Source organism: Staphylococcus sp. Z5-21 (assembly GCF_056529615.1).
The window spans coordinates 576,716-807,401 of the sequence record NZ_CP096462.1; the positions used below are offsets into that span (position 1 = coordinate 576,716).

229 protein-coding genes, 6 tRNA genes, 3 rRNA genes, 2 pseudogenes and 1 riboswitch (2 of these 241 cut by a window edge) are annotated in these 230,686 nt (G+C 33.6%); of the genes and pseudogenes, 176 read left to right on the top strand and 64 right to left on the bottom strand.

All coding sequences use genetic code 11. The annotated features are described in order from the left end of the window. Positions 1-356 carry the 3' portion of a GNAT family N-acetyltransferase gene (locus M1D64_RS02675; protein WP_037537807.1) on the top strand. Its footprint begins 46 nt before the window's first position, so only the last 356 of its 402 coding nucleotides appear in the window; the start codon falls outside the window, past its left edge; it ends in the stop codon at positions 354-356. Positions 357-433: 77 nt separating this feature from the next. Here the strand turns inward: M1D64_RS02675 and glcP are convergent, their stop codons facing one another. Together glcP and M1D64_RS02685 are read right to left on the bottom strand one after the other, a co-directional pair. After that, the gene (gene glcP, locus M1D64_RS02680) at positions 434-1,798 is read right to left on the bottom strand and encodes a glucose transporter GlcP (RefSeq protein WP_002482483.1); all 1,365 of its coding nucleotides are present in this window, start codon (positions 1,796-1,798) and stop codon (positions 434-436) included. A gap of 210 nt (positions 1,799-2,008) precedes the next feature. Continuing rightward, the gene (locus M1D64_RS02685) at positions 2,009-2,998 is read right to left on the bottom strand and encodes an acrylyl-CoA reductase family protein (RefSeq protein ID WP_002482484.1); all 990 of its coding nucleotides are present in this window, start codon (positions 2,996-2,998) and stop codon (positions 2,009-2,011) included. A gap of 272 nt (positions 2,999-3,270) precedes the next feature. On the opposite strand from M1D64_RS02685, the gene M1D64_RS02690 reads away from it, so the two are divergent. Next, entirely contained in the window at positions 3,271-3,789 is a 519-nt protein-coding gene (locus M1D64_RS02690; RefSeq protein WP_115338408.1) for a GNAT family N-acetyltransferase, read from the top strand. A gap of 251 nt (positions 3,790-4,040) precedes the next feature. Then, positions 4,041-4,865, top strand: a complete 825-nt coding sequence (locus tag M1D64_RS02695; protein ID WP_069821551.1) for a hypothetical protein — start codon at positions 4,041-4,043, stop codon at positions 4,863-4,865. A 91-nt stretch (positions 4,866-4,956) separates the two neighbouring features. Here the strand turns inward: M1D64_RS02695 and M1D64_RS02700 are convergent, their stop codons facing one another. Then, positions 4,957-6,645, bottom strand: coding sequence for a CDP-glycerol glycerophosphotransferase family protein (locus M1D64_RS02700; protein ID WP_115338409.1), 1,689 nt, complete (start codon positions 6,643-6,645; stop codon positions 4,957-4,959). A gap of 297 nt (positions 6,646-6,942) precedes the next feature. Here M1D64_RS02700 and M1D64_RS02705 point away from each other — a divergent pair, with 297 nt between their 5' ends. Further along, positions 6,943-8,544 (top strand): L-lactate permease, encoded by a 1,602-nt coding sequence (locus M1D64_RS02705; RefSeq protein WP_011302489.1) that lies wholly within the window; start codon positions 6,943-6,945, stop codon positions 8,542-8,544. 148 nt (positions 8,545-8,692) lie between these two features. Here the strand turns inward: M1D64_RS02705 and M1D64_RS02710 are convergent, their stop codons facing one another. Then, positions 8,693-9,841 carry a glycosyltransferase family 4 protein gene (locus M1D64_RS02710; protein WP_037537812.1) on the bottom strand — a complete coding sequence of 383 codons (1,149 nt, stop codon included), beginning with the start codon at positions 9,839-9,841 and terminating at the stop codon, positions 8,693-8,695. Between the two features lie 392 nt (positions 9,842-10,233). On the opposite strand from M1D64_RS02710, the gene mqo reads away from it, so the two are divergent. Then, entirely contained in the window at positions 10,234-11,712 is a 1,479-nt protein-coding gene (mqo, locus tag M1D64_RS02715) for a malate dehydrogenase (quinone) (RefSeq protein ID WP_069838167.1), read from the top strand. Positions 11,713-11,876: 164 nt separating this feature from the next. Here the strand turns inward: mqo and M1D64_RS02720 are convergent, their stop codons facing one another. Then, positions 11,877-13,259, bottom strand: coding sequence for a HAMP domain-containing sensor histidine kinase (locus tag M1D64_RS02720; RefSeq protein ID WP_069838166.1), 1,383 nt, complete (start codon positions 13,257-13,259; stop codon positions 11,877-11,879). Further along, positions 13,252-13,926 (bottom strand): response regulator transcription factor, encoded by a 675-nt coding sequence (locus M1D64_RS02725; RefSeq protein ID WP_002482492.1) that lies wholly within the window; start codon positions 13,924-13,926, stop codon positions 13,252-13,254. The genes M1D64_RS02720 and M1D64_RS02725 overlap by 8 nt, the downstream gene beginning before the upstream one ends. Positions 13,927-14,080: 154 nt before the next feature. On the opposite strand from M1D64_RS02725, the gene M1D64_RS02730 reads away from it, so the two are divergent. Then, on the top strand, positions 14,081-15,133 hold the full coding sequence (locus tag M1D64_RS02730) for an ABC transporter permease (RefSeq protein ID WP_041079185.1): 1,053 nt from the start codon (positions 14,081-14,083) through the stop codon (positions 15,131-15,133). Next, a complete protein-coding gene (locus M1D64_RS02735; RefSeq protein ID WP_069838165.1) occupies positions 15,133-15,801 on the top strand; it encodes an ABC transporter ATP-binding protein in 669 nt (222 codons plus the stop codon). The genes M1D64_RS02730 and M1D64_RS02735 overlap by 1 nt, the downstream gene beginning before the upstream one ends. A gap of 186 nt (positions 15,802-15,987) precedes the next feature. Here the strand turns inward: M1D64_RS02735 and M1D64_RS02740 are convergent, their stop codons facing one another. Then, positions 15,988-16,965 carry a YdcF family protein gene (locus tag M1D64_RS02740; RefSeq protein WP_081324743.1) on the bottom strand — a complete coding sequence of 326 codons (978 nt, stop codon included), beginning with the start codon at positions 16,963-16,965 and terminating at the stop codon, positions 15,988-15,990. 219 nt (positions 16,966-17,184) lie between these two features. Here M1D64_RS02740 and M1D64_RS02745 point away from each other — a divergent pair, with 219 nt between their 5' ends. From M1D64_RS02745 to M1D64_RS02755, 3 genes are all read left to right on the top strand, one after another. Next, entirely contained in the window at positions 17,185-17,649 is a 465-nt protein-coding gene (locus M1D64_RS02745; RefSeq protein WP_041079181.1) for a MarR family transcriptional regulator TcaR, read from the top strand. A 277-nt stretch (positions 17,650-17,926) separates the two neighbouring features. Next, on the top strand, positions 17,927-19,312 hold the full coding sequence (locus M1D64_RS02750) for a TcaA NTF2-like domain-containing protein (RefSeq protein WP_480977545.1): 1,386 nt from the start codon (positions 17,927-17,929) through the stop codon (positions 19,310-19,312). Between the two features lie 210 nt (positions 19,313-19,522). Beyond that, entirely contained in the window at positions 19,523-20,746 is a 1,224-nt protein-coding gene (locus tag M1D64_RS02755) for a putative multidrug effflux MFS transporter TcaB (RefSeq protein WP_041079179.1), read from the top strand. 84 nt (positions 20,747-20,830) lie between these two features. On the opposite strand, the gene M1D64_RS02760 is transcribed toward M1D64_RS02755, so the two are convergent. After that, complete coding sequence (locus M1D64_RS02760) at positions 20,831-21,379, bottom strand: TetR/AcrR family transcriptional regulator (RefSeq protein ID WP_037537839.1); 549 nt, start codon at positions 21,377-21,379, stop codon at positions 20,831-20,833. 129 nt (positions 21,380-21,508) lie between these two features. Between M1D64_RS02760 and M1D64_RS02765 the strand changes: the two genes are divergently transcribed. After that, positions 21,509-22,156 carry an HlyD family secretion protein gene (locus tag M1D64_RS02765; protein ID WP_011302500.1) on the top strand — a complete coding sequence of 216 codons (648 nt, stop codon included), beginning with the start codon at positions 21,509-21,511 and terminating at the stop codon, positions 22,154-22,156. A 12-nt stretch (positions 22,157-22,168) separates the two neighbouring features. Beyond that, the gene (locus M1D64_RS02770) at positions 22,169-24,064 is read left to right on the top strand and encodes a DHA2 family efflux MFS transporter permease subunit (protein ID WP_069838162.1); all 1,896 of its coding nucleotides are present in this window, start codon (positions 22,169-22,171) and stop codon (positions 24,062-24,064) included. Positions 24,065-24,160: 96 nt separating this feature from the next. On the opposite strand, the gene M1D64_RS02775 is transcribed toward M1D64_RS02770, so the two are convergent. Then, positions 24,161-24,796: a hypothetical protein gene (locus M1D64_RS02775; RefSeq protein ID WP_002482503.1), complete on the bottom strand. Its 636-nt coding sequence runs from the start codon at positions 24,794-24,796 to the stop codon at positions 24,161-24,163. Between the two features lie 250 nt (positions 24,797-25,046). Between M1D64_RS02775 and M1D64_RS02780 the strand changes: the two genes are divergently transcribed. Next, the gene (locus M1D64_RS02780; RefSeq protein ID WP_041079174.1) at positions 25,047-25,949 is read left to right on the top strand and encodes an alpha/beta hydrolase fold domain-containing protein; all 903 of its coding nucleotides are present in this window, start codon (positions 25,047-25,049) and stop codon (positions 25,947-25,949) included. 194 nt (positions 25,950-26,143) lie between these two features. Here the strand turns inward: M1D64_RS02780 and M1D64_RS02785 are convergent, their stop codons facing one another. Continuing rightward, entirely contained in the window at positions 26,144-26,554 is a 411-nt protein-coding gene (locus tag M1D64_RS02785) for a hypothetical protein (RefSeq protein ID WP_002482505.1), read from the bottom strand. Positions 26,555-26,562: 8 nt separating this feature from the next. Beyond that, positions 26,563-27,039 carry a thioesterase family protein gene (locus M1D64_RS02790; RefSeq protein WP_069838161.1) on the bottom strand — a complete coding sequence of 159 codons (477 nt, stop codon included), beginning with the start codon at positions 27,037-27,039 and terminating at the stop codon, positions 26,563-26,565. Positions 27,040-27,176: 137 nt separating this feature from the next. On the opposite strand from M1D64_RS02790, the gene corA reads away from it, so the two are divergent. Both corA and fni read left to right on the top strand, forming a co-directional pair. Beyond that, positions 27,177-28,124, top strand: coding sequence for a magnesium/cobalt transporter CorA (corA, locus tag M1D64_RS02795; protein WP_069838160.1), 948 nt, complete (start codon positions 27,177-27,179; stop codon positions 28,122-28,124). 66 nt (positions 28,125-28,190) lie between these two features. Then, positions 28,191-29,234, top strand: coding sequence for a type 2 isopentenyl-diphosphate Delta-isomerase (fni, locus tag M1D64_RS02800; protein ID WP_048787062.1), 1,044 nt, complete (start codon positions 28,191-28,193; stop codon positions 29,232-29,234). A gap of 406 nt (positions 29,235-29,640) precedes the next feature. On the opposite strand, the gene gltS is transcribed toward fni, so the two are convergent. Next, entirely contained in the window at positions 29,641-30,849 is a 1,209-nt protein-coding gene (gltS, locus tag M1D64_RS02805; RefSeq protein WP_041079166.1) for a sodium/glutamate symporter, read from the bottom strand. 281 nt (positions 30,850-31,130) lie between these two features. On the opposite strand from gltS, the gene M1D64_RS02810 reads away from it, so the two are divergent. The 5 genes from M1D64_RS02810 to M1D64_RS02830 all read left to right on the top strand — a co-directional run bounded on the left by M1D64_RS02810 (position 31,131) and on the right by M1D64_RS02830 (position 34,233). Beyond that, positions 31,131-31,454: a PadR family transcriptional regulator gene (locus M1D64_RS02810; protein ID WP_002482510.1), complete on the top strand. Its 324-nt coding sequence runs from the start codon at positions 31,131-31,133 to the stop codon at positions 31,452-31,454. After that, entirely contained in the window at positions 31,447-31,581 is a 135-nt protein-coding gene (locus tag M1D64_RS02815) for an HAAS signaling domain-containing protein (RefSeq protein WP_002482511.1), read from the top strand. Before M1D64_RS02810 ends, M1D64_RS02815 begins: the two co-directional genes overlap by 8 nt. Positions 31,582-31,701: 120 nt before the next feature. Then, entirely contained in the window at positions 31,702-32,007 is a 306-nt protein-coding gene (locus tag M1D64_RS02820) for a DUF1700 domain-containing protein (RefSeq protein WP_371806945.1), read from the top strand. Further along, positions 32,004-32,804 carry a DUF4097 family beta strand repeat-containing protein gene (locus tag M1D64_RS02825; RefSeq protein ID WP_069838159.1) on the top strand — a complete coding sequence of 267 codons (801 nt, stop codon included), beginning with the start codon at positions 32,004-32,006 and terminating at the stop codon, positions 32,802-32,804. Before M1D64_RS02820 ends, M1D64_RS02825 begins: the two co-directional genes overlap by 4 nt. A gap of 103 nt (positions 32,805-32,907) precedes the next feature. Next, positions 32,908-34,233: a Na+/H+ antiporter NhaC family protein gene (locus M1D64_RS02830; protein WP_037537845.1), complete on the top strand. Its 1,326-nt coding sequence runs from the start codon at positions 32,908-32,910 to the stop codon at positions 34,231-34,233. Positions 34,234-34,348: 115 nt separating this feature from the next. Here M1D64_RS02830 and M1D64_RS02835 read toward each other — a convergent pair whose 3' ends face one another. Continuing rightward, positions 34,349-34,960, bottom strand: a complete 612-nt coding sequence (locus tag M1D64_RS02835) for a DNA-3-methyladenine glycosylase (RefSeq protein ID WP_002482515.1) — start codon at positions 34,958-34,960, stop codon at positions 34,349-34,351. 203 nt (positions 34,961-35,163) lie between these two features. Here M1D64_RS02835 and M1D64_RS02840 point away from each other — a divergent pair, with 203 nt between their 5' ends. After that, complete coding sequence (locus M1D64_RS02840; RefSeq protein ID WP_069838158.1) at positions 35,164-35,862, top strand: DUF805 domain-containing protein; 699 nt, start codon at positions 35,164-35,166, stop codon at positions 35,860-35,862. Positions 35,863-35,919: 57 nt separating this feature from the next. Here the strand turns inward: M1D64_RS02840 and M1D64_RS02845 are convergent, their stop codons facing one another. Further along, positions 35,920-37,536 carry a ribulokinase gene (locus M1D64_RS02845; protein WP_041079163.1) on the bottom strand — a complete coding sequence of 539 codons (1,617 nt, stop codon included), beginning with the start codon at positions 37,534-37,536 and terminating at the stop codon, positions 35,920-35,922. Between the two features lie 229 nt (positions 37,537-37,765). Here M1D64_RS02845 and M1D64_RS02850 point away from each other — a divergent pair, with 229 nt between their 5' ends. The 3 genes from M1D64_RS02850 to M1D64_RS02860 all read left to right on the top strand — a co-directional run bounded on the left by M1D64_RS02850 (position 37,766) and on the right by M1D64_RS02860 (position 41,513). After that, complete coding sequence (locus M1D64_RS02850; protein ID WP_037537848.1) at positions 37,766-38,665, top strand: ABC transporter ATP-binding protein; 900 nt, start codon at positions 37,766-37,768, stop codon at positions 38,663-38,665. Further along, positions 38,658-39,896 carry an ABC transporter permease gene (locus M1D64_RS02855; RefSeq protein ID WP_480977546.1) on the top strand — a complete coding sequence of 413 codons (1,239 nt, stop codon included), beginning with the start codon at positions 38,658-38,660 and terminating at the stop codon, positions 39,894-39,896. Before M1D64_RS02850 ends, M1D64_RS02855 begins: the two co-directional genes overlap by 8 nt. Positions 39,897-40,496: 600 nt before the next feature. After that, positions 40,497-41,513 carry an aldose epimerase family protein gene (locus M1D64_RS02860; RefSeq protein ID WP_041079160.1) on the top strand — a complete coding sequence of 339 codons (1,017 nt, stop codon included), beginning with the start codon at positions 40,497-40,499 and terminating at the stop codon, positions 41,511-41,513. 129 nt (positions 41,514-41,642) lie between these two features. On the opposite strand, the gene M1D64_RS02865 is transcribed toward M1D64_RS02860, so the two are convergent. Beyond that, on the bottom strand, positions 41,643-42,299 hold the full coding sequence (locus M1D64_RS02865) for an MOSC domain-containing protein (protein WP_002482521.1): 657 nt from the start codon (positions 42,297-42,299) through the stop codon (positions 41,643-41,645). 159 nt (positions 42,300-42,458) lie between these two features. Here M1D64_RS02865 and M1D64_RS02870 point away from each other — a divergent pair, with 159 nt between their 5' ends. Then, on the top strand, positions 42,459-43,160 hold the full coding sequence (locus tag M1D64_RS02870) for a ribose 5-phosphate isomerase A (RefSeq protein ID WP_002482522.1): 702 nt from the start codon (positions 42,459-42,461) through the stop codon (positions 43,158-43,160). Positions 43,161-43,535: 375 nt separating this feature from the next. On the opposite strand, the gene sdpC is transcribed toward M1D64_RS02870, so the two are convergent. Further along, complete coding sequence (gene sdpC / locus M1D64_RS02875) at positions 43,536-44,759, bottom strand: peptidoglycan release complex CPBP-like subunit SdpC (protein ID WP_002482523.1); 1,224 nt, start codon at positions 44,757-44,759, stop codon at positions 43,536-43,538. 255 nt (positions 44,760-45,014) lie between these two features. On the opposite strand from sdpC, the gene hutG reads away from it, so the two are divergent. Continuing rightward, entirely contained in the window at positions 45,015-45,944 is a 930-nt protein-coding gene (gene hutG, locus M1D64_RS02880) for a formimidoylglutamase (RefSeq protein ID WP_002482524.1), read from the top strand. Here hutG and M1D64_RS02885 read toward each other — a convergent pair. Then, positions 45,934-46,809: a LysR family transcriptional regulator gene (locus M1D64_RS02885; RefSeq protein WP_002482525.1), complete on the bottom strand. Its 876-nt coding sequence runs from the start codon at positions 46,807-46,809 to the stop codon at positions 45,934-45,936. The genes hutG and M1D64_RS02885 overlap by 11 nt on opposite strands. Positions 46,810-47,035: 226 nt before the next feature. Between M1D64_RS02885 and hutU the strand changes: the two genes are divergently transcribed. The 8 genes from hutU (at position 47,036) to M1D64_RS02925 (ending at position 56,642) form a co-directional block, all read left to right on the top strand. Next, positions 47,036-48,697, top strand: a complete 1,662-nt coding sequence (hutU, locus tag M1D64_RS02890; RefSeq protein WP_194379128.1) for a urocanate hydratase — start codon at positions 47,036-47,038, stop codon at positions 48,695-48,697. Then, a complete protein-coding gene (gene hutI / locus M1D64_RS02895; protein WP_069821536.1) occupies positions 48,697-49,935 on the top strand; it encodes an imidazolonepropionase in 1,239 nt (412 codons plus the stop codon). Before hutU ends, hutI begins: the two co-directional genes overlap by 1 nt. A gap of 118 nt (positions 49,936-50,053) precedes the next feature. Beyond that, on the top strand, positions 50,054-51,232 hold the full coding sequence (locus M1D64_RS02900) for a SulP family inorganic anion transporter (protein ID WP_069821535.1): 1,179 nt from the start codon (positions 50,054-50,056) through the stop codon (positions 51,230-51,232). Next, a complete protein-coding gene (locus tag M1D64_RS02905; RefSeq protein WP_002482529.1) occupies positions 51,232-52,356 on the top strand; it encodes an amidohydrolase in 1,125 nt (374 codons plus the stop codon). Before M1D64_RS02900 ends, M1D64_RS02905 begins: the two co-directional genes overlap by 1 nt. An 80-nt stretch (positions 52,357-52,436) precedes the next feature. Continuing rightward, positions 52,437-53,318, top strand: coding sequence for an SDR family oxidoreductase (locus tag M1D64_RS02910; RefSeq protein ID WP_002482530.1), 882 nt, complete (start codon positions 52,437-52,439; stop codon positions 53,316-53,318). Between the two features lie 203 nt (positions 53,319-53,521). Next, on the top strand, positions 53,522-54,133 hold the full coding sequence (locus M1D64_RS02915; RefSeq protein WP_041079152.1) for a flavin reductase family protein: 612 nt from the start codon (positions 53,522-53,524) through the stop codon (positions 54,131-54,133). Between the two features lie 130 nt (positions 54,134-54,263). Beyond that, positions 54,264-54,364: riboswitch (SAM riboswitch) on the top strand. Between the two features lie 115 nt (positions 54,365-54,479). Further along, entirely contained in the window at positions 54,480-55,772 is a 1,293-nt protein-coding gene (locus tag M1D64_RS02920) for a Na+/H+ antiporter NhaC family protein (RefSeq protein WP_194379130.1), read from the top strand. A 363-nt stretch (positions 55,773-56,135) separates the two neighbouring features. Next, entirely contained in the window at positions 56,136-56,642 is a 507-nt protein-coding gene (locus M1D64_RS02925; protein WP_075339857.1) for an SRPBCC family protein, read from the top strand. Positions 56,643-56,732: 90 nt separating this feature from the next. Here M1D64_RS02925 and M1D64_RS02930 read toward each other — a convergent pair whose 3' ends face one another. Then, positions 56,733-57,500, bottom strand: a complete 768-nt coding sequence (locus M1D64_RS02930) for a MurR/RpiR family transcriptional regulator (protein ID WP_002482534.1) — start codon at positions 57,498-57,500, stop codon at positions 56,733-56,735. A 215-nt stretch (positions 57,501-57,715) separates the two neighbouring features. Between M1D64_RS02930 and M1D64_RS02935 the strand changes: the two genes are divergently transcribed. Further along, on the top strand, positions 57,716-59,302 hold the full coding sequence (locus tag M1D64_RS02935) for an alpha-glucoside-specific PTS transporter subunit IIBC (protein WP_041079148.1): 1,587 nt from the start codon (positions 57,716-57,718) through the stop codon (positions 59,300-59,302). A gap of 261 nt (positions 59,303-59,563) precedes the next feature. On the opposite strand, the gene M1D64_RS02940 is transcribed toward M1D64_RS02935, so the two are convergent. Further along, positions 59,564-60,094 carry a hypothetical protein gene (locus M1D64_RS02940; RefSeq protein WP_002482536.1) on the bottom strand — a complete coding sequence of 177 codons (531 nt, stop codon included), beginning with the start codon at positions 60,092-60,094 and terminating at the stop codon, positions 59,564-59,566. A 257-nt stretch (positions 60,095-60,351) separates the two neighbouring features. Between M1D64_RS02940 and M1D64_RS02945 the strand changes: the two genes are divergently transcribed. From M1D64_RS02945 to M1D64_RS02955, 3 genes are all read left to right on the top strand, one after another. Further along, positions 60,352-61,266, top strand: a complete 915-nt coding sequence (locus M1D64_RS02945) for a bile acid:sodium symporter family protein (RefSeq protein WP_037537856.1) — start codon at positions 60,352-60,354, stop codon at positions 61,264-61,266. Between the two features lie 186 nt (positions 61,267-61,452). After that, a complete protein-coding gene (locus M1D64_RS02950; protein ID WP_002482538.1) occupies positions 61,453-62,097 on the top strand; it encodes an HAD-IA family hydrolase in 645 nt (214 codons plus the stop codon). Positions 62,098-62,101: 4 nt separating this feature from the next. Next, positions 62,102-62,293, top strand: coding sequence for a hypothetical protein (locus tag M1D64_RS02955; RefSeq protein WP_002482539.1), 192 nt, complete (start codon positions 62,102-62,104; stop codon positions 62,291-62,293). A 47-nt stretch (positions 62,294-62,340) separates the two neighbouring features. On the opposite strand, the gene M1D64_RS02960 is transcribed toward M1D64_RS02955, so the two are convergent. From M1D64_RS02960 to M1D64_RS02970, 3 genes are read right to left on the bottom strand one after another with little or no spacing between them, the layout of a single operon-like run. Beyond that, the gene (locus M1D64_RS02960) at positions 62,341-62,526 is read right to left on the bottom strand and encodes a hypothetical protein (RefSeq protein ID WP_002482540.1); all 186 of its coding nucleotides are present in this window, start codon (positions 62,524-62,526) and stop codon (positions 62,341-62,343) included. Beyond that, entirely contained in the window at positions 62,523-62,882 is a 360-nt protein-coding gene (locus M1D64_RS02965) for a hypothetical protein (RefSeq protein WP_002482541.1), read from the bottom strand. The genes M1D64_RS02960 and M1D64_RS02965 overlap by 4 nt, the downstream gene beginning before the upstream one ends. A 56-nt stretch (positions 62,883-62,938) precedes the next feature. Continuing rightward, complete coding sequence (locus tag M1D64_RS02970; protein WP_480977547.1) at positions 62,939-63,784, bottom strand: formate/nitrite transporter family protein; 846 nt, start codon at positions 63,782-63,784, stop codon at positions 62,939-62,941. Between the two features lie 431 nt (positions 63,785-64,215). Between M1D64_RS02970 and M1D64_RS02975 the strand changes: the two genes are divergently transcribed. After that, positions 64,216-65,604 (top strand): amino acid permease, encoded by a 1,389-nt coding sequence (locus M1D64_RS02975; RefSeq protein ID WP_037537857.1) that lies wholly within the window; start codon positions 64,216-64,218, stop codon positions 65,602-65,604. Positions 65,605-65,861: 257 nt separating this feature from the next. Then, positions 65,862-67,295 (top strand): alkaline phosphatase, encoded by a 1,434-nt coding sequence (locus M1D64_RS02980; protein ID WP_002482544.1) that lies wholly within the window; start codon positions 65,862-65,864, stop codon positions 67,293-67,295. Between the two features lie 95 nt (positions 67,296-67,390). Here M1D64_RS02980 and M1D64_RS02985 read toward each other — a convergent pair whose 3' ends face one another. The 6 genes from M1D64_RS02985 to M1D64_RS03010 all read right to left on the bottom strand — a co-directional run bounded on the left by M1D64_RS02985 (position 67,391) and on the right by M1D64_RS03010 (position 73,058). After that, positions 67,391-68,266, bottom strand: a complete 876-nt coding sequence (locus M1D64_RS02985; protein WP_041079145.1) for a MurR/RpiR family transcriptional regulator — start codon at positions 68,264-68,266, stop codon at positions 67,391-67,393. 1 nt (position 68,267) lies between these two features. Next, positions 68,268-69,707: a PTS transporter subunit EIIC gene (locus M1D64_RS02990; protein ID WP_002482546.1), complete on the bottom strand. Its 1,440-nt coding sequence runs from the start codon at positions 69,705-69,707 to the stop codon at positions 68,268-68,270. A 72-nt stretch (positions 69,708-69,779) separates the two neighbouring features. Then, positions 69,780-70,667, bottom strand: a complete 888-nt coding sequence (murQ, locus tag M1D64_RS02995; RefSeq protein ID WP_037537869.1) for an N-acetylmuramic acid 6-phosphate etherase — start codon at positions 70,665-70,667, stop codon at positions 69,780-69,782. 5 nt (positions 70,668-70,672) lie between these two features. Next, the gene (locus M1D64_RS03000; RefSeq protein ID WP_194379132.1) at positions 70,673-71,722 is read right to left on the bottom strand and encodes a MupG family TIM beta-alpha barrel fold protein; all 1,050 of its coding nucleotides are present in this window, start codon (positions 71,720-71,722) and stop codon (positions 70,673-70,675) included. A 97-nt stretch (positions 71,723-71,819) separates the two neighbouring features. Next, positions 71,820-72,149 (bottom strand): hypothetical protein, encoded by a 330-nt coding sequence (locus M1D64_RS03005; protein ID WP_011302542.1) that lies wholly within the window; start codon positions 72,147-72,149, stop codon positions 71,820-71,822. Between the two features lie 216 nt (positions 72,150-72,365). Then, on the bottom strand, positions 72,366-73,058 hold the full coding sequence (locus M1D64_RS03010; RefSeq protein WP_002482549.1) for a helix-turn-helix transcriptional regulator: 693 nt from the start codon (positions 73,056-73,058) through the stop codon (positions 72,366-72,368). Positions 73,059-73,509: 451 nt separating this feature from the next. On the opposite strand from M1D64_RS03010, the gene M1D64_RS03015 reads away from it, so the two are divergent. The 7 genes from M1D64_RS03015 to M1D64_RS03045 all read left to right on the top strand — a co-directional run bounded on the left by M1D64_RS03015 (position 73,510) and on the right by M1D64_RS03045 (position 81,614). Continuing rightward, positions 73,510-74,301 (top strand): inositol monophosphatase family protein, encoded by a 792-nt coding sequence (locus M1D64_RS03015; protein WP_002482550.1) that lies wholly within the window; start codon positions 73,510-73,512, stop codon positions 74,299-74,301. 140 nt (positions 74,302-74,441) lie between these two features. Beyond that, positions 74,442-75,395, top strand: coding sequence for an LCP family glycopolymer transferase (locus M1D64_RS03020; protein ID WP_037537872.1), 954 nt, complete (start codon positions 74,442-74,444; stop codon positions 75,393-75,395). Between the two features lie 320 nt (positions 75,396-75,715). After that, complete coding sequence (fdhF, locus tag M1D64_RS03025) at positions 75,716-78,670, top strand: formate dehydrogenase subunit alpha (RefSeq protein WP_002482552.1); 2,955 nt, start codon at positions 75,716-75,718, stop codon at positions 78,668-78,670. Next, positions 78,670-79,137, top strand: coding sequence for a helical membrane plugin domain-containing protein (locus M1D64_RS03030; protein ID WP_002482553.1), 468 nt, complete (start codon positions 78,670-78,672; stop codon positions 79,135-79,137). The genes fdhF and M1D64_RS03030 overlap by 1 nt, the downstream gene beginning before the upstream one ends. A gap of 238 nt (positions 79,138-79,375) precedes the next feature. Further along, entirely contained in the window at positions 79,376-79,609 is a 234-nt protein-coding gene (locus tag M1D64_RS03035) for a hypothetical protein (protein ID WP_011302547.1), read from the top strand. Positions 79,610-79,635: 26 nt separating this feature from the next. Then, positions 79,636-80,412: an N-acetylglucosaminidase gene (locus M1D64_RS03040; RefSeq protein ID WP_115347283.1), complete on the top strand. Its 777-nt coding sequence runs from the start codon at positions 79,636-79,638 to the stop codon at positions 80,410-80,412. A 77-nt stretch (positions 80,413-80,489) separates the two neighbouring features. Continuing rightward, positions 80,490-81,614 carry an FAD-dependent monooxygenase gene (locus tag M1D64_RS03045; protein WP_037537876.1) on the top strand — a complete coding sequence of 375 codons (1,125 nt, stop codon included), beginning with the start codon at positions 80,490-80,492 and terminating at the stop codon, positions 81,612-81,614. 60 nt (positions 81,615-81,674) lie between these two features. Here the strand turns inward: M1D64_RS03045 and M1D64_RS03050 are convergent, their stop codons facing one another. The 5 genes from M1D64_RS03050 to M1D64_RS03070 form a co-directional block, all read right to left on the bottom strand. Next, on the bottom strand, positions 81,675-82,631 hold the full coding sequence (locus M1D64_RS03050) for a 2-hydroxyacid dehydrogenase family protein (protein WP_002482556.1): 957 nt from the start codon (positions 82,629-82,631) through the stop codon (positions 81,675-81,677). 260 nt (positions 82,632-82,891) lie between these two features. Then, entirely contained in the window at positions 82,892-83,206 is a 315-nt protein-coding gene (locus tag M1D64_RS03055) for a DMT family transporter (RefSeq protein ID WP_002482557.1), read from the bottom strand. Then, positions 83,206-83,526, bottom strand: coding sequence for a DMT family transporter (locus M1D64_RS03060; protein ID WP_011302551.1), 321 nt, complete (start codon positions 83,524-83,526; stop codon positions 83,206-83,208). The genes M1D64_RS03055 and M1D64_RS03060 overlap by 1 nt, the downstream gene beginning before the upstream one ends. A 224-nt stretch (positions 83,527-83,750) precedes the next feature. Further along, complete coding sequence (locus M1D64_RS03065; RefSeq protein ID WP_002482559.1) at positions 83,751-84,218, bottom strand: CHAP domain-containing protein; 468 nt, start codon at positions 84,216-84,218, stop codon at positions 83,751-83,753. Between the two features lie 331 nt (positions 84,219-84,549). Then, entirely contained in the window at positions 84,550-84,921 is a 372-nt protein-coding gene (locus tag M1D64_RS03070; RefSeq protein ID WP_002482560.1) for a DUF4870 domain-containing protein, read from the bottom strand. Between the two features lie 284 nt (positions 84,922-85,205). Between M1D64_RS03070 and M1D64_RS03075 the strand changes: the two genes are divergently transcribed. After that, a complete protein-coding gene (locus M1D64_RS03075; protein ID WP_037537878.1) occupies positions 85,206-86,276 on the top strand; it encodes an NAD/NADP-dependent octopine/nopaline dehydrogenase family protein in 1,071 nt (356 codons plus the stop codon). A gap of 28 nt (positions 86,277-86,304) precedes the next feature. Then, positions 86,305-87,702 (top strand): Na+/H+ antiporter NhaC, encoded by a 1,398-nt coding sequence (nhaC, locus tag M1D64_RS03080; RefSeq protein WP_041079138.1) that lies wholly within the window; start codon positions 86,305-86,307, stop codon positions 87,700-87,702. Between the two features lie 816 nt (positions 87,703-88,518). Here nhaC and M1D64_RS03085 read toward each other — a convergent pair. Continuing rightward, positions 88,519-89,244 carry a CHAP domain-containing protein gene (locus tag M1D64_RS03085; RefSeq protein WP_002482563.1) on the bottom strand — a complete coding sequence of 242 codons (726 nt, stop codon included), beginning with the start codon at positions 89,242-89,244 and terminating at the stop codon, positions 88,519-88,521. A gap of 514 nt (positions 89,245-89,758) precedes the next feature. Between M1D64_RS03085 and M1D64_RS03090 the strand changes: the two genes are divergently transcribed. The 4 genes and pseudogenes from M1D64_RS03090 to M1D64_RS03105 all read left to right on the top strand — a co-directional run. Beyond that, complete coding sequence (locus M1D64_RS03090) at positions 89,759-90,811, top strand: LLM class flavin-dependent oxidoreductase (protein ID WP_002482564.1); 1,053 nt, start codon at positions 89,759-89,761, stop codon at positions 90,809-90,811. Between the two features lie 14 nt (positions 90,812-90,825). Next, complete coding sequence (locus M1D64_RS03095) at positions 90,826-91,185, top strand: hypothetical protein (protein WP_011302556.1); 360 nt, start codon at positions 90,826-90,828, stop codon at positions 91,183-91,185. A gap of 768 nt (positions 91,186-91,953) precedes the next feature. Beyond that, entirely contained in the window at positions 91,954-92,301 is a 348-nt protein-coding gene (locus tag M1D64_RS03100) for a transcriptional regulator, SarA/Rot family (protein ID WP_002482566.1), read from the top strand. 186 nt (positions 92,302-92,487) lie between these two features. Then, positions 92,488-93,498, top strand: a pseudogene (locus tag M1D64_RS03105) (PTS sugar transporter subunit IIC); the annotation flags it as partial. 351 nt (positions 93,499-93,849) lie between these two features. Here M1D64_RS03105 and M1D64_RS03110 read toward each other — a convergent pair. The 4 genes and pseudogenes from M1D64_RS03110 to M1D64_RS03125 form a co-directional block, all read right to left on the bottom strand. Further along, positions 93,850-94,548, bottom strand: coding sequence for an amino acid ABC transporter permease (locus M1D64_RS03110; RefSeq protein WP_002482569.1), 699 nt, complete (start codon positions 94,546-94,548; stop codon positions 93,850-93,852). Between the two features lie 13 nt (positions 94,549-94,561). Continuing rightward, on the bottom strand, positions 94,562-95,245 hold the full coding sequence (locus M1D64_RS03115; RefSeq protein ID WP_037537886.1) for an amino acid ABC transporter permease: 684 nt from the start codon (positions 95,243-95,245) through the stop codon (positions 94,562-94,564). Beyond that, positions 95,245-96,047 (bottom strand): annotated as a pseudogene (locus M1D64_RS03120) (transporter substrate-binding domain-containing protein). Before M1D64_RS03120 ends, M1D64_RS03115 begins: the two are co-directional and overlap by 1 nt. Further along, positions 96,047-96,793 (bottom strand): amino acid ABC transporter ATP-binding protein, encoded by a 747-nt coding sequence (locus M1D64_RS03125; protein WP_069821529.1) that lies wholly within the window; start codon positions 96,791-96,793, stop codon positions 96,047-96,049. The pseudogene M1D64_RS03120 and the gene M1D64_RS03125 overlap by 1 nt, the downstream one beginning before the upstream one ends. A gap of 151 nt (positions 96,794-96,944) precedes the next feature. Between M1D64_RS03125 and M1D64_RS03130 the strand changes: the two genes are divergently transcribed. From M1D64_RS03130 to M1D64_RS03145, 4 genes are all read left to right on the top strand, one after another. Continuing rightward, positions 96,945-98,096 (top strand): acyl-CoA dehydrogenase family protein, encoded by a 1,152-nt coding sequence (locus M1D64_RS03130; protein WP_037537889.1) that lies wholly within the window; start codon positions 96,945-96,947, stop codon positions 98,094-98,096. A 183-nt stretch (positions 98,097-98,279) separates the two neighbouring features. Further along, positions 98,280-99,194, top strand: coding sequence for an ABC transporter substrate-binding protein (locus M1D64_RS03135; protein ID WP_194379133.1), 915 nt, complete (start codon positions 98,280-98,282; stop codon positions 99,192-99,194). 397 nt (positions 99,195-99,591) lie between these two features. After that, on the top strand, positions 99,592-100,140 hold the full coding sequence (locus tag M1D64_RS03140) for a biotin transporter BioY (RefSeq protein ID WP_011302565.1): 549 nt from the start codon (positions 99,592-99,594) through the stop codon (positions 100,138-100,140). 36 nt (positions 100,141-100,176) lie between these two features. Beyond that, positions 100,177-100,914, top strand: coding sequence for a GNAT family N-acetyltransferase (locus tag M1D64_RS03145; RefSeq protein ID WP_002482576.1), 738 nt, complete (start codon positions 100,177-100,179; stop codon positions 100,912-100,914). Between the two features lie 68 nt (positions 100,915-100,982). Here the strand turns inward: M1D64_RS03145 and fdhD are convergent, their stop codons facing one another. Then, positions 100,983-101,780: a formate dehydrogenase accessory sulfurtransferase FdhD gene (fdhD, locus tag M1D64_RS03150; protein WP_002482577.1), complete on the bottom strand. Its 798-nt coding sequence runs from the start codon at positions 101,778-101,780 to the stop codon at positions 100,983-100,985. Positions 101,781-101,986: 206 nt separating this feature from the next. Here fdhD and M1D64_RS03155 point away from each other — a divergent pair, with 206 nt between their 5' ends. From M1D64_RS03155 to M1D64_RS03190, 8 genes are all read left to right on the top strand, one after another. Next, positions 101,987-102,991 carry a LacI family DNA-binding transcriptional regulator gene (locus M1D64_RS03155; protein ID WP_115338414.1) on the top strand — a complete coding sequence of 335 codons (1,005 nt, stop codon included), beginning with the start codon at positions 101,987-101,989 and terminating at the stop codon, positions 102,989-102,991. Between the two features lie 104 nt (positions 102,992-103,095). Further along, positions 103,096-104,256 carry a galactokinase gene (locus M1D64_RS03160; protein WP_011302569.1) on the top strand — a complete coding sequence of 387 codons (1,161 nt, stop codon included), beginning with the start codon at positions 103,096-103,098 and terminating at the stop codon, positions 104,254-104,256. Positions 104,257-104,291: 35 nt separating this feature from the next. Next, positions 104,292-105,293: a UDP-glucose 4-epimerase GalE gene (galE, locus tag M1D64_RS03165; protein WP_069821527.1), complete on the top strand. Its 1,002-nt coding sequence runs from the start codon at positions 104,292-104,294 to the stop codon at positions 105,291-105,293. Between the two features lie 3 nt (positions 105,294-105,296). Next, positions 105,297-106,787, top strand: coding sequence for a UDP-glucose--hexose-1-phosphate uridylyltransferase (gene galT, locus M1D64_RS03170; protein WP_069821526.1), 1,491 nt, complete (start codon positions 105,297-105,299; stop codon positions 106,785-106,787). A 198-nt stretch (positions 106,788-106,985) separates the two neighbouring features. Next, the gene (gene modA, locus M1D64_RS03175; RefSeq protein WP_037537991.1) at positions 106,986-107,768 is read left to right on the top strand and encodes a molybdate ABC transporter substrate-binding protein; all 783 of its coding nucleotides are present in this window, start codon (positions 106,986-106,988) and stop codon (positions 107,766-107,768) included. Positions 107,769-107,780: 12 nt separating this feature from the next. Beyond that, positions 107,781-108,452: a molybdate ABC transporter permease subunit gene (gene modB / locus M1D64_RS03180; RefSeq protein ID WP_002482583.1), complete on the top strand. Its 672-nt coding sequence runs from the start codon at positions 107,781-107,783 to the stop codon at positions 108,450-108,452. After that, complete coding sequence (locus M1D64_RS03185) at positions 108,453-109,058, top strand: ATP-binding cassette domain-containing protein (protein ID WP_002482584.1); 606 nt, start codon at positions 108,453-108,455, stop codon at positions 109,056-109,058. Between the two features lie 165 nt (positions 109,059-109,223). Further along, positions 109,224-110,057 carry an MBL fold metallo-hydrolase gene (locus tag M1D64_RS03190; RefSeq protein WP_069821525.1) on the top strand — a complete coding sequence of 278 codons (834 nt, stop codon included), beginning with the start codon at positions 109,224-109,226 and terminating at the stop codon, positions 110,055-110,057. A gap of 87 nt (positions 110,058-110,144) precedes the next feature. On the opposite strand, the gene cudC is transcribed toward M1D64_RS03190, so the two are convergent. After that, positions 110,145-110,711, bottom strand: a complete 567-nt coding sequence (cudC, locus tag M1D64_RS03195) for a choline uptake/conversion transcriptional regulator CudC (protein WP_002482586.1) — start codon at positions 110,709-110,711, stop codon at positions 110,145-110,147. A gap of 236 nt (positions 110,712-110,947) precedes the next feature. On the opposite strand from cudC, the gene M1D64_RS03200 reads away from it, so the two are divergent. Next, a complete protein-coding gene (locus tag M1D64_RS03200; protein WP_069826091.1) occupies positions 110,948-111,952 on the top strand; it encodes a ThiF family adenylyltransferase in 1,005 nt (334 codons plus the stop codon). A 14-nt stretch (positions 111,953-111,966) separates the two neighbouring features. After that, positions 111,967-112,467, top strand: coding sequence for a MogA/MoaB family molybdenum cofactor biosynthesis protein (locus M1D64_RS03205; protein ID WP_069821523.1), 501 nt, complete (start codon positions 111,967-111,969; stop codon positions 112,465-112,467). Positions 112,468-112,604: 137 nt separating this feature from the next. Here M1D64_RS03205 and moaC read toward each other — a convergent pair whose 3' ends face one another. After that, complete coding sequence (gene moaC / locus M1D64_RS03210) at positions 112,605-113,093, bottom strand: cyclic pyranopterin monophosphate synthase MoaC (RefSeq protein WP_037537903.1); 489 nt, start codon at positions 113,091-113,093, stop codon at positions 112,605-112,607. A gap of 64 nt (positions 113,094-113,157) precedes the next feature. Between moaC and M1D64_RS03215 the strand changes: the two genes are divergently transcribed. From M1D64_RS03215 to M1D64_RS03245, 7 genes are all read left to right on the top strand, one after another. After that, positions 113,158-114,417, top strand: a complete 1,260-nt coding sequence (locus M1D64_RS03215; RefSeq protein WP_002482590.1) for a molybdopterin molybdotransferase MoeA — start codon at positions 113,158-113,160, stop codon at positions 114,415-114,417. Beyond that, complete coding sequence (mobB, locus tag M1D64_RS03220; RefSeq protein WP_037537907.1) at positions 114,414-114,905, top strand: molybdopterin-guanine dinucleotide biosynthesis protein B; 492 nt, start codon at positions 114,414-114,416, stop codon at positions 114,903-114,905. Before M1D64_RS03215 ends, mobB begins: the two co-directional genes overlap by 4 nt. Then, entirely contained in the window at positions 114,906-115,352 is a 447-nt protein-coding gene (locus tag M1D64_RS03225) for a molybdenum cofactor biosynthesis protein MoaE (RefSeq protein ID WP_069821522.1), read from the top strand. Between the two features lie 5 nt (positions 115,353-115,357). Continuing rightward, complete coding sequence (gene moaD, locus M1D64_RS03230; RefSeq protein WP_002482593.1) at positions 115,358-115,591, top strand: molybdopterin converting factor subunit 1; 234 nt, start codon at positions 115,358-115,360, stop codon at positions 115,589-115,591. A gap of 6 nt (positions 115,592-115,597) precedes the next feature. Beyond that, entirely contained in the window at positions 115,598-116,206 is a 609-nt protein-coding gene (gene mobA, locus M1D64_RS03235; RefSeq protein ID WP_002482594.1) for a molybdenum cofactor guanylyltransferase MobA, read from the top strand. Positions 116,207-116,220: 14 nt separating this feature from the next. After that, positions 116,221-117,243, top strand: a complete 1,023-nt coding sequence (moaA, locus tag M1D64_RS03240; RefSeq protein WP_037537911.1) for a GTP 3',8-cyclase MoaA — start codon at positions 116,221-116,223, stop codon at positions 117,241-117,243. 402 nt (positions 117,244-117,645) lie between these two features. Next, the gene (locus tag M1D64_RS03245) at positions 117,646-117,996 is read left to right on the top strand and encodes a transcriptional regulator, SarA/Rot family (RefSeq protein WP_002482596.1); all 351 of its coding nucleotides are present in this window, start codon (positions 117,646-117,648) and stop codon (positions 117,994-117,996) included. A gap of 223 nt (positions 117,997-118,219) precedes the next feature. Here the strand turns inward: M1D64_RS03245 and M1D64_RS03250 are convergent, their stop codons facing one another. Both M1D64_RS03250 and M1D64_RS03255 read right to left on the bottom strand, forming a co-directional pair. Continuing rightward, complete coding sequence (locus M1D64_RS03250) at positions 118,220-119,431, bottom strand: MFS transporter (protein WP_041079121.1); 1,212 nt, start codon at positions 119,429-119,431, stop codon at positions 118,220-118,222. Between the two features lie 4 nt (positions 119,432-119,435). Continuing rightward, positions 119,436-119,867, bottom strand: coding sequence for a MarR family winged helix-turn-helix transcriptional regulator (locus tag M1D64_RS03255; RefSeq protein WP_037537915.1), 432 nt, complete (start codon positions 119,865-119,867; stop codon positions 119,436-119,438). Between the two features lie 395 nt (positions 119,868-120,262). Between M1D64_RS03255 and M1D64_RS03260 the strand changes: the two genes are divergently transcribed. Next, the gene (locus tag M1D64_RS03260) at positions 120,263-121,024 is read left to right on the top strand and encodes a VOC family protein (RefSeq protein WP_480977548.1); all 762 of its coding nucleotides are present in this window, start codon (positions 120,263-120,265) and stop codon (positions 121,022-121,024) included. Here M1D64_RS03260 and M1D64_RS03265 read toward each other — a convergent pair. Further along, positions 121,021-121,272 (bottom strand): hypothetical protein, encoded by a 252-nt coding sequence (locus tag M1D64_RS03265; protein ID WP_011302588.1) that lies wholly within the window; start codon positions 121,270-121,272, stop codon positions 121,021-121,023. The genes M1D64_RS03260 and M1D64_RS03265 overlap by 4 nt on opposite strands. A 120-nt stretch (positions 121,273-121,392) precedes the next feature. On the opposite strand from M1D64_RS03265, the gene M1D64_RS03270 reads away from it, so the two are divergent. Beyond that, positions 121,393-122,640, top strand: coding sequence for a lipid II:glycine glycyltransferase FemX (locus M1D64_RS03270; RefSeq protein ID WP_002482600.1), 1,248 nt, complete (start codon positions 121,393-121,395; stop codon positions 122,638-122,640). Positions 122,641-122,877: 237 nt separating this feature from the next. Further along, complete coding sequence (locus M1D64_RS03275) at positions 122,878-126,051, top strand: efflux RND transporter permease subunit (RefSeq protein ID WP_041079117.1); 3,174 nt, start codon at positions 122,878-122,880, stop codon at positions 126,049-126,051. Between the two features lie 344 nt (positions 126,052-126,395). Here M1D64_RS03275 and mspA read toward each other — a convergent pair whose 3' ends face one another. Next, positions 126,396-126,713, bottom strand: coding sequence for a membrane stabilizing protein MspA (gene mspA / locus M1D64_RS03280; protein WP_037537921.1), 318 nt, complete (start codon positions 126,711-126,713; stop codon positions 126,396-126,398). Positions 126,714-126,777: 64 nt separating this feature from the next. Beyond that, entirely contained in the window at positions 126,778-126,954 is a 177-nt protein-coding gene (locus M1D64_RS03285) for an SE1832 family protein (protein WP_194379135.1), read from the bottom strand. Positions 126,955-127,103: 149 nt separating this feature from the next. Here M1D64_RS03285 and M1D64_RS03290 point away from each other — a divergent pair, with 149 nt between their 5' ends. Then, positions 127,104-128,012, top strand: coding sequence for an AEC family transporter (locus M1D64_RS03290; protein ID WP_002482604.1), 909 nt, complete (start codon positions 127,104-127,106; stop codon positions 128,010-128,012). Positions 128,013-128,181: 169 nt separating this feature from the next. Here M1D64_RS03290 and M1D64_RS03295 read toward each other — a convergent pair whose 3' ends face one another. The 3 genes from M1D64_RS03295 to M1D64_RS03305 all read right to left on the bottom strand — a co-directional run bounded on the left by M1D64_RS03295 (position 128,182) and on the right by M1D64_RS03305 (position 131,039). After that, positions 128,182-128,973 (bottom strand): glucose 1-dehydrogenase, encoded by a 792-nt coding sequence (locus M1D64_RS03295; protein WP_069838148.1) that lies wholly within the window; start codon positions 128,971-128,973, stop codon positions 128,182-128,184. Positions 128,974-129,109: 136 nt separating this feature from the next. Beyond that, positions 129,110-129,967 carry a RhaT/GlcU family sugar-proton symporter gene (locus tag M1D64_RS03300; protein ID WP_011302593.1) on the bottom strand — a complete coding sequence of 286 codons (858 nt, stop codon included), beginning with the start codon at positions 129,965-129,967 and terminating at the stop codon, positions 129,110-129,112. A gap of 199 nt (positions 129,968-130,166) precedes the next feature. Further along, positions 130,167-131,039 (bottom strand): GNAT family N-acetyltransferase, encoded by an 873-nt coding sequence (locus M1D64_RS03305; RefSeq protein ID WP_002482607.1) that lies wholly within the window; start codon positions 131,037-131,039, stop codon positions 130,167-130,169. Positions 131,040-131,162: 123 nt separating this feature from the next. Between M1D64_RS03305 and M1D64_RS03310 the strand changes: the two genes are divergently transcribed. Both M1D64_RS03310 and M1D64_RS03315 read left to right on the top strand, forming a co-directional pair. Further along, a complete protein-coding gene (locus M1D64_RS03310) occupies positions 131,163-133,301 on the top strand; it encodes a DNA topoisomerase III (RefSeq protein WP_002482608.1) in 2,139 nt (712 codons plus the stop codon). A 110-nt stretch (positions 133,302-133,411) separates the two neighbouring features. Then, a complete protein-coding gene (locus M1D64_RS03315; RefSeq protein ID WP_011302596.1) occupies positions 133,412-134,746 on the top strand; it encodes an NCS2 family permease in 1,335 nt (444 codons plus the stop codon). A gap of 265 nt (positions 134,747-135,011) precedes the next feature. Here M1D64_RS03315 and M1D64_RS03320 read toward each other — a convergent pair whose 3' ends face one another. Next, a complete protein-coding gene (locus tag M1D64_RS03320; protein ID WP_041079114.1) occupies positions 135,012-135,398 on the bottom strand; it encodes a hypothetical protein in 387 nt (128 codons plus the stop codon). 358 nt (positions 135,399-135,756) lie between these two features. Between M1D64_RS03320 and rpsJ the strand changes: the two genes are divergently transcribed. The 36 genes from rpsJ to M1D64_RS03500 all read left to right on the top strand — a co-directional run bounded on the left by rpsJ (position 135,757) and on the right by M1D64_RS03500 (position 155,509). Beyond that, positions 135,757-136,065 (top strand): 30S ribosomal protein S10, encoded by a 309-nt coding sequence (rpsJ, locus tag M1D64_RS03325; RefSeq protein WP_002482611.1) that lies wholly within the window; start codon positions 135,757-135,759, stop codon positions 136,063-136,065. Between the two features lie 27 nt (positions 136,066-136,092). Then, entirely contained in the window at positions 136,093-136,752 is a 660-nt protein-coding gene (gene rplC, locus M1D64_RS03330) for a 50S ribosomal protein L3 (RefSeq protein WP_037537923.1), read from the top strand. 26 nt (positions 136,753-136,778) lie between these two features. Further along, positions 136,779-137,402, top strand: coding sequence for a 50S ribosomal protein L4 (gene rplD / locus M1D64_RS03335; RefSeq protein ID WP_002482613.1), 624 nt, complete (start codon positions 136,779-136,781; stop codon positions 137,400-137,402). Then, the gene (gene rplW / locus M1D64_RS03340; RefSeq protein ID WP_002482614.1) at positions 137,402-137,677 is read left to right on the top strand and encodes a 50S ribosomal protein L23; all 276 of its coding nucleotides are present in this window, start codon (positions 137,402-137,404) and stop codon (positions 137,675-137,677) included. Before rplD ends, rplW begins: the two co-directional genes overlap by 1 nt. Before the next feature lie 30 nt (positions 137,678-137,707). After that, a complete protein-coding gene (rplB, locus tag M1D64_RS03345; RefSeq protein ID WP_002482615.1) occupies positions 137,708-138,541 on the top strand; it encodes a 50S ribosomal protein L2 in 834 nt (277 codons plus the stop codon). A 64-nt stretch (positions 138,542-138,605) separates the two neighbouring features. Beyond that, the gene (gene rpsS, locus M1D64_RS03350; protein ID WP_002482616.1) at positions 138,606-138,884 is read left to right on the top strand and encodes a 30S ribosomal protein S19; all 279 of its coding nucleotides are present in this window, start codon (positions 138,606-138,608) and stop codon (positions 138,882-138,884) included. Positions 138,885-138,912: 28 nt separating this feature from the next. Further along, positions 138,913-139,266 (top strand): 50S ribosomal protein L22, encoded by a 354-nt coding sequence (gene rplV, locus M1D64_RS03355; RefSeq protein WP_002482617.1) that lies wholly within the window; start codon positions 138,913-138,915, stop codon positions 139,264-139,266. A gap of 24 nt (positions 139,267-139,290) precedes the next feature. After that, on the top strand, positions 139,291-139,944 hold the full coding sequence (rpsC, locus tag M1D64_RS03360) for a 30S ribosomal protein S3 (protein WP_002482618.1): 654 nt from the start codon (positions 139,291-139,293) through the stop codon (positions 139,942-139,944). A gap of 2 nt (positions 139,945-139,946) precedes the next feature. After that, a complete protein-coding gene (gene rplP / locus M1D64_RS03365; RefSeq protein WP_002482619.1) occupies positions 139,947-140,381 on the top strand; it encodes a 50S ribosomal protein L16 in 435 nt (144 codons plus the stop codon). After that, positions 140,371-140,580 (top strand): 50S ribosomal protein L29, encoded by a 210-nt coding sequence (gene rpmC / locus M1D64_RS03370; protein ID WP_002482620.1) that lies wholly within the window; start codon positions 140,371-140,373, stop codon positions 140,578-140,580. The genes rplP and rpmC overlap by 11 nt, the downstream gene beginning before the upstream one ends. 26 nt (positions 140,581-140,606) lie before the next feature. Further along, a complete protein-coding gene (rpsQ, locus tag M1D64_RS03375) occupies positions 140,607-140,870 on the top strand; it encodes a 30S ribosomal protein S17 (protein WP_129303593.1) in 264 nt (87 codons plus the stop codon). Between the two features lie 31 nt (positions 140,871-140,901). Beyond that, positions 140,902-141,270 (top strand): 50S ribosomal protein L14, encoded by a 369-nt coding sequence (rplN, locus tag M1D64_RS03380; RefSeq protein WP_002482622.1) that lies wholly within the window; start codon positions 140,902-140,904, stop codon positions 141,268-141,270. A 41-nt stretch (positions 141,271-141,311) separates the two neighbouring features. Then, positions 141,312-141,629, top strand: a complete 318-nt coding sequence (gene rplX, locus M1D64_RS03385) for a 50S ribosomal protein L24 (RefSeq protein WP_002482623.1) — start codon at positions 141,312-141,314, stop codon at positions 141,627-141,629. Between the two features lie 25 nt (positions 141,630-141,654). Next, entirely contained in the window at positions 141,655-142,194 is a 540-nt protein-coding gene (rplE, locus tag M1D64_RS03390) for a 50S ribosomal protein L5 (RefSeq protein WP_002482624.1), read from the top strand. A 21-nt stretch (positions 142,195-142,215) separates the two neighbouring features. Next, positions 142,216-142,401 carry a type Z 30S ribosomal protein S14 gene (locus M1D64_RS03395; protein ID WP_002482625.1) on the top strand — a complete coding sequence of 62 codons (186 nt, stop codon included), beginning with the start codon at positions 142,216-142,218 and terminating at the stop codon, positions 142,399-142,401. A 31-nt stretch (positions 142,402-142,432) separates the two neighbouring features. Further along, positions 142,433-142,831, top strand: a complete 399-nt coding sequence (gene rpsH / locus M1D64_RS03400) for a 30S ribosomal protein S8 (RefSeq protein WP_002482626.1) — start codon at positions 142,433-142,435, stop codon at positions 142,829-142,831. A 27-nt stretch (positions 142,832-142,858) separates the two neighbouring features. Further along, positions 142,859-143,395 carry a 50S ribosomal protein L6 gene (gene rplF / locus M1D64_RS03405; protein WP_002482627.1) on the top strand — a complete coding sequence of 179 codons (537 nt, stop codon included), beginning with the start codon at positions 142,859-142,861 and terminating at the stop codon, positions 143,393-143,395. Positions 143,396-143,426: 31 nt separating this feature from the next. Next, positions 143,427-143,789: a 50S ribosomal protein L18 gene (gene rplR / locus M1D64_RS03410; RefSeq protein ID WP_002482628.1), complete on the top strand. Its 363-nt coding sequence runs from the start codon at positions 143,427-143,429 to the stop codon at positions 143,787-143,789. A gap of 20 nt (positions 143,790-143,809) precedes the next feature. Beyond that, positions 143,810-144,307: a 30S ribosomal protein S5 gene (gene rpsE, locus M1D64_RS03415; RefSeq protein WP_011302602.1), complete on the top strand. Its 498-nt coding sequence runs from the start codon at positions 143,810-143,812 to the stop codon at positions 144,305-144,307. A 16-nt stretch (positions 144,308-144,323) separates the two neighbouring features. Next, on the top strand, positions 144,324-144,503 hold the full coding sequence (gene rpmD / locus M1D64_RS03420; RefSeq protein WP_002482630.1) for a 50S ribosomal protein L30: 180 nt from the start codon (positions 144,324-144,326) through the stop codon (positions 144,501-144,503). Between the two features lie 18 nt (positions 144,504-144,521). Beyond that, complete coding sequence (rplO, locus tag M1D64_RS03425; protein WP_002482631.1) at positions 144,522-144,962, top strand: 50S ribosomal protein L15; 441 nt, start codon at positions 144,522-144,524, stop codon at positions 144,960-144,962. After that, positions 144,962-146,254, top strand: a complete 1,293-nt coding sequence (gene secY / locus M1D64_RS03430; protein ID WP_037537939.1) for a preprotein translocase subunit SecY — start codon at positions 144,962-144,964, stop codon at positions 146,252-146,254. The genes rplO and secY overlap by 1 nt, the downstream gene beginning before the upstream one ends. 17 nt (positions 146,255-146,271) lie before the next feature. Continuing rightward, positions 146,272-146,922 (top strand): adenylate kinase, encoded by a 651-nt coding sequence (locus tag M1D64_RS03435; RefSeq protein ID WP_011302604.1) that lies wholly within the window; start codon positions 146,272-146,274, stop codon positions 146,920-146,922. A gap of 171 nt (positions 146,923-147,093) precedes the next feature. Next, the gene (infA, locus tag M1D64_RS03440; RefSeq protein WP_001118443.1) at positions 147,094-147,312 is read left to right on the top strand and encodes a translation initiation factor IF-1; all 219 of its coding nucleotides are present in this window, start codon (positions 147,094-147,096) and stop codon (positions 147,310-147,312) included. A gap of 31 nt (positions 147,313-147,343) precedes the next feature. Continuing rightward, complete coding sequence (rpmJ, locus tag M1D64_RS03445; RefSeq protein WP_002482634.1) at positions 147,344-147,457, top strand: 50S ribosomal protein L36; 114 nt, start codon at positions 147,344-147,346, stop codon at positions 147,455-147,457. Between the two features lie 21 nt (positions 147,458-147,478). Then, the gene (gene rpsM, locus M1D64_RS03450) at positions 147,479-147,844 is read left to right on the top strand and encodes a 30S ribosomal protein S13 (RefSeq protein ID WP_002482635.1); all 366 of its coding nucleotides are present in this window, start codon (positions 147,479-147,481) and stop codon (positions 147,842-147,844) included. 23 nt (positions 147,845-147,867) lie between these two features. Then, positions 147,868-148,257 (top strand): 30S ribosomal protein S11, encoded by a 390-nt coding sequence (gene rpsK, locus M1D64_RS03455; RefSeq protein WP_002482636.1) that lies wholly within the window; start codon positions 147,868-147,870, stop codon positions 148,255-148,257. Between the two features lie 75 nt (positions 148,258-148,332). After that, positions 148,333-149,277: a DNA-directed RNA polymerase subunit alpha gene (locus M1D64_RS03460; RefSeq protein ID WP_002482637.1), complete on the top strand. Its 945-nt coding sequence runs from the start codon at positions 148,333-148,335 to the stop codon at positions 149,275-149,277. Positions 149,278-149,295: 18 nt separating this feature from the next. Then, a complete protein-coding gene (gene rplQ, locus M1D64_RS03465) occupies positions 149,296-149,664 on the top strand; it encodes a 50S ribosomal protein L17 (RefSeq protein ID WP_002482638.1) in 369 nt (122 codons plus the stop codon). 434 nt (positions 149,665-150,098) lie between these two features. Beyond that, the gene (locus M1D64_RS03470; RefSeq protein WP_069821517.1) at positions 150,099-150,908 is read left to right on the top strand and encodes an energy-coupling factor transporter ATPase; all 810 of its coding nucleotides are present in this window, start codon (positions 150,099-150,101) and stop codon (positions 150,906-150,908) included. Next, a complete protein-coding gene (locus tag M1D64_RS03475; protein ID WP_002482640.1) occupies positions 150,905-151,768 on the top strand; it encodes an energy-coupling factor transporter ATPase in 864 nt (287 codons plus the stop codon). The genes M1D64_RS03470 and M1D64_RS03475 overlap by 4 nt, the downstream gene beginning before the upstream one ends. After that, positions 151,758-152,564, top strand: coding sequence for an energy-coupling factor transporter transmembrane component T family protein (locus tag M1D64_RS03480; protein WP_002482641.1), 807 nt, complete (start codon positions 151,758-151,760; stop codon positions 152,562-152,564). Before M1D64_RS03475 ends, M1D64_RS03480 begins: the two co-directional genes overlap by 11 nt. 6 nt (positions 152,565-152,570) lie before the next feature. Next, entirely contained in the window at positions 152,571-153,374 is an 804-nt protein-coding gene (gene truA / locus M1D64_RS03485) for a tRNA pseudouridine(38-40) synthase TruA (protein WP_194379137.1), read from the top strand. A gap of 204 nt (positions 153,375-153,578) precedes the next feature. Continuing rightward, a complete protein-coding gene (rplM, locus tag M1D64_RS03490) occupies positions 153,579-154,016 on the top strand; it encodes a 50S ribosomal protein L13 (RefSeq protein WP_002482643.1) in 438 nt (145 codons plus the stop codon). A 19-nt stretch (positions 154,017-154,035) separates the two neighbouring features. Next, complete coding sequence (rpsI, locus tag M1D64_RS03495; RefSeq protein ID WP_002482644.1) at positions 154,036-154,428, top strand: 30S ribosomal protein S9; 393 nt, start codon at positions 154,036-154,038, stop codon at positions 154,426-154,428. A gap of 217 nt (positions 154,429-154,645) precedes the next feature. Further along, entirely contained in the window at positions 154,646-155,509 is an 864-nt protein-coding gene (locus M1D64_RS03500; protein ID WP_069826082.1) for an alpha/beta hydrolase, read from the top strand. Positions 155,510-155,559: 50 nt separating this feature from the next. Here the strand turns inward: M1D64_RS03500 and M1D64_RS03505 are convergent, their stop codons facing one another. Further along, positions 155,560-156,552 carry an LLM class flavin-dependent oxidoreductase gene (locus M1D64_RS03505; protein WP_069826081.1) on the bottom strand — a complete coding sequence of 331 codons (993 nt, stop codon included), beginning with the start codon at positions 156,550-156,552 and terminating at the stop codon, positions 155,560-155,562. Positions 156,553-156,701: 149 nt separating this feature from the next. Here M1D64_RS03505 and M1D64_RS03510 point away from each other — a divergent pair, with 149 nt between their 5' ends. The 6 genes from M1D64_RS03510 to M1D64_RS03535 all read left to right on the top strand — a co-directional run bounded on the left by M1D64_RS03510 (position 156,702) and on the right by M1D64_RS03535 (position 162,142). Further along, positions 156,702-157,709, top strand: a complete 1,008-nt coding sequence (locus M1D64_RS03510) for an NADP-dependent oxidoreductase (RefSeq protein WP_002482647.1) — start codon at positions 156,702-156,704, stop codon at positions 157,707-157,709. 20 nt (positions 157,710-157,729) lie between these two features. Further along, positions 157,730-158,737, top strand: coding sequence for a zinc-binding alcohol dehydrogenase family protein (locus tag M1D64_RS03515; RefSeq protein ID WP_011302615.1), 1,008 nt, complete (start codon positions 157,730-157,732; stop codon positions 158,735-158,737). Between the two features lie 221 nt (positions 158,738-158,958). Continuing rightward, entirely contained in the window at positions 158,959-160,533 is a 1,575-nt protein-coding gene (locus M1D64_RS03520) for a BCCT family transporter (RefSeq protein ID WP_075339842.1), read from the top strand. Positions 160,534-160,677: 144 nt separating this feature from the next. Then, on the top strand, positions 160,678-161,214 hold the full coding sequence (gene amaP / locus M1D64_RS03525; RefSeq protein WP_011302617.1) for an alkaline shock response membrane anchor protein AmaP: 537 nt from the start codon (positions 160,678-160,680) through the stop codon (positions 161,212-161,214). Between the two features lie 12 nt (positions 161,215-161,226). Next, the gene (locus tag M1D64_RS03530; RefSeq protein WP_037537971.1) at positions 161,227-161,466 is read left to right on the top strand and encodes a DUF2273 domain-containing protein; all 240 of its coding nucleotides are present in this window, start codon (positions 161,227-161,229) and stop codon (positions 161,464-161,466) included. A gap of 175 nt (positions 161,467-161,641) precedes the next feature. Continuing rightward, the gene (locus tag M1D64_RS03535; protein WP_041080815.1) at positions 161,642-162,142 is read left to right on the top strand and encodes an Asp23/Gls24 family envelope stress response protein; all 501 of its coding nucleotides are present in this window, start codon (positions 161,642-161,644) and stop codon (positions 162,140-162,142) included. 103 nt (positions 162,143-162,245) lie between these two features. On the opposite strand, the gene M1D64_RS03540 is transcribed toward M1D64_RS03535, so the two are convergent. Beyond that, the gene (locus M1D64_RS03540) at positions 162,246-164,201 is read right to left on the bottom strand and encodes an IucA/IucC family protein (RefSeq protein WP_480977549.1); all 1,956 of its coding nucleotides are present in this window, start codon (positions 164,199-164,201) and stop codon (positions 162,246-162,248) included. Between the two features lie 104 nt (positions 164,202-164,305). On the opposite strand from M1D64_RS03540, the gene M1D64_RS03545 reads away from it, so the two are divergent. The 7 genes from M1D64_RS03545 to M1D64_RS03575 all read left to right on the top strand — a co-directional run bounded on the left by M1D64_RS03545 (position 164,306) and on the right by M1D64_RS03575 (position 173,001). Next, a complete protein-coding gene (locus M1D64_RS03545) occupies positions 164,306-165,481 on the top strand; it encodes an MFS transporter (protein WP_175267829.1) in 1,176 nt (391 codons plus the stop codon). Then, complete coding sequence (locus M1D64_RS03550) at positions 165,478-167,235, top strand: IucA/IucC family protein (protein WP_041080819.1); 1,758 nt, start codon at positions 165,478-165,480, stop codon at positions 167,233-167,235. The genes M1D64_RS03545 and M1D64_RS03550 overlap by 4 nt, the downstream gene beginning before the upstream one ends. A gap of 3 nt (positions 167,236-167,238) precedes the next feature. Further along, positions 167,239-168,306 carry an alanine/ornithine racemase family PLP-dependent enzyme gene (locus M1D64_RS03555; RefSeq protein WP_069826076.1) on the top strand — a complete coding sequence of 356 codons (1,068 nt, stop codon included), beginning with the start codon at positions 167,239-167,241 and terminating at the stop codon, positions 168,304-168,306. A gap of 87 nt (positions 168,307-168,393) precedes the next feature. After that, positions 168,394-169,404, top strand: coding sequence for an ABC transporter substrate-binding protein (locus M1D64_RS03560; RefSeq protein WP_037537978.1), 1,011 nt, complete (start codon positions 168,394-168,396; stop codon positions 169,402-169,404). Positions 169,405-169,416: 12 nt separating this feature from the next. Next, a complete protein-coding gene (locus tag M1D64_RS03565) occupies positions 169,417-170,451 on the top strand; it encodes a FecCD family ABC transporter permease (RefSeq protein WP_037537981.1) in 1,035 nt (344 codons plus the stop codon). Continuing rightward, positions 170,448-171,410 carry a FecCD family ABC transporter permease gene (locus M1D64_RS03570; protein ID WP_037537984.1) on the top strand — a complete coding sequence of 321 codons (963 nt, stop codon included), beginning with the start codon at positions 170,448-170,450 and terminating at the stop codon, positions 171,408-171,410. Before M1D64_RS03565 ends, M1D64_RS03570 begins: the two co-directional genes overlap by 4 nt. 217 nt (positions 171,411-171,627) lie before the next feature. Beyond that, positions 171,628-173,001 carry a YjiH family protein gene (locus M1D64_RS03575; RefSeq protein WP_041080826.1) on the top strand — a complete coding sequence of 458 codons (1,374 nt, stop codon included), beginning with the start codon at positions 171,628-171,630 and terminating at the stop codon, positions 172,999-173,001. A gap of 168 nt (positions 173,002-173,169) precedes the next feature. On the opposite strand, the gene M1D64_RS03580 is transcribed toward M1D64_RS03575, so the two are convergent. Both M1D64_RS03580 and M1D64_RS03585 read right to left on the bottom strand, forming a co-directional pair. Then, complete coding sequence (locus M1D64_RS03580) at positions 173,170-173,484, bottom strand: heme oxygenase (protein ID WP_041080828.1); 315 nt, start codon at positions 173,482-173,484, stop codon at positions 173,170-173,172. A 249-nt stretch (positions 173,485-173,733) separates the two neighbouring features. Then, entirely contained in the window at positions 173,734-173,994 is a 261-nt protein-coding gene (locus tag M1D64_RS03585; RefSeq protein ID WP_002482662.1) for a SunI/YnzG family protein, read from the bottom strand. Positions 173,995-174,169: 175 nt separating this feature from the next. Here M1D64_RS03585 and M1D64_RS03590 point away from each other — a divergent pair, with 175 nt between their 5' ends. The 19 genes from M1D64_RS03590 (at position 174,170) to glmM (ending at position 190,535) form a co-directional block, all read left to right on the top strand. Next, positions 174,170-174,673 carry a metal-dependent hydrolase gene (locus M1D64_RS03590; RefSeq protein ID WP_041080830.1) on the top strand — a complete coding sequence of 168 codons (504 nt, stop codon included), beginning with the start codon at positions 174,170-174,172 and terminating at the stop codon, positions 174,671-174,673. Between the two features lie 115 nt (positions 174,674-174,788). Next, positions 174,789-175,976 (top strand): UTP--glucose-1-phosphate uridylyltransferase, encoded by a 1,188-nt coding sequence (locus M1D64_RS03595; RefSeq protein ID WP_041080832.1) that lies wholly within the window; start codon positions 174,789-174,791, stop codon positions 175,974-175,976. Between the two features lie 16 nt (positions 175,977-175,992). Continuing rightward, a complete protein-coding gene (gene trhA, locus M1D64_RS03600; RefSeq protein ID WP_480977550.1) occupies positions 175,993-176,676 on the top strand; it encodes a PAQR family membrane homeostasis protein TrhA in 684 nt (227 codons plus the stop codon). A 174-nt stretch (positions 176,677-176,850) separates the two neighbouring features. After that, a complete protein-coding gene (gene sdrM / locus M1D64_RS03605; protein WP_369083807.1) occupies positions 176,851-178,188 on the top strand; it encodes a multidrug efflux MFS transporter SdrM in 1,338 nt (445 codons plus the stop codon). 186 nt (positions 178,189-178,374) lie between these two features. Then, positions 178,375-178,833, top strand: a complete 459-nt coding sequence (locus tag M1D64_RS03610) for a SepA family multidrug efflux transporter (protein WP_041080835.1) — start codon at positions 178,375-178,377, stop codon at positions 178,831-178,833. A gap of 242 nt (positions 178,834-179,075) precedes the next feature. Next, positions 179,076-180,140, top strand: coding sequence for a P-loop NTPase (locus tag M1D64_RS03615; protein WP_002482667.1), 1,065 nt, complete (start codon positions 179,076-179,078; stop codon positions 180,138-180,140). Between the two features lie 493 nt (positions 180,141-180,633). Continuing rightward, positions 180,634-182,186, top strand: a 16S ribosomal RNA gene (locus M1D64_RS03620). Positions 182,187-182,470: 284 nt separating this feature from the next. Continuing rightward, a 23S ribosomal RNA gene (locus M1D64_RS03625) occupies positions 182,471-185,393 on the top strand. Positions 185,394-185,471: 78 nt separating this feature from the next. Beyond that, positions 185,472-185,586: ribosomal RNA gene (rrf, locus tag M1D64_RS03630) — 5S ribosomal RNA — on the top strand. Together the 16S, 23S and 5S rRNA genes with 6 tRNA genes alongside form the textbook arrangement of a ribosomal RNA operon. A gap of 11 nt (positions 185,587-185,597) precedes the next feature. Further along, positions 185,598-185,672 (top strand) — tRNA-Asn (locus M1D64_RS03635). A 4-nt stretch (positions 185,673-185,676) separates the two neighbouring features. Next, positions 185,677-185,748 (top strand) — tRNA-Glu (locus M1D64_RS03640). 9 nt (positions 185,749-185,757) lie between these two features. Continuing rightward, positions 185,758-185,833: transfer RNA gene (locus tag M1D64_RS03645), tRNA-Val, on the top strand. Between the two features lie 18 nt (positions 185,834-185,851). After that, positions 185,852-185,935: transfer RNA gene (locus tag M1D64_RS03650), tRNA-Tyr, on the top strand. 4 nt (positions 185,936-185,939) lie between these two features. Next, positions 185,940-186,014: transfer RNA gene (locus M1D64_RS03655), tRNA-Gln, on the top strand. Positions 186,015-186,017: 3 nt separating this feature from the next. Continuing rightward, positions 186,018-186,090, top strand: a tRNA-Lys gene (locus tag M1D64_RS03660). Between the two features lie 277 nt (positions 186,091-186,367). Continuing rightward, entirely contained in the window at positions 186,368-187,273 is a 906-nt protein-coding gene (gene rocF / locus M1D64_RS03665) for an arginase (RefSeq protein ID WP_002482668.1), read from the top strand. A gap of 138 nt (positions 187,274-187,411) precedes the next feature. Next, positions 187,412-188,218 carry a diadenylate cyclase CdaA gene (gene cdaA / locus M1D64_RS03670; RefSeq protein WP_002482669.1) on the top strand — a complete coding sequence of 269 codons (807 nt, stop codon included), beginning with the start codon at positions 187,412-187,414 and terminating at the stop codon, positions 188,216-188,218. 1 nt (position 188,219) lies between these two features. Continuing rightward, positions 188,220-189,152, top strand: coding sequence for a CdaR family protein (locus M1D64_RS03675; protein ID WP_002482670.1), 933 nt, complete (start codon positions 188,220-188,222; stop codon positions 189,150-189,152). A gap of 27 nt (positions 189,153-189,179) precedes the next feature. Beyond that, positions 189,180-190,535: a phosphoglucosamine mutase gene (gene glmM / locus M1D64_RS03680; protein WP_002482671.1), complete on the top strand. Its 1,356-nt coding sequence runs from the start codon at positions 189,180-189,182 to the stop codon at positions 190,533-190,535. Between the two features lie 305 nt (positions 190,536-190,840). Here glmM and M1D64_RS03685 read toward each other — a convergent pair whose 3' ends face one another. From M1D64_RS03685 to M1D64_RS03700, 4 genes are read right to left on the bottom strand one after another with little or no spacing between them, the layout of a single operon-like run. Next, a complete protein-coding gene (locus M1D64_RS03685; RefSeq protein WP_069821673.1) occupies positions 190,841-191,944 on the bottom strand; it encodes a mannitol-1-phosphate 5-dehydrogenase in 1,104 nt (367 codons plus the stop codon). Beyond that, on the bottom strand, positions 191,944-192,378 hold the full coding sequence (locus M1D64_RS03690; protein ID WP_002482673.1) for a PTS mannitol transporter subunit IIA: 435 nt from the start codon (positions 192,376-192,378) through the stop codon (positions 191,944-191,946). Before M1D64_RS03690 ends, M1D64_RS03685 begins: the two co-directional genes overlap by 1 nt. 5 nt (positions 192,379-192,383) lie before the next feature. Next, positions 192,384-194,414 (bottom strand): BglG family transcription antiterminator, encoded by a 2,031-nt coding sequence (locus M1D64_RS03695; protein ID WP_037538002.1) that lies wholly within the window; start codon positions 194,412-194,414, stop codon positions 192,384-192,386. A gap of 37 nt (positions 194,415-194,451) precedes the next feature. Continuing rightward, entirely contained in the window at positions 194,452-195,981 is a 1,530-nt protein-coding gene (locus tag M1D64_RS03700; RefSeq protein WP_002482675.1) for a PTS mannitol transporter subunit IIBC, read from the bottom strand. Between the two features lie 667 nt (positions 195,982-196,648). Here M1D64_RS03700 and glmS point away from each other — a divergent pair. From glmS to M1D64_RS03720, 4 genes are all read left to right on the top strand, one after another. Beyond that, positions 196,649-198,454: a glutamine--fructose-6-phosphate transaminase (isomerizing) gene (gene glmS / locus M1D64_RS03705; protein WP_041080808.1), complete on the top strand. Its 1,806-nt coding sequence runs from the start codon at positions 196,649-196,651 to the stop codon at positions 198,452-198,454. 415 nt (positions 198,455-198,869) lie between these two features. Then, entirely contained in the window at positions 198,870-199,226 is a 357-nt protein-coding gene (locus M1D64_RS03710) for a DUF2200 domain-containing protein (protein WP_002482677.1), read from the top strand. Positions 199,227-199,286: 60 nt separating this feature from the next. Then, entirely contained in the window at positions 199,287-200,072 is a 786-nt protein-coding gene (locus M1D64_RS03715) for an ABC transporter ATP-binding protein (protein ID WP_002482678.1), read from the top strand. A 66-nt stretch (positions 200,073-200,138) separates the two neighbouring features. Continuing rightward, on the top strand, positions 200,139-200,996 hold the full coding sequence (locus tag M1D64_RS03720; protein WP_002482679.1) for an HAD family hydrolase: 858 nt from the start codon (positions 200,139-200,141) through the stop codon (positions 200,994-200,996). Between the two features lie 116 nt (positions 200,997-201,112). Here M1D64_RS03720 and M1D64_RS03725 read toward each other — a convergent pair whose 3' ends face one another. Beyond that, positions 201,113-202,219 (bottom strand): hypothetical protein, encoded by a 1,107-nt coding sequence (locus tag M1D64_RS03725; RefSeq protein ID WP_069821672.1) that lies wholly within the window; start codon positions 202,217-202,219, stop codon positions 201,113-201,115. Between the two features lie 131 nt (positions 202,220-202,350). Between M1D64_RS03725 and M1D64_RS03730 the strand changes: the two genes are divergently transcribed. After that, the gene (locus tag M1D64_RS03730; protein ID WP_037538006.1) at positions 202,351-203,082 is read left to right on the top strand and encodes a metallophosphoesterase family protein; all 732 of its coding nucleotides are present in this window, start codon (positions 202,351-202,353) and stop codon (positions 203,080-203,082) included. 181 nt (positions 203,083-203,263) lie between these two features. On the opposite strand, the gene czrB is transcribed toward M1D64_RS03730, so the two are convergent. After that, positions 203,264-204,229: a CDF family zinc efflux transporter CzrB gene (gene czrB, locus M1D64_RS03735; RefSeq protein WP_002482682.1), complete on the bottom strand. Its 966-nt coding sequence runs from the start codon at positions 204,227-204,229 to the stop codon at positions 203,264-203,266. A 22-nt stretch (positions 204,230-204,251) separates the two neighbouring features. Then, entirely contained in the window at positions 204,252-204,548 is a 297-nt protein-coding gene (locus M1D64_RS03740; RefSeq protein ID WP_041080804.1) for an ArsR/SmtB family transcription factor, read from the bottom strand. Between the two features lie 153 nt (positions 204,549-204,701). On the opposite strand from M1D64_RS03740, the gene M1D64_RS03745 reads away from it, so the two are divergent. The 9 genes from M1D64_RS03745 to M1D64_RS03785 all read left to right on the top strand — a co-directional run bounded on the left by M1D64_RS03745 (position 204,702) and on the right by M1D64_RS03785 (position 212,852). After that, positions 204,702-205,361: an SDR family oxidoreductase gene (locus tag M1D64_RS03745; RefSeq protein ID WP_002482684.1), complete on the top strand. Its 660-nt coding sequence runs from the start codon at positions 204,702-204,704 to the stop codon at positions 205,359-205,361. A gap of 129 nt (positions 205,362-205,490) precedes the next feature. Beyond that, a complete protein-coding gene (locus tag M1D64_RS03750) occupies positions 205,491-206,189 on the top strand; it encodes a FadR/GntR family transcriptional regulator (RefSeq protein ID WP_041080802.1) in 699 nt (232 codons plus the stop codon). A gap of 604 nt (positions 206,190-206,793) precedes the next feature. Next, positions 206,794-207,732, top strand: a complete 939-nt coding sequence (locus M1D64_RS03755; protein WP_480977551.1) for a type I phosphomannose isomerase catalytic subunit — start codon at positions 206,794-206,796, stop codon at positions 207,730-207,732. 24 nt (positions 207,733-207,756) lie between these two features. Beyond that, a complete protein-coding gene (locus M1D64_RS03760; RefSeq protein ID WP_037538009.1) occupies positions 207,757-207,984 on the top strand; it encodes a hypothetical protein in 228 nt (75 codons plus the stop codon). A gap of 206 nt (positions 207,985-208,190) precedes the next feature. Beyond that, positions 208,191-209,171, top strand: a complete 981-nt coding sequence (locus M1D64_RS03765; protein ID WP_480977552.1) for a YeiH family protein — start codon at positions 208,191-208,193, stop codon at positions 209,169-209,171. A 72-nt stretch (positions 209,172-209,243) separates the two neighbouring features. Beyond that, the gene (locus M1D64_RS03770; protein WP_129335026.1) at positions 209,244-210,611 is read left to right on the top strand and encodes an EVE domain-containing protein; all 1,368 of its coding nucleotides are present in this window, start codon (positions 209,244-209,246) and stop codon (positions 210,609-210,611) included. A gap of 330 nt (positions 210,612-210,941) precedes the next feature. Beyond that, entirely contained in the window at positions 210,942-211,325 is a 384-nt protein-coding gene (locus M1D64_RS03775; RefSeq protein WP_002482690.1) for a thiol-disulfide oxidoreductase DCC family protein, read from the top strand. A 33-nt stretch (positions 211,326-211,358) separates the two neighbouring features. Continuing rightward, positions 211,359-212,222 carry a ribokinase gene (gene rbsK, locus M1D64_RS03780; protein WP_069826641.1) on the top strand — a complete coding sequence of 288 codons (864 nt, stop codon included), beginning with the start codon at positions 211,359-211,361 and terminating at the stop codon, positions 212,220-212,222. 180 nt (positions 212,223-212,402) lie between these two features. After that, positions 212,403-212,852 carry a Dps family protein gene (locus tag M1D64_RS03785; RefSeq protein ID WP_270892623.1) on the top strand — a complete coding sequence of 150 codons (450 nt, stop codon included), beginning with the start codon at positions 212,403-212,405 and terminating at the stop codon, positions 212,850-212,852. Positions 212,853-213,036: 184 nt separating this feature from the next. On the opposite strand, the gene deoD is transcribed toward M1D64_RS03785, so the two are convergent. Next, positions 213,037-213,747, bottom strand: coding sequence for a purine-nucleoside phosphorylase (gene deoD, locus M1D64_RS03790; protein ID WP_011302652.1), 711 nt, complete (start codon positions 213,745-213,747; stop codon positions 213,037-213,039). 184 nt (positions 213,748-213,931) lie between these two features. Between deoD and deoC the strand changes: the two genes are divergently transcribed. The 4 genes from deoC to M1D64_RS03810 all read left to right on the top strand — a co-directional run bounded on the left by deoC (position 213,932) and on the right by M1D64_RS03810 (position 217,513). Next, positions 213,932-214,594: a deoxyribose-phosphate aldolase gene (gene deoC, locus M1D64_RS03795; protein ID WP_002482694.1), complete on the top strand. Its 663-nt coding sequence runs from the start codon at positions 213,932-213,934 to the stop codon at positions 214,592-214,594. Between the two features lie 67 nt (positions 214,595-214,661). After that, positions 214,662-215,963 carry a pyrimidine-nucleoside phosphorylase gene (locus M1D64_RS03800; RefSeq protein WP_011302654.1) on the top strand — a complete coding sequence of 434 codons (1,302 nt, stop codon included), beginning with the start codon at positions 214,662-214,664 and terminating at the stop codon, positions 215,961-215,963. Positions 215,964-215,975: 12 nt separating this feature from the next. Next, positions 215,976-217,163 carry a phosphopentomutase gene (deoB, locus tag M1D64_RS03805; protein WP_069821671.1) on the top strand — a complete coding sequence of 396 codons (1,188 nt, stop codon included), beginning with the start codon at positions 215,976-215,978 and terminating at the stop codon, positions 217,161-217,163. Next, the gene (locus M1D64_RS03810; RefSeq protein WP_002482697.1) at positions 217,163-217,513 is read left to right on the top strand and encodes a DoxX family protein; all 351 of its coding nucleotides are present in this window, start codon (positions 217,163-217,165) and stop codon (positions 217,511-217,513) included. Before deoB ends, M1D64_RS03810 begins: the two co-directional genes overlap by 1 nt. Before the next feature lie 93 nt (positions 217,514-217,606). Here the strand turns inward: M1D64_RS03810 and M1D64_RS03815 are convergent, their stop codons facing one another. Further along, entirely contained in the window at positions 217,607-218,077 is a 471-nt protein-coding gene (locus tag M1D64_RS03815; protein WP_002482698.1) for an S-ribosylhomocysteine lyase, read from the bottom strand. Between the two features lie 283 nt (positions 218,078-218,360). On the opposite strand from M1D64_RS03815, the gene M1D64_RS03820 reads away from it, so the two are divergent. The 3 genes from M1D64_RS03820 to M1D64_RS03830 all read left to right on the top strand — a co-directional run bounded on the left by M1D64_RS03820 (position 218,361) and on the right by M1D64_RS03830 (position 221,762). Then, positions 218,361-219,545 (top strand): M20 family metallopeptidase, encoded by a 1,185-nt coding sequence (locus M1D64_RS03820; protein ID WP_041080792.1) that lies wholly within the window; start codon positions 218,361-218,363, stop codon positions 219,543-219,545. Next, positions 219,542-220,738: an L-aspartate--L-methionine ligase LdmS gene (ldmS, locus tag M1D64_RS03825; RefSeq protein WP_480977553.1), complete on the top strand. Its 1,197-nt coding sequence runs from the start codon at positions 219,542-219,544 to the stop codon at positions 220,736-220,738. Before M1D64_RS03820 ends, ldmS begins: the two co-directional genes overlap by 4 nt. 358 nt (positions 220,739-221,096) lie before the next feature. Beyond that, positions 221,097-221,762: a DUF2750 domain-containing protein gene (locus M1D64_RS03830; protein WP_041080791.1), complete on the top strand. Its 666-nt coding sequence runs from the start codon at positions 221,097-221,099 to the stop codon at positions 221,760-221,762. Between the two features lie 481 nt (positions 221,763-222,243). Here the strand turns inward: M1D64_RS03830 and coaW are convergent, their stop codons facing one another. Next, on the bottom strand, positions 222,244-223,041 hold the full coding sequence (gene coaW / locus M1D64_RS03835; protein ID WP_002482702.1) for a type II pantothenate kinase: 798 nt from the start codon (positions 223,039-223,041) through the stop codon (positions 222,244-222,246). A 215-nt stretch (positions 223,042-223,256) separates the two neighbouring features. Here coaW and M1D64_RS03840 point away from each other — a divergent pair, with 215 nt between their 5' ends. From M1D64_RS03840 to M1D64_RS03870, 7 genes are all read left to right on the top strand, one after another. Further along, positions 223,257-224,117, top strand: coding sequence for a GNAT family N-acetyltransferase (locus M1D64_RS03840; RefSeq protein WP_002482703.1), 861 nt, complete (start codon positions 223,257-223,259; stop codon positions 224,115-224,117). Positions 224,118-224,226: 109 nt separating this feature from the next. Continuing rightward, positions 224,227-224,772: a DNA-directed RNA polymerase subunit delta gene (rpoE, locus tag M1D64_RS03845; protein ID WP_002482704.1), complete on the top strand. Its 546-nt coding sequence runs from the start codon at positions 224,227-224,229 to the stop codon at positions 224,770-224,772. 319 nt (positions 224,773-225,091) lie between these two features. Continuing rightward, positions 225,092-226,702: a CTP synthase gene (locus M1D64_RS03850; protein WP_002482705.1), complete on the top strand. Its 1,611-nt coding sequence runs from the start codon at positions 225,092-225,094 to the stop codon at positions 226,700-226,702. A 257-nt stretch (positions 226,703-226,959) separates the two neighbouring features. Next, positions 226,960-227,820, top strand: a complete 861-nt coding sequence (gene fdaB, locus M1D64_RS03855; protein ID WP_002482706.1) for a class IIb fructose-bisphosphate aldolase FdaB — start codon at positions 226,960-226,962, stop codon at positions 227,818-227,820. A gap of 380 nt (positions 227,821-228,200) precedes the next feature. After that, the gene (locus tag M1D64_RS03860) at positions 228,201-229,460 is read left to right on the top strand and encodes a UDP-N-acetylglucosamine 1-carboxyvinyltransferase (RefSeq protein ID WP_002482707.1); all 1,260 of its coding nucleotides are present in this window, start codon (positions 228,201-228,203) and stop codon (positions 229,458-229,460) included. An 86-nt stretch (positions 229,461-229,546) separates the two neighbouring features. Then, on the top strand, positions 229,547-229,870 hold the full coding sequence (locus M1D64_RS03865; protein WP_011302666.1) for a winged helix-turn-helix transcriptional regulator: 324 nt from the start codon (positions 229,547-229,549) through the stop codon (positions 229,868-229,870). A 412-nt stretch (positions 229,871-230,282) separates the two neighbouring features. After that, positions 230,283-230,686, top strand: the 5' end (the start) of a protein-coding gene (locus M1D64_RS03870) for an aldehyde dehydrogenase family protein (RefSeq protein ID WP_002482709.1). The gene runs 1,024 nt beyond the window's last position; only the first 404 of its 1,428 coding nucleotides appear in the window; its start codon is at positions 230,283-230,285; its stop codon lies beyond the right edge, outside the window.

Consider the following 230,686-nt stretch of genomic DNA (forward strand, 5'->3'; position numbering starts at 1 on the left):
ATTTGCGAAAAGTAGCAGGGTTAAGTGAGAAATCACAAAAAGCTGCGGAAAAGGGCATTAGCAATGCATGTTTTAATGTGACCATATATCATGGAACAGACTTGATAGGTATGGGACGTGTCATCGGTGATGGTGGTACAGCATTTCAAATTATTGATATTGCTGTAAACCCTGAGTTTCAAGGACAAGGTTATGGTAAAACGATTATGTCGCATATCATGTCATATGTAGAAAATGAAGCTGAAGAAGGTACTTATGTTAGTTTAATGGCTGATTATCCAGCAGATCAATTTTACGCACAATATGGATTTATCACTACAGAACCTCATTCTTGTGGTATGTATATCAAATTTTAAGCATAGTATGGCAATAAAAAATAAAAAAGGGTGAGTCGCATTATGGCGATTCACCCTTATGTGTGTCAGTTTATAAATTATTTTGATTCATGAATATTTGCATCTGTGGCATTTGTTCTAGAACGTAAATCAGCTTCAATTTCTTCTAAACTACGACCACGTGTTTCAGGTAAGTATTTGATGACAAATATTAGTGCACAAATCCCGATCACTGCAAAAATTAAAAATACTTGTTCTACAGGTAAGACTTCAGTCAATATTGGGAAGAATTGAGCAACTAATAAACTTCCGATTGACAATACTAATGCTGCGGCACCCGTTGCGGCACCACGTGCACGCATAGGGAATAACTCTGGTAACATTACCCATAATACAGGTCCCCAAGTAAAACCAAAGAATATAATGAATAACGTTAAACAAGCCACGATAATCCAAGCAGAAGATTGAATACCAATTGTCCAAATTAATACGGCCATAATAAGTAATGAAGCAACCATGCCAATATTACCAATGACTAATAAGCGTTTACGATCAATTTTATCAATAATCATAATTGCAACAATCGTAATGATAACGTTCACAGTACCAATACCAACAGTACCTAAAATAGAAGTAGCATCGCCTAATCCTGCTTTACTAAAGATAGAAGGTGCATAATATATAATGGCGTTAATACCGATAATCTGTTGTAGCAAAGCAAATATACAACCAATAATCAGTGTTGGACGTAACCATGGTGATTTTAAAACATTCCATGTACTTTCAGAGATACTATTAATTTCTTTCATATCTGCGATTTCTTTATCGATTTCGCTGTCCTTAAATGTTAATTTCATAACATCACGTGCTGCTTTTTCACTTCTATGTTCAAGTAACCATCTAGGACTTTCAGGCATAAATGCGACACCAATTAATAAAATAAGTGACGGTACAACTGCAAGACCTAACATCCATCTCCAACCTTCGATAGGTGTGAAAGCATAGTTGATTAAATATGAAGATAAGATACCAATCGTAATCATTAATTGGTTTAAAGAACTTAAAGAACCACGTTGTTCCGTAGGTGCCATTTCAGATAAATAAACTGGAACAATGGCAGTAGAGCCACCAACAGCCAATCCGATAACTAAACGACCTATAACTAATACGGGCATTGAAGGTGCTAATGCTAAGATAAGTGCACCAACAATATAAACAATAGCTATCACAAATACCACACGTCTACGGCCAAGTCTGTCAGATAATGGCCCACTTGCACCAGAACCAAAGATGGCACCGACAAGCATAGATGCAACAACCAATCCTTCTGTAACACTATTCAATGGTATATCATCTTTTATAAATAATAGAGCACCCGATATTACTCCCATGTCGTAACCATAGAGTAAACCTCCCAATGCACCAAGGAAAAAGATGAGTTTTTTATCTACTTTAATTTCCATAAAAACCCTCCTGATAAGTTTCGATATCAATAAGTATACGCTTTCATATTTTGGTTGTAAATATTAAAATATAAGATTTTTATTTATTCATATCTATTTATATTAGATATCATTTTATTCATATACGAATAAAAAAGGGACGCGTTTAAATCAATAAAAAAATAAACCTTAATTTCCTTTTTAAAAGAAAATTAAGGTTTATGTTAAGGATTAAGCATTAAAATCAATGACGATTCTACCTGAATTATTATCTTCAAGTACTTGTTTAATATTATCTTCAATATCATTAAAGTGGATTACTTTTTTAATATCATGTAAGTTATCTGGTTTTAAATCTTTAGCTAAACGGCGCCAGATATGTTTGCGTTGTCTCATTTCAGTATAAACTGAATCAATACCTATAATACTTACGCCTCTCAAGATAAATGGAAATACTGAGCTATCAAATTTTGCACCTGCTGTCATACCAATAACAGCAACCATACCATTGTAATCCAATTGTTTCACGATTTGTGATAAACTCTCTCCGCCAACTGGGTCAATGACACCTTGCCAAGTTCGTTTGCCAAGTGCTTTTTGATCGCTATTAGCAATGCGGGAAATAACTTCTTTAGCACCAAGCGCTTTTAGTTTGTCCTCTGCACCTTTTTTGCCAGTACTAGCAATAACATCAAATCCAATTGAATCTAACATCATAATCGCTAATGTACCAACACCTCCGGTAGCACCACGTACGAGTATATCTTTCTTTTCGATAGAAAGGCCGTTATGTTCTAACTTTTCAATAGCTAATCCAGCTGTATATCCAGCTGTACCATAAATCATTGCTTCTTCTAATGTTAAATCCTTTGGTAATGGTACAATCCATTCTTCTTTAACACGTGCATATTCACTAAAACCACCAAAATGGCTAGTCCCTAAGTCATAACCCGTAACGATGACTTCATCGCCTTTTTCGAAAGCATGTGTATCTGAATGTTCTACAACACCAGCTAAATCAATACCTGGAATCATTGGATAAGAAGAAACAATTTTTGAATTTTCTACTGTAGCAAGCGCATCTTTATAATTGATTCCAGAATATTTTACTTTAATAAGTACATCGCCTTCTGGTAGATCATCTACTGAAATATCTTTATATTGATTCACGACTTTGCCGTCTTGTTCATCGACTACAAAGGCTTTGAATGTGTTAGTCATTACTGAATGGCACTCCCTTATGTATAAAAATTACGAAGAATTAAAAAACAAGACCTACTTTATCATGTAATTGAATATTACACAATAAGCCAAACCTAGAGTATTTATAAGAAAGCGTTTTAATTTAAAAAAACTTTTAAATTACATAAAATTCGTAGATTTATTCTATACAAAGTGAATAAGTTAGAACTGAGTCAGGTGCTTTTTAAAATAGTAACCTGTCTTCGACTTTAGTATAATGACAATAAAATATAATGTGGGGTGAAAGCGGAATGGATCAATCTATAGAAATGGTTAAACTAGATGAAGTTAAAGTATTAAGAGAATTAAGTATCACTACGTTTAGGACGACGTTTAAGCATGGTGAATATACAGATGAAGATTTCGACGCATACTTTGATGAGGCTTATGCAGAAGATCAATTACTACAAGAGTTAAAAGATGACAATTCATTCACTTATTTCTATAAGGAAAATCGCGACATTGTTGGATATTTTAAATTAAACATTAATGAAGCACAAACTGAACCAAAGGGGGATGCGTATCTTGAGATTCAACGTATCTACTTTTTACCACATGCCCAAGGTGGTGGGCGGGGCAAACAAGTAATTGAGTTTGCCACTGCGAAAGCGCGTGAATTAAATAAAAAGAAAATATGGTTAGGCGTGTGGGAACATAATGCACAGGCTTTTAATTTTTATAAAAAGCAAGGATTGTCGGTGACAGGTGAACATCAATTTTATACAGGGAATGTTGTAGATACCGACTTGATAATGGAGAGAGACATCTGACCTAGGTATGTTAATTTGACATGTGTAACGATTTAAATTGTCGAAGATGTGTAATCTATCAATATAAACTTAAAAATTCTTTTGATTTTGTTAAATTTATATTTTCTTTTGAAAGAATTTTGATGAAAGATGTTCATTTTTGAATTTATAGTGAATAACATAATAATTCTCATCAACCCTAAATGGTAGCGTGATACATACTAAGTAACCTTTGGGTCATGAGTATTATAAATTCAAGGAGGTTTTCATATATGAAAAAATTATTAGCAGGGTTTTTGACATTATCATTAGCACTAGTTGCTTGTTCAAATGGTAGTGATGATGACAGCAGTAAAAAGGATGATAGTTCAAAAGACAATCAATCTTCTGAGGATAAGTCCAAAGATTCTAAGAACGATGACAAAAAGAACAATGATTCTGATAAAGACAAAGATAACAATTCAGATTCAGACAAAAATTCAGATAGTAAATCTGATGACAGTAGTTCAAGTGATCGCAATAATGGAGATGATGAAAACAGCTCGGATAATGCGTCAGTTTCAGATAGTTCATCAAGTAACAATGACAGTAACGCAAATAGTGATGGCTCAAGTTCAAATGCTGATGGAGATAATGCATCAGGAAACAATGACAATGCTAACAATGCCACATCTTCAGAAAGTAATGGCAACGAGAATGGTACTATGAATGATACTAATGGTAGTAATTCAAATGATAATGCAAGTGCAGATGCAAATAATGGTGCTTCTAGTGCCAACACATCGCAATACGTAGCGCCGTATCAAGGTCAAAATGCAGTGCCAGTAGCACAAAATATTACATCTGGTACACCTGATTCACAAGCTGCATTACAAAACTTACCGAATTTCCAAAATGCTTTAGATAATGCTACAACTGAAGTGAATGGTTTAAATGGACAATCTAATCCATATAATGATTATGCAATTGAAGGTAGCGAAGGAAATTATAGCTATATCTTCAGTTTCCAAAATCAAGCGCAACCTGGAACATATACAATAGCTACAGTTGATCAACAAGGTACTGTTAGAGTAGTGGACCCTGCTTATCAACAATAATATTGAATTTAGGTTTAGAAAAAGTGAGCCAGTCTTTTAATGAAGTCTGGCTCACTTTTTTGTTTGTTATTTAGTTATGACATAGTCTCAATTACTTAGATTTAATACATTTATGAATGATGTGAGAAATTGTTTCAAAGGCATGATTATCTTTATTAATAAATTCAGTATGATGAACATCTTTCATTTGATGACTGATTAAATCATTTAACAATGCTTTTGAATCACTATAACGTACAGTTGATAATGCGTGCATCACGTCATCATATACACCACGTTCTGTTACATATTTTTCATGATCTGGTGTATATTGACATACAACTTTATCTATCGATAGGGCATCAAATATAATCGATGAATAATCAGTCAATACAATATCAGATACTAACAATAAATCTTGAACTTCAATATGCGTAGGTGCAATGATTGCATTTTCAGGCATATAATCTGATTGATCTTCAATATGTCCTTTGAATATCACATTATATTTGTTAAGTAACCCGTCACTTATAGGCAATAAATCAACTTCATCAAAATGTGAGTGCCAAGTTGGAACATATAATAGTGTTTCTTTGTCAGGATTCAATTTAAGTTCTTGTTTGATGAAAGAAATATAATGTTTATCAGATTGTTTGTCCATTAAATATCTAACTCTTGGATAGCCACAATTTAAAATATGAGTTTGTTGTTGTGGAAAAGCAGATTTAAAGTGTTCAATAATTGGGGCACAGTCACTGATAAAATAATCTTGCTGTAACCATTTATTATATTTACGTGCTCGATAATTGTAAATGTTAAGATTTTGCGTCGGTTCCATACTGTCTAAAAACAATTTTTTTATAGGTGTGCCATGCCATAGTTGGATAATGGTACCATTTGGTTTTAAATTGTCTGGAATATAGCTTTCCAAAATAACAACCTGGGCACTTTCTATGAGAGACTTGGTTTTAGGGTCATCTGGTTTTATAAAATTGGGTCCATTTACATCATTCGTAATGAAATATATGGGTAACTTAGAAAAATGTTTTGCAAAGTGATTGAACAAATAGCGAGAATTACCTCTGAAACCATAATCAAAACCTAAGAATACAATATGGTCTTTAATGTTTGATTTATCTTTTTCATATATATAGCTCATATTTTGGTGTTTCTTTACAAAGTGATTTTGAATCATTTTAAATAACCAATGTGGTAATTTAAAATGCGTGCGATTTAAACATTTGTCAGTAAAACGCATTTGATCAGGAGCCAATATTTCGTTGTTTTTAAAGGGCAACGGGTGATTATGCGTATAAGCTAATTTGTTTAAATTGAATTTTGTAGTATTTAATGGCGTTAGATTTTTAATATCATGCCAAATGCGCTTACTTGTTATAAATTCAGAATTAAAGTTAAAAACGACATGACTATCTGTTATGACATCATCTTGCATTAAAGATATCAAAGCCAAATCGAATATATTATTAATATCGTAATTATTTAAGATAGATTGTGTTGTTTCTATATGATATATCACATTTGGAAAATGATTAATATTTTCTATCCAATCATTAAATGTAATGTCTGATTTACCGAAGTATGTGCAATCGTTGATATATTGATTTTTCACTGTATAGTCCGCTACAATCGTACACGGTTTTAATGATACAGCCTCAAGCATGGGTTGATATATGTCTATGCTGTCATTTATTAAGACAAAGTGTGTACAGTCTTCGTGTCTAGCTTTCTCCAGCTCAGATTCTAAATCATGAACTGCAGTAATTTCAATTTGTTTTATCATGAATATCCCTCTACTTAATAGTTAATAATCTTATTTTACCATGTTGCGTACGTGAGACAAAAGATATCCGTGAATAAAAAACCCCGAGCAAAACTCACTATATTTAAATTTATTCTTTACAGCAATGTAAATTAAATGTAATTATAGGGTATGAGTTGTAGCATTTAAAAATAATATTTTAAATTTTTATTGAATTTGGTAGAAAAAATGCTATAATTTAATTGTGAAAAAAATCACAATAAGGAATCGTTTTTATACACAATCATAAATATATGTAGAAAGTAGAAGTGAGTCAAAATGTTTGTAGATACGTTTAACCCCTTTGATAACGTCCTGTTATCATCAATTGTTGCAGCAGTGCCGATTGTTTTATTTCTTTTATGTTTAACTATTTTTAAAATGAAAGGCATTTATGCATCAATCACAACTGTTGTTGTTACAGTTATTATTGCTATCGTCTTCTTTAAACTACCTGTAAATATTGCATCAGGTGCTGTTGTAGAAGGATTTTTCCAAGGGATTATACCCATTGGTTATATCGTTGTAATGGCAGTTTTACTTTATAAGATTACGAATGAAACTGGTCAATTCGATACGATTCAAGATAGTATATCGAGCATTTCTCAGGACCAACGTATTCAATTGCTATTAATTGGATTCGCATTTAATGGATTTTTAGAAGGTGCTGCTGGATTTGGTGTACCTATCGCTATTTGTGCTTTATTACTTACACAATTAGGATTTGCGCCATTGCAAGCTGCCATGTTGTGTTTGATTGCAAACGCTTCAGCAGGTGCTTTTGGTGCCATTGGTTTACCAGTTACAGTTATAGACACATTAGGTTTACACGATAGTGTGACAGGTATGGCAGTTTCTTCTATGTCTGCTTTAACACTTGTGCTTATGAATATGCTTATTCCATTTTTATTAATATGGATTATAGACGGATTTAAAGGTATTAAAGAAACACTACCAGCGATACTTGTAGTTGCGATTACTTTCACTGTTTTACAAGCAATCATTACGGTGTTTATAGGCCCAGAATTAGCAGATATCATACCACCATTAGGTGCAATGATGGCACTTGCAATATTTTCTAAAAAATTCCAGCCAAAACATATCTTTAGAATTAATAAAGATGAAGAACCTCCAAAAATCAGCAAACATCAACCTAAAGAGATTATTTATGCATGGAGTCCATTCGTCATTTTAACAGTAGTTGTAATGATTTGGAGTGCATCTTTCTTTAAAGCGTTGTTTGTTCCAGGTGGTGCGCTAGAATCATTCGTGTTCAACATTGCACTACCAGGTACATATAGTGAAATCGCTAATAAGGCGATCACATTACCGTTAAACATCATAGGTCAAACAGGAACAGCTATTTTAATCGTTATTGTTATTACAATTTTGATGTCCAATAAAGTACATTTTAAAGATGGTGTGCGTTTATTCAAGAACGCATTTAAAGAGTTATGGTTACCAATCATTACGATTTGTTTTATTTTAGTTATTTCTAAATTAATGACTTATGCAGGTTTGAGTAATGCAGTAGGTGAGGGAATTGCGAAAACAGGTAGTATTTTCCCATTATTATCACCAATTTTAGGTTGGATTGGTGTATTCTTAACTGGTTCAGTTACGAATAACAATACTTTATTTGCGCCAATTCAAGCCGCGGTAGCAAGCAATATTGGTGCAAGTGGTGCGTTACTTGTTTCTGCAAATACCGTGGGTGGTGTTGCAGCAAAATTAATTTCACCTCAATCAATCGCTATTGCAACAGCCTCTGTACAACAAGTAGGTAAAGAATCAGAATTACTTAAAATGACACTTCGTTATAGTGTGGCTTTACTGGTTTTCGTATGTATTTGGACTTTCTTATTAAATATATTTATATAGAAAAAACAGATATTAATTTCAAATGGATTTATTTTTAATAGCTTATTATAAAACAAACGCCTACAAAGTAGTCATATGTATGTCTACTTTGTAGGCGTTTTTGCATTGTGTAAGGTGAAAATCCTATGATTGTCGGTTTATCTAATGTCTAAGTATCAAGCATATGTCTAAAAGAAAGATAGATTGCATTTGGCCCATAAGTCTCAACCGTTTGATAACCATTTTCGATAATAACTTGATCCTTAAATTCTTGGTTAATGAGACGGCGTAGTTTGTTTGCTAAAGCGTCTACATTGCCATGTTCAATTAAATAGCCATTTACATTATTTTGAATAATTGATTCAGGACCAGCATTTCCGTCAAAGCTTACTACGACACTGCCTTGATTCATTGCTTCTAATATAACCATGCCAAACCCTTCATTGCGGGATGGAATAACTGTCAGTTCGCTTTTAGCTAATTTTTCATTTAATTGATGTGTTGCGCCTTGAAGAAAAACAATATCCTCTAAGTTATTTTTACGAATCAACTTGGATAAGTTGTCTCGTTCTTTACCATCACCATATATGTGGACCTGATATCCAAATTGCCTCATATTTTCTTGAATTAGATTAATACTGTCAATCAATAAATCAAAGCCTTTTTCGTATTCTAAACGTCCGGCGGCACTAATATTTTTAACTTTTTGTTCTTGTAAGCGTGTTTCATTGATAATATTTGGGATTACAAAAGTAGGGATGTGTATGTAATCTTGATATTTTACTTTATCAGTTTCAGTTAATGTTGTTAATTTGTCTAGATTTTTATAGGCATTAATGATTTCTTGTTGATATGCTTCTGGATGCGCATCAAAATTCATGTGCTCCATACCAATTTTTTCACATTTCATAGGCGCATGTTGAGCAATAAGTATATTAAAACTTGCGCGTGTCCCAATTAGGACATCGGTATTAACGTGTTTAATTGCTTTAATCATTTTCTTTTCTATATAATGTGAAAATTGATTAAGACCAGGTTCGTGTTGGGAAATATACTTGGGTTTCGATAAGGATGTCCATTTAGTAATACGATTAAATAAGATATCTTTAAAATTAAAGGGATGTAATTGGTAGTTAACTAAGGGCTTAACTTTAATGGATGGATTGATATCAAAATAAGGTGATGTGTCTCCTTTAAAAACGGAAATAATTTCCACGTGATGTCCTTTTTCAGCTAGAACATTAGCGATTTGGGAAATCGATTTTACCGTTCCACCCATCGCATAAATATTATGCATAAAAAAAGTGATTGATTTCATAAAAACCTCCAAGCGTACTTTACTTAAATTGAAATCCATTATATCACGAAATGTGTGGTGGATTTCTTTATTTTCTTTGTTTATAAAACGTTGTGATAAATAAAGTATACCTCGTTTTAATAAGTATAATCATCAAAATATGATATATTCTAGTTAACACTTATTAACAAAATTTGTGTAAAATTACTGAAACCCCTTTTTTCATGCGATAATTACGTATATAATTAGAGAGGTATGAAGTAATTGTGTTATTGCGTTAAATACATAAATGGCAATAAGACGAATTTTTTATTTTTAAGTTATAGAAAACGCTTTACTAAATTAGTGAACGTATTATAAAAGTAAAGATAACGTTTCTATTAAACACATATAAAAGGGGGACTGTATTTGTTATGAGTACACAACATAGCAAAACAGATGTCATCTTAATTGGTGGCGGTATCATGAGCGCAACACTAGGGACGATTTTAAAAGAAATCGCTCCTGAGAAAGAAATTAAGATGTATGAAAGGTTATCAACACCTGCTGAAGAAAGTTCGAATGCGTGGAATAATGCGGGCACAGGGCACTCTGCATTATGTGAATTGAACTATACGAGCGAAAATAAAGACGGCACAATTGATATCAAAAAAGCGGTTAAAATCAATGAACAATTTCAAGTTTCCAAACAGTTTTGGAGCTATCTAGTGAAACAAGGGCAACTCGATTATCCAGAAGCATTTATTAAACCAGTGCCTCACATGAGCTTTGTTCAAGGGATTAAAAATGTAGACTTTTTGAAAAGGCGTGTAGAAAGACTAAATAAAAACATTTTATTTAGTAATATGGAAATCACGGACGATAAAGATAAGATAACTGAATGGACGCCTTTAATTATGGAAGGACGTACGTCTAATATCCCCATGGCGATTAGTTATGATAAAACAGGTACAGATGTTAACTTCAGTGCATTGACTAAAAAATTATTTGAAAATTTAGAAGATAAAGATGTAGCATTAAATTATAAACACGAAGTTGAAGACATTAAACAGCGTAAAGACGGTGTTTGGGAAGTGAAAGTTAAAAATCTTGATACAAACACTATAGAAATTGTAGAAAGCGACTTTGTATTTATCGGTGCAGGTGGCGCAAGTTTACCATTATTACAAAAAACAGGCATCAAAGAATCTAAACATATAGGAGGATTCCCAGTTAGTGGGCTCTTCTTAGTGTGTAGAGATGAAGCGATTACCAAAAAACATTTAGCTAAAGTATACGGTAAGGCACCAGTCGGCGCGCCGCCAATGTCTGTACCACATTTAGATACACGCTATATAGATGGTAAACGCACAATTTTATTTGGACCTTTTGCTGGTTTTTCACCGAAGTTTTTAAAAACAGGTTCAAATATGGATTTAATCAAGTCTGTTAAACCTAATAACATAATTACCATGCTTTCTGCGGGAATTAAAGAGATGAATTTAACGAAATATCTTATTTCACAACTTACCTTATCCAACGAAGAACGTATGGAAGATTTACGTCAATTTGTACCGAACGCAAAGAGTGAGGATTGGGAAGTTGTTGTTGCAGGACAAAGAGTACAAGTAATCAAAGATACTGATCAAGGTAAAGGTACCTTACAATTCGGTACAGAAGTCATCACTTCTGAAGATGGCTCATTATCTGCATTACTTGGTGCTTCACCTGGCGCTTCTACGGCGGTAGATATTATGTTAGATTTATTGAAACGTTGCTATAGAGATGAATTTGAAGGTTGGGAAGAAAAAATTAAAGAAATGGTTCCTTCTTTCGGTATGAAATTATCTGAGAATGAAGCACTTTATACGCAATTAAACAAAGAGATTACGAAATATCTTAAAATTAACTAGAGTTATTGGTGATTAAGGATGACAAATAAATAAGCCATGAACTAATGAAGTAGAAATTGTGCATTGTATATCTTTTATTCATATTAAATTAGGCCGAGACATCAAAATGTGTCTCGGCCTAATTCATTGTATGGGTTGTAAATGTAGGGCATCGTTTTATCGAATTAACTTATTGTCTTAGGCACCTTTTTGAATGTGATTTTAAAGGTCGTTCCAGCATTTTTTTCACTATCTACCGTTATTGTGCCATGGTGCAGTTCAAATATTGCTTTTGCTATCGCTAAACCGAGGCCATTACTATTATCATGATTACTTGACTTGTAGAATCGTTCAAATATACGAGCTTGTGTTTCGGCTGACATGCCTTGGCCGTCATCTGTAATTGTACATGTAATTGTCTCTAAGTTTTGTGAAAGTGTGACGTCAACCATGCCACCCGTTGTTGAGTATTTTATCGCATTGGTAATCAAATTTTGAAAGGCTTGATGTAATAAACGTTCGTTACCATTCATACTAATTGTTTCTAAGTCTGACATTAAAATTAAATCTTTTTCATTGGCAGAAAATTGCTCATGTCTAATTATTTTTTTAATCAACTGATTTAATTGAATATCATCATCAAAGTCTAAATGCGCGCCATTATCTATCTCTGATAACAGTAACAATGCTTTTGTTAATTCACTAAGTTGTGTTGTGACTTCATATATTTCTTCAATATATTGCTCACGTGCATTATCCGTTTTAGCAAACTTTAATAAATCAAGTAGATGATGAATATGAGTTAGCGGTGTTTTAATTTCATGCGATACATTTTGAACAAAATGTTGTCTCATATCGTCTAATTGTTTGAGAGATAGGCGCATTTTATCAAAACGATATTGTAATGTACCAAATTCATCTTTACGTGTTACATGAATGACCTCATCAAAGTTACCATGCATCAATCGTTCTGTAGCACGTTTCAACTGTTGTATCGGTTTGATAATCGCATAAGTAGATGAAATAACCAATATAATTGAGAAAAGTAGTAATAATGTGATTAGAATCGCAAGAAATATTCTAAATTCACTAAATGTTTTGCCAATGTCAGGACGCATAAAAACAGCATATGTATGTCCTTTAGATTGATAAGCTATACCAATGGTATTTTTCGTTGTATTCTCAAAAAAACCAGTGATAATAGGATTATAGGGTAAATTTTTAATACCATGATAATCCTTACCATGTAATACAGATTCAGCTGTTTTTTTGCTAATATTATCTTTTCTGAATTCAGTGCCATAATATGTACGATGGCCATCTTCAGAAATTGTCATCACTTGATAATTCATCTCTCCCAAGTGTTTGAAAAAGGGTGCAGATGCTTCAATCCTTGATTCTTTTTGATATTGAATTGAATCCTTTAATGTGCGCATGATTTTAGCGTCGTTATTTTCTTTTAAGTAGTTATGATAAATAATATTAGTACAGAGAAAACTAGCAACTGCAGAGAATATCATAACAGTGATAGTGTAAATGGCTATTCGTGTATAGAGTGATTTAAACATGATCATCCACCTTATAGCCCAATCCTCTTACAGTATGAATCGTTACAGAAGCATCTATTTTTTCAAGTCGTTTTCTCAAACGCTTAATATGAACATCCACTGTACGTTCATCACCTTCATAATCAAAGCCCCATATTTTTTCAATTAATGCATCACGATTAAAGACTTGCCTTGGATTAGAAGCAAGTAAAAAAAGTAACTGAAATTCTTTATTAGGTAAATTCATTGATTTTGATGAAGATTGAATTTCTAAATAGGATTGGTTTAATGTCAGATTACCGATTGAAACTTCGTTATTTATATTAACATTATAACGTTTAAGTACCGCTTTAATTCTGAACATCAATTCCTTAACTTCAAAAGGTTTTGTAACATAATCGTCTGTACCTGTTAAATAAGCTTGTTCTTTATCACTTAAAGCATCTCGTGCAGTTAACATAATGACCGGAATATCGAAATCTTCTTTAAGTATTTTACATAATTCAAATCCACTCATTTTTCCCATCATCACATCTACAATTGCAATATCAACTTGATGTGTTTCAAGATAAGATAAAGCATTTTCTGCACTAGATTGGACAATTGTTTCGAAATGCTCTCGTTCAATATATTTCGAAACATATTCTAATATTTTTGGGTCATCATCGACAATTAGACAGGTTGTCATACGCAAGGTCTCCTTATTAAGTATTATGATTATTATAAATGTAACACTTCGACGATACAATTTATAATAATGAAATAATTTAGATGCGTTCATATTGAGTTCACATTGATAGCATAAACTCCAAATATAAGTTTTAAAGAAGGAGTTGGAAATAATGAAATTAGCATGGCAAGAAATCAAATATTATAAGTTTCGCTATATTTTAATCATGCTCATCATATTATTGTTAGGTATTATGGTGTTATTTATAAGTGGATTAGCTCAAGGATTAGCAAGAGAAAATATCTCAATGTTAGACAACATGAAATCCGAAAAGTATGTTTTACAAGATAATAAGCAACCACAAATTGAGAAGTCGATTATTAAACCAGAACAACAAAATAAAATTGAAGATATTACAGGTCAAGAACCATTAAAAATGGCACCTCAAACATTAAAGATTGATAAAAATGAAGAAGACGTCTTAATGATCAATACGGTTAAAAACGAAAAGCCTGAATTAAAAGCAGGGCATTATCCTACTAAAGACAATGAAGTGGCAATTAATAATAAACTTACTGCTGATGGCATTAACGTAGGAGATAAAATTAAACTTAAAGATGGTAAAGTATTAAAAGTATCAGGTGTACTCAATGATACGATGTATTCACATAGTTCAGTTGTGATGATGAGTGATAATGGATTTAACACATTAAATAAACAAGCTAGCACTATTTATCCAGTTAAAGATTTATCAAAATCAGAGCAAGGGAAAGTGAATGATATTTCTGGCGTGAAAGTATTTACAGAAAATGACATAACAAGTGAAATTCCAAGTTATCAAGCAGAACAAGCGCCATTAAATATGATGATTGTAAGTTTGTTTGTTATTTCAGCGATTGTACTTAGTGCATTCTTCTATGTTATGACAATTCAAAAAATACCAGAAATTGGAATATTAAAAGCGATTGGTATGAAAACAAAACACTTATTAAGTGCATTAATTATTCAAATATTAATTACGACGATGATAGGCGTGATTATATCAGTTGCTATTATTACGGGATTGTCATTCTTAATGCCAGTATCTATGCCATTCCATGTCACAACATCAAATCTACTGTTAGTTGTAGGTGTATTTATTATTGTTGCTATAATTGGAGCAATATTATCATTTATCAAATTATTTAAAGTAGATCCTATCGAAGCAATTGGAGGTGGAGAATAATGAGTTTACAAGTTAAAGATATTAAAAAATCATTTGGTAATGGCCAATCAGAAACTCCTGTATTAAAAGGTATCAATTTCAATGTGAATGAAGGCGAATTTGTTATTCTTAATGGTGCATCTGGATCTGGTAAAACGACATTATTAACTATTTTAGGTGGTTTACTTTCACAAAGTAGTGGAGATATTTTGTATAATAATCAACCTTTATTTACTAGAGATAGAAAGGCTTCAGAATTAAGGTTAAATGAGATTGGCTTTATCTTTCAATCGTCTCACTTAGTACCATATTTAAAAGTAAAAGCACAATTGGCAACGATTGGTAAAGAGGCAGGAATGACTATGAAAGAAGCTAATCAAAGGGCAGAAACTTTACTAAAACAAATAGGACTAAACCATCGCTTGACTGCCTTTCCTCATATGCTGTCTGGTGGGGAGAAACAACGTGTGGCAATTGTGAGAGCACTAATGAATCATCCTAAAATTATCTTAGCTGATGAACCGACTGCAAGTTTAGATGCGGAACGTGCGACGGAAGTTATTGAAATGATCAAAAATCAAATTAAAAGTAAAAAAATGATTGGCATCATGATCACTCATGATAAACGTTTATTTGAATATGCTGATAAAGTCATTGAATTAAATGATGGCGTTATTCCCAATGCCTAAATGATAGATGTGTTATTTTAGATGCAATGCAATAGGGCGTTAAGATAAAACGGAATGTATACTTAAAGTATTTAATTTATTACATCCGCAAATAGTATAAATAAAAATCTGAGACACTTAGTGATGTCTCAGATTTTTTATTCACTCAATGACGCGTAGCGATACAGTGTTCATATTTAAAATATGTTATAAAGGGATACTTGGAATAAACCAATATGCGATTATGCATATGAAAAACAAAGCTGCAAAATAAACCGTTAATAATAATTTATATTGATACATTAATGCTAAGAAATCACGAATTAATGCAATTTCAAAAAAATGATAAGGTGTATGACTTCCAACTCCAGTTAATTTTAAATTGAATTTTTGTCCAAAGCGTAAAGCACGCATAATATGAAATTGACTTGTGACACAGACAATTTTAGGGACACATTCGAAGTGGCTCTCAATGAGTGATTTAGAGAATTGGATATTCTCTGACGTACTTGTGGATTGATCTTCTAACATAATACGATTTGATTCAACACCATGATGTATTAAATAGCGCTTCATGGCTAGCGCTTCGGAGATGGGTTCATCGGGACCTTGTCCGCCGCTCACAATAAACTTAGCATTTGGTTGTTGTATATATAAAGTTAAAGCACGATCCAAACGGCTAGCTAACATAGGCGTTACATTTTCTGTAAATATACCAGCACCTAGGACAAGTATGACATTGAAGTCAGGTTTAATATTCAGATTTAAAAAGTTCGACGAACACATCATGTAGCAAATAAAAGTGAAAAGCGCGCTAAAAGATATAGCTGAAATCCATAGAAAGATAACGTTAATACCAATAGGAATCAAACTAATGTAAAAGCATGCAAGCGTGAAAACAACGAGCTTAAAAGCCACATAATAGAGACGTTTTAAGAAAAGGGCACTCATGCGATTTTGCATTAAATGCTTATGTTTGATGTGTAATAATAGAGCGCCTAAGGACATGACAACAAGAATATCTATAGGTAGCGTATGCTCACCAATATGTATAATAATGACAACATAACCTAATATTACCTGGGAAATATATATTGAAAGATGTGCCGAATATTTGAAGTTAAAAAACATACACAAATATGTAAATAATATCATAATACATAAAGCCAAAGTTAACATACCCATGCCTCACTTCCGATTTTTATAGTATATTAAATGTAGTGTAATCTTTCGAAATAAGCAAATTTAATTATTAATACTAAGGTAACCAAGTAAAAATATGAATTAATATAAGTATAAGTTGCGAGTTTTAACTTTTATACATAATAAAATATTGATATCATTAACATAATATAAAAAAAACAAAAATTAAATGATTTTTAATGGAACATTGAGGTGGCAGGTATGGTAAAAAATTTAGGTAATCATATTGAGTTTATGGGAGAGTTCATTGATGATGTGAATACATTGATGGCGAAGTTACTGAAAGCATTGAGAGAAGAATATAAAATTTCAAAAGAACAAGCTAACGTGATTTTGATGTTAGAAAATGAAAAAGCAATGACTTTGACAGCAATTACAGAGAAACAAGGGGTTAATAAAGCAGCAGTAAGTCGAAGAATAAAAAAATTGATACAAGCTGAAGTTGTAGAATGGGATAAAGCCGAAGCACATACAGATCAGCGTTTAAAATATATTAAGTTAACGGAAAAAGGTAAGCAATTTAATCGAGAAAGTAAATCTATCATCAACGATATCGTAAGTGACATGTTGCATGATTTGTCAGATGAAGAAATCGAACAGGCGAGATATGTGCTCGAGATTATTGATCGTCGACTAAAGAATTTTAATTTAAAAAACCACGCATAAATTTAGTTGACGTAACATACGATGAGTAAAAAGCAATCTTAAATATTGATTATTGACGTTATTGTGTCAATGCTACTTTAATCGTGTTATTGGACTAACGATGTATATCATTTTTAGCATGCGTTACATATAATAAGGTAAGTAGAATAAAATAGGCAATTTATGTTTGCATATTGGATTAATTAAAGTAGCAACAGCAAGCTTACATATGGTTTCATTTTAATGTGTGTTAAAATAATGTGATGATGTATGAATTTAGAGATAAAGAGGTGATAAAATGCGAAAATGTCCTAAATGTGGGGGGAGTATGAGAGATAAACAAAGTAAGTGTGGCCATTGTGGTTATGAAGTCACTGACAATCACTCAGAACAACTCACGCGTTCATTAAAAGATAATAAAAAAAGCGCAAATATAAAAGCACGTAAAATTATCCCCTGGGGAATTGCATTCTTTATCATTATCTTACTTATTATTATTTTCTTCTTATTAAAAAACTTCAATTCGCCTGAAGCACAATCAGAGTTGCTTATAAATGCAGTCGATAATAATGATACACAAAAGCTTTCTACAATCCTAAGTACACAAAACAATAGTGTGGATGAGACAGAAGCAACCGCTTATATTAAATATATAAAAAATGAGGTTGGGATGGACAACTTTGTAAAAGATGTGAATCAAAAAATCAAGAAGTTAAATGAGAGCGAGACCAAAGAAGCGGATTTTGTCACTGCTAAAAATGGAGAAAATGTATTGAGAGTTAGTAAAAATGGAAGACGTTATTTAATTTTTGATAACATGAGTTTTACGGCTCCTACTAAAGAAGCTATCGTCAAACCTAAATATGATGCGACATATAAATTTAAATCTGATGATAAACAAAAAACAGTCACTGCTGAAAAAAATAAAACGACAGCAATAGGTAAATTTATTCCAGGTGATTACTTACTAGAAACTAAAAAAGAAACGGCTAATGGCCAATTTGATGGTCAATTAAAGTTTAATTTTAATAATAGTAATAATGAAACGATAGATGTCAGCGAAGATTTTAACGAGGCATATATTCAAGTTGAATTAAGTGGCGCATCAGAAATAGATAAAGACACTGTAAAAGTAAAAATCAACGATAAAACTTACGATTATGCTAAAGCAAAAGAGATTGGTCCATATCCAAAAACAAATGATATTACTGTTTCTGCTGAAGGCGAAGCTAAGAAGAAAACATTTAAGTCAGCTGAAACGACAGTGAAAACAGATAATCTAAAAGATAAAACAAAAGTAACATTAAATTTTGATGATGATGAAATACAATCCTATGTAGATAAAAAAGAAAAAGAAGAGAATAGCTTTAGAAATAAGGTGACTAATTTTTTCGGTAATTTCACTACAGCGATGAATAGTGCACATAGTCAAAGTGATTTTTCTTTAGTATCATCTTATTTGAAGAAAAACACAGATAACTATAAGTCGACTAAAAGTGATGTGAATTCAAACCGTTTATTCTTTATACAACAACCACAAATAACAGAAATCATTAAACAAGGTAATACATTTTATGTAACTGGACAAGCTTTGAAAGAGAATGGTCAATATGGAGAAGTTGACTATCAATTACAAGGTGATGGAGATGCAGATAATTTAAAAGTAGTTAAATATTCAGAGTAATTAATAAAGGTATTTAATTGGTCTATATTATTGTAAGACCATATAATATTAAATAATTGGAATGAGGAAGAACGAGGTGCTTTTAACCTCGTTCTTTTTGTATAGAGAAATGAATATACAAGCAAGTATTTAAAAGTGGGAAGGTTAAAGCTATAATGGTGTTAATATGTATAAAATGATAAGAATAGAATTATTTTTAGGAGAACTTAAATGACTAATAAACAAACGCAGCACAAACAATCATTACTGTTTGTCATTATTTTAGGGGCTTTAACAGCAATCGGCGCTTTATCTATTGATATGTTCTTGCCTGGCTTACCTCAAATACAATCAGATTTTAGTACAACAACTTCAAATTCACAATTAACATTATCTCTATTTATGATTGGTCTCGCTTTAGGTAATTTATTTGTTGGTCCAATCTCTGATGCGATAGGTAGAAAAACGCCACTTGTTGTAGCCATGTCATTATTTACATTGGCAAGTATAGGTATTATTTTCGTCGATAATATTTGGCTCATGATTGCTCTAAGATTTGTTCAAGGTTTCTGTGGCGGTGCAGGTGCAGTTATATCACGCGCGATATCTAGTGATTTATATAGTGGAAAGCAATTAACAAAATTCTTAGCTTTACTTATGCTAGTAAATGGTGTAGCGCCGGTCATAGCACCTGCTCTAGGTGGCGTTATATTATCGTTCGCTACTTGGCGTATGGTCTTTGTTATTTTAACGTTGTTCGGTGTTTCAATGGTCATTGGCTCACTATTTAAAGTACCAGAATCTTTGGAATTAGAAGAACGAGACAGTCCACATCTTGGTAGTATATTTAAAAATTTCAAGCAATTATTAATTACGCCCAGATTTGTATTACCAATGTTGATTCAAGGTGTAACATTTATTATGTTGTTTAGTTACATATCTGCTTCGCCATTTATTACGCAAAGTATTTATCAAATGTCGGCGCAACAATTTAGTATTATGTTTGCAGTCATAGGTATCAGTTTGATTATTTCTAGCCAATTGACTGGTAAAATGGTTGATTATATAGATCGACTAACTTTGTTAAGAATTTTAACCATAATACAAATTATTGGTGTAGCAGTCGTATCGATGACGCTAGTCATGCATTTATCAATGTGGTTGTTATTTATTGGTTTTGTTATTCTCGTAGCACCAGTTACTGGTGTGGCGACATTAGGCTTTTCAATTGCAATGGATGAACGCACTGGTGGTAACGGCAGTGCATCTAGTTTATTAGGATTAGTTCAATCCTTATTAGGTGGACTTGTTTCGCCTTTAGTCGGCATGATGGGTGAAGACAGTTATATACCATATATTACCATTATTATGATAGCTGGTATTTTGCTCATTATTTTGCAATGTATCAATTATTTTGTGTTTAAGTATATACCATCTAAAAATAGTATTGAATAATTAAAGCGGTCGAGACACGTATCATGTCTCGACCGCTTTAATTATTTTAAAATGTTATGCTTATGCGCAATAACTCATATGATATTAGCGTCTAAGTTTTATAGCGTTTGCTAGTAAAATTTGTGCCAGTTCATTAGGTGTTTCGATACACTCTTCACGTATCCAAAAGTATATAATACCAATTTGTCCGCCAATAGCATATGTGACAAATTGTTTTTTCTTCAATATTGTCGTGTAATCGACAAGCATATTCGTATACGTCTCTTTAGTGATTTTTACATAATCCGTAAACAAATCTCGATTAGGGTGTGAGACAAATATGGCATGGAAAAATCCATAGTGACGTTTAATATAAGTTAATATGACTTTGAAAAATTGATAGAGTTTAAAATGATTAATTTCATTTTTATCGAAACTGAAGTATAGTGCATTTAATAATTTTTTATATTTTTGAAGATGATATGTTTGAATCGTAGATAAAAGATCATACTTATCTACAAAGTAATCGTAGAAGGTCGTTCGATTAATGCCACTATAAGCACAGATCATTTTAATAGTAATGTCTTCAAAAGGATGTTCTTCTAGCAAAGTAATCATATTTCGAATAATTTTTTCTTTAGCTTTCTGTTTCATTTTATCTCCTTCAAAAATTGCATACAATAACTTACCCGACACATTTTATAGAAGTGTCGGTGTTTTTTTAAATGTTATGTATCTATAATATATAAAGTGAATTTTAAAAGCAAATAGGAGGAAAGAGTAATGAAAAAAATGGTATTAATCAACATCGTTACCATTGTAGTTCTTGTGATTATAGGAGTAGTCGGTTTCCATTTTTATAATCAAGCTACAGGATTTGTAAGTACTGATAATGCGAAAGTAGATGGAGAACAAATTAAAATATCTGCACCAGCATCAGGTGAAATCAAATCATTCGATGTAAAAAACAATGAAAAATTAAATAAAGGTGATAAAGTTGCAGAAATTGCAGCTAAAGGTGAAGATGGCCAATCACAAAACATGGACGTTAAAATGCCACAAGATGGTACAATCGTAAAAACAGATGGTATGGAAGGTTCAATGGCGCAAGCAGGGACTCCAATTGCTTATGCTTATAATTTAGATGATTCTTACATTACTGCAAATGTTGATGAAAAAGATATTGCAGATGTTGAAGAAGGCAAAGATGTAAATGTAAAACTTGACGGCGAAGACGCTGAACTTAAAGGTAAAGTAGAAGAAGTTGGTAAAGCTACAGCTTCAAGTTTCTCAATGATGCCTTCATCAAACACTGATGGTAATTATACAAAAGTATCTCAAGTTGTACCTGTGAAAATTTCACTCGATTCAAAACCATCTAAAAATGTTGTTCCAGGAATGAACGCTGAAGTTAAAATTCATAAAAATTAAGGGGGTCTTTAAATGACAATGACCTTCATTATAATTTACGTAGTCATAGCGCTCATTTTAGTTGGGTTACTTAATGTTTTTCTAACTAAAAGAAAACATAATAAAGTAAATCAACAAGTGGAACAAACAAAGCATGAAAGTCATGTTTCTAATGAAAATTATCAATCTAAATTTAAAGTGAACGATACGGAAGATTCTCAGGAATCATCCAAGGAGTCAAAAGCAACGAACGAAGATGATCGTGAAAATAATGATGAGAATGATGAATTAAACACATTTTCTACTGATATCAATGATACAGAAGTAGAACAACAAGATGATTCAGATCATGAAGCGATCAATCCTAATTCAGAAGAAGCTAAAGTAAATGAAAAATTAAAAGAAAAGCATAGTACATTTATGTTTGGTAAAGGTACGACCCAAGGTAAAGTATTAATTGCGATGATCTTTGGTATGTTTATAGCTATATTAAACCAAACTTTACTTAATGTAGCGTTACCGAAGATAAACACAGATTTCAATATTTCAGCTAATACGGGTCAATGGCTAATGACAGGATTTATGCTAGTAAATGGTATCTTAATTCCAGTCAGCGCCTACTTATTTAATAAATATTCGTATCGTAAGCTATTCTTAGTTGCGATGACATTATTTACGATTGGTTCTTTAGTCTGTGGACTGTCTGAATCATTTACAATCATGATGGTAGGTCGTGTATTACAAGCTATTGGTGCCGGTATATTAATGCCGTTAGGTACAAATGTATTTATGACAATTTTCCCACCTGAAAGACGTGGGGCAGCGATGGGTACGCTTGGTATCGCTATGATTTTAGCACCAGCGATTGGTCCAACATTATCTGGTTATATTGTTGAAAATTATCATTGGAATGTTATGTTCTATGGTATGTTCATCATTGGTTTGGTATCTTTAGCCATTGCTTATATTTGGTTTAGAGTATATCAAGTAACAACAAATCCAAAAGCCGATGTACCAGGAATTATCTTTAGTACGATTGGTTTCGGTGCGTTACTTTACGGATTCAGTGAAGCAGGTAACAATAGTTGGAGTTCACCTATCGTAGTCATTTCCTTAATATTAGGTGTTATCTTTATTATTGCATTTGTCATCAGAGAACTTACAATGCGTGTGCCTATGTTAAGTATGGAAGTATTAAAATACTCAGGATTTACGTTAACAACAGTCATCAATATGATCGTTACAATGAGTTTATTTGGTGGTATGATTCTTTTACCACTTTACTTGCAAAACTTAAGAGGCTTTACCCCAATTCAATCAGGTCTGTTATTACTACCTGGTGCCTTGATTATGGGTGTTATGGGTCCAATTGCTGGTAAATTATTAGACACAATTGGTATCAAACCATTGGCATTAGTAGGTACTGCAATCATGACTTATGCTACTTGGGAATTAACGAAATTAAATATGAATACGACTTATGGTCATTTAATGCTTATTTATATTATTCGTTCTTTTGGTATGAGTTTTATTATGATGCCAATTATGACAGCTGGTATGAATGCATTACCACAGAGATTAATTGCACATGGTAATGCCTTATCAAATACATTAAGACAACTTGCAGGTTCAATTGGTACGGCGTTATTAGTGACAGTGATGTCTACACAAACAACGCAATATGCTGCAGGTTACGCACAAGATTTAGATAAAACGAACCCATTTATTAAAGATCGTTTACAAGAAATGGCGCAAGCGTTAGGCGGCGAACAAATGGCAACTTCACAAGTGCTAGAATTTGTTCAAAAACTAGCTTCTATCAATGGTGTCAATAGTGCATTCTTAATTGCAACAGCGCTAAGTGCACTTGCATTTATTTTAAGTTTATTCTTAAAAGGTAAAGATCACTATATGTCTAAAGAAAATTAAATCATATTTTTTGATTAACATAAAAGCCGCCTCCAACTTAAATGTTGGAAGCGGCTTTTTCTTTTACAGTATGTTTTTAAATAGATGACGATAAGCTTATTTACGCACTATACGATTTCTGAAAAACATGCTAATTAATACGAGCGCGATACTACATCCTAACAATGTAAAAGCATTATGAATTGCATCAGCTTCAGTTAAGATTTGGGTAGGTTTAACTGAAATATAATATTGATTCATTGAGTCTGAAATTCTAGAAGCAATATTTTTAATTAGATAAGAAAAACCAAATGTAATGACTAACATAATCGCGATGACAAACATATTTACTACTTTTAATACGGTTCTGTTAAATAGTAAAGTAAAGAAAGTTAAGACTAAACTTAAAATACAGGCGATAAAGAACACGTAAAATACTAGGATTAATCGATCGATACTCGTTTGTAAATTATCGATTGAGGCGACATTAATATTTAAGTTAGAAATATCATTTATAGTAGTTTGGAAATTAGTGAGTTTATGAAAATTGATTGTCTCTTGCGCGAAGACTAAATTAAAAATAGGTTCCTTAAACATGCTATAACCCGTTATGGCCATTAAAATAAGGACAATAATCTGGATAAGCATACTTACCCAAGACTTTTTCTTTTTTTCAAAACGCATCCCACGTTGCATGGGTTCACTTGTTAGGGTATGTTCAAAATCTTTAAATTGATGGTTCTGTTCTGCCATAGGATACTCCTTTCATTACTGTAGAATGCTACATCTAAATATTTTATGACTTTTGTTTCTATTTTGTTATAATATGCAATAACTGTGATAACTAGTTATTGATAGATTCGATTATTAGGGAACTCAAATTATATTATAACTGTATTTTTATGTCATTGTATTAATTTTACCATACTATGAATTTTGATTAGTAAGTAAAATGAAATATTCTAAATACTTGGAGAATAAACTTAGATTGGATGGATTATAAATGAAATCAAGACTGACAACTAAATTTGTGAATAAGTACCTCTTACCTCATAGATCTATTATTTTTAGTTCAGATGAAGCTTTTGAGCAATTTTTAAATAATCGCGAGAAAATTAATGAAAAAAAACATAAACAACCTGAAACATTGAATGTTAAATCTGATTTAGATAAACAAATGCTAGGGGATATGCAAGTCTTTAGATTTCGTTTTAGACATAGCCACGAAAGAAAAATACTCTATATACACGGTGGTTATAATACATTGCAGCCATCTGCTTTTCATTGGAGATTTATGGATAAGCTTTCATTAAGTACATTAAGTGAAGTTGTCATGCCAATCTATCCAAAGACACCTGAGTTTCATATAGAAGATACTTATAATGCTATATTTGAGATGTACAATAAATTGCTAACTGAAGTGGATAGTGATGCTATTGTCATTATGGGAGATGGCACTGGTGCTGCTTTAGCACTAAGTTTTGTGCAACAACTGAAGAAAAAAAAACACCCTTTACCAAGTAAATTATATTTGTTTTCACCGTTACTAGATGCCCAATTGGATAATGAAGGTATCACGGAATCACTAGATAAAAAAGATGTCATCGTTAATAAAGATGGCGTACAACGCATTTTAAACATATGGTCTCATAATCTGCCATTAGACGATGCACGTGTGTCACCAATTTATGGAGAACTGACAGATTTGCCACCGATATATATGTTTGGCGGTGCATACGAAATTTACCTCCCAGACATGCAAAGATTTGCACATATTTTAGCAGATAAATCACAAGAAATACATTTTTATGAATATAAAAGAATGATTCATGCTTTCCCCTTATTACCTATAAGAGAGTCTCATAAAGTGGTTAAGCAAATCGTAGAAACGTTAAAAGATGAATGAACAGATAACTAAATATTTTAAAACAAGCTGAAACATGGATGTCAAAGCTTGTTTTTTTATAATCATTAATAAAATGCTATATGGCTAGAAATAGCGAATCAAAATGCATATATGGTTGTCATACAACGACCTGTGATTAGGTTGTGATTATAGTTTTATAGCTTTACGCTACATTAGGTTTGTTGCACATGTCATTAAAATGTTTGGTTTAATATCGTTGTGTGAACTGTGTCGATAATTAATTTTTGACCCATTAATGAATAATGATGTGCAAGTACTACATCATAGTCTTCGGTGGGTAGCGCAAGGCTTTTAAACTTAGCTGCAGATGATTCGAATGATTTGATGACTTGAGTGCTAAATTCCGTAAAATTAAGCTTGAAAGCTGCATCGTCAGAATCATTTTTTAATATTGAATCTATGGCATCAATCGCTTTCTTCTGACCTTGTAAATAACTGATATCTAAACCACGTTTAATTAATTTATTGTCTGGTCCGTTTAATACAAGTTGCTTACTTTGATTTAATTCGCTTAATTCATATTTAGTATCATCGAATAAATCATACAATTGTGATGCTACTGCTGAATGTATATGATTTGTCATAGTAATATCTAAACTCCTTTTCTTGAAATCCGAATACGATGGCCTAATTGTTTTGGCCATTCAATTAATTGTTGATTATCATAATAATTGATAATTGCTTGTGCAAATTGTTCTGGGAAAGGTGCAGTTTTAATAGTTGCACGATCAATACCTAACATGAGTGCTTCATTCGTAGCAACTTTTGAACCATGTTCATTTGTCATTATGGAAAAGAAATGGACGCTTTTTTCATTATAATCATATAAATAGATGGTAATGTGATAGCGTTCGTTTTTCTTTAATTCAGAAAGGTAGGCCGTGTGTTCTTCAACTGTAAATAGTGTATAGTTTAAGGCTTCACGCTCTTCCAGGGATAATCCGTGTTGATAATTGAATTGGTTAATGGCATCGCTAAAGACCATATTATAATGAGCATCATGCATGTGACCATTGTGATCAATCATATCTTCGTTCACTTGCTGAATCACTGTGAAAGGATTTTTCATGAATACAACTCCTCAAAGTTTGAAAATATATAATTAAAGTTTAACATGTTTTAAAGTATGCTTAACGAAATAAATCTAAAACATACACACATACTATTTCATGGTAAAATAAAGGAAACGATTTCGGGAGGGGAATAATGAGTATAACGATTAAATATCAAACTTCTGAACAACCTTTCGTTCAGGTAGCTCACTATAATGAAATACCAAAAGAAGCTACGCTGATTTGGTATGATTTTAATGACCCAACGGAAACTGAAAACGAAGTATTACAATCACAATTTAAATTTAATAAACTTGAAATTGAAGATACGATAAAAGGGACACCGAGAGCAAAATATAAGGCCTATGAAACATATCAATATCTCGTCTTTCATAGTATGGATACCCCTTTTAATAGGGATAAAGCGTTAAATTTGTTTATCAAAGATAATATTTTGATTACATACCATCACAAACCATTTTCAATATTAGAAGATGTAGAACAAATGATTAAACATCAATTTAATAAAGATTTAGATACGTCTGATGTGGCACTGTATATTTTAGATAAATTGGTAGATGATTATTTTAAACACATTTATGACATCGAAGATAGAGTGTTTGAATTCGAAGACCAAAATTTAAACAGTCAATCCATTAAAGGTATCATGGAAGATGTATTTAAAATTCGTGGTGACATTATTAAATTGAAACGCATTATATACCCTATGAACGAATTAATAGATAATATTAAAGAAAGTAAGCTATTACTTGTAGATAGTAAAAATCATATGTATATTCAACATATAGAGGATCATATTATTAAACAACAAAGTATTTTAAAAACTGCACAAGAAGTGACAACTGAAATAAGAGATAATTATTCGTCCTATACCTCATTTAAAATGAATAGTGTGATGCAAATACTGACCCTAGTATCTGTGATATTCTTACCATTAACGTTAATTGCAGGTATATATGGCATGAACTTTATCAATATGCCTGAGTTAAAGTGGCATTATGGTTACTATATTGTATTAGGTATTATGTTGGCGATTAGTGCAGGATGTATTTATTATTTTAAAAAAGAAAAATGGTTTTAGTATGTAATTTAAGACATTATTTAATATATCAAAGCATTATAAAATGATTGAAAGTAGGAGCAAAAGATGAGCGATAATAAAAGAGAACAAAGAAAAAATGAACATGTAGAAATTGCGATGGCACAAGGAGATGCCACGATTTCTGATTTTGACGAAATACGATTTGTACATCATTCAATTCCTAGTGTCGATGTCGATGATATTGATTTAACAAGTCAGTTAAAAGACTTCACACTAGATCAACCTTTATATATCAATGCTATGACTGGTGGTAGTGAATGGACGAAGCAAATCAATGAAAAATTGGCTGTAATAGCACGTGAAACTGGTATCGCTATGGCAGTTGGTTCTACACATGCTGCATTAAGAAATAGTAAAATGGCATCATCTTTCAGTATTGTCAGAGATACGAATCCGGATGGTATTATTTTCAGTAATGTTGGTGCAGATGTCCCTGTAGATAAAGCGGTTGAATCTGTAAAATTACTCGATGCTCAAGCACTGCAGGTTCATGTGAACGCTCCACAAGAACTTGTAATGCCAGAAGGTAATAGAACGTTTTCTACTTGGATGGAAAACTTAGCACAAATCGTTTCACGCGTAGACGTGCCAGTGATTGTAAAAGAAGTAGGATTTGGTATGAGTAAGGAAACTATTAAGAGCCTCAATGAAATCGGTGTACGTTACGTCGATGTTAGCGGTAGAGGTGGCACAAATTTCGTGGATATTGAGAATGAAAGACGCACATACAAAGATATGGATTATTTAGGATTATGGGGACAAACAACAGTTGAATCACTGTTGGAAAGTGCTTCATATCAACAAGATATGGATATTTTAGCCAGTGGTGGTGTAAGAACACCTTTAGATGCAGTTAAATGTTTGGCATTGGGTGCAAGCGCAGTCGGGATGTCACGCCCATTTTTAAATCAAGTTGAAAACTATGGTATTACTGAAACACTTAATTATACTGAACAATTTACAGATCATATGAAGAAGATTATGACCATGCTTGATGTCAAAACAATAAAAGATTTAAAACAAACGCAAATGGTATTTAGTCCTAAATTACAGTCATGGATTGAACAAAGAGGTTTAGACATCAGATAATTTGAAAAGTTCAAAATAATAGAATAAAACGAAATTAAGCAAGCCACGGCAAAAATGCTCGGCTTGCTTAAATGTGTGATAAGGGATTGGTGTATAAATGACAAGTACTTATACAAACACTTAAATTACTTGATACAAACTGTCGACAAAATCTTTGATTTTGTTGGCAGTTTTTTTACCCATAATTTTCACGGATACTGTCTTAGCATATAATCTTCAACAAGTACTATACTCACAATTTCGGCATAAATCACTATCAATGTAATAGTATATAAAATAAACATGATTGGTATTTATTGTATTAAATAAAGCAAATAATAAAAGCGCTCAATACAAAATAATTGTCATTTCTAAAAATATTTCAAAAAAGCTTAATAAGTGCTACTAAAATTTATTTGTAAGTTATCTATTTAAAGGCATTGATAAATATAGTCACTATTGGTACACCAAGTAGGTCAATTAAGAATGCACCGACAATTGGTACTACGAGATATGCTTTAGGAGATGCGCCATATTTTTTAGTGATAACATCTAAGTTTGCCATAGCATTTGGAGTTGCACCTAAACCATGACCAATAAAACCGCCTACCATAACTGCAGCATCGTAATTCTTGCCTAAGCCACGGAATAATACGATGACTGAGAACAGAATAATAAATAAAACTTGAACTAGTACGATGATGATTAACGGTATTGCTAATTGATATATTTCAGTAAGTTGAATACTCATTAAAGCAATGGATAAGAATAGACTAAGTGATACATCACTGATACGATCAACGATTTTCATATCAATTATTTTTAGATTATTGTATTCTGAGATATTTCTGATTATGACAGCGACAAACATTGCACCAACATAAATAGGGATATTGATACCTGTTAAATCGGTAAATGTGTTTCCTAAATAGGATCCAATGGCCATACAAATAGCTACAATTGTAAATTGTAGTAAAAATACGGTAGTAGGCGCCATTCGATTGTGTAAGTATTCGTTTCTATCACTTTCAGAATAATCTTGCGTAGTTTCTTCTGCTTGTTCAGGCTTTAAGTTATATTTATTAATTAAAAATTTCACTACAGGGCCACCAATTAACCCACCTGCGACAAGACCCAGTGTTGCTGCGGCTAATGCTGCCGTTAATGCTGAATCGACACCTATGCCTTGTAACGTTTGTCCATATGCAGCTGCATTGCCATGACCGCCTTCCATTGACATAGAACCCGCAGTTAAGCCAAGTAATGGCGAAATATTGAGTACTTTTGCTAACGAAACACTTATTAAATTCTGACAAATTGCTAATATGCCACAGAAGATAAAGTAAAATATAAGTATTTTACCACCCAATTTTAGTAGTTTAAGCGAAGCGCCTAAGCCAATCGTTGTGAAAAATGCGAGCATAAAGAAATTCTGTATAAATTCTGAATCTAATTTGATTGTTAACAAACTTGCTGACTTCAAAATTGCGACAACAATTGCAAATAATAGTCCTCCGATTACCGGCGCTGGTATACATAATCTTTTCAAAATATTTACGTGATTGACGATGTATACACCAAGTAAGTATAAAATACTTGCAAGTGCTAAAGTGGTAATTGCATCTAACTCTAGCATTAATAGACCCCCTTTATTTCATTAACTTTATGTAATTATTTAAATATGAGTTCATATTAAGTAAACGTTTACAAAAATATACAAGCATCATTATACATTCTTTAAAACTATAATGATAGTTTGACCTATAATAAAACAATAGTTGCCAATTTAAACAACCTATATAGTAAAGGAGAAAAAACATTGATCACTACCTTGCAATGTACAGTAGTGTATGTTATATTTTTAGCGTAAACTACTGTACTATACATAGTACTGGTTTTCCGATGAGGAGGGCTTCAATGAACAGTCAATTCAAAAAAGGTGCGCTCGAACTAATTGTCTTATTAATCATTAAACGAGATGATCAGTACGGTTATTCGCTTGTACAAAATATTTCAAGATATATGACGATAGCTGAGGGCACCGTGTATCCATTGCTCAGAAGATTAGTGAAAAGTGGAGAACTAGCAACTTATTATCAACCATCGACGGAAGGTCCAGCAAGAAAATACTATCAAATCACTAACCAAGGTGAACAACGATTAAATCTGCTGTTAGATGAATGGCAAGCTTTTTCAGGTGCTGTTAATCAATTTATAAGGGAGAGCGAATCAAATGAATAGAGTAGCATACCTTAAACAGTTAAATAAACATTTGAAAAATTTAGATGATACAGAACGACAGGATATTATTAATGAATATGACACTCATTTTTATAGTGGATTACAAGAAGGAAAAACCGAAGAATAAATCGCTGATGAATTAGGCAATCCGAGACAATTAGCGAAAGAATTAAATGCAAATGCTGCGATAGTCAAGGCTGAAAAAAGTAATGAATTAGGGGATGTGGGTCATGCTACATTAGCTGTTATGGGTTTAAGTATATTAAACTTTTTCGTCATAACGATTCCTTTTATCATATTATTAAGTGTGGTTATTTCATTAATCATTACGACGATATCTCTCATACTCTCACCGATAGGTATTATAATTAAAGGTGCTATAGAAGGGTTTGAAGCAGTTGTCTTATTAGATGTTTTTGTGACAGGCACGATGTTTGGTTTAGGACTCATACTATTCGTCATTACTTATCTTATTACAAAAGGATTTTATGTACTTTGTGTTAAATATCTAAAATGGAATATCCATGTAGTGAAAGGAAGTGCTACGAGATGAAAAAATCATTGATATGGATATTTGTTATTGGTTTAGTCATAACAGTGATTTGTGCAGTAGGGGCAGTTCAACAATTTAAAATTGAACATAAAAAAGCAAATCAAATTACAACGAATTTTAATGAAACTTATAATAATAAAAGTATTAAAGGATTAGATTTAGATTTAAAACATAGTAATGTGAAAATAAAAGAAGGTAAAACGTTTAAGGTATTATCAAAAGGTTCTAATGAAAAAATCAAGATTCATGCAAAAGTTAAAAATGGCAACTTAACGGTAAGTGACCACAAAGGACAATCAAATGTGGATATTTCGTTTTTAGACATGCGATATAATGATATGACTATATATGTTCCTCAAGATTTAGAAAATTTAAAGGTACATTCAGATGATGGTAGTACAACTTTAAATGATATCAATGCGGATAAAGCACAGTTGAATACAGATGTAATGGATTTGACCATCAATGATAGTAAGTTCAATCAATTGGTTGCGTCTGGTGATACATCAGACATTAAACTGAACAAAACGCAATTTCAACACGGTGATTTCAAAACGGATACCGGTGATATTTTAATGAAAGATACACCAGCGGATAAACCTATGCAAATTAAAACAGATACTGGTAATGTAGAGTTAATATATGGTAAGGATAAACCTAAAAACAGTCAAATTGAGTATAGTAGTGATACTGGTAATTTAAATATTGAAGACAAACAATTTGAAAATAAAAAAGTCGGTAACGGCCATCATGTGATCATGATTAAGACAGATACGGGTGATGCGTTAATTAAATAAATAACATGCTTATTTTAAAGGGATAATGTCAATTCAATGACATTGTTCCTTTTTTGATTTACTATATATCGTATGAAAATACTAGGTTATAAGGAGTATATATATGGAACAGTCGTTACGAAGTGAAAAACAATATGGGGCGTTAGCCTTATTGCCGTTGCTGATATTCTTAATTTTATATATTGGCGTAGGGATTACTTTCACGATAATGGGTAAAGAGGATGCGTTCGATCAGTTACCGAGACATGTGGCAATCATGATAGGTATTGTGATTGCGTGGACTTGCTATGATAGGAAAACAGCATTCACAAAAAAAGTACAAATTTTTACTGAACATGCTGGCAATTCAGGCATAGTAAATTTAGGATTAATCTTACTACTCGCTGGTGCATTTTCTACTGTGACTTCAGAAATGGGTGGCAAGGCTGCGATGGTTAATATGGGTCTGTCTGTTATTCCACCAAGTTTACTCATCCCCGGCATATTTATCATGAGTGGTTTTGCGGCCTTAACATTAGGGACTTCAACTGGTGCACAGGCAGCATTCATTCCTGTTGGTGTTGCAGTCGCACAAGCTGCAGATTTAAGTGTTGCAGCGGCGGGTGCAGCGGTGATCGCAGGTGCATATTTTGGAGATAATTTATCTATTATATCTGATACGACGATCGCAGCAACAAATGGTGTCGGTGCGAAAATGAAAGATAAATTTAAGATGAATGTCTTAATTGCTTTACCGGCAGCTATTATTACAGCTATTTTTTATGCTGTTGTAGGAGGAACAGGTAAAGTAGAAGGAGATTTAAGTTTTAATTTTATCAATATTTTGCCTTATATTTTCGTCTTGATAGCAGCAATTGCTGGTCTTGATGTAATACTTGTATTAATTATTGGTATCGTTATGGCTGGCGTACTTGGCATGGTGCAAGGTCAAATGGGCGTATTTCAATTTACAAAAGCAATAGGTGATGGTATGGAAAGTATGTTCACTATTTTCCTCGTTGCTTTCTTAGTATCAGGTCTTGTGGCATTAATTCGTTACTATGGTGGTATAGATTGGATTATTACAGCTATGAAGGCAAAAGCAAAAGGGCGCAAGAGTGCTGAGTATGTTATCAGTTTAATGTCTGGGGTGCTTTCAGCAGCTTTATCACACAATACATTGGCTATTATTATTTCTGCGCCAATTGCAAAAGAAATCGGTGACGAGTATAAAGTACCACCAAAACGTATGGCAAGTTTACTAGATATTTTCGCGTGTTGTGCATTAATGGTATTACCACATGACTCAGGGATGTTAATGGTAGAACAATACGGTGATGTATCTTACTTAGAAGTTTTAAAATATTCATTTTATCCTGTGATTTTTGTAATTTGTACAATCATTACAATTCAATTTGGACTATTGGATCGAGATAAAAAGCAAAAATAGCATAAATATATCTGTCTCTCATTAGACACTTACTTTATGTTTTGGAAAAGAACTATATAAGTAAAGGACATTCAATATGCGTTTTAAAAACGTATTCTGAATGTCCTTTATTTTTTTATATGCGCCAAGTATATTCTGGTTGTCGCATGTCTGATTTCTTCATTCGTGAAATATATGGGTTTCCTTTTACAGTGAATCTTAATGGCTTGTGTGTCCATTCCCCTTTGTTAGGTATGCCAATACGGCCACTTGCTTCAATTTCTTTAGGATACTTACGATTTTTTGTATCAATTTTTAGCCGACCTTCATTCAATTTGGATCCGTCTAAATGTCTAGGTATGTTAAACGCCTTAGTCCATTTACCTGGGCCATTAGTCAGTTCGAAACCGTTCTTTCCTCGATTAATAGCCATTAACTCTATACCTTCTTCGGGTTCTATTGCCCTAATTAATACCCCTTCAGGTTGGCCTTCCAATTGGGTAACGAAATTAATGAGTAGATGTGTATGCATGACATGGGCATAAATAGTGCCGCCTTGTTTATACAATGATTCAACTTTAGGTGTTCTCTTTCCGTTATAACCATGGGCAGCACGATCTTTTGTTCCTATATATGCCTCTGTTTCTACAATATAACCTGTAAAGGTTTGTAGTTCATCGTGGTAGATGATTCTTACGCCGAGTAAGTCTTTAGCAATTGTTACGGTATCGCGTTGTAAAAAATCCATTAGATGCCCTCCACTTTTAATTATATGAAATTAAATTTTTTTAGATGTTTTTAAAATATTTTTAAAATTGTGTTACTATGTACATGATTATTTGTTACACTAATTATTATAAGATTAATAGGAATTAGCATATGCTTTTGGTTAAAGTCTAGTATATGACAAAACTTATTGAAAACAAAGTGAATATGAAATGAGGGGAAAGTATGGAACGAAGCATTGGATTTGGTCAGGCACTCAAATTATTTTGGAAAAACTATGTTAATTTCAAAGGCCGTTCACGTCGTAGCGAGTACTGGTTCATGGCATTATGGAACATCATCTTTATGATGCCAGCATTGATTTTGTATATCATCGGTTTAATAATGACTGTATCAGGCGCAGCATCAAGTTCTGAAGAATTGGTTGCTATAGGAGTTATATTATTATTCTTATCGATTTGTTACGCATTAATATACAGTTTGGCAACATTAATTCCAGGATGGGCACTTTTAATCAGAAGATTTCATGATATGGGAAGGACCATGCTCATGCCATTAATATATCTAGGTGTTATTGTTATAAGTTATCCGGTGCTATTTGTAGTGAATATTCAAGATCCTGAATATAATAATCCAGTATATATCATATTTTTTGCTATTATTTTCCTTGTCTATATAGCACTTGGCATCTACATGCTAGTGATTTGTTGTCTTGATAGTGAAAGAAAAACGAATAAATATGGTGCTAGTCATAAATATGGCAATCATATTCAATCATCTACTAACACATATGCAAATCAAGACGCACCTATACACGAAGACACAAATGTGAAACACGTGAATAGTGAAGAGAATGCTTTCAGTGAAGAAGTTAACACTAGTGATGAGAACGCTACTAAAAAAGACGATAATTTTAAATATTAAATGCCATAAATTATAAAGAGGGTTGTTTCATATAATTGAAACAGCCCTCTTTATAATTTAATTAATGTAAGATAATTGTGGATATTCTTTACCAAGCAAATCATGCAAGGCTTTATAACGATCAAATAAAAGCGCATACTGTTTAACTTTTTTAGCTTCTGGTTGTTTACGATAATAAACAGGTTGCTTCATATGTTTGACAGTTTCTTTTAAGGTTGGATAAGCGCCACCAACATTTGCACCCAACATAGCTGCACCAAGCGCTGTAGCGTTACTTGAATCAATAACGACCACTTCTTTATTTAGCACATTAGCATAAATATCAACTAAAAGTTCACTTTTTATAGGAATACCACCGGCAGCATATACTGTTTCTACGGGAATGTGGTTGTTTTCAAATTGTTGCATAATCATTTTTGTTCCGAACGCTGTAGACTCTAAATAAGCTTTGTGTATCATTTCAAATGGTGTTTGCAGTGTTAAACCAAAGATACTACCTGTTAGCTTACTATCACTTAAGATACTACGGTTACCATTATGCCAATCGAGTACGGTTACATGCTGTTTATCTATTGATATATCAGCAGCCAGTTTCTCTAAGTATTCAAGGATAGAAAGGCCTTGTTTTTCAGCTTGGTCTACATAAGATTTTGGTGCGAGGCTGGCAGAATAATTAAATAAATCACCAACAGCAGCTTGTCCAGCTTCATATGCATAAAGACCTGGAATGATAGCATCTTTAACTGAACCAGTAATTGCAGGTATGGGTTCTTGTTTTGGATCGAGCATCAGATGGCATGTACTTGTACCGATAACAGGCGTGAATTCACCTTGTTCAATTGCGCCGACACCGAGTACACCGGAGTGCGCATCAATGATATACGGAGAAATTTGTACTTGTTCTGTAAGGCCCCATAGATTTTGATAATATGGGCTCAAACTACCAGCGCTTTCACCGATATTGACTACGGGTGCTTCGCATTTTGTTTTAACAATTTCTGGTAATTTCTGATCGATAGCTTCAAAAAAGGAATAATTAAAGCCATCTGTTTCGTTATAAAAGCCTTTAAATCCAATGCCACAATTAGAGCGAATATTTTTATCAGTTAATAAACTGACTAAATAATCTCCAGCTTCCATGATATAGGCACTACGTTCTAAAACTTCTGGTGCTTTGTTTTTAACTTCTAATATTTTAGGAATCATCCATTCACTGTTTACGTTATGACCATAAAAATTTAACCAGGATGGGTTTACCTTATCACTTACTTGTTTCATGTAGGTTGCTTCATCTTGAGCGCCATGATGCTTCCACAGTTTCACATAAGCATGCGGTTGATCTTCTAAATCTGGATGTAAATGTAAAGGTTTGAAGTCATCATCTAAGAACACGATGGTACAACTGGTGAAATCTATACCAATGCCGATGATGGACTTAGGATCGACTTGACTATCTTTTAAGACGTACTGAACGCCTTCCTCCAATATAGAAGTGTAGTCTGCTGCATGTTGTAAAAAATAATTGTGCGGTAATTCGGCACCATTTAATGATTCTGAAATGGTGCCATGTGGATATTCTTTTATATATGTAGAAATAATTTCACCATTTGTTGTATCTACTAAAAATACGCGCCCTGAAGCAGTACCATAGTCGATGCCGATACTATATGTCATGATTGCATTGCCCCCTAATCAGTTTGTGGAATAAGCCTAGAGACTTCATTTATCTTTATGATAGTGCTTACATATTATAATGTAAAGTTAAGATCATTGTGATATTGGATTATTGAGAAATACAGTCATATTAATATAAATATGTGTGATTTATTTAAAAATGTATATTTCAAAAGACAAATGGTATCATCAGAATAGAGGATTTATATAAGAAGGGTGGCGAAATGGTATGTCATTAATAATTGACCATGTAACAAAAAAGTATAAAAATTTTACTGCTGTAAACGATATGTCACTTTCCTTAGAAAAAGGAAAGATGCTAGGATTTTTAGGAAGAAATGGCGCTGGGAAAACAACCACATTTAGAATGATATTAGGATTGACACCCATTACAAAGGGAAGCATCACATATAATGATAAAGTAATCGATCGCTCGTTATATAATCGTATTGGTTATTTACCAGAAGAACGTGGCTTACATCCTAAGATGAAAGTAGAAGACGAATTACGTTATTTAGCTACATTAAAAGGCATGGCATCTAAAGATATTACAAAAGCAATTGATTACTGGTTAAAACGATTTGATATTACAGAAAATAGAGAAAAGAAAATCGAATCACTTTCTAAAGGGAATCAACAGAAAATTCAATTACTAGCAAGTATGCTACATGATCCTGAGTTGCTTATTCTTGATGAACCATTTAGTGGTTTGGATCCAGTGAATGTTGAATTGCTAAAGTCGGCGGTTCAAGACTTAAACAATGCAGGTACGACAATTATATATAGCTCTCATAGAATGGAACATGTTGAGGAACTATGCGATAACGTATGTATTTTAAATAAGGGGGAGCTTGTTGTATCGGGGCCAATTGATGAAGTGAAAACGAATCATGGCAACAAACGTGTAGTCATTGAAACAGATCACGAAATGCCAGAAATTGATAAAGTAGATGGGGTCCTAGAGGTAGACAGAAATAAGAGAGAGATTAAAGCAATGATAGAGACAGAATCCGTCGCAGAACAAATTTATGACATAGTGAAGCAATATGGCTTTGTGAAACGATTCCAGGTAGTAGAACCTTCACTAAATGAAATATTTATAGACAAAGTAGGTGACGTTAATGGATAAATTTTTAGCAACATTTTCACTGACGTACAAGAACAAAGTCAAGACGAAATCATTTATGATTTTTACTGGATTGGTTATTGTCTTAATGCTCTTAGCAGCTAATATGAATAAGATTATTGATTTGTTTGATGATGGTCCTGATAAAGTCGGCGTTGTTTCATCTGACAATGAAATTTATAAAGTAATAAAAAGTCAAGGTGATCAACTGGACGAGGGGGCTACATTTAAAAAAGTTTCAGAGAAGCAAGCTAAAACGCAAGTTCAAAACGAAAAATTAGATAAAGCATACATTATCAAAATGACAGATGATAATAAACTTTCTGGAAAAATTTTAAGTAAAGATACAGTTTCAGAACAACAAAAACAAAAATTAAAAGCTTCTTTATCAACAATTCAAACACAACTCGTCGCAGCGAACTTGAATTTGTCCCAAGGGGAACTGAAACAATTGCAATCACAAAGTAAAGTTACGTCACAAGTCATTGCTGATAAAGCAAGCAATTCAAATTTAAGTGAAGCGCAAAAAGGCTTTAACACAATAATGGTATACGCAGGACTGATGTTGATATTCTTTATTGTCTTTAATTATGCAAGTCAAGTAGCGATGGAAATTGCTACAGAAAAAACGTCACGCGTTATCGAAATGATTATTACGAGTGTGAGTCCAGTCACACATATTTTAGCTAAGATTTCCGGTGTGATTGCTGTGGCATTTACACAGATTATCATATTTGTAGCGGCAGGCTTAATATGTTTCTTCGTATTTGATATAAGTGATATGTTGAAAGGATTTAAAATTGAACCAAACGAGTTAACGATGCAAATATCTATTGTAGGTATCGTTTCACTAATTATTGGTATCCTTTCATATATTATATTAGCAGCTATTTTGGGATCCATTACGGCACGTATTGAAGATATCAACCAAGCGTTGATGCCGATGACACTATTCAGTATGATTGCATTTTATATCTCGTTATTCAGTGTGATGAATCCAGATACAATGCTTACAAAAATCACTAGTTTTATCCCGCTATTGTCTCCGTTCGTAATGTTTGTACGTTCAGCGTCACCTGATGTTGCAGTTTGGGAGATTGTTGTGAGTGTTATTTTATCCATTATTACCATTTTTATTTTATTATGGATTGCTGTAAGAAGTTACAAAAATACGATTTTGAGTTTTGATAAAGGCTTTATGAATGCAATGAAACGTATTTTTAAAAGAAGTTAAACGCATGAATACCTAATAGAGTGAGATAGAAAATTATTTTTTTCTAAGCAAATGTCGTTGCGTGATCTCTAGATAACATGACTAGATTGTGAAATGGGCTGAGGCATGATAGACGTCTCAGCTCGTTTTTTTGTTATTAATTCATATAATTATTGATTGGAAGATGATGAATTTGTTGGGAATTAGGTAAAAATAGAAAAATGTATAACAATTTTCTATATAGTTTGATAGAATTTATGATTAGTATAGATAAATATTTGAATAAATTGTTACAATATAAGTGAGTAATATGAAGATATAAAAAATGATTGAATGTATTCAAATGTTACATAATTATTTTTAATTAAACATCTAAGCATATTTTATGATTGAGGGACCATAAATATATGTTTTAGAGATCATTTGTGTGCACCAATTCAGTGTTTTAATGATGAAATTATGATTATCTTATATTCGTAAACGAAATCTATATTAGATAATTGCCTTCACACTTATTCAAAACCCCTTGAATCAAGTATAACGAAGGCGACATTTATGATTGAATTTTATTCATGGAAAAACCTATTATTAAAGTGTAGGTTTGAAAGGGAGTCATTAATGATGTTTGCAAAAGTAGAAAGTCAAAGCAATGGTATCGATTTGATTAAAATTGATAATGAAGAAACAAAAATTGTTTTTACAAATTATGGTGCGAGAATTGTATCGTGGAAATACGACGATAATAATATTGTACTGGGTAATGTCGTTGAAGCAGATGAGTTTTATGAATCGAATCCTTATAATTTTGGTGCAACCGTAGGTCGATATGGCGGAAGAATTGCAAATGCAACATTTGAGTTAGATGGTAAAAAATATGAGTTAGATGCCAATAATGGTGTACATAATATTCATGGTGGACCCAATGGTATAGACAGACGTTTCTTTGATTATAAAATTGAAGAACAAGTCGGACAAGTGAAAGTTATTTTTACTACTACAATTCAAAGTGCAGATGATCACTTTCCAGGTGATATTGATTTAGAAGTGATTCACACTTATAATGTCGACCATAAGTGGACGATAGAATATAAAGCGAAATCAACTGAAAAAACATTGTTTAATCCGATGAATCATGTATATTTTAACTTGAACAGAGACAACAATGTGATTGATAATCACAGCATTTCAAGTTCAAAATTGGATATGTATTTATTAGGGGAAGACAATATCGTGAAAAGTATGGAACCTTTAAGTTTGGTAAATACCTTCCAAGAACAAAATATCCAGTTCAAAGATATTTTTGATAGTGAAGACGCAATTGTTAAAGAACAAATGCAACGCTTTGGTGGTATTGATCATCCATTTGATATTGGTGGTAATGAAATGACTGTGGAAAATAAACATTTTATATTAAAAGTAAACACAGACATGCCAAACATTGTCATTTACACATTTAATGATACAACTGGTTGGAAAAGTGATTTCAATATTTATAAAGCTCACTCAGGTTTTACATTAGAAACGCAATGTATTCCAAACGATATTAATTTATTAGGCAATCAAGCACCATCCATTTTAAAAGCTAACGAGCCTTTTTACTCTAAAACGTCATATAAAATTTCTGAAAAGCAATTATAAAAATGAACGAATCAATACTTATGACACCATTTGGGAGAGTGGTTAGTTATTAAGTATAGACTATATGAAAGGCGGGTATCTTAAATGAGATACCCGCCTTTCATTTTAATTTAATTACAGCAAACGCTATTATTTTTGAGCACGTTTTAAGAAGCGTTCAAATTTGCTAATCCTGTCGCTTGTTAAATATGGATTTTTTAAAACATAGGTTAAGCGATTAATATTTTTATTATCATTGTAATAGATGTCATTGAGCTCATACACAGAAAGACGTGTTGATGCATCCGCAGATTTGATAAGTTTTAAATGATTGGAGTCGTGTACGTAGCCTTCTTGTAACACACGAAAATAGAAGCCAGTTTTACAAGAAGATGACATTCTCTTAATCAAATCAGGGATTTTATACTTTTCTTGTATTTTCCAACAAGGTTCTCTGATTTCTGAAACTTCTAAAATAGCTTCACCAAGCTGGAATTGATCACCAAAATAGACATGCGCTTCATCTAAATCAGTTGCTGTTAAATTTTCACCAAACATCGCATAGGGTGGTAACGCTGGTAGGTCATGTTTCCAAAGTTCGTAATTTTTCTTACTGTACAGGCAAACGGCTTTATTTGGCCCGCCATGTCCTTTATATTCTTGTTCATCTTCAGCAAATCCAGTATGTGTAAGCCACATTTTTCCTGAATATTTTTCTTTATTTAATGCAGAACGCATAGGTCTTTTGGTACTATATGGTAAATCTTGTATTTTGCCAGTAGAAATGGCTTCTAATTTATAAATCATATTTTTGTACCTCCAACAATAGATTGATTATTATTTTAAAACAATGTGTTAATTATGCAAGTATATGTATAAATTCATTTTGAAAATCAGTTTTCTGTCTAGGTATTTTAATAAATCTCATGTACAATAAAGATAAAAGTACAGTATAAAAGGGGAAGCATGATGGATAAGAAACAGTTAAAAATGAGAACATTTAATGATGCATTAGACCAGATTAAAGATGGTATGATTGTTGGTATTGGCTCTGGCTCAACGATTGAATTGCTTGTCCCAAAAATAGCAGAGAAACTGGAACAAGAACAAATAAAAATCACAGGTGTCTGTACCTCTAATAAAACGGCATTTATAGCCAAAGAGTTAGGTATCCATATCATTGATGTGAATGATGTGGATCATATCGATATTGCAATAGATGGCGCAGATGAAATTGATAACGACTTAAACTTAATTAAAGGCGGTGGTGGCGCGCTATTTAGAGAAAAAGTAATAGATGCCATGGCCGAAAGATTTGTTGTCTTAGCTGACGATAGTAAATGTGTAGACTATCTTGGACAAACGTTTAAGTTGCCTGTTGAAGTGGACAAATTTAATTGGTTACTTGTAGCTAAACGAATTAAAGCATACGATGATTTAAAAGTAACACGTCGCATGGTTGATGATGTGCCATTTATTACAGATAACGGTAATTATATCTTAGATGTTGTATTAAATGAAGGTATCAACGCAGCAGATATGCATGAATTTTTGATTCACCTTATCGGTGTACTAGAAACAGGTTATTTTTTAAATGTTGCAGACCAAGCCATTATTGGTACAACGAATGGAGTAAAGATTAAAAATAAAGCATCATTGATAGATTAAAAAAGGCATTGTGCTTATTCATTGGAGCACAATGTCTTTTTGTATCGTTTGAAAATATCATATCGCTACATGCTACAGTAATAAAACAAAAAACCAATACTAAAGCTATCAGTCATGAAACATAGCTTAGCATTGGTTTTTAAAATTCATAAAATCAGTTGAATCATTTTATGGTGAGTATGATTAGCGACGGTGTCCACGTTTACTTTTCAAATCAAAAGGTGAGCGTTCGTAATCATTATTAGATGAATCAGCTGTATCTAAAGCTTGATCATCTTGTTGCGTTACATCGTTACTTTCTGAACTTAAATGACTTGACGATTCATCACTTTCTTCATCGATTGATGTACGTGCATCAGATACGACAGATGACTGTCAATTTGAAGAATAGCGAGAACTTGCTTTCAATTCATCTTGGTCTGATTCTGGATGTGCCTTCTCAGTAGATGCTTCTACTGCACTATTCGCACGTGAATCTGAGTGTGTAGTGTCCACTTTCGTTGAATCATTTGATGATGGACTTGGTGTATTCTCTGAGATTATATTCGCTCGACTGTCGTCCTCATGTGCAGTATCTTCTGTCGAATTGTATTGATTAGCTTGGTCTGATGCACTTGATTCATGCTGACGATCAGTTACATCTTGTTCATCTTGAACTTCTGAAGACGTCTCAGCTGTAGCGGCATTTACATTCGCTGAATGATGCGTTTCGTCTGTTTCTGACGCGTTATATTCATCACCAGCATCTGTCTGATCTTCATCAGTATCATTAACGTGATCAAGATAATTATTTTCCTCTACTTCGTCTAAATTACGTTTTGTAAAGAAATAAAGGATTGTACGAATAATTAAACTAATTAAAATATAAAGTATAGCAACGGCTGCAGTTGATAAGGCGATGACTTTCATAGCAAATACTTCGCCTAATTCTTCATTAAATAAGAATACAAGTCCAAATGACATTGCGAAATGGAATAAAGTTGCAATGTATATTGTACGGCCTTTCGTTGCACGTATTAATTCCCCAATAATCATTGAAAAAGCAAATGAATATAGGAAACTATATATTGCAAAGTCAAAACTAAAGGCGATGTTTACATTCCATATTGCATACATAAAACCAACAATAATAGACGCGAAGAACGTGTTCATCTTAGTTTCAACAATATGTTGTAGATAAGAACGGAAACCGAGTTCTACTAAAAAAGCCATGACAATTTGTCCTATAATAATAGATGAAATTGAAACAGATAAATCTTTTGTTTGTAAAAGAACAAAACTATCAGAAAAAATATTAAAGCATACCATAGCTATAATAAAAATAATTAATGGTAAAATAAGCGCTAAAATTGCACGCTCAATCACTTTTAAGCTAATAGTCAATTTTAAACTAGCTAATTGAGTACCTCTGTGTGAAAATATAGCAATACAGATAAAAGCTGCTATGAATGGTGCAAGTGTACTCATATCAAAGACGAAATCTTTAAATGGAACGGAACTCTGTAAATCTTTAAGTATAATAGGTAATGCATAAGCAACAATAAAGAAGATAAAAATCATCATTGCCCATTGAAAACCTGGTATACGTTTTGTATTCATTTATGTAACCTCCAATAGGGTTCAAAAAAATCATTTGTACCTAATTATACATATTTATGAGATAGAAATAAATTAAATTCCCGATTTATCATTGAAATGTAATAGTTTGAGTTAATCTAACATGAAATTGAAATATTTATTACGAATTTTTGAATTTATAATGATGCGAATTGGGTAAATATTATTATAAATTGAATTGAGGAAAATGTAAGCGTATACTTTTAAATGACCGTAAGTATTTAAAGGAGGAGAATTATGTATAAATTAGCACAACGTGATCTTTGGACTGGAAGAATTGATAGTGAAACAGATGAATCACAATTTAGGCACTTTCAAACTATAAATTTTCGCAATATTGAAGATGATAACAATGAATCACGTCATGGTGTAGGTATACTAGGGTACGCGGTAGATAAAGGTGTTGAATTGAATAAAGGGCGTATTGGTGCAAAAGAAGGCCCGAATGCAATTAAAAAAACGTTTGCCAATTTACCAGTTATTAGACAATGTAATGTATATGACTATGGCAACGTTGAACACAATCATGATAGATTAGAAGAAACGCAACAAGAATTTGCGCATTACGTTGCCAAATCTATAAAAAAACATAATCAAACATTCTTACTTGGTGGTGGTCACGATATTGCATATGCACAATATCTAGGCACGAGAGAGGCATATCCTGACGCTTCTATTGGTGTCATTAATATTGATGCACACTTTGATACACGAGAAGAATCAGGTTCAACATCTGGCACGAGTTTTAGACAAATACTAGAAGAAGATGAAAACACAGATTATCTTGTATTAGGTATACAACAGGGTGGCAATACTCGAGCACTATTTGACTATGCAGAAACTAAAGGCATCGGTTATGTTTATTCAGAAGAATTGCTTCACCAAATTTCTCCTCCAATCAAAGATAAGGTGGAACGTTTTGTACATGATCATGATGTCATCATGTTTACAATATGTATGGATGTTATTGACAGCGCGTTTGCACCAGGTGTGAGTGCTAATGGTGTGCTTGGATTATCACCACACATCGTACTTGAATTAGCTAAACGCATCATTCCGAATGAAAAAGTCCCAACAATTAGCATTGCTGAAACAAATCCTAAGTATGATGTAGATAACAGAACTGCAAAATTATCAGCTAATTTCTTATATCATTTTATTCTTTAAAATTCCAATAGTTAACACATTGTTCGATGAAAGAAAGCACACGTGATGAGTGCTTTCTTTTTTTTAGGTAGTTAATATATATAGAACGACCTAACTTAGGTTGAATATCTAAGACATCTAAATCCTTAGCATTAAATGATTGATAATAAACTCTAGGTATTACAGCATATCCCAAACCTCTATGCACAAAGTTCGTGGCAGCTTCAAATCGATCCGCTTCAATAATGATATTAGGATGCAAGTTCATACGGTTAAAGTAGTCATCTAGATGTTTGCGAACTTGGGATCTTTTGGTTGGCAATATTAATGGCAAGGATGCAATAGAAGTAGTATGTGAATGTGGAAAAGCATTTTTAGGAGTGATCAACACATAGGACTCCTCATAGAGCGGTATAGATTCAATATCATCATGCTTCATTTGTTCGTTAGTGAAAGCAACATGATTCTCAAAGTTAACGAGCAATTCAAAAATTTTATTTTGATCATGAATTTCAGATACAAGGTAAGTTTGATCTGGAAATTGTTTAGCATGTGTCGATAATACTTGAGAAAGCCATTGGTTTGTCGATTCTAAAATAGATATTTTAATTTTAGGTACATGTCCCATATTGAGATCGTACATTTTTTCGATAGTTTGATGATATTGATGTATCAGTTGTCGTGCGTAATTGTAAAAATGAATGCCTTTTTCAGTAATTTTAATATCTTTAGTCGTACGCATAAATAGATCATAACCTAGATCAGCTTCCATTTTTTTAATTGTTGTCGTCAGAGAAGGTTGACTAATATGTAAAAAGTTAGCGGCTTTAGTAAAACTATTATATTTAACAACAGCAACAAAGTATTCTAATTGTATAATTTTCATAGGAAAGCTCCTTTAATTAGTTATTTATAGTTTAAAGCTATCAATAATTAGTTTATTTATATTGGTAGTCTATATAATAACATATTATACTGGTCCATATAGAGAAAGGTGTGCTTTTGTGTAAGTATCGTGCTTACATTGCTTATTACCATACCATTTGTACTATGGATTTTTTAGTTATTGTTAAACAAAGGATAAGTTTATTAAAAACAAGGAGTGATTTTTCATGAGAAAAATAGAAGCAAAAAGAGGGTTAGACATTGAATGTAAAGGTTGGGAACAAGAAGCAGTACTGAGAATGTTATATAACAACCTTGACCCGGAAGTAGCTGAACGCCCTGAAGACTTAGTTGTTTATGGAGGTATAGGTAAAGCTGCACGTAATTGGGAAGCATTTGAAGCCATTGAAGATACATTACGTTCATTAGAAGCTGATGAAACAATGTTAGTTCAGTCTGGTAAACCCGTTGCTGTATTTAAAACACATGAAGAAGCGCCACGTGTATTAATATCTAATTCAGTATTAGTTCCAGAATGGGCAAATTGGAATCATTTCAATGAATTAGATAAAAAAGGTTTAATGATGTATGGTCAAATGACAGCTGGTAGTTGGATATATATTGGTTCACAAGGTATTGTTCAAGGTACTTATGAAACATTTGGAGAACTTGCGAATCAACATTTTAATAGCAACTTAAATGGCACGGTCACTTTGACAGCTGGTCTAGGTGGTATGGGTGGTGCGCAACCACTAGCCGTTACAATGAACGGTGGCGTTGTTATCGGCGTAGACGTCGATGAAACACGCATTGATAAACGTATTGAGACGCGTTATTGTGACGTTAAAACACACGAATTAGACGAAGCGTTACGTTTGGCTGATGAAGCTCGTGAAAAGGGTGAACCACTATCAATTGGTTTAGTCGGTAATGCGGTTGACACACATAAAGCAATCTTAGATAAAGGTTTTAAAATTGATATTGTGACAGACCAAACAAGTGCACATGATCCGCTAAATGGTTATGTACCTCAAGGGTATTCGTTAGAAGAAGCGAAAGCAATACGCCAAAAAGATCCAAAACAATATGTTAAAGAAGCACAAACTTCTATGAGAAAACATGTAGAACTCATGCTTGAATTTCAGAAAAATGGTGCTGTTGCATTTGATTATGGTAATAATATCAGACAGGTTGCATTTAATGATGGATTAGAAAATGCATTTGATTTCCCTGGATTTGTGCCTGCTTATATTCGTCCATTGTTCTGTGAAGGTAAAGGCCCATTCCGTTTTGCAGCATTAAGTGGAGATCCGAAAGATATTGAGCGTGCAGATGAAGAAATGAGAAAGATTTTCCCAGATAATGAAAAATTAATTCGTTGGTTAGATTTAGCGCAAGAAAAAATCGCCTTCCAAGGTTTACCGTCACGTATTGCGTGGTTAGGTTATGAAGAGCGTGCGAAAATGGGCTTAGCATTGAATAAATTAGTAAGAGATGGTGAAATTTCTGCACCAATTGTCATTGGTCGTGATCATCTTGATTCTGGTTCTGTCGCTAGTCCAAACCGTGAAACTGAAGGTATGAAAGATGGTTCTGATGCTGTTGGTGATTGGCCAATCTTAAACGCATTAATTAATACAGCAGCAGGCGGTTCATGGATTTCATTCCACCATGGCGGCGGCGTTGGTATGGGTTACTCTTTACATGCAGGTATGGTTGTTGTAGCAGATGGATCAGAACGTGCTGATAGAAGATTAGGACGTGTATTAACGACAGATCCGGGTATGGGTGTTGTGAGACATGCGGATGCTGGATATGAATCTGCGATTAAAGTTGCAAAAGAAAAAGGTATCAAAATCCCAATGATTACAGGTAAAGGAGACAAATAATGAACGATTTAATTATTCAAAACATTAAAGAACTAATTTTACCAAAATCTACTGAACGTCCATTAAAAGGAAAAGAGTTAGACGAACTTAACATTATTGAAAATGGAACGGTTGTCGTTAAAAACGGCAAAATTGTCTACGCAGGAGAGCACTCAGATGCCTATGAAGCAACTGAAACAATTGATGTAACAGATAAAGTGGTTTCACCAGCTTTGGTTGAAGCACATACACATCTTGTTCATGGTGGTTCACGTGAACATGAAATGTCACTTAAAAGACAAGGTGTTTCTTATTTAGAAATTCTTGAACAAGGTGGCGGCATTTTATCTACAGTTGAAGCTACACGTAAAGCTACTGAAGAAGCATTATTTAAAAAGGCAGAAAAGAATTTGTTGACGATGATGGAACATGGCGTTTTAGCTGTTGAGAGTAAAAGTGGCTATGGTCTAGATAAAGAAAATGAACTAAAACAATTACGTGTATCTAATCGTTTGGCTGAAAAATATAACTTAGACATGAAACACACATTCCTTGGTCCGCATGCCGTACCTAAAGATGCTGAGTCTAATCAAACTTTTCTTCAAGAGATGATTGATTTGTTACCAGAAGTTAAGCCGTATGCTGATTTTGCAGATATATTCTGTGAAACTGGTGTGTTTACGGTTGAAGAATCGAAAAAATATATGGAAGCGGCAAAAGCATTAGGTTTTGATGTGAAAATCCATGCAGATGAAATTGATCCATTGGGTGGTTTAGAGTTAGCTATCGACGAAAATGCAATCTCTGCAGATCATCTTGTAGCATCAAGTACAGAAGGTAAAGAAAAACTAAAAAATAGTGACACTGTCGCGGTGTTATTGCCTGGTACGACTTTCTATTTAGGCAAGGAATCTTATGCAGATGCGCGAGGTATGTTAGACAATGATGGCGCAATCGCGATTGCGACAGATTTTAACCCAGGTAGTTGTGTCACAAACAACTTACAACTTGTGATGTCGATTGCTGCCTTGAAATTGAAATTATCTCCAAATGAAATTTGGAACGCAGTGACTGTTAATGCGGCTAAAGCCATTGACATTGATGCTGGTACCATTAATCAAGGAGATAAAGCTAATATTGTTATTTGGGATGCGCCTAATCATGAATATATTCCATATCACTATGGTATTAACCACGCTGAAAAAGTCATTAAAGATGGTAAAGTGTTGATTGATAATCGTATCAAATTAGAACAATAATTTGAATAGTTAAAGCTGAGTCAAATTGACTTGGCTTTTTTTGTATTATTTTAGGCAGAGTTGATTAAATATTTCGACAATTATGATACCATATGGTTAAAGCAATTTGGAGGTGACAATGAATGTGCGTCACATAAGTTATTTTAATCAGTGGCACGGGGCATTAGTCACCAATATGCTTGCAGGTATTTTGTTGGCACTCGCGTTACTACCCGGTGCAATTGCTTTTTCCTTTATTGCAGGTGTAAGTCCAACCATAGGTATGCTAAGTACTGGACTTATGATGTTAGTTATAAGTTTGACCGGCAATCGAACATTAATGGTGTCAGCACCAAGTAGTGGTGTTTCTTTAGTTGTCGCACCGCTTATGTCTAGCCACGGTATGCCCGCTGTAATATTGGCTACGTTAATTATGGGAATAATACAAATTTTGATGGGTATTTGCCGAATCAATAAATTATTAGATTATATTCCCACAGGTGTTGTTATAGGTTTTATGAATGCATTAGGTGTATTGTTATTTACATCGCAACTAAAAAATATACTAAATATTTCAAACGCGACCTATGTCATAGCGGTCGCATCTTTTTTAATTATTTGGTTAGCACAAAGATATATCAGATTTATGCCGGCACCATTGATTGCGATTATTATTTTAACGATATGTGCATGGTGGCTTAAACCAGATATTGTCTATGTACACCATTTAGCATCATTGCATATTCATGTACCGATGCTGTCATTTCCAGATGCAATGTATGATATGCATATCGTTGGTATTTCAAGCATGTATGGAGTGACAATGGCAATTGTTGCTGTTGTACAAACGACATTAACAGCGCGGATGATGGATGCAGTTACTGCCACTAAAAGTGATAAAAATAAAGAAACGATAGGGCAAGGTGTTGCCAATACAATTGTCGCTTTATTTGGTGGCTATGGTGGTAGCGCACTTGTGGGTCAATCGCGATTTAATGCAACGATGGGAGCTACATCGAGGGTATCAACATTGATCACGGGTGCTTTTTTACTCATTAGCTTATTCGTTTTTGGAGATATTATCGGTCAAATACCAATGGCAGTGCTAGCAACTGTATTAATAACGATTTCCCTTAATACATTTGATAGGAGAACGATTTCATTTGTTAAGGTATCTCCAATAAAGCATGGGGCGATCGTTGTACTTACAATGTTGATTATTTTAAGTACGAATAACCTAGCGGCCGGGGTTGTGCTTGTTAGTTTACTATACTATTTGATTCAAGGGTTTAATAAAAGGAAAGGACGTGACATATAATGCCACAATACGAAGACTACATAAATTGGAGAAGAACATTTCATCAATATCCAGAGCTATCAGATGCAGAATATGAAACAACAAAACGTATCAAACGCATCTTAGCATCATATGATATTAAAGTTTTAGATTTACCATTAGAAACAGGACTAGTTGCAGAGGTTGGACAAGGTGATCAATTCGTTGCAGTTAGAACAGATATTGATGCACTACCAATAGATGAGCAAGTGAAACATGAATTCACTTCGACCAATGAAGGTGCGATGCATGCATGTGGACATGATATTCATATGGCTAGTGTGCTAGGGGTCGCAGTGAGATTAAAAGAAATAGAAAATCAACTCAACGGACGCGTGCGCATTATTTTTCAAGCTGCAGAAGAATTGGGCTATGGCGCAGTGAAAGTTGCTAATACAGGTGCAATTGACGGTGCGAAAGCCGTGTTAGGTTATCATAATTATCCAACGTTAGATATTGGAGAATTTGCGGTTAAATCGGGGGTTATCACATCTTCTGTAGACCGTTTCGAATTTAAAATTAAAGGTAAAGGTGCGCATGCTGCTAAACCAGAACAAGGTAACGACCCAATGATTGTATTGGGACAGTTGATTAATAGTGTTCAGTCTATTGTGAGTAGAAATTTATCAGCATTTGATAATGCAGTTGTTACAATTGGAGAAGTATCATGTGGGAATACATGGAATGTTATTGCAGACGAAGCCTATGTGCAAGGTACTGTGAGAAGTTTTGATGAAGATAAACGTGTACTGATTGAAGAAAGATTAAGAGCCATTGGAAGCGGACTTGCTGAAGTATTTGGCGTAGACATTGAAACGTCTTATCACCGCTTGCCTGGTGCTGTGGTTAATGATGAGCAATTAACAAATGATGCAATAGCAATTGCCAAAGAAGTTGGATACAATGTCAGTGTTATGGATAAACCGTTGACGATTGGCGAAGATTTTTCTGGTTTTTCTAATAAGTATCCAAGTGTATTTGTCTTTATTGGTTCTAATAGTGAATATGATTTGCACCATCCAAAATATGACCCAGATGAACGTATTTTAGAAAAAGTACCTGACTATTTTGTTACTTTTGTACAAAAATTATTGAATGAAAATTAAGGCAATATACTTAAATTATGATTAGACAATAGAAATGTTGGGTATTTAATAACTAGTTCATAATTTAAGGAGTGTTCTTAATGGCAGGTCAAGATCCAAGAACTAAATTTTCAAATAAAGATTTTCCAAAACAAGAACAACCAGTTCCAGGTTTACAAAGTAAGTTAGATCCAAAGCCTGATTGTGGTGAAACATCCTATACTGGTTATGGTCGTTTAAATGATTATAAAATGTTAGTTACTGGTGGAGACTCAGCTATAGGCAGAGCAGCAGCTATTGCTTACGCTAAGGAAGGCGCTGATGTAGCAATTAATTATCTTCCAGCAGAACAACAAGATGCAGAAGAAGTACAACAAGTCATTGAAGCAGCAGGAAGAAAAGCTGTCTTAATTCCAGGTGACATTAGAGATGAACAATTTAATTACGATTTAGTTGAAACAGCTTACAACGAACTTGGCGGGTTAGACAATGTAACCATTGTCGCCGGTCATCAACAATATAGAGAAAGCATAAAAGGTTTTGACACAGCTTCGTTTTCAGAAACATTTGAGACGAATGTTTATCCAATATTTTGGACAGTTCAAAAAGCAGTAGATTATTTACAAGCTGGTGCAACCATTACGCTGACCTCTTCAGTTCAAGGTTACAATCCAAGCCCAATTTTACATGATTATGCTGCTTCAAAAGCTGCGATTATTTCATTAACGAAAAGTCTATCCGAAGAACTCGGTGCGAAAGGCATTCGTGTGAATTGTGTTGCGCCAGGACCATTTTGGTCACCATTACAAATTTCTGGTGGTCAACCGCAATCTAAAATTCCGAGCTTTGGACAAAAGGAAGTCTTGGGCAGAGCAGGTCAACCTGTAGAATTATCAGGCACATATGTACACTTGGCAGCTGAAGAATCCAGTTATACAACAGGTCAAGTATATGGTGTGACAGGTGGTACTCAGTTAGACTAGGTTATATGAAACGTCACAGCTAATGTGGAGATGATTCAATCACATTAAAGTTGTATCATCTAAACCCTGTGACTTCTAGCTTGATAAGCGAATATTACAATGAGTCATATAGCCGACGTTATATGGGCGAGATTGAGAAATCAAATTCAATGTTTGGTTTCTGTCTCGCTTTTTTATTATTTTTAAAAGGAGTATAAATGTGGATGAAACAATATAACGCAAACACATTAACGAAACAACAGAATTATAAATTACTAAGTGGTAGTGTTATTCCAAGACCAGTTGCATTTGTGACAACACAGGATAAAGATGGGAATTTAAATGCTGCACCGTTCAGTTTTTTTAATGTTGTATGCAGCGCACCTCCTATGATTATGATTTCTACTGCACGTTCACAAGGAAAGCGCAAAGATACATCGTTAAATATTGAAGAAACAGGCTCATTTGTAGTTCATATTACAGATGAAATGACTGTAGAACAAATAAATAAAACGGCTGCACCTATAGACAGAACACTAAATGAATTAGAAAGAACGCAGTTGACATGTGTGAAATCAGAAGTCGTGCCTGTACCAGGTGTGGAACAAGCCAAAATTCGAATGGAATGCAAACTAAATCAAATCGTTACATTAGGCGATGCTCAAGAAGGATCAGATTTAATCATTGGTGAGGTTGTGATGTATCACATTGATGAGGCAGTTTACTTTGATGATAGTAAAATAGATGCACAAGCATTAGCGCCTGTGGCACGTTTAGCTGGAAATGATTATGCTGCATTAGGACAATCATTTACGATTAATCGACCAACAGAGTAATTTATAAATGATAAGACTGAAGTCATTAGCTCATCAGCTAATTGTTAAGATTTGTTAAAGTTTAAGCAAGAATTTAAAACAGTAATTGACGAAACTAATTTAATATTGTACTGTGAAAAATAAATTAAATAACTTATCAAGAGAAGTGGAGGGACTGGCCTGTGGATACTTCGGCAACATGATTATGCGTGTGCCAATTCCAGTAGCATCATTTATGCTAGAAGATAAGAATAAATGTACAAAGTTTACTCTTTCTTCAATTGGAAAGAGTTTTTTATTTGAGTAAGTTTATTTAATGGTAGAAAAATTGATGTTCTGTTTGAACTTAAAGGAAAGTTGGTTTTGTATGGAGGAGACAAAGAAAGGTAATGCATGGGCACTGATACCTTTAATTATTTTTGTGGGTATGTTTTTAGGTGTTGGTATCATTACCGGCGATTTCACTACAATGCCCCTAAATGTTGCGATACTAGTAGCGACAATTGTGGGACTTGTATTAAATAGAAAAGAATCATTTCAAAAGAAAGTTGAAATTTTTACTAAGGGTGCAGGACATTCCAATATTATACTAATGATGCTCATTTTCTTATTAGCAGGAGCGTTTTCGCAAACAACTGAAGATATGGGTGGCGTAAAATCTACAGTGAATTTGGGACTATCTTTGATTCCTGAGAATTTAATCATTGTAGGTTTATTCGTGATATGTATGTTCGTGTCACTTTCTATGGGTACATCCGTGGGCACTGTAGCAGCTATAGCGCCTGTTGGCTTTGGACTAAGCCAAGCAACGGATGTCTCTGCAGCCATCACTATGGCGACGGTCGTAGGTGGGGCGATGTTTGGTGATAATTTATCAATGATTTCAGATACAACGATAGCTGCGGTAAGAACTCAAAAAACAAAAATGAGTGATAAGTTTAAGGTGAACATCAAAATCGTGTTACCTGGTGCCATAATTACTGTCATTGTACTTTGGTTTTTAACAAATGGAGCACAAATTGATGCATCTAAGAGCTACGATTATGATCTTATAAAAGTAGTACCTTATTTATTTGTACTCATACTCGCATTATTCGGCGTCAACGTTATTATTGTACTTATTGGCGGTATTATACTTTCGGCAATTATAGGTTTATTTTATGGTACCTTTGATTGGATTGGGTTATTAAACTCTATTTCTAAAGGGATTATTGGCATGGAGGATATTGCCATTATTGCACTATTAATTGGTGGTCTAGTGGCATTGATACAACACAATGGTGGTATTACATGGTTACTTAATTTTGTGCGTAATAGAGTGAAATCTAAGCGTGGCGCAGAACTAGGAATTGCTGGCTTAGTGAGTGTGGCCGATATTTCAACTGCTAATAATACGATTTCTATATTAATGGCAGGGCCATTAGCTAAAGACATTTCAGATGAATATGGTGTAGATCCGCGTAAATCAGCAAGTATTCTAGATATGTTTGCAAGCTGTTTCCAAGGACTATTACCGTATAGTCCACAGCTTATTGCAGCAGCAGGTGTGGCATCTATATCACCGTTTGAATTGGTACCGTATGCGATTTATCCGATGATATTAGGGATTTGTGGTCTGATTGCTATCGCCTTTAGATTGCCGAGATTGGACAAGAAATAAACCCTAACAATCATGTGAAGTGAATATTTCATATGTATGGATGATTAACAGTCGTCATGCAAAATTGTTAAGTTTAATATAAATTGAGAGAGTGCGGAATCTTATGTATTATTTGATTTCTGACTCTCTTTTTTAAGTATAGACTAACGGCGTAGTACAGGATGCTTTATTAAGTTTAATCCTAATTGTTAAAGATTTAAGAATGCAAAATTTTGACGTTTACTGACTATTAACGATAAAATAAAGTTGTTGAAAGTTTGATAAAATCATACAAACCACTCATATTTCGTATGATTATAGTTTAGAAGTCTTGTATAATGCGTTAGAATAGAAATAAGAGTGAAAGTAGGTGAACAATCCATCGTGGCTAAATATAATGTAGAGAATGAAAATGTTGAGATACGTCTTGAACGATTATTTAAAGTTGAACCAGAATTGTTATATCAAGCGTGGACAGATGAACGTTTTCTTAAACAATGGTTTATGACAACAGAAAGAACAAATAAATCAATACAAGTAGATGCTGAACAAAATGGAAACTATATGATTATTGATGTAAGAAAAGGCAAAGAAAATAAAATTCAAGGATCATATCGTACGTTAACGCCTTTTGAATATATTGTAATGACCATAGGTATGCCAGAGCTAAGTGATTCTGAAGATACGATAGAAGTTGAAATATTCGAAAGAGCACCTGGCATCACACAAATGATTTTCAATTATATTGCGTATGTTCCTAGAGAACGTAGACTTACAACATTAGAATATAAGCAAAAGAAAAAAGAATACCATGATTCTACTGCACATGGTTTTGAAATGTTATTTGATAAACTACAAATTGCATTAGAAACATTTGAAGCGGAATTATAATTATAAAAAACGACAAAATATCATTTTAATACAAATAAAAAAAGGACTTACAAGCATGCTAAATGAATTGATTGCTTGTAAGTCCTTTTTTTAGTGTGTGTTGAGTTCGCCTTTTTCTTGGCGTTCATTATATTTCCGTAGCAATGTTTCGAAAAAGATATGATAACTGATAAAGCTAGAGTAATCTATACCATCTACGAGATAAAACGTATTACTCGAAACATAGATATTATAATTTGCTTTTTGTGCTAGCGTGTTATCTTTCAATGTAGTTACTGAGAAAAAGTATTTTTGACGCAGTTGCAGTAAATTAGTGATATCTGAAAGTTGCGTTGTTTCTCCGGAAAGCGAAATGATAAAAAAGATATCTTTCGGTGTTGCTTTATTTAAGACCATTTTAAATTCATGAACATCATGTAGGACAATAATATTCTTATGAATTGTTAATAAAATCCGTTGTGCTTCTTGAGCAACATTCATCTGAGCTAAACCTGTACCGTATAGATAGACCGTTTCGGCTTGGTTAATTTTATCGGTAATCAGTTCATAATCAATGCGCTCTAAATAAGTGAACGTATTTTCAATTTCTTGTTTAAATCCTTCAATAGAGTCGGAAGGTAGCTGATGTGATTGTTCTGTTTCAAATTTTAAATAAGATTTAAAATCACTGTATCCGTCAAACCCAAGCTTACGTGTAAAACGATGGATCGTCGCATTGGATGCATGGGTATTCGCAGCTAATTCTTGTATTTTCATCGTTTTACATTGATTAATATGTGTATTAATAAAATGTGCTATATGTAAATCATTTTCGTTTAATTTATTAAAGTTATTATTGACGCGTTCATCTAAAAACAATGGTAATCACCTCACACTTCATGAAAATATTTTCGACTTTTGAAAATATAATCTGATTATACAAAATTATTCCAAATGACGTCAAACTATTGTTTTTATGTAAGCGTTTCCTTTAATATTAAGCATAAGCAATGAATATGATTGAATATAATAATAAAGTATAGATGTTTTAAATTTTTGAAAATTGAACTGATAGGAAATGAGGGAACATAGTTATGAACGCAATTAAAAGGTTTGGCAGTGCAATGATCGTACCTGTATTAATGTTTGCTTTCTTCGGTATTGTACTTGGGTTTGCAACACTATTTAAAAATCCATCAATTATGGGGAGTATTGCAGAAGAAGGAACGAATTGGTTTAAGATTTGGTCTGTGATTGAATCAGGTGGTTGGACGATATTTAATCACATGGAAATCGTCTTTGTAGTAGGTTTACCTTTATCATTAGCTAAGAAAGCACCGGGACACGCTGCCTTAGCTGCCTTAATGGGTTACTTAATGTTTAATACATTTATCAATGCAATACTTACGCAATGGCCACATACATTTGGCGCAAATTTGGAAAAAGGTGTTGAAAATGTAACAGGCCTTAAAGCGATTGCTGGTATTGAAACGCTCGATACAAACATATTAGGCGGTATTATCATCTCCAGTATCATAACTTGGATACATAATCGCTATTACAGTAAACGTCTTCCTGAAATGTTAGGTGTATTCCAAGGATTGACATTTGTTGTTACGATTTCATTCTTTGTTATGTTGCCAGTTGCATTAATTACTTGTATTATTTGGCCAACTGTACAAGGAGGCATTTCATCATTACAAGGATTTATCATAGGTTCAGGTTATATTGGTGTATGGTTGTACCATTTCTTAGAGAGAGTGCTTATTCCAACTGGCCTACATCATTTCATTTATGCACCAATTGAAGTCGGCCCAGTAGTGGTTAATCACGGTTTGAAAGCCGAATGGTTCGAACATGTCAATGAGTTTGCTAAGAGTACGAAACCATTAAAAGAACAATTTCCTTATGGCTTTATGCTACAAGGTAATGGTAAAGTATTTGGTGCTATTGGTATTGCTTTAGCAATGTACTCTACGACACCTAAAGAAAATAAAAAGAAAATTGCAGCATTACTTATACCAGCAACATTAACTGCAGTCGTTGTAGGTATTACGGAACCATTAGAATTTACATTCTTATTTATTGCACCTTATTTATTTGTATTACATGCATTATTAGCTGCTACAATGGATACATTAATGTATGGATTTGGTCTTGTCGGTAATTTTGGCGGGGGACTTTTAGACTTCTTCGCAACAAACTGGATTCCTTTAGCACAAAACCATTGGCTAACATACGTATTCCAAATAATTATTGGTCTTATATTTACAGCAATATATTACTTCTTATTTAGATTTTTAATTTTAAAATTCAATATTCCACTTCCTGGTCGTAAAAAAGATGAAGAAGATGTGAAATTGTATAGTAAACATGATTATAAAGATAAAAAAGGAGAAACAAAAACAACTGCATCTACTGGAAATGAGTATGAAGATAAAGCAATTTATTATTTAGAGGGCTTAGGTGGTAAGGAAAATATTAAAGATGTTACTAATTGTACGACACGTTTGAGATTGACTGTTAATGATCCAGAGAAAGTAGAAGATAGTGGGTATTTTACGCATAACCAAATGTCGCATGGATTAGTTAAGAGTGGTAAGAACGTACAAGTCGTTGTGGGTATGTCTGTGCCACAAGTAAGAGAGGCTTTTGAAAATATAGTCAATGAATCGCAGTAAAGTATAGTGGATTTTAGGGAGTGGGACAGAAATCATATTTTCTAATAGAGATTTCGTGGTCCCACCCCGGCAAGGATGACTAGGATTGAAAATAGCTTGATATAAGCGCATTTTCACTTCAGTCATCTACTGCCTAAATTAAAAAGAGTCTGAGACATCTATTTTTGTCTCAGACTCTACTTAGTTATATTGGAATTATTTCATGTCAATGCTATTTTAGAAAAAACGATATGTCATCCTTATTCCAAATTTATGTGAAGTTTATGAAATTCTTACTTTATGCATCAGTCTTGGTTGGTATACTGCTCCGAGTACATCTATATTATGCGTTGCAACTAAATATATTAATTTTGCAAATATAGAAGGTGAACATGAAACATTTATCTTGTTTCTATTGAAGGTATAAGAGATATAGTCAGTTTGATTGATTAAATTCATGATGTCGATGACTTTATCTTTTATAAATGCATCATGTAGACCATCTACGACTAATTCAAAACGTTTCGATGATAATAATAAGTGATCTAATGCTAACAGTTCATCTGAATGTGCACTTTCTAGTATTTGATAGATGGCATAATTATGAAAACTTAAAAAGCTAATCAAATATGGTAGCTGTTGTTTCGGTAAATTTATCTCTAAAGCATATAAATTATTTTTCTTAAAAATAGTGAATTTAAAAGAATTACAAAAGTGAATTTGTTTTAAAAGTTTTGTTAAGTGCTTTCTCGTCACGCGCTTACCAAGACCTTCAATATTTAACACAAACGTTTCAGTTTTATCTAAAAACATATTATACCCCCAATATCTATATAAAGTGTTTTATCGTTATTAATCATAATATTCTATTACACTTAAATTTTTACATATTTATATTTCTATTAGATTGTACCACTCTTTTTTACAGTAAGCACTAGGTCTATAGAATGAAGTTAAAAAAATTTAAACACTAGTATTTTAAAAATTAGAATATTTAGAAAATTCAGTTGTTTAAGGGCTTAAAGTATGATACATTTTTCTTTGTTAATACATAGAGGGAAGTGTTTAGGATGTTATCAAAAGTTAGTAGATTTGCCACCAACACATTCTTAGTATGGATGTTAATTGCTGCAATTATTGGATTTATTTTTCCAGCACAGTTAGCTACATTGAGCGGATGGGTACCATATTTATTGGGTATTGTGATGTTGGGGATGGGGTTAACAATTAATCCCAAAGACTTTAAAATTGTATTTCAGTCGCCACGTTCAGTTATTATTGGCGTCATTTTACAATATACGATTATGCCATTAACGGCATTTTTAATAGCAAAATTATTTCATTTACCACCAGAAGTTGCAATTGGTGTTATATTAGTAGGCTGTTGTCCAGGAGGGACATCAAGTAACGTTATGAGTTACTTAGCTAATGCGAATGTTGCGCTATCAGTTGCCATCACAAGTGTTTCAACTTTACTTGCGCCAATTATGACACCAGCATTAATATATTTATTTGCGCATGAATGGCTACAAGTTTCATTCATGAGTATGTTTTGGTCAGTCATTCAAGTTATATTGATACCGATATTGATTGGTTTTATATTACAAAAGGTATTCAAGAATTTTGCGGCCAAATCTGCTACGGCATTGCCAATTGTATCTGTAGTTGCTATTTCATTAATTTTAGCATCAGTCGTTGGAGGGAGTAAATCACAGATTCTTGAAACTGGTTTATTAATCTTTGCTGTTGTTATCTTGCATAATATAGTAGGTTATACACTTGGTTATACGCTAGCACGTATATTTAAACTAGAGAAAGCAGACAAGAAAGCAGTATCTATTGAAGTTGGGATGCAAAATTCTGGTCTGGCAGTATCGTTAGCGACTGTGCATTTTAGTCCGCTAGCAGCTGTTCCGGGTGCAGTATTTAGTTTAGTACATAATATTACAGGTCCAATTTTAGCAAAATACTGGAATAAACGTTAAAATCTTAATCAACAGTGGGTACACAAATGACACTACGACTTTAAGTAGTGAATTTAGGTACCCACTTTTTTTGGTGTGAAATTGATAAGATAAAGAAGATTAATTACACTTGAAATTATGATAAGCTAGTACTAAATAGAAACGATTAAATTATTGAATTGTGAAGCAATTATTGGAGGCATATTCATGTATAAAGCAGTGGTATTTGATTTTGATGGTACGATGATTGATACAGAAAAACATCTATTTGAAATCATCAATAAACATTTAAAACAGCATAAGCAAAATGAAATTAGCTTAGACTATTATCGACAATCAATTGGTGGTGCTGCAACCGCATTACATAATTATTTAGAGGAAGTACTTGGTATTGACAATAAAAATAAAATTTATGAAGAGCATCATGAAACAAGTGTGGATTTACCGATTATTGAATCTGTACAAAAGTTAATGGATTATTGTAAACAACGCCATATATCAATGGCAATCGCAACAAGTAGTTATCGAGAAGATATTCTGCCAACATTTAAAAACTTAGGTTTAGATGCTTATATAGATATTATTGTAGGACGTGAGGATGTTGCAGCAATTAAACCGAATCCAGATCCATATTTAACAGCAGTGCAAAAACTAAATTACAATCCTACGAATTGTCTTGCGTTAGAAGACTCTGTTAATGGTGCCACGGCTGCTGTTACCGCAGGATTAGATGTCATTGTTAATACAAACGAGATGACAGAATTACAAGATTTTAATGAGGTTGCTTATATAGGAAAAGATTTATCTGCAGAAGAGATTATAAAATTATGTTTTGAAAATAATAGGGGTTAATACTATGAATGGTTATTTGATATTGTTTTTCTTAGGTGGACCTATCGTATTAGCGATTGGTAATTTAGTACTAGGACCTATTTTTAATAAAAAGATACCGTTTCATATTCATTTCCGTTCGTTTATGGTGGGTACTTTAGTTTATTTATTAGGCGCAGCAGCGCTTTATTATTTTGTCTTACAAAATCAATTTTGATATTAAAAAAGGCTGTCGTGTTAAAACACGGCAGCCTTTTTATGTTTCTATGATAAAAATTTAAATAGAAGTGTTACGATAACAAGAATAAGTAGAATCGCATCGATTCCCACCATAATGGCAAAACGAGGATTCTTTTCACCTGTTTCTTTTGATTTTTTAACAGCTTTAAGGTTGGGTATCAAACTTACGATTAACAAAATCATAACAACAACGCCTAAGATAATACTCATGATTTGTCACCACCATTTTTATTTTTTGCAATAAATTCCCATACATAACCAGCAATAATCCCGAGAATTAAGCCAATGACAATACCTACTTTCAGAGCGGAGAATATCGCACTAATGAGTATTGCAATAAGTAATGCGATTGGAATGGTTATTCCAAATTTATATTTTCTTTCAGGTGAATTTACTATAGAGAAAAGCACAAAATATAAAATGCCAAAGACAACGATGACAAGTATACTTTTTAATATGAGTTGCCCAATGGAACTATCGGAACCACTAAAATAATTTAATACGAAAAATAACACACCAAAAATGATGGAAATAGTAATTGTACGTTTCAGTAAGTGTTGATTCATATAAAACTCCTTTGTAATCAAATCTAATAAAGAGTATACCATACAACGTATTTAAGTTAATGTTTCACTGGTTTAGTTGATACTTCGTGATCATATTGATGGTGATCATTTAAATATGCATAGAATAAACCTATAATTAAACCACCCCCGATATAATTCCCAATACCTGCACCAATCAGATTGATAACTGCAGGAGTTAAAGCTAATACGTTACTATGATAAATGAGACCGCCTGCGAAAAGGACAGTATTGTATACGACATGTTCATAACCCATAAATGCAAAAATTGACACACCAAACATCATGACAAACATTTTAGCTAAAATATCATCTATTTGCATCGCAATGACTAAAGAAATATTAATGAAGAAATTTGCAAAAATACCTTTAATTAATATCGCTATCAAACTTGAAGATAATGTTTTATGTTCAATGGTTGCCTCTAATTGCGTAAACATATCAACTGTCATAACATCAGAGCCTTTTAATATAAGAAAGAAAACTAGGCCACCTAAGGCATTCCCAATGAAGCAAAGCATGAAGATTTTTAAAACACGAGTTGGACTGATAACGCGATAATATAAACCAACAGTAAAATACATAAAGTTGCTTGTCAGTAGCTCTGAATTTGTAAATAGTATTAAAACAAGCGCAAAACTAAATGCGACAGCAGCCACTGAATTGATAACACCTGTAGGAACATGTGTATCAAGAGAAGCTTTAATAAGTAATACAAATACTGTGATGACACCTAATATAAATCCAGCCATGATGGCGCGAAGTAAATAACGTTTGAAATAAAAACTTTGAAGTATATCCTTTGTTCTTATTGTATCTACTACATGATTTATCCAAGATTTACCGTAAAAGACTTTATCCCATTTAACATTTTTTTCGTTCACTTTATTATCCTCACTTTCTTTAATTAAGCATAGTATACTACGAAGTGATTAAATTGTGAATATTTTCACAAAATATATTTTGATAAGCTATAAAGTATTTAAGCGATGTTTGAATAAAATGAATTTTCCTTATGAACCTCAATCATTGAATATCATGCGCAAAGTACTGATGGATAGTGATATGGTGCTTTCTTTAAAACCTATTTATATAGGTGTTTAAAACCTATATTTAAAAAATGTAGGATTGAAGTAATAAAATAATAAAAAAAGACTTTGCTTTTTTTACTAAAATCGCATACAATTAATGACGGTAAATGTAAGCCCTTACATAATTCAAAATAATTGTTTAAATTTTTTGAATTTATAGTATAATAGCGACATAATAAGTGAAATGAAATTTACTTATATTTGAAAGAGATGGGGTTTGAATGATGGAAGAAAATAATGAATTACAAAGGGGATTAGGTGCTCGTCAAATGCGTATGATCGCTCTCGGCGGAACAATCGGTGTTGGATTGTTTATGGGGGCAACCAGCACTATAAAATGGACAGGTCCTTCTGTGATATTCGCATATTTAATTGCAGGTATCTTTTTATTCTTAGTAATGAGAGCAATGGGAGAAATGGTTTACTTACATCCAACTTCTGGTTCTTTTGCTAACTTTGCAAGTGATTACATACATCCAGTGGCAGGGTACTTAACAGCTTGGAGTAATATATTCCAATGGGTTGTTGTAGGAATGAGTGAGGTCATTGCCGTTGGAGAATATATGAACTACTGGTTCCCAGATTTACCACAGTGGATTCCTGGTGTTATTGTGGTTGCACTATTAGCAGGTGCAAACCTTGTATCTGTTAAGGCGTTCGGTGAATTTGAATTCTGGTTTGCAATGATTAAAGTTGTAACAATTATATTAATGATTGTTGCTGGCTTTGGATTAATTTTCTTTGGACTTGGTAATGGTGGAGAAGCGATCGGCTTATCTAATTTATGGTCACATGGTGGTTTCATGCCTAATGGTTGGATTGGATTCTTCTTTGCGCTATCAATTGTTATTGGTTCATATCAAGGTGTGGAATTAATTGGTATTACAGCTGGTGAGACGAAAGATCCGCAGAAAAATATTAAAAGTGCGGTTAATGGTGTTATCTGGCGTATATTAATTTTCTATATTGGTGCAATTTTTGTGATTGTTACTGTTTATCCATGGGATGAATTAGGAAACATAGGTAGTCCTTTTGTAGCAACATTTGCGAAAGTAGGTATTACCTTTGCAGCTGGTTTAATTAACTTTGTTGTATTGACTGCAGCAATGTCAGGTTGTAACTCAGGTATATTCAGTGCTAGTCGTATGACATTGAACTTATCTCAAAAAGGCATGTTACCTAAATTCTTTGGTAAAGTTATGAAAAATGGTGTTCCAATTTGGACTGTACTTGCCATTGCAATGGGTATTTTAATTGGTGCATTATTAAATGTTATCTTACCTTTATTCATTAAAGGTGCAGACAGTATTTTTGTTTACGTATATAGTGCGTCAATCTTACCTGGTATGGTACCGTGGTTTATGATTTTAATTAGTCATTTAAGATTTAGAAAAAATCATCCTGACGAATTAGATGGTCACCCGTTCAAGATGCCTGGTGGTGCTATAACAAACTATATTACGATGGCATTCTTTATAATGGTATTGATCGGTATGTTGTTTAATAAAGAAACCGTCGTTTCAGTTGTAATTGGTATTATATTCTTATTATTTATGACATTATTCTTTTTCTTAAAAGGCTATCATAAATTGAGTAAAGACAAACTGATATAAGTAAAGTAAATATCAGAAATAGCTTGAATGCTTATTGAAGTATAACGAGTCTGAGACAAAAATAGATGTCTCAGGCTCTGTTTGTTTTTTTATTAAAATAATTTCAACATAAAAGGTTTCATATTTATTAATAAGCTATTTATATTCATAATATAGTTAATTTACAGAAAATTAACTATATTAAAATGTTCACTCAAAACTAGTGTTTTAAACTGAATGTGTAGCACGATAATACATATTAAAGGAGTTATTAATTTATGAAAATCTTCAATAGGTTAGCAACTATTTCTGTAGCAAGTGCAATTGTGGCTAGTACAGCATTGGGGAGTGCACAACCAACTTATGCATCAAGCGGAGGACAAGATTCAAATCAAAATGATGAAGTTTCATATATGGGAAATACTAAAAATCCTAAAAATGTGATTTTCCTTGTGGGCGATGGTATGGGACCTTCATATAACTCTGCATACCGTTATTTTGCAGATAATCCTGAAACAAAAGAAATGGATAAAACAGCATTTGATCATTATTTAGCAGGCAACCAACGTACAAATTCAGATGATCCAAAAGAAAATGTAACGGATTCAGCTGCAGGGGCAACTGCTTTTAGTTCTGGTCATAAAACATTTAATGGTGCAATTGGTGTTGATGAAAATAAAAAGGATGTTAAAACTGTTTTAGAACAAGCTAAAGAAAATGGTAAGTCAACTGGACTTGTGTCTACTGCTGAACTTACGGATGCTACACCAGCAGCTTATGCGGCACATGTTGATGATCGTGATAAAAAAGACGAAATTGCGCAACAATTTTATAATGATAAAATAAATGGCCAACACAAAGTGGACGTGCTACTTGGTGGCGGTGCTGAATATTTCGGAAAAGAGAATGGTAACCTCACAGATAAATTCAAAAAAGATGGTTATGATATTGTGAAGAATAAATCGCAAATGCAAAACTCTAATAGCAAGCAAATACTAGGTTTATTTGCAGATAATGACATGCCTTTACAAATTGATGCATCAAAACAAAATCCAAAACTTGTTGATATGACAGATACTGCTGTTAATAAATTGAAACAAAATGATAAAGGATTCTTCTTAATGGTAGAGGGTGCTTCAATTGATAAATCTGGTCATCCTAATGATGTTACTGGCGTAATGTCTGAAATGCAAGGTTTTGAAAAAGCATTTGACTATGCAACACAATACGCTAAAGCAAATCCAGATACGCTAGTCGTTGCGACTGCTGACCATTCAACAGGTGGTTTATCCATTGCTAAGGGTAAAGACTACGTTTGGAATCCAGATGCCATTCACTCAATGAAACATTCAGGTTCTTATATGACAAAGCAAATTGCTAGTGGTAAAGACGCTGCGAAAGTCATTAAAGAGGGTTATGGATTTGATGTAAAACAAAGTCAAATTGATAAAATTAATGAAGAAGCTAAAAAATTAAAAGATCTTGATGAAGATGACGAAAAATATAAAGATCAATTACAAAAACTACAAGATGCAGTACAAAAACCAATTAACGATAAGTCTAACACTGGATGGACAACGTATGGTCATACTGGTGAAGATGTAAATACTTATGCATTTGGTCCAGGTAGTGACCGATTCCAAGGTAACATTGATAATACAGATAATGCCAAAAACATCTTTGATTTTTTCAAAAATGATCAATCATCTTAATTCAATTTCATAACTAAGAAAACAAATAAAACACTTTCTCTAAGTTCACAATACAATGTGATCATTAGGGAAAGTGTTTTATTTGTAAAAAGTAATTAGTGTTTAAACCGAATGGTAGATAAATGCTTACGATAATTATCTAAAGCCATTTTAGATTGTGTAATTGAATCCAGTGCACTTTGGTAATTTAAGGCAATATAGCGATAATATAAAATATCAACAGTAAACAATTGTGCGAATAGAGATGTCGTGGCAGCCATGCGCAATTCATTTTCATCTGTTTGACCATAAATAATGGTGTAATCTGATATTTTAGCAACTGGATTATCATTTGAACTAGAAATTGTAATAATAGGTATCGTATAATCTTTAGCGACTTTTGCCATGGATTGCATTTCGCTATGACTACCTTGATTCGTAACAAAAATAATACAGTCACGTTCATCATGGGTAGCTAGCGTCGACATGAATAAATGCGTCTCTTGAAGTAGACGAACATTAAGTCCTATGCGCGATAATTTTTGGAAAAGGTCAGTCACTATCACGAGAGAGGCACCATAGCCAAATAGAAAGATTGTACGTGCACGCTTCATCGTATCACATATGTAATCTATCATTTGGTCATCAATATGATTAGATACATAATTCATCGTATCAGTGACACGAGATAACATTTTGTTTTTAAGTGTATCTACAGATTCATTATCTACAAGTTCTAGATGATTATTGTTAATTGCATTATTAGGTAAATAACGAGATATAGCGATTTTAAGCTCTTGAAATCCTTTTCCAGTTATTTTCTTACTAAATCTAACAATGGATGCTGTACTTGTATCAATTTCATTTGATAAATCTTGGACAGACATATTTATCATTTTATGCGGTGTATTTAGTATGAAGTCAGCGATTTTTTTCTCGCTTTTAGTTAATTGATTATAATTGCTATCAATTTTATAAAGTACGTTGGTCATTTTAATCACCTAGTGTATCAGATTCTCGCATAGCTTTCGTTGTACCAAAGAAATAGGTGAATATGAAACCACCTGCATATGCTGCGAGTAGTCCTGCAATGTAACCTAAATACATATGATCTGAAATCAAAGGTAATAAAGAAATACCACTTGGTCCAATTGCAGTTGCGCCTATGTGACCAATACCACCTATGACTGCACCGCCAATACCGCCACCAATACAAGCAGTAATGAATGGCTTGCCTAGTGGTAATGTCACACCATAAATTAATGGCTCTCCAATGCCTAAAAATCCTACTGGCAAAGCACCTTTCAGTGTGTCTCTTAAGGTTGTATTTTTACGACATCTTACCCAAAGTGCAAGCGCTGCACCAACTTGTCCAGCACCTGCCATTGCTGCAATAGGAAGTAAATAAGTAGCACCTGTTTGATTAATCATTTCAATGTGAATAGGCGTAAACATATGATGTAATCCTAACATAACTAATGGTAGGAAGAATGCACCGATAATAAAGCCGCTAAAGACGCCGCCAATATCGATGATGCCGTTAATCACAGTAACAAGTCCGTCAGAAACGAACCCAGCTAAAGGCATAAATATAAAGATTGTTAACAAACCAATGATAAATAAAGTGATTGTAGGCGTAACAATAATGTCGATTGAATTAGGGACGATTTTATGTAGACGTTTCTCTATAATACTGAGTAACCAAACTGCAAAGATTACGCCAATAATACCACCTTGGCCAGGTTGAAGGGGTTCACCAGTAAAAATATTAGTAATCATATTTTTGTCTGTTAATCCCGTCAATAATGTTGTACCACCGATGACGCCACCTAAACCAGGTGTAGCACCAAATTCTTTTGCAGCATTGATGCCAGTGAAGATAGCGAGGTAAGCTAACATACCATCTTTGATAACGTTAAATACCGTAACAAGTTGAGTTACCCACTCGCCAGAAATTTGTCCTGCTGCTAATAAGTTACTTAATACAGCGGCGATACCGCCAATTAAACCCGCACCAATAAATGCAGGAATTAAAGGTATGAAAATATTAGCTATGGTCTTTAATAATTTATTGAATTTACCACGTTTTTGTTTACTTTGGAATTCAGATTTATTTGCTTGGGCTTGTGCTTCGGCATTTGCACGGTAGTCTTTCGATTTATGTTTGATTGTTTCTCCTAAAGGGGCACCGCTTAATTCGGACATGTGAGATGCCACTTTATTAACCGTTCCTGGCCCTACAACGACTTGTACACGGTCATCTTTAACTACGCCCATAACACCTTTAATTGATTTTAGTTGTTCGTAATCAATTTTATCTTCATCGAGTACTTTAATTCTAACGCGAGTCATACAATTAATGATATTATCCATATTATCGATGCCACCAACCGCGTCAATGATATGTTCTGCTAATATTTGCTCTTTTGTCATAATATAACCTCCTCTTATATTGAATACAGGTAGTCATTCTTGAATAAATTTGCTTAGTGATATCGTGGTGAATCAATTCTGTATTGCTTTTTTAATGATATGATTATTATCGTTAAGTCGAGTAACGGCTTCAGATTTATTAATATCGCAGAGATGCATGACGACGGCTACTTTTAAGTTTTGATCAGCGGATTCATAAAGTGATTGCGCTTGATCATATGAAATGTCACATATGTCTTGAATAATCCGTATGGAACGATCTATTAACTTTTGGTTAGTTGCTTTTACATCTACCATGAGGTTATCGTAAACTTTACCAACACCTACCATTGTAATTGTGGAAATCATATTCAATATTAACTTTTGCGCTGTTCCAGATTTCAATCTTGTTGAGCCAGTTAACACTTCTGGTCCTACATTCACTTCGATTGGATATTGTGCTAGGTCACTTATTTTGGTGTTTGTGTTACAAGATATAGCGACTGTGTGTGCTCCAATCTCTGTAGCACATTTGAGTCCGCCCATAACATAGGGCGTGCTGCCGCTAGCTGCAATACCAATAACAACATCTTTTTCATTTAGATGTATATGTTTTAAGTCTTCACGCGCAAGCGACTCACTATCTTCTGCACCTTCAACTGCTACTGTCATTGCACGTTGTCCACCAGCTATGAGTCCAATAACTTCATTAGTTGAAGTATTAAAAGTCGGTACACATTCTGCTGCATCGAGGACACCTAAACGACCACTGGTTCCAGCCCCGATATAAATGATGCGACCACCTTGTTTAAATTGTTCCGTTGTAACTTTAATTACTTCTGCTAATTTTGGTAATATATCATGAATTTGTTGGGGTACTTTTTGATCTTCAGCATTCATAGTTTCTAAGGCTTGTATAATGGACATTTCATCTAAATGCATGGTTGCTTCATTTCTTGCTTCAGTCATAGAATTATTCATAAATTTCAGCTCCTTGTTTGTATAATAAATTCAAAGGTATCATTAGGACGTAAGCAATCAATGAGCGGTATATCATCGTCAATAATTTGACCAACAACATTGATATGTTCGTGAGGTTGTAAATCTGTCTTGATAATTTGCAGTTCTCCTTGATAGCGACCATTGAGTTGGTTGTCTACGGTAATAGCGCCTGTTTTTCGGATATGATTAAATTGAGGTTTTATATCTGATTGACAATAATGACGTGCTTCTTGTGAGCGCAGTACATTTGCTGGGTTATCGATACGGACGCTATGTCGTTTTGATAATATGGATTCAACTTGTAAGTCTTTTAATGTGATAGATAAAGTGAAATGTCTTTGTGTTAAAAGTAATATGAGTTTATGAGCGTATCGTTGTGTTATTTGTGTATCGCCAACCATGATATGGTTTACTGATTGATCTAGTAATAGTTGAGCACTTTTAAGGGGGTGCATATATCTCGAGCATTCGAGTGTTGGTAATCCCCTATAAAGTGGGCCACGTTTTGTAGTTCCAACTATAAAGCCATAGATATTGGCATTAGGATTAAATTTCAAAATTAATTTATTTTGAGCGTTAACAAAATCTGTCGTTAATCCAGTATCTGGACGAGGATAATAGTTATGACAATAGCATATATAACTAAAATTATTTAACTGAGTATATAACTGTTGCAACAATTGTTCGGATACAATACTGGCATTGAGACAACATTGGAATCCATTTTCAATAATTTCATTAACAATATCAATAGAAGTACTATGATCTACGCGAATAATAAAATGCGCCTGCTGATATTGCTTCAAGAATTGATAGAAAGATTGATTCAGCAATGAAGGATTGATATCAATCATATAAGTCAGCTGATCGTTTGATAGATAGTCTAAAAGTTCTCCCAAATAGCGATATTTAGTATTCTCATTGTCTTCAGGAATTTGAACTGAAGTGAAAATAGTCGTGTATCCTAAATCAACCATGCGTCTTATATATGATTTATCGATGGATTGACCAAGATAAATAGAAAAACCATGCATTTTTACCACTCCTTTAATGCTGTAATCGGTTTCATTGTACAACATATGAAAAAGTATTACAATTTGAATTTCTATTTTTATTTAAAATGAAATTTTATTACAAATAATAGGAAAGTACTTGATGGATATGCATTAAACGTTGTTGGATAAGTTCGATATGTTTCGTGGTATTGCCGATCGTTAATTCGTCGAGCGGTTGTTCCATTTGATTGCTTAAAAAAGTAAAGTAATTATAATGAAAAAGGGATAATTGATACAAAGCATCTTGTTTAAATTCAGTATATTCTTGCTCTATAAAATCATGAACATCCTGTTTATATTGAAGTTTCTTTTTATGATTGGTAACATAAGCAAATTTATATATCTCGATTAAATTGAGTAACTTGGTTATACGTTTTTCTAAGTTGTGAAATTCTAGGTGATACATAGAATCATCCTTTCGTTAAATTGTGGCATAATAAACAATAAATAAGCGAAGGGTTTTTAAAATTTTACAATGCGATGGCAGAATTATAGATGAAGTTTTTAGTAGTGTCTAAAAGTAGGTTAATTAGAAGAAGTAGAGTACAGAATTAACTGAGTAGTGGAGGTATAGATCATTATATTTTATTAAATATATGGATAAAGAAAATCCAACTGAACATTAGGACTCAGTTGGATTTAAAAATTGTTGATAATTATTGACGGTAATATCTTGTGTTTTGATTGTTTTGCCAAAAGAATACGAAATATCATGAATATCAACAATCGGTATTTCATTTGTTTTACCAAGTCCAATTTCAAAAATGACAGCCTTCCAAAGTCCTTCATCACAAAGTAATCCAATGAAAATAACATTTTCAGTTACAATATCAGTACGATTATTATATTCCACGGCCATCACATTTCTTTCTGTACAGTAGATGAGTACCTCTGAGAATATATGGGGTAAATTGAGATGTTCACTATGATCAAATTTAATATAACGATCTAATTTTTTTAAATAACGTCTCATTTTTGTATAAGGTAAATTTAAGCATTTTTTAATAATTGCATTTATTTCTTCTTTATAAGGCAGTGTTGAATAAGATTGACTTTCATTCAAAACTAGGAATAAAGCAGATAATTGGTTTTCAGTTAGCTCAATTTCATAACTATTTGGTGTTTCTTGCAATTGGTAACCACCCAACTTACCATGTTTTGCCAAAATCTTAACACCTTGATCTTCTAAATCTTGAATGTCTCTTAAAATCGTCCTTTTAGATACATTTAAATCCGTCGCTAATTCTGAAGCAGTAATCTGTCTATTCTCTTGAATAGCTAGAACAAGTTTATTTTGTCTTTCGCGTTTATTCATTAGAAAGTTACCTCCCAAATGATTACATATTACATTTATTATATCACAAAAGTGACAATGACGACATTTAGAAAAATTTTTTTGAGAAATTTAAAGAAAACGCTTACATTTATGAGGAGGTTATGTTAGTATATAATTAGTAACAAAGGGGTAGCGAATAGATGGCAAAGGGGTAGGCTATTACATATAGTTTTGTTAACATCTATTTGTTCGAGTTACTAATCAAACATCTTCAATATTTATTACTTACTTTCCTTTCTATTTAACCGGCTAGCGACGCTAGTCGGTTTTATTTTGTAATTATTGAGTATATAAATGGTATTTTGATTAACTGTATTTTAATCGTAGCCAAATAACATGTATTTCAATGCGGATTCTGTGATAAAATAAAACAATTATATAGCGTATATAGGTTCGGTTTATATTATTTAAATGAAGAGGTGTATCTCATATGGAAAAAGAACAACTTATTAAAATAGATGATTCAATTCATGCTTGGTTTAATACGTTAGATGACATTATTCCAAAGTTAATCAATGATATGGTTACAAGTACTAAAAAAAACAGGTTTGATTTAGTGACCAATGTAGATAAATCCATTCAACAAAAGTTCGAGTCATTTTTAAAAGAACATTATCCTAGTCATCAGTTATTTGCAGAAGAGAAGTCTAATAGTGAAATCAATGCTAAAGAAGGTCATGTTTGGATTATGGATCCAATCGATGGTACAACCAACTTAGTTAAGCAACAAGAAGATTATTGTATTATCTTAGGGTATTTTGTAGAAGGTGAGCCTATGCTGTCATATATTTATGATTATCCACATGGCAAACTTTATAAAGCAGTCAAAGGATTCGGAGCTTATGTAAATAGCGAGCCATTATCATCGCCAGAAGATATCGAGTTAAAAGATGCGATTATTTCTTATAATCCATTAGTAATTAATGATGAAACGATTCAAGATTTGAACGAGGCATCATTTGGATACCGTTGTATTGGCTCATGTGGACTAGATTCAATACGTGTAATTAAAGGTCAGTTTGGTGCACATGTCAACACGAATCCGAAGCCATGGGACATAGCAGCACAATTTTTATTTGCAAGTGAACTTGGCTTGAAAATGACCACATTGGATAATACAAAGTTAGATTTTTCAACAGCAGGTCCGTTTATTATTAGTAATAAAGCTTGTCATACACATATGTTAGATGTACTTAATTCAGGTAATGGATATAAAAATTAGGAAATCACAAAAAATGTTTTAGTTTTATTATTTATTAAATAAATAATAGGTCTAAAGAACTATGTCTTATTTATTATATTACTATATAATGTATTATTAAATAGAGTAGAAAATTGACATAGAAATGGAGAATGATAAGAGTGAATCGTTCTGAAAAAAATAAAAAAATGGGCTTACCGACAAAAGTTTTCTTGTGGTTTATAGGCATATTAGTGATGCTAGCATTAATTGCAGTCATATATCTTGGCTATAAAATATTTTCTGTTGGAGGATCTATCCATAACCCTCTTGATAGAGATAAATCATCATTAAGAGATAAAAATGTGAATTTGGATGATGGAGATCCATTTACTATTGCATTATTTGGCGTAGATTCTAATGCCGAAAGAAATGCTAACGGCGGTGGACAACGTAGTGACACGATTATGGTACTATCCGTTAATCCAGAAAAGAAAACAACTGAAATCGTTAGTATACCTAGAGATACACAAGCAGATATTGTTGGTAAAGGGACAACTGAAAAAATTAACCACGCATATGCATATGGTGGGCCTGACATGGCAGTGAAGTCTCTAGAAAAATTATTAAATGTACCGATTGACCATTACGCAACAATTGATATGGATGGTATGCAAGATATGATTGACACTGTTGGTGGTATTACAGTAACAAGTAACGCAACTTTCTCTTATGACGGTTATCAATTTACTGAAGGTGAACGGTCTAAAATGGATGGTAAAGAAGCCATGGCGTTTATCAGAAGTCGTAAAGAAGATGGAGCTGGTGGCGATTTTGGACGTCAAGAACGTCAACAACTCGTTATTCAAGGCCTTGCCAATAAACTTACAAGTGTGAGTTCTATTACGCATTTTAATTCTTTAATGAATCATGTTGAAGATAATGTGAAGACAGATTTATCAGTCGGTGAATTAAATAAAGTAAGAAGTAATTATAAAGATGCAAATGACAATGTAAATAGACATCAATTAGAAGGCCAAGGTGGCATTCAAGATGACGGACTATATTACTTTGTACCTAGTGAAAATTCATTAAATGAAATTGAGACAAACATAAAAGATAATTTAGGTATTTAATATAAGAATAGCGCGTGAGAAATCAAATCTGATTTAAAAATCAGAGTGGTTTTTCACGCGTTTTTAATTGAGTACAAAAAAGCTATTTTAATAATCAATGAGATTGTAGATTGAATAGAATCTGATGCATAGCGCTGTTAAACATTGTGCTATTTAATAAAAAAATAAAGAATATAATGAAATACCTTAACAATTGAGAAAAATACCTATACAATAGTATTAACATTATTTTAAAAAGTGTGGGGCTTTTAGATGTAATGTTACAAAACATCTTATGAAGTTAAATACATGGGCGAAAATATATAATAGGGGTGAAGACTATGCAAGAACATTTGATTGTCTCGTTAGACGGCAAAGATTATCTTGTTGAACCTGGAACCAATTTACTACAGTTTATTAAATCACAAGATACATTTGTGCCTTCAATATGTTACAACGAATCATTAGGTCCTATCCAAACATGTGATACCTGTACTGTAGAAATCGACGGTAAAATGGAACGTGCTTGTAGTACCACAATTGATAGACCAATGATTGTTAATACGCAAAATGACAAAGTACAAGCCAGCCAAAAAGAAGCATTAGATCGCATTTTAGAAAAACATATGCTTTATTGTACGGTGTGTGATTACAACAATGGTGATTGTGAAATTCATAATACGATGGACCAATGGGGTCTTGAACATCAAACATATGAATATAAAGAGAAGCCATACGAAAAAGATTATGGCCCATTCTACCGTTATGATCCAAATCAATGTATCCTGTGTGGACGTTGTGTGGAAGTATGTCAAGACGTACAAGTAAATGAGACTTTAACAATTGACTGGGAACGTCAACAACCGCGCGTTATATGGGATAACGATACTTCTATAAATGATTCTTCTTGCGTGGGATGTGGACAATGTGCAACAGTTTGTCCATGTAACGCGATGTTGGAAGTTAATATGGAAGGTAATGCAGGTTATATGACTGACCTAGAACCTGGTTCATTAGCGGCAATGATTGATTTAACGAAAAAAGCAGAACCAGGATACGGTCCATTATTTGCTGTTTCAGATTCAGAAGCGGCAATGCGTGAGGAACGCATCGAAAAAACTAAAACTGTATGTACATATTGCGGTGTAGGTTGTTCTTTCGATGTTTGGACAAAAGATCGTGAAGTATTAAAAGTGCAACCACAACATGAATCACCAGCAAATAAAATCTCTTCTTGTGTTAAAGGTAAATTTGGTTGGGATTATGTTGATTCTGATGAACGTTTAACAAAGCCATTAGTGCGTAAAAATGGTCAGTTTGAAGAAGTGGAATGGGAAGAAGCACTCGCAGTAGTAGCTGAAAACTTTAATAAAGTAAAAGGAACTCATGGTTCAGATGGTTTAGCATTTATTTCATCATCCAAAGCAACGAACGAAGAGTCATATTTAATGCAAAAATTAGCTAGACAAGTCATTGGTACGAATAATGTGGATAACTGTTCACGTTATTGCCAAGCGCCTGCTACTAAAGGTTTATTTAGAACAGTCGGTCATGGTGGCGACTCTGGTTCAATTGAAGATCTTGAAATAGCTGATATGGTCGTCTTGATAGGTACAAATACAGCTGAAGCACATCCAGTTATCGCGTCACGAATTAAACGTGGTCATAAACTTTATAATAATACATTAAATGTATTTGATATTCGTAAGCATGAAATGGCGGAACGTGCTGATAATTTCTATCAACCAAAACCAGGTACAGACTTAGTATGGTTATCAGCAGTGACAAAATATATTATCGATGAAGATTTACATGACAAAGCATTCATTAATGAATGGGTAAATCATTTTGATGAATATTACAAATCATTAGCGCCATACACAATGGAATTTGCGGAAGAAACAACAGGTATCTCTAAAGATGCGTTAATTGATTTTGCACATCAAGTTGCAGATGCTAAATCTGTCTCTATAGCATGGGCTATGGGTGTTACACAACAAGATATCGGTAGTGATACATCGACTGCGATTTCTAACTTGTTATTAGCGACAGGTAACTACAGAAAACCAGGTTCAGGTGCGTATCCTTTACGTGGACATAATAACGTACAAGGATGTAGTGATATGGGAAGCATGCCAGACCAATTCCCTGGCTATCAAAAAGTGACTGATGATGAAATTAGAGCTAAATTCGAACGTGAATATGGTGAAACATTACCAAAACAAGTAGGAAAAGATAACCATCAAATGATGGAAGGTATCCACAATGGCGAAATTGATTCATTATATTTATATGGTGAAGATACGGGTATTGTTGATTCTAATATTAACTTTGTACAAGCTGCTTTAGAGAAAGTTGGTTTCCTAGTTGTACAAGATGAGTTCTTTACATTCACTGCTACTTATGCAGATGTCGTATTACCAGCAAGCCCATCATTAGAAAAAACAGGTACTTTTACGAATACGGAACGCCGTATCCAACGTTTGTTCCAAGCACTAGAACAAAAAGGTGATTCAAAACCAGATTGGCAAATTATACAAGCAGTTGCTAAGGCAATGGGATATGATTGGAATTATACACATCCAAGTCAAATCATGGACGAGATTGCACGTCTAACACCACTTTATTCTGGTGTGAATTATGATAGATTAGAAGGATACAATAGTTTACAATGGCCAGTAGCTGAAGATGGTACGGATGAGCCAATACTTTATCTTGAAGGGTTTAATTTTGAAGATAAGAAAGCTAATTTCTATCCATTAACATTTGATAATTTCTTTAAAGTGAATGAAGAATATGATTTGCATGTAAATAATGGTAGATTATTAGAACATTTCCATGAAGGTAATATGACTTATAAAGTACCTGGACTTGAATATAAAGTACCTAATGCTTTCGTTGAAGTCTCACCAGAGCTTGCAGAGGATAGAGGTATCCATGAAGGTGCAGAAATTAAATTGATTTCTGAAACGGGTGAAGTTGAGCTTGTAGCACATGTCACAGATAGAGTAAAAGGCAAAGAAATTTATATTCCGTTAAATAACAATGCAATGGCACATGGTGATCATGGTGCGATTAATCTATTAACTAATAGTGATGTTGATAAAGATACAGATACACCATCATATAAACGTACAAGTTGTCGTATGGAAGTGAAGACACGTAGAGGTAAATCACCATTGAATCCTACGAACTTCCGTGTTAATAAGCAACGTCAACCGCAATATAGTGTTCGTGTTCAAGATAAATGGAAGCGTGAAGATTATACTTTCCCAGGAAGTCAGGTGGATAGATAATGGCTGAGAGAATCACACAGATTAAACGCATGCAAAAATCAGAAGCAGAACTCAAGGAAGAAAGTTTAACTGAAGTGACAGATGCAATTGTTGCTAATAAGGATAGTATTTTAAAAGCAATCAATATCATTAGTACACTAGACGATGCTAAGCTATTAGATGCAATGTCTGGTGCGGTTAAGAGTAGAGGTGTGATTGCCAATAAATTCGCTGTAGAATTAAATAAAGAGCAATACACTGGTTTAATTTCAAACATGGCATCACTTGTATTTTTACTTGGTGATTTAAATGTGGATGATTTAACAACAATGTTAAATAAAGTAAACAAAGGATTAAGTGTTGCTAATAAGGCAAATCCAAATCAAAAAACGTCAATTACTGGATTGATGGGTATCTTGAAAGACGATGAAATGAACCGTAGTTTAACGTATATGTTAAATATGTTAAGAGGTATGTCTAGAGATTAACCATGGGCCTTGTAAAGCATAATTCATTAGATATTTAATGAGCGTTACAATTTATAAGTTCAATAATGAGGAATGTGCATAAGAGATCAAATAATCATTTTGGTTTCTAGCACGTTCCTTTTTTTGTTTTATAAAATGACATATTGAAACAAAGCTAAATGTGATACAATTTCTAATGTCGGTATTAATTTTTAATCAATTATTTATAGCAAGGAGTGGAAGTCTTATCAGCCCGAAAATGGTAAAAATCTTAGCTATTATTTCAAATGTATTATTAGTGATTGGTATAGTATTTTTGATCACTTTAAATATAGCAATGGCAATAACCATGTTTGTTGCGTCTCTTGCAATAAGCTTAACCATATTTAATACATTATTTAGAGAGCGAACAGCGATGAAAATTATAATCAATATTTCATTTGTAATAGTTTTAATTGCTATTATATTTGCTTATGTTACATTAACAAAATAAGTGCAAGATGAGGAGTTTTTCACGAAATGAATGACAACATAAAGGGTAAAATACCTATGTTTATTATAATTTTAATATTAGTTGTTTTTGCAATCTTATTTATTGTTAATGAAACCCATTTATTTGATGACGAAAAAACACATACTTTTGATGAAGCGGTTGAAAAACAAGTAGGTGCTGGTACATTAAATATGACAGAGAAAAATGGGCGATTTGTTGAAGCGTCTAAAAAAGATGTAGAAAAAGCAATGGATGTAAATAGTGACAAAGATAACTTAAATCATATGGATATTTCTGAAAAAGTGTCCATGTCTGAAGAAGAACTCAATAGTATTTTAAAAGATAAAGGTATTTTAAAAAATAAAGGGCAAGCATTTTTAGATGCTCAAGATAAATATGAAGTGAATGTCTTGTACCTTGTAAGTCATGCACTTGTTGAGACAGGAAATGGCAAATCAGAGCTTGCTAAGGGCATTGAAGATGATGGTAAAACATATTTTAATTTTTACGGCATTGGTGCTTTTGATGAGAATGCAGTTCATACAGGTAGCAGTTTTGCAAAAAAACAAAAATGGACATCACCTGAAAAGGCAATTATGGGTGGTGCGCGCTTTGTGAGAGGTAACTACTTTGAAAATAATCAACTCTCCTTGTACCAAATGCGCTGGAATCCTAAGTCACCAGGAGAACATCAATATGCAAGTGATATTGAATGGGATGAGAACATTGCTACGTTTATGAAACATTATTATCATCAACTAGGTATAAAAAAAGATCATATTAATAAAGACTACTATCTATAAATGAAGATATAACAAAACATTTGAAAGAGAGTCATATTAATAATGAAGAAATTGGGAAATTTGGAGTGAATTAAAAGATGAAAATAGCTATAGTGGGTGCTGGAATCGGTGGATTAACAGCTGCAGCATTATTGTGTGAACAAGGACACGAAGTTAAAGTTTTTGAAAAAAATAGCACTATTACAGAAGTCGGTGCAGGCATTGGTATCGGTGGTAATGTCATTGACAAACTTGGGAAACATGATTTAGCAAAAGGTATTAAAAACATAGGTCAAGTTATCAATGTTATGGAAATATTAGATGATAAAGATAATGTGTTAAGTAAAGCAAAATTGAAGAAAAACACAGTGAATTTAACAATGACGCGTCAAAGTTTAATTGATGTAATTAAATCATACGTTCCTGAATCTGCTATTTATACTAATCACCATGTTACGCATGTTGATAATAATGCTTTAAAAGTTGTGATGCATTTTGAAGCACAAGAAGCAGAAGCATTTGATTTATGTATTGGTGCTGATGGACTTCATTCGAACATAAGACATACTGTAGCACCTAATAGTAAAACACAGTATCAAGGATATACGGTGTTTAGAGGTCTTGTAGAAGATATCGATATTAAGTCTGATAATGTTGCAAAAGAGTATTGGTCTGCAAAAGGTAGAGTAGGTGTCGTACCGTTAATAAATAATCAAGCTTATTGGTTTATTTCAATCAATGCGAAAGAAAATGATGCGACAATGCAATCCTATGGTAAGCCACATTTACAAGCTAGATTTAATCATTTTCCAAATGAAGTTAGAAAAGTGTTAGATAAACAAAGTGAAACAGATATTCTATTACATGATATTTATGATTTACAACCACTAAAAACTTTCGTCTATCAGCGCGTGATTTTATTAGGCGATGCGGCACATGCAACAACGCCAAATATGGGACAAGGCGCTGGTCAAGCAATGGAAGATGCTATCGTACTAGCTAATTGTTTACAAGCTTATCCATTTGAAGCAGCATTACAAAGATACGATAAAATCCGTGTGGAGCATACCAAAAAAGTCATTAAGCGATCTAGAAAAATTGGCAAATTAGCTCAAAGAAGCAATAAAATCGTTATTTCATTAAGAAATAGCATAGCTAAAATCATGCCTAATCGTCTTGTTGCAGCGCAAACTAAGTTTATATACAAATCGAAAAACAAATAAAAATAAAACCCCGAAACACAGTTTGACTGTTGTTTCGGGGTTTTTTGTGATTGAAGTATTTTAGTTCACAATAAATTTAGGTTGGTCATTGTTCAATTTACTAATTGTATCATTAGCTACGATTTTAGACATCATATCACGTGATTCAAATGTAGCATTACCTATGTGCGGAGTGATAACGACATTATCTAATGTTTTAAGTTCATCATTAATCTCCGGTTCGAATTCGAAGACATCTAAAGCGGCACCTTCAATTTCTTTATCTTTCAATGCTTGTACTAAAGCTTTTTCGTGAACAATAGGTCCTCTTGAAGCATTAATTAGGTAACTCGTTGGTTTCATCATTTCAAATTGCGCTTTGTCAATTTGGTGATGAAGGCTTGGATTATAAGCAGCATTAATTGTAACAAAGTCTGCATTTTTTAATAATGTTTCTAAATCAACATATTTAGCACCAATCTCTCGCTCTTTATCAACTTTTTGATGTGGTCCAGTATATAAAATGTTCATGTCGAAAGCTTTGGCACGTCTAGCAACAGCACTACCTATTTCACCTAGACCGATGATACCAATTGTTTTTCCAGAAACTTCTCTACCGCGGAAAAATAGTGGCGCCCATCCATCAAAACCAGTTGTTCGACATAACTTGTCGCCTTCTGGAATTCTTCTTGCCACTGCGAGTACAAGTGCAAAAGTTAACTCGGCTGTAGAATTGGTAGATGCTTTAGGTGTATTGGTAACATCGATATTTTGTTGTCGTGCATAATCAATATCAACATTATTGAAACCCGCACCATAATTTGTGATGATTTTTAGGTTGTTAGCTGCATCAATCACTTCTTTGTCTACAGAAGTAGACAGCAAGCTAATTAATGCGTCAGCATCTTTAACACCTTGTTTAAGTGTTTCTTTATCAATGATACCTGTTCCTTCATACATATCTACCTCAAAGCCTTGGTCTTTCAATAAGTTAAGACCCACTTCAGGTATTGGACCTGCAATATAAACTTTTACCATGTATAATCACTTCCTTTACACTCAAGTATAGTAAAATTCTATTGTGCAAACAAATAATAATATTGTGAATTATAAAAAAGTCGACTTTAAATAGAAAAAATCGCTTAATAATAGGGGTGTTAAAGTACATTTTAATAAATAAAAAAGAGTGGCAGTTAGGACTAAAATATAATTAGACCTTAACTTACCACTCTAAATAGTTAAAAACTGTCAAATTGTACAGGACTGAGAATAGTGCTATACCACGGTTGTTGAAAGATTTAACTAACGATTTTTAAACCGACAATAGATAGGATGATTAAAGCAATAAAGAAGATTCTTTTTGCGTTTTTTGACTCATTATATAAAAACATCCCTACCAAAGTACCGCCACCAGTACCAATGCCGCTCCAAATAGCATAAGCGGTGCCCATAGGTATATCATTCATAGCAAGCTTCAAAGTACTGAAACTACAGATAAATGCAACTGCTAATAGAATGACAAGCCATTTCTTTTTGGTGCGTGAAATTTCATTTAATATAACTACGCCAACAACTTCTAATAGTCCGGCGATTAATAAAATAATCCATGCCATTAGCCATCAGCCTCCTCTGTAGTTAATTTCAACCCTATGATGCCAATAATTAATATGATAATTAAGCTGATTTTTACTAAATCGAATGGATCACCAAAAAAGATCATGTCTACAAGTACTGTACCTACTGCACCGATACCAACGAATACAGCGTATACGGTACCAACGGGTAAGTATTTACAAGCAGATATAACAAGAAAGAAACTGATAATAATTACAATAAACGTTCCTGTCCAACTAAGTAATGAGTCGGCAGTATTTAAACCAGTCACCCATACAATTTCAATGAGTCCAGCTAAGATCACTTTGAACCACTGCATTTGATGTGCCTCCTTATAATCACTAAATTATTATATTTTCTCAAATATTTGGATAGAGTTCAATGTTATAAGATGTGAAAGCAGAATTGTATTACAATCATATTATTAGAAAAATATATTTCTTGAATTGACGCATTTATCCGCAATACTAAAATAAGAGCCCGAAACAAAATGTCCCGGGCTCTTACATCATTCAATATTATATTTTAAAGTCATTTAAAGACTTAGTTTAAGTGGATATAGTTGTAAGAACTTGCTTCACCAGCAGAAATAGTACGTTCACTAACTGAGAATGGTCCACCGTTGTAGTTCATTTCTGAAACTTCTACAGAACCGTCGCTATTTACATTTTCAACGTATGCTACGTGACCATAACCACCAGCAGTAGATTGTAAAATTGAACCAGCTTCAGGTGAGTTGTTTACAGTGTAACCTGCTGAAGATGCTGCTGAAGCCCAGTTGTTCGCATTGCCCCAAGTTGAACCAATGTTTCCGCCTACTTTATCGTATACGTACCAAGTACATTGACCAGCTGTATATAAGTTAGCACTTGAACCTGAAGTAGATTGTGTTGTGCTTTGGTTAGTTGGTTGTGTTTGTTCTGCTGCGTCTGCTTCATTTCCGTGATCTAAACCTACGATTGCTGCGCCAATACCTGCTGTTAAAGTTGTTGCTGTTACTAATTTTTTCATAATTAAAAAATCCTCCCAAAGATTATAAATAGTTATATGTGATTCAATTCATTTGTGTTGAATTTGAATGTTGATTAATTTTGCGGTTTGCTTTCAACGACAAGTAATACTCTAACAGATGAATCAAGCTTTGTGTGGATTGTTACGCTTTTGTAAAACAATTAAAAAAACCTCACATATCGTTGTAATAAACGAGATGTAAGGTTACAGAATCGTATCAAGTCGTAATACGAAATAAAACGCGTTAATATAAGGTTTTTACAAATTTTTTGTATTTCAAAAAGCTATCATTATTACAGTAGCTGTAAAGAATCACAAAATTGTGTTTAGATTATTTAAAGAATCTTATAGATAGTGGCGGTAAATAATCTTCTCCATTATACGCTTTTACTGCAGCTACAATTGTAAAAATAAAGTTCAGTATTACAATAATTGGTAGTAATACAAAGCCTATTAATATCAACATCGTGATAGTTCCAATTATTGACCAAATAACGTATGAAAGTAAGAAGTTGAAATAATTTTTACCTGCTCTATCGACAAACGGTGAATCCTCGCGTTTAATTAACCAAATAATTAATGGTGCGATTAAAGAAGTAAAGAAACTTAATACATAAATTAATGTTGCCATTAATCTCGCATCTGAATTAGGCTCTTGGTTTACATTTGTATAAGTTTGTTGATTATAATCTGTTTCTGCCATATTAGTTAAACCTCCTTTATCCTAAGACTTATAGATAGATTAACTATATCAAATTTTGAAAAATAATAGTATATCGCTTGAGTTTTTCATTTAATTTTAAATATGACTGTAACGCAATGTGTATACTTGTTAAAATATGATAATGTGATTTATCGCATCCTTATTTAACTATAACCGGAAATTTAAATTGTAAACCAGTGTTTATTAAATTTCCTTATAGGCTATAGTTGTAAGTAATGACTAAAATGGACAGTATTCAAAAATAAAAAGAAAGAAGGTAAATTATGAAAATAGCTATCGTGGGTTCAGGTAATGGTGCAGTGACGGCTGCATTAGATATGATTAGTAAGGGACATGAAGTTAAGCTATATTGTAGAAACCAATCAATCAATAAATTTGATAAAGCATTTGAACAGGGTGGATTCACTTTTAATAATGAAGGTGAAGAGAGCTTTGTTGAATTTACGGATATTAGTGATGATATGGAATATGTCCTTCAGGATGCTGAAGTGATCCAAATTGTGATTCCATCTTCATTCATTGAACACTATGCACAAACAATGGCACCTTTTGTTAAAAAAGAACAACTTATTTTCTTTAATATTGCAGCTTCTATGGGGTCTATTCGATTTATGAATGTACTTGAAGATATGCATATAGACGTGTTACCTCATTTTGCAGAAGTAAATACATTAACTTATGGTACGCGAGTTAATTTTGAAGAAGCACGTGTAGATTTATCACTAAATGTTAGAAAAGTACATTTTTCAACCTATGATAAAGAGTATTTGAGTGAGTGTTTCGATAAAATTGAAAAATTATATCCAAATATCGTCAAAGAAGAAAGTTTATGGAAAACAAATTTAGAGAATGGTAACCCAGAGGTACATCCGGGACCAACTTTATTAAATATTGGTCGCATCGATTATGCGGATAGTTTTGCTTTATATGAAGAAGGTATTACGAAGCATACGGTTAGATTATTACATGCAGTTGAATTAGAAAGACTAACTTTAGGGCGTAAGCTAGGTTTTGAATTATCTACTGCAAAAGAGGCACGTATTGAAAGAGGTTATCTAGAAAGACAAGATGAAGACGAACCATTGAATAGGTTATTTAATACGAGTCCTGTATTTTCACAGATTAAAGGCCCAAATCATGTGAAAAATCGTTATTTAACTGAAGACATTGCATTTGGATTAGTATTGTGGTCTAGCCTAGGGCGTGAAATTGACGTTGCAACACCTAATATTGATGCGATCATTGTGCTTGCATCAACAATATTAGAGCGTGACTTTTTTGAAGAAGGTCTAACAATCGATGAATTAGGTAAAGATAAACTAGGGTTTGAATAATGAATCATATGACAAAGGGGACTTGTGTATGAAAAGACAACCAACATTTTTGGAATCAATTTCAACGATACTAGTAATGATTATTATCGTTATTACAGGTTTTGTAGTATTTGATATACCGATACAACCACTATTGATACTTTCATCTGCTTATGCTGCTTTAATAGCTAGAAGAGTAGGATTAAAATGGCAGGATTTAGAAGAAGGAATAACGAAGCGTTTATCTACTGCAATGCCAGCATTATTCATTATCTTAGCAGTGGGTATTATTGTTGGTACATGGATGTATTCTGGCACTGTTCCGGCATTAATTTATTATGGTCTAGAGTTTTTAAATCCTAACTACTTTTTAGTTTCAGCATTTATTATTTGCGCTGTTACTTCAGTTGCGACTGGAACAGCATGGGGTTCTGCCTCTACTGCGGGTATTGCATTGATGGCCATCGCAACACAATTACATATCACACCCGGTATGGCAGCTGGTGCAATTATTGCTGGCGCAGTATTCGGTGACAAAATGTCGCCTTTATCTGATACAACCAATCTGGCAGCTTTAGTTACGAAAGTGAATATCTTTTCTCATATAAGAGCCATGATTTGGACAACTGTACCAGCTTCTATTATAGGTCTTGTCGTATGGTTCTTTGCTGGAAGACAATTTGGAGGTAATACGAACAAAGCTCAAGTTAACGCATTGTTAAAAGAGTTGTCACAAATATACAATATTAATTTCTTTGTATGGATTCCATTAATTGTAATCATTATTTGTTTGCTGATGAAAATGTCAACTGTACCAGCGATGCTCATTTCAGCATTAAGTGCCATCATTGTTGGTGCTTTTAACAATGGATTTAAAATTGTCGACGGTTTCAAAGCAACATTTGATGGGTTTAATAAAGAAATGGTGTCAGTGAATAGTGGGGATTTAACGAATAGTGCAGTGAGTTTAATAGAACAAGGCGGCATTATGAGTATGACCGAAATTATCGTTACCATATTTTGTGGTTATGCATTTGCTGGTATTGTCGAAAGGGCAGGTTGTTTAGATGTCATTTTACAAAAAATATCTAAAAATATTAATACAGTCGGCCAATTAGTGCTTGCAACTGTTTTAGGTGGACTTATGATGGTACTTGCTGCAGGCGTAGCATCTGTAGTGATTATCATGGTCGGTGTATTAATGATGGAAATGTATAATAAAATGGGACTTGATAGATCTAATTTATCTAGAACATTAGAGGACTCAGGTACAATGATTATACCTTTAATTCCATGGGGAACATCAGGTATTTATTATACCCAACAATTAGGTGTTACAGTTGATCAATTCTTTATATGGACAGTACCATGTTATCTATGTATCGTATTTGCGATATTCTATGGATTTAGTGGAATAGGAATTAAAAAAGCACAGCCAAATGAATAATGTAATATGAGTATGGTAATTAAAATGCAATGATTTAAAGCAGTTCGATGTCATATTGTGAGTCATCGAGCTGTTTTTTTATTATAAATAAGTAGCCATATGATACTTGCTGTATGAAAGTAATAACTTTTAAATAAAGTTATTTAATTAAAAATTAATGAAGGGTATAAAAAGACTGCTTTTAATAAAACATGAACAATTATTTATATGAATCTTAAATAAGAGGTTTAAAAATATATAATTAGGCTATACATAAATAAGGATGAGATGAGTCCGAATTGTACATAGTAATCATTGTAGCGATATTACTTATATACAAAGGGCATCGTTAATCCTACTAATGTAGATAAAGATTTTAAATATCCTTCTATTATCTATTTTATAATCGGTTTTGTTCTGTATATTGTAGCGATATTACATTATAGAACCGATTTATTAACGCGACCATATATTTAAGTTTCTAGTTTAGAAATCCTAATTTCAAATTTAGTTAATATGGATTGATGATTATAGAAAATATAGTTTTAATTTATTATAAATATGATGGCAACTGCGTCAACATAAAGACTTGAATAAAATATAATGAAAACGAGAGTCTGGGACATAAATAGATGTTTTAGACTCTTTTTCAATCCTAGTCATTCTTGAGGGGCAGGTAGGACTACGAAATCTTTATTAGAAGATTTGATTTCTGTTCACTTTATATTAAAAAAGTACTGTTGAATGTGGTTGAGATAAAAAACAATTAAAGTTCAAGGTTTAATGGATAACAAAAAAAGACAATCCATATGGATTGTCTTTTTGATGACACTAAAATTAGTGAATGTAGTTGTAACCTGAAGCTTCGCTTGCAGAGATTGTACGTGAAGTAACAACTCCAGCACCTTGGCCATAGTTCATTTCAGAAACGTTGATTGAACCGTCGCTGTTTACATTTTCAACGTATGCTACGTGGCCATATCCACCAGCAGTTGATTGTAAGATTGAACCTGAAGCAGGTGAGTTGTTTACTGTGTAACCTGAAGCAGCAGCTGCGCTTGCCCAGTTGTTAGCGTTACCCCAAGTTGAACCAATTTTACCGCCAACTTTGTCATATACATAATATGTACATTGTCCAGCTGTGTATAAGTTGTTTGAAGAACCTGAAGTATTAGAAATTGAGTTTGAACCATTTGAATTTGATGGCGCGCTAGTTGTACTTACTTTAACATTGCTGTTTGAAGTAGAGTGAGAAACTGCACCTTTACCACCAGTACCTTGGTTATTAGTTGTATATGATTGAGTTGCATTATTGTTAGTTGAGTTAGCATTGCTGTAACCGTTGCTAGTGTGACCTTGGTCACTGTTGCTTGGGTTCCAGTTACCTTGCCAAGTGTAGTGGTATTGACCTTGTTGATCTATAGTATAAGAATAGCTATATGAACTTGGGTCATTTGGGTTGTACCCACTATTGTTGTTTTCTGCTGCATCTGCATCATGTTGTGCAAAAGCAAAAGTAGCGATTCCTGCAGTAGCGATAGTAGCTGTAGCGATTTTTTTCATTGTTAAATATCCTCCTAAGAATAGTAAATAATTTAAAATTTAGTTTTAATTTTATCCCAGTCTCTAAACGACAATTTTTATAATTTTTATTCGCTGTTTCAACGACAAGAATTACTTTACCAAAAAATAAGTGATTTGTGTGCGTTGTTATCATTTTGTAATTTAGTTCTAATAATTAACCCCTTTATGTAACAAATAAATCGAGGTGTGACATAGGACTAAAGACCGGTGGTATCATGTTTTAGTATAATAAAGTGTAAAATAGCACTTTATTATATTACAAAGCTGTAAAATAACAGAAAATTACAAATGGGAGAATATGAGACTATTTATATATTTAAAATAACAAAAAATTACTTTGCGACCATTTTATGATTTACTAATTATATTAAGTTAAATGTAATTTGTACCTAAATAAATGTTTTAGTTTTGTTTGAGCAATGATATTGACACTTAATGGAGAAGAGATTATGATATTGAGTATAAAAATTATACTAATTTGAGAGGTGAATGAATGAAAATAGAATTAGGTTTAACTTCTTTTGCAGATAATATGGATTTGCACACAGAAGTAGGTACTCAACCTGGTATATCAAATGCGCAAAGAATTCGTAACATAATAGAAGAAGTTGAAACCGCTGATCAATATGGACTTGATGTTTATGGCTTAGGAGAGCATCATAGACCAGATTACGCTGTATCAGATCCAGTTACTGTGTTAGCAGCTGCTGCAACAAATACACATCATATTAAACTGAGTAGTGCTGTAACTGTATTGTCATCGGATGACCCAGTACGTGTATATGAACGTTTTTCTACATTAGATGCAGTTTCTAATGGACGTGCTGAAATAATGGTAGGTAGAGGTTCATTTATAGAGTCTTTTCCATTATTTGGTTATAATTTGAAAGATTATGAAAAGCTCTTTAATGAGAAGATTGATTTATTAATGCACATTAATCGTAATGAAATTGTTAATTGGGAAGGACAAATCCGACCGTCTATAGAAAATCTAGGTGTTTATCCAAGGGCAGAACATCGACCCCTACCAATTACAATAGCAACAGGTGGTACACCAGAATCTTCATTAAAAGCAGGAGCGTTAGGTTTACCAATAACTTATGCTATAATTGGTGGTGATCCAAAAAGGTTCAAAAGAAATATAGATATGTATAAATCTATAGCAGAATCTTATGGACATGATATTAAAGCTTTACCTATTGCAACACATTCATGGGGTTATATTGCTGAAACCGATGAACAAGCTAAACGTGAATTCTTCCCATCAGTAAAGGCAAGTCATGATATATTGGCAAAAGAACGTGGTTGGCCAATGTATGATGAAAATAGTTTTGAACGTGAGGCTGGATCACAAGGTGCATTGTATGTTGGCAGTCCAGAAACTGTAGCAAATAAAATCATTGAAACAGTTGAAGCATTAGGCATTACACGTTTTATGTTGCATACCCCAGTGGGATCTATTCCTCATGAAAGAACAATCAATACGATTAAATTATTGGCTGAACGTGTAAAACCTATTGTAGATAAATATTTTGAAAACAAATAAAAGGAGATTTTGTAATGATATTACGTTATTTAACAAATTTAAAATTAGCTAAAGAATTATATGGTGCGGCAAAACCTAAAATAAAAGGTGACCAATCTATGAAAGATACGTTTGTTGAAGTATTCAACTTACCAGCAAATGCAGTACCATTAGCAGGTGCTGTTGAAGCGTTAAGTGCAGTATTCTTCGTATTAAGTTTTGCAAGTAAAAGATTATCACGTCTTGGTTCATTGCTAACAATCGCAGTATTAGGTGTAGCAGCATATAAACACTTTGAAGCAGGTCATGGTAAAGCAGGCGCTAAACATGCTTTAGATTTAACTGGATTAGCAGCATTAAGCTTCTTAGACACATTTGACTGTAAGAAAAAATAAGTTGCTTCATTTTTGACTATAAAGTGAAGGATGTAACCATACATTGGTATATCTAGATACTAGAAGTTACTTACTTTTTTAATGAAAGATAAATAACCTAAGACTGCCAACAAAGTCTCCGACCTTGTTGGCAGTTTTTTTATGCCCATTTTCCGAAGGTACGGTCTTAGCCAACAGTCTTCGGCTAATGCTTTTCTCACTAGAGTCAATTTAAATTGCTGTCGATAGGATATGAAAAATAGGATGTTTGATAAATTAAAAAGCAATTCAGTCATTTAGCGCATCATTAGTATGTCGCTAATAAATTATAATTTGAGTTAAGCATATTGAGTATTACAGAAAAATTTTTTAGATCGTTTATTGATGACACATGCATATAAAGAAAAATATAAAAATAGGCAAATTCACTACAAATTTATTTAGTGTTTTTCTCTATATGCTAATGGCTATTTGCGTTTTTAACGAAAAGTAAATAGCCTTTTTTTATTGAAAAATTTTCATACAAAAACACTATGCATTTTGTAAGTTAGAAGATTTGATATTTACAATGGATAACACATTCTTTTTTTAGTAATAAAAAGAATGAATAGCTTAATAAAATTTGAAAATGAAAAGTAAATATTAAAAAAATAGTATGAAATTTTAATATTTCACATAGTTGGTCATATTGAATTCGTTTTAGAAAATGGGATAAAATTAATGTATTAATATTGTTAAGCATCACTAAAACAGATATTAACATCAAGAAAAAACATAAGGAGTGGTTGTATGAATTCACAAACATTTAAATCATTAAATGAGCTTATATCTACGTATCAACAGGGGAAAAAATTTTTTAAGTTCAGTAAACGAGAGTATAAATTAAATTATGAAGAAATATTTATCTTAAATTATATTTATAATTGTGAAGATAATGAAATTACTGCAAAAGATATTGCAAAACACTCAGAACTACAACCGTATTATTTAACGAAAGCTTTGCAAAAATTAATAAAAATGAATTTCTTAAGTAAAAAAAGAAGTGAAATAGACGAAAGAACAGTTGTAGTTTATGTGAATGAGCAACAACGTAAAAGCATTAATGAAATGATTGAAGCATTACAACGCTCATTATAATCATGATAGAATCCCTATAAAATGAAAAATTTTGCGTAAGCCATAACAAGACTAATATTTTGAAAATGCAATTTTATATTATTAGTTATATATTGTACTATAATATGTTTTTGAAAACAAATTAACTGTGGTATACTTATATTTGTTAAATGAAAGCGCATGCATAAAAGCGGGAAAGGTGTTATTATGAATTTACTTATAGGGATTATATTCTTGGGCATCGTGTTATGCTTATTTACATTATTCACAAGCAAAGCACCAAATGGTAGTAAAGCGATGGGGGCACTTGCAAATGCTGCCATTGCATCATTTTTAGTTGAAGCATTTCACAAATATGTCGGCGGTGATTTAATTGGGTTACCTTTTTTAGGTCAACTTGGTGAAGCGGCAGGTGGGCTTGGTGGTGTTGCAGCAGCAGGGTTAGTAGCACTAGCTATGGGTGTGTCTCCTGTTTATGCATTTGTTATTGCAGTTTCATGTGGCAATATGGACTTGTTACCAGGTTTTGTTGCGGCTTATATTGCAAGTTTTGGTATGAAATGGATGGAAGAAAAGTTACCTGATGGGCTTGATTTAATAGCGGCAATCATTGTCATCGCACCTATTACAAGATTGATTGCAACGGGTATGACGCCAGTTGTAGATGCTTCTTTAATGCAAATCGGTAATATCATTAAAGAGTCTACAACTTCGAGTCCAATACTAATGGGTGTGGTATTAGGTAGTATTATCACGGTTGTAGCTACTGCACCATTAAGTTCAATGGCATTAACTGCTTTATTTGGATTAACTGGTACACCTATGGCTATCGGAGCATTAGCAGTGTTTGGTTCGTCATTCATGAATTTTGTATTATTCAAAAGAATGAAGTTTGGTGATCGCAAAACAACCATTTCAGTTGCAATTGAACCTTTGTCACAAGCAGATATCGTAACTGCAAACCCAGTACCTGTTTATATTACAAATTTTGTTGGTGGCGCAATATCAGGCGTAATCATTGCTTCATTTGGTTTGGTGAATGAAGCAACTGGAACAGCTACGCCAATTGCAGGACTGATGTTAATGTTTGGGTTTAACAATGCACTTACTGTGATTACAGTGGCATTGATGTGTGCATTAAGCAGTGCAATTTGTGGTTATTTAGGGTCACTCGTATTTAAAAACTATCCAATTATTACAAAGTACGAATTGCAAAATGGTACAATGCCCAAAAAACTTAAACAATATTATAAATTAAAAAAAACAATGTGCAGAAAGCTTAGCATAATAAAACAGGGATTGAAATCACGAAATTATTATAGAAAAATGAGACGACGCCCTATGGGTCTGTCATAATTCATAAAAAATTGATCTTCTATGATTATTGTTGAAGGACAAAAAAATCTAGTTTCTTCCTATTTAACTAGTAATCATTCATCTGTAACAAGTAGTAGATAATTATTGACGAAAATCTAGCATTTGTTATGTATACTTATAAAATAAAAACGCGCCGGTTGAATGTTCGAATTTCAACTGGCGCGTTTTAATATAACTTCTGGAATAAAAATTTTATGACGCATTCGTTTGCATATAACGTAATGAGCTTGTTTCCATTTTATTAAATATATATTCTAAAATCATTGCTAATAACCAATAAAACATTGCAGCAACAGTGTAGACTGTTATGAAACGGTATCCTTCATTGGCAATAATGTGACTGACTGCCATAATTTCAGTGACTTGAACTGCAAACGCTAGGGAAGTTCCTTTGATTAACATGATGAATTGATTTTCAATATTAGGTAACGCATAAGCAAATGCTTGAGGTAGCACGATTTCTTTATATATATGAAATCTCGTAAGCCCTACAGATTGTGCAGCTTCTATTTGTTCATAATCGACAGATTGCAATCCGCTTTTAATAGATTCTGAAAGGTAGGCAACAGCATGTAATGAAAATACAATAAATGCAATGATTAATGGAGAAAAAATATCAGGATTTATATGCCATTGCAAATGCTCGTTTAAGAATAAAATAAAGGCTGGTAGACCATAATAGACAATGAATAACTGAACGATCAGCGGTGTACTTCTGAAAAAAGAATTGTATATTATAATGAACTGAGATAATACAGGTATACGTTTTAAGCGAATCATTGCGAAGATTAATCCAATGAACAGACCAATGATAATGGCAACAAGTGAAATCATGATTGTATTTGGCACGCCTTTGAGTACTTCAAATATAGTATAAAAAATAAATGACATAGGTCTGTCCTCCTTAAATTTGGTATGGTTTTTGGGCACGTTTATCAATGATTGTAAATACGCCTTGGATAATTAAAGCGATGAGCCAATAAACAACAGAAATGACAATATATACTTCTAACATACCTAAACCATAATTATTACCAATAATTAATTTGACTTGTCCCATCATGTCGATGATTCCGATAGTAAAAGCCAAAGAAGTATCTTTTACAAGTTCGATGATTTGTGTTGTTAAATTTGGAATACTATTGCGCAGCGCTTGTGGTAAGATGATCTCTTTTAATATTCTAGGGTATGTTAAACCTATGGATAAACCTGCTTCAATTTGTCGGTAGTCTACAGATTGGTAACCTGCGCGAATAATTTCAGATAAATAAGCACCAGTGTGTAATGTGAAAGCTAAAATCACAAAAAATAATCTACTGAAATGATTGATATCAATATGTACAAACAACAATAACTGAGGTAAAGCAAAATAAACTAAGAAAAGTTGTAATAGTAAAGGTGTGCTACGAATAAAAGAAATATAGACTTTGACGACAGGTGACAATAATTTAATTTTTTGTATTCGTATGGTTGCTAAAATAAAACCGAGTATCAGTGCAAAAATGAGCGATAAAACAATCATCAATAATGTCAAAGGTAATTGTTGCAAGACTTGATATAATAAATCCAACCAATTTACTGATTGCATTAGCGATGCACCTCCAATTGTGATTTTTTCTTATTAATATCATCTAAATCTTCAAAGACATTAATATCAAAATATTTTTTTGAAAGCGCTTGTAGTTTGCCTTCTTTCTTCAATTCAATCGTAGCCTGGTCAATGTCATCATGTAATTGTTGATGCTTTTTATTGTAAACGATGTGTAATGGTTCTTTTTTAACAATACCACCGATTTTTACATCTTCTTTGACTTGAGATTGTATGGCTTTATAAGTGTTCCAATTCAAAAGCATGGCGTCTCGACGTTGCTGACTAACCATTTTTAAATTATCGCCATTCGAAGGTTCTTGTATCGTATTGACTTGAATCTTATCTGTATGATTTTTATTATATTCAGATAAGATAGAATACAAGCCACCACTAGGAGCCATTGGTGTAATATTTTTCCCTGGTAAATCATCTAAATGATGTATGTCGTTGTTATCACGGTTAACAACGAGCAAAGGTAAAGCATAACTATATGGCTCATCTTGATATAGAAATTGTTTTTCACGTTCAGGTGTTTTGAAGAACCAGTTAATCCCCATATCAAACTTTCCAGCACCAATGCCTACCAAGTTGGATTCTTCTTCGCCTACTTCATATCGAGTCCAATAAATTCGTTGTTTTTCGTAGTGTATAAGTAGGGTGGATTAACTTCTGCTGACAATGCGACTTTAATTTCCTTTTTGTGTGATGAAGTATCATCATTATGAGTAGCATTACAAGCAGACAATAAGAAACATAAAGCGCATAACATCATGAAGAAATATTTTTTGTGTCGTAGCATTAAACATCACGCTCCGTGCCAACATGATTTAAGAAACGCTGGATTCTTTTTGACTTAGTGTTTTCCAATACTTCATGTGGTGTACCACGATGAATAATGTGTCCATCATCAATAAATAGCACTTGGTCAGCGATTGCTTTTGCAAATTGTATTTCGTGAGTAACTAAGACCATTGTCATACCTTCTTGGGCAATCGATTTGATTAGAGAGAGTACGCTTTGTATAGATTCTGGATCCAAGGCTGAGGTTGGTTCATCAAGCAGTAGTACATCAGGATTTAAGGCAAGTGCACGAATGATTCCGATACGTTGACTTTGCCCACCAGATAATTGACTTGGATATTTATCTTTTTGTTTTAATAAATCAATTCTATTTAAATAAGACAGTGCGATGTCATTGGCTTCAGCATGGCTATAATTTTCCCCATATTTTAAACCGACAGTAATATTTTCTAATATTGTTTTATTTTTAAAAAGATTATAATTTTGAAAAACCATCGCGGATTTTTGACGTAATTTGAATATATCTTTTTTATTATGTTTAGAAGCATCAAAGCTTGTATCCCCAATAGTAATAGTCCCTGATTTCGCTAAAGCAAGTGCATTTAGTGTGCGTAAGAGTGTTGTTTTACCAGAACCACTGGGTCCGATAATAGCTGTGACTGTACCTTTATCCTGTGAGAAACTGACGTCATTCAGTATCGTATTCTCATTGTATTTATGTATAAGATGATTAACTGTAATCATATGTGTCCCCCCAATATACCAATAATTATAAATTATCATAATAAATCTTATCGGTAAAGTAAGGATTTGGGGTAGAAACCTTTATTTAAGCCATATCGAGTGTTAAACTTATACTTATATAGAAAGAAATATAATGGACGAGGTGGAAAAAATGGAAGATTCTGCATTAATACATACAGATATTCAAGAAAAATGGATAGCAAAATTGAATACAGTAAAAGATAAATTTAGATCACATGCAGTCTATAATGATCAACATTCTAGGTTTCCATATGAAAATATTGAGTGGTTAGTTAATGAAGGTTATACATTATTAACTTTACCTAAAGCATACGGTGGCGAAGGTGCCTCAGTTGAAGATATGGTTATTATTCAAACCTATTTAGGCTCTATTGATGGTGCAACGGCACTTTCAATTGGCTGGCATCTTAGTGTTGTGGGTCAATTATATGAACAAAAGATGTGGGATGAATCCATGTTAAATCAATTTGCGGAATCTATCAGAAAAGGTGCACTGGTTAATAGAGCTGTAAGTGAAGCGGAAACAGGGAGTCCTACACGAGGTGGTAGACCTGCTACGAATGCAATTAAAAATGAAAATGGCTATATATTAAATGGTGTTAAAACATTTACTTCTATGAGTAAGGGGCTCACGCATTTTATTGTGAGTGCATATGATGAAACGATTGAGCAAGTAGGATTTTATCTTATAGAAAAGGATACACCAGGCGTAGAAATTGCAGATAATTGGAATATGGTAGGAATGAGAGCTACAGAAAGTCACGATTTAATATTAAATGATGTTCAAATACCAGAACAGAATTTTGTAGAAATTAGAGGCGCTGGTGGTAAAAAACCAAACGGCTGGATTCTACATATCCCAAGTACTTATTTAGGCATTGCGCAAGCAGCACGAGATTATGCTGTTGACTTTGCTAAAACTTATAGCCCTAATAGTATAGAAGGTACGATAGGAGATATAACAACCGTTCAGCAAAATATTGGCAAAATGGAATCCTTGCTATTATCTGCGCGTCACTTTTTATGGAGTACAGCATCATTATATTCAAATACCCATTCAGATAAAGCTATATGGAATGAAACATCTGCTAGTAAGGTGTTAGTCATGAATCAAGGACTCGAAGTAATTGATATTGCCATGCGTATTGTCGGTGCTAAGAGCCTTGAAATGGAACGTCCGTTACAACGTTATTATCGAGATATGAGAGCAGGTTTACACAATCCACCAATGGAAGATATGGCATATACTAATATTGCTAAGAGTGTATTAGATAGATTTTAGAAAGTATAAAGACTTGAGAAAGTTTCATTTAATAGTTGTAATTAAAATGCATTTAGACATAGTGTCTGAATGCATTTTTTTAATAACTTAAAAAGCTAAAAATTGACTTTTTACTATTGTAAAATTACTAGAGTCATTATATAATCAATTGGTACTGATAATCATTTTCAATGGAGGAGAATTATGAAAAAATTATTGTTTCCGTTACTTGCTTTAATGCTTATTTTAGCCGCATGTGGTAATAAATCAGATAGTGACTCAAATAGCGACAAAAAGGAAGAAACAAAATCATATAAATTAGATAGTGGAAAAAGTATCGATATTCCTAAAAATCCAGAGCGTATTGCCGTTGTGGCGCCTACATATGCCGGTGGTATTAAATATCTTGGTGGTAAGATTGTGGCAGTAAATGAACAAGTCGATAACAGCAAATTACTTAAAGATAAATTTAAAGGTGTAGAAAAAATTGGGGAAAATGATGTAGAAAAGGTTGCAAAAACAAAACCTGATTTAATCGTTGTTTATTCAACAGATAAAAATATTAAAAAATATGAAAAAATTGCACCTACAGTTGTGTATGACTATGGTAAACATAAGTATTTAGATCAACAAAGAGAATTAGGGAAATTATTAGGTAAAGAAGATGAAGTAAAATCTTGGGAAGATAAATGGAAATCACAAACTAAAAAAGATGGACAAGAAATAAAAGATAAAATAGGCGAAGATGCTACTGTTTCAATCTTTGATGAATTTGATAAAAAACTATATAGCTATGGTCCTAACTGGGGTCGTGGTGGCGAAGTATTATATCAAGCATTTGGTCTGAAGATACCTGATAAACTAAATGATTTAGTTAAAAAAGAAGGATGGGCAGAAGTTAAACAAGAAAAAATTGCTTATTATGCCGGCGACTATATTGTTTCAACAAGTGAAGGTAAATCAACACCTGCTTATGAAAAAGCAGACTTATGGAATAATATTCCAGCGGTACAACAAGATCATGTAATTAAAGTTCAAGCTGAGACATATTGGTACAATGATCCATACACATTAGAATTTATGAGAAAAGATTTAAAAGAAAAATTTTTAAACAATTAAACTAAATTATCAGTACGCTAAATCAATTTGATTGTATGTAGTAAATAATAAGTGCTTTAGGACAGAAAGACTCATTTTTAAAACATTCTAAGATTAGCTATGAAGAAATCTTTACAATAGATTTTTTCATAGCTATTTTTATAGTTTCAAAGAGGAAGGCGCTGCATGTATATGCTAAGGGTAAGGTATAAATATGTAGTTTTTCATTCATAATATGATATTAAACATCAGCATGTTATAAAATGGGTGCAATATATTTATTTTATTAAAGAGTTTATGTGGTCTTATGCTTGTGATGATTTAATGGTTAAAATACTAAAAATGCAACCTAATGTAAACTTTTTATTTTTTAAAGTTTACATTCGTGATATAATTTCTTCATCGAGGAGGAATAACTATGACAACAAAAAGATTAGTATATACAGCATTGATGACAGCAATGATAGCGGTACTAGGCTTTGTGCCTGCGATACCATTGCCGGTAATGCCAGTACCCATTGTTTTACAAAATATAGGTATATTTCTAGCAGCGATACTTCTTGGACGTAAATATGGGACTTTAAGTGTCATTGTTTTACTATTACTAGTAGCAACAGGTCTACCATTATTATCTGGCGGCCGTGGCGGTATTGGTGTATTTGCAGGACCTTCAGCAGGTTTTTTATTTATGTATCCAGTGATTACATACCTGATTGGTTTAGTGAGAGATTTATATTTTAATAAAATGAATTTTGTTGTATTATTAGGTACAACAATTGTGTTCGGTGTATTACTGTTGGATATTGTAGGCACTATCATTATGGGGTGGATAACACATTTACCAATATCTAAGTCAGTAATGCTTTCATTCGTCTTTATGCCTGGAGATTTATTAAAAGCGATTATTGCGAGTTTAATAGGCAATACAATGTTAAACCATAGTCAATTCAAACAATTAATGAAGTAAAAACATATAGGGAAGGTGTATAAATTGGTCATTTCTATGAATGATATTTTTCAACAAGGCACGGTTTATCAAGATGATAATAGTAAAACCATTTATTTAACACCTGAGGAACCGTTAGTATATGATACAAACAAATGGATATATAAGCGAATGCCTACGCTTAATTCTTGGAAATTAGATATGGCTTACCAACAATTTATGCATAAACAACAAGGATCTTCCCACCTTGCATTTACTTTTCCTGAAAATGAGCACCTAGATCAACAATGGTTGGATGAAATAAAAGCATTAGAATTTGAGTTAGGGATTATGGAGCTTTACGCTATCGAACCTCAGCATATCCATCAAGCTATAAACTCAGAAATAGATGTTACAATCGTGAACGATGAAACACTTGAAGATTATATAGCTATTTATCGTAGGTTTGCTGAACCGTATGGGCTAGCATATGCACAAGAAAGTATACAGATGATTCGTAATCAATTTCCACAAGAAAATAAATTGAGAATATTAGCATATAAGGGTGAAGTCCCAGTAGGTATATTAGATTTAATTGTGTCCGCATCGGCGATGGAAATAGATGGATTTGGCGTGTTGGATGAATATCAAAGGCAAGGCATAGGCAGTGTGATGCAATCATTTGTAGCACAGATTGCGAAAGACAAAACGATAATATTGATAGCTGATGGTGAGGATAGCGCGAAAGATATGTATATAAAGCAAGGTTATATCTTTATTAGCTACTGTTATCAAATACTAAAAGAGCATATTTAAAATAATATCAAACGATACTATTATAATAGGAGTAAAGCGGAGACGTAGTTTGTTGATTTATCAACTAATTACATCTCCGCTATTTTTATGCGTTCAGGGTGACTATAAATATTAAAATTTCCTTCTCTAATAAAACCAATGGCTGTAATATTTAAATCTTGTGCGAGTGTTATGGCTAGCGTGGTTGGCGCGGATTTAGAAAGAATAACGCCCACACCGATTTTAGCGGCTTTAATTAATATTTCAGAAGAGATTCTACCACTAAATATAAGTACTTTATTACGTACTGGTATATGTCTTTCGATACAGTAACCATAAAGTTTATCCAGTGCGTTGTGGCGTCCGATATCTTGACGATGTTCGAAAAACGTATCTCCATCACTAATGGCTGCATTGTGTAAACCACCTGTTTGTTTGAATACTTCACTAGCGCTTTGTAAACGTGTCATCATATTCAGTACTTGTTGAGGATTTAATTCAATATTTGACATTGACGTCTTTGCTACTGCTGCATCATTTTGAAAATAAAATTCTCTGCTTTTACCACAACAGGATGCAATCATGCGTTTAGTAGAATACTCGAAGCGTTCTCCTAAGGATTTTGTTAACTCAACGTGCGCAAACCCCTTACTATCATCTATTTGAATAGACTTTAAATCATCGCTTCTTAATATAGCACCTTCAGAAGCTAAAAAACCAAGTGTAAGTTCTTCCATATGATTTGGACTACAAATAACTGTAGCAAATTCTTCACCATTCACCATAATAGTTAATGGAAATTCAGTAACATAGTGATCTTTTTTTTCTATCAGTTTACCATCTTCAAAGCGTACAATTGTTTGATTTGTCAAAACATCTTCATGCATACAAGCACCTCATTTCATATTCTATTATTATTTTAGCTTATTTTTAGTTGTAAAAAAATGATTCGGTTTATAAAGGTATTATCATTACACGATTCTGTTTATAAGTTGCTTTTAACGATTAATCAGATTTAGTTACGTCACAATTGATTTAACATAAAGTGAGAAGTAAACTTAAGGTAAACAATACTAATAGAGGTGATACATGAATGGCAAGTATTAGGGATATTGCACGTCAAGCTGAAGTAAGTCCAGGTACTGTTTCACGTGTTTTAAACAATGATCCAACTTTATCCGTTGCTAAAGAAACGCGGACACGCATAAATCAAATCGCACAAGCGTTACAATACGAAAAAGTTACTAGAAAAAATAAACGTATCCAAATTATTACATACGCTTCTCGAGAGAAAGAAATGTCGGATCCATATTATAGAGAAATCCGATTAGCGATAGAAGCAGAAGTTAAAAGATTAAACTTATCCCTTAAGCGAACAATTAGAATTGATGGGCAACAAGATCATATCGATTTAAACAAAATTGAAAATGCAGGCGCCATTATTGTAATTGGGAATTTTTCTGTAGATGCATTGAACAAATTGAAAACGCACAACGCTAACATGGTGGTCATTAATAATCCAAATACACCTAAATCTATTGATGCTGTGTATTCTGATTTGGATGATGCAATGACAGAACTGCTTAATCGCATTTTAGATAAAGGTCTAACGAAAATTGCATATATTGGTGGGCACCATACAATACGAGAGTTGAATGGTATAACAACTACTAACGCAGCAGATGTTAGATACCAAGCATATCAATCATGGTGTGAAAAACATGACGTCGAAGAAATAGTGTTACTCAATGGATGGGGAAAAACACAGGGAGAGGATGCAGTGAAAGTTTATTTAGAAAGTGATCATGCGTTTCCTCAAGTATTTATTGCTGGCAACGATATGATTGCAATCGGTATTTTACAACAATTGCAACTAAATAAAAAAGCAATCCCTGAAGAAGTGAAATTAATTAGTTTTAATGATTTAGAAGTGATTCAATATGCAGTGCCTTCAATTAGTAGCGTGCATATTCCTGTCGATGAATTTGGGAGAACTGCTGTCAGAATGGCAGAAGAACGTATCAATAACACAAGGCAAATCGCAATTCATGTTGTTGTAGAAGCGAAACTCAAAGCAAGAAACACATTTAAAGTATAGTTAACTTTATTGACAAAACATTTAGTAAACAAGTAAACTTTAATTGTGTTTACTAAAGGGCCGATAGGTATGTGAGATGGTTTAGAAAAAGGAGTGGCAAGCTTATGTTACAGGAAATGCACAAAAAGTTTGAATCTTTATTTGATGTAAAAGCAGATGTGAGGGCGTTTGCACCGGGACGAATTAATCTAATTGGGGAACATACTGATTATAACGGTGGTTATGTATTTCCAGCTGCAATAGAACTGGGGACATATGGTTTAGCATCTAAAAGAACGGATCGTATCATTCAATTATATTCAAATAATTTTGAAGATACAGGTATTGTATCTTTTACATTAGATGAACTTGAATTTAATGAGCAACACGATTGGGCAAACTACCCTAAGGGTGTCGTTAAATATTTAAAAGAAGAATTTAATGATATCAATCAAGGATTCAATATTTTAGTTGAAGGAAATATACCGAATGGTGCGAGTTTATCGTCATCAGCTTCTATTGAATTACTAACTGGCTGGCTAATTAAACAATTATTTAATTTGCATTTAGAGCGCTTACAGTTAATTAAATTAGGACAAGTCGTTGAAAATAAATTTATGGGTGTGAATTCAGGTATAATGGACCAATTTATTATTGGTATGGGTAAAGCAGAGCATGCCATATTATTAGACACCGCTACACTTGATTTTGACTATGTACCTGCTAAATTTGGAGATTATGTCATCTCAATTATGAATACAAATAAAAGACGTTCACTAACTGAAAGTAAATATAATGAACGTAGATCTGAGTGTGAAAACGCACTCTCACAATTACAGCAGCAATTAGAAATCACATCTTTAGGTGAATTATCTTTAGCGCAATTTGAGAAGTACCAATCACTTATTACTGATGAGGTCGTATGTAGACGTGCCAAACACGCGATTTCAGAAAATGAGAGAACGAAGCTTGCACATAAAGCATTGGCTGATAATAACTTTGAACAATTTGGGCAATTACTCAATGCATCACACAAATCATTAAAAGAAGACTACGAAGTTACAGGTATTGAATTAGATACCTTAGCTGAAACAGCTCAGCAAGTAGAGGGTGTATTAGGCGCAAGAATGACAGGTGCTGGTTTTGCAGGATGTGCCATTGCTTTAGTGGATAAAAATAGTATACAGAAGTTAGAAGATGAAGTATCAAAAGCATATATTGATAAAATTGGTTATGCACCTTCGTTTTATCATGTGGGTATAAGTGATGGCGTTAAGGCTTTGTAAGCAATACAAAATGATTAAAAGAAAGGATTTTGAATATGTCTGTTTTAGTATTAGGTGGCGCTGGATATATTGGTAGTCATGCGGTGGATCAATTAATAAGTAGAGGTTACGACGTCGTTGTTGTAGATAATTTAGGGACAGGTCATCGTGTAGCTGTAAATAAAGATGCACGATTTTATGAAGGCGATATACGTGATAAGCCATTTTTAGATCAGGTGTTTACAACTGAAACAATAGAAGGTGTCTTCCATTTCTGTGCATATTCGTTAGTAGGTGAATCTGTTGAGAAACCGTTAGCGTATTTCAACAATAATGTGAATGGTTTACAAGTGTTATTAGAAGTCATGTATGATCATCAAGTAAAACATATTATCTTTTCCTCAACTGCAGCAGTATATGGAGAACCAGATACAGTGCCTATTACTGAAGCAGATTCTAAAACACCGACGAGTCCTTATGGTGAAAGTAAGTTAATGATGGAAAAAATGATGCATTGGAGTCACAATGCTTACAGTGTTAATTATGCAGCCTTGCGTTACTTTAATGTAGCGGGTGCAAAAGAAGAGGGCACTATAGGTGAAGACCACCGTCCAGAGACGCATTTAGTGCCAATTGTATTACAAGTTGCATTGGGACAAAGAGAAGCATTAACGATATTTGGTGATGACTATGATACGGAAGATGGTTCATGTATTCGTGACTACCTTCACGTTGTCGACTTAATAGATGCACATATTTTAGCTTACCAACATTTACAAAATGGTGGGGAATCTGGCGCATTTAATTTAGGAAGTAGTCAAGGGTACTCAGTATTTGAGATATTAGAAGCGGCTCGAAAGGTGACAAACAAACCAATTGAAGCGAAGGTTGGACCTAGAAGAGCTGGAGACCCTAGTAAATTAGTTGCATCAAGTGATAAAGCACAATCAATACTTGGTTGGAAACCAAAACATGATAATATACATGACATTATTGATTCAGCTTGGCGCTGGCATAATCAACATCCAAACGGTTATCAAGAAGATACGGAGGTATAAGGCATGTTATTAAATCAACAATTAGTACAGCAATTTGTCACACAGGCAATTGCATTTGGTGATTATGAACAAGAAGATAACATTTATATTCAAAATCAACTGCTCCGAATTTTAAATGCAATAGGTATTGATGTTGATAATGAATCACCACTAAACCAAGATGCCACTGCAAATGCGATTGCTCAGTATTGGATTGAACAAGCAGTTAATGAAAACTGCCTAGAAGATGCATTATATAAAAAAGAAATCGTTGAAGCACAAATATTAGATTTAATAACACCTCGACCTTCAGTTATTAATCGAAATTTTGTAGAAGCCTATAAAAAATCACCGGAAACAGCTACTAATTATTTTTATGAAATAACTAAACGGAATCATTATGTAAAAGAAGATGCTATTGCTAATAATATTAATTATGAAGTAGAAACAGAATACGATGATATTGAAATTACAATCAATTTATCTAAACCTGAAAAAGATGCAAAGCAAATTGCGAAAGCTAAAGCTGAACCAGCTAAACATTATCCTAAATGTGCACTATGTATTGAAAATGAAGGCTACCAAGGTTCGGTTACACAAGCAGCTCGTACGAATCATCGTATTATACGATTGAAATTAGACGGAAAGTCGTGGGGATTCCAATATTCACCATATGCTTATTTTCCAGAGCATAGCATTGTGTTATCTGAACATCATGTGCCTATGGAAATTAATAAACAAACATTTGTTAATTTGTTAGCGTTTATTGAACAATTTCCACATTATTTTATTGGATCTAATGCAGACATTCCATTAGTTGGTGGATCGATTTTATCACATAATCATTATCAGGCTGGCAAACATGTATTTCCTATGGATAATGCGGCAGAAATAGAGCGGTTTACAATGAATGAATTTTCATCGGTAACAGCGAGTACATTGAATTGGCCAATGAGTGTGATTCGATTAAAAAGCGAAAATCGCGATGAATTAATTAATGCAGCAACATATGTGATGAATACGTGGAATCAATACTCAGATGAAACGATAGATGTAAGGGCATTTAGTAATGATGGTGAAAGACATCATACTGTAACACCGATTGCACGTTATAGACAATCACAATATGAATTAGATATCGTTTTAAGAGATAATCAAACTTCCGAAGCATTTCCAGATGGCATATTCCATCCACATGAGGATGTACAACATATTAAAAAAGAGAACATCGGTTTAATAGAAGTGATGGGTACGGCGATATTACCAGGGCGCTTAAAAGAGGAATTACAACAAGTAAAAACGTATCTTGTGGGTGATAACCAATTAGATTTAGGTATGCACCAACAATGGGCTGAAAATATGAAGCGCACTTATGATATCAATAAACAAAATGTTGACGACATCGTTGATAAAGAAGTCGGTTATAAATTTAAACGTGTGTTAGAAGATGCAGGTGTTTTTAAAAATACCGATACTGGACGCCAAGCATTTAAACGCTTTATCAAACATTTATAATAAAAGCAGCGCATGTCGAATTGATTAGGCTATGTTTAAAAACGCGCTATATTTTATGACATGTTATAAACTGAAAATATTTTTGTCTCAAGGCGGAGTGAAGAAATCAAACTGGACTCATTGATTTCTTCACTCCGCTCTTTTATTTTCTTGATTACAAGCATATAATAAAAGAAAATAGGAGTGATTATTTTGAAAATTAAATTTAAATATTTAATTATTTCATTTATTGTTTTATGTCTTGTGTTAGCAGGATGTTCAAATGGTGATAATAAGGATAATAGTAAAACGAAAAGCGATGAAAAAGCAAAACAAGAATTACATGTTTCTGCAGCAGCAAGTCTAACGGATGTCACTAAGGATTTAGAAAAAGCTTTTAAAAAAGATCATAAAGATGTAGACGTTTCTTTTAATTATGGTGGTTCAGGTGCTTTAAGACAACAAATAGAAAAAGGTGCACCAGTAGATGTATTTATGTCTGCAAATACAAAAGATGTGGACGGACTAGTTGATAAAGACAAAGCACAAAATACATATGAGTATGCTAAAAACCAACTAGTATTAATTGGTGAAAAAGATAGCAACTATCATTCGGTAACTGATATACAAGGCGATGATAAGTTAGCCATTGGTGAAGCAAAATCAGTACCTGCAGGTAAATATGCTGAGCAATATTTAAAAGATAATCATTTATTCGATAAAGTGAAACCAAATTTAGTTTATGCCAAAGATGTGCGTCAAGTATTAAACTATGTTGAAAAAGGTAATGCACAATTAGGTTATGTGTATAAAACAGATTTATATCAATCACAACAAAATGGTAGTAGTAAAGTGAAAGAAATCAATACAGCCGATTTGAAAAAACCAATTACTTATAAAGCAGCTACTACAACAGATAAAAAGTTAGCGAAAGAATGGATAGATTTCTTAAAAACAGATAAGGCCAAAGATATTTTGAAAAAATATCAATTTGATGCATAGGAGGATTTAGCAATGCCAGATATTACACCATTTTGGATATCACTTAAAGTAGCCGTTATAAGTACTATCATAGTAACTTTAATTGGCGTAGTCATTTCAAAATGGTTATATAGACGCCATGGTATCATTGCTAGAATCTTAGAAAGTATCATAGTCTTACCTATTGTTTTACCACCGACTGTGATGGGGTTCATCTTGCTCATAGTGTTTTCACCAAGAAGTTATATTGGGGCATTTTTTGCTAATGTATTACACTTACCCGTAGTGTTTACATTGACTGGTGCAGTCATTGCCTCTGTGATCGTCAGTTTTCCATTGATGTACCAACATACTGTACAAGGTTTCCGCAGTATAGATCATAAGATGCTAAATACAGCTAGGACAATGGGAGCCAGTGAAAGTAAAATATTTTTTAAATTAATTCTACCGCTATCTAAACGTGCAATATTATCTGGTGTAATGATGAGCTTTGCAAGAGCAATTGGTGAATTTGGCGCTACGCTTATGGTGGCTGGCTATATTCCAAACAAGACAAATACATTACCATTAGAGATTTATTTCTTGGTTGAACAAGGTAAGGAAAATCAAGCATGGTTATGGGTGATTGTATTGGTAGCATTTGCGATAACTGTTATAGGTACAATTAATTTATTAAATAAAGATCGTTATCGGGAGGTAGATTAATTGTTACATATACATCTGACACATCAGCTTAAAGCAACACCATTAAGCATACAAATTAATGATGATAAACCAAAGATATATGCAATTAAAGGGCCCTCCGGTATTGGCAAGACGACAATATTAAATATGATAGCGGGTTTAAGGCAACCTGACAACGCATTTATACAAGTGAATAAACGTATTATTTCAGATTCAGCACATGCGATTGATGTGAAAATTCAAAAAAGAAATATTGGCTATCTTTTCCAAGATTACCAACTTTTTCCTAACATGAATGTCTATCAAAATATTACTTTCATGGCACAACCTTCTGATCATATCGATAAATTGATGAAACAACTAAATATTGATCACCTAAAAGATCAATATCCTATGCGTTTATCAGGTGGAGAAGCACAACGCGTGGCTTTAGCTAGAACACTGAGTACAAAGCCAGACTTGATTCTGTTAGATGAACCATTTTCAAGTCTAGACGATTCGACTAAGCATGAAAGTATCCAACTTGTGCAACGTATATTTGAAAAGTGGCAAATTTCTATTATCTTTGTTACACATTCAAATTATGAGGCCACCTCACTAGCGCATGAAATCATCACTATTGGCTAAAATCATTTTCCAAATATAAACTTCAATACTTAAAAACCTGTATGACATAGATAATAGCTATACAGGTTTTTTTAAAAGTATAAGACAAACATCTATAATATGAATGTATTTTTTGATAAATTCAAATGATAATAAGCATCATTTTATTTTAGAAGGGGTGTATATATGAAGATAGAATTTTTAGGAACAGCAGGTGGGTTTCCGTCACTTTATAAGTCCCATTCGCAACATTTACAAGCAATACATAGAACTGGACCAGCTATTTATATACATGACCTCCAATTATTAATTGATACTTCTGAGGATATATTTTATCAATTACGCCGTTCAGAAATTTATGATATAAAATATGGCATATATTCGCATTGGCATCCTGATCATACGATGGGTATAAGAATTTGGGAAACATTAAATTTTGATTTTATAAATAAAGTACCACAATCCAAAAAATCGAAAATAATCCTTACAGAGCAACATGTAAATGATTTTAAAAAATATTTTGGTCATTGGGATCATTTAAACTATCTAGGTGATTTAGGTGTAATTGAAAAAGAGATTATTCCTAACAATGGTCAAATAAAGATAGGTGAAACGACTATAGAGTGGATTCAGCTAGCAGAAGACATTGCATTTGGATTTTATATTACGACATCCACATTACGCATTTTAATTATCCCGGATGAAATTAAAGGTTATCACCCAATAGAAAAATTGAAGAACGTTGATGTTGCGATTTTACCATTTGGTAGTAATGAAGTTAATCCAGTTACCAAAGAACGAATTCACGAAAATGGTATGCTAGCAGCGTTAGGTGAAATTACTTTTCAAGAAAGTGTGACTATCGCGCGTGAAATCAATGCAACACACACTTACTTTACACACATAGAAGCAACGGAAAACTTAAATGAAACACACATTGAACAATTAGAACAGCAATTAAAAGAGGAAGGATTGTTGACTACCATTGCTTACGATGGTTTACAAATTACAATAGAATAAATATGGCAACAACCATTAATAAAGTACCCTTCAAAGCCTACACAACAAAGTGAAATGGAGAAGGGTACTTTTTTAGTTAAATATTGATCAGCTTTGTGAAGCGCTAGTTTGATTTGGAATAGGAAAATAATCAAAAATTTCTCCGGAATGTAGTGCTTCGGAAAGTGTAGATAGCCAAGCATAATAGACTTTGGAATGTTCAATTTGTTCTAACATTTTATTGGCATCTTCAATCCATTCTGGTTCTGCATCTTCAGAATCAATAATAGGGAAGAGTAATTTTTCTGCTCGTTGAATGGCTTCTAAATTTAATTTGATTTCACGATTCCATTTTTGCGAGAAAAAATTACCGAAAAACGTAAAGAAATCTTTTTCTGCTGTAAAGTGTTGTTTTCTGCTACCTCTAATAAATTGTTGCTTTACACCATCAAATTCTTGTAGTCGTTTAACACCGGCACTCATACTTGGTTTACTCATTTGTAACTCATAACGCATTTCATCTAATGTCATGCTTTTTTGTTCGAAAACCATCGTGCCATAAAGATTACCTACACTCCGATTGACACCGTAAAGATCCATTGTTTCTCCAATAGAGTTAATTACGATATCTTTCGCTTCTTCTAATAGTTGTTCAAAGTTTTTTGATCGCGCCATGAATTCACCTCAAAATAATATTTGATTCATTGTACCATGAAGTTAAGATAATAGGATATGTTCAGAATGTTGAAAATACTTGTCTATATTAATGAAAGATAAAATAAAAACACGCATTAGAGCTGAATAAAGATAAGGGGAAACACTACTTTATAACAATATTAATTTTAAACCGTTGTTACATTGGAGACCAAGATTTATAATAGAAATAATGATGTGAAGAGAGGGTTATTCGTGTGACACAGGATCGATATTCAAGACAAATGTTATTTAAACATATTGGATCAAACGGACAGGATAAAATTAAGAGACAGCATGTACTTATTGTTGGTATGGGTGCTTTAGGTACACATCTTGCAGAGGGTTTAGTGCGCTCTGGCATAGGTGAACTTACGATTGTGGATAGAGATTATATTGAATACAGTAATCTTCAAAGGCAAACATTATTTTCAGAAGCGGATGCAGATGCAGCATTGCCTAAGGTCATTGCTGCAGAAACAAAATTATTAGCAATTCGTAAAGATGTCGTCATACACAGTCATATCGCACATGTTGATCGTCAATTTTTAGAAGCGCATGCTACAAATATTTCTTTGATTTTAGATGCTACAGATAATTTTGAAACGCGGCAATTAATTAATGACTATGCGTATCAACAGAATATACCATGGATTTATGGTGGTGTAGTGCAAAGTACTTATATAGAAGCTGCATTTATACCTGGCACAACACCGTGCTTTAATTGCATGGTACCACAATTGCCAACCATCAATATGACGTGTGATACGGTAGGTGTTATACAACCCGCTGTAACGATGACGACAAGTTTACAAGTACGCGATGCATTGAAACTATTGATAGAACATACGCCTGATACTAAATTGACTTATGGTGATTTATGGGAAGGTACACATTTTAGCTTTGGATTTAGTAAATTATATAGAACAAATTGTCCAACTTGTGGTCAAAATCCAACATATCCCCATTTAAATGAAACCAAACGTCAGTATGTTAGTTTGTGTGGAAGAGATACGGTGCAATATGAAAACCCTAATATTTCCCAGGAAATGCTAGGTGTATTTTTAAATCAACACAAAATCGCATTTAAACGTAACCCTTATATCATTCAATTTCAATATAAAGGTTATCGTATCGTCAGTTTTAAAGGTGGACGTATGCTGATACATGGCATGAAGCAACCACAAGAAGCAATTAAATTAATAAATCAATTATTTGGATAAATGAGGTGGGCATCGTGCATACAAATGTGCAATTAGACAAAGATATAAAATGTGCTATTTTAACCGTTTCTGATACAAGAGATTATGAAACGGATAGGGGGGGCCAATTGGCTCAATCACTACTTTCTGAATTGAATGTAAGTATTGCTACTGAGCATTATCGAATTGTTAAAGATGAACAAGACTTAATTCAAAAACAACTACAAGAATGGTTAAAGGAAGATATAGATGTCATTATTACAACTGGTGGTACAGGGATTGCTCAGAGGGACGTTACAATAGAAGCTGTATCAGCACTAATCACAAAAGAAATTGAGGGTTTTGGTGAATTATTTAGATATTTGAGTTATACCGAAGATGCTGGAACACGCGCACTTTTATCAAGAGCGATTGCAGGCGCAGTTGGAGATAAGTTGATTTTTAGCATTCCTGGTTCAACAGGCGCTGTTAAATTAGCGTTGAACAAGTTGATAAAACCAGAATTAAATCACCTAGTGAATGAAATCACTAAATAACAAAAGCGCCAAGTGTAGCTTGAATTCTGATTTATTTAATAGAATTGCGACACTTCGCGCTCAGTTTATATAGTTTCTACTAAAAAATGATGGTCATGACTTCAGTTTACTTTGGGTAATTCAAGGAGTCATTATCTTTAATTATCTTGGCGCTGATAGTCGCCTGATTTCCCACCTGATTTGGATAACAGATAGGTTTCACCGATTACCATACTTTTATCTAATGCTTTTGTCATGTCATATACGGTAAGGGCAACAGCAGTAGCAGCTGTTAGTGCTTCCATTTCAACGCCAGTTTTACCTGTAGTAGAGACAATCGTCTGTATATTAAGTGTGTATGATTGTTCATTTTCTTGCCAATCAAATGTTACATCTATGCCAGTTAGTGGTAATGGGTGACACATAGGAATAATATCTGCAGTATTTTTAGCGGCCATAATCCCCGCAATTTGAGCAGTATTTAAAACATTCCCTTTTTGATTTGTATGTTCGACAATTTGTTTATAAATTTCCGAGTTAACTGTGATACTTGAATGTGCAATTGCAGTACGTTTAGAAATGTTTTTTTCTGAAACATCTACCATTTTAGCATTGCCTTGGTGATTTATATGCGTAAATTCAGACAAAATATCCCTCCTAATCGTTTCTTAGTATATCACGAAATTAATTTATGTAAGGAGTAGATTTAAAATGCCAGTAGAAAAAAGAACGCCAATTCCTGTAAGTGAAGCAATTGAACGTGTAGTCAATCAATCGATTTATACGCAACAAGTAGAAGTTCCATTAAATGAGAGTATCCATCATATTTTAGCCGAAGATATCATTGCGACATATGAAATTCCACGGTTTAATAAATCTCCCTATGATGGCTTTGCTATTCGCAGTAAGGATACGGTAGGTGCTAGTGGTGAACAACGTGTAAGCTTTAATGTGATTGATCATATTGGTGCAGGATCTGTTTCTGATAAAACGGTAGGCGCTTTCGAGGCGGTTCGGATTATGACAGGGGCTGCTCTACCAGAAGGTACAGATGCAGTGGTTATGTTAGAACAAACTGTTGAAAACGGACATAGTTTTACTTTGAGAAAACCCTTTGAGCCAAATGAAAATGTTTCTTTAAAGGGTGAGGAAACAGAGATAGGAGATATCGTACTGCAAAAGGGACAATTAATTAATTCCGGTGCCATTGCTGTATTAGCAACTTACGGTTATACACAAGTAAAAGTAAATAAAAAGCCAAGTGTAGGTGTTATAGCTACTGGTAGTGAGTTATTGGATGTGAATGATGCTTTAGAATCAGGGAAAATTAGGAATTCAAATGGTCCTATGATTACAGCCTTATCGCAAAAATTAGGGTTAAGTGCTATTGCATATCAAATTCAAGAAGATGATTTGGACAGTAGTATTCAAGTCGTAAAAGAAGCAATGGCTAAACATGATATTGTCATTACGACTGGTGGCGTATCGGTGGGTGATTTCGATTATCTGCCACAAATATATGAAGCATTAAATGCAGAAGTACTATTCAATAAAATAGCGATGCGACCAGGTAGTGTTACGACTGTAGCAGTTGCAAATGAAACCTATCTATTTGGATTATCTGGGAATCCATCGGCTTGCTATACTGGTTTTGAGTTATATGTTAAACCGGCAGTACTTCATATGATGGGTGCTAATGCAATATATCCTCAAGTAATACAAGCGACATTAATGGAAGATTTTAAAAAGGCGAACCCATTTACAAGATTTATACGTGCCACAGCGACGTTGAATGGAAAAGAAATGACGGTAGTACCATCAGGGTTTAATAAATCAGGCGCTGTAGTTGCGATAGCCCATAGTAATGCTATGATTATGCTTCCAGGTGGAACGAGAGGCTATAGTCAAGGACATACGGTTAACGTCATATTGACGGAATCACAAACATACGAAAAGACATGTTTTATATGATTTTACAAATTGTGGGTTATAAAAACGCTGGAAAAACGACGTTAATGTCACATACAATCCAATTTTTAAAATCACATTTGTTAACAGTGGCAACTGTTAAACATCACGGATTTAACCAATTAGTTAATCAAGAAGCGGATATCACATTACAAAATGATCAAGTTGACCATATGAAACATTTTAATGCAGGCGCTGATCAAAGTATTGTACAAGGTAAGTCTTATCAACAGTCGGTAACAAGAAAAGAAAATCAAAGTCTTGAGGAAATTATCAGCGAATCTGTTACAATAGATTGTGACGTGATACTCGTAGAAGGCTTTAAATCTGCACGATTCGATAAAGTAGTTGTTTATCAAGATGAGAAAGAACGTCAAAGTCTAAGCCATTTAACGAATGTAAAATACTATGTGAATTTGGCCGAAACAGATGCATTGACGCTTTATAATCAATGGCTATTTCATTATTTTAAAATAGAAGGAATGCATTAAATGAAGCAATTCGAAGTGAAGTGTGACCCGATACAAACTGAGCCATATAGAGATTATGTCTTGGATGAAAATCAAGGCGCGGTAGTTGTTTTTACAGGTCATGTAAGAGAGTGGACGAAAGGTGTTAAAACAGAATACTTAGAATATGAAGCATATATTCCTATGGCTGAGAAGAAGCTCGCTCAAATTGGAGACGAAATATCACAGAAATGGCCTGGAACAAAAACAGCAATTGTTCATAGAATTGGACCACTGAATATATCTGATATTGCTGTACTTATCAGTGTATCCTCGCCACATCGAAAGGATGCATATCGCGCAAATGAATATGCCATCGAACGAATCAAAGCAATTGTGCCTATATGGAAAAAGGAAATATGGGAAGATGGCGCTCAATGGCAAGGGCATCAGTATGGGAATCACAATGATGCAGTTGAGGGGGAATAGTAATTATGAAAATACTATACTTTGCAGAATTAAAAGAAATTTTAGCTAAACAGACTGAAACAATTGATTTAAGTTATGATATTACGGTAGATGATTTTACTAAAGATTTATTTGAACGTTATCCTCAAATCAAGGATAAGCAATTTCAAATTGCAGTAAATGAAGAATTCGTCAAAAGTGATGACATCGTACATCAAGATGATACAGTGGCATTAATTCCACCAGTTAGCGGAGGGTAAAAAAACATGAAAGCAATTATACTTGCCGGAGGACAATCAGAAAGATTCGGCGAACCAAAGGCTTTTGCTCAAATAAATGCGCAACCATTTTATAAGCGTATTATTGACGTTTTAGAGGGTACAAATATGTTTAATCAAGTTATTATCAGTACAAATGAGACATTAGCATCTCAATTTGATCATTCTGATATTATTATTGATGAAGATCAAAATAAGGATAAAGGTCCTTTGGCAGGTATTCAGTCAGTCATTCAGCATTATGAAAGTGAGGAACTGTTCTTTGTTGTGTCGGTTGATACACCTATGATTTCTCAAAAAGCTGTGAGTAAACTATATCAATTCATGGTAGAACACCTTATAGAAGACCAATTAGATATCGCTGGGTTTAAGGAAAAGGGCAGACCCATACCGACTATTGCTTTTTATAGTCCGCACACATTGCCATATATTGATGATGCATTAAATTCAAACGATTATAGTTTGAAAAGTGTTTATAATAAAGTGAAAAGTGATTGGTTAGATGTAAATTTAATTGAATCACCAGATTATTGGTACAAAAATATTAATTATCAACAAGATTTGGACTCTTTACAACAAGATATATTAAATAGATAAGGGGACCTAATGTTATGGTAGAGCAAATAACTGATAAACTTGGACGTCCGATTCGTGATTTAAGACTGTCAGTTACAGATCGTTGCAATTTCCGTTGTGATTATTGCATGCCGAAAGAAATATTTGGTGATGACTTTGTATTCTTACCTAAAGATGAGTTGCTTACCTTTGATGAAATGGTACGTATTGCACAGGTATACACGCAATTAGGCGTGAAAAAAATAAGAATTACAGGTGGGGAACCATTACTAAGACGTGATTTAGATAAATTGATATACCAGTTAAATCAATTAGAAGGTGTAGAAGATATTGGTTTAACGACAAATGGTTTATTATTAAAAAAACACGGTCAAAAATTATACGATGCTGGCTTGAGACGTATCAATGTCAGCCTAGATGCAATAGACGATGCTGTGTTCCAAGCCATAAACAATAGAAATATTAAGGCTTCTACGATTTTACAACAAATTGATTATGCAGTTGCTATAGGATTTCAAGTGAAAGTAAATGTAGTGGTACAAAAAGGTGTAAATGATGACCAGATCGTACCTATGGTGCAATACTTTAAAGATAAAGATGTACAAATTCGATTTATTGAATTTATGGACGTTGGTAATGATAATGGTTGGGACTTTAGTAAAGTTGTGTCAAAAGACGAAATGCTTGAAATGATAGAGCAGAATTTTGATATTGAGCCAGTGGCACCGAAATATTATGGTGAAGTTGCAAATAATTATCAGCATAAAGATAATAAAGCACAATTTGGTTTGATAACAAGTGTTTCTCAGTCATTCTGTTCTACTTGTACACGTGCACGTCTTTCATCAGATGGTAAGTTTTATGGATGTTTATTTAGTACTGTAGATGGATTTAATGTTAAGTCATTTATGCGCAATGGCGCAACTGATAATGAATTATTCGAACAATTTAAAGCATTATGGAATATCAGAGATGACCGCTATTCTGATGAACGAACTGAACAAACAGTTGCAAATAGAAAACGTAAAAAAATAAACATGAATTATATAGGTGGATAATAAAAAATGAAATGAGTCTGGGACAAAATAGATGTCTCAGATTTTTTTCATTTAGGCAGTAGATGACTGAATTGAAAATGGAAAGATGCCTAATTTTAATTGCCTTTTAATAAATTTCAAGGTCAAAATGATAGGATGCTTAACCTTTAATGATATTTAATTTCGCAAAATATAAAATAGATAAAATTTGTTAATATATGTCTAAAGATATTGAGTAATACAAATTTTTTTAAGATGTTCATTTGAGATTATATAAATTATATTCAATTGAAGATAATATTTATCTGTTTCAATAAAAATAATAGATTAAATGAAGAAAGTGTTATATAATACTTTTGAAGCTTATTCATTAAATAAAGCCATAGAACACAACGAGAGTAGTCAATAAGGAGGCCATTTTTTATGGAAAGTAAAGTATCATATTTTATAAATTCTGAAAGAGCATTAAGTCAATTAAAACATTGGTTAAAATCTGTACATCGCTTATCAATAGAAGAATTTGTCATATTGTATAAAGTGTATGAAGCAAAGAAAATGAGCGGTAAAGAGTTAAGAGATACCTTGCATTTTGAAATGCTTTGGGATACGAGTAAAATTGACGTTATTATTAGAAAAATTTATAAAAAAGAGCTCATTTCTAAAGTGCGTTCAGAAACGGATGAAAGACAAGTTTTTTATTATTATAATGATATACAGAGTAAATTATTAGATGATATTATCAATGAAATTGAAAAAATTCAAATAGCACAATAGTGTGATATACATAAATTAAAACAATCAGATAGGATTACAATCAAATATCCATAAAAGTTCTGTGGGTTTATATTCGATAAGGAATGGCTAGGAGTGGATTACCTTAACTGATCCAGAAAATCTACTAACTTAATATCGTAGGGGAATATACTTTATAGTTATTTACTGTCGAACTAAAAAGAGTCTGAGACATCAAGCGGTGTCTCAGACTCTAATTTTTTAATTAAAATGAACTTAAATTTTTAACTTTTCTGCCGTGTACAAAGTAGTAAATGATCGCTGTGATTAAAACGATGATTGCCATTATTGCATAAAGTTGTGCGTAGCTCACAGCTGATGTAAAGAACCCTAATACATAAGGTCCAAATCCTAAACCTAAATCAAGACCAATAAAGTAAGTAGAAGTCGCAATACCATATTTAGCCGGCGGTGAGACTTTAATCGCAATGGCTTGCATACAAGATGAAATATTGCCGTAACCAGCACCTAAGCATAAACCAGCAATTATGAGTAACCAACCATTGTTTGTAATACTTAAAGTAAGGAAAGTAATGATTAAGAATATGAATGCTGGATAAGCTACTACATTTTCGTTTTTTTGATCCATTAATCGACCAGCAACTGGGCGTGTAATAAGTGAAGCAATTGCATAGAATATAAAGAAGTAACTTGATATTGTTACAAGATTAATTTCTTGGGCAAAAAATTGAAGAAATGTAAGAATTGATGAATAGGTTAAACCGGAAATCAACATGATAATTGCAACGGGTACAGCCTCTTTTGCAATATAATTGTTAATATTGAATTTTTTAGATTGAGTCGTTTGCTTTTTAGACTCTGTGTTACTTTCTACTTCAAATTGTAATTTAACAAAGAAAGAAATAATAAAGCTGATAATGCCACAGAGTAAGCAGATTGTGAATAATAATTTAATAGGGAAGCTATTGATTAGTAATAAACCGAAGAATGGTCCGATTGCTGCACCTATGACCAAACTTAAGGAGAATAAGCTAATGCCTTCACTCTTTCTGTCATTTGGTGTGACATAAGCTGCAATTGTTCCTGTAGCAGTTGTAGTAATACCTGTAGCAATACCATTAAAGAGTCTAGTTACCATTAAGAAAGCTAAAGAACCTTCTATAAAATAAAATAATTGTGTAACTAATAAAAAGCCTAAACCAATGAGTAATATACGTTTAGGACCAATTTTATTAACATATTTACCAGTCGTAAATCTACCTATTAATGAGCCGATAATAAATAGCCCTGTAACTAGTCCAGCAACACTATCTGAGGCGTGGTACTCTGATTTTGTATAACTAGCAATAATAACAATCAGTAGATACATACATAGATTAATTAAAAAATTAGTAAAAAAGTTAATGTTAAAACTTTTTGTCCAAATCGGTGATTTCAGAGAAGTGGATTGATTCATTTGACTATTCCTCCATATTGATAATTTGTTCATGGATCTTTTGAATGACTTGTATTGCATAGTTAAGTTCATCATCTGATAAACCAGTATTTTCAATAATTTTATCCTGTACATCACATATACGTGTATTGATTGCACCATAAAGTTGCTGTCCTTTTTCAGAAAAAGATAATAATTTTTCTCTTTTATCTTCTCCAAGTTCAATCGTAAGTAATGATTTATCAGAAAGTACTTTTAAAATCTTTCTTGTAGTTGGTTTTTCAATTGCTCGACGCTTTGAAATTTGAACGAGTGTCGTTGGTGCGTTTTGAGCAATATCTTTTAATACCAACCATTGTGCGGGATAAACATCAAATTCCTCAAATACCGGTTGGAAAAATTTAGTGTAGGGTCTATAAATAGCTGTTAGATGATTGAATATACTTTGTGAGTCCATAAGATCCTCCTTAATAGTTAGCTAGGCTAACCTATTTAACAACAAACAATATTGTAAACCTTTTTGTAGGATAAAGCAATAGTATTTTATTTTTAAAATCAAGTTATAACCTGTTTGATGTTAAAAAGACTTAAGCGAACATAAAAAATCATGCATTGATAATAAATGAAGAAATAGTGATTGAAATGAGGGCAAGCTGGTGGGAATTTCAGAAAATTTGTCATTTCTCACATTTGTAATTGAGTCAATGTATAAATAGTTGAGGAAAAGTGACAATAAGCGCCGACATTTGGTGAGTTTAATATGAAAGAAAGTTGTATGGATGTGTTATGAGAAGTAAAGTCGTATGCAATTTGTTATGATGAAGCTAAAGGAAGCTTAGGGGAGAGAAATTAATGCAATATTTGAAATTAGATCATATTATCCATTATATTCATCAGTTAGAGAACTTTAAATTTCCAGGTCATTTATTAACTTTGAACCAAGGTGGACAACATGAGCGTTTTGGTACATTTAATAGATTAGCTTATTTAGAAAATGCTTACGTAGAATTGTTGGATGTTTATAAACCGGAAGTTTTGCAAAAAATAGTGAAATCGGATGAAGGGCGTGTATCATTCCCATCTAAAATTGTGCAAGACCAATATAGTCAAGGAATGAAGACATTAGCTTTAAGTACGGCTGACATCAATCAACTTAAGGAAGATTTAGAAGAAAAAGGTATAGATGTTATCGGTCCGATTGAAATGCACAGAGAAAACATTAAAGGTGATAAAACATCCTGGAAATTATTATATATTGCAGATCCAGACTATAGAGTGAAGCCACCGTTCTTTATACAGTGGGATGAGAACGAGCAAAAAAGGAATGAAAAATTAGAAGCACTTCGCCAAAAAGAATTTATGATTAAATCCATTAATTTGCATAGTACCGAACGCGCACATACTGTGAAAAAATGGCAACATTGGTTTGATATGGACATAGTTAGTGAAGATGAGAAAGTCACAATACTTAAATTAAAACATGATGATTTGATATTTAAAATAAGTGATGGTCCTAACTCAGGATATAAATCAATAACAATTAAAGATACTAAAACGACTTCTCCATATACTTTAATTATAAGAGGGTTAAGTTATATATTTGAGGCAGATTAATAAATGTAAATATAAGCACTATGAGCGATAATGAATATGTGTATCAATGAAATAATAAGTGTTAAAATAGTTAAATAAGTGGAAAACTTATTAGTACGCAATAACAGTAAGTAAATAGATATAACAAAAGTTAATGCTGCTAAAATAATTCTTAGACTTAAATATGAAATTGTCAGTGGTTCAATAAAAGCTTGAATAACGAAAACTAAATTAATAATTAAAAACAATCCAATAATAATACTACGCATAGTTACACCTCATTTCTAAATTTATTATAGTATATCAAATGAGTGAATTCTATGTGAAAGTTTGCTAAAAGCATTGTATAATACCAAAGTATTGAATTGATAAAGGAGACATCAGTTTTTATGGAAAAAATGAATATTACAGATCAAGCACATGATGCATTTGTTAAAGCACACCCACAAGGTGACTTATTACAATTAACGCAGTGGGCAGAAACTAAAACATTAACTGGATGGTACTCAAGACGTATCGCAGTTGGAGAAGACGATGAAATTGTAGGGGTAGCACAACTACTATTTAAAAAAGTACCTAAACTACCTTATACACTGTGCTATATTTCAAGAGGATTTGTAACAGATTATAGTAACAAGTTGGCATTAGAAACTTTACTTGAAGCTGCAATGCAAATTGCCAAAGAAGAAAAAGCATATGCTATTAAAATTGATCCAGATGTTGAAGTAGATAAAGGTGCAGACGCTTTGTCTAATTTAAGAGCGCTTGGGTTTAAACATAAAGGGTTTAAAGAGGGCTTATCTAAAGATTATATTCAACCAAGAATGACTATGATTACACCAATAGAAAAAACGGATGAAGCATTAATTCAAAGTTTTGAACGTAGAAATCGTTCAAAAGTGAGATTAGCTTTAAAACGTGGTACTACAGTTGAACGTTCAAATAGAGAAGGTTTGAAAACATTTGCTAATTTAATGCAAATAACAGGCGAAAGAGATGGTTTTTTAACTAGAGATATTAGTTATTTTGAAAATATATATGATGCATTACACCCTGATGGGGATGCTGAGTTGTTTTTAGTGAAGTTAGAACCTAAACCTGTTTTAGAAGATCTAAGACAAGAATTGCATGAACTAGAAGTTGAAAAAGCAAAACTTGCAGATAAAAAGCAGGATAAGAAGACACTTAATAAAATAAATGATGCTGATAATAAAATAACCAAAACTCAAGAACTCATTGATGAAATGGTTACTTTAGAATCAACGCATCCAGAAGGCATTTATTTATCAGGTGCTTTATTAATGTTTGCTGGTAAAAAATCTTACTACTTATATGGGGCTTCATCAAATGAGTATCGTAACTTCTTACCAAACCACCATATGCAATTTGCTATGATGCAATATGCAAGAGAACATGGTGCAACGTCATACGACTTTGGTGGAACTGATAATAATCCTGATAAAGATTCAGACCATTATGGTTTATGGACATTTAAAAAAGTTTGGGGCACATATTTAAGTGAAAAAATTGGTGAATTCGACTATGTGTTAAATGCACCTTTATATCAAATTATCGAGAATATTAAACCAAAACTTACAAAAGCCAAAATTAAACTGTCTCGAAAATTAAAAAAATAAAGCATTTCAGAATAAATAGACGCGTGCTATATAGAGCTAGAATACATTGATTCAACTTTATAGCACGCATTTTTTATGATTGCCATGGAATAATGATACGTATAGTGATGTTGAAATTTAAAAGTTCAACTAAATGTCACAGGACAAATTGTCTATAATTAATAAACTACATATTTTCAGGACCATACTTGTGGTAAATTAGAACTGTTAAAGGGATATGTGAGAGGAGAAAAACACATGATAAAAAAATTATTGCAGTTTTCATTAGGAAATAAATTTGCAATATTTTTAATGGTTTTGTTAGTTATATTGGGCGGTGTTTATGCCAGTAGCAAAATGAAATTAGAATTATTACCTGACGTTGAGCCACCAATGATTACCGTACAAACCTCCATGCCAGGTGCTACACCAGAAACAGTAAAAGAAGATGTAAGTGATAAGATTGATGATCAAATTAGATCGATGGCAGGTGTTAAGAATGTTAATGCTCAATCTATACAGAATGCATCAATGGTTACGGTTGAATATAATGAAGGTACTAATTTAGATAAAGCAGAGAACGACCTCAAAAAAGAGTTAGATAAAATAAAATTTGGGGAGAATGTTGAAGAGCCGGAGTTAACAAGAAGCTCTATAGATGCTTTTCCAATAGTTGCTTATTCATTTACTACCAATGATAATGATTTAAAAGATACAACACGAAAAATTAATAATCAGTTATTACCAAAACTTCAAACAATTGATGGGGTCCAAAATGCGCAACTTAATGGGCAGACGTCACGAGAAGTATCAATAAAATTTGACCAAGATAAATTAGAAGCAAGTGGGTTAACTAAAGAGCGTGTTCAACAGTATTTGAAAAGTGCTACAAGTGAAACACCACTAGGCCTATTTCAATTTAATGATACTGAGAAATCTGTCGTTATTGATGGTCAATTTACATCCGTTAAAGCACTTGAAAATTTAGACATTCCGTTATCTGCAGCAGCAGGAGATAGTCAATCTCAAGGTGATGACGGAGCGTCAAGTCAAGGTGCTGAGCAACAAGCTTCTGCTTCCCAATCTGCAACTACAGCATCGAGTAGCCAATCAAGTGATTCTGAAGTACCATCCGTAAAATTAAAAGAAATTGCACAAGTATCTGCAGGCGATGAGCGGGCATCTATATCTAAAACAAACGGTAAAGATGCAGTTAATGTTCAAATTACAAAAGCACAAGATGCAAACACTGTTCAAGTTGCCAAAGATACAAAAAAAGAAATTGATCAATTTATAAAAGACAATCCGAAAATGGTTGCTACAAAAGTGATGGATACAGCAAAACCAATAGAAGATGCATTGTATACAATGATTGAGAAAGCTGCACTAGGTACCATTGTAGCGATTATCGTAATTCTATTATTTTTAAGAAATATCAGAACGACTGCCATTTCAATTGTATCTATACCCATGTCCATTTTAATTGCAATGGTTGCGTTGAAATTATCAGATGTTTCATTGAATATTTTAACGTTAGGAGCATTAACTGTTGCGATAGGTCGTGTTATTGATGATTCTATCGTTGTTGTTGAAAATATTTACCGACGATTATCTGATAAATCAGAAGCACTTAAAGGTGATCAACTCATTGTAAGTGCTACAAGCGAAGTATTTAAACCAATCATGTCATCGACGATTGTTACAATTGTCGTGTTCTTGCCATTAGCTTTTGTAAGTGGCTCTGTAGGAGAAATGTTTAGACCATTTGCACTGGCAATCGCATTTAGTTTACTAGCTTCATTACTTGTATCTATTACGATTGTTCCTGCATTAAGTGCTACTTTCTTTAAAAAAGGTGTAATACAGCATAAACAGGAAACATCGTTAGGATTTATCGGTAGAAAGTATAAATCCGTTTTGAACTGGTCATTAAATCACAAATGGATAGTCATTATTATCAGTACAATTATATTAATTGCAAGTATTGGACTTGGGGCTGCTAAACTAGGAACTAGCTTTATTTCTACGGGTGAAGATAAATATATGGCATTAACTTATACGCCTAAACCTGGAGAAACGCAAAAAGGGGTATTAGACCATGCAGAGCAAGTACAAAAATATCTGAATAGTAAAGATAAAGTGCGTACAGTTCAATACTCAGTTGGCGGTCCAACACCTAATGATCCAACTGGTAACTCTAATAGTATGGCGATTATGGTTGAGTACGATTCGAACACACCTCATTTTGATGAAGAACCCGATAAGGTGTTACAGCATATTGAAACATACAAACATCCTGGTGAGTGGTCAAATCAAGATATGGGTACTGGTGGCAGTAATAATGCTTTAGAAATTACTGTTAGTGGTCCATCATTAGAATCAATTAAAGGTTCAGTGAAGAAAGTTGAAGATGAAATAAAAGATGTCAGTGGGACTGCAAATGTTAAATCAGATTTAACACAAACCTATGATCAATATAATATTAAAATAGATCAGAATAAGGCAGCAAGTTATGGATTATCTGCTTCACAGTTAGCAATGACCTTGAATCAGAATACACCTGAGGAAAGTGTGACAACTGTTAAAGAAAAAGGGAAGTCCATAGATGTTAAAATTAAGGAAGATAAGCAAACAGATTGGTCAAAAGATAAGTTAGAAAACACAGAGTTGCAATCTCCTACAGGTCAGTCTGTGGAATTAAGTGATATTGCTGAGTTAGAAGAATCGACAACGCCAAACAAAATTGAAACGAAGGCTGGAGATGAAATCGCAACCGTTTCAGCTAAAATTACAAATGATGACGTAGGTGGTACATCACAGAAAATAATGTCGAAAGTAAATCATATCGATACACCAAGCAATGTAAAAGTTAACGTTGGTGGTGCAAATGAAGATATTAGCAATGCCATAACACAATTAGCGATGGCTATGTTAGCCGCTATTATCATTGTATATCTAGTGCTTGTATTGACATTTAAAGGCGCACTGGCACCTTTCACAATTCTATTTTCATTACCATATACCATTATAGGTGTAGTAGTGGCTTTAGTTATAACGGGAGAGACAATATCGGTAACAAGTATGATAGGTATGTTAATGCTGATTGGGATCGTAGTAACGAACGCGATTGTATTGATTGATAGAGTGATTAATAAGGAAAAACAAGGGCTTGAAATGAAAGCAGCGTTATTAGAAGCGGGTGGCACGCGTATCAGACCAATTTTAATGACGGCACTTGCAACAATCGGTGCTCTAGCCCCAATGCTATTTGGTGAAGATAGTTCAATCATTATTTCAAAAGGTATGGCTGCAACGGTTGTAGGTGGATTAATTTCATCTACATTGCTAACATTGATTGTTGTTCCGGTTATATATGAAATATTGTTTACCCTTAAACGTAAAATAGTGAATCGACAAAAACATAATAAATAAAAAATAAGGGAATGGGACAGAAATCAAATTTTTAAATAGAGATTTCGTAGTCCCACGTATCCAATCAAGGCAAGGATGACTAGGATTGAAATGTTTACCTGAGCTAAAGCTCATGCATAAGTCTCACTAGCATTTTTATGTGACATACCTCATATATTTTTGCATAAGAACTACTTTTTCAATTTATGAAAATGAGTAGTTCTTTAAATCAGTGATACTTTACATTTTCAATTCAGTCATTTACTGCCTAAACGAAAAAGAGTCTGAGACAACTAATTTATGTCCCAGACTCTTTTAATTAAACAGCGTATAGCTAAAATATTTTTGAGTATCAGAATTACCAATTAATATAAAACTAATGTTAAAATAGCATAGATTATAAATAATATAATACTGATGATATTTAAGATTTGAACCGCTTTTGGGTCTTTCTTACTATGTTTGAAAGCAGTGATTTCAACATTACCAACTAATAATAATAATATGATGAAAACCCACCAATTAATTGCAGGGAATGATAATGTCGTAATTGCAACAACAAATAATAAGAGCAAGGCCATTATAATACGCAAAATACGCGTGATAATCGTATCCATTCTAAATATGCTTATGTAACACACGATTAGATAGAGTACTGGTAAAAAGATAAGATAGAGTAGCATATTGTTACATCCTTTCTATGTTCGCCTTTAATCTTAGCATGTAAAAAAAATATTTACTAGGATGTTATTTATGTTCTTTTTGACTAATTTCTGAACGTACAGATGCAATTTCTTTTTCTATTTCTTCAAGTTGCTTTAATAAAGGGTCGACTTGTTGATTAACAGATTCTCTTTTTTCTAAGTCACCTTGTAATCGAACATAATCATATTTTAGTTCAGCTAATTTTTCATTCAAATCCATTATCGCACACTCCTTTGCGGGTAGAAAACGCCTACACCAGTTTGAATTGAATTATAACATGAAATTGAAAGCTTCTAAAATAACCAATTTATATGTTAAGCTATGAAAATAGAATGAAAACGAAATAACTTAGTGAAAGAAGGATTATTGTGACACAACAATTTATCATAATTATTTTACTCATTGCATTAGGTTATACGCTTAAAAGAATCAATTACTTTAAAGCAAATGATAGCCAAGTACTGTCGACATTAGTATTAAATGTCACGTTGCCTTCTTTAGTTATCGTGAATTTGAATGAAGCTAAATTGGATGTCTCGTTATCTATTTTACCTATTATGATGATTTTATATGGTGTCATTACAAAAGTAATAATTGTATGGTTCTTTATAAAATATGATAATCAAATTCGTGGTGCAACAGGTATGATGATGGCTTCTTTAAATATTGGCTTATTTGCTTACCCTCTGGTTGAGGCGATTTGGCCAGAAACTGGTATGATTTATTTTGGTATGGCCGATATTGGTGGCGCAATCATTATGTTTGGTGTGACTTATTTTGTAGGAAGCTATTTTAGCAGTGGTGGAGACAGTTTTGATTTTAAATATTTAGGAAAAAATTTATTGAAGTCTGTACCACTTATGACATATATTATTATGTTTATTTTAAATATGATGAATATTCATTTTCCAGACCCAGTCATTGATTTCTTTTCTGTATTATCAGGTGCAAATATGCCATTATCAATGATACTTCTAGGGTTAATGTTGAATTTTAGTATAGATAAACGCTTTTTACCAATTGCTATTAAGTATTTAGTAGCGCATTATGGTCTTGGTATCATTGCTGGCTTACTTGTTCACTTTTTCTTGCCAGTGAATGATGAAATGATAAAGACTACATTACAAGTAGCATGGCTCTTACCAGTAGGTGTAGCGATTATACCTTATTCAATTCAGTTTAAATATAAAACATTGCCTCTAGTAGGGATGGTTACTAATTTAACAATCGTGATTAGTATTATTATCTTGTATATTTATCAGATGTTGTTTGTTTAAAGTGCTCTAAAATTTAATAATAAAAAGAAACATGATCAATATAAAACGATTATTGGTCATGTTTTGTTTCTTAATAAGTATTAATTTATGCAATTAATATATAGATAAATAAAAAGACAGAAAGCGCGTGATAGCATTCGCTTTCTGTCTTTTGTTGATAGCAATGAGATTAGCCTTTACCACCCATAAATGCAGGATAGTTTGTCATACCACCATCAACATATATTGTTGTACCGTGAATATAGTCTGCTAAATCTGAAGCAAGGAATCTTGCAACATTAGCCACTTGTTGTGCGTCGCCTATAACTTTGGCTGGAATCATTTCAAGTGTTTCTGCACGCGTTTTCGGATCTGAGAATTTTTCTTTTGTATGTTCTGTTACGATAGCACCAGGAGATATATTGTTAATGCGAATGCCATACTGTGCATATTCCATTGACATTGTTTCCATCATTAATTTTAAACCGCCTTTACTTGCAGCATAATTCACATAGTTTGGCCATGGAATTTTATCGTGAACACTTGATGTATTAATGATAATACCTGGTTTATCTTCTTTTAAAAATTGATTAACAGCGGCCTTAGCACCTATGAATGCACCGGTTAAATTAATATCAATGACTTTTTGCCACTCATCTAAGGGCATTTCGTGCGTAGGAATTGGTTTTTCAAAACCAGCATTGTTAATCATGATATCTAAAGTACCAAATGTATCAACTGCAGTTTTGACTAATTGTTCGACGTCTGCCTCTTTAGAAACATCAGCATATGCTTTAATCGCTTTACCACCAGCGTCTTCTATTAGTTTTATAGATTCGGCAACAGCATCTAAGCTACTTTCTGAACGATAGTTAATGACAACATTTGCTTTTTCTTTACCGAATTGTTCTGCCATTGCCTTACCAATACCGCTACTACCACCTGTAATCACAACTACTTTATTTTCTAAATCTGTAAACATATATTGAAGCCTCCTTAAAAGTTATTCCTACAAAAAGGTTTAGAACAGACGTGTTGTTAATTTGGAATAGTATAATTAACGTTGAACGCTATGTCGATGTTCTAAACTTAATGATGTGTAATATATTAAATAATGCCTAACCTTTTAAATTACCTAATATAAAGGCTGCAATGATTATTAATACAATCCCAGCCCAAATACCAATCATTTGGCGTTTGTCTTTTCTTTCTCCTAGTAAGAAGATACCACCAAGTGTAGATACAATTACTAATAATTGTGAAAATGAGAAACTTGTTGCTACACCAACTTTAGGTTGTGAATAGAACATAAATAAATTACCAATTCCCCAAATGACACCTGGGATAATATTCCACATAGTACTTTTTACTGATGTCTCATGTTTAGCAGAAAGTATTAAACCGCCAATAGCCATACCTATTGATTGGAAGAAGAGGGCATTCATTCCATCTACACCAAATATTTGTGCTACGACTACATAAACAACGTAACCTACTGTAGAAATAATCAATATAGGAATTGCTTTGCCGAATTTATTGTTACCGCCTGAAGCTTCATTTTTACCTTTAATTGAAGTTAATGCGATACCAATTACTAATAACACCATAGCAACTAAACCTAATGTAACTTGAATTCCTGTACTCCATTCTCCAAGAAAAATAGCACTGAATAATGTCGTACCAACTAATTGTAAACCAGTAGAGATTGGCATCGTTTTTGAAACACCAATTAGACTAATTGATTTAAGTTGATAACCCTGACCAAGCGCCCAAAATGCACCTGAGATTAAACCAACAATAATGACGGCGAGGTCATCAAATTTTGCATTACCTGTAAGTAGTAAAATAATTCCGATAATTAATGTACCTAATGTTGTCCCTCTAATTTGATTATATGGGCCACCACCAACAAGCACGTTAATTAAAACAACACTACCCCAGAATAATGCAGGCAATAACGCAATTAACAAATCCATATATATACTCACTCTTTCTATTATATTGTCCCTCGAGAATAACCATCTTTGGTTGTTCCTGAACTTCTAGTTTAAAACAAAATATTACGTTAGTAAAAAATATTAAATTAAAAAGAACGATTTCTTTGTTTATTATGTTTTAAACATACATTTTATTTGTGTATTAACGAACTTGTTTTGCTTGCTTCTTAATTAAAAATCAGCCAATATGTGCAGCAACGTATTTGAATTTTTTATATTCATAATTGATGTTGAAGCCTAATTCATGAAATCGTTCTACGAGTGTATTATTTTTACTGCGAATTTTGAAATAAATCTTATCAACATCATAATTTGAAAATGTATATTGAAGCGCGTAAGATAATAAATCAAAAGCAATACCCATAAATCTATAGTCAGTGTGTGAAGAAAAATATTTGATTTCAGCTTTTTTCGTATTTTCAAAAACTTGTAAATAAAGATAACCTTTTAATAAGCCTTCAGACATAAATATAAATAATTTATTGTGACTATCTAACGATTCAATGATTTCTTCTGCAGTCATCACATCGTGTTTAAAGGTATCATGGTGTAACTTCTCGAATAGTCGATAATAAGCAGGTTGGTAGGTGGTAATGTTTTGAGCATGATCAATTTTGCCTATATCTTGTGTAGATATGAGATGATAATCCGTAAAACTATAGGAAGCTTCAATTTCTTTCATAAAAGGCATGTAATCTTGTTCCGTTTCCTCGAATGAAAAATTAAAATTCGCAGTCTCCGGTTTGCTTTGAACCAAAGCTTCAAATAAAGTTTTAAAATTTTCTTCAGTGAGTGAAAGTGATTTCCTGACAAAAGGACCGAGCACTTTATATTTATTTTCTTCATATTTAAATGCAAGCATGAGCATTTCAATTTGTGCTTGGTCATCAACTTGTGCAAATACGCCTGGATCCTCTAAGGATTGTCTAATCGTTGCTTCAACATCATCGTGTGCTTGTGGCAGCTTGTATAAGTACGATGTGTAATGGTAATCGGCTTCATTTATAAACTTTACAATTTGATCATAGTTATTTAATTGAACAATTTTCATAACAATACCTCCGTATAATGATCTATTAAGTTAATTATAAGAACTTTTCGATGTAAATGGAAGTTTTGATGTGCTACATACATGTTACAATAAATATAATACTGAATTTGAAAGGGCGAAATTATGAAATCACTGATTATAGCTGAAAAACCTTCAGTTGGTAGAGACATTGCCAATACGCTAAACATTAATGAAAAACGTAATGGATATTTTGAAAATAATAAATATATTGTTACATGGGCATTAGGGCATTTAGTAACAAATGCGACACCAGAACAATATGATGCAAGTTATAAAGAATGGAAATTGAATGATTTACCGATTATACCCAATAAAATGAAAACAATTGTGATAAGTAAAACGAGAAAACAATTTTCGACAGTGCAATCATTAATTAATAATAATAAAGTAAAAGATATTATTATTGCGACAGATGCAGGACGAGAAGGAGAACTGGTTGCTCGTTTGATATTGGATAAAGCGCATAATAAAAAACCGATCAAGCGTTTATGGATTAGTTCTGTAACCAATAAAGCAATCAAAGAAGGTTTCAATAAACTGCAAGATGGACGTAAGTTTAATAATCTATATCATGCTGCCTTAGCACGAAGTGAAGCAGATTGGATAGTTGGTATTAATGCTACACGTGCACTGACTACAAAATATGATGCACAACTCTCATTGGGTCGTGTACAGACTCCGACCATACAATTAGTTCAAATGAGACAAAATGAAATCAATCACTTTAAACCTCAGACCTATTATACAATGAAACTCAATGCGGCTGGTTTAACTTTCCATTGTACTAAGCCACAGTCGCATCCTGATAAAACTGTTTTGGAAAGTATAAAAAAAGCAATCGATGGGCAATCCGGGCACATTGCATCGATTAGCAAGACACATAAAAAAGCATATCCACAACAATTATATAATTTAACGGATTTACAACAAGATGCTTATAAACGATTTCATCTTGGACCAAAAGAAACTTTGAATACCTTGCAAACGTTGTATGAACGTCATAAGTTAGTAACTTACCCACGTACTGATTCTAACTATTTAACAGATGATATGGTTGATACGCTTAAAGATAGATTGAAAGCGATTATGGCCACTTCATTAAAAGATATGGCTAAAGCACAAATGTCACAAACATTTTCATCAAAACAAAGATTTGTTAATAATAATAAAGTATCTGATCACCATGCAATTATTCCCACAGAAGTGCGTCCAGATATCAATCAACTTAGCCAAAGGGAATCTAAAATTTATATGATGATTGCTCAGAGATATTTAGAAAACCTAATGCCACCACATGAATACGAAGCGATCGCCATTGAACTCAAAGTAGGGCAGCATACATTTACTTTTAAGGACAAAGTAACTACTAAATTAGGGTTTAAAGCAATTTATGAAAATAAAGAAAGTATAAATACTCAGATAGATCAGTTACAGAAGGGTACAAAGCTTAATGTAACTAAAATTCTAATAGAAGAACATGAGACAACGGCACCACCTTATTTTAATGAAGGATCACTTTTGAAAGCGATGGAAAGCCCACAAAAATTCTTTGATTTAAGCGATAAAAAACACGATAAAACATTAAAAGATACTGGCGGTATAGGTACGGTTGCAACGAGAGCGGATATCATAGAAAAGCTATTTAATATGAACGCTATTGAAGCTCGTGATGGTAAAATAAAAGTTACGTCAAAAGGGAAACAAATATTGGAATTAGCGCCACAAAAACTCACTTCTCCATTATTAACAGCAGAATGGGAAGAAAAACTTCTACTCATAGAACAAGGGAAATATAATGCGAGCCAATTCATCTCTGAAATGAAAGCTTTTACAAATCAGGTAGTCAATGAGATTAAAGAAAGTGAACAAAATTATAAACATGACAACCTAACAACGACTGAATGTCCTACGTGCGGCAAATTTATGATTAAAGTCAAGACGAAAAACGGCCAAATGTTAGTGTGTCAGGATCCACAGTGTAAAACTAAAAAAAATGTACAACGTAAAACAAACGCACGTTGTCCAAACTGTCATAAAAAAATGACGCTGTTTGGTCGAGGCAAAGACGCAGTATATCGTTGTGTTTGTGGACATACTGAAACACAAGCTCAAATGGATAAACGACACAAAAATAAAAAATCAGATAAAGTAAATAAAAAAGATCTGAAAAAATATATGAATAATGATGAAGGTATTGAAAATAACCCGTTTCAAGATGCTTTGAAGGGTTTAAAGTTCTAAATAATTCGAACAAATAGTTAAAAATTTTAAGTAAGGTTCGTGTTTGCTATTGTAAAATAGTTCGTTTGGTATTAAAATATGTAAGTATTTTAAAAAAAGGAGAACTAACCGTGAAAAAGTACTTCAAGTTTGATAAACACGAAACAAACTATAAGAAAGAGATACTTGGCGGGCTTACAACATTCTTGTCGATGGCTTATATTTTAGCTGTTAACCCTCAAGTACTTAGTTTAGCCGGCGTCGATGGTGTTTCTGAAAATATGAAAATGGACCAAGGCGCAATATTTGTAGCTACAGCATTAGCGGCGTTTGTAGGCTCGTTATTTATGGGATTAATAGCAAGGTATCCGATTGCATTAGCACCTGGTATGGGATTAAATGCATTTTTCGCATTTACTGTTGTTTTAACAATGGGTATACCATGGCAAGTCGGACTTACAGGCGTATTATTTTCAGGATTAGTTTTCGCAGTGTTAACGATGACGGGGCTTCGAGAGGTCATCATCAATGCCATACCTTATCAAATGAAAATGGCTGTCTCGGCTGGGATTGGATTATTTATTACCTTTGTCGGCTTACAAAGTTCAGGTATAATTGTTAAAAATGATTCTACACTAGTTACATTAGGACATATCACAGACGGACCTGTATTACTTACTATTTTCGGTATCGTTGTGACAGTAATACTTTATGCTATTAGAGTACCTGGCGCGATTTTTATAGGAATGGTTTTAACATCTATCGTAGGTATGTTCACAGGGCTGATACATACACCTAGTGGTATCGTTGGACAAGTACCTAGTATTGAACCGACGTTTGGCGCTGCGTTTGAAGCATTTAAGGATCCTAGTCAATTATTAACGGTTCAATTTTTAATCGTTATATTAACTTTCCTATTCATTGATTTCTTTGATACAGCTGGTACACTCGTTGCTGTGGCAACTCAAGCTGGGATTATGAAAAATAATAAATTACCACGAGCAGGACGTGCGTTGTTCTCTGACTCACTAGCAACAATCGTTGGTGCAATCTTTGGTACAACTACGACGACTTCATACATTGAATCAAGCTCAGGTGTGGCAGTAGGTGCAAGAACCGGCTTTGCGAGTGTGGTTACAGGTTTCTGCTTCTTGTTAGCTATTTTCTTTAGTCCATTGATGGAGGTAGTAACCAGTGCGGTGACTACGCCTGCGTTAGTAGTAGTAGGTGTCTTAATGGCAGCTAACTTTGCTGAAATTGATTGGAAAAAATTCGAAGTAGCAGTTCCAGCATTTGTAACGATTATTATGATGCCTTTATCTTATTCTATTGCAACAGGTATTGCTTGTGGATTTATCTTTTATCCAATTACAATGTTAATTTCAAAACGTCATAAAGAAGTACATCCAATAATGTATGCACTGATGATTTTATTTATATTGTACTTTATCTTTGTTCACGGATAACAAAACGAAATAAAAGCACATTGTTCTGTCATTTAGACATTGAACAATGTGCTTTTAATTTTATTATTTGAATGAAAGTATAAGTGTTTAGGAATTAGTTTTGTTCTTGCATAAATAACTAAAATCGAGTTTCTTCATTATATATATTTTAAAGTTATAGTAGTTTAAGCGGATAACCAGATCAAAATGCTTAGAAGAATTTATGACACATACCGTTGGATTGCGCTAATTACATTTGAGGTGGGCAGGTATCCTACGATAATAATTAATGATCCTTACGTCGATCTTCCGTATAAATTACCTTTGCGTATTTGTTTGGTACATATAGTGGTGTAGATAATAAAATGAAAATGAAAAATAGCATTAAAAAGAATAAAATCCAATGGATAACCATACCAACAAGTGGAATGAAAGCCAAGAAAGAACCAATCACACCTAATAAAGGAATAAACATCATTGGCTTAATAGAATTTTGTTTATCTACTATTAATATAATCATCATTATAAAGTAGAGTAGCGCGTTAATAAGTAAAGGTTGCCAACCAAAACTTAAAACAATGCTTCCACCTAAGAATGGAATTCCGTAAACCAATTCACTAACTATGAGTAAGACAGATAATACTAACAATGTCATACGTATACCACGTTTCATATAATTCACCACCTAACTGTTTTTAATTATAAAGGAAAGTAAACTATTAGAATAATAATATGAAGAGAGATTAATAAAAATTTTACAAAGAACTAAAAAAAATACAAAAGAGGTTGAAGTGCGTTTCCTAATAAAGTACAATAACAAAGTATGTGTTAGACAAAAAGTTTCAAAACTTTTGCAGAAAAGCTTGATAAATCACTGTTTATCATGTATCATATCTAATGTTGGACTTTAAGAACACGCGATGAAGCGAAAGGTTACTGACACACCCGGCCGCTTTGCCATGGCGCTGTGTGAGATAGTTTTCGTGGAGAAGTCTATCACTTAAATGTAGACGATATAAGGAGGGAAAATTATGGCAAAACAAAAAATCAGAATCAGATTAAAAGCTTATGATCACAGAGTAATCGATCAATCAGCAGAAAAAATTGTTGAAACAGCGAAACGTTCTGGTGCAGATGTTTCTGGACCAATTCCGTTACCGACTGAAAGATCAGTTTATACTGTTATTCGTGCCGTGCATAAGTATAAAGATTCACGTGAGCAATTCGAACAACGTACTCATAAACGTTTAATCGATATTGTTAACCCTACACCAAAAACAGTTGATGCTCTTATGGGCTTAAACTTACCATCTGGCGTAGACATCGAAATCAAATTATAATAGAAAAAATTAGGAGGTGGACTTTCGATGACCAAAGGAATCTTAGGAAGAAAAATCGGGATGACACAAGTTTTCGGAGAAAACGGTGATTTAATCCCTGTAACAGTAGTAGAAGCAAGCCAAAACGTTGTATTACAAAAGAAATCTGAAGAGATTGATGGATACAACGCTATCCAAGTAGGCTATGAAGACAAACAAGCTTATAAAAAAGATAGCAGATCAAGCAAATATGCTAACAAACCAGCTGAAGGACATGCTAAAAAAGCAGGCACAGCACCTAAGCGCTTCATTCGTGAATTCAGAAACGTTAATGTTGATGAATACGAAGTAGGTCAAGAAGTCTCAGTTAATACATTTGAAGCTGGAGACGTAATTGATGTAACAGGCGTATCTAAAGGTAAAGGTTTCCAAGGTGCCATTAAACGTCATAATCAAGCACGTGGTCCAATGTCACATGGTTCTCATTTCCACAGAGCCCCAGGTTCTGTAGGTATGGCATCAGATGCTTCAAGAGTCTTTAAAGGACAAAAAATGCCTGGACGTATGGGCGGTAACACTGTAACAGTTCAAAACTTAGAAGTTGTACAAATTGACGCTGAAAACAATGTTATTTTAGTAAAAGGTAATGTACCTGGTCCTAAAAAAGGATTTGTAGAAATCACATCATCAATCAAAGGTAATAAATAATATACAACGAAAGGAGGAATTGCATAATGGCTAATTATGATGTATTAAAAGTAGATGGAACTAAATCAGGTTCAGTTGAACTAAGCGATGCAGTATTTGCAATCGAACCAAACAACAACGTTCTTTTTGAAGCAATTAACTTACAACGTGCTTCATTACGCCAAGGTACTCACGCTGTTAAGAACCGTTCAGCAGTACGTGGTGGTGGACGTAAACCATGGAGACAAAAAGGTACAGGACGTGCGCGTCAAGGTACAATCCGTGCTCCACAATGGCGTGGTGGTGGTATCGTATTCGGACCAACACCAAGAAGCTACTCATACAAAATGCCTAAGAAAATGCGCCGTTTAGCATTACGCTCAGCATTATCTTTCAAAGTACAAGAGAAAGGCTTAACTGTTGTTGATGCATTAAACCTAGATGCTCCAAAAACAAAAGAGTTCAAAACTGTACTTTCTAATTTAGAACAACCTAAAAAAGTATTAGTAGTAACAGAATCTGAAGATGTGAATGTTGCTTTATCAGCACGTAACATCCCTGGTGTTCAAGTAACTACAGCTCAAGGTTTAAACGTTCTAGATATCACAAGCGCTGACAGTGTAGTAATTACAGAATCAGCTGCTAAAAAAGTTGAGGAGGTGCTCGGATAATGGAAGCAAGAGACGTTCTTAAGCGCCCCGTAATCACTGAAAAATCTTCAGCTGCTATGGCTGAAGACAAATACACATTCGACGTTGATACTCGTGCTAATAAAACACAAGTTAAAATCGCTGTTGAAGAAATCTTTGATGTAAAAGTTGATAATGTAAACATCATTAACTACAAACCAAAGAAAAAACGTATGGGCCGTTACCAAGGCTATACAAACAAAAGACGCGTAGCAATCGTTAAATTAAAAGAAGGATCAATCGATCTTTTCAACTAAAAAACATTACCAATAAGGAGGTAAACGACAATGGCTCTAAAAAAATATAAGCCAATTACTAATGGTCGTCGTAATATGACTAGTTTAGATTTCGCTGAAATCACGAAAACTACACCTGAAAAGTCATTATTACAACCGCTACCGAAAAAAGCGGGACGAAATAACCAAGGTAAATTGACAGTTCGCCACCACGGTGGAGGACACAAACGTCAATACCGTGTTATTGACTTCAAACGTAATAAAGATGGGATCAATGCTAAAGTTGATTCAATACAATATGATCCAAACCGTTCAGCAAACATTGCGTTATTAGTTTATGCTGATGGTGAAAAACGCTATATCATCGCTCCAAAAAACCTAAAAGTAGGTCAAGTTCTTGAAAGCGGTGAAGAAGCAGATATTAAAGTAGGTAATGCATTACCATTACAATTCATTCCAGTAGGTACAGTAATCCATAACATCGAGTTAAAACCTGGTAAAGGTGGACAAATTGCTCGTTCAGCTGGTGCTAGTGCACAAGTACTTGGTAAAGAAGGTAAATATGTATTAATCAGATTAAGATCTGGCGAAGTACGTATGATTCTTTCAACTTGCCGTGCTACTATTGGTCAAGTTGGTAACATCCAACATGAACTTGTAAACGTTGGTAAAGCAGGACGTTCTAGATGGAAAGGCATTCGCCCAACAGTTCGTGGTTCTGTAATGAACCCTAACGATCACCCACACGGTGGTGGTGAAGGTCGTGCACCTATCGGTAGACCATCTCCAATGTCACCTTGGGGTAAACCTACGCTTGGTAAGAAAACTCGTCGTGGTAAAAAATCTTCAGACAAACTTATCGTTCGTGGACGTAAGAAAAAATAAAAATAACTTATTTGCGTGTGCGGCTTAATAGCTGCACGCACACAATAAGAAGGGAGGCGCCACTATGGCTCGTAGTATTAAAAAAGGACCTTTCGCTGACGATCATCTAAAGAAAAAAGTTGAAGCTCAAAGCGGAAGCGAGAAAAAACAAGTAATCAAAACTTGGTCACGTCGTTCAACTATTTTCCCTGATTTTATCGGACATACATTCGCTGTATATGATGGACGTAAACATGTGCCTGTATTCGTAACAGAAGATATGGTTGGTCATAAATTAGGAGAATTCGCACCAACTCGTACTTTCAAAGGACACGCTGCAGACGACAAAAAAACTAGAAGATAATTTCTAACAGGTAGAGGAGGAAATTCGAATGGAAGCAAAAGCGGTTGCTAAAACAATAAGAATCGCACCTCGTAAAGTTAGATTAGTATTAGATCTAATTAGAGGTAAGAGCGCTGGAGAAGCTATTGCAATTTTAAAATTAAAAAACAAAGCTTCATCACCAGTAGTAGAAAAATTATTAATGTCCGCTTTAGCTAATGCTGAACATAACTATGACATGAACACTGATGAATTAATAGTTAAAGAAGCTTATGCTAATGAAGGACCAACATTAAAACGTTTCCGTCCACGTGCACAAGGTCGTGCAAGTGCAATTAACAAACGTACAAGCCACATTACAATCGTCGTAAGTGACGGTAAAGAAGAAGCTAAAGAAGCTTAATATATTTTTTAAGGAGGGTACACTGTGGGTCAAAAAATTAATCCAATCGGACTTCGTGTTGGTGTAATCCGTGATTGGGAAGCTAAATGGTATGCAGAAAAAGACTTCGCATCATTATTACACGAAGATTTAAAAATCCGTAAGTATATTGATAACGCATTACAAGAAGCATCAGTTTCACACGTTGAAATTGAACGTGCTGCTAATCGTATCAACATCGCTATTCATACTGGTAAACCAGGTATGGTTATCGGTAAAGGCGGTTCAGAAATTGAAAAATTACGTAACAAATTAAACTCATTAACAAACAAAAAAGTACACATCAACGTTATCGAAATCAAAAAAGTTGATTTAGATGCTAAATTAGTTGCTGAGAATATTGCACGCCAATTAGAAAACCGTGCTTCATTCCGTCGTGTACAAAAACAAGCTATTACAAGAGCAATGAAAATTGGTGCCAAAGGTATCAAAACACAAGTTTCAGGTCGTTTAGGCGGAGCTGACATCGCTCGTGCTGAACAATATTCAGAAGGAACTGTTCCACTTCATACACTACGTGCTGACATTGGTTATGCACATGCAGAAGCTGACACTACTTACGGTAAATTAGGTGTCAAAGTATGGATTTATCGTGGAGAAGTTCTTCCTACTAAGAACACTAGTGAAGGAGGAAAATAGTAATGTTACTACCAAAACGTGTAAAATATCGTCGTCAACATCGTCCTAAAACTACTGGTCGTTCTAAAGGCGGTAACTATGTAACATTTGGTGAGTATGGTTTACAAGCAACTACAACGTCTTGGATCACATCTCGTCAAATCGAATCAGCTCGTATTGCAATGACTCGTTTCATGAAACGTGGCGGGAAAGTTTGGATTAAAATCTTCCCACATACACCTTACACTCAAAAACCTTTAGAAGTACGTATGGGTGCTGGTAAAGGTGCAGTAGAAGGTTGGATTGCAGTAGCAAAACCAGGTAGAATTTTATTTGAAATCGCAGGCGTAAACGAAGAAGTTGCGCGTGAAGCATTACGTTTAGCAAGTCACAAACTTCCAGTTAAAACTAAGTTTGTAAAACGTGAAGAATTGGGTGGTGAAACAAATGAAAGCTAAGGAAATTAGAGACTTAACCACTTCAGAAATCGAAGAACAAATCAAATCTTCAAAAGAAGAGCTTTTTAACCTACGCTTTCAGTTAGCTACAGGTCAATTAGAGGAAACTGCACGTATTCGCACAGTAAGAAAAACGATTGCACGTCTAAAAACTGTTGCTCGTGAAAGAGAAATTGAACAAGGTAAAGCGAATCAATAATTCAATTGAAAGAGGAGGTTACTAAAGTGAGCGAAAGAAATAATCGTAAAGTTTATGTAGGTAGAGTCGTTTCCGATAAAATGGATAAAACGATAACTGTACTTGTTGAAACATACAAAACACACAAGTTATATGGTAAACGAGTAAAATACTCTAAAAAATACAAAACTCATGATGAAAACAACTCAGCTAAATTAGGGGACACAGTTAAGATACAAGAGACTCGTCCTTTATCAGCAACTAAACGTTTCCGTTTGGTAGAAATTGTTGAAGAATCAGTAATTATTTAATTAAATAGTGAAGATAAAGGAGGTTTAACTCATGATCCAACAAGAAACACGATTAAAAGTAGCAGATAACTCTGGTGCGCGTGAAGTTCTTACAATTAAAGTATTAGGTGGATCTGGTCGTAAAACAGCTAACATTGGTGACGTTATCGTTGTAAGTGTTAAAAATGCTACACCAGGTGGCGTTGTCAAAAAAGGTGAAGTAGTAAAAGCTGTTGTAGTTCGTACTAAATCAGGTGTACGCCGTAACGATGGTTCATATATCAAATTTGATGAAAATGCATGTGTCATCATTCGTGACGACAAAGGCCCACGTGGTACTCGTATTTTTGGACCTGTTGCTCGTGAATTACGTGAAGGCAACTTCATGAAAATTGTATCATTAGCTCCAGAAGTACTTTAATAAAACATTTATAAATATATAAATTTAAGGAGGTGCCACACATGCATATCAAAAAAGGTGACAACGTAAAAGTTATCGCAGGTAAAGACAAAGGTAAAGAAGGTAAAGTTGTTTCAACTGAACCTAAAAAAGACCGTGTCGTTGTGGAAGGTGTCAATATAATTAAAAAGCACCAAAAACCAACTCAATTTAATCCTGAAGGTGGAATCTTAGAAACAGAGGCAGCAATCCATGTTTCTAATGTACAGTTATTAGACCCTAAAACGAATGAACCAACACGCGTAGGTCATAAATTCGTAGATGGTAAAAAAGTTCGTATCGCTAAAAAATCTGGCGAAGAAATCAAATCTAATAATTAATAATTAATTGAAAGGAGGATCCACTGTGAACCGTTTAAAAGAAAAATTCAATTCTGAAGTTACTCAAAACTTAGTTAAGCAATTTGACTACAGTTCAGTAATGGAAGTTCCAAAAATAGAAAAAATCGTTGTAAATATGGGTGTCGGTGACGCTGTTCAAAATACTAAAGTATTAGATGATGCTGTAGAAGAATTACAAGCTATCACTGGTCAAAAACCATTAATTACAAAAGCTAAAAAATCAGTAGCAACATTCCGTTTACGTGAAGGTATGCCTATCGGTGCGAAAGTAACACTACGTGGTGAAAGAATGTATGACTTTTTAGATAAATTAATTGCTGTTTCACTTCCACGTGTACGTGACTTCCAAGGTGTATCTAAAACTGCATTCGATGGTAGAGGTAACTACACTTTAGGTGTTAAAGAACAATTAATTTTCCCAGAAATTGACTATGACCGAGTAAATAAAGTACGAGGAATGGATATCGTTATCGTAACGACTGCTAACACTGACGAGGAAGCTCGTGAATTGTTATCACAATTCGGTATGCCATTTCACAAATAATCTCTAAAGGAGGCTAATTAAGTGGCTAAAACTTCAATGGTTGCTAAGCAACAAAAAAAACAAAAGTTCCAAGTACGTGAGTATACTCGTTGTGAACGCTGTGGTCGTCCACATTCTGTATATCGTAAATTTAAATTATGCCGTATTTGTTTCCGTGAATTAGCTTATAAAGGCCAAATCCCTGGCGTTCGTAAAGCTAGCTGGTAATAGAAAATAGTCTGAAAGGAGGCAACAATCAATGACAATCAACGATCCAATTGCAGATATGCTAACTCGTGTAAGAAACGCAAACATGGTGCGTCACGATAAGTTAGAATTACCTGCTTCAAACATTAAAAAAGAAATTGCTGAAATTTTAAAAAGTGAAGGTTTCATTAAAAACGTAGAATACGTTGAAGACGATAAACAAGGGGTTATCCGTTTATTCCTTAAATATGGTCAAAACAATGAACGTGTTATCACTGGTTTAAAACGTATTTCAAAACCTGGTTTACGTGTATATGCTAAAGCTAACGAAGTACCTAAAGTACTTAATGGTTTAGGTATTGCATTAGTTTCAACTTCTGAAGGTGTTGTAACTGATAAAGAAGCTAGAAAACGTAACATCGGTGGAGAAATCCTAGGTTACATTTGGTAATAATAAATAATAAGGAGGTGCGATAACATGAGTCGTGTTGGTAAAAAAATTATTGACATCCCTAGCGACGTAACAGTAAGTGTTGAAGGTAACACAATCACTGTTAAAGGTCCTAAAGGTGAATTATCAAGAACAATGAATGAAAGAATGACATATAAACAAGACGAAAGCACTTTAGAAGTTGTAAGACCAACTGATTCTAAAGATGATAGAACAGTACATGGTACAACTCGTGCTTTAATTAACAATATGATACAAGGTGTTAAAGAAGGATACCAAAAAACACTTGAACTTGTTGGTGTTGGTTACCGTGCTCAAATGCAAGGTAATGACTTAATTTTAAACGTTGGTTACTCTCACCCAGTTGAAATTAAAGCTGATGATGGTATTACTTTCGGTGTTGAGAAAAACACAACAGTAACTGTTGCTGGTATTTCTAAAGAACAAGTTGGAGCAATCGCTTCAAACATTCGTTCAGTAAGACCTCCAGAACCTTATAAAGGTAAAGGAATTCGTTACCAAGGTGAATACGTTCGCCGTAAAGAAGGTAAAACTGGTAAATAATAAATAACTTTCAGAAGAAAGGAGTATTAAGATGATCAGCAAAATTGATAAAAACAAAGTGCGTCTTAAAAGACATGCGCGTGTACGTAATAAATTAGCTGGCACAGCAGAAAAACCACGTTTGAACATCTATCGTTCAAATAAACACATCTATGCACAAGTCATTGATGATGTAAATGGTAAAACATTAGCACAAGCTTCAACTCAAGAAAAAGATTTAGCAAATGAATCTGGATCAAAAGTTGAATTATCAGCTAAAGTTGGCGAAACTGTAGCTAAAAGAGCTAGCGAAAAAGGCGTAAAAACAATTGTATTTGACCGTGGAGGATATTTATACCATGGCCGTGTTAAAGCCTTAGCAGATGCAGCTCGTGAAAATGGTTTAGAATTTTAATTTAAAGGAGGGACATTTACATGGCTCGTAGAGAAGAAGCGAAAGAATTTGAAGAACGCGTTGTTACAATTAACCGTGTTGCGAAAGTTGTAAAAGGTGGTCGTCGTTTCCGTTTCACTGCATTAGTAGTAGTTGGAGATAAGAACGGTCGCGTTGGTTTCGGTACTGGTAAAGCACAAGAGGTACCTGAAGCAATCAAAAAAGCAGTTGAAGCAGCTAAAAAAGATTTAGTTGTAGTTCCACGTGTTGAAGGTACAACACCTCACACAATTACTGGACGTTTCAGTTCAGGCAGTGTATTTATGAAACCAGCTGCACCAGGTACTGGTGTAATCGCAGGTGGCCCTGTTCGTGCGGTATTAGAATTAGCGGGTATCACTGATATCTTAAGTAAATCTTTAGGTTCAAATACACCAATTAACATGGTTCGTGCTACAATCAATGGATTAAAAAACCTTAAAAATGCTGAAGATGTTGCGAAATTACGCGGCAAATCAGTAGAAGAATTATACAATTAAGGAGGGAAAATAAGTTATGGCTAAATTACAAATTACCCTCACTCGTAGTGTTATAGGTCGTCCAGAAACACAACGTAAAACTGTTGAAGCTTTAGGTTTGAAAAAAACAAACTCTTCAGTAGTTGTTGAAGATAACCCTGCTATTCGTGGGCAAATCAACAAAGTAAGTCACTTAGTGACAGTAGAAGAAAAATAATTTTAAGGAGGTGCCGATATGAAATTACATGAGTTAAAACCAGCAGAAGGTTCTCGTAAAGTTCGTAACCGCGTTGGACGTGGTGCAGCTACTGGTAACGGTAAAACTAGTGGTCGTGGACAAAAAGGACAAAAAGCGCGTTCAGGTGGTAGTGTAAGACCAGGCTTCGAAGGTGGACAATTACCATTATTCCGTCGCTTACCAAAACGAGGTTTTACTAACATCAACCGTAAAGAATATGCTATTGTTAACTTAGACCAACTTAATAAATTTGAAGATGGTACTGAAGTAACTCCTGCTTTATTAGTAGAATCTGGTGTAGTTAAGAGTGAAAAATCTGGTATTAAAATACTAGGTACTGGTTCTCTTGATAAAAAACTAACAGTTAAAGCTAGCAAATTCTCTGCATCTGCAGCAGAAGCTATTGATGCAAAAGGCGGAGCACACGAGGTGATCTAATGTTTGAAACGCTTGTGAGCTTCTTTAAAACAAAAGAAGTTCGTAACAAGATCTTTTTTACTCTCGCAATGTTAGTTATTTTTAAAATAGGTACTTATATTCCAGCACCTGGTGTTAACCCAGCTGCTTTTGACAGTCAACAAGGTTCTCAAGGTGTCACTGACTTGTTAAATACATTTGGTGGCGGAGCCTTGAAGAACTTTTCTATCTTTGCCATGGGTATAATGCCTTATATTACTGCGTCAATCGTAATGCAGTTATTACAAATGGATATTGTTCCGAAGTTTTCAGAGTGGGCAAAACAAGGTGATGCAGGTAGAAAGAAACTTAATAACGTAACGCGTTATTTTGCTATTGTACTTGCTTTTATCCAATCTATTGGGATGGCTTTCCAATTTAATAATTATTTAAAAGGTCAATTGATCATGGATCAATCGATTCTTAGTTATTTATTAATCGCTGTTGTTTTAACAGCTGGAACAGCATTCTTAATATGGTTAGGTGAACAAATCACTCAATTCGGTGTTGGTAATGGTATTTCCATTATCATCTTCGCTGGTATTTTGTCTTCATTACCTTCATCACTAATCCAGTTTTATCAACAGGCCTTTGTTGGCCAAGATGATACTTCTATGGCTTGGTTGAAAGTAATTGGCTTAATTATTGGAATGATATTATTAACGGTTGGTGCAATATATGTACTACAAGCTATTCGTAAAATTCCAATTCAATATGCGAAGAAACAATCAGCACAACGATTAGGTTCACAAGCAACATATTTACCTTTGAAAGTTAACTCTGCAGGTGTTATCCCAGTTATCTTTGCAATGGCATTCTTCTTGTTACCAAGAACATTGACATTGTTTTTCCCTGACGCAAGTTGGGCGCAAAAGGTATCAGACGTGGCAAATCCATCGAATAACATTGGTATGATTGTGTACGTTGTACTCATCATAGCATTTGCTTACTTCTATGCATTTGTACAAGTTAATCCTGAAAAGATGGCAGATAACCTGAAGAAACAAGGAAGTTATGTTCCAGGTATTAGACCTGGCGAACAAACCAAAAAATATATTACTAGAGTTCTCTATCGTTTAACTTTTGTCGGATCAATATTCTTAGCTGTAATAGCGATTCTGCCAATTATTGCAACGAAAGTAATGAGCTTACCACAGTCTATTCAGGTTGGTGGTACGAGCTTACTAATTGTAATTGGTGTAGCGATTGAAACAATGAAAAGTCTAGAAGCTCAAGTGAGCCAAAAAGATTATAGAGGCTTTGGTGGTAGATAAATTGTAGGAGGGCATTTATGAATATCATTTTAATGGGTTTACCTGGTGCAGGTAAAGGAACTCAAGCGAGTGAAATTGTTAAGAAATTCCCAATTCCACACATATCTACTGGTGACATGTTCAGAAAAGCGATTAAAGATGAAACGGATTTAGGTAAAGAAGCTAAATCGTACATGGATCGTGGAGAATTAGTCCCTGATGAAGTTACTGTGGGTATCGTTAAAGATAGAATATCTGAAGACGATGCGAAAAAAGGATTCTTACTTGACGGCTTTCCTCGTACTATTGAACAAGCTGAAGCATTAAGTAATATCATGAAAGAATTAGATAGAGAAATTGATGCTGTTATCAATATAGAGGTACCTGAAGAAGAATTAATGAACCGCCTCACTGGTCGTAGAATCTGTGAGAAATGCGGAACAACTTATCATCTTGTATTCAATCCTCCAAAAGTTGATGGTATTTGTGATCTTGACGGTGGTAAATTATATCAACGTGAAGATGACAACCCAGAAACAGTTGCTAATCGTTTAAACGTCAATGTAAAACAATCTAAACCTATCTTAGAATTCTATGATAATAAAAATGTTTTGAAAAACATTGATGGTTCTAGAGATATTAAAGTCGTTACAAACGACGTCATTGATATCTTAGAAGATTTAAAATAAGATCAACTTTGTACGGTCTATGTAATGTCAAAGGTATAATTAAATAAGAGTGACAATGCGATTACGTAATTCATTATATTTGTTAAACTGATTAACAACACTTATAGACACGTATGGTTAGAGTTGATTTTTGACGATAACCGACTATTTCATAAAGGGGGAAGTTAATTAATGGCTAAACAAGATGTAATTGAATTAGAAGGTACTGTATTAGATACTTTACCAAATGCAATGTTTAAAGTAGAATTAGAAAATGGTCATGAAATTTTAGCTCACGTAAGTGGTAAAATTAGAATGAATTATATTCGTATTCTACCTGGCGACAAAGTAACAGTAGAAATGTCTCCGTATGATTTAACACGCGGAAGAATTACGTATCGTTATAAATAATCGTCACTCCATAATATAGGGAGGTTTAAAAATGAAAGTAAGACCATCAGTAAAACCAATTTGCGAAAAATGTAAAGTCATTAAACGTAAAGGTAAAGTAATGGTAATTTGTAGCAACCCAAAACATAAACAAAGACAAGGTTAATAAAGAGAGGTGTAAATAATTATGGCACGTATTGCAGGAGTAGATATTCCACGTGAAAAACGTATTGTTATTTCATTAACTTATGTGTACGGTATCGGTACTACTACAGCTAACAAAATTGCTGAAGAAGCTAACGTATCACCAGAAACACGCGTTAAAGATTTAACTGATGATGAATTAGGTCGTATCCGTGAAGTTGTTGACAACTATAAAGTAGAAGGTGACTTACGTCGTGAGCAAAACTTAAACATTAAACGTTTAATGGAAATCTCATCATACCGTGGTATCCGTCACCGTCGTGGATTACCAGTTCGCGGACAAAAAACAAAAAACAATGCTCGTACTCGTAAAGGCCCAGTTAAAACTGTAGCTAACAAGAAAAAATAATAGGTAAAGGAGGCAAAATTTAAATGGCACGTAAACAAGTATCTCGTAAACGTAGAGTGAAAAAGAATATTGAAAATGGTGTGGCACACATCCGTTCAACATTCAATAATACAATCGTAACTATTACTGATGAATTTGGTAATGCGTTATCATGGTCATCAGCAGGTGCATTAGGATTTAAAGGTTCAAAAAAATCAACTCCATTTGCAGCTCAAATGGCATCAGAAACTGCTTCAAAAACAGCTATGGAACATGGTTTAAAATCTGTTGAAGTTACTGTAAAAGGTCCAGGTCCTGGTCGTGAATCAGCTATCCGTGCGTTACAATCAGCTGGATTAGAAGTAACTGCAATCCGTGACGTTACTCCAGTACCACATAATGGTTGTCGTCCGCCAAAACGTCGTCGCGTATAATTTTATTGTTATTGTCGCAGGTCACTGAGAAATACAGTAAAAATCAATCGACGTAAACAAGGAGGATATTTGTAAATGATTGAAATCGAAAAACCTAGAATTGAAACAATTGAAATTAGTGAAGATGCTAAATTCGGTAAGTTCGTTGTTGAACCACTAGAACGTGGCTACGGTACTACACTAGGAAACTCCTTACGTCGTATCCTACTATCTTCATTACCAGGTGCAGCCGTTAAGTACATTGAGATCGAAGGCGTATTACACGAATTCTCAGCAATAGACAATGTCGTTGAAGATGTATCTACAATTATTATGAACATCAAAAAACTAGCATTGAAAATCTATTCTGAAGAAGATAAAACTTTAGAAATTGATGTTAAAGATGAAGGCGATGTAACTGCAAGTGACATTACTCATGATAGTGATGTTGAAATTTTAAATCCTGAGATTAAAATTGCAACAGTTTCAAAAGGTGGACATTTAAAAATCCGTCTAGTTGCTAACAAGGGTAGAGGTTACGCATTAGCAGAACAAAACAAAACTAGTGATTTACCAATTGGTGTAATTCCAGTCGACTCACTTTATTCTCCAGTTGAACGTGTTAACTACACTGTAGAAAACACACGTGTGGGTCAAAGTAGTGATTTTGATAAATTGACATTGGATGTTTGGACAAATGGTTCAATCACACCACAAGAGTCAGTTTCATTAGCTGCAAAAATCTTAACTGAACACTTGAATATCTTCGTTGGATTAACTGATCAAGCACAAAATGCTGAAATCATGATTGAAAAAGAAGAGGATCAAAAAGAAAAAGTACTTGAAATGTCTATTGAAGAATTAGACTTATCAGTACGTTCATACAATTGCTTAAAACGTGCAGGTATCAACTCTGTTCAAGAATTAGCTGATAAATCTGAAGCAGATATGATGAAAGTACGTAATTTAGGTCGTAAATCTTTAGAAGAAGTTAAGTATAAACTTGAAGACCTAGGTTTAGGTTTAAGAAAAGAAGATTAATATAAAGGAGGTTAACTCATGGGTTACAGAAAATTAGGTCGTACTTCTGATCAACGTAAAGCGATGTTACGTGACTTAGCTACTTCACTTATCGTTAGTGAACGTGTTGAAACTACAGAAGCGCGTGCAAAAGAATTACGTAGTGTTGTTGAAAAATTAATCACTTTAGGTAAAAAAGGCGATTTAGCTTCACGTCGTCAAGCAGCTAAAACTTTACGTAATGTTGAAATCTTAAACGAAGATGAAACAGTACAAACTGCATTACAAAAATTATTCGGTGAAGTTGCTGAACGTTATACAGAACGTCAAGGCGGTTACACTCGTATTCTTAAAGTAGGTCCTCGTCGCGGCGATGGTGCTGAATCAGTAATTATTGAATTAGTTTAATTTAAATACATGTACTACTATATATAAAGCAAATGAGTGCAACGATAATGTTTGCCACATACAAATATTGTCTAGCTCAGAGTACCCCATCAAAACTAAATAAAACTTTAAAGCGTGAACTCAAAAATGATGATGGGGTGCGCGCTTTTTTATATTATTAGACCCCCTTAATTCCAAAGGAATTTAGGGGGTCTTATGCAATTGCGGAGCAATAGTAATCGACTGAACCATAATTCCAAAGGAATTTAGGGGGTCTTATGCAATTGCGGAGCAATAGTAAACATTAATTATTGGAACATAAACACGTTTTTAAATTAGAATACGGATTGATTTTGTCACAATGATTAACTATCTAAACTTTCTTTAGATTACCTTTTCATGTAAAATAGATAAGGTATATAAAAAACGTTATGATTAATTGGGAGGCTAGAGATATGGATACGCATGACAATATTATTACATTTAACCATGTTAGATTTAAATATAATAGTGATGAGCCACTTGCGTTAAATGATGTATCTTTTGGCATTCCAAAAGGGAAATGGACTTCAATTGTTGGTCATAATGGTTCTGGTAAATCTACGATTGCAAAATTAATGGTCGGTATTGAAAAACCTAGTGATGGGCATATTTATTTTCGTAATCAATGTATTAACCAACAAAATTTGAGTGATTTGAGACAGCATATAGGCATTGTCTTTCAAAATCCAGAAAATCAGTTTGTGGGTTCTACAGTAGCGTTCGATGTCGCTTTTGGACTTGAAAATAATAGCGTCTCATATGACGATATGCAACGTATAGTGCCCAAAGCGTTGGAAGACGTTGAAATGTTAGATAGAGCAGATTATGAGCCACAGTCACTCTCTGGTGGTCAAAAACAACGGGTTGCAATTGCTGGTGTTCTTGCATTAAATACAGATGTAATTATATTGGATGAGGCAACGTCTATGTTAGATCCAGCAGGAAGAAAAGAACTTATTAGTTTAATCCATCGCTTGAAAGAAGAAAAAGAGGTTACAATCATTTCTATTACACATGACTTAACTGAAGCTGCAGAAGCAGATTATTTAGTTGTCTTAAATGATGGTGAAGTATATCAAACAGGTAAGCCGCAACATGTATTTAATGATGGAGACGGTCTGACGGAAATTGGATTAGATTTACCTTTTTCTATTCGCATGGCACGTACTTTGTTGGGGAGCACGGATTTTATAACTTATGAAGGGCTGGTAAAAAAAATATGACAGTCAAATTTAATCAAGTAAGTTATGTATATCAAAAGGGCACCCCATTTGAACATGTAGCTTTAAGGGATATTGAAACTACATTTCAGCAAGGGAAATATTACGCAGTCATAGGTCAAACTGGTTCTGGTAAATCGACATTAATCCAGCATTTTAATGGTTTACTTAAACCTTCTACCGGTAAATTGCAAATCGATGATATAACCATTACCCATAAAACTAAGGATAAAGTATTGAAACAAATTCGTAAGCGTATCGGTGTTGTGTTCCAATTTCCTGAATCACAACTCTTTGAAGATTCAGTAGAAAGAGAAATATTGTTTGGTCCAAAAAACTTTAATATGCCTATAGATGAAGTAAAAGCACGTGCATATAAGCTATTAATCGATTTTGGTTTTAGTAGAGATATATTGCAGCAATCACCTTTTCAGATGTCTGGTGGTCAGATGCGAAAAATTGCTATAACATCTATATTGGCTATGGATCCAGATATCGTTATATTAGATGAACCTACGGCTGGACTTGATCCAAAAAGTAGAGATCAAATAATGAAAATGATTAAAAAACTGCAAGTAGAACAAAATAAAACAATCATACTTGTGACACACGAAATGAATGATGTTGCAAAATATGTGGATGAAATAAAAATAATGAAACAAGGTCAACTCGTCGAAGCATGCTCACCTAGAAAGTTGTTTAGTGATACGAATTATGTTAATCAATTGCATTTAGATGTTCCAGATGTTGTAAAATTGCAAAGAGATATTGAGGATAAATATCAATATTATTTCAATAAAATAGCATTAACAGAAGATGAATTTATTGATATGTATAAGGAGTGGCAAGAAGATGAAAGATAAGTTTATAATTGGACGCTATCTTCCTTTAAATACAATTATCCATCATTTGGATCCTAGAGTTAAATTAATATTTGTATTTTTATTTATTGTGTTAATATTTTTTGCACACTCATTTGGAACATATTTATGGTTATTTATTTTGATAATTAGCATTATGAAATTAGCACATATAAAATTTTGGTTCTTAATTAAGGGATTAACACCAATATGGATATTTTTAATATTTACCTTTCTTATGCATTTATTTCTAACTAAAGGTGGTTCACGCATATTTGAAATAGGATTTATTTCTATAGATATACAGGGTATTCTAGAAGGTATCTATATTGTACTTAGACTGATGTTTATTATCATGATATCAACGATTATGACCTTAAGTACAAGTCCGATAGATTTGACTGATGCGTTTGAACGATTATTATCACCGCTTAAAATTGTTAAAATACCAGTACATCAATTGAGTATGATGATGTCCATTGCACTTAGATTTATACCAACATTAATGAATGAATTAGATAAAATTATTTTAGCGCAAAAATCACGTGGTTCAGAAATAAGTTCAGGTGGACTTATTAACAGAATCAAAGCATTTATACCCTTACTTATCCCATTATTTATTTCAGCTTTCCAAAGAGCAGAAGATTTAGCTATAGCCATGGAAGTAAGAGGGTACGATACTCAAAAAATACGTACCAGCTATCGCAGATTAGAGTGGCAGTTTAAGGATACAATTACATTAATTTTGATTATACCCATTGCCATTATATTATTTGGTTTAAAATATTTAGGAGTGTAATAACAGATGCGAGTCTTAGTTAATATTTCATACCAAGGGAGCCAGTTTCTTGGTTTCCAAATTCAGCAACACGGAAGAACCATTCAACAGCAATTTGAAAAGATATTAAAACGCATGCATAAGCATGAGGTAAGAATACATCCAAGTAGTAGAACCGACAGAGGCGTACATGCGATTGAACAGTATTTTCATTTTGATACAGAATTAAATATTCCAGAACAGCAATGGCAATATGCAATGAACCGTGCGCTACCAGATGATATTTATGTCAATGATGTTTCTTTTGTTAATGATGATTTTCATTGTAGATATGATTGCGTTGGAAAATCTTACCGTTATAAGATTTATCAATCAGCCCATAAAGATCCATTTCTTTGTGGATTAAAAACTTATGTGCCTGAACAGTTAGATATTGAAAAGATGAATATGGCAGCGCAACATTTTATAGGAACACATGATTTCACAGGCTTTTGTTCTCAGAAGACTGAGGTTGAAAATAAGATAAGAACATTATATGAAAGTCGCATAGAAAAGACAGAAAGGGGCTTTGACTATATTGTCACAGGCTCTGGATTCCTATATAATATGGTACGTGTGTTAATTGCATTTTTAATAGAAGTGGGTAAAGGCAAGAGAGAACCACAAGAGGTCCCACAGTTATTAGAAGCAAGAGATCGTAATCAAGTTCCCTTTACCGCGCCGGCTGAAGGATTGTACTTAGAGAAGATTTATTTAACACCCAATGAATTAATTCAAGACTTTGGTAATAATATAAAAATACATCAAAAAAAATCATCACAAAATCTTTAAATTAGATTGACAAAACGACAGAAAAATTATACGATTACTAACGGTATTGTTTTATATCACCCACGATAAGCCCCGGAATCTTATTGTGTAACACGATATAGAAGCACGTAGAAACAAACAATTAATAAAATAAATGAAATCTAAGTTTTAAAAAGTATAAACTATTAAACGAGAAACATTTATTCATTCTAGGAGGACAATTATATGCGTCAAACATTTATGGCTAATGAATCAAACATTGAGCGCAAATGGTATGTTATTGATGCTGAAGGTAAAACATTTGGTCGTTTATCATCAGAAGTAGCAGCTATTTTACGCGGTAAAAATAAAGTAACTTATACACCACACGTTGATACAGGTGATTACGTAATCGTCATCAACGCTTCAAAAATCCATTTCACTGGTAATAAAGAGCGCGATAAAATGTACTATCGTCACTCTAACCACCCAGGCGGAATTAAATCAATTTCAGCTGGTGAGTTAAAAGCGAATAACCCAGAACGTTTACTTGAAAATTCAATTAAAGGAATGTTACCAAGCACTCGTTTAGGTGAAAAACAAGGTAAAAAATTATTTGTATATGGTGGCGCTGAACATCCACACGCTGCACAACAACCAGAAAACTACGAGTTACGTGGTTAATTAAAAGGAGGAAATTACATTGGCACAAGTTGAATATAGAGGCACAGGCCGTCGTAAAAACTCAGTAGCACGTGTACGTTTAGTACCAGGCGAAGGTAATATTACTGTAAACGGTCGCGATGTACGTAGCTATTTACCATTCGAATCATTAATTTTAGACATTAACCAAGCATTCGATGTAACAGAAACTAAAGGTAACTATGATGTATTAGTTAACGTTCAAGGTGGAGGATTTACTGGACAAGCTCAAGCAATCCGTCACGGAATTTCTCGTGCATTATTAGAAGCTGATCCTGAATACAGAGGTTCTTTAAAACGCGCTGGATTACTTACTCGTGACCCACGTATGAAAGAACGTAAAAAACCAGGTCTTAAAAAAGCTCGTCGTTCACCACAATTCTCAAAACGTTAATATTACCGAAACTGTTGCGAATCTATTGTTCGCTTACAGATTTGCTACACGAGTTGCAACAGCAATTTGTGTTCAAATTAATCATCGTTTTAAAGCTCCAGCATAAGCTGGAGCTTTTTTTATTTATTATAGATATCACAATGACTACTAAATGATGCTTATTTGAGTCATTTAATCTATAATAGTAGTACACAATTTTTTAATTTGGAGTACGAATATGAAAAAGAGAACAGCGATATATACAACTATCGTAATGATGATTATTTTATTTGTCATCATTACAATTTCAATTTTTAAATTTAACGACAATAGAAAAATTAGTCATAACGATCGTAGTCATATACCCACGTTTTATTTACATGGTTATGCAGGTACAGGAAACTCAATGAAGTTATTAGTGAACGCTGCTTACCAATTAGATAATGAAAAAGATGTTGTTAGGGCAAGGGTATCTCGAAATGGAATGGTGACATTTGAAGGGGATTTAAATTTTAATGCGAAAAATCCAATCATTGACATTATTTTAGAAGATAATACAAATAAAGATTTAAACAAAAATGCACAGTGGATTCGAAATGTCATCATTGCGACCATGACACAGTATCATTTTAATAAATTTAATTTTGTAGCACACTCCATGGGTAATCAATCTTTCAGTTATTATATGTTGAATTATGGTGATGATCTGCATTTACCAAAACTAAATAAACAAGTTAGTTTAGCAGGAAATTTTAACGGCGAAGTAGACATCAATGGTTTAGATTTAAATATAACATTGAACAATCAAGGAAAACCTAATTTAATGTTAAAAGATTATAAAGATATATTACCAATGAAGCATGAATATCCTAAAGATGCTCATGTGTTAAATATTTATGGTGATATTGGCGATGGCACACATTCAGATGGACGTGTAACAAATGTATCTTCAAAATCGTTGGAATATTTACTAGGAGATCACATAGCAAGTTATGAAACCTTTAAAGTGACGGGTCCTCAAGCAGAACATAGTGAATTACATGATAATCAAATTGTCATAGATAAAATCAACACATTTTTATGGGGAAATGAAAAGCATTAACAAAATAAGCCAGTGTCTACCCAATCATCATGTTGGTAGCACTGGCTTATTTAAGCATTAGCTTGAGATAATAAATTTAATAATGATTTACGATTTTCTTCACCAAATACGTGTGGTTGAATCATGATTTCGTCAATATCAAAATCTGTCATCATTAATTTTAATTTTGAGATGACTTCATCTGGAGAACCTACGATAACTCTATTTTGATGTTGTTCTATTTTTTCTAATTCGCGGGACGAATATTTTCGTTGTGCTGCATAAGAGGTCGATGGATAAAATTTAGGTTGATCCAAGTAGTTAATTCGCAATAACCATAGATGAAAAGCATGTGCTAATGACTCACGCTGACTTGCGTCGGTAGCTGTTATGACGAAAGAAGACATAATTACATATGACTGTTTTGCTGGGTGATATTGTTTGAACAACCAACGATAATGATTAATCACTGATTGTATTTGATTTTTATTTTGCCCCATGTTCGCAATGACAAAAGAGAGCCCTTGTTTAGCCGCAAGTGTAGCGCTTGTTTTACTTGTACCTAAGATGAACATATCCGGTTTGGTTTCTATTATCGGTGTGGCACGTAAATCCTTATAACGGTGGTTACTATCTGTGTCATCATTAAAATAATGTATTAAATCTTTAATTTGCGTTAAGTAGTCAGGTTGCTCTGATTTAAATTCATTTAGTGCTTGATTGACATTTTTATAACTTGGAGAATGACCAGTACCTATGTTTACACGGTTTGGATGGCGTGCTTCCATAACTTTAAATATTTCAGCGACTTTATAGGCACTATAGTGAGGCAACATGATACCGCCACTGCCAATTTTAATCAATGTCGTATTTTCTAATAAAGACATCATTAGCATTTCAGGTGCGCTAGAAGCAACAGACAATACTTGGTGATGTTCTGCAATCCAATAACGTTGATAACCTAATTGTTCGGATAATTGTGCTAAAGCTACAGCGTGATTGATTGCGTCGGTTGCACTACGTCCTTCAAATATTGGAACATAATCTAATATACTTAGTTTCACAATAGATTTCCCCTATCTTCAATATTAAGTTTAATTTGTATAATATAGCCAAATCATAACATGAGCGGATAAGTCTAAATAAGCGATTTGATTGATAGAACAAAACTATCTCTATAGAATATAAGAAAAGAGTGAATGGAGGCAATATAATGAAAACAGAAAGAATCGTATTAGCCAAAAGACCAGAAGGTATTCCTTCTAATGATGTATTCAAGTATGAAACAGTTGAAGTTGGTATGCCAGATAGTGAAGAAATACAAATTGAGACGCTCTATATTTCAGTAGATCCATACATGAGAGGTCGAATGGATGATAGTAAATCATATATTACACCATTCCAATTAAATGAAGCAATGAATGGTCACATCGTTGGTAAAGTAACTGAATCCAATGCGGATGGGTTCAATAAAGGTGACATTGTTACAGGTACTTTCCCTTGGCAAAAAGTTGTGAATGTAAAAGCAAAGCATGCCATTAAGGTTACGCAAACGAATATCCCTTTATATTTATATCTAAGTGTACTAGGTATGACGGGACAAACGGCATATCATGGTTTATTAAAAATTGGACAACCCCAAGAAGGAGAAACGGTTGTAGTATCAGCCGCTTCAGGTGCGGTAGGTTCAGTAGTGGGTCAGATAGCTAAATTAAAAGGCGCACACGTAGTGGGGATTGCTGGTGGCAAAGAAAAAACGAACTACTTAACTGACTCTTTAGGATTTGATGAGGCTGTTGACTATAAAGCAGATAACTTTTCAGAAGCACTGTCCAAAGCAGTACCTAATGGTGTAGATGTTTACTTTGAAAATGTTGGCGGTACTGTCGGAGATGAAGTAATGAAACACTTAAATCAATTTGCACGTATACCTGTGTGCGGTGCTATTTCAGGTTACAATAATACAGAAATAGAATATGGCCCACGTATTCAGCCAATTATTATTAAATCACAGGCCTTAATGCAAGGCTTTATCGTGGCAAATTATGCCGATGATTTTGCTAATGCAAGTAAAAAACTTGCGCAATGGGTACAAGAAGATAAGATTAAAACAAAAACTTCAGTAATGGAAGGATTCGATAATGTACCAGAAGCCTTTAGAAACTTATTTACAGGTGATAACTTTGGTAAACAAGTCGTTCAAGTTTCGGATAATAACTAATTATTAAGGAGATGCATGTTATGAAAGCGATCGGTGCAGATAAAAATTTTAATTTAGATGAAGGTAATTTATTTTACGAGTTTGATACTGAAACGCCACAACCAAAGCAATATGAATTACTGGTTCGTGTTAAAACAATCAGTGTGAATCCGGTAGATACAAAAATAAGAAAAACACCAGTAGAGCATGCACCACGCATATTGGGCTATGATGGTGTAGGTATTGTTGAGGCGGTAGGACCAGATGTAAGCCATTTTAATGTTGGTGATGAGGTATATTATTCTGGATCTCCAAAATATCAAGGGTCTAACCAAGTTTTGCAATTAGTAGATGAACGATTAGTTGCTAAAAAACCAAAGAATATATCAAATGTGGAAGCGGCAAGCTTGCCTTTAACAGGACTTACAGCATATGAAACATTATTTGATGCTTTTAAAATTTCATTTAATCCAGAAGAAAACAAAGGTAAATCTATCTTAATTATTAATGGTGCAGGCGGTGTAGGAAGTATCGCTACGCAAATCGCAAAGCATTACGGTTTAAATGTTATTACAACAGCATCACGTGAAGAAACAATTAATTGGTCCAAAGATATGGGTGCAGACATTGTACTTAACCATAAAAATGATTTAGCTGAAGAATTCAAGAAATATGAAATAAGTGAAGTAGATTATATCTTCTGTACATTTGATACGGATATGTACTATGAAAAGATGATTGAATTAGTAAAACCTAGAGGCACGATAGTTACGATTGTAGCCTTTAACAATAAGCAAGATTTAAACTTACTCAAACCTAAAAGTATTACATTCACACATGAATTCATGTCAGCCCGTCCAATTCATGAAACAGAAGATATGCAAATACATCGTGATTATTTAACAGATATAACTGAAAAAATCGAAGCGGGTATTTATAAACCAACTGTTACAGAAGTGATTGAAGGTTTAACTGTCGATCATTTATACGAGGCGCATGTTAAACTTGAAAACCAAGGAATGATAGGCAAACTGGTTATTAAACTATAAGTGTAAACAAAGTCATTTTATTTAAACATGCAATATAAACGTATTATAAACATCTTTTAAATTAGGCCACTTAGCAATGGTTAATTTAAAAGATGTTTTTTTAATTTTGAAGCGTGATTATTAATATTTAAATATCTGTAACACTGTTCGCTGTATACGAATATATGCAAAAAGATAGGGTATGTATCATACATAAAGTATAGGGAGTGTGTAAATTTGATATGCGTCTAAATAAATTAACAGTGGTATTTTGGGTAGCATTACTAATCTGTACGCTATTTGTGGTGTATGGTGCAGTTTTACCTAAGCAACTTGAAATGGTTACGCAAAATATTACGAATTTTATTGCAGTCAATTTTGGCTGGTATTATTTATTACTTGTATTATTTATTTTGATTGTTTGTGTTTATTTATTATTTTCAAGGTATTCATCTATTACTTTAGGGGAAGAAGGAGAAGATCCTGAATTCTCTTTAAAATCATGGTTTGCCATGTTATTTAGTGCGGGTATGGGTATCGGTTTAGTATTTTGGACAACTGCAGAACCTATTAGCCATGCATTCACTTTAACACCGTTACATAAGGCAGGTACACAAACCGCCATAAATGAAGCTATGCAATTCTCATTTTTCCATTGGGGCGTTCATGCTTGGGCTGTATATGGCATAGTTGGACTTGTATTTGCTTATTTTAATTTTCATAAAGGTTATCCAGGTTTAGTAAGTGCTACACTAACACCTATTTTAGGAACTAAAATGATGAGAGGACCTATAGGTGGTTCGATAGATGTCTTAGCTATCATTGCCACAGTTACAGGTGTAGCAGCAACATTGGGATTTGGTGCTTTACAAATCAATGAAGGCTTGCATTTCTTATTCGATATTCCGTCGAATTTTGTAACACAAGTCATTATTATTGTGATAGCAACCGTATTATTCACATGGTCAGCGTGGTCTGGTATTGATAAAGGGATCAAAAATCTAAGTAATATCAATATGATTTTAGCTTTTATTGTATTACTTGTTCTATTTTGTGTTGGACCAACATTGAATATTTTAAATACGTTTACCAATTCATTGGGAGACTATATTGCGAATTTCTTTAATATGAGTTTACGTATCCCACAAGCAGGTGGAGAAAAATTCCAATGGCTACAACAATGGACGATATTCTATTGGGCATGGTGGATTTCATGGGCACCATTTGTAGGTATATTTATTGCACGTGTTTCTAGAGGGAGAACGATTAAAGAATTTATACTGGGGGTACTATTTGTACCAGCAGTTGTTTGTTTCTTATTTTTTGCAGTCTTTGGTGCGTCTGCCATCTATTTACAACAAAATGGAATTGCCAATATTGCAAAAGAAGCAACCGAAACAGCGACATTTGCGACGTTAGAACATTTTCCATTAGGGTTTGTACTCAGTATAGTGACATTAGTCGTTATTATGATTTTCTTTGTAACTTCAGCTGACTCAGCTACGTATGTTTTAGGTATGCTTAGTTCGAAGGGCAGTATCAATCCTTCAGGTTTTGTTAAAGTAAGTTGGGGCATTATTTTAGCATTATTCGCTATGATTATGATCTATACTGGCGGCACGCAATCTATTCAGAACTTATTAATCATCGCAGCCTTGCCATTCTCGATTGTTATTATATTTATGATTTGGTCACTTTTTAAATCATTATCTATTGAAAAACCAAGGCCTAGTAATAAATTAATGATTTCAGATGATAAGCTTTTACAATATCGTAAAGCAAATCAGGAAGATAAATTTGAACAAAATAGTAAATAAGCAAAATTTAATAGTGAGTCTCAATTTGTTTTGTCAAAATTGTTAAAAATAAAATTCAATAAAAATGTTTTTAAGAATTTTTTTAAGGGTATGTATTCTGTATGACAAGTACATATTATCAAAGCATAGGAGGTGTCATACGAGGTGAAACGACTTAAGAATTTTATCCTTGGTCTTTTAATCGTAGTAATTGTTGGCTTTTTACTCTTTATGTATATAAAAGATTCCAGAATAACTCAGTATCAAGATTATTTTACTCAGTTTAACTGGTTTGAACCAACACTTATTGGATTAGCCGCATTACTTATTATTATTGGTCTCATTTTAGTATTCAGCTTGTTTAAACCTACGTATAGAAAACCTGGACTTTATAAAGATTTTGAAGATGGTCATATTTATGTATCTAGAAAAGCGGTTGAAAAATCAGCTTACGATACACTTACACAATATGATCAAATACGTCAACCAAACGTCATTGCAAAACTTTATAACAAGAAGAAGAAATCTCACATTGCTTTAAAAGCAGATTTCTTTGTTCCTGGTGATGTTCAGGTTAAATCTTTAACAGAAGAAATTAGAAATGACATCAAGCAAAATGTTGAGCATTTTACAGAATTACCTGTTTCAAAATTAGAGGTTAACGTTAGAGATCAAAAAACTTCAGGCAAACGTGTGTTGTAAGGGAGGGTTATCATGGCTAACAATAATAACCAAAATGGACAAGATTCTACACAAGAAGTGGTTGATTTTTTCAAAACTTTTAAATGGAGAATTATCGGCTTCTTGACATTCTTAATCATTGCGATTTTATTCCTAACTTTAGGTTTTTGGAGTACAATTTTAATTTTAGTATTATGTTTGATTGGAATAGGAATCGGGTACATTAAAGACCGTAAGCAAGACTTTTTAAATTTCCTTAATCGATGGAGTTAATCTATTAAAATGATGTAACAAAGTAGTAGTGATTATTAAGTATTTATAAAATAAATTTTATTTAACAAAGTAGTAGTGATTATTAAGTATTTATAAAATAAATTTTATTTAACAAAGTAGTAGTGATTATTAAGTATTTATAAAATAAATTTTATTTAACAAAGGAGAATGTATTATGGCAGTAGATAACAACAAAGCTAAACAAGCTTATGACAACCAAACAGGTGTAAATGAGAAAGAACAAGAACAAAGACAAGAGCAACAAAATCAACAACCTGAGTTCACTAATAAATTATCATTTTCTGATGAAGTAATTGAAAAAATTGCTGGTATTGCAGCACGTGAAGTTAGTGGTATTTTAGAAATGAAAGGCGGATTTGTCGACAACATTTCTAGCTCATTCGGTAGCAGCAACAATGTAACACAAGGTGTTAGTGTTGAAGTTGGTGAAAAACAAGCTGCTGTTGACTTAAAAGTTGTTTTAGAATATGGCGAATCAGCTCCAAAAATCTTCCGTAAAGTAACTGACTTAGTTAAAGAACAAGTTAAATATATTACTGGTCTTGACGTAGTTGAAGTTAATATGCGCGTTGAAGATGTAATGACTAAAAAAGAATGGTCTCAAAAAAATGAAAAAAACCAAAGCTCAAACAATGAGGACAAAGGTTTACAATAATTAATTGAGAATCTAATAAAAGTACCGATAAAGCCTAGGCTTTATCGGTACTTTTTTCGTATTTAAAATTAATATAAACGCATTCATTCAATCTATTTTTACTTTAATCTAGCGGACGGTAAAGTGGGTTATCGACTTTGATGTACGTATAATAGTCTGCTTCATCTTCTAATCTCATTGTCGTTACACATTTATAATCAATTTTCGAAGCAAATAAAATGGATTTAATTGATTTGATTCTAGTCGTATCATCCATAGTTTGTGAGATTACTTGAAGTTTTTCATGAAGCATATTGCTAATCATAGACCAAATTGAAGTCTCCAAGTCTTTACTTTCACTAGCCTGAGCTATGGATACGATGAGTTCACCGAGATGATTTTGGATACTTGAATAGAAGACTTTGTTAAATACGGTTTGAGATTGATCAGTTAATATTAATGACTTTTCATGAAATGTATCGGTAGAATAACCCATGCTATTTAGATAGTGCTCATCAATACGTAAACCCTCAAAATCCCTAATATAGAGCTTATCTATAGAACCATCATGTTTAAATGTCGCAATTGAATTTTGTAAGTGAGCTTCTAAAGCGATGCCATATTTTACATATAACGGTAATGCTAAATCTATTAATGCTTGAGCATACGATTGGATCCATTGGATACTCGCCTCATCATAACTCTCGAATTGATGTGCTTTTTTGTATTTTTTAATTAATGTCCATATAGGTGTTTCACTATTATTGATATAGTTAGCAACAAGACTTGATGGAATCATCGGTATGGTATTGCTTTGAATAGATTTATAAATGTTTTCACGAAATAGTGTACCTAATTGTTCACTTTTAATGGTTTGTATCGATTCGGCGTCTTGCGGATTATAAAAATGTATACTTGCGAGCTCATCAATTGTATCTGCCTTAATATTTTTAAAGAGACTATCTGTGCTTTTAATATTATTTAATATTCTTGTAACTTGTGGCCCATTAATTGTTGTCTGTTCAGATAAAGTACGAATTTCACCAGTAATGTGAACATTAGTGGATAACTTGATATGTGGTAATGTTTCTGGTAATTCAGGCATCAGCGTCCTAAATGATAAACCTGCAAAATAATCTAATTCGTAGTCAACAGGGATAATGAGTCCTTTTTCAAGTTCTTGAATATAATCTTGTTTTAAAATTTCATCATATTGCCATGGATGTACAGCCATCGCGTAGTAATTATCAACTTTGTCATTACCGAGTATTTTAACTGCTGAATCATGTAAACCATCAAAGCAATTGTAGACTAAGTCATTATAATTATTATTTAAAGCATGTGTTTTAGCGATATTTTTATGAATTAATATAAATTGCAATTTGATGTTATTTGCAAATTCAGAAGAATAAGCAATTGCAGTTTCAGGTGTCATACCTTTACGTAATTTGGCACCTGGATGTAATGGATGACCTTCGACAACTGCTTGCTCAGACCTTAAATACGGATCGGCCGATGCGTAAATGAGTTCACACAATGTTTCGCTATCATCAGTCAGTGTATACGCCTGATAACTTAATGCTATGGCCATATTAGCTACGCTATTATCCATATCTTCTTTGAACTGCATACTTGCCTCATTATCTAAGTGAGGTGCTTCTAATAAAATACACGATAATATTTCACTTGGATGTAATATACGATGATATTCATTATTTTGTTCAAAATAAAATGGCCCTGTCACATTAATTCTGTCGAAGGCATGTTGTCCTAAAATAGGCGCATATAACTTTCTTTGTGCATGTGGGAATGAAATTGTTAATACTTTCGTATGTGGTGTAGCTATTGTGAAAGATAACTGTTTAGTATCAATGATTTCACTGTAATCTCGGCAATTAACTAAATTCTCCCGATGCATTGAAGTTATCAATCTTTGTGAAATTTTATCTCGACTTTCTAATAATATAGAATTAAATGCCTCTGCCCAAGTAGGGTTTACAGATTGTATATAAGACAGCGCGTATTGTTCATCATTAGTAAGTTTATTAATTAAATTGTTGTCGTTTATTTTGGAATTCATAATGCACCTCTAAAAAAATTATTTTACAAACGTATAAGATATTTGTATAATCCATATTATCGATAATGATAATTATTATCAATTAAAAAAACAGGAGGAATTACATGGCAAAGTATTTTTTTCCAAGTTCATTCTTACTGTTTTTAGGGAACTGGATTGGACAAATTACGCTGAATTGGTATGTATTTACTTTATATCATAACGCAATTTATCTCGGATTAATTAATTTTTTCCGACTCGTACCCATTTTGCTCATAAGTGTATGGGCGGGCAGTTTGGCAGATAAATATGAAAAAGGTAATCTTTTAAAAATAACTGTATCAGCGTCTTGCATATTAACTACTATACTATGTATTTTAACATTTCAACATGCAAAACTACCTATTGTTGTATTTTTAATTTATGCGCTTGGGCGGGGAATAATGAGCGCTATAGAAACACCAGTACGTCAAGCAGTGCTACCAGATTTAACTCAAAGATTAACGACGACTCAGGCTGTTGCTTATCACTCATTTATTATTAATATTTGTAGATCGATTGGACCCGCCATCGCAGGTTTTATCATGGCTACTTACAATGCAGAAATAAGTTTTGGCGTTCAAGCGTTTTGCTATCTTGTATCACTCATACTTTGTTTGCCATTGAACTTTAGTGAGCATATAATAGCTAAGGAAAATACAGATGTAAGCATAAAGTATGTGATGACATATTTTAAAGAAAATTTAGAAGGATCTAGAATCTTTGTGACGTCATTATTGATTATGGCAACTGGATTTACCTATACAACGTTATTACCAGTATTAACGGATAAAACATTTCCCAACCAAGTGACTATTTTTGGGAGTGCTATGACGTGTTGTGCGATAGGTGGTATTATTGCAACCATGATTTTACCTAATATTTTAGAGAAAGTATCAATGGTGAAAATGTATTACGTGAGTTCGATTTTATTCGGAGTATCACTGCTTTGTACAATTAGCAGTCAAACTTGGTTGTTATTTACATCTATATTCTTTATAGGTCTTTTTAGCCAATGGGCACGCACTACAAATAGAATTTACTTCCAACATCGAGTGAAAGCAGAACATAGAGGTAAAATACTCAGCGTCGTAATGATGGACAGAGGAATGATTCCTTTAGGCGCAATGGTCATGAGTTTCTTGGCAGAATTTATCGGGATTATTGAAACTTTCGTCATCATGGGTATAAGTACATTTATCATCGCATTCGTATTTAGTGTGATTAGTAGACAAAGAAAAAATGGAGGCAGTATTGTATGATGCATCAAACGTGGCAGTTAGCAGATAGAAATGTACAATATCGTATTTTTAATGCAATTATTAAAGAACAAATTTTTCCTGAAAACATGTTTTTTAACGAGTATGAGCATTTTGTTGAATTGCAAATTCATGGCCAAGTGTTGAAATTACAAAAATCTAGAAAGAGTGCTATGGAAAGATATGAATTTTATGGTGCTATCTCCTATATCAAAGGTAAAGTAGAGACTGAGATTGCTTCATTAGAACAACTTTTAACTGTACTGGATACTCATTTTGATATTCCAATTAGTCAAAGATTAACTGAAGAATTGCTATCCAGTAGAGAAGGGTTCGCATTAACGTATGAACACTTTAATCATAGACAATCGCTAATTCATGCAACACTTAAATTTTCAAAAATGCCTGAAACAATTAATTTCTTTTCATGGCTTCAACATATGGCAGATACTGAACAAATTAATGACTTAAGTTATTCAGAAAGTCTTGTCATCGAAGGTCATCCAACACACCCTTTATCAAAGACGAAGTTACCTTTATCAGAAGCAGAGATTAAACAATATGCACCAGAATTTGAAAAAATAATTGGTTTGCCAATCATGCTTATACATAAACAACATTGTGTCATAACATCTATGGAAAACGATACGGACTTCATTTTAGATGAGATTGTTCCTGAATATCGTTATAAATTAAAAGCCTTCTTGGATGTTCACGACTTGGAATTAAATGATTATAGTTTAATGTTTGTACACCCTTGGCAGTATGAAAAGGTTATTCCGCATCAATTTGCAGAATGGATTGAATCTAAGTATTTATTACCAACACCTTTTGAAGTTGAAGCAAAAGCAACACTATCATTTAGAACGATGCAATTAATAGGGAAACCTTACCATATCAAGTTACCAGTTGATGTACAAGCCACAAGTGCAGTACGTACAGTGTCTAGTGTGACAACGGTAGATGGGCCTAAACTCAGTTATGAATTACAGGATATGCTAGATATATATCCTCAACTGCATGTTTCTATGGAGCCGTTTGGTATTCATGCTAAGACGGAGCCTGATATTGCACGTCATTTGGCTTGTATTGTCAGACATCAACCCTATTTGGCTGATAATGGTACAACTATAGTGACAGCGAGTTTAGTCAATAGAAATCCAGTTGATAACCAAATAACAGTAGATAGTTATTTGAATTGGATTAATGATGAAATTACAGAGGGTACGATTAAGAAATTTCTCAGTGTTTATACCAAAACATTGATTGATCCTTTAGTAGCCTATATACAAGATTATGGTATTGCTTTAGAAGCACATATGCAAAATACAATTGTTAATTTAGGTCCTAATTATCAAATGCAATTTATTATTAGAGATTTAGGTGGTTCAAGAATTGATTTATCAACATTACAACAAAAATTGCCCAATATCACGCTTACAAATAAAAGTTTAATAGCAGAAAATATAGAATCAGTCATTGCTAAATTTCAACATGCTGTAATTCAAAATCAAATTGCGGAACTGATTCATCATTTTTCTCAATATGATGGGGTTGAAGAAACACAGCTATTTGAGATTGTAAGTGAAATTGTAGAACAAGCAATTGATCCCCATAAACCACATGCCCAAAAATTAAGAAATGTGCTATTTGGGCCGACAATTACTGTTAAAGCTTTATTAAGAATGAGAATGGAAAGCAAAGTGAAACAATATGTAACAATAGATTTGAGGAATCCGATATATAAAGAGGTGTAACGTATGGCGCAAGTAAAAATAAATTTATCAAAAATAAAATACAATGCTCAAGTGCTATCGTCTATTTTTAATCAAAATCATATACGATTTACACCCGTAATTAAGTGTGTTGGTGGTGATAATAGAATTGTAGAAACACTCAAAGAAATCGGATTGACACACTTTGCAGATGCCCGTATTGAGAACATTACTAAAAGTAAAAATGAAAATCTATCTTTTATGATGATTAGGACGCCAAGTCGAAGCGAATTAAACGATGTCGTGCAGCAAACGGATATCAGTATCCAAACTGAAATAACAACGATTCGACGATTAAATGATATCGCTAGGGAAAAAGGTACAAAACATAAAATATTGTTGATGGTAGATTGGAAAGACGGTCGAGAGGGCATTCTTACCTATGACATCATTGATTATATTAATGAAATTTTGTACATGCACCATGTGTTAATCGTTGGTCTTGCGTTTAATTTTATGTGTTTTCAATCAGTCATACCTACAGAAGAAGATGTGGCTTTAATCAATCAATTTGTAGATTCAGTGGAACGTGAGACAAATATGAAATTTTCAATTATTTCAGGTGGCAATTCGAGTATGATTCCCCAAATGCTTTATAGAGATTTTGGCAGAATTAATGAGTTAAGAATAGGTGAAACTTTATTTAGAGGTGTAGAAACAACAACAAATCAATCCATAGCTTCTTTATATCAAAATGCAATAACCTTAGAAGCGGAAATTGTAGAAATTAAACCTCGAATGAATATTGCTACCGGACATCAATACTTACAAGCGATTGTGGATATAGGAAATTTAGATACAGCTGTTGAAGATATCCAACCGTTACATCACCATATAAGCATTGCAGGTGCTACGAGTGATCATGTCATGCTTGATTTATTGAATCAAGATTACTATCAAGTAGGTGATAAAATACAATTCAGTTTAGGTTATAAAGCATTAGCCCATAGTATGTATATGGTTAATTTAAAAAAAGCTTATCATCACGATGAGATCATAGAAAATTTGTGTAACAATCTTAATGTTGAAAAATCAAATCGTTTTAAGCTTTAATAAAAAGACTAAAAGTTTTTATTGACACCGATAATCATTATCAATAGAATTAAATATGTAATTATACATATCTAAGGAGTGAAAACGATGAAACATAGTTATAAAATTATGGGTATCCTGTTTTTAACTTTAACACTAGTCATACTGGCTGCCTGTGGTAGTGTCAGTGATAATGATTCGAGTAAATCGGATAAAGGTGATGACAATAAAGATGGTGTGACGATTAAACATGATGGAGGTACTACTAAAGTTGCCAAAGATCCTAAACGTGTTGTTGCACTTGAATTCTCATTTGTTGATGCATTAGCTGCTTTAAATGTGAAACCAGTAGGCGTAGCTGATGATGGTGACAAGAATAGAATTTTGGAACCAATACGAAAAGAAATTGGTGATTATACATCTGTAGGCGCACGTAAACAACCAAACTTAGAAGAAATCAGCAACCAAAAACCGGATGTCATTATTGCAGATACGAATAGACATAAAGGTATTCAAAAAGATTTAGAAAAAATTGCACCAACGATTATGTTACCAAGCTTTGATAGTGATTATAAAGATAATATAGAAGCCTTTAAAACAATTGCTAAAGCAGTCGGTAAAGAAGATAAAGGTAAAGAAAGACTTAAAGAACACGATGAATTAATGGATAAATATAGTAAAGAAATTACTATGGATAAAAAACAACCCGTATTACCTGCAGTAGTAGCGAAATCAGGATTACTTGCACACCCTGAAAACACATACGTAGGTCAATTATTAAAAGAATTAGGCTTTAATAATGCATTAAATAAAACAAAAACAGATAACTTATCTAAATACTTAAAAGGACCATACTTACAATTAAATGCCGAAGTACTGTCAGATATTAATCCTGGACGTATGTTTATTATGGCAGACAAAGGTGAAAACGATCCAAATCTTAAAAAACAAGAAAACGATCCAGTTTGGCAAGATTTAGATGCAGTGAAAAATAATCGTGTTTCTGTAGTAGATCGAAATACATGGGCACGTGCACGTGGCATTATTTCTTCTGAGGAAATTGCTAAGCAACTAGTAGATATTTCTAAAGAGGAAAAAAAGGATAATCAACAAAAGTAGGGTGACAGGTAAATGACTAAATCAAATAGCATTGACCCAACCAAATTAATAGAGAAAAAAACAAGAAAACGCACAGCACTCACATTTATTGTGAGTGTGTGTGCGCTTTTTGTCATTATATACTTCAATTTAAGTGTTGGGTCGTCGCATATTACGTTTAATGATTTCATGGATTACATATGGCATCATACCGACACGAAACAAACATTTTTAATACATAATGTGCGTATGCCACGCATGTTGGCAGCCTTATTCATTGGTGCTGCCCTGGGTGTAGCAGGTCTGTTAATGCAGGCAATGACGAGAAACCCATTGGCATCACCTCAAATTTTTGGTGTGAATGCCGGTGCTTCATTTGTTATCGTCTTTATCACTATGATTGTACCTGCTTTATCTGAATACGCAACAATACTTGCATTTATAGGCGCATTTATAGGCGGACTTACAGTATATTTTCTATCTGGATCCACTAAGGGCATGACGCCAGTTAAACTAGCACTAGCTGGTATGGCAATCCATCTATTTTTTTCTAGCTTGACTCAAGGCATTATCCTTTTAAATGAAGATGCAACTTCAACGGTAATGTTTTGGCTTGTGGGTTCATTATCTACAATACAATGGCCACAAATTATAGGTGTCATACCATGGTTTGTGCTCGCATTTATAGGGGCCATTGCGATTGCTAAGCAACTAACAATCATGGAACTTGGTGAAGATTTAGCTACGTCTTTAGGACAAAATGTTAAATTAGTAAGAATAGCCACTGGTTTATTGGTCATTGTACTTGCAGGGGCATCCGTTTCAATTGCAGGACCAATTGGATTTGTAGGATTAATTGTACCTCATATTGTAAAACACTATATACGTGCAGATTATAGATTAATGGTTCCACTGACAATGGTGATTGGTGCAGATTTACTATTGTTATCTGATGTTTTAAGTCGATTAATTGCTTTTCCATTTGAATCACCAGTTGGTATCGTGACTTCATTTGTAGGCGCACTATACTTCTTATTAATAACAATTAAAGGAGTCGATAGATTATGATGGGTAAATTAACTTTGCGTTATAGCATCGTAACAGTTTTGTTAATAATTTCTGCAATCGCATCATTGTCTATCGGTGCTGTATTTATGAATCCAATTGAAGCGGTTAAAAGTTTATTTAATCATGATAACTTTATTTTAAATGAATATAGAATACCTCGAATGTTTCTAGCAATAATTGTTGGTAGTAGTTTAGCAATATCTGGCTCATTGATACAAGGTGTCGTGAGAAATGCCCTAGCGTCTCCAGATGTTATTGGTATTACAAAAGGTGCCAGTTTATCTGCTGTAACAATTATTATGTTGTTTCCTTCTGCACCGTTGTTTATACTACCTTTTGGTTCGTTTGCAGGAGCATTGTGTATTAGTATCATATTAACTGTATTGATATCTAAGTTTAATATTCAAGGCTCAAAACTTGCACTTATAGGTTTAGCAATTGGTGCGATTTGTACAGCAATTGTGCAATATTTATTAATTCGAAATCCAATGGATGCAAATACGGCATTAGTTTGGTTAACAGGTAGTTTGTATGGTCACAGTATGATGAATGTTTGGGTTATTTTGCCTTGGTTTATCATCGCACTTCCGATTATTTTATATTATTGTCATCAACTCGATATTTTGTCATTAGGTGATGATATTGCAACGGCATTAGGGACAAAAGTGAAAAAAATTAAAATGATTCTTCTATTATTAGCTGTCATTTTAGCCGGTGCATCTATTTCAATTGTGGGTGGATTGAGTTTTCTAGGATTGATAGCGCCGCATATTGCAAGAAGAATTGTAGGTCATAAACACATTCATATTACGCTAATGTCAGGGTTGATTGGGGCTTTACTCCTTTCAATCAGTGATTGCATTGCAAGAGGCGTCCATCCGCCCCTTGATATTCCAGTAGGGGTGATTGTGGCAATTGTAGGTGTACCATACTTTTTATTTTTATTAAGAAAAATTTAATTTAAATTAAGTAAAGAAATAGGATGTAAATTGCAAAAGCAACCGCTTTCATTTAAAGTAGAATTAATTCTATACTTATAGAATCGATTCTACTTTTTTAAAATGACAGTAAATAGACAAAAATTACCGATTTACATATTTATACATTATACGTTATAATTATAGCTGTTGTTTTTTAAAAATAAAATCAAATTAATACACCTAAGGGGTGAATAGAGTGAATCAATATAGTAAAGCCCAGATTGTACGTGGTCGACTTAAGTTTATTATCATGTCTTTAATTGGCATAATTTTATTCTTAATGCCAATAAGCGTGACTGAAGATGGTGAAAAACAAACAACTTTACCTGTTGCATTTTTAGCTGGACTTTTGAAAGACACTATCGGAGGTGCAATGCCTTTAATTATTGTGATTATTATTACACTATCAGGTATTTTATCTGTATTATGTTCTACAGTACTGAAAAATAAATTAGCACCGGAAGGATTAATGTACAACGCATTTAATGTTAAAATCGGATGGCTCATTTTGAGAATATTAGCAGTTGTATTTGTATGGATTACATATTTAAAAGTCGGCACTGAAGTCATATATTCTGCAGACACAGGTGGTCTTGTATTTGAAAGTTTACTACCGACGTTGGTTACGGTATTTTTCTTTGCTGCACTATTCTTACCATTGCTTATGGAATATGGATTATTGGAATTACTAGGACCAGTATTTAGACCTATTATGAGACCATTATTCACATTGCCGGGTCGTTCTACAGTAGATAATTTAGCATCTTTTATTGGTGATGGTACGGTAGGTGTCTTAATTACAAGTAGACAATATGAAGAAGGATTCTACTCAAGACGTGAAGCAACAGTGATTGCAACTACATTTAGTGTTGTATCTCTTACCTTTGCAATTGTTGTTGCAGAAACTGTGCACATGCAAAACCATTTCTTTTATTTTTATTTAACGGTTATTATTTCTTGTTTAGTGTGTGCATTTATTTTACCAAGGATTTGGCCTTTAAAATCTATTAAAGATGAATATGCAAAAGAAGTTTCTGAGGAAATGAGAACTGAGCAGCTACCAGAAAACAAAACGCCATTAAGACATGGATTTGACATGGCTACAGAAACTGGTATTAAAGCACCTGGTTTTAGATTATTTTTCAAATCAGGTTTTAAAACAGTGATTGATATGTGGTTCGTTATTTTGCCAGTAGTCATGAGTGTAGGGACATTAGCTACAATTATCGCGACATATACGCCTTTATTTTCAATTATTGGTAAACCATTTGTACCATTTTTAGAATTACTACAAATTCCTGAAGCTGTACAAGCCTCAGAGACTGTATTAATTGGATTTGCCGATATGTTTTTACCATCTATTTTAATTGAAGGTGTAGGTAATGATATTACTTTATTTGTAGTTGGTGCATTAAGTATTACTCAATTAATATACTTATCAGAAGTAGGCGGTGTGATCTTAGGATCAAAGATACCTGTGAGTATTTTTAAGCTTTTCGTTATTTTCTTAATTAGAACGATCATTGCGTTACCTATTATTTCATTGATGGCACATTTATATTTCAATTAATAGGCGCCTTTACAGATTAAATATCACATTGTATTACTAAAGTATTGTCATACAAAAAGCCATAAAGCAATCTATCAATATAGATACTTTATGGCTATTTTTAATTTGTCATATAATGTATGAACTGTAAAAACTACCGGTACTGGTATCGCTAATATAACGTCAGAGTTATGAGAGCTCTGAAATCACATTTGCTTTAACTACTTTATTACCTAGGATAGGTGAATCGTCACTTTTAGTTTTTGATTTACCTTCATGTGCTTCTTTGAAAGCATCGCTCTTCAACCAACCTTTAAAGTCATCTTCAGAATCCCACCAAGTATTGATATACATTTGATCGTAATCTGCTTCATCATCAATAAGCCAAACTTCAACTTTTTGGAAGCCTTCTAATTCTTGGATTTTACCACCTTGAGTAAACTTTGATGCCATTTTTTCTGCGAAGCCTTTTTTAACATCGATTCGATTTGTTACAACGTACATGCTGCACACCTTCTTTCATTAATATAAATATATTATAGCATTGTTGATTTAAGAAGGTAATTGAGAACGCTTATTAATTAGCGAGCAGATTACAATTGAAAGGCGGTAAATGGTTCAAGCTATTTATAGCAAAGTGAAAATCTCATTAGGTCATTTGTTATAGAAGAAAAGAGGTATAACGAGTAAAATTTAAATTTACTCGTTATACCTCTTTTTATTAATTTTATTTAAGTGAAGTTATTATATGAATTACTTGGTAACTTCATTATAAACTTTTTGATCATTTTGCGTATAAATAATGTATTCATGGTCATCAGTATCGATGATAACGCGGTTCGTTTTTCCAAATGTAGAACCGATTCTCGAAACTTTATCTCTATCGAGTTTTGGTACTTCATGGATATTTTGATCTTGTGAAATGTTCTTAATTTCACTTGTTGGAATTTTGATATCTGCAACTCTCCACTGAATTCTTACTTCATTATTATCTTTTTTTACTGTCATTGCCATAACTCGAACACATCCTTTAAATAATTTGTAGATATATCATACAATATATTGCAATCGTTTTCAAGCTATTGTGTGATACTTTTTCGAAAAAGGTTATACTCATATGTTTTTACGAAAGTATGTTCGCATTAATCGTGTGATTATGCTAAAATATTAATGATAAGGAGAAGTGAAAATGACAGGTAAAACACATGCATCATGCGGCTTATTAGTCGGGGCTTTAACTATAGAATATTTTCATACAGATTTGTTTACTTCGATTACAGTTATTACGCTTGCAGTCATATCAAGTTTAGTACCTGATATTTGTCATACCCAAAGCAAGATAGGAAGACGATTTAAACTGATTAGTTTTTTCATTAGAATGATATTTGGGCACAGGACATTCACACATTCATTGTTATTCATCGCAATTATTGTTTGTTTACTATATGTCATACAAACGCCATCATACTATTTAGTTACGATTATTCTAGGATTGCTTTCACATGTTATACTAGATATGCTAACGCCAAGAGGTGTTAAGTTATTTTATCCGATACCAATTAATGTGAAATTCCTAGTTGTATTTAAAACTGGTGGGCTAGTTGATATCTCATTGGCAAGTGCATTGACCATTGGCGCAATTTATGTGATTTTTCATCCATTTTTTAATAATCTATTCTTGAATTGGTTATAATTATGGTTGTCCTAAGAATCATAATAATATAAAGTACATATAGTGAAATGATATATCCATATTATAAAAAAGGTATAAATTATATCTGATTAAATGGATATTAAGGAGAGAGAGCATGTTAGATAAGAAAACGCTAGAAAAGTTTAATCAAGAACATCTCATTGAGTTTGAAAAATTAATGAGTTCAAATGAGAAAGAACACTTATCTGAAAAACTTGAATCATTAAATTTAGCTGATATTAGAAATTTATATAATGATTTATACTTGAATAAAAAGGTAATTGATGATGTTTCTTCTGTTAATGAAGTCAAATATGACGTGAAAAGCGAATTTACAGTTGATGAAATCGAACAATATGAAAAAATTGGACTTGATGCGATTAAAAAAGGCAAATTTGCAGTTTTATTAATGGCTGGTGGTCAAGGGACAAGGTTAGGCTACAAAGGTCCAAAAGGTTCATTTGAAATTGAAGATACGAGTTTGTTTGAAATTCAAGCGAAACAATTATTGGCATTAAAAGAACAAACAGGTCAGTATATCGACTGGTATATTATGACAAGTAAAATTAATGATAAAGAAACACAACTATATTTCGAGTCGAAAAATTATTTTGGTTACGACAGAGATCATGTACACTTCTTTATGCAAGATAATATTGTCGCTTTGTCAGAAGAGGGTAAACTGGTATTGGATGTGGATAGTAATATTCTTGAAACGCCAAACGGTAATGGTGGTGTATTTAAATCATTAGCAAAATCAGGTTATTTAGATGAAATGACTGAAAATGGCGTCGAATATATTTTCTTAAATAATATTGATAATGTGTTAGTTAAAGTATTAGATCCATTATTTGCAGGATACACATTTCAGAAAAGTATGGACATCACTACTAAGTCCATACAACCCAAGGATGGGGAAAGTGTTGGTAGGTTAGTCAATGCGAATCAAAAAGACACGGTTCTAGAATATTCAGAATTAGATCCAGAAATAGCTAATGAGTTTAACAATGCTAATATTGGAATCCACTCATTTAAACTGGCGTTTATCAATAATGTTGTTGATTACGACTTACCATATCATTTAGCGATTAAAAACTTAAAACAATTAGATGAAGACTTTGGTGTAATTGAACTACCGACATTAAAGTTTGAACTATTTTATTTTGATATCTTCCAATATGCGCATAGTTTTGTAACATTACAGGTACCTAGAGAGGAAGAATTCTCTCCACTTAAGAATAAAGAAGGTAAAGATAGTGTTGAAACGGCTACGGCTGATTTAAAACGCATGAATATGATATAAAAAGGTGGTTACACTCATGTCTCATTCAGTAGAAGCTGAAGATAATAAACTGGTTAAAACATTTAAAGATATTATTCCCCTGACTTTTGGGGAAGAAATTGGCAACTCAGTATCACATGGAGTGGCTGCTTTTATAGCATTATGTGCATTGCCTTATGCAGTGATACATAGTTTTCTTGAATATGGTGTGTTAGGTGCCTTTAGTGTCTCTGTTTATGTAATAAGTATTTTTTTAATGTTTATCTCATCAACGGTATATCATGCCATGCCAAATCAATCATCACATAAATTCATATTAAGAATAATCGATCATAGTATGATTTATGTCGCGATTGCAGGTACTTATACACCGATATGTCTTACTTTGGTCGGTGGTTGGATTGGCTGGTCTAGCATGGTTGTCTTGTGGGGCATTACAATCTGGGGCATTCTTTACAAATCGTTAGCAAAAAATGTTAATCATAAGTTAAGTTTGATTATGTATTTAGTTATGGGATGGATTGGTGTACTATTTTTGCCAACAATTATTTTTGATTCATCTTTACTATTTATGTTATTTATATTGTTTGGTGGACTTGCCTATACAATAGGAGCTTGGTTTTATGCTCAAAAAAACCGTCCGTATTTTCATATGATATGGCATTTCTTCATTGTAGTTGCATCCGTATTTCACTTTGTAGCTATCATGTATTTTATGTAAGATAATTAAAGTTGTTAACAGTGTTCATTGACATTGTTAGCAGCTTTTTTTATGGCATGTTTAAATGTTGTATGCACTGAAGAGCGTTTTTGAAAAATGTGTTGAACTTATAAATAAATAATGGTTAAGTAGATATTGATATTGTTAGAAAATTTAAGGGTTAGGAAGTTATATATGAATATAAAATCATTAGGCATTATTATTGCGTTAATATTAATTATGTTTATGTCTGCAATAGAAACTTCAATCGTTTCCTTAGCATTGCCAACTATAAAAAATGATTTAAACGTAACGTCATCTATTTCATTGATATTTGCTGTGTATTTTATTGCAATTGTTATTGCAAACCCGATTGTTGGGGAATTGTTAGATCGTACTAAAATTATATATATTACATTATTAGGGCTTATGTTATTTACAATAGGAAGTTTATTTTCAGGGCTAAGTGACACATTTACCATGTTATTCATCTCTCGCTTTATTCAAGGATTGGGTGCAGGTGTCATGATGGCATTAAGCCAAATTGTCCCAAAACTGGCATTTGAGATACCTTTACGCTATAAAATCATGGGAATCGTTGGAAGTGTATGGGGGATATCCAGTATTATAGGACCTGTTTTAGGTGGCGGTATTTTAGAGTTTGCTACATGGCATTGGCTATTCTTCGTGAATATTCCAATTTCAATTATTGCAATCATACTTGTAGTGATTACATTTCATTTCGAGAATGAAAGTACATCAACTAGTGCTAAATTAGATGTAAAAGGCTTATCGTTATTTTATACTTTTGTATTCTTTTTAATATTTGCAGTGATGTATACAGCCAATATTTATTTAAATATCATTTCAATCATATTAGCTACGGTTGTCGGTGTTGTGTTATATAGAAATGAAAAGACAATAAAAACACCTTTTATACCAGTGCAAGAATTTAATAAAACAATTGTTTTAATATTTTTTACTGATTTTGCATATGCAACTATACTTATGGGTTATAACCTCTATATGCCAATTTATTTACAAGAAGATCTTGGCTTATCTCCATTACAAAGTGGGTTTGTTATTTTTCCAATTTCGTTTGCGTGGCTAGTATTGAATTTTAATTTAGATAAAATAGAAGCAAAAATGACTAGGAAGGCATTATATATATTTGCATTTACATGTTTAATGCTTTGTGGCATTTTAGTATTTATAGGAACTAACTCTCCAATTTTTATTGCTTGTAGTTTGTTATTAGCAGGTATAAGCTTTGGTACAGTTTATACTAAAAATAGTGTTATCACACAAGAAGAAACCTCTCCTAAAAATATGAAGCGTATGATGTCATTATACACTTTGACTAAGAGCCTGGGTAATTCAGTCGGATCGACAATTATGGGCTATGTCTATGCGTTATCTATTCCAATTATTGGTTTGCATATTCATAACATTGTAATTTTGAGCTTTGTCATCTTGTTTATACTTATAATATTATGGTCCATCACATATCGAAAACAAGATACATTAACTTAACATGTTTTAACATTGCTAAGTGTTTTTGTTTAAAATGAATAACAAATGATAATATAGTAGGTTGAATTTCTGTCGTTTGGTCATATAAAGTTATAATGGTAAGATATATAATGCATTCATATCACATATAAGAAAATATATGTTTATATAGTCAATGATTGATTAAGAAAGGGAGGACAGTAAGCTATGAAATATTTAAGATATTTATTAACAACGCTTATTGTGCTTTCTGTATTTATTATTTCTGGTGCGATTTTTTTAACTTTTTTAGGATTTGGTTTATACGGATTAAGTAGAATTTTAATCTACTTTCATCTTGCATATTTTGGTTATAATAAAAGTTTTTACGATAACTTGATATATTACGGTAGTTATATTGTATTAGGCTATTTCAATTTATTCATTGTAGAAAATTTAATGGATTATTTTAGAAAAAAATTACCTGAAAATCCTTACTTTCAAGGACTTACCTTTCAATTAATTACGTTTTCAGTAACTACATTGTTGTTTTATTTTATAGTGCACATACATTATACCTATATCGACATCGACTTTTGGGTAATTGTATTAATTATTGGCGTATTATTCATCTGTAAAGAAATATTTTATCCGGATAGTAAAAATTTAAATCAAAAAAATAAATAATGTAAGTGAACATTATATTCTTAAACATAAGGAAGATATTGCATATTTTGAATTCCAAACAACTTAAATACATTGATCTAAAGTGAAAGTAGTTAGCTTATTATTCTAATATTAAGAATAGATTGAGCTAACTGCTTTTTTATTGAACAAATTATATTTATACTTAAATTAAGCTATTTAAAGCAAATGTTAGTTTTGTTTGTTAAAATATAATTGATATTTAAATAAGAGGGGGACGCTTTGTGTTAACGATAGCGCAAGTTAAAGAACTTGTTGGAGAATTAAAAGATCCAATAATAGATGTACCATTAAAAGAAACAGATGGAATAGTAGAAGTTACTATTAAAGAAGAGATAGAACACGTTAGTGTTAAAGTAGCAATGGCGCAATTAGGTGGACAACCGCAATTAGATTTGCAAATGGCTATTGTAGAAGTATTAAAGGAAAATGGAGCAAACACGGTTGGCATCAGATTTGAAGAATTGCCGAGTGATGTTGTTGAGCAATATCGTGGCTCTGGCGAAAACGAAAATCAAACCATTGAAGGATTACTTTCAAAAGATAATCCAGTAGAATTTATCGCTATTGCTTCTGGTAAAGGGGGCGTTGGTAAATCAACAGTCGCTGTTAATCTAGCAGTATCATTAGCGCGTGAAGGTAAAAAAGTAGGCTTAGTAGATGCTGATATCTACGGTTTTAGTGTTCCAGATATGATGGGAATTGATGAGAAACCAGGTGTACAAGGCAAAGAAATCATTCCCGTAGAACGTCATGGTGTGAAAGTGATCTCAATGGCATTCTTTGTAGAAGAGAATGCACCAGTGATTTGGAGAGGACCCATGCTAGGTAAAATGTTAACTAATTTCTTTGTAGAAGTTAGATGGGGAGATTTAGACTACCTTATCTTAGATCTACCTCCAGGCACAGGAGATATTGCATTAGATGTTCATACGATGCTACCTTCAAGTAAGGAAATTATAGTGACAACGCCACATCCAACAGCAGCATTTGTCGCAGCCCGTGCTGGTGCAATGGCTAAACATACAGAACATTCTATTCTAGGTGTAATCGAAAATATGTCTTATTTCCAAAGTAAAGAAACAGGGAATAAAGAATATGTATTCGGTACTGGTGGCGGAGAAAAACTTGCAGAAGAACTACAAACTGACTTGCTAGGACATCTCCCGTTAGAACAACCATCTTGGAATCCAAAAGACTTTGCACCTTCAATTTATCAAGCTGATGATCGACTCGGTGAAATCTATCAATCCATGGCACAACAAATCATTGATAAAACGACAAAATAAGTCATTTCAGTAATGGGTAGAGATTATTTTAATTTCTATCCATTTTTTTATTGCAATTTTTTTAAATGGTGGTAGAATTGTTTCTTGTGGCAAACAATTGCTACTAAATAAGTGAACGAAAGAAATCACAAAATCTTAAATTAAATATTGACTTTCCATTGAGGAATTGATATTATTTAAAAGTCGTCAAAAACGGCAACAACATTATTTAAAGAAATTATAAAAAGTGTAAAAATATACTTGAAATAATCTTAATAATAATTTAATATTATTAAAGTAATGTTAATTACTCATTTAAAAAATATTAATTTTTTGTTGACAAGTTGTCAACAAAAATGATATAGTAATGAAGCAACTATTTAAATGAACATTGAAAACTGAATTGCAATATGTCAACGTTAATTCCGAACGCAACATTAAATTGTTGGTTCAAAACAAGTGTTAGAGATAACACAAATTAGTATTTTATGAGCTAATCAAACATCATAATTCATTTATGGAGAGTTTGATCCTGGCTCAGGATGAACGCTGGCGGCGTGCCTAATACATGCAAGTCGAGCGAACAGATAAGGAGCTTGCTCCTTTGACGTTAGCGGCGGACGGGTGAGTAACACGTGGGTAACCTACCTATAAGACTGGGATAACTTCGGGAAACCGGAGCTAATACCGGATAACATTTGGAACCGCATGGTTCTAAAGTGAAAGATGGTTTTGCTATCACTTATAGATGGACCCGCGCCGTATTAGCTAGTTGGTAAGGTAACGGCTTACCAAGGCGACGATACGTAGCCGACCTGAGAGGGTGATCGGCCACACTGGAACTGAGACACGGTCCAGACTCCTACGGGAGGCAGCAGTAGGGAATCTTCCGCAATGGGCGAAAGCCTGACGGAGCAACGCCGCGTGAGTGATGAAGGGTTTCGGCTCGTAAAACTCTGTTATTAGGGAAGAACAAACGTGTAAGTAACTGTGCACGTCTTGACGGTACCTAATCAGAAAGCCACGGCTAACTACGTGCCAGCAGCCGCGGTAATACGTAGGTGGCAAGCGTTATCCGGAATTATTGGGCGTAAAGCGCGCGTAGGCGGTTTCTTAAGTCTGATGTGAAAGCCCACGGCTCAACCGTGGAGGGTCATTGGAAACTGGGGAACTTGAGTGCAGAAGAGGAAAGTGGAATTCCATGTGTAGCGGTGAAATGCGCAGAGATATGGAGGAACACCAGTGGCGAAGGCGACTTTCTGGTCTGTAACTGACGCTGATGTGCGAAAGCGTGGGGATCAAACAGGATTAGATACCCTGGTAGTCCACGCCGTAAACGATGAGTGCTAAGTGTTAGGGGGTTTCCGCCCCTTAGTGCTGCAGCTAACGCATTAAGCACTCCGCCTGGGGAGTACGACCGCAAGGTTGAAACTCAAAGGAATTGACGGGGACCCGCACAAGCGGTGGAGCATGTGGTTTAATTCGAAGCAACGCGAAGAACCTTACCAAATCTTGACATCCTTTGAAAACTCTAGAGATAGAGCCTTCCCCTTCGGGGGACAAAGTGACAGGTGGTGCATGGTTGTCGTCAGCTCGTGTCGTGAGATGTTGGGTTAAGTCCCGCAACGAGCGCAACCCTTAAGCTTAGTTGCCATCATTAAGTTGGGCACTCTAGGTTGACTGCCGGTGACAAACCGGAGGAAGGTGGGGATGACGTCAAATCATCATGCCCCTTATGATTTGGGCTACACACGTGCTACAATGGACAATACAAAGGGCAGCTAAACCGCGAGGTCATGCAAATCCCATAAAGTTGTTCTCAGTTCGGATTGTAGTCTGCAACTCGACTACATGAAGCTGGAATCGCTAGTAATCGTAGATCAGCATGCTACGGTGAATACGTTCCCGGGTCTTGTACACACCGCCCGTCACACCACGAGAGTTTGTAACACCCGAAGCCGGTGGAGTAACCATTTATGGAGCTAGCCGTCGAAGGTGGGACAAATGATTGGGGTGAAGTCGTAACAAGGTAGCCGTATCGGAAGGTGCGGCTGGATCACCTCCTTTCTAAGGATATATTCGGAACATCTTCTTACGAAGATGCAGGAATAGCATTGACATATTGTATTCAGTTTTGAATGCTCATTGGAGTATTCATTGCATTATTTTGTACATTGAAAACTAGATAAGTAAGTAAAATTTATGATTTTACCAAGCAAAACCGAGTGAATTAGAGTTTTTTAACAAGCTTTGAATTCAAAAAGAAATAATCGCTAGTGTTCGAAAGAACACTCACAGATTAATAACATTTTGGGTTTTCAACCGACTTGTTCGTGTTGAAAGTCAAAAAAGATTAAGTTATTAAGGGCGCACGGTGGATGCCTTGGCACTAGAAGCCGACGAAGGACGTTACTAACGACGATATGCTTTGGGGAGCTGTAAGTAAGCTTTGATCCAGAGATTTCCGAATGGGGAAACCCAGCACGAGTTATGTCGTGTTATCGATATGTGAATACATAGCATATCTGAAGGCAGACGCGGAGAACTGAAACATCTTAGTACCCGCAGGAAGAGAAAGAAAAATCGATTCCCTGAGTAGCGGCGAGCGAAACGGGAAGAGCCCAAACCAATGAGCTTGCTTGTTGGGGTTGTAGGACACTCTATACGGAGTTACAAAAGAACAGACTAGACGAATCATCTGGAAAGATGAATCAAAGAAGGTAATAATCCTGTAGTCGAAAGTTTGTTCACTCTTGAGTGGATCCTGAGTACGACGGAACACGAGAAATTCCGTCGGAATCTGGGAGGACCATCTCCCAAGGCTAAATACTCTCTAGTGACCGATAGTGAACCAGTACCGTGAGGGAAAGGTGAAAAGTACCCCGGAAGGGGAGTGAAATAGAACTTGAAACCGTGTGCTTACAAGTAGTCAGAGCCCGTTAATGGGTGATGGCGTGCCTTTTGTAGAATGAACCGGCGAGTTACGATTTGATGCAAGGTTAAGCAGTGAATGTGGAGCCGTAGCGAAAGCGAGTCTGAATAGGGCGTTGAGTATTTGGTCGTAGACCCGAAACCAGGTGATCTACCCATGACCAGGTTGAAGTTCAGGTAACACTGAATGGAGGACCGAACCGACTTACGTTGAAAAGTGAGCGGATGAGTTGTGGGTAGCGGAGAAATTCCAATCGAACCTGGAGATAGCTGGTTCTCTCCGAAATAGCTTTAGGGCTAGCCTCAAGTGATGATTATTGGAGGTAGAGCACTGTTTGGACGAGGGGCCCTTATCGGGTTACCGAATTCAGACAAACTCCGAATGCCAATCAATTTAACTTGGGAGTCAGAACGCGGGTGATAAGGTCCGTGTTCGAAAGGGAAACAGCCCAGACCACCAGCTAAGGTCCCAAAATATATGTTAAGTGGAAAAGGATGTGGCGTTGCCCAGACAACTAGGATGTTGGCTTAGAAGCAGCCATCATTTAAAGAGTGCGTAATAGCTCACTAGTCGAGTGACACTGCGCCGAAAATGTACCGGGGCTAAACATATTACCGAAGCTGTGGATTGTCCGTAAGGACAATGGTAGGAGAGCGTTCTAAGGGCGTTGAAGCATGATCGCAAGGACATGTGGAGCGCTTAGAAGTGAGAATGCCGGTGTGAGTAGCGAAAGACGGGTGAGAATCCCGTCCACCGATTGACTAAGGTTTCCAGAGGAAGGCTCGTCCGCTCTGGGTTAGTCGGGTCCTAAGCTGAGGCCGATAGGCGTAGGCGATGGATAACAGGTTGATATTCCTGTACCACCATTATTCGTTTTAAGCGATGGGGGGACGCAGTAGGATAGGCGAAGCGTACGATTGGATTGTACGTCCAAGCAGTGAGATTGAGTGTTAGGCAAATCCGGCACTCTTAAGATTGAGCTGTGATGGGGAGAGGAAATTGTTTCCTCGAGTCGTTGATTTCACACTGCCAAGAAAAGCCTCTAGCTAGAATTGTGGTGCCCGTACCGCAAACCGACACAGGTAGTCAAGATGAGAATTCTAAGGTGAGCGAGCGAACTCTCGTTAAGGAACTCGGCAAAATGACCCCGTAACTTCGGGAGAAGGGGTGCTCTTTAGGGTTAACGCCCAGGAGAGCCGCAGTGAATAGGCCCAAGCGACTGTTTATCAAAAACACAGGTCTCTGCTAAACCGTAAGGTGATGTATAGGGGCTGACGCCTGCCCGGTGCTGGAAGGTTAAGAGGAGTGGTTAGCTTCTGCGAAGCTACGAATCGAAGCCCCAGTAAACGGCGGCCGTAACTATAACGGTCCTAAGGTAGCGAAATTCCTTGTCGGGTAAGTTCCGACCCGCACGAAAGGCGTAACGATTTGGGCACTGTCTCAACGAGAGACTCGGTGAAATCATAGTACCTGTGAAGATGCAGGTTACCCGCGACAGGACGGAAAGACCCCGTGGAGCTTTACTGTAGTCTGATATTGAAATTCGGCACAGCTTGTACAGGATAGGTAGGAGCCTGAGATACGTGAGCGCTAGCTTACGTGGAGGCGTTGGTGGGATACTACCCTCGCTGTGTTGGATTTCTAACCCGCACCATTTATCATGGTGGGAGACAGTGTCAGATGGGCAGTTTGACTGGGGCGGTCGCCTCCTAAAGAGTAACGGAGGCGCTCAAAGGTTTCCTCAGAATGGTTGGAAATCATTCATAGAGTGTAAAGGCATAAGGAAGCTTGACTGCGAGACTTACAAGTCGAGCAGGGTCGAAAGACGGACTTAGTGATCCGGTGGTTCCGCATGGAAGGGCCATCGCTCAACGGATAAAAGCTACCCCGGGGATAACAGGCTTATCTCCCCCAAGAGTTCACATCGACGGGGAGGTTTGGCACCTCGATGTCGGCTCATCGCATCCTGGGGCTGTAGTCGGTCCCAAGGGTTGGGCTGTTCGCCCATTAAAGCGGTACGCGAGCTGGGTTCAGAACGTCGTGAGACAGTTCGGTCCCTATCCGTCGTGGGCGTAGGAAATTTGAGAGGAGCTGTCCTTAGTACGAGAGGACCGGGATGGACATACCTCTGGTGTACCAGTTGTCGTGCCAACGGCATCGCTGGGTAGCTATGTATGGACGGGATAAGTGCTGAAAGCATCTAAGCATGAAGCCCCCCTCAAGATGAGATTTCCCAACTTCGGTTATAAGATCCCTCAAAGATGATGAGGTTAATAGGTTCGAGGTGGAAGCATAGCGATATGTGCAGCTGACGAATACTAATCGATCGAAGACTTAATCAAATTTTAAATGTTTTGTTTGGTTGAATCATATTTTACTTACTATCTAGTTTTGAATGTATAATTTCATACATTTCATTGTCTGGTGACAATGGCAAGGAGGTCACACCTGTTCCCATGCCGAACACAGAAGTTAAGCTCCTTAGCGCCGATGGTAGTCGGACTTACGTTCCGCAAGAGTAGGACGTTGCCAGGCAATTTGATTATTCCACAGTAGCTCAGTGGTAGAGCTATCGGCTGTTAACCGATCGGTCGTAGGTTCGAGTCCTACCTGTGGAGCCATTATGGCCCCGTGGTCAAGCGGTTAAGACACCGCCCTTTCACGGCGGTAACACGGGTTCGAGTCCCGTCGGGGTCATACATATTAGGAGAATTAGCTCAGCTGGGAGAGCATCTGCCTTACAAGCAGAGGGTCGGCGGTTCGAACCCGTCATTCTCCACCATTCTTAATTGAATAGCTTGGAGGGGTAGCGAAGTGGCTAAACGCGGCGGACTGTAAATCCGCTCCTTCGGGTTCGGCAGTTCGAATCTGCCCCCCTCCACCATTAATGGGCTATAGCCAAGCGGTAAGGCAATGGACTTTGACTCCATCACGCGCTGGTTCGAATCCAGCTAGCCCAGCCATTAGAGCCATTAGCTCAGTTGGTAGAGCATCTGACTTTTAATCAGAGGGTCAGTGGTTCGAGCCCACTATGGCTCACTCTTAAGTACTTCTCATATGAGAAGTACTTTTTTTATGTTTTAAATTAATTATCGCTTTGTTGAAATTAAATTTATCATTTTCTTTTTATACAATATTATGATTGAAAATAGTAAAAACAGTGTGTTTATCATCATTTTATTGAATGATAAATCATTAAAGTGGTTTTATATGTAAAAAGAAATGAAATAGCTAAATGTACTGTATTACCCAAGGTTGAAAACTCAAACGCTTTAGATTATTCTAGTAACAAGATAACAACAAAGGGGTTTTATAGATGAACAAAACAGTAGAAATTATAGGTGCACCATCTACATTTGGACAAAGGAAATTAGGGGTAAACCTTGGTCCAGATGCAATACGTTATGCTGGTATAGTAGCAAGAATTGAAGCGATTGGATTAACTGTAAAAGATTCTGGCAATATAAATGTACCAGAACTTAATTTAAATAAATTCAATTCAGAGCAACAAGGACTACGAAATTTAGAGGAAATTATTGAAACATCTGAAACATTAAGTCAGTCTGTTTCCAATAGTTTATCAAATAACCATTTTCCATTAATTTTAGGTGGTGACCATTCTATTGCGATTGGTTCTATTTCTGGAGTCAGTAAGCATTATGAAAATTTAGGAGTTATATGGTATGACGCGCATGGAGATTTAAATATACCAGAAGAGTCACCTTCAGGAAACATCCATGGTATGCCTTTAAGAATACTTGCTGGCGATGGGGATGACAAGTTAGTCAACATTGCTAATTATGCGCCCAAAGTAAAACCTGAGAATATCGTTCTCATTGGTATGAGAGACTTGGATGTAGGCGAAAGACAATATATTAAAGACAATAATATTAAAACATATACGATGGCTGAAGTAGATAGATATGGTATTAAACAAGTCATTGAAGAAACAATAGACTACTTGAAAGAAAAAACAGATGGCATTCATCTATCTCTGGATGTTGATGCTTTAGATCCAGTTGAAACACCTGGTACAGGTACTAGAGTATTAGGTGGACTAACTTATCGTGAAAGTCATTTTGCGTTAGAATTACTACATAATTCTAATTTAGTAACTTCAATGGATCTTGTAGAAGTTAACCCATTAATAGATCATAATAATGATACAGCTGAACAAGCTGTTGGGCTTGTAGGCAGCTTCTTTGGAGAAACGTTATTATAAATAATAAAGCAAACGGATGTAGATGCCTTCTACATCCGTTTTCGTTTATTTTAGATAAAAAATAAATACTAAATATGACAGTTAGTGTTATGATTGGTATAATAGGTAACATGGGAACAGATAACCGGAGGAGATGTTATGGATTTATCCAACTTTTTTGACGACTGGAGTACAGTAAAAATTATTGCTAGTGTACTCGATTTACTCATCGTATGGTATGTACTTTATCTTCTCATTACAGTTTTTAAAGGTACCAAAGCCATTCAACTATTAAAAGGTATTGTCGTGATAGTGATTGGCCAACAATTGAGTAAAATGCTTAACTTAACAGCAACATCCCGTTTATTTGATTTAGTTATTCAATGGGGTGTATTAGCATTAATTGTAATATTCCAGCCAGAAATCAGACGTGCCTTAGAACAACTTGGTCGAGGCAGTTTATTCAAACGATATTCTACGAATTTAAATAGTGATGAAGATAAATTAATATCATCTGTGTCAAAAGCTGTACAATATATGGCTAAACGTCGTATAGGTGCTTTGATTGTTTTTGAAAAGGAAACAGGTTTACAGGATTATATTGAAACTGGTATTGCTATGAATTCAGAAATATCACAAGAATTATTAACGAATGTGTTTATACCAAATACGCCATTACACGATGGTGCAATGATTATTCAAGCAAATAAAATTGCAAGTGCAGCATGTTATTTACCGTTATCTGATAGCGCAAAAATAGCAAAAAGTTTAGGTACAAGACACAGAGCAGCAGTTGGTATCTCAGAAGTATCAGATGCATTTACTGTAGTTGTATCTGAAGAAACGGGTTCGATTTCTGTTACATTTGATGGTAAATTGAGAAAAGATATTTCTAATGAAGCTTTTGAAGAACTACTAGCTGAACATTGGTTTGGCACACACTTTCATGAGAAAGGTGTGAACTAATATGTTAGAGAGTAAATGGGGTTTAAGATTAATCGCATTGATGTTAGCTGTATTATTTTTCTTGTCAGCTAATAACATGTTTGGAAATATTTTTGATGCAGATAACTTAAGTCAAAAATCATCTGAAACTATTCAAGATGTGCCAGTTCAAGTGAAATACAATAATAAAGAACTTTATGCAAGTGAAGTTCCAAATAAAGTAGATGTTGAAATTTCTGGACCACAATCACAAGTTTTAAAAGCAGAAAATGGTGAAAACATTAGAGCTATTTTAGATCTTAGTGGTGAAAAAGCTGGTAAACATACAGCTCAATTTAAAATTAATGGATTAAACAAAGATATTGATTACACAGTGAAACCAAAAGAAACAACTGTTTCACTGGAAGAAAAAGTAAGTAAAACATTTAAAATTGAACCAGATGTAAGTAATAACGATTTGAATTCTAACTATAAAATAAGTGAACAAAGCGTTTCACCTGATACAGTTAAAGTTACAGGTGGACAAAAGCAACTAGATAAAATCGCTTATTTAAAAGCTACTTATAAAAACAAAAGTAAAGTTTCAAAAGACACTACAGACGTTGCGAAAATAACAGCATTTGATAGAAACTTAAACAAAATTGATGTTTCAATTGACCCTAATGAAGTCAATTTAAGTGTTAAAGTAGAAGATTATAGTAAAAAAGTAAAAGTGAAAATGAAATCTGTTGGTTCGCTTTCAAATGGACAAGAAGTTAAAGATATTAAATTAGATGATAACGAAGTTGAAATCTATGGTAACAAAGACGACTTAGATGACATTGATGAAATTACAGCAAGAATTAATTTGGATGGCATTTCAGATACAACTGAGGAAAAGGTAGATTTCCAAGTTCCAGATAAGGTCACAAAAGTTAGTCCGAAAGATACCACTGCAAAAATAACAGTTAAATAGATTTTTAAAATAAAGGAGATATATATAATGGCTAAATATTTTGGTACAGATGGCGTAAGGGGCGTTGCAAATAAAGAATTAACGCCAGAACTTGCGTTTAAATTAGGACGCTATGGTGGCTATGTTTTAGCACATAATGAAGGTGAAAAGCATCCTAAAGTACTAGTAGGTAGAGATACACGTGTTTCTGGTGAAATGCTAGAATCTGCTTTAATTGCTGGATTGATTTCTATTGGTGCAGAGGTTATGCGTTTAGGTGTTATTTCAACACCTGGTGTGGCTTATTTAACACGTGAAATGGAGGCTGATCTTGGTGTAATGATTTCAGCTTCTCATAATCCAGTACCAGACAATGGGATTAAATTCTTTGGTTCTGATGGATTTAAATTATCAGATGATCAAGAACAAGAAATCGAACATTTATTAGATCAAGATAACCCTGATTTACCAAGACCGGTTGGTGAAGACATCGTACATTACTCAGACTACTTTGAGGGTGCGCAAAAATATATTAGTTATTTAAAATCGACTGTAGACGTTGATTTAGCAGGTATGAAAATTGCACTAGATGGTGCACATGGTTCGACTTCATCACTTGCACCATTTCTATTTGGTGACTTAGAAGCTGATACAGTAACAATTGGATGTAATCCTAACGGTTATAATATTAATCAAGAAGTAGGATCAACACATCCTGAATCACTTGCTAAAGTCGTTGTAGAATCTGAGTGTGATTTTGGATTAGCCTTTGATGGTGATGGTGATAGATTAATTGCTATCGATGAAAAGGGAAATATCGTAGATGGTGATCAAATTATGTTTATTATTGGTCAAGCTATGAGTAAGAATCAGGAATTAAATAATAATATGATTGTTTCTACAGTTATGAGTAACTTAGGTTTCTATAAAGCACTTGAGAATGAAGGTATCCAATCAAATAAAACAAAAGTTGGAGATCGTTATGTTGTTGAGGAGATGAGACGTGGTAACTATAATCTTGGTGGAGAGCAATCAGGTCATATTGTATTAATGGATTATAATACAACGGGTGATGGCTTGTTAACAGGTGTACAACTTGCAAGTATCATTAAAATGACTGGTAAAAGCTTGAGTCAACTTACAAGTCAAATGAAGAAATATCCTCAATCATTAGTCAACGTTCGTGTTACTGATAAATATCGTGTGGAAGAGAATATAGATGTACAGGAAATAATGACTAAGGTTGAAGTTGAAATGAATGGAGAAGGCCGTATCTTAGTAAGACCATCAGGTACAGAACCCCTTGTTCGTGTAATGGTTGAAGCTGCGACAGATGAGGATGCGCAACGTTATGCCAATACAATTGCTGAAGTAGTCCAAGATAAAATGGGCTTAGACAATTAATATATTTTAAAGGAAAGAGACTGGGACATAAATAGATGCCTCAGTCTCTTTCTTAATAGAGTAGTAGATGTTATTGTATTGAAAATAGTTTAATATTATATAAGCTAAGGCACATGTATAAGACTACTAGAATGATTAAGGATTACATGAGCTAAGCTCATGCATAAGAACTACTAATTCACATAAAATGTGAAAGTAGTTCTAAAAAGTAGTTCTAAAAAGTGGCTCTAAAAATAATTTTGATATAAAAAAGCACGAATAGGCTGAATTAAGCTTATCCGTGCTTTTTTAATTATAGATTAATTTTACAATACATTATATTCTTTTACTATTTCTGAAGTTAATTGATCATCTGTTTTAGCAAATGATTTCAAGAAGCCTTCTACACTATGTTTATCAATGTACTCATTTTTTTCAATTGTTTCTTGATCATTGGTATCATCATATTTTAATAATAATGCCGCTGTTTTGATGAGTGCATCATGTTTCAAATTATTTTGGTATAAATAAGATAGTGGTTTAATGATTCTATCTTGTGGTCCAATTTTACGCATAGTGCCTCGTCCAACACGTGTTACTTCGTCTGATAAATTAGGGTTTTTGAAACGACCAATGATTTTATCAACGTATTGAGCTTGTTCACTTTCTGTAAAATTGAATTGTGTTGTAATATATTGACTTGTTTCTTTTAGAACATTTTCTAAACCATGTCTAATATTATCATCATTAACAGCATCTAATATTGTTGGTTGGCCATAAAATCTACCTGCATAAGCAAGATAAGCATGACCAGTGTTAACAGTGAGTAATTTACGTTCAATGTATGGCGTTAAATTGTCTACATATTTAATATGATCTAATTCTGGACCAAACCAAGCATCTTTTTCAATTACCCATTCGTAAAATGGTTCAACGATAACATCTAAAAGATTGTCATTTGTTTGTAAAGGAACGATGCGATCGACAGCAGAGTTTGCAAAGTGAATATGATCACCTAAAGGACCAGTGATATCTAAAATGGCATCTTTTAATGTATTTGTGGCCATTATTGCATTTTCACAAGCAACAATATTAACTGGCGTCTCTTTTTCCTTTAAATAAGGTGCAAATGATTTTGCAATAATAGGCAAGATATTAACGCCTACAGCAGTAGTAATTAAATCTGCTTCTAATACGGCTTGTTTTAGGCTTTCAGAAGGGCCATCTGAATTAATTGCATCGACATTATGCACACGTGTAGTTGTTTTTGCTTCATCTGCTAGGATGACATCATATTGATGTTCTTTATCTAAAGCATTTATAATTTCTTCGTTCACATCAGCAAAAGTAACTTTTACATCGTTATCCGCAAGAATATATCCAATAAAACCACGACCAATATTACCTGCACCAAAGTGTAATGCTTTCATTATGCTTCAGCCTCCTCAAAGACTTGTTTGATTTCTTCAGCAGATGATGCATTAATAATACGATCAACGTTTTCTTCTTCACTAAAAGTAATCGCAATTTTAGAAAGCAAATCTAAATGTTCGCCATCTTTACCAGCAATACCTACGACAACTTTAACTTCTTCACCTTCCCAATCGACACCTTCAGGAATTTGAATTAAAGTTAGACCAGATTTTAATACGCTTGTTTTAGCTTCATCTGTACCGTGTGGAATGGCTAAACCATTACCCATAAATGTAGATACAACTTGTTCACGATCTTTCATAGCTTGAATATAATCTTCAGTCACTGCACCGCTAGATACTAAGGCATGACCTGCTTTTTCAATAGCTTCGTTTTGATCCTTTACTGTTTGGTTAATAAAAATGTTTTCATTGCTAAATAATTCGCTCATTGTCTTCACTCCATATTTAATAAATTTTGTAATTGTATCAGATAACTTTGCTTCAATAAAACTTGAAGTTGTTCGGGTCTTTCCATAAATCCATCGATATTATCAAGATGCTCTACCATTTTTCCAGATATTTCACTTACCAATTGAGACATGGTGTCATCGGGAGGTACAAACATATTTAATAAATATCTCACGGATTGATTGCCATTTTGATTACTTTTAAGCACAATAGGCTCATTTAAAATCGTTATAAGTATGAATGGTTTTTTGATGATATCATTTTTTAAATGAGGTATAGCGATAGGGTAGGGTTCTAAAACAAACCCTTGACTGTCCATATGTTGCTTAATAAGTTCAGCGAATGACGGCCCATCCGTAATAATTTGATGTGATAATAATGTTGATGTTAAATACTGACTCCAATCTGATACCATTGTGTAGTCAATATTTACCGAATCGATAATTTCTAAACCTTTTCTTATATAATTTAGTTTGTCTTCAGGATTTAAAATATTATGATGCTTCGGTTCAATAGCTTGATGCTTAAATTGATGTTGCTGTGTATTTAAGAACGCTGCAACATGATTGATATCTGCATCAGGTAGTAGGGGATTTACTGTAATATAAGGGGTTGTAATATCGATATCTACAGTAGAAATAATTGCATCAAATTGTGATGTATCCATTTCTTTTAAATCACCCACAGAAGCCTGTGTAGTTTTTTGGATTTCGCTAAAGGTTTGTTGCAAACGCGTAGCAAGTAAACGACTCGTACCTATACCACTACTACATACGACCAGCACATTATATAAGTGAGCACCTTGGCTTTGAATAGCGCCACCAAAATGTAAAACAATAAATGCAATTTCACTATCTGGAAATGTAAAATCTGGCCAAGTTTGTAATAAGGCGCGATGTACACTTTCAAATAATCGCGGATATTTGTGCTTAATCATTTCAGTTAATGGATTATATGTTTCAATATTGGCATTTAATCTATTAATAGCTGGAATGATATGCAATTTTAAACCTTCGCTTAAAGTTTCAGTATCTTTAAATGTTTGCTGTGAAAAATGCGTGACTGACTGTATGAATTTTTCGATTTTTGATTCATCTTTACTGTCTTTAAATACTTCTGCAGATTCTTTTCGTTTTGCGCCGCGGAGGTGAATCGTAATAAAGGTCACTTCGGCTTGATTAAACTGAACCCCGTATATATGCTCAAGATGTAGTGCAAGCGCTTGTGCCACCTCATGTTCAAATGAATCTTTAACACTTTGATAAATATCGTCGTTCAATGCAACATACTGACCATTTAACATCCGATCAATACTTAAGACGATATGCACTGTAAGGGTTAAATAACTAGACTCAGTCAATGAGTAGGGCAATTGATCGAGATGGTCCATAAGAATTCGTTCAATTTGGAAAATCTTATCCATATCTACCATAGCTAGTTGGGATTGATTAATAGATTGATAAACAAAGTGATTTTCGATTACGGAATAAACACTGGTACTATTTAGGTTATTGACCATTAATTGACTTAATAATTCACGTTTTTTAGATTCTGCGCCATGTAATTGAATACCTTCTCCACGTTTTTTGTGTAAACGTAATTGATATAAATCAAGTTCCACATCGAGCTCATCTAAGAGTTTCGTTAGTGTTTGATTCGATACACCAATTTCTTGTGCCAATCCATATTGTTTAATAGGGGTATCAGATTGTATCAATGCATATAAAATGATTACTTTTTGTTCTTCTTGTGATAAATCTATGGTGTTTTCATGCAATAAGGCATGTTTCAGTGAAGATAGAGCACCTTCACTTGTATTGAGTTGTATGCCTTTTTTTGTGACGCGCTCTAATGCTATATCAAAATTAGATAGGAACGATTCAATTGATTTTAATTCTCTATGAATAGTACGAGAGGATACAGCTAAGTTTTGAGCAATGTCGTAAATTGTGACATATTGACCGTGATATTTAATTAACATTTCGATAATTTCTTTTTCACGTGTACTCAAAAACATAGCCATACCCTCCAGTATTGTTCTATATAGTGATTATTTATTTTTTAAGATTTTCAAGTAATTCATCATATCTAGGAGAGTTTAAGAAATTATCTACAGAGATATGGATTGCATTTGGAACTTGTTTGATTGCTCTGTCAGTAAGTTTCTTCTGAGTGATAACAAGTTGTGCATCGCTAGGCAATTGATTGATTGCAGTATTTGTAACATTTACATCTTGGATGCCTGCTTTTTTAAATTTATTACGTAACATACTTGCACCCATAGCACTTGATCCCATACCAGCGTCACAAGCAAATATAACATGATTCACTTTACTATAATCATGTGCGTCTACATTTTCAGTATCATAATTATCTAACAATGCTTCTTCTGATTGTTCTTCATTATTTTCTGAAGTTGAAGTAGAAGCGGTAGTTGAAGTTGCATTATTATCTTCATTCCCTTTTAGCTTAGAAGATACACTTGATTTTTTCCCTTTTGAAGCTTCCATTTTTTCGGTAGCTGCTTCTAAGTCTTCTTCAGGCTCTTTTGTGAATTTCAAAATAAGTGCTGCCACGATAAATGATACGATTGCTGCTAAGAGTACACCAAGCACCATGTGTAAGAATTCACCTTTAGGCGCGTTCAACATATAAACGATGAATGAACCAGGTGAGGCAGGACTCTTGAAGCCGAAATCAAGTAATGAATAAGTTGCCACACCAGTCATACCACCTAAGATTACAGCGATAAATAATAAAGGACGCATTAATACGTATGGGAAGTAAATTTCATGAATACCACCTAAGAAGTGGATAATCCCTGCGCCATATGATGTTGCTTTTGCTGTACCTTTACCAAAAATCATATAAGCAACTAAAATACCAAGACCAGGTCCAGGGTTAGATTCAATTGTGTATAAGATAGATTGTCCAGCAGATGCTGCTTGATCTGCACCAAGTGGTGTGAAAACCCCATGGTTAATTGCATTGTTCAAGAAGACAATCTTAGCAGGTTCAACGATAATACTTACTAATGGAAGTAAATGTGCATGTACCAATGCTTCAACAGCAAGTGACAAGATATGCATAATAAATTCCATAATTGGAGCTAATATTTTAAATCCAACAATAGTCATGATGAATCCTAAGATACCAGCTGAGAAATTATTGAATAACATCTCAAAACCTTGTGGTGTTCTAGGTTGAATAAACTCATCTGTTTTCTTCATTAACCAACCTACAAGTGGTCCCATAATCATAGCACCAAGTAACATTGGTGTATCAGGTAATGCTACGATAACACCCATAGTTGCAACAGCAGCAATAATACCACCGCGCATTTCGTGAATTAAACGACCACCACTATATGCAATAAGCAAGGGAATTAAATATGAAATCATAGGTCCAGCTAATTCACTTAAATCTTTATTAGGCCACCAACCACCATCAATAAAGATTGCAGCGATAAAGCCCCATGCGATAAATGCACCGATATTCGGCATAATCATACTACTTAAAAATGAACCAAATGCCTGTACCTTACGTCCAAGACCTTTGTTTTCTTGCGTCTCTGTTTGTGACATAGAATTGCACCTCTTTTTCTCTTTTTATTTATAACTTTATTGTATGGGGGGTACAGGGGAATAAACAAGAGAAAGTAATATCAAATTTGTCACAGTATCTTTGACAAGTTTGTGAATATAACTGGACGCTTCATAAATATGGATATTACATGTTAAATGTCACTGATTAAGCACAAAGTTATTTTGTAAATAAATTGTTAATAAATTATTTGCATTAAGTAATAAGAACATTGTACAATTAATAATATTGATAGGAAGGAGGACAGTTTAAGCGTTAGTTCAATAAAGCGCCTGTACAAGTGAAGAGGTTATGTGTTTGTAATTTAAGGTTTATAACAGAAATCTTAATAGACACGATAATCGAAGTTTGTAGACGAGGAGGGTAGTTATCGAACCATCGGCGGATGCTATCCCGGATGTGGCTCATTCGTTAACTTATTAAGGAAAACATTAGGGTAACCTGGTGCACAAAGTTAATAAGATAGCCAAAAATTAAATATAAAAATATACGGTGAATGAGATAACCATTGCCATCAAGGTATTTTCAATTTCTATATGATAAATATAGGGATAAGTCTGCCTTCGATGGTTTATATTAAATTGGACAGGTTCGAATTCGCTAGAAGTTCAATTATCTCTTCACCATTAAATTGGAGGAAATTTTAAAATGTGTGGAATTGTTGGATATATTGGGCAAGATAATGCCAAAGAATTATTATTAAAAGGTTTAGAAAAATTAGAATATAGAGGTTACGACTCAGCTGGTGTAGCAGTGGTAAATGATGAAGGTACTTCAGTATTCAAAGCAAAGGGTCGTATCGCAGAATTAAGAAAAGTTGCAGATAGTGAAGCTACTGACGGTAATGTAGGTATTGGTCATACACGTTGGGCTACACATGGTGTGCCAAATTATGAAAATTCACATCCGCATCAATCAACGACGGAACGTTTTACATTAGTTCATAATGGTGTAATTGAAAATTATGAAGAATTAAGAAACGAATACTTATCAGATGTATCATTTATTTCTGAAACAGATACAGAAGTCATTGTTCAACTTGTAGAATATTTCTCAAATAGTGGCCTTGATACAGAAGCAGCATTTACAAAAGTTGTTTCACTATTAGACGGTTCATACGCTTTAGGATTAATTGATAATGAAGATAAAGATACAATTTATGTAGCTAAAAATAAATCACCATTATTAATCGGTGTAGGTGATGACTTTAACGTTATTGCATCAGATGCAATTGCTATGTTACAAGTTACAAATCGTTATAAAGAAATTCATGACCATGAAATCGTTATTGTTAAACGTGACGAAGTCATTATCAAAAATCAAGAGGGTCAAGTTCAAGAAAGAGAAGCATATACTGCACAAATAGATGCAGCAGACGCAGAAAAAGGCGTTTATGATCACTATATGTTAAAAGAAATTCACGAACAACCTGCAGTGATGCGTCGTATTATCCAAGAGTACCAAGATGAAGAGGGTAACTTGAAGATGGATCCAGAAGTGATTAAAGATGTTGCCGAAGCAGATCGTATCTATATCATTGCTGCCGGAACAAGCTATCATGCTGGTTTAGTAGGTAAAGAATTTATTGAAAAATGGGCTGGTGTCCCTACAGAAGTGCATGTTTCTTCTGAGTTTGTATATAATACACCTTTACTTTCTGAGAACCCACTATTTATCTACATTTCTCAATCAGGAGAAACAGCAGATAGCCGTGCCGTGCTTGTTGAAACAAACCGCTTAGGTCATAAATCATTAACAATCACTAATGTAGCTGGTTCAACATTATCACGTGAATCAAATCATACATTATTGTTACATGCAGGTCCTGAAATTGCAGTAGCATCTACTAAAGCTTATACAGCACAAATTGCAGTATTATCTATCTTGTCACAAATCGTTGCTAAAGAGCATGGTAAAGATGTTGATGTAAGTTTATTACGTGAATTAGCAAAAGTAACAACTGCAATCGAAACAATCGTAGATGATGCAGATATTATGGAACAAATTGCAACAGATTTCTTAAGAACAACGCGTAATGCGTTCTTTATCGGTCGTACTGGAGACTACAATGTCAGTTTAGAAGGCGCATTAAAATTAAAAGAAATTTCGTACATTCAAGCTGAAGGATTTGCTGGTGGTGAATTAAAACACGGTACGATTGCTTTAATTGAAGAAGGTACACCAATTATTGCACTTGCTACACAAGAAAGAGTCAACTTGTCTATTCGTGGTAACGTGAAAGAAGTAGTTGCACGTGGCGCAAACCCATGTATTATTTCAATGGATGGCTTGAATAAAGAAGGCGATTCATATGTTATTCCACATGTGCACGAACTATTAACACCATTAGTTTCAGTTGTTGCATTACAATTGATTTCATACTATGCAGCATTACACAGAGATTTAGATGTTGATAAACCACGTAACTTAGCTAAATCAGTAACAGTTGAATAAAGACATATGATTAACAGCTAATTAGTAGTGCTATTGTAATATCTAATTTAAATGCATGAAATCATATATTGTATAAATAGGGCAAGAATGAAATCAAACTTAAAGTTTTGATTTCATTCTTGCTCTTTTTTTATAATAAAAACATATGACTTTGATTTATATTTCAGTGATATACAGTGCAATAGGCAGTATATTGAGAACTAAATGTTTGAGGTATGTAGTTAAATGATAGTTATTGTGGATTAATCATGAATTGTATTGTTTTAAATGAGTAGCACTAATATAAATCAACGATAACGATTACAATCAAATTTGAACTTTAATTATTATATAAATCAAAATATTTTTAAAATGTTATTATGTTTATTATGCTTATCATCATAACTAGATAAACTTTAAAAGTGAGTTGAATATAGTGGAAAAACCTAAAATTTATTCTATGGCTTTTGGAAAAGTATACGATTTATTAATTAAAAAAGTAGAGAAAAAGGATAGAACCAAACAAGAAGCGGATGAAATTATAAGATGGATGACAGGTTACACGCAATCAGAGATTGATCGCTTGGTTGCGGATGGGACAGATTATGAAACATTTATAAATCAAGCGCCTAACTTAAATCCAGAGCGAACAAAAATAACGGGTGTCATTTGTGGTGTACGTGTAGAAAATATGGAAGCCTCCGTTATGAAAGAAATTAGATATTTAGATAAAATGATAGATGAACTGGCAAAAGGAAAGGCATTGGATAAAATATTTAGACAACACAAATGATCGAATGAAGGTGATTTGTTAAGTCATGTTAGAAATTGCATAAGAGAAAAGGGGTATAACATGTTAATTGACTTGAAAAATATATCACGTAGAAAACAAGGTAAGGAAATCATTAAAAATGTGAGCTGGCAAATTAACGAAGGTGAAAAATGGATGCTTTATGGCCTAAATGGTGCTGGTAAGACAACATTGCTAAACATATTAAACGCCTACGAACCAAATACTGCTGGAACGATAAACTTATTTGGCATGCAACCAGGAAAAGTGGGCTATTCTGCTGAAACAGTCAGAGATTACATAGGGTTTGTTTCAAATAGTTTAATGGATCGTTTTCAAGATGGCGAATTGGTGCGAGATGTTGTAATTAGTGGCATATTTAATTCCATAGGTGTATTTAAAACTATAGAACCACATCATATTGAATTGGCACAACAATATTTAGAACAAATGGGAATGCGTGATTTTGAGTCACAATACTATGGTTATCTATCTACAGGAGAACGTCAAAAGGTACTTATTGCTCGTGCGCTGATGGGTCACCCCAAATTACTTATTTTAGATGAACCAGCATCTGGCTTAGATTTTATAGCACGAGAAGATCTGTTACAAGCGCTCGAAAAATTGTACCAACAACAACCTGAATTAGCTGTTATATATGTGACGCATTTTATTGAAGAGATTACACAAGATATACAAAAAGGCTTTTTACTGAAGCAAGGTAAGAATTATAAACAAGGTAATATTAAAGATATTTTAAATAGTGATGTTATGAGCAACTTTTTTAATAGAAATGTCAATGTACGCTATCAAAATCAACGCTACGCACTATTTATGAATAATGTGTAGATTGCACATTAGCATAGTTAATGCCATAATTTAAGATGATCATATGTGATGGAGGATTATATAAAAATGGATAATGTTAAGGCAATATTTTTAGATATGGATGGCACGATTTTACATAAAGATAATCGTGTTGATTTAGAAACAACAGAAGTTATTCAACAATTAAGAGATAAGGGATATAAAGTCTTTTTAGCAACAGGTCGTGCACATAATGAAATACATTATCTTGTTCCTGAATCATTTGCAGTCGATGGTATTATTAGTTCAAATGGTACTTTAGGAATGGTTAAGGATAGCGTTTTATTTAAGCACAGCTTGTCTTACAACGCTGTAATTGACATTGTACAACGCGCACAACAAGAGGCAATCTATTATGAAATATTCCCATTTGACAGTAATCGTATTGTTTTACAGGAAGATAAAGCATGGGCAAATGCATTATTTGAACCAGCAACGCCACCGGGTGATGTAGGTGTTTCCGAATGGTCTTCTCGAAAAGCTTCGCTCGTTGATAAGGTGGATTGGGAAACAAGTATACCTGAAAAATCATTTTCAAAAATTTATTTATTTTCACCAGATATTGAAAAAATAACAAACTTTAGAAATAACTTATTAAAAGATCAAGATAAGTTACAAATTAGTGTGTCTAATTCTTCACGTTGTAATGCTGAAACGATGGCATATCGTATTGATAAAGGGACGGGTATAAAAGAAATGATTGAGCATTTCGGCATCGCGCAACAAGAAACATTAGTGATTGGAGATAGTGACAATGATAGAGCTATGTTTGCATTTGGTCATTATACTGTCGCTATGAAAAATGCACGTCCTGAAATTCAAGCTCTAGCAGATGATGTGACTGATGATACTAATGAAGATAATGGTGCAGCACGTTATTTAAAAGCACGTTTCTTACAAGATTAAATGATAGGCATAGAGAAAATAAGGTAGTCATCTAATGGCTAAATGAAAAAGAGTCTGGGACATCTATTTTTGTCCCAGACTCTTTTTGCATCTGCGTGATTATTTTTCGAATGATATTACTTGTCAGTTTTATTTAGATTGTTTTTTAAATCTGATGTTTCATCTTTGACTTTGTCTTGCATGTTTTCAGATTGCTCAGTAACATTCGATTTTGTCTTTTCAGTTGTATTCGTTACACTGTTGCTTGCTTTAGATTGCTTACTTTCTAGTTCATTATCTATAGGTTGTTTTGACTTTTTATTTTTCTTAACTTTTGTAGTTTCAATGCTTTCACCATTACGATTATAGTACTGAATAATCGCTAATATATTTGTATAGTAAACGATTAATCTAATGATAATCACAATGACTGTAACAATGTAAATAATTACCATTGCTAATGTTTGAGACATACTACCAGTAAATATAGCAACTAATTGACTAAATGGATTAGCAAGTAGGATGACGATTAAATTTAGTAATAATAAACCAAGGTAGAATTTGAACCAAGTTTTTTGACCATTTTTAATGCCTTTAAATCCTCTTTTTACTGATGACCATGCACCATTACTAGGTTCTTTAACAAAAGCTAAAGTATAATTGATTGCGATAATCGCTAAGAACCAGTAAATGAATGATTGAATAAATAATACGATTGTTGCTGCGACAATTTGATAAGTAAGAGACCATCCAAGTGCATGATCAGAACTACTTAATGGTCCTTGTATTGCTGAAAATAGTTGAACGATTCCTAAATTTAGTACTTTTGAAACTAGTAAATTAAGTAACAATGCGATAATAACAAAAACTAAAGTAAATAAAGAAAATTTTAATCCTTTTAAGTATTTGCCTTTTTTAAATGTTGAAAATAAATCTTTGAAATTTACCTTGTCTTTATTTAAAGCTTTGTCTATAGTGTAGATAGTTCCAGCTATTAATGGGTAACCAATAAATATAAATACGATTAATGGTATGAGTATTGCAAGTACAAGTGAAAATATGGCGCCACCGATAGATTGTTGCATAGCCATTGCCATTAACAATTTATAAATAGCGGGTTGTACTGGCATAAATGTCAGGACTGTTAAAGCAAACAATATTATAAAACTTACAATTGTGAACATTAAAATTTTAGCATTTTGGGGTTTTGCATTTTGTAATGCTAATTTATGAAATTTAAACAAATTTTAAGCACTCCTTTTTAGTCATAAACATACGATATCAAAAATTTGATAATTTTAAAATTAATAGGTAACAAAATGGCAATAAAATGTTAAAATGTCCTAATGAGAAAAAGTTGAAAGGAGATATCATCATGAAATTTGCAATAATTACTGATGTTCATGGAAATTTTGATGCATTAGAAACTGTTTTAGATGATATTGATAGAAGAGAAGATATCAATAAGATATTTAACCTGGGTGATAATATCGGGGTTGGACATGAAACGAATAAAGTACTTGATGAAATTTTTGACAGAGATGATATGGAAATCATCGCGGGTAATCATGATGAAGCGGTGATGTCGATAGTGAATGACACACCTTATCCTGAAGACTTAAAAGACAAATTTTACGAACATCACCAATGGATTGAAAGTCATTTAGATGAAGATTATTACGACAGATTAAATGAACTACCACGTGTGATTGAAAAAACATTTAATCATAAAAAAGTGCTGTTTATTCATTATGAAATACCAAATGAACAATTAACTACACCGATTGATGGTCAACCATATAGTCCAATTGTGGAACCTAGTGAAGAAAACATAAAAGCTTTGTTTGAAGATAAACAAGCAGATTTAATCGTGTTTGGTCACAACCACACTGTACATTTATATGATGATAAATCTACAGTTTATTTTAATCCGGGCTCTGTAGGTCTTAATAATGGTGCATATGCAGTTTATGGTATTGTAACGATTGATGAAAATGAATTTTCAATTGAACGTGTTAAAGTCCCATATGACAATGAAGAATTTATAAGAGGATTTGACGAGAAACAAGTACCAGCTAAAGCGCTGATATTTGATAAATTTTTATAAACACGTAATTTAAACCTATATATGCTGTATATAGGGGTAGACTATCAATAATGAAATCCCAAGTAGTGATTAATATTAGAAGTAGTAGAAATGCTAAATTATACTAAAGAAGCGAGCATGCGAAATCGACTTTGACTTTCGTACACTCGCTTTTTTTAATTTGTTTAATTGGTCAAGATTTTTAATGATCATGTGCATGATTGTGTGCAGTAGTTTTATATATAGATGAACATAACGTCTCATCGTCATGTTGGTGATCTTTGGTTTCTAACTGAATCGTCATATGTTGAATATTCAAGTGTTGTAGTTTGTGTTCTATTTTATTTAACAATTGCTCACCTTGAGCTACTGACATCTCATGAGGGACAACAGCGTGACAACTTAATGCATTTAGTTCATTAGATATTGTCCAAATGTGACAATCATGTACGCTTTGGATTGCATCCTCTTCCTTAATAGTGGCAATGACTTCAGACATATTTATATCGATAGGTGTACCTTCCATTAAAATGTTTAATGAAGACTTTGTAATGCCCCAACTACTTTTAATAATTAGTAGTGACACAATGATACTAGCTATTGGGTCAGCTATCGTTAAATTTAAAGTCCATATGAGTATCGCAGCGATAATAGCTCCAACAGAACCTAAAAGGTCTCCCATAACATGTAAGAAAGCACCACGCATATTAATGTTATGCGATGTATCGCCACCTCTAAACATTAATAAAGCAACAATGATGTTGACTATCAGGCCAGTAACGCTGATGATAAACATTTCAGTCGATTGTACTTCTACTGGATTAAAGAATCTTTCAATAGCTTCAATAATGATAATGATACCAATGACAAAAAGTGTTACGCCATTAAAAAGTGCAGCTAAAATTTCGAACCTTTTATACCCAAAAGTTTTATTTTTATTTGCATATTTTTCGGCATAGATAAAAGCAAGGAGTGCGACACCAAGTGAAATTGTATCACTAAACATGTGTAAACCATCCGAAAGTAAAGCTAAACTATTTGCTAAAAGACCACCGATTATTTCGACAATCATAAAACTACCAATAATTAAAAAGCTGATAAGCAATATTTTTTTATTATTAGTGTGTACATGACCGTGAGCATGATTATGTTCGTGATGTTCTGACATATGAATATCCACCTTTCAATTATTATTTATGTGAGGCATGATGAATTGCTTGTTTTATTAAAGTAGTCACATGCGTATCATCTATTTGATAAATCATAGATTGCCCATGGCGATTCGATTTCACTAAATGTGCTTGTTTAAGAATACGTAATTGATGTGAAACATTTGATTGGCTTAAATTTAAAGTGTGTGCGATGTGACCTACACTACATTCGCCTTGAATCAAAAGGTGCATGATACGTAGGCGATTACCTTCGCTTAACGCTTTAAAAATATCGGTGACATATGCTACCGTTTGTTCATTAATTGACTCCGCCATATCTACTAACCTCATTTCTTCACATTAATATATGAATATTTGTTCATATATTAATATAATTTTGTTGAATAGTCAATGTTCAAAGCACAATAGTTTTAAAAATATGTAGAAGTGTTAAAATGAATTTAAGATTTTATTGAAGGAGGCTATATAATGAGTACATTAGTTATAGGTGCAAACGGTGGCGTAGGTCAATATTTAGTAAATCAATTAAAAGAAAGTGGCGAATCATTTGTCGCAGGTGTTAGAAAAGAAGAACAAGTGCAAGCTTTAGAAGACAATGGTGTGAAAGCGACATTGATTGATGTTGAAGCTGATGATATTGAAACGTTAACTCAAAAGTTACAAGGATTCGATAAAATTGTATTTTCAGTAGGATCAGGTGGTAGCACTGGTGCAGATAAAACAATTAGCGTAGATTTAGACGGCGCTATCAAATCAATTAAAGCCAGTGAAGCAAACCATGTAAAACAATATGTCATGGTGTCTACTTATGATTCTAGAAGAGAAGCTTTTGATGCAAGTGGTGATTTGAAACCATACACGATCGCGAAACATTATGCAGATGAATATCTTAAACAAGCGGATGTAGGTTATACAATTGTGCATCCGGGTATATTGTTAAATGATCCTGGCATAAACAAATTTGCAGCAGATGCATTTTTCGAAGATAAAGGTTCAATTCCACGCGAAGATGTTGCGTCAGTCATTAAAGAAGTACTTGCAACAGATGATTATATAAATACTGAATTTCAAGTTGTGAGCGGTGAACAATCAATCGAAGACGCATTAGACCAGTTTAAAAATAAATAAAATATAATTAAATAAAGAACCAATTTACATGATGGTGTAAATTGGTTTTTTTTGTTAGAAATAATTGCTTTTTTAAGCAAATTACGAGCGAAAATTTGATACAATAAATTATATCGCTTGGAGGTTAATATGAATATTTCAAACCCAAAAATATATGAACAAGTTGCAGATATCATTTTAGAGAATATTAAATCTGAGGATTATCAGGTTGGTGATAAATTACCGTCTATCCAAAAATTAAGTAAGCAATTTGGAGTAAGCACAGCGTCAGTGAGGGAAGCGTTGAATGCACTGAGAACGATAGGCGTAATAGAAATGAAACAAGGATATGGTACTTTTATCAAACAAATTGAGCCTACTTTTTTTGAATTTGGGGACAAATTCAATTCTTTAGTTCAAATAAAAGAATTATTAGAACTCAGAGAAATTGTTGAAAGTGCAACAGTAGCAAATGCTGCACGATACCGTAATAAAGCAGATTTAGAAAAGCTAGCGACAGCATTGTCTGTGATGGGGGAAGCAGTAATTGATGGCACTTCAGGAGAAAAAGCAGATTTAGAATTCCACCTTGCAATCGCACATGCAGCTCAAAATTCATTATTAGTAGAGTTATTAAATAACATATCAGAACTTATGCAAAATTCAATGGAAGAAACTAGAAAAATATTTATCTATGATAAACAAAAAACAATGACTAAATTACTCGAAGAACACGAGACGATTTATCATGCCATTTTAGAGCAGGATGATAAGACAGCAGTTAAAGCCATGCAATCTCACTTACTCGAAGTAAAACAAACCATATTAGCTAACTTCAAAGAAACATAATAAAAAAACGCCATTTCACATGATAATATGAAAAGGTGGTTTTATCATGTTGTGTGGATTTTAGTAATTTTAGAGCAAGGTACTTATACATACATGAAATAGTGTCCAATAGTCAGCGTATTTTACATCTACTACTAAATAGAAAAGGGGCCTAAGACACCTATTTATGTCTCAGACCCCCAATAGCAAATTTTATAATTTGAAAAAGTAATCAGCTTTTCCAAATAATCATAAATTAATACAATACCTTATATGTAAAAACAGATAGAGTTTGTAAAAAACTCTATATCTAATTATAAAGTCAATTAGATTGTATTGGCAAGTCCAAACAAGAAAAATTTCCGGCGACAATATAATCATTCATTAAAATGATTCGTCATGTGATTGTACAAAATAGAATGAACTACCAATTTAAATGGGTCGTTGATATAATAATAAGTGATTTTAAATATATTGAAATACGCGTATAGTCATTTATACTCTCAGTAATTATGTGATACAATCACACTAGTTCTGTAAAAAAAGATGAATTTAAATGAGAACATTCACTTAAAAAATATAATTTTAAATATGATTACAACTTAAGAATTTGGAGGTGCGATGAATGCCGTTATTTTTAAAACCAATTTTTCATGAAAAAATATGGGGTGGCAGTCGATTAAAAGAATTTGGATATGATTTACCCAGTGATTATATCGGAGAAGTTTGGGGGATTTCAGCACATCCAAATGGCAAATGTGAAATATTAAACGAACCATATCGTGGGCAAACACTAGATCAAGTATGGGATGAACATCGAGAACTATTTGGTGATTTTCCGAGCCAAGAATTTCCATTAATGACTAAAATTGTAGATGCCAGAGAATCTTTATCTGTACACGTACATCCAGATGATGCGTATGCGTATGAAAATGAGAATGGACAATATGGTAAGTCTGAATGTTGGTATATTATAGATGCTGAAGAAGACGCTGAAATTATATATGGATTAAATACCCAATCGAAAGAAACAGCAATTGACAAGATTGATGAAGCGGATTACGATTCGTTATTTAATAAAGTGAAAGTTAAAGCGGGAGAATTCTATTTTATACCTGCTGGAACGATTCATTCTATTGGCGCAGGTGTACTTGTTTACGAAACGATGCAATCATCTGATGTGACTTATCGTGTGTTTGACTATGACCGTGCACAATATTCAGGCGATAAACGCGAATTAAATCAAGTTAAAGCGAAAGAAGTAATTGAAATCGCAAATGAAAGTATTAATATACCAACAGATACTGAAATCATTGAAAATCATAAACGTACACAACTTGTTTCTAATGACTTTTTTACAATTGTAAAATGGAACATTTCAGGTACATTAAATTATATGAAACCAAGAGAGTTTGTATTGATTTCTGTGCTCAAAGGTGAAGGTCAAGTCATTATTGATGGTGAAGTATTCGATTTAGTACAAGGACAGAATTTTATATTAACGTCTGATGATTTAGATACAATATTTGAAGGTCAGTATGAATTGATTGTAAGTTACTTATAGAGATAGAAGTGGGAGTGCATTAAAATGATTAAGTTTTTATATGTATCACTTGTATGTGGTCTTTTATCTGGTGCAGGCATATTTTTAAAGACGGATATATTTCCTTCGATGGCTGTTCCAATGATTTTTGGTGTAATAGGAATTATTGCAGCATTGATTACAATACCGGATAAAGAAATAAGTGGTATGCTCAAATTCGGTGGTGTGTTAATTAATACGATGCCAATTCTGGGCGCTTTAACGTTAACTTAACAATGTATAAATTGAGTATCTTTGCGATTGCGTGAATGATACTTTTTTTATGAATTTTATAAAATATGGAGAGACAATGTGTGATTAGCAATAAAGTTCTTAAACATCAGTTTAATTTTTCTTTATAACACCGTGTACATTTCAATATTTACAGTTTAGATAAGCTGAAATATGTTAAAATAGTATTTAAATTGGAGGTGGCAAGATTGGATAAAGCAAGAGGCCTCATTATGACTTTAGTAATCGCAATGGTCGCTACAATTATGGGCAGTAAATTCCCTATCATTGGGAGTGCTATATTTGCAATCATAATAGGTATTTTAATTAATAATATAATAACAATCCCTAAAAAATATGATGCTGGTATAAAATTCAGCAGTAAAAAAATATTACACTATAGTATAGTCGTGTTAGGGTTTACATTAAGCTTCCAATCTATTGGCGCCATCGGTTGGAGATCTTTACCAATTATTTTTGTTACATTGTTTGCAGCGGCATTAATTGTTTATGTATTAATGAAACTGTTTAATATTAATGAACATTTAAGTATATTAATTGGGGTAGGGACTTCCATATGTGGTGGTTCAGCAATTGCCGCAACGAGTCCGGTTATAAAAGCAAAGGAAAGTGAAGTTGCATTTGCTATTTCGACGATTTTCTTATTTAATCTCATAGCAGTGTTCGTCTTCCCACCAATTGGTCATATCATGCATATGGGACAAGCGACTTTTGGTTATTTTGGAGGAACGGCGATTAACGACACGTCAAGTGTCATTGCAGCAACTTCTAATTACGGTAAAACTGCATTGGAAACAGGGGCCGTTGTTAAATTAACACGTACGTTAATGATTATTCCAGTCGTTTTATTTTTTACATATAGAACTATTAAAAAAGAAAAAGAGAAGCAATCGCACACATCCATAGCTAAAATCTTCCCATGGTTTATTGTTTGGTTTGTCATAGCATCATTGATAAGTACAATTTTCAATTTTTCACCATCAGTGATTCATATGTTTCAACAATTATCGTTATTTTTAATTACAATGGCGATGGCTGGTATTGGTTTGAATGTGGATTTCAAACAATTTAGACAAGCGGGTATCAAACCTATATTACTTGGTTTAGTGACTTGGATCGTTGTTATTATTACAAGTTTAATCACTATGAAATTAATCAACTTATTGTAATGTTTGTTCTATAAGGTGATTTTTCATATAATAGGAAAAATAGAATTTTTATATGAGATAAGGAGTATCTAAATGGCAGAGGAAACAATTTATTTTTGGTTAAACTGCGGTTATAATCGCTGGAACCATAATGAACCAATGGTTGGACAAACAACATTATTTGAATCAGGTGCACAATTTAATCCCTCTCAAGGTTTCCGTTCATTTAAACAGGCCAAAGTTGGTGACCAGGTCATCTTTTATCAAGTGCAGATGGACACTGGTTTATTAGGATTTGGTGAAATCACAAGTGTACAAACGGGTGCTCAAAATAAAATTCGCGTTCATTTTGAATTACAAGAACAATTAAAGCCGTTAACAGCTGATTATTTAAAAAGAAGTGAACAGTTAGAATTTAGAATGGGTAATATGAAAGAAACATTATTTAATCAAATTACTAAAGAAGAGTATGAACTAATCGTTAGCTTAGGCAAAGGCCAAACTAAAATACCTAGATACTTTTTTATATCTGAGGAACAAGAATTTGAACCAGAATCATATAACACGATATTTACACATACGTATAATGGTATAAAAAGAAATGGTTATCATTTTTATACACAGTTAGAAATAGGGGACCAACTTGTTTTTTATAATAAAAAACGAGAGCAATCGGTCATTGGCGTTGGTGAAGTGAGTAAACATATACATGAAAAGCCACCTATTCCTGGTAGAACTAATAGTACGGCTATTGAAGTATATTTTGAAAAAGAAATTGAACCTGTCTCATTAAGTACTTTGAATAAGCATCCTAAATTAAAAAATCTTTACTACTTACAGGAAAATGCAAAACAAGCGATTGCAAGTATGTCACAAACGCAATTTGAATCTATACTTGAAATGAGTGCGAATGATGGTTTGAAACCACAATTTGAAGCCGTGCAAAGCGATAATGTGATAGATAAGCCAGCAGAAGATTTGAAACCATTTATTCTGCTTGTAGTAGATAAAGGAGAAGGATTAAAAGCGGCAGAAGACTTATTGCAAAAAACAAATGCGAATCCAGTTATTACTTCTGGGCACCCGGATTTCACAGAAGACATGCTTTATGGAAAATATTTACCAAATGAGACGGGCGCTTTATATTATAGAGAAGGTTTTATAACGAATCTCATGCCTCGAAAAGATAAAAGTTATTTAGTTATAGATAATTTTAACCGTATAGATCCTGATATTTTTCAAACATATATCAATGTGTTGGAAGGCTATGAGATGACGTTACCACGTTATAATAAAGATGGTACTATGGTTAAATGGTCTAGAAAAAAAGATTCGTTTTATCATTTTAATCCGAATTGGCATATTGTCGCTATCACGTATGACAGTTTAAATGAAATTAAACAAAAATACACAGAACAGTTTCTAAAATATACTAGAATTGTTAAAGTGAACCAAGATTAAAAAGAGTTTAGAATAATTGAACTTATACGTTATGATGAAGCATAAGTAATTATGAAAGCATATGAAATGATCAATCCTTCAAGAATGGATTGGTCATTTTTTTATGCAAAGTATGACAATATAAATGTCTATTAATTATTTAAATTATAGTGGATACTTTTAAAACAGAAGCGTAAAAAAGACATAATGTTTTTAATCGACGAGCACTGATAGGAATAGGCAGATATAAGCACTTATGATTTATTTTAAGGAAATTAGGATATAATAAAAGTAAGTACCATTATATAATGATAATGGTAGACTAAATATATCATTTGAGGAGCGTTGTATATGCCAATAATTTATTATGATGGTAACTGTGTTTATTGTTATAACTATGCGATCTGGTTAATTCAACACGGACTTTCTACACGTTATCAATTTGCCAAATTACAGGGTGATGTAGCACAAAATTTATTAGAAAATTATCCAGAAGCGCAACAATACGATAGTGTGATTTTACAAGAAGGTGACCAGTTGAAATATAAATCTGATGCAATTACAACCTTAATCACATCGTTGACTAACTACAAATGGTTAGGTATCTTGTTGCGTTTCGTGCCAAATATAATCAGAGATTTTGGTTATCAATTATTTGCTGATAATAGAAATCATATGTGGAAAACCCATTGGCATGAACCTAATGATTATGAAAAATCATTTTTTATTGACTGATTATTTTTTACTGAAAATACGGAGGAAACAAACATGGGAAAAATTATTGTAATTGGTAGTGCATCCATAGATTTAGTTGTAAAAACTGATATATTGCCTGAAGCAGGAGAAACAGTAATGGGCACTTCATTTTTTACTAATCCTGGTGGCAAAGGCGCAAATCAAGCGGTAGCGGCTGCACGCTTAAGTAATGAAGTGTATATGATAGGTGCAGTGGGCGATGATGCATACGGCAAACAAATTTTGGAAAACTTGAAAGATAACCATGTTGATACCACTTACATGGACATCATTGACAATGAGAAGTCAGGTACAGCACACATTACATTATTTGAAGATGATAATCGTATTATTGTCGTTCCGGCTGCCAATAACTATATTACACCAGATATTGTTTTGCCAAAGTTGGAAAACTTTGGTGAAGATGACATTATTTTGCTCCAACATGAAATTCCTGAAGCAACGGTTCAATCAGTTGTCACATATGCAGCAAAGCATGGTATCAAAGTTATTTTAAATCCTGCGCCTTATCGTGAATTGGATAAAGAAGTAATCGAAAAAGTAACATGGATAACGCCGAACGAATCAGAAAGTGAATTACTATTTGACCATCAAGTAGAACAAGCACTTAAAGCATATCCACGTAAACTTATTATTACGCAAGGCGCAAAAGGCGCATTGTTTTATAGCGATACGCAACAACTGATTGAAGGTTATAAAAAGGAAGTCATAGATACAACAGGAGCTGGAGATACTTTTAATGGTGCACTAGCAGTTGCATTAATTGAAAATAAGTCATTGGAAGATGCTGTGAATTTTGCTAATTTGGCTGGTAGTTTTTCAGTGACAGGTTTAGGTGCACAAGGCGCAATGCCGTACAGAAAAGACCTGGAATAAGTAGTGTGCAATTTGTTGTAATAAGTGTAGGTCGTTAAATGGACATCTAAATTAAAATAATTCTAATTTAGAGCACGAATATTCTTTACAGATTAGAATTATTATAATATAATAATTATTGTAATCAAGAACGTTGTTGTCATTTAATGATAATATTGAAATTTAAAGGAGAGATTTTACATGGCAAAAAGTAATGAAGAAGTAGTAAAAGTATTAAATCAACAAGTAGCAAACTGGACAGTCGCATTCACCAAATTACACAATTTTCATTGGTATGTAAAAGGTCCTAATTTCTTCTCACTACACACAAAATTCGAAGAATTATATGACGAAGCAAGTCAATACATTGACGATTTAGCTGAGCGTATTTTAGCTGTTGGTGGTAATCCAGTTGCAACATTAAAAGAAAGTTTAGATCTTTCAATTATCAAAGAAGCAGACAAAGGTTACAAAGCTGAAGAAATGGTTGAAGAACTTTCACAAGACTTCGATAATGTATCTAAACAATTAGAAGAAGCAATTGAAGTTGCTTCAAATGCAGATGATGATGTGACTGAAGATATGTTCATCGGTATGCAAACAAATATAGATAAACATAACTGGATGTTAAAATCATATTTAGGTAGATAATACATTCAGTTTAAGATAAAGAGAATAGTGTCTGGGCATATAGCTTAGACGTATAAAAGAGGCCCTGTCTATTTAAATAGACAGGGCCTCTTTCTTTATAAAAAATGTTAGCTGAGTGTTATGAATTAGCACACTAGCTCTATATGTACTTATTTACATATCAATCTGAAACCTAAAGAAAATGTTATTCAGCAATTTCTAATGCTATTTCCATCATTTGAGTGAAAGAGTTTTGGCGTTCTTCAGCAGTTGTCGCTTCATCACGTAAGATATGATCGCTTACTGTAAATATGCCTAAAGCTTTTTTATTTGCATAAGTAGCGTTTAAATATAGTGCTGCAGACTCCATTTCAATACCTAAGACACCCATGCGTTGCCATTGTTCATTGAATGTAGGGTCGGCATTATAGAACGTATCAGAAGATAAGATATTGCCAACATGTGTCGTAGCACCGATATCATCTGCTTTTTGTTTAGCTTTTAATATTAATTCAAAATCTGCTAATGGTGCAAAATGACCAGGAATGTTGTATTGCTCCACATAACTAGAATTCGTAGAAGCACCTTGTGCAATAATCACATCATATAAGTTAACGTTTTCTTGTAAAGCACCGCATGAGCCGATACGGATGATTGTGTCTACATCAAAGAAATTGTATAGTTCATACGAATAGATACCAATACTTGGAACGCCCATACCTGATCCCATTACAGATACTTCTTTACCATTATATGTACCTGTATAACCAAACATATTACGTACTTCGTTAAATTGTTCAACGTTTTCTAAATAGTTATCCGCAATATATTTTGCACGAAGTGGATCCCCTGGCATTAATACGGTTTTAGCTATTTTTTTCCCATTAGGTTGAATATGAGGTGTTGCTTTTGTCATAATCATCTTCTCCTTTAAATTCTTTATCAAATTAAAGATAACATTTGTTTATTATTTTTGCGAATTTTTGTAGTATAGAGGTAAAGAGAGAATGTTTATAAACATATATGTTAAATTTTACTATATAATTATGAGTGGGTTAAAACACCATATGCTAATAAACGAAATAATAGGAGGATTTAATATGAATTACGCAAAATATATAGACCACACATTACTTAAACCGGAATCTACGAGAAATCAAATAGATAAAATTATCGAGGAAGCGAAAGCGTTTAATTTTAAATCGATTTGTATTAATCCAACACATGTAAAATATGCTGCTGAACAACTTAAGGGTTCAGATGTATTAGTATGTACAGTTATAGGTTTTCCATTAGGAGCATCAACGACTGAAACAAAAATATTTGAAACAGAAGATGCTATTAATAAAGGTGCATCAGAAGTAGATATGGTAATTAATATTGGTGCTTTAAAAGATGGACGCTTTGAAGACGTTCAAAAAGATATCGAAGGTGTCGTAGGTGCAGCGAACGGTAAAACAGTTAAAGTTATTATTGAAACATGCTTATTAACTGATGAGGAAAAAGTCAAAGCAAGCGAATTAAGCAAGGTAGCTGGTGCTGATTTTGTTAAAACATCAACAGGATTTGCTGGTGGTGGTGCTACACCTGAAGATGTTAAGTTAATGAAAGATACAGTGGGCGATGATTTAGAAGTCAAAGCTTCTGGTGGCGTTAGAAATCTTGAAGACTTCAATCATATGCTTGAAGCAGGTGCCACACGTATTGGCGCTAGTGCAGGCGTTGAAATTGTACAAGGTTTAGAAAGTGACTCAGATTATTAATAAATAACTGAAATCTTGTCTGAATATAGTTATGTATTGACTTGAAAAATAGGGGAGGCCAACTCATATGAGAATGGTAGATATTATTGAAAAAAAACGTGATGGTCAAGCGCTAACGAAACAAGAAATTGAATACTTTATTGATGGATATACAAATGGAGATATTCCTGACTATCAAGCTTCTAGTTTAGCGATGGCGATTTATTTTCAAGATATGAATGATGATGAACGAGCTGCCTTGACGATGGCGATGGTTAATTCAGGTGATGTCATTGATTTATCTAATATTAATGGGGTTAAAGTGGATAAGCACTCAACGGGTGGTGTTGGTGATACGACGACACTAGTACTTGCACCATTAGTGGCTGCGGTAGGTGTGCCAGTAGCGAAAATGAGTGGTCGCGGACTAGGCCATACTGGTGGTACCATTGATAAATTAGAATCAGTTGAAGGTTTCCATGTTGAAATTAGCGAAGAACAATTTGTTAAATTGGTTAATGAGGCGAAAGTTGCAGTCATTGGTCAAACTGGGAATTTAACACCCGCTGATAAAAAACTATATGGACTTCGTGATGTTACCGGTACGGTGAATTCAATTCCACTGATTGCATCGTCTATAATGAGTAAAAAAATTGCTGCTGGCGCGGATGCAATTGTATTAGATGTTAAAACCGGTAATGGCGCATTTATGAAAACGTTAGAAGATGCAGAAGCATTAGCGCATGCCATGGTTCGTATCGGTAATAATGTAGGTAGAAATACAATGGCAATTATTTCGGATATGGGCCAACCACTTGGCAATGCAATAGGTAATGCTTTAGAAGTTAAAGAAGCGATTGAAACGTTGCAAGGTAATGGACCAGAAGACTTAACAGAGTTAGTTATGACGCTAGGTTCACAGATGGTAGTCGTCGGTGGAAAAGCTCAAAATCTTGATGAAGCACGTAAAATGTTAGAACAAGCAATTCAAGATGGTTCAGCGTTAGAAAGTTTCAGAACATTTTTAGAAAACCAAGATGGCGATGGTTCTGTTGTAGACGATGTATCAAAATTACCACAAGCCAAATATCAAATTGAACTACCCGCACAAAGTGAAGGCATTGTAACTGAAATTATTGCAAATGAAGTCGGTGTAGCTTCTATGATGTTAGGTGCAGGCAGACAAACTAAAGAAGACGAAATAGATTTAAGTGTGGGTCTCGTATTGCATAAAAAGGTTGGAGATAGCGTCAACAAAGGAGAGGCTTTGTTAACAATCCACAGCAATCAAGAACAAATTGATAACGTAAAAGATAAACTATTGCAAAGTATTACGATTAGTGACACTGGTAATGAACCAACATTGATTCATAAAATAATTACTGAATAGGAGAGGAATATTATGACTACACCATTTAAACGAGTTCATTTAATTGTCATGGACTCTGTTGGTATTGGAGAAGGACCTGATGCAAAAGCTTTTGATGATGAAGGCAGTCACACTTTAAAGCATACGCTCGAAGGATTTGAACAGTCATTACCTAACTTACAAAAATTAGGTTTAGGTAATATTGAACCTCTTCCGGTTATTGATAAAGAAGCGGAACCACAAGCTTTTTACACAAAAATGAGTGAAGCTTCAGTCGGCAAAGATACCATGACTGGCCATTGGGAGATTATGGGGCTAAATATCATGCAACCATTTAAGGTCTATCCAGAAGGCTTTCCAGAAGAACTGGTTAATGAAATCGAAACGTTAACAGGACGTAAAGTTGTAGCCAATCGTCCTGCATCCGGTACGCAAATCATAGATGAATGGGGCGAACATCAGATGAAGACGGGTGATCTAATTGTCTATACTTCTGCAGACCCAGTACTTCAAATTGCAGCTCATGAAGATATTATTCCTTTAGAGGAACTATATGACATCTGTGAAAAAGTAAGAGAATTAACCAAGGATCCTAAATATTTAATAGGCAGAATCATTGCTAGACCTTATATTGGAGAGCCAGGTTCATTTAAACGAACTTCTAATAGACATGACTATGCATTAAAACCATTTGGTAGAACAGTAATGAATGAATTAAAAGATAATGGTTATGATGTCATTGCCCTTGGTAAAATTAATGATATATTTGACGGTGAAGGTGTGACTGAATCGATACGTACCAAAGATAACATGGATGGTATGGATAAATTAATTGAAACTGTGCAACGTGACTTTAATGGGTTAAGCTTTTTAAATCTTGTTGATTTCGATGCCCTTTATGGCCATCGTCGTGATAAACCAGGATATGCACAAGCGATTAAAGATTTTGATGAACGTTTACCTGAACTTATGAATCACTTACAAGAAGAAGATTTAGTTATTATTACAGCAGACCATGGTAATGATCCAACTGCAGATGGTACGGATCATACTAGAGAATACATTCCTGTACTTATGTTTAGTCCTAAAATGAGTGACTATCATGAGCTAACGATAGACAGCACATTTAGTTCTTTAGGTGCAACGATTGCTGATAATTTTGGTGTGAAATTACCTGAATTTGGCAAAAGCTATTTGAAAGAAATGGGTGTTGAAAAGTAATGCGTATTTTAAGAATGCTATTTGGAATTGTCTTTAGTGTTGCAGGGGTACTCCATTTTAAAGATGAAGAACAATTTAGACGTATTGTACCAGCGTACTTACCATTTCGAAAAGCAGCTGTGTTAATCACAGGCGTTATGGAAATCGTGTTTGGTGTCATATTATTAATGAAACAACCTACTAAGGGTCAAAAAAATGCACTCATAGCGTTTTTATGGGCGGTCTTACCAGCGAATATTTATATGGCGCGCAAACAAATTCCAATTGCTGGTCAACAACTTCCGAAATGGGCTTTATACGGACGTATTCCATTGCAATTTGTGATGATGAAATTAATCAAAAAATTATAACTTACTAAACTAAAATAAGAGAGCACATGCGTTTGAAATGACGCTGTGCTCTCTTATTTTATATATTTATAAAATGCTAACTCACATTATAAATTATTGTGCTTCACCATAGATATCATGCCATTCAGCTTTTTTGTCTAAGAATGTTTGGGCTATTTCTTTGGCGCCTTCTAATGAATGGCTAGCAGCCCAACCACATTGAACTTCATTACATGCTGGCACTTCTGTAGCATTTAATACATCTTTAATTGTTGCTTCGATAATATTTAACACATCTTCATAGTCATCATGATTGATAAATGAAACGTAAAATCCTGTTTGGCAACCCATTGGACTAATATCAACGACTTTATCTGAATGATTTCTAATATTTTCTGCCATTAAATGTTCTAATGAATGTAACCCAGGCATATCCATATGCTCTTTGTTTGGTTGTTTAAAGCGGATATCATATTTATGAATTACATCACCGTTAGCGCCTTCCATTTTCCCTGCTAATCTCACAAAAGGTGCTACAACGATTGTATGATCTAAATTAAAACTTTCTACGTTCATTTTTGGCATGGTGTATCCTCCTCATATATAACTTAAATTAATTGTAACAAGTTAAAAGAGGATTTACAATTTTTGAAATGTGGTATAAAGGCGTATGAAAGTTATTTTTATAAATTTCAGAAAATGAATGACAGAATTCAATAAACCCGATAGAATAAGTAATAATTAAATCATGTTTTGTGCATTATGAATCATATGTTGTGTTATTTAATAAATTACTTATTGCATTTGATTTATTTTATAAATTAAGTATAAACATAATGCCAAGTAATTTAGGAGGCCGTGTTGAATTATGGAGAATAAACAAATTGTATTGGACTATATAGAAAATGAAAAGTATAAATATTTAGAAATGAGCCATCAAATCCATCAAAGACCTGAATTAGGTAATGAGGAGATATTTGCATCTAGAACGTTAACGGAAACGTTAACGCAACATGGTTTTGAAGTCGAAACAAATATAGCAGGACATGCGACTGGCTTTATAGCAAGTTATGATTCAGGACAAACGGGACCAACTATAGGTTACTTGGCCGAATATGATGCATTGCCAGGGTTAGGTCACGCGTGTGGTCATAATATTATTGGTACCGCTAGTACATTTGCGGGTATAGCCTTAAAGCAAGTCATTGATAAAGTCGGCGGAAAAGTAATTGTATTAGGCTGTCCTGCAGAAGAAGGTGGAGAAAACGGTAGTGCTAAAGCGACTTATGTTAAAGAAGGTATTATTGATGATTTAGATATCGCCTTAATGGTGCATCCTGGTAATGAAACATACAGAACAATCAATACTTTGGCTGTAGATGTACTAGATGTTAAATTTTTTGGTAAAAGTGCGCATGCATCTGAAAATGCAGATGAAGCGAAAAATGCACTTGATGCAATGATTTCATATTTTAATGGGGTTGCGCAATTACGTCAGCATATAAAAAGTAGTCAACGTGTCCATGGCGTTATATTGGATGGTGGACAAGCAGCCAATATTATACCTGATTTTACACATGCGAGATTCTATACTAGAGCAACAAGTCGCCATGAGTTAGACATTTTAACTGAACGAGTTGGTCAAATAGCTAAAGGTGCGGCATTGCAAACTGGATGTGATTATGAATTTGGACCTATACAAAATGGCGTGAACGAGTTTATAAAATCTTCAAAACTAGATGATTTATTTGCTAAATATGCAACAGAAATGGGTGAAGCTGTCATTGATGATGATTTTGGTTATGGCTCTACTGACACGGGAAATGTGAGTCATGTTGTACCAACGATACATCCACATATTAAAATTGGATCACGTAATTTAGTAGGTCATACGCATAGATTTAGAGAGGCTGCAGCAAGTACCCATGGGGACCAAGCGTTAATTAGAGGTGCTAAGATTCTCTCGCTTATGGGATTAGAATTATTAACGAATCAAGCGTTGTTTGATGAGATTATTGAACAACATCAATTTATAAAGGGGCATAAAAAATGACTAAAGAACGCTCTCATAGACCCAAATTAACACTTAGTGATCTTTACGATTCTCGCGTTGTCTATACTTCTAGACCGTCTTATATTTCAAATCCATGGCTGGAACCTGAAGAACACCAATCGAATTTTTTAACAGGTAGAGAGCTGATAATTGCTAATCATATGCCAGTAATCGTTCATGAAGCGAGCGTCACTGATAAATTAAAGCAGTTATTTGAAGCGGTAGGGAAAACAATGCCTACAAATATCATTCAATTCAACGATCAACAAAGTTATGAACAAACTTTAAAAGTGTTAGGGCAAGAAGAGAATAAGAAAATTTATTTTCAATATATTCATGGTGAAGATATATTAACTAAAGCGCATTATGCACTAGATAAAGATATCTTTGTTGCATTAAATAATAAAGCAAAAATTCCTGAATGGACGAACAATCAATTCCTTCCCCGTCGAGAAGTTGTAAACATTGAAGATTTTGAGGCGGCGGTGTCTGAATGGTCGTTCCCATTTGTATTAAAACCTGGGGATGACTTACCAACTGCTGGCGGGTATGGTGTAATGATTTGTTATTCAGAAGAAGATTTAACAAAAGCAAAAACACGAATTGCTCAAGCTCAATCAGAAACAGACACAATGATTATAGAGCAAAAGATAGAAGCGATTGCTAATTATTGTGTACAATTTGCATATTCTGAAAATGAAGGCATACGATATATAGGTACTTCAGCTCAACTCACAGATGCTTACGGCCATTATAGTGGAAATGAAAATGCGCCGGATGTACCTAAACACGTGATAGAAGCTGGTAGAGAAATCATGGAAATTGGGGTATCTAAAGGTTACTTTGGCGTAGCGGGCTTTGACTTGTTATTAGACGACAAAAATGATGTATATGCGATTGATTTGAATTTTAGACAAAATGGTTCGACAAGTATGTTGTTGTTAGAGCCTTTACTTCAACAAGGCTATCATAAATTTTATAGTTATATTTCGCCTGGTGATAACGAACAATTTTTTGCGACAATTTTGAAATATGTGCGACTGGGCGTATTATTTCCACTTTCTTATTATGATGGTGAATGGTTTGAAAATGATACGGTGCAATCTAGATTTGGTTGTATATGGCATGCTGAAAACAAAGCTACGGTTGATACATTGGAGCAACAATTTCTAAAAGAGATTCAAGAAAAATAAAATGTGGAATTAAAATTAGTGGTTCTACTCAGTAGATAATAATTTAAAAGCTAAAAATGTAAAGTGTCTGGGACATAAATAGGTGTCTCAGATTTTTTAATTGGACAATAGATGTGAATTACTACCAGCGATCCAAAGTACTATTGATATATTTTATGCGAATGCGTAGTGGTTATGTATACGATTAGAATATTAGCCAAGGAAGAGAATGACTTTTATTCTTTAATTTTTATTAAAAAATTTGATTCCTGTTAATACTTTCTAAATTTATAAGGAACATTCGTTGATTGACTAGAAACATACAGTCATTTATATTTTAAATATAAGTAATTATTATAAATGAATTGAAGGTGAAAATATGTCTTACAAAGAAAGTTCATTTTTTCAAGATATTTTAATAAATGAAGTTTTTTATGTCGGAACTAAATCAAAGCATTTGATTAGACAAGAAATATCTGAACAAAATGTAGTATGTGCTTGGACAGATAAAGCAACAGCAGAAAGTTATTTAAATAAAGAGCAAATTGAATATGACAAAGTAAAAACGGTTGATATTGATCGTTTTGTAACTTATGAAATTGACGATATTTTTGATCAAGATGATGAGGTATTGATGAACCCAACTTCACATAAAGATGGTGAACGCGTTCGTATCGTTGCAGCTTCAAATGAATTGATGTCTGATTTGGATAGTATTAGATTGAAAGAATTTGTTAAAGATGTTGCTAAAGAAGATGCTGTGTTTGGATTAACTAATAAGAATGAAAAACAATTTATCATGATCAGTGATGAAGCACACCAAAAACCACATATTATGCCTGTATGGAGTATTAAAAATAGAGCTGAAAAGGTGAGAAATCAAGATTTTGAAGAATGTGAAATTATTGAGATTGAAGGGGAAGTATTTGCTGAATGGTTAGATACGTTACGTGATGATGACCATGCAGTTGCAATAGACTTGAAGTCAGGCGTAGTCGGAACCGTTGTGCCTGCTCAAAAAGTAATTGACCAGTTAACATTTTAATTAAAGGTTATCAACAATATAGCTGTTTATGAGTTATGTATTTATAATATTTATAATTTAGAGCACAAATTTTATCGTATCGAAATAGTTATAGATTTGTTTGGAGTAATAACTAGTTGAAATAAAGAGATTGAGTCATAAATAGATAATGTCAAAAAGTCTGGAACATAATTAGGCGTCTAGGCTTTTTGTCAATTTAAACAATTGGTGTAAAGTCCAACTGCTTATTTTAAACAGTTACATGATTAGTATCTGTATTATTCAATTTCATATTTATAAATAAAACAGTAATTTCTAGTGTTTTAAACTAGAAATTACTGTTTTTTGTTTATACCCATTCAGTATGATTGTATAAAATCCTACAAAATCATTTTTCATTTAGATAACTCATATAATGTCCTGTTTTTAATATGTCACATTGTGGCAGATAAACGTGCTTAATGAGCAGTCTATACATTATATAATTTAATGAATATAAGCATTATAAATGTATAGAACCTAGAGCACCAGAAAATGCACCATGCTCAATATAATAAGGTTCACACCCACGTAAAACAGTATAGTCTTTGACGACCTCCTTTAATAAATCGTTATTGTGGAAGGAAGAACCGATATAGGCAACATTTTTTGTATTATGTTCTCTTGCGACAGTAATTGACATTGTCGAAATGACTTCACCGACGACTGCAATTACAGAAGCCAATTTATCTGCATCTGTAAATGATTCATCTAAATGATGTAGCACATTACCAAAGTTAGCTGCAGTTAAATCGCCAGAAATAGGAGGCTCACTATCTTTATATATATGTTTTACCTTTAAATCTATAATATCACGGTTACCATTTTGAGCTGTATCAGTTAACTGTTTATAGTTACTGATACCTGTGAGTAGGTATCCAAGGCCTTGTATCATACCGCCACCGGTGCCTATTCCGCCTACACGCTTTTGCGCTTTGCCATTTGAAAAATGAAGTGAAGTACCAGTACCAACATTAGTGAAAATATAATCATCTAAGAAGTGACCTTGTTCTTCTAATAGGATTTCTAGCCCTTTAGCTGCAGCATCAAATTCAACAAATACACGAGATTCACAATTGAGTTGTTCATTAATCATGGCAGCTTGCCCACCCGTCAGATTAATGTTGTTACAATCTTGTTGATTTAACCATTGAATGACTTCCTCAATTTCAGTAGTTAATCTTGTGCTGTATGTTCGTTCACCGTTTTTTTCTTGAACAATTTTAATGAGCGTGCCACCAGCATCGACACCTATCTTCATCTGTATTCCCCCTAATAAAAATTTCCATTATAACTTATAGTATAATAAAATGAAGGAAAATCAAATATGAATTTAATAGGATTGATAGAATAGTTCACAATTAAGGCTGTTAATTAATTAGGTATGTTTCTAAATTATATGTAAATTTATAGGTTGATTTGATTCAGAAGTGGTATGAATAAATAACGACTACGTTTTTAATAGGGGATTAAAACATGTTTATAAAGGAAAATTTTGAAAATATTACGGTACAAGTTTATGAAGAAAAATATAGACAATCTTTATATGATTTCAAATTAAGTGAAAGACAGCAAATTTATTCATCATTACCTAAAGATGTATTGGATGATGCGATCATTGATGAAGATAGAATTCCAAATATTGCACTAAATGATGAAGGTGAAGTTGTTGGCTTCTTTGTACTGCATCAGTATTATCAACATGAAGGATATGACACGCCAAATCAAGTTATATATGTGAGATCCTTATCAGTCAATGAAGATTTTCAAGGTTATGGCTATGGTACGAAAATGATGATGTATCTGCCTAGGTATGTACAGACACTTTTTCCAAATTTTAACCATTTATATTTAGTGGTCGACGCTGAAAATAAAGGCGCTTGGAATGTTTATGAACGTGCGGGCTTTATGCATGCAGCTACAAAAGAAGAAGGACCTATTGGAAAAGAAAGGTTATATTACCTTGATCTAGATTCTAAACATGTCTCTTCTTTAAAATTAAAACCGAACACAGAAGAACAACCATTCAATATTCATATCATTGATTTAATTAAAGATGATAATAAAGTGGGATTTATTGCTATTGAAAGACATGAAGATCGAATGAATATCTCTTCGGTTGAAGTTAACAAAGAAGAACGGCACCATGGTATTGCTGAAAGCGCATTGAGACAATTATCTACATATGTACGTAAACATTTTGATAGTGTAAAGTTATTGACAATCACTTTGTATGGTGAAAATAATGAATTAAAACCGTTATGTATAAACAGTAATTTTGTTGAAATAGATGCCGCAGATGATTATATTGTCTTTGAAAAATATATAAATTACTAAATGCGATTGCGAAATCAGGAATTGTCATTTATAATTTACATTTGTTATTATTACTTATGTTAAACTTAGTACTGATTTGGATAAACGCCTTTGAAAGGAAGAATAAATAATGAGAATTCAAGATTACACAAAAGAAATGGTTGATGAGAAATCATTTATCGATATGGCATATACGTTATTAAATGAAAAAAATGACACAATGAACTTATATGATATTATTGATGAATTTAAAGCACTTGGACATTATGAAGACGACGAAATCGAAAATAGAATTGTTCAATTCTATACAGATTTAAACACAGATGGTCGTTTTTTAAATGTTGGTGAAAATATTTGGGGATTACGTGATTGGTATTCAGTTGCAGATATTGAAGAAAAAATTGCGCCTACGATTCAAAAATTTGATATTCTGGACGACGATGATGAAGAAGATAAAAACTTAAAATTACTTGGTGAAGATGAGGCTGATGATGATGATGATATTCCAGCAGTTACAGATGACCAAGAGACTTTGAATGATCCAGAAGATCCAGAAGATGACGATGTTGATGAAGATCTTAATGAAACAGATATCGTTATCGATGAAGATGATGAAGATTTAGACGAAGAAGATGAAGAAGAAGAATTTGAAGACGAAGAAGAAACAGAAGAATAATTCTTTGAGATTTAATTGACTTTTTTCGTGAACATGATAAAATTTTATTCGGGCTCCTTTAATTAGGACGACGTGTATAAATATTATACGCTCCCCCTTACAACCATGTGAGAGGGAGCGATTTTTTTGTTTTAAATAATATATCAGTTTTATAGTATTTTATATTTTGAAAGTACTTGTTACGACAATTAATACATATAATGATGAAGCATTTAAATATGTAAATGTTGTATCACAAAATTTAGCAACTAATTTGGAGATTTGATACGAATCAAAACGTATTGTAAGAAAATACGGTTTTAATCATAGGAGGCAGAACATGACAAAATTCATTTTTGTAACTGGTGGAGTTGTTTCTTCATTGGGTAAAGGTATCACGGCAGCATCTTTAGGAAGATTATTAAAAGATAGAGGATTAAAAGTCACGATTCAAAAATTTGATCCATACTTAAATGTTGACCCAGGCACAATGAGTCCATATCAACATGGTGAAGTTTTTGTGACAGACGATGGTGCTGAAACTGACTTAGACTTAGGACATTATGAGAGATTTATTGATATAAATTTAAATAAATATTCAAATGTAACGGCTGGGAAAGTTTATTCTCATGTCTTAAAAAAAGAGCGTCGTGGTGATTATTTAGGTGGTACAGTTCAAGTTATCCCGCACATTACGAATGAAATAAAAGAGCGTTTATTATTAGCTGGGGAAAGTACAAATGCAGATGTAGTTATTACTGAAATTGGTGGTACAACAGGGGATATAGAGTCATTGCCATTTATTGAAGCAATTAGACAAATCCGTAGTGATTTAGGACGCGAAAATGTAATGTATGTTCACTGTACTTTGTTACCATATATCAAAGCTGCTGGAGAAATGAAGACAAAACCAACACAACATAGTGTGAAAGAATTAAGAGGTCTTGGTATCCAACCAGATTTAATTGTTGTTAGAACAGAATATGAACTTACTCAAGATTTAAAAGATAAAATTGCGCTATTCTGTGATATTGATAAAGCAAGCGTTATAGAATGTCGTGATGCTGATTCATTATATGAGATACCTTTACAATTAAGTAAACAAGATATGGACGATATTGTGATTAAGCGTTTAGAATTAAATCCAAAATACGAAACGCAATTAGATGAGTGGCAATATTTATTAGATACGGTTAACAGTTTAGATGGCAAGATAACAATTGGTTTAGTAGGTAAATATGTAAGCTTACAAGATGCATATTTGTCAGTTGTCGAGTCATTAAAACACGCTGGCTATCCATTCAAAAAAGATATCGAAGTGAAATGGATTGATTCAAGTGAAGTTACCGATGAAAACGTTGCTGAAATATTAGCAGAAGTTGATGGTATATTAGTACCTGGTGGATTTGGATTCCGTGCAAGTGAAGGTAAGATATCAGCTATTAAATATGCACGTGAAAATAATGTGCCATATTTCGGTATTTGTTTAGGTATGCAATTAGCAACTGTTGAGTTTGCTCGAAATGTCATTGGACTAGATGACGCGCATTCAGCAGAATTAGATCCTAATACACCACATCCTATAATCGACTTATTACCAGAACAGAAAGATATCGAAGATTTAGGCGGTACACTACGCTTAGGTTTATACCCATGTCATATCAAAGAAGGTACATTAGCAAATTCAATTTATAATGAAACTGAAATTGAAGAAAGACACCGTCATCGTTATGAATTTAATAATGAATATAGAGAACAACTCGAAGCAAACGGAATGGTGTTTTCTGGAACAAGTCCAGATGGTCGTTTAGTAGAAATGGTAGAAATTCCAAGCAATGACTTTTTCGTTGCATGTCAATTCCATCCAGAATTTTTATCAAGACCTAATCGCCCTCAACCGATTTTCAAAGCATTTATAGAAGCATCATTGAACCATCAGCAATCTAAATAATATGTTAAGACACACATACTCGAACTATTACGTCGAGATGTGTGTCTTTTTTTATTTAGTGCTTCGTTCAAATGTATGTATATAAAAATGGGGTATAAATGATTATTAAAATTTGAAATTTAGGCGATTTTTATACATCTAGAATAAAAATATAAAATAAAAACGCTTACAAATATATTGAAGAATGCAAAAGGTATACGACTTTGATATAATTAGATTGTAAAAATATGTGCTTAAAGCACCAAGGAGGAACTTTCATGCCTTTAGTTTCAATGAAAGAAATGTTAATAGATGCAAAAGAAAATGGTTACGCAGTAGGTCAATATAACCTTAATAACTTAGAATTCACTCAAGCAATTTTAGAAGCTTCTCAAGAAGAGAACGCTCCTGTAATTTTAGGTGTATCTGAAGGTGCTGCTCGTTACATGAGTGGTTTCTATACAGTTGTTAAAATGGTTGAAGGTTTAATGCATGACAAAGAAATTACTGTACCAGTTGCAATTCACTTAGACCACGGTTCAAGCTTTGAAAAATGTAAAGAAGCAATTGACGCTGGATTTACATCAGTAATGATTGATGCTTCACATGGTTCATTCGAAGACAATGTTGAAATCACTTCAAAAGTTGTAGAATATGCTCATGAACATGGTGTTTCAGTTGAAGCAGAATTAGGTACTGTTGGTGGACAAGAAGATGATGTAGTTGCTGACGGCGTAATCTATGCAGATCCTAAAGAATGTCAAGAACTTGTTGAAAAAACAGGTATCGATACATTAGCGCCAGCATTAGGTTCAGTACACGGACCTTATAAAGGTGAACCAAAATTAGGATTTAAAGAAATGGAAGAAATTGGTGCTTCTACAGGATTACCATTAGTATTACACGGTGGTACAGGAATCCCAACGAAAGATATCCAAAAAGCAATTACTTTTGGTACTGCTAAAATCAATGTAAATACAGAAAACCAAATTGCTTCAGCTAAAGCTGTTCGTGAAGCTTTAGACAATGATAAAGAAGTGTATGATCCTCGTAAATATTTAGGACCTGCACGTGAAGCAATTAAAGCTACTGTTATTGGTAAAATTAAAGAGTTTGGTACATCTAACCAAGCAAAATAAGTTAACGAATAACTTTTGATACTTTATATATGTTGTATCGATTTATGAGGGCGAGACGTCGAAATCAAATTCATTTTTTTGATTTCTGCTTCGCTCTCTTTTTTATGTTATAATTTGTTAGGTTTGTGTAAAAAAGCAATCAGGAAAGCACGGATAACATAAAATTTTAATAATAAATCCTTATAATTATGATTTGAATTGGTAAATAATGGGAATTGAAAACAATAGTAAAAAAATTATATACAAGAGAAGACACTTTATTTTATATGAAATAAATTTTAATAAACTGATGTGCTTTGCAAACTGTAATAATTTAATTTATAATGCAAATGATGTTATGGAAGAGAAATATTGATTGAAAGGCAAAGGAGAACATACGAATGGCTCAAGAAGTGATTAAAATTAGAGGTGGTCAAACACTAAAAGGTGAAGTGAACAACCACGGTGCTAAAAATAGTGCAGTAGCAATTATTCCAGCCGCAATTTTGGCTGAAGACAAAGTAACTATTGAAGGCCTTCCAGAAATCTCTGATGTAGAAACTTTAGTAAGTTTACTTGGAGATTTAAATATTAAGACTGAATTAGATGGTATGACATTAAATGTTGATCCAAATGAAATTGAAAATGCACCATTACCTAATAATAAAGTAGAATCGTTACGTGCTTCATATTATATGATGGGCGCTATGTTAGGTAGGTTTAAAAAATGTGTGATTGGATTACCAGGTGGTTGTCCTTTAGGACCGAGACCCATTGATCAACACATTAAAGGTTTCAAAGCTTTAGGTGCTAAAATTGATGAATCAAGTTCTACATCAATGAAGATAGAGGCTGACAAATTAACAGGTGCGAATATCTTTTTAGATATTGTAAGTGTTGGTGCAACAATCAATATTATGCTTGCAGCAGTTCGTGCTGAAGGTCAAACTGTCATTGAGAATGCTGCAAAAGAGCCAGAAGTAGTTGACGTAGCTAATTTCTTAACAAGCTTAGGTGCAGATATCAAAGGCGCTGGCACAAGTACGATTAAGATTAATGGCGTAGAACATTTACACGGTTCACATCATCAGGTCATTCCAGATAGAATTGAAGCTGGTACATATATGTGTATTGCCGCAGCATGTGGTGAAGATATAACAATTAATAATATTATTCCAACGCATGTAGAACCATTAACAGTGAAATTAAAAGAGCTTGGTGTTGATATTCAAGTTGGTGATGATAGCGCCGTAATCAAACGTAGTACACCATATGCTAGTGTTGATATTAAAACACTTGTATATCCTGGATTTGCTACCGATCTTCAACAACCTATTACCCCATTATTGTTTATGGCTGATGGTGTATCATTTGTTACCGAAACGATTTATCCAGCACGTTTTAGACATGTAGATGAATTGAAAAACATGGGTGCAGATATTTCGGCAGATAATGGTACAGCAACAATTAAGCCATCTAAACTTACTGGCGCAGAAGTTTATGCTAGTGATTTACGTGCAGGTGCTTGCCTTATTGTAGCTGGTTTATTCGCTGAAGGTGTTACAACAATTTATAATGTAAAGCATATTTATCGTGGTTATACTAATATCGTTAGTACTTTAAAATCTTTAGGTGCAGACATTTGGACTGAAGAAGTATAGAAAATGTGGTATAATAAATATACTTAGTAACCAAAGTGTACTTAGTTTAAATGATAATAGAATAAATCGATATTGAGGTGATGACCATGAAAGTTTGCCCTTATCTAGAAGAAACCTTTAAAATAGTAGGTAGAAGTTGGAATGGTCTTATTATTAATTATTTATCTAGATGTACGGAAAAGTCTGCACACTTTTCAGATATGAAACGTGATTTAAAGACAATTACACCACGTGCACTTAGCATAAAGTTAACGGATCTTAGTGAATGGGGACTAGTTGAAAAGAAAGTGGTTTCTACCAGTCCAATGAATATTCTTTACCAACTGACAGATAAAGGTGATGCTTTAGCAGCAGCATTAGTGCCAATGGAAAAATGGGCTCAAGATTATATTGAACTCGAAAATAAATAGTAATTAAATTCTAAAGTAAAAGCGAAATTCAAAATATTACTAAAAGAGAATGGAGCACACAGTCTTAATTAGGTATTTCTAAAGACAATCAATTCTATTAGTTGTGATTGGAAAGTAGCGTATTAAAGTGGAAGTATAATTTAATCATTTTCGATTGCTCTGAATTTTTAAAGAGACCAAGACATAAATCGATGTCTTGGTCTCTTTTTGTATATGAATTGGAGTGTACATGTAGTTATTCACTGAATAACAAAATGGCGCTGAAATTTAATGGGTTAAAAAAATTGTATAAAATGAATGGAAAACGCTTTATAACAACGTTTGCTACGATTTGGCGTGAGCACTTATGTTTAAAAAAATGAAATCTCGGTTAAAATGGTATTATCAACACAAGTTAAGGAGTGAATTATTGATGAGAAATTTCATTAAACAATATATCAACGGAGAATGGGTTGAAAGTACAAGTGGAGAAACACTTGAAGTAATTAATCCTGCAACAGAAGAAGTTGCTGGTACGATTGCTAAAGGTAATAAAGAAGACGTGGAAAAAGCTGTAGAAGCAGCAGATAACGTATATTTAGAATTCAGACACACTTCAGTTAAAGAAAGACAAGATTTATTAGATCAAATAGTACAAGAATATAAAAATAGAAAAGAAGACTTAATTCAAGCAATTACAGACGAATTAGGTGCACCTCTATCTGTAGCGGAAAATGTACACTATCAAATGGGCTTAGATCATTTTGAAGCAGCACGTGATGCATTAAATGATTTCCAATTTGAAGAACGTCGAGGCGATGATTTAGTTGTCAAAGA

Coding starts and splice junctions, on each gene's coding strand:
- glcP (WP_002482483.1), bottom strand. CDS start 1,798: ATGGAAATTAAAGTAGATAAAAAACTCATCTTTTTCCTTGGTGCATTG.
- M1D64_RS02685 (WP_002482484.1), bottom strand. CDS start 2,998: ATGACTAACACATTCAAAGCCTTTGTAGTCGATGAACAAGACGGCAAA.
- M1D64_RS02690 (WP_115338408.1), top strand. CDS start 3,271: ATGGATCAATCTATAGAAATGGTTAAACTAGATGAAGTTAAAGTATTA.
- M1D64_RS02695 (WP_069821551.1), top strand. CDS start 4,041: ATGAAAAAATTATTAGCAGGGTTTTTGACATTATCATTAGCACTAGTT.
- M1D64_RS02700 (WP_115338409.1), bottom strand. CDS start 6,645: ATGATAAAACAAATTGAAATTACTGCAGTTCATGATTTAGAATCTGAG.
- M1D64_RS02705 (WP_011302489.1), top strand. CDS start 6,943: ATGTTTGTAGATACGTTTAACCCCTTTGATAACGTCCTGTTATCATCA.
- M1D64_RS02710 (WP_037537812.1), bottom strand. CDS start 9,841: ATGAAATCAATCACTTTTTTTATGCATAATATTTATGCGATGGGTGGA.
- mqo (WP_069838167.1), top strand. CDS start 10,234: ATGAGTACACAACATAGCAAAACAGATGTCATCTTAATTGGTGGCGGT.
- M1D64_RS02720 (WP_069838166.1), bottom strand. CDS start 13,259: ATGTTTAAATCACTCTATACACGAATAGCCATTTACACTATCACTGTT.
- M1D64_RS02725 (WP_002482492.1), bottom strand. CDS start 13,926: ATGACAACCTGTCTAATTGTCGATGATGACCCAAAAATATTAGAATAT.
- M1D64_RS02730 (WP_041079185.1), top strand. CDS start 14,081: ATGAAATTAGCATGGCAAGAAATCAAATATTATAAGTTTCGCTATATT.
- M1D64_RS02735 (WP_069838165.1), top strand. CDS start 15,133: ATGAGTTTACAAGTTAAAGATATTAAAAAATCATTTGGTAATGGCCAA.
- M1D64_RS02740 (WP_081324743.1), bottom strand. CDS start 16,965: ATGGGTATGTTAACTTTGGCTTTATGTATTATGATATTATTTACATAT.
- M1D64_RS02745 (WP_041079181.1), top strand. CDS start 17,185: ATGGTAAAAAATTTAGGTAATCATATTGAGTTTATGGGAGAGTTCATT.
- M1D64_RS02750 (WP_480977545.1), top strand. CDS start 17,927: ATGCGAAAATGTCCTAAATGTGGGGGGAGTATGAGAGATAAACAAAGT.
- M1D64_RS02755 (WP_041079179.1), top strand. CDS start 19,523: ATGACTAATAAACAAACGCAGCACAAACAATCATTACTGTTTGTCATT.
- M1D64_RS02760 (WP_037537839.1), bottom strand. CDS start 21,379: ATGAAACAGAAAGCTAAAGAAAAAATTATTCGAAATATGATTACTTTG.
- M1D64_RS02765 (WP_011302500.1), top strand. CDS start 21,509: ATGAAAAAAATGGTATTAATCAACATCGTTACCATTGTAGTTCTTGTG.
- M1D64_RS02770 (WP_069838162.1), top strand. CDS start 22,169: ATGACAATGACCTTCATTATAATTTACGTAGTCATAGCGCTCATTTTA.
- M1D64_RS02775 (WP_002482503.1), bottom strand. CDS start 24,796: ATGGCAGAACAGAACCATCAATTTAAAGATTTTGAACATACCCTAACA.
- M1D64_RS02780 (WP_041079174.1), top strand. CDS start 25,047: ATGAAATCAAGACTGACAACTAAATTTGTGAATAAGTACCTCTTACCT.
- M1D64_RS02785 (WP_002482505.1), bottom strand. CDS start 26,554: ATGACAAATCATATACATTCAGCAGTAGCATCACAATTGTATGATTTA.
- M1D64_RS02790 (WP_069838161.1), bottom strand. CDS start 27,039: ATGAAAAATCCTTTCACAGTGATTCAGCAAGTGAACGAAGATATGATT.
- corA (WP_069838160.1), top strand. CDS start 27,177: ATGAGTATAACGATTAAATATCAAACTTCTGAACAACCTTTCGTTCAG.
- fni (WP_048787062.1), top strand. CDS start 28,191: ATGAGCGATAATAAAAGAGAACAAAGAAAAAATGAACATGTAGAAATT.
- gltS (WP_041079166.1), bottom strand. CDS start 30,849: ATGCTAGAGTTAGATGCAATTACCACTTTAGCACTTGCAAGTATTTTA.
- M1D64_RS02810 (WP_002482510.1), top strand. CDS start 31,131: ATGAACAGTCAATTCAAAAAAGGTGCGCTCGAACTAATTGTCTTATTA.
- M1D64_RS02815 (WP_002482511.1), top strand. CDS start 31,447: ATGAATAGAGTAGCATACCTTAAACAGTTAAATAAACATTTGAAAAAT.
- M1D64_RS02820 (WP_371806945.1), top strand. CDS start 31,702: ATGGGTTTAAGTATATTAAACTTTTTCGTCATAACGATTCCTTTTATC.
- M1D64_RS02825 (WP_069838159.1), top strand. CDS start 32,004: ATGAAAAAATCATTGATATGGATATTTGTTATTGGTTTAGTCATAACA.
- M1D64_RS02830 (WP_037537845.1), top strand. CDS start 32,908: ATGGAACAGTCGTTACGAAGTGAAAAACAATATGGGGCGTTAGCCTTA.
- M1D64_RS02835 (WP_002482515.1), bottom strand. CDS start 34,960: ATGGATTTTTTACAACGCGATACCGTAACAATTGCTAAAGACTTACTC.
- M1D64_RS02840 (WP_069838158.1), top strand. CDS start 35,164: ATGGAACGAAGCATTGGATTTGGTCAGGCACTCAAATTATTTTGGAAA.
- M1D64_RS02845 (WP_041079163.1), bottom strand. CDS start 37,536: ATGACATATAGTATCGGCATCGACTATGGTACTGCTTCAGGGCGCGTA.
- M1D64_RS02850 (WP_037537848.1), top strand. CDS start 37,766: ATGTCATTAATAATTGACCATGTAACAAAAAAGTATAAAAATTTTACT.
- M1D64_RS02855 (WP_480977546.1), top strand. CDS start 38,658: ATGGATAAATTTTTAGCAACATTTTCACTGACGTACAAGAACAAAGTC.
- M1D64_RS02860 (WP_041079160.1), top strand. CDS start 40,497: ATGTTTGCAAAAGTAGAAAGTCAAAGCAATGGTATCGATTTGATTAAA.
- M1D64_RS02865 (WP_002482521.1), bottom strand. CDS start 42,299: ATGATTTATAAATTAGAAGCCATTTCTACTGGCAAAATACAAGATTTA.
- M1D64_RS02870 (WP_002482522.1), top strand. CDS start 42,459: ATGATGGATAAGAAACAGTTAAAAATGAGAACATTTAATGATGCATTA.
- sdpC (WP_002482523.1), bottom strand. CDS start 44,759: ATGAATACAAAACGTATACCAGGTTTTCAATGGGCAATGATGATTTTT.
- hutG (WP_002482524.1), top strand. CDS start 45,015: ATGTATAAATTAGCACAACGTGATCTTTGGACTGGAAGAATTGATAGT.
- M1D64_RS02885 (WP_002482525.1), bottom strand. CDS start 46,809: ATGAAAATTATACAATTAGAATACTTTGTTGCTGTTGTTAAATATAAT.
- hutU (WP_194379128.1), top strand. CDS start 47,036: ATGAGAAAAATAGAAGCAAAAAGAGGGTTAGACATTGAATGTAAAGGT.
- hutI (WP_069821536.1), top strand. CDS start 48,697: ATGAACGATTTAATTATTCAAAACATTAAAGAACTAATTTTACCAAAA.
- M1D64_RS02900 (WP_069821535.1), top strand. CDS start 50,054: ATGAATGTGCGTCACATAAGTTATTTTAATCAGTGGCACGGGGCATTA.
- M1D64_RS02905 (WP_002482529.1), top strand. CDS start 51,232: ATGCCACAATACGAAGACTACATAAATTGGAGAAGAACATTTCATCAA.
- M1D64_RS02910 (WP_002482530.1), top strand. CDS start 52,437: ATGGCAGGTCAAGATCCAAGAACTAAATTTTCAAATAAAGATTTTCCA.
- M1D64_RS02915 (WP_041079152.1), top strand. CDS start 53,522: ATGAAACAATATAACGCAAACACATTAACGAAACAACAGAATTATAAA.
- M1D64_RS02920 (WP_194379130.1), top strand. CDS start 54,480: ATGGAGGAGACAAAGAAAGGTAATGCATGGGCACTGATACCTTTAATT.
- M1D64_RS02935 (WP_041079148.1), top strand. CDS start 57,716: ATGAACGCAATTAAAAGGTTTGGCAGTGCAATGATCGTACCTGTATTA.
- M1D64_RS02940 (WP_002482536.1), bottom strand. CDS start 60,094: ATGTTTTTAGATAAAACTGAAACGTTTGTGTTAAATATTGAAGGTCTT.
- M1D64_RS02945 (WP_037537856.1), top strand. CDS start 60,352: ATGTTATCAAAAGTTAGTAGATTTGCCACCAACACATTCTTAGTATGG.
- M1D64_RS02950 (WP_002482538.1), top strand. CDS start 61,453: ATGTATAAAGCAGTGGTATTTGATTTTGATGGTACGATGATTGATACA.
- M1D64_RS02955 (WP_002482539.1), top strand. CDS start 62,102: ATGAATGGTTATTTGATATTGTTTTTCTTAGGTGGACCTATCGTATTA.
- M1D64_RS02960 (WP_002482540.1), bottom strand. CDS start 62,526: ATGAGTATTATCTTAGGCGTTGTTGTTATGATTTTGTTAATCGTAAGT.
- M1D64_RS02965 (WP_002482541.1), bottom strand. CDS start 62,882: ATGAATCAACACTTACTGAAACGTACAATTACTATTTCCATCATTTTT.
- M1D64_RS02975 (WP_037537857.1), top strand. CDS start 64,216: ATGGAAGAAAATAATGAATTACAAAGGGGATTAGGTGCTCGTCAAATG.
- M1D64_RS02980 (WP_002482544.1), top strand. CDS start 65,862: ATGAAAATCTTCAATAGGTTAGCAACTATTTCTGTAGCAAGTGCAATT.
- M1D64_RS02985 (WP_041079145.1), bottom strand. CDS start 68,266: ATGACCAACGTACTTTATAAAATTGATAGCAATTATAATCAATTAACT.
- M1D64_RS02990 (WP_002482546.1), bottom strand. CDS start 69,707: ATGACAAAAGAGCAAATATTAGCAGAACATATCATTGACGCGGTTGGT.
- murQ (WP_037537869.1), bottom strand. CDS start 70,667: ATGAATAATTCTATGACTGAAGCAAGAAATGAAGCAACCATGCATTTA.
- M1D64_RS03000 (WP_194379132.1), bottom strand. CDS start 71,722: ATGCATGGTTTTTCTATTTATCTTGGTCAATCCATCGATAAATCATAT.
- M1D64_RS03005 (WP_011302542.1), bottom strand. CDS start 72,149: ATGTATCACCTAGAATTTCACAACTTAGAAAAACGTATAACCAAGTTA.
- M1D64_RS03010 (WP_002482549.1), bottom strand. CDS start 73,058: ATGAATAAACGCGAAAGACAAAATAAACTTGTTCTAGCTATTCAAGAG.
- M1D64_RS03015 (WP_002482550.1), top strand. CDS start 73,510: ATGGAAAAAGAACAACTTATTAAAATAGATGATTCAATTCATGCTTGG.
- fdhF (WP_002482552.1), top strand. CDS start 75,716: ATGCAAGAACATTTGATTGTCTCGTTAGACGGCAAAGATTATCTTGTT.
- M1D64_RS03030 (WP_002482553.1), top strand. CDS start 78,670: ATGGCTGAGAGAATCACACAGATTAAACGCATGCAAAAATCAGAAGCA.
- M1D64_RS03035 (WP_011302547.1), top strand. CDS start 79,376: ATGGTAAAAATCTTAGCTATTATTTCAAATGTATTATTAGTGATTGGT.
- M1D64_RS03040 (WP_115347283.1), top strand. CDS start 79,636: ATGAATGACAACATAAAGGGTAAAATACCTATGTTTATTATAATTTTA.
- M1D64_RS03045 (WP_037537876.1), top strand. CDS start 80,490: ATGAAAATAGCTATAGTGGGTGCTGGAATCGGTGGATTAACAGCTGCA.
- M1D64_RS03050 (WP_002482556.1), bottom strand. CDS start 82,631: ATGGTAAAAGTTTATATTGCAGGTCCAATACCTGAAGTGGGTCTTAAC.
- M1D64_RS03055 (WP_002482557.1), bottom strand. CDS start 83,206: ATGGCATGGATTATTTTATTAATCGCCGGACTATTAGAAGTTGTTGGC.
- M1D64_RS03060 (WP_011302551.1), bottom strand. CDS start 83,526: ATGCAGTGGTTCAAAGTGATCTTAGCTGGACTCATTGAAATTGTATGG.
- M1D64_RS03065 (WP_002482559.1), bottom strand. CDS start 84,218: ATGAAAAAATTAGTAACAGCAACAACTTTAACAGCAGGTATTGGCGCA.
- M1D64_RS03070 (WP_002482560.1), bottom strand. CDS start 84,921: ATGGCAGAAACAGATTATAATCAACAAACTTATACAAATGTAAACCAA.
- M1D64_RS03075 (WP_037537878.1), top strand. CDS start 85,206: ATGAAAATAGCTATCGTGGGTTCAGGTAATGGTGCAGTGACGGCTGCA.
- nhaC (WP_041079138.1), top strand. CDS start 86,305: ATGAAAAGACAACCAACATTTTTGGAATCAATTTCAACGATACTAGTA.
- M1D64_RS03085 (WP_002482563.1), bottom strand. CDS start 89,244: ATGAAAAAAATCGCTACAGCTACTATCGCTACTGCAGGAATCGCTACT.
- M1D64_RS03090 (WP_002482564.1), top strand. CDS start 89,759: ATGAAAATAGAATTAGGTTTAACTTCTTTTGCAGATAATATGGATTTG.
- M1D64_RS03095 (WP_011302556.1), top strand. CDS start 90,826: ATGATATTACGTTATTTAACAAATTTAAAATTAGCTAAAGAATTATAT.
- M1D64_RS03100 (WP_002482566.1), top strand. CDS start 91,954: ATGAATTCACAAACATTTAAATCATTAAATGAGCTTATATCTACGTAT.
- M1D64_RS03110 (WP_002482569.1), bottom strand. CDS start 94,548: ATGTCATTTATTTTTTATACTATATTTGAAGTACTCAAAGGCGTGCCA.
- M1D64_RS03115 (WP_037537886.1), bottom strand. CDS start 95,245: ATGCAATCAGTAAATTGGTTGGATTTATTATATCAAGTCTTGCAACAA.
- M1D64_RS03125 (WP_069821529.1), bottom strand. CDS start 96,793: ATGATTACAGTTAATCATCTTATACATAAATACAATGAGAATACGATA.
- M1D64_RS03130 (WP_037537889.1), top strand. CDS start 96,945: ATGGAAGATTCTGCATTAATACATACAGATATTCAAGAAAAATGGATA.
- M1D64_RS03135 (WP_194379133.1), top strand. CDS start 98,280: ATGAAAAAATTATTGTTTCCGTTACTTGCTTTAATGCTTATTTTAGCC.
- M1D64_RS03140 (WP_011302565.1), top strand. CDS start 99,592: ATGACAACAAAAAGATTAGTATATACAGCATTGATGACAGCAATGATA.
- M1D64_RS03145 (WP_002482576.1), top strand. CDS start 100,177: ATGAATGATATTTTTCAACAAGGCACGGTTTATCAAGATGATAATAGT.
- fdhD (WP_002482577.1), bottom strand. CDS start 101,780: ATGCATGAAGATGTTTTGACAAATCAAACAATTGTACGCTTTGAAGAT.
- M1D64_RS03155 (WP_115338414.1), top strand. CDS start 101,987: ATGGCAAGTATTAGGGATATTGCACGTCAAGCTGAAGTAAGTCCAGGT.
- M1D64_RS03160 (WP_011302569.1), top strand. CDS start 103,096: ATGTTACAGGAAATGCACAAAAAGTTTGAATCTTTATTTGATGTAAAA.
- galE (WP_069821527.1), top strand. CDS start 104,292: ATGTCTGTTTTAGTATTAGGTGGCGCTGGATATATTGGTAGTCATGCG.
- galT (WP_069821526.1), top strand. CDS start 105,297: ATGTTATTAAATCAACAATTAGTACAGCAATTTGTCACACAGGCAATT.
- modB (WP_002482583.1), top strand. CDS start 107,781: ATGCCAGATATTACACCATTTTGGATATCACTTAAAGTAGCCGTTATA.
- M1D64_RS03190 (WP_069821525.1), top strand. CDS start 109,224: ATGAAGATAGAATTTTTAGGAACAGCAGGTGGGTTTCCGTCACTTTAT.
- cudC (WP_002482586.1), bottom strand. CDS start 110,711: ATGGCGCGATCAAAAAACTTTGAACAACTATTAGAAGAAGCGAAAGAT.
- M1D64_RS03215 (WP_002482590.1), top strand. CDS start 113,158: ATGCCAGTAGAAAAAAGAACGCCAATTCCTGTAAGTGAAGCAATTGAA.
- mobB (WP_037537907.1), top strand. CDS start 114,414: ATGATTTTACAAATTGTGGGTTATAAAAACGCTGGAAAAACGACGTTA.
- M1D64_RS03225 (WP_069821522.1), top strand. CDS start 114,906: ATGAAGCAATTCGAAGTGAAGTGTGACCCGATACAAACTGAGCCATAT.
- moaD (WP_002482593.1), top strand. CDS start 115,358: ATGAAAATACTATACTTTGCAGAATTAAAAGAAATTTTAGCTAAACAG.
- mobA (WP_002482594.1), top strand. CDS start 115,598: ATGAAAGCAATTATACTTGCCGGAGGACAATCAGAAAGATTCGGCGAA.
- moaA (WP_037537911.1), top strand. CDS start 116,221: ATGGTAGAGCAAATAACTGATAAACTTGGACGTCCGATTCGTGATTTA.
- M1D64_RS03245 (WP_002482596.1), top strand. CDS start 117,646: ATGGAAAGTAAAGTATCATATTTTATAAATTCTGAAAGAGCATTAAGT.
- M1D64_RS03250 (WP_041079121.1), bottom strand. CDS start 119,431: ATGAATCAATCCACTTCTCTGAAATCACCGATTTGGACAAAAAGTTTT.
- M1D64_RS03255 (WP_037537915.1), bottom strand. CDS start 119,867: ATGGACTCACAAAGTATATTCAATCATCTAACAGCTATTTATAGACCC.
- M1D64_RS03260 (WP_480977548.1), top strand. CDS start 120,263: ATGCAATATTTGAAATTAGATCATATTATCCATTATATTCATCAGTTA.
- M1D64_RS03265 (WP_011302588.1), bottom strand. CDS start 121,272: ATGCGTAGTATTATTATTGGATTGTTTTTAATTATTAATTTAGTTTTC.
- M1D64_RS03270 (WP_002482600.1), top strand. CDS start 121,393: ATGGAAAAAATGAATATTACAGATCAAGCACATGATGCATTTGTTAAA.
- M1D64_RS03275 (WP_041079117.1), top strand. CDS start 122,878: ATGATAAAAAAATTATTGCAGTTTTCATTAGGAAATAAATTTGCAATA.
- mspA (WP_037537921.1), bottom strand. CDS start 126,713: ATGCTACTCTATCTTATCTTTTTACCAGTACTCTATCTAATCGTGTGT.
- M1D64_RS03285 (WP_194379135.1), bottom strand. CDS start 126,954: ATGGATTTGAATGAAAAATTAGCTGAACTAAAATATGATTATGTTCGA.
- M1D64_RS03295 (WP_069838148.1), bottom strand. CDS start 128,973: ATGTTTACAGATTTAGAAAATAAAGTAGTTGTGATTACAGGTGGTAGT.
- M1D64_RS03300 (WP_011302593.1), bottom strand. CDS start 129,967: ATGGATTTGTTAATTGCGTTATTGCCTGCATTATTCTGGGGTAGTGTT.
- M1D64_RS03305 (WP_002482607.1), bottom strand. CDS start 131,039: ATGAAAATTGTTCAATTAAATAACTATGATCAAATTGTAAAGTTTATA.
- M1D64_RS03310 (WP_002482608.1), top strand. CDS start 131,163: ATGAAATCACTGATTATAGCTGAAAAACCTTCAGTTGGTAGAGACATT.
- M1D64_RS03320 (WP_041079114.1), bottom strand. CDS start 135,398: ATGAAACGTGGTATACGTATGACATTGTTAGTATTATCTGTCTTACTC.
- rpsJ (WP_002482611.1), top strand. CDS start 135,757: ATGGCAAAACAAAAAATCAGAATCAGATTAAAAGCTTATGATCACAGA.
- rplC (WP_037537923.1), top strand. CDS start 136,093: ATGACCAAAGGAATCTTAGGAAGAAAAATCGGGATGACACAAGTTTTC.
- rplD (WP_002482613.1), top strand. CDS start 136,779: ATGGCTAATTATGATGTATTAAAAGTAGATGGAACTAAATCAGGTTCA.
- rplW (WP_002482614.1), top strand. CDS start 137,402: ATGGAAGCAAGAGACGTTCTTAAGCGCCCCGTAATCACTGAAAAATCT.
- rplB (WP_002482615.1), top strand. CDS start 137,708: ATGGCTCTAAAAAAATATAAGCCAATTACTAATGGTCGTCGTAATATG.
- rpsS (WP_002482616.1), top strand. CDS start 138,606: ATGGCTCGTAGTATTAAAAAAGGACCTTTCGCTGACGATCATCTAAAG.
- rplV (WP_002482617.1), top strand. CDS start 138,913: ATGGAAGCAAAAGCGGTTGCTAAAACAATAAGAATCGCACCTCGTAAA.
- rplP (WP_002482619.1), top strand. CDS start 139,947: ATGTTACTACCAAAACGTGTAAAATATCGTCGTCAACATCGTCCTAAA.
- rpmC (WP_002482620.1), top strand. CDS start 140,371: ATGAAAGCTAAGGAAATTAGAGACTTAACCACTTCAGAAATCGAAGAA.
- rplN (WP_002482622.1), top strand. CDS start 140,902: ATGATCCAACAAGAAACACGATTAAAAGTAGCAGATAACTCTGGTGCG.
- rplX (WP_002482623.1), top strand. CDS start 141,312: ATGCATATCAAAAAAGGTGACAACGTAAAAGTTATCGCAGGTAAAGAC.
- rpsH (WP_002482626.1), top strand. CDS start 142,433: ATGACAATCAACGATCCAATTGCAGATATGCTAACTCGTGTAAGAAAC.
- rplF (WP_002482627.1), top strand. CDS start 142,859: ATGAGTCGTGTTGGTAAAAAAATTATTGACATCCCTAGCGACGTAACA.
- rplR (WP_002482628.1), top strand. CDS start 143,427: ATGATCAGCAAAATTGATAAAAACAAAGTGCGTCTTAAAAGACATGCG.
- rpsE (WP_011302602.1), top strand. CDS start 143,810: ATGGCTCGTAGAGAAGAAGCGAAAGAATTTGAAGAACGCGTTGTTACA.
- rpmD (WP_002482630.1), top strand. CDS start 144,324: ATGGCTAAATTACAAATTACCCTCACTCGTAGTGTTATAGGTCGTCCA.
- rplO (WP_002482631.1), top strand. CDS start 144,522: ATGAAATTACATGAGTTAAAACCAGCAGAAGGTTCTCGTAAAGTTCGT.
- secY (WP_037537939.1), top strand. CDS start 144,962: ATGTTTGAAACGCTTGTGAGCTTCTTTAAAACAAAAGAAGTTCGTAAC.
- M1D64_RS03435 (WP_011302604.1), top strand. CDS start 146,272: ATGAATATCATTTTAATGGGTTTACCTGGTGCAGGTAAAGGAACTCAA.
- infA (WP_001118443.1), top strand. CDS start 147,094: ATGGCTAAACAAGATGTAATTGAATTAGAAGGTACTGTATTAGATACT.
- rpmJ (WP_002482634.1), top strand. CDS start 147,344: ATGAAAGTAAGACCATCAGTAAAACCAATTTGCGAAAAATGTAAAGTC.
- rpsM (WP_002482635.1), top strand. CDS start 147,479: ATGGCACGTATTGCAGGAGTAGATATTCCACGTGAAAAACGTATTGTT.
- rpsK (WP_002482636.1), top strand. CDS start 147,868: ATGGCACGTAAACAAGTATCTCGTAAACGTAGAGTGAAAAAGAATATT.
- M1D64_RS03460 (WP_002482637.1), top strand. CDS start 148,333: ATGATTGAAATCGAAAAACCTAGAATTGAAACAATTGAAATTAGTGAA.
- rplQ (WP_002482638.1), top strand. CDS start 149,296: ATGGGTTACAGAAAATTAGGTCGTACTTCTGATCAACGTAAAGCGATG.
- M1D64_RS03470 (WP_069821517.1), top strand. CDS start 150,099: ATGGATACGCATGACAATATTATTACATTTAACCATGTTAGATTTAAA.
- M1D64_RS03475 (WP_002482640.1), top strand. CDS start 150,905: ATGACAGTCAAATTTAATCAAGTAAGTTATGTATATCAAAAGGGCACC.
- M1D64_RS03480 (WP_002482641.1), top strand. CDS start 151,758: ATGAAAGATAAGTTTATAATTGGACGCTATCTTCCTTTAAATACAATT.
- truA (WP_194379137.1), top strand. CDS start 152,571: ATGCGAGTCTTAGTTAATATTTCATACCAAGGGAGCCAGTTTCTTGGT.
- rplM (WP_002482643.1), top strand. CDS start 153,579: ATGCGTCAAACATTTATGGCTAATGAATCAAACATTGAGCGCAAATGG.
- M1D64_RS03500 (WP_069826082.1), top strand. CDS start 154,646: ATGAAAAAGAGAACAGCGATATATACAACTATCGTAATGATGATTATT.
- M1D64_RS03510 (WP_002482647.1), top strand. CDS start 156,702: ATGAAAACAGAAAGAATCGTATTAGCCAAAAGACCAGAAGGTATTCCT.
- M1D64_RS03515 (WP_011302615.1), top strand. CDS start 157,730: ATGAAAGCGATCGGTGCAGATAAAAATTTTAATTTAGATGAAGGTAAT.
- M1D64_RS03520 (WP_075339842.1), top strand. CDS start 158,959: ATGCGTCTAAATAAATTAACAGTGGTATTTTGGGTAGCATTACTAATC.
- M1D64_RS03530 (WP_037537971.1), top strand. CDS start 161,227: ATGGCTAACAATAATAACCAAAATGGACAAGATTCTACACAAGAAGTG.
- M1D64_RS03535 (WP_041080815.1), top strand. CDS start 161,642: ATGGCAGTAGATAACAACAAAGCTAAACAAGCTTATGACAACCAAACA.
- M1D64_RS03540 (WP_480977549.1), bottom strand. CDS start 164,201: ATGAATTCCAAAATAAACGACAACAATTTAATTAATAAACTTACTAAT.
- M1D64_RS03545 (WP_175267829.1), top strand. CDS start 164,306: ATGGCAAAGTATTTTTTTCCAAGTTCATTCTTACTGTTTTTAGGGAAC.
- M1D64_RS03550 (WP_041080819.1), top strand. CDS start 165,478: ATGATGCATCAAACGTGGCAGTTAGCAGATAGAAATGTACAATATCGT.
- M1D64_RS03555 (WP_069826076.1), top strand. CDS start 167,239: ATGGCGCAAGTAAAAATAAATTTATCAAAAATAAAATACAATGCTCAA.
- M1D64_RS03560 (WP_037537978.1), top strand. CDS start 168,394: ATGAAACATAGTTATAAAATTATGGGTATCCTGTTTTTAACTTTAACA.
- M1D64_RS03565 (WP_037537981.1), top strand. CDS start 169,417: ATGACTAAATCAAATAGCATTGACCCAACCAAATTAATAGAGAAAAAA.
- M1D64_RS03570 (WP_037537984.1), top strand. CDS start 170,448: ATGATGGGTAAATTAACTTTGCGTTATAGCATCGTAACAGTTTTGTTA.
- M1D64_RS03580 (WP_041080828.1), bottom strand. CDS start 173,484: ATGTACGTTGTAACAAATCGAATCGATGTTAAAAAAGGCTTCGCAGAA.
- M1D64_RS03585 (WP_002482662.1), bottom strand. CDS start 173,994: ATGGCAATGACAGTAAAAAAAGATAATAATGAAGTAAGAATTCAGTGG.
- M1D64_RS03590 (WP_041080830.1), top strand. CDS start 174,170: ATGACAGGTAAAACACATGCATCATGCGGCTTATTAGTCGGGGCTTTA.
- M1D64_RS03595 (WP_041080832.1), top strand. CDS start 174,789: ATGTTAGATAAGAAAACGCTAGAAAAGTTTAATCAAGAACATCTCATT.
- trhA (WP_480977550.1), top strand. CDS start 175,993: ATGTCTCATTCAGTAGAAGCTGAAGATAATAAACTGGTTAAAACATTT.
- sdrM (WP_369083807.1), top strand. CDS start 176,851: ATGAATATAAAATCATTAGGCATTATTATTGCGTTAATATTAATTATG.
- M1D64_RS03610 (WP_041080835.1), top strand. CDS start 178,375: ATGAAATATTTAAGATATTTATTAACAACGCTTATTGTGCTTTCTGTA.
- rocF (WP_002482668.1), top strand. CDS start 186,368: ATGAACAAAACAGTAGAAATTATAGGTGCACCATCTACATTTGGACAA.
- cdaA (WP_002482669.1), top strand. CDS start 187,412: ATGGATTTATCCAACTTTTTTGACGACTGGAGTACAGTAAAAATTATT.
- M1D64_RS03675 (WP_002482670.1), top strand. CDS start 188,220: ATGTTAGAGAGTAAATGGGGTTTAAGATTAATCGCATTGATGTTAGCT.
- glmM (WP_002482671.1), top strand. CDS start 189,180: ATGGCTAAATATTTTGGTACAGATGGCGTAAGGGGCGTTGCAAATAAA.
- M1D64_RS03685 (WP_069821673.1), bottom strand. CDS start 191,944: ATGAAAGCATTACACTTTGGTGCAGGTAATATTGGTCGTGGTTTTATT.
- M1D64_RS03690 (WP_002482673.1), bottom strand. CDS start 192,378: ATGAGCGAATTATTTAGCAATGAAAACATTTTTATTAACCAAACAGTA.
- M1D64_RS03695 (WP_037538002.1), bottom strand. CDS start 194,414: ATGTTTTTGAGTACACGTGAAAAAGAAATTATCGAAATGTTAATTAAA.
- M1D64_RS03700 (WP_002482675.1), bottom strand. CDS start 195,981: ATGTCACAAACAGAGACGCAAGAAAACAAAGGTCTTGGACGTAAGGTA.
- glmS (WP_041080808.1), top strand. CDS start 196,649: ATGTGTGGAATTGTTGGATATATTGGGCAAGATAATGCCAAAGAATTA.
- M1D64_RS03715 (WP_002482678.1), top strand. CDS start 199,287: ATGTTAATTGACTTGAAAAATATATCACGTAGAAAACAAGGTAAGGAA.
- M1D64_RS03720 (WP_002482679.1), top strand. CDS start 200,139: ATGGATAATGTTAAGGCAATATTTTTAGATATGGATGGCACGATTTTA.
- M1D64_RS03730 (WP_037538006.1), top strand. CDS start 202,351: ATGAAATTTGCAATAATTACTGATGTTCATGGAAATTTTGATGCATTA.
- czrB (WP_002482682.1), bottom strand. CDS start 204,229: ATGTCAGAACATCACGAACATAATCATGCTCACGGTCATGTACACACT.
- M1D64_RS03740 (WP_041080804.1), bottom strand. CDS start 204,548: ATGGCGGAGTCAATTAATGAACAAACGGTAGCATATGTCACCGATATT.
- M1D64_RS03745 (WP_002482684.1), top strand. CDS start 204,702: ATGAGTACATTAGTTATAGGTGCAAACGGTGGCGTAGGTCAATATTTA.
- M1D64_RS03750 (WP_041080802.1), top strand. CDS start 205,491: ATGAATATTTCAAACCCAAAAATATATGAACAAGTTGCAGATATCATT.
- M1D64_RS03755 (WP_480977551.1), top strand. CDS start 206,794: ATGCCGTTATTTTTAAAACCAATTTTTCATGAAAAAATATGGGGTGGC.
- M1D64_RS03760 (WP_037538009.1), top strand. CDS start 207,757: ATGATTAAGTTTTTATATGTATCACTTGTATGTGGTCTTTTATCTGGT.
- M1D64_RS03770 (WP_129335026.1), top strand. CDS start 209,244: ATGGCAGAGGAAACAATTTATTTTTGGTTAAACTGCGGTTATAATCGC.
- M1D64_RS03775 (WP_002482690.1), top strand. CDS start 210,942: ATGCCAATAATTTATTATGATGGTAACTGTGTTTATTGTTATAACTAT.
- rbsK (WP_069826641.1), top strand. CDS start 211,359: ATGGGAAAAATTATTGTAATTGGTAGTGCATCCATAGATTTAGTTGTA.
- M1D64_RS03785 (WP_270892623.1), top strand. CDS start 212,403: ATGGCAAAAAGTAATGAAGAAGTAGTAAAAGTATTAAATCAACAAGTA.
- deoD (WP_011302652.1), bottom strand. CDS start 213,747: ATGACAAAAGCAACACCTCATATTCAACCTAATGGGAAAAAAATAGCT.
- deoC (WP_002482694.1), top strand. CDS start 213,932: ATGAATTACGCAAAATATATAGACCACACATTACTTAAACCGGAATCT.
- M1D64_RS03800 (WP_011302654.1), top strand. CDS start 214,662: ATGAGAATGGTAGATATTATTGAAAAAAAACGTGATGGTCAAGCGCTA.
- deoB (WP_069821671.1), top strand. CDS start 215,976: ATGACTACACCATTTAAACGAGTTCATTTAATTGTCATGGACTCTGTT.
- M1D64_RS03810 (WP_002482697.1), top strand. CDS start 217,163: ATGCGTATTTTAAGAATGCTATTTGGAATTGTCTTTAGTGTTGCAGGG.
- M1D64_RS03815 (WP_002482698.1), bottom strand. CDS start 218,077: ATGCCAAAAATGAACGTAGAAAGTTTTAATTTAGATCATACAATCGTT.
- M1D64_RS03820 (WP_041080792.1), top strand. CDS start 218,361: ATGGAGAATAAACAAATTGTATTGGACTATATAGAAAATGAAAAGTAT.
- ldmS (WP_480977553.1), top strand. CDS start 219,542: ATGACTAAAGAACGCTCTCATAGACCCAAATTAACACTTAGTGATCTT.
- M1D64_RS03830 (WP_041080791.1), top strand. CDS start 221,097: ATGTCTTACAAAGAAAGTTCATTTTTTCAAGATATTTTAATAAATGAA.
- coaW (WP_002482702.1), bottom strand. CDS start 223,041: ATGAAGATAGGTGTCGATGCTGGTGGCACGCTCATTAAAATTGTTCAA.
- M1D64_RS03840 (WP_002482703.1), top strand. CDS start 223,257: ATGTTTATAAAGGAAAATTTTGAAAATATTACGGTACAAGTTTATGAA.
- rpoE (WP_002482704.1), top strand. CDS start 224,227: ATGAGAATTCAAGATTACACAAAAGAAATGGTTGATGAGAAATCATTT.
- M1D64_RS03850 (WP_002482705.1), top strand. CDS start 225,092: ATGACAAAATTCATTTTTGTAACTGGTGGAGTTGTTTCTTCATTGGGT.
- fdaB (WP_002482706.1), top strand. CDS start 226,960: ATGCCTTTAGTTTCAATGAAAGAAATGTTAATAGATGCAAAAGAAAAT.
- M1D64_RS03860 (WP_002482707.1), top strand. CDS start 228,201: ATGGCTCAAGAAGTGATTAAAATTAGAGGTGGTCAAACACTAAAAGGT.
- M1D64_RS03865 (WP_011302666.1), top strand. CDS start 229,547: ATGAAAGTTTGCCCTTATCTAGAAGAAACCTTTAAAATAGTAGGTAGA.